General features: G+C 62.1%; 225 protein-coding genes, 3 tRNA genes and 9 pseudogenes (2 of these 237 cut by a window edge). 149 read left to right on the top strand and 88 right to left on the bottom strand.

The genetic code is table 11. The annotated features are described in order from the left end of the window. The 16 genes from rplE to RPMA_RS17660 form a co-directional block, all read left to right on the top strand. Nucleotides 1-499, top strand: partial view of a 50S ribosomal protein L5 gene (rplE, locus tag RPMA_RS17735; protein WP_211909018.1) — the 3' portion only. 62 nt of this gene lie to the left of the window's left edge; only the last 499 of its 561 coding nucleotides appear in the window; its start codon lies beyond the left edge, outside the window; the stop codon is at nt 497-499. A 43-nt stretch (nt 500-542) separates the two neighbouring features. Continuing rightward, nucleotides 543-848, top strand: a complete 306-nt coding sequence (rpsN, locus tag RPMA_RS17730; protein ID WP_211909017.1) for a 30S ribosomal protein S14 — start codon at nt 543-545, stop codon at nt 846-848. 14 nt (nt 849-862) lie between these two features. Then, entirely contained in the window at nt 863-1261 is a 399-nt protein-coding gene (rpsH, locus tag RPMA_RS17725) for a 30S ribosomal protein S8 (RefSeq protein WP_211909016.1), read from the top strand. A gap of 13 nt (nt 1262-1274) precedes the next feature. Then, the gene (gene rplF / locus RPMA_RS17720; protein WP_211909015.1) at nt 1275-1808 is read left to right on the top strand and encodes a 50S ribosomal protein L6; all 534 of its coding nucleotides are present in this window, start codon (nt 1275-1277) and stop codon (nt 1806-1808) included. A gap of 11 nt (nt 1809-1819) precedes the next feature. Further along, nucleotides 1820-2182 (top strand): 50S ribosomal protein L18, encoded by a 363-nt coding sequence (rplR, locus tag RPMA_RS17715; protein ID WP_211909014.1) that lies wholly within the window; start codon nt 1820-1822, stop codon nt 2180-2182. Between the two features lie 65 nt (nt 2183-2247). After that, on the top strand, nt 2248-2820 hold the full coding sequence (gene rpsE, locus RPMA_RS17710; RefSeq protein WP_211909013.1) for a 30S ribosomal protein S5: 573 nt from the start codon (nt 2248-2250) through the stop codon (nt 2818-2820). 23 nt (nt 2821-2843) lie between these two features. Continuing rightward, nucleotides 2844-3035: a 50S ribosomal protein L30 gene (gene rpmD / locus RPMA_RS17705; RefSeq protein ID WP_211909012.1), complete on the top strand. Its 192-nt coding sequence runs from the start codon at nt 2844-2846 to the stop codon at nt 3033-3035. Between the two features lie 116 nt (nt 3036-3151). After that, nucleotides 3152-3643: a 50S ribosomal protein L15 gene (gene rplO, locus RPMA_RS17700; RefSeq protein ID WP_211909011.1), complete on the top strand. Its 492-nt coding sequence runs from the start codon at nt 3152-3154 to the stop codon at nt 3641-3643. Nucleotides 3644-3807: 164 nt separating this feature from the next. After that, entirely contained in the window at nt 3808-5139 is a 1332-nt protein-coding gene (gene secY / locus RPMA_RS17695; RefSeq protein ID WP_211909010.1) for a preprotein translocase subunit SecY, read from the top strand. Continuing rightward, on the top strand, nt 5136-6089 hold the full coding sequence (locus RPMA_RS17690) for an adenylate kinase (protein WP_211909009.1): 954 nt from the start codon (nt 5136-5138) through the stop codon (nt 6087-6089). Before secY ends, RPMA_RS17690 begins: the two co-directional genes overlap by 4 nt. Before the next feature lie 184 nt (nt 6090-6273). Further along, a complete protein-coding gene (rpsM, locus tag RPMA_RS17685; RefSeq protein ID WP_211909008.1) occupies nt 6274-6642 on the top strand; it encodes a 30S ribosomal protein S13 in 369 nt (122 codons plus the stop codon). A gap of 120 nt (nt 6643-6762) precedes the next feature. Beyond that, nucleotides 6763-7152 carry a 30S ribosomal protein S11 gene (rpsK, locus tag RPMA_RS17680; RefSeq protein WP_211909007.1) on the top strand — a complete coding sequence of 130 codons (390 nt, stop codon included), beginning with the start codon at nt 6763-6765 and terminating at the stop codon, nt 7150-7152. A gap of 105 nt (nt 7153-7257) precedes the next feature. After that, a complete protein-coding gene (locus tag RPMA_RS17675) occupies nt 7258-8289 on the top strand; it encodes a DNA-directed RNA polymerase subunit alpha (protein WP_211913719.1) in 1032 nt (343 codons plus the stop codon). Nucleotides 8290-8403: 114 nt separating this feature from the next. Continuing rightward, nucleotides 8404-8820: a 50S ribosomal protein L17 gene (gene rplQ / locus RPMA_RS17670; RefSeq protein WP_211909006.1), complete on the top strand. Its 417-nt coding sequence runs from the start codon at nt 8404-8406 to the stop codon at nt 8818-8820. 241 nt (nt 8821-9061) lie between these two features. Continuing rightward, nucleotides 9062-9856, top strand: coding sequence for an SDR family NAD(P)-dependent oxidoreductase (locus tag RPMA_RS17665; protein WP_211909005.1), 795 nt, complete (start codon nt 9062-9064; stop codon nt 9854-9856). A 157-nt stretch (nt 9857-10013) separates the two neighbouring features. Beyond that, nucleotides 10014-10826 (top strand): c-type cytochrome, encoded by an 813-nt coding sequence (locus tag RPMA_RS17660; protein WP_249225262.1) that lies wholly within the window; start codon nt 10014-10016, stop codon nt 10824-10826. Nucleotides 10827-10950: 124 nt separating this feature from the next. Here the strand turns inward: RPMA_RS17660 and RPMA_RS17655 are convergent, their stop codons facing one another. Then, a complete protein-coding gene (locus tag RPMA_RS17655; protein ID WP_211909003.1) occupies nt 10951-12414 on the bottom strand; it encodes an OprO/OprP family phosphate-selective porin in 1464 nt (487 codons plus the stop codon). Nucleotides 12415-12772: 358 nt separating this feature from the next. Beyond that, nucleotides 12773-13786 carry a zinc-binding alcohol dehydrogenase family protein gene (locus RPMA_RS17650; protein ID WP_211909002.1) on the bottom strand — a complete coding sequence of 338 codons (1014 nt, stop codon included), beginning with the start codon at nt 13784-13786 and terminating at the stop codon, nt 12773-12775. Between the two features lie 187 nt (nt 13787-13973). Here RPMA_RS17650 and RPMA_RS17645 point away from each other — a divergent pair, with 187 nt between their 5' ends. The 10 genes from RPMA_RS17645 to RPMA_RS17605 all read left to right on the top strand — a co-directional run bounded on the left by RPMA_RS17645 (nt 13974) and on the right by RPMA_RS17605 (nt 22798). Then, nucleotides 13974-15395 carry a DegQ family serine endoprotease gene (locus RPMA_RS17645; RefSeq protein ID WP_211909001.1) on the top strand — a complete coding sequence of 474 codons (1422 nt, stop codon included), beginning with the start codon at nt 13974-13976 and terminating at the stop codon, nt 15393-15395. Next, the gene (locus RPMA_RS17640; protein ID WP_211909000.1) at nt 15392-16717 is read left to right on the top strand and encodes a replication-associated recombination protein A; all 1326 of its coding nucleotides are present in this window, start codon (nt 15392-15394) and stop codon (nt 16715-16717) included. The genes RPMA_RS17645 and RPMA_RS17640 overlap by 4 nt, the downstream gene beginning before the upstream one ends. Nucleotides 16718-16766: 49 nt before the next feature. Then, the gene (locus RPMA_RS17635) at nt 16767-17378 is read left to right on the top strand and encodes a hypothetical protein (RefSeq protein ID WP_211908999.1); all 612 of its coding nucleotides are present in this window, start codon (nt 16767-16769) and stop codon (nt 17376-17378) included. Between the two features lie 253 nt (nt 17379-17631). After that, the gene (locus RPMA_RS17630; RefSeq protein ID WP_211908998.1) at nt 17632-18963 is read left to right on the top strand and encodes an RluA family pseudouridine synthase; all 1332 of its coding nucleotides are present in this window, start codon (nt 17632-17634) and stop codon (nt 18961-18963) included. Nucleotides 18964-18966: 3 nt separating this feature from the next. Continuing rightward, nucleotides 18967-19599, top strand: coding sequence for a 5,6-dimethylbenzimidazole synthase (bluB, locus tag RPMA_RS17625; RefSeq protein WP_211908997.1), 633 nt, complete (start codon nt 18967-18969; stop codon nt 19597-19599). Nucleotides 19600-19782: 183 nt separating this feature from the next. After that, nucleotides 19783-19950: a hypothetical protein gene (locus RPMA_RS28050; protein WP_249225261.1), complete on the top strand. Its 168-nt coding sequence runs from the start codon at nt 19783-19785 to the stop codon at nt 19948-19950. 63 nt (nt 19951-20013) lie between these two features. Beyond that, entirely contained in the window at nt 20014-20802 is a 789-nt protein-coding gene (locus RPMA_RS17615; protein ID WP_211908996.1) for an ATP12 family chaperone protein, read from the top strand. Nucleotides 20803-20856: 54 nt separating this feature from the next. Continuing rightward, nucleotides 20857-21216 carry a hypothetical protein gene (locus RPMA_RS28425; protein ID WP_328516524.1) on the top strand — a complete coding sequence of 120 codons (360 nt, stop codon included), beginning with the start codon at nt 20857-20859 and terminating at the stop codon, nt 21214-21216. Then, entirely contained in the window at nt 21159-22535 is a 1377-nt protein-coding gene (locus tag RPMA_RS17610) for a flagellar hook-length control protein FliK (protein ID WP_328516523.1), read from the top strand. The genes RPMA_RS28425 and RPMA_RS17610 overlap by 58 nt, the downstream gene beginning before the upstream one ends. Then, complete coding sequence (locus RPMA_RS17605; RefSeq protein ID WP_211908995.1) at nt 22532-22798, top strand: EscU/YscU/HrcU family type III secretion system export apparatus switch protein; 267 nt, start codon at nt 22532-22534, stop codon at nt 22796-22798. The genes RPMA_RS17610 and RPMA_RS17605 overlap by 4 nt, the downstream gene beginning before the upstream one ends. 7 nt (nt 22799-22805) lie before the next feature. Here RPMA_RS17605 and RPMA_RS17600 read toward each other — a convergent pair whose 3' ends face one another. Next, a complete protein-coding gene (locus tag RPMA_RS17600; RefSeq protein WP_211913718.1) occupies nt 22806-23267 on the bottom strand; it encodes a DUF4260 domain-containing protein in 462 nt (153 codons plus the stop codon). Between the two features lie 175 nt (nt 23268-23442). On the opposite strand from RPMA_RS17600, the gene RPMA_RS17595 reads away from it, so the two are divergent. From RPMA_RS17595 to RPMA_RS17585, 3 genes are all read left to right on the top strand, one after another. Then, nucleotides 23443-24975: an acyl-CoA carboxylase subunit beta gene (locus tag RPMA_RS17595; RefSeq protein WP_211908994.1), complete on the top strand. Its 1533-nt coding sequence runs from the start codon at nt 23443-23445 to the stop codon at nt 24973-24975. 148 nt (nt 24976-25123) lie between these two features. After that, nucleotides 25124-25438 (top strand): twin-arginine translocation (Tat), encoded by a 315-nt coding sequence (locus RPMA_RS17590; protein WP_211908993.1) that lies wholly within the window; start codon nt 25124-25126, stop codon nt 25436-25438. Nucleotides 25439-25515: 77 nt separating this feature from the next. Next, entirely contained in the window at nt 25516-26148 is a 633-nt protein-coding gene (locus RPMA_RS17585) for a trimeric intracellular cation channel family protein (RefSeq protein ID WP_249225260.1), read from the top strand. 9 nt (nt 26149-26157) lie between these two features. On the opposite strand, the gene RPMA_RS17580 is transcribed toward RPMA_RS17585, so the two are convergent. After that, nucleotides 26158-27330: a glycerophosphodiester phosphodiesterase family protein gene (locus tag RPMA_RS17580; RefSeq protein ID WP_211913716.1), complete on the bottom strand. Its 1173-nt coding sequence runs from the start codon at nt 27328-27330 to the stop codon at nt 26158-26160. A gap of 198 nt (nt 27331-27528) precedes the next feature. Beyond that, the gene (locus RPMA_RS28045) at nt 27529-27786 is read right to left on the bottom strand and encodes a GCG_CRPN prefix-to-repeats domain-containing protein (RefSeq protein WP_249225259.1); all 258 of its coding nucleotides are present in this window, start codon (nt 27784-27786) and stop codon (nt 27529-27531) included. On the opposite strand from RPMA_RS28045, the gene RPMA_RS17575 reads away from it, so the two are divergent. Then, the gene (locus RPMA_RS17575; RefSeq protein ID WP_211908992.1) at nt 27716-27934 is read left to right on the top strand and encodes a hypothetical protein; all 219 of its coding nucleotides are present in this window, start codon (nt 27716-27718) and stop codon (nt 27932-27934) included. The two genes, RPMA_RS28045 and RPMA_RS17575, sit on opposite strands and share 71 nt — an antisense overlap. 126 nt (nt 27935-28060) lie before the next feature. Here RPMA_RS17575 and RPMA_RS17570 read toward each other — a convergent pair whose 3' ends face one another. After that, nucleotides 28061-28531, bottom strand: a complete 471-nt coding sequence (locus tag RPMA_RS17570; RefSeq protein WP_211908991.1) for a hypothetical protein — start codon at nt 28529-28531, stop codon at nt 28061-28063. Nucleotides 28532-28716: 185 nt separating this feature from the next. Between RPMA_RS17570 and RPMA_RS17565 the strand changes: the two genes are divergently transcribed. Further along, nucleotides 28717-29424: a formyltransferase family protein gene (locus RPMA_RS17565; RefSeq protein ID WP_211908990.1), complete on the top strand. Its 708-nt coding sequence runs from the start codon at nt 28717-28719 to the stop codon at nt 29422-29424. A 14-nt stretch (nt 29425-29438) separates the two neighbouring features. On the opposite strand, the gene RPMA_RS17560 is transcribed toward RPMA_RS17565, so the two are convergent. Then, on the bottom strand, nt 29439-29654 hold the full coding sequence (locus RPMA_RS17560; RefSeq protein ID WP_211908989.1) for a hypothetical protein: 216 nt from the start codon (nt 29652-29654) through the stop codon (nt 29439-29441). A gap of 211 nt (nt 29655-29865) precedes the next feature. Here RPMA_RS17560 and RPMA_RS17555 point away from each other — a divergent pair, with 211 nt between their 5' ends. From RPMA_RS17555 to RPMA_RS17545, 3 genes are all read left to right on the top strand, one after another. Further along, nucleotides 29866-31344, top strand: a complete 1479-nt coding sequence (locus RPMA_RS17555; RefSeq protein WP_211908987.1) for an RAD55 family ATPase — start codon at nt 29866-29868, stop codon at nt 31342-31344. 2 nt (nt 31345-31346) lie between these two features. Further along, nucleotides 31347-31706, top strand: a complete 360-nt coding sequence (locus RPMA_RS17550) for a response regulator (protein ID WP_211908986.1) — start codon at nt 31347-31349, stop codon at nt 31704-31706. 280 nt (nt 31707-31986) lie between these two features. Beyond that, complete coding sequence (locus RPMA_RS17545) at nt 31987-35475, top strand: indolepyruvate ferredoxin oxidoreductase family protein (protein ID WP_211908985.1); 3489 nt, start codon at nt 31987-31989, stop codon at nt 35473-35475. A gap of 185 nt (nt 35476-35660) precedes the next feature. Here the strand turns inward: RPMA_RS17545 and panC are convergent, their stop codons facing one another. Beyond that, complete coding sequence (gene panC, locus RPMA_RS17540; protein WP_211908982.1) at nt 35661-36515, bottom strand: pantoate--beta-alanine ligase; 855 nt, start codon at nt 36513-36515, stop codon at nt 35661-35663. A 236-nt stretch (nt 36516-36751) separates the two neighbouring features. Between panC and RPMA_RS17535 the strand changes: the two genes are divergently transcribed. Both RPMA_RS17535 and RPMA_RS17530 read left to right on the top strand, forming a co-directional pair. Further along, nucleotides 36752-37672 (top strand): division plane positioning ATPase MipZ, encoded by a 921-nt coding sequence (locus RPMA_RS17535; RefSeq protein WP_211908981.1) that lies wholly within the window; start codon nt 36752-36754, stop codon nt 37670-37672. 394 nt (nt 37673-38066) lie between these two features. Further along, the gene (locus tag RPMA_RS17530) at nt 38067-38957 is read left to right on the top strand and encodes an alpha/beta fold hydrolase (protein WP_211908980.1); all 891 of its coding nucleotides are present in this window, start codon (nt 38067-38069) and stop codon (nt 38955-38957) included. Nucleotides 38958-39034: 77 nt separating this feature from the next. Here the strand turns inward: RPMA_RS17530 and RPMA_RS17525 are convergent, their stop codons facing one another. After that, nucleotides 39035-39973: a LysR family transcriptional regulator gene (locus RPMA_RS17525; protein ID WP_249225258.1), complete on the bottom strand. Its 939-nt coding sequence runs from the start codon at nt 39971-39973 to the stop codon at nt 39035-39037. Nucleotides 39974-40091: 118 nt separating this feature from the next. On the opposite strand from RPMA_RS17525, the gene RPMA_RS17520 reads away from it, so the two are divergent. The 5 genes and pseudogenes from RPMA_RS17520 (at nt 40092) to RPMA_RS17500 (ending at nt 43741) form a co-directional block, all read left to right on the top strand. Beyond that, nucleotides 40092-41183, top strand: a complete 1092-nt coding sequence (locus tag RPMA_RS17520; protein ID WP_211908979.1) for an alkene reductase — start codon at nt 40092-40094, stop codon at nt 41181-41183. Between the two features lie 42 nt (nt 41184-41225). Further along, complete coding sequence (locus RPMA_RS17515) at nt 41226-41564, top strand: carboxymuconolactone decarboxylase family protein (RefSeq protein ID WP_211908978.1); 339 nt, start codon at nt 41226-41228, stop codon at nt 41562-41564. A gap of 32 nt (nt 41565-41596) precedes the next feature. Further along, nucleotides 41597-42214, top strand: a complete 618-nt coding sequence (gene gstA, locus RPMA_RS17510) for a glutathione transferase GstA (RefSeq protein WP_211908977.1) — start codon at nt 41597-41599, stop codon at nt 42212-42214. Nucleotides 42215-42270: 56 nt separating this feature from the next. After that, nucleotides 42271-43139, top strand: a pseudogene (yghU, locus tag RPMA_RS17505) (glutathione-dependent disulfide-bond oxidoreductase). A gap of 93 nt (nt 43140-43232) precedes the next feature. Next, nucleotides 43233-43741 (top strand): annotated as a pseudogene (locus RPMA_RS17500) (DnaJ domain-containing protein). Between the two features lie 219 nt (nt 43742-43960). On the opposite strand, the gene RPMA_RS17495 reads toward RPMA_RS17500, so the two are convergent. After that, entirely contained in the window at nt 43961-45787 is a 1827-nt protein-coding gene (locus RPMA_RS17495; protein WP_211908976.1) for a D-alanyl-D-alanine carboxypeptidase, read from the bottom strand. A 390-nt stretch (nt 45788-46177) separates the two neighbouring features. Between RPMA_RS17495 and RPMA_RS17490 the strand changes: the two genes are divergently transcribed. Continuing rightward, nucleotides 46178-46513, top strand: a complete 336-nt coding sequence (locus RPMA_RS17490) for a phasin family protein (protein WP_211908975.1) — start codon at nt 46178-46180, stop codon at nt 46511-46513. A gap of 69 nt (nt 46514-46582) precedes the next feature. Here RPMA_RS17490 and RPMA_RS17485 read toward each other — a convergent pair whose 3' ends face one another. Continuing rightward, the gene (locus tag RPMA_RS17485) at nt 46583-47926 is read right to left on the bottom strand and encodes a TadE/TadG family type IV pilus assembly protein (RefSeq protein WP_211908973.1); all 1344 of its coding nucleotides are present in this window, start codon (nt 47924-47926) and stop codon (nt 46583-46585) included. A 558-nt stretch (nt 47927-48484) separates the two neighbouring features. On the opposite strand from RPMA_RS17485, the gene clpS reads away from it, so the two are divergent. Together clpS and clpA are read left to right on the top strand one after the other, a co-directional pair. Then, nucleotides 48485-48817 (top strand): ATP-dependent Clp protease adapter ClpS, encoded by a 333-nt coding sequence (gene clpS / locus RPMA_RS17480; protein WP_211913714.1) that lies wholly within the window; start codon nt 48485-48487, stop codon nt 48815-48817. A gap of 283 nt (nt 48818-49100) precedes the next feature. Then, nucleotides 49101-51496, top strand: a pseudogene (gene clpA / locus RPMA_RS17475) (ATP-dependent Clp protease ATP-binding subunit ClpA). Between the two features lie 133 nt (nt 51497-51629). Here clpA and RPMA_RS17470 read toward each other — a convergent pair. Both RPMA_RS17470 and RPMA_RS17465 read right to left on the bottom strand, forming a co-directional pair. Next, entirely contained in the window at nt 51630-51893 is a 264-nt protein-coding gene (locus RPMA_RS17470; RefSeq protein ID WP_211908972.1) for a hypothetical protein, read from the bottom strand. Between the two features lie 130 nt (nt 51894-52023). Then, nucleotides 52024-52959 (bottom strand): glycine/sarcosine/betaine reductase selenoprotein B family protein, encoded by a 936-nt coding sequence (locus RPMA_RS17465; RefSeq protein WP_211908971.1) that lies wholly within the window; start codon nt 52957-52959, stop codon nt 52024-52026. Nucleotides 52960-53048: 89 nt separating this feature from the next. Between RPMA_RS17465 and RPMA_RS17460 the strand changes: the two genes are divergently transcribed. The 5 genes and pseudogenes from RPMA_RS17460 to tsaA all read left to right on the top strand — a co-directional run bounded on the left by RPMA_RS17460 (nt 53049) and on the right by tsaA (nt 56757). After that, nucleotides 53049-54005, top strand: coding sequence for a transglycosylase SLT domain-containing protein (locus RPMA_RS17460; RefSeq protein WP_408056448.1), 957 nt, complete (start codon nt 53049-53051; stop codon nt 54003-54005). 85 nt (nt 54006-54090) lie between these two features. Further along, nucleotides 54091-54824 (top strand): annotated as a pseudogene (locus tag RPMA_RS17455) (AzlC family ABC transporter permease). Between the two features lie 5 nt (nt 54825-54829). Then, nucleotides 54830-55174, top strand: a complete 345-nt coding sequence (locus RPMA_RS17450; RefSeq protein WP_211913712.1) for an AzlD domain-containing protein — start codon at nt 54830-54832, stop codon at nt 55172-55174. A gap of 90 nt (nt 55175-55264) precedes the next feature. After that, complete coding sequence (locus tag RPMA_RS17445; protein WP_211908970.1) at nt 55265-56251, top strand: Bug family tripartite tricarboxylate transporter substrate binding protein; 987 nt, start codon at nt 55265-55267, stop codon at nt 56249-56251. A gap of 14 nt (nt 56252-56265) precedes the next feature. After that, nucleotides 56266-56757, top strand: a complete 492-nt coding sequence (gene tsaA / locus RPMA_RS17440) for a tRNA (N6-threonylcarbamoyladenosine(37)-N6)-methyltransferase TrmO (protein WP_211908969.1) — start codon at nt 56266-56268, stop codon at nt 56755-56757. A gap of 4 nt (nt 56758-56761) precedes the next feature. Here the strand turns inward: tsaA and RPMA_RS17435 are convergent, their stop codons facing one another. The 4 genes from RPMA_RS17435 to RPMA_RS17420 form a co-directional block, all read right to left on the bottom strand. Next, on the bottom strand, nt 56762-57193 hold the full coding sequence (locus RPMA_RS17435; protein ID WP_211908968.1) for an HIT family protein: 432 nt from the start codon (nt 57191-57193) through the stop codon (nt 56762-56764). Nucleotides 57194-57243: 50 nt separating this feature from the next. Next, entirely contained in the window at nt 57244-58491 is a 1248-nt protein-coding gene (locus RPMA_RS17430) for a GNAT family N-acetyltransferase (RefSeq protein ID WP_211908967.1), read from the bottom strand. Nucleotides 58492-58582: 91 nt separating this feature from the next. Then, on the bottom strand, nt 58583-59335 hold the full coding sequence (locus RPMA_RS17425) for a glycerophosphodiester phosphodiesterase (RefSeq protein ID WP_211908966.1): 753 nt from the start codon (nt 59333-59335) through the stop codon (nt 58583-58585). A 27-nt stretch (nt 59336-59362) separates the two neighbouring features. Next, entirely contained in the window at nt 59363-59830 is a 468-nt protein-coding gene (locus tag RPMA_RS17420) for a RidA family protein (RefSeq protein WP_211908965.1), read from the bottom strand. A gap of 263 nt (nt 59831-60093) precedes the next feature. On the opposite strand from RPMA_RS17420, the gene RPMA_RS17415 reads away from it, so the two are divergent. After that, the gene (locus RPMA_RS17415; protein ID WP_211908964.1) at nt 60094-60963 is read left to right on the top strand and encodes a cell envelope integrity EipB family protein; all 870 of its coding nucleotides are present in this window, start codon (nt 60094-60096) and stop codon (nt 60961-60963) included. 12 nt (nt 60964-60975) lie between these two features. On the opposite strand, the gene RPMA_RS17410 is transcribed toward RPMA_RS17415, so the two are convergent. Then, a complete protein-coding gene (locus RPMA_RS17410; protein ID WP_211908963.1) occupies nt 60976-62349 on the bottom strand; it encodes a malonyl-CoA decarboxylase in 1374 nt (457 codons plus the stop codon). A gap of 158 nt (nt 62350-62507) precedes the next feature. On the opposite strand from RPMA_RS17410, the gene RPMA_RS17405 reads away from it, so the two are divergent. Then, nucleotides 62508-63494 (top strand): ABC transporter substrate-binding protein, encoded by a 987-nt coding sequence (locus RPMA_RS17405; RefSeq protein ID WP_408056447.1) that lies wholly within the window; start codon nt 62508-62510, stop codon nt 63492-63494. A gap of 59 nt (nt 63495-63553) precedes the next feature. Here the strand turns inward: RPMA_RS17405 and RPMA_RS17400 are convergent, their stop codons facing one another. Next, complete coding sequence (locus RPMA_RS17400) at nt 63554-64399, bottom strand: flavin reductase (RefSeq protein ID WP_211908961.1); 846 nt, start codon at nt 64397-64399, stop codon at nt 63554-63556. A gap of 297 nt (nt 64400-64696) precedes the next feature. Here RPMA_RS17400 and RPMA_RS17395 point away from each other — a divergent pair, with 297 nt between their 5' ends. Further along, nucleotides 64697-65743, top strand: coding sequence for a peptidase M29 (locus RPMA_RS17395; protein WP_211908960.1), 1047 nt, complete (start codon nt 64697-64699; stop codon nt 65741-65743). Between the two features lie 240 nt (nt 65744-65983). Here the strand turns inward: RPMA_RS17395 and RPMA_RS17390 are convergent, their stop codons facing one another. Further along, nucleotides 65984-67279 carry a DNA polymerase IV gene (locus RPMA_RS17390; protein ID WP_211908959.1) on the bottom strand — a complete coding sequence of 432 codons (1296 nt, stop codon included), beginning with the start codon at nt 67277-67279 and terminating at the stop codon, nt 65984-65986. After that, nucleotides 67276-67569 (bottom strand): DUF3572 domain-containing protein, encoded by a 294-nt coding sequence (locus RPMA_RS17385; RefSeq protein WP_211908958.1) that lies wholly within the window; start codon nt 67567-67569, stop codon nt 67276-67278. The genes RPMA_RS17390 and RPMA_RS17385 overlap by 4 nt, the downstream gene beginning before the upstream one ends. Nucleotides 67570-67753: 184 nt before the next feature. On the opposite strand from RPMA_RS17385, the gene RPMA_RS17380 reads away from it, so the two are divergent. Both RPMA_RS17380 and RPMA_RS17375 read left to right on the top strand, forming a co-directional pair. Further along, the gene (locus tag RPMA_RS17380) at nt 67754-68119 is read left to right on the top strand and encodes a response regulator (protein WP_211908957.1); all 366 of its coding nucleotides are present in this window, start codon (nt 67754-67756) and stop codon (nt 68117-68119) included. A 10-nt stretch (nt 68120-68129) separates the two neighbouring features. Then, nucleotides 68130-69503, top strand: coding sequence for a PleD family two-component system response regulator (locus RPMA_RS17375; protein WP_211908956.1), 1374 nt, complete (start codon nt 68130-68132; stop codon nt 69501-69503). A 61-nt stretch (nt 69504-69564) separates the two neighbouring features. Here the strand turns inward: RPMA_RS17375 and RPMA_RS17370 are convergent, their stop codons facing one another. The 8 genes from RPMA_RS17370 to topA form a co-directional block, all read right to left on the bottom strand. Next, complete coding sequence (locus RPMA_RS17370) at nt 69565-70344, bottom strand: hypothetical protein (protein WP_211908955.1); 780 nt, start codon at nt 70342-70344, stop codon at nt 69565-69567. A gap of 228 nt (nt 70345-70572) precedes the next feature. Next, on the bottom strand, nt 70573-70740 hold the full coding sequence (rpmG, locus tag RPMA_RS17365) for a 50S ribosomal protein L33 (protein WP_211908954.1): 168 nt from the start codon (nt 70738-70740) through the stop codon (nt 70573-70575). A gap of 125 nt (nt 70741-70865) precedes the next feature. Beyond that, entirely contained in the window at nt 70866-72194 is a 1329-nt protein-coding gene (locus RPMA_RS17360; RefSeq protein ID WP_211908953.1) for an LLM class flavin-dependent oxidoreductase, read from the bottom strand. 128 nt (nt 72195-72322) lie between these two features. Further along, on the bottom strand, nt 72323-72622 hold the full coding sequence (locus RPMA_RS17355; RefSeq protein ID WP_211908952.1) for a hypothetical protein: 300 nt from the start codon (nt 72620-72622) through the stop codon (nt 72323-72325). A gap of 21 nt (nt 72623-72643) precedes the next feature. Then, nucleotides 72644-73378, bottom strand: coding sequence for an NUDIX hydrolase (locus tag RPMA_RS17350; protein ID WP_211908951.1), 735 nt, complete (start codon nt 73376-73378; stop codon nt 72644-72646). Nucleotides 73379-73429: 51 nt separating this feature from the next. After that, nucleotides 73430-73864, bottom strand: a complete 435-nt coding sequence (locus RPMA_RS17345) for a DUF983 domain-containing protein (protein WP_408056446.1) — start codon at nt 73862-73864, stop codon at nt 73430-73432. Between the two features lie 27 nt (nt 73865-73891). Continuing rightward, nucleotides 73892-76273 (bottom strand): ribonuclease R, encoded by a 2382-nt coding sequence (rnr, locus tag RPMA_RS17340; protein WP_211913710.1) that lies wholly within the window; start codon nt 76271-76273, stop codon nt 73892-73894. Between the two features lie 11 nt (nt 76274-76284). Continuing rightward, a complete protein-coding gene (gene topA, locus RPMA_RS17335) occupies nt 76285-79032 on the bottom strand; it encodes a type I DNA topoisomerase (RefSeq protein WP_211908950.1) in 2748 nt (915 codons plus the stop codon). A gap of 219 nt (nt 79033-79251) precedes the next feature. On the opposite strand from topA, the gene RPMA_RS17330 reads away from it, so the two are divergent. Next, complete coding sequence (locus tag RPMA_RS17330; protein ID WP_211908949.1) at nt 79252-79440, top strand: hypothetical protein; 189 nt, start codon at nt 79252-79254, stop codon at nt 79438-79440. Between the two features lie 47 nt (nt 79441-79487). Here RPMA_RS17330 and RPMA_RS17325 read toward each other — a convergent pair whose 3' ends face one another. Further along, nucleotides 79488-80096 carry an FMN-dependent NADH-azoreductase gene (locus RPMA_RS17325; protein WP_211908948.1) on the bottom strand — a complete coding sequence of 203 codons (609 nt, stop codon included), beginning with the start codon at nt 80094-80096 and terminating at the stop codon, nt 79488-79490. A gap of 77 nt (nt 80097-80173) precedes the next feature. Here RPMA_RS17325 and RPMA_RS17320 point away from each other — a divergent pair. Then, nucleotides 80174-80574 (top strand): annotated as a pseudogene (locus RPMA_RS17320) (winged helix-turn-helix transcriptional regulator). A 21-nt stretch (nt 80575-80595) separates the two neighbouring features. Here RPMA_RS17320 and RPMA_RS17315 read toward each other — a convergent pair. Genes RPMA_RS17315 through dprA form a run of 3 tightly spaced genes read right to left on the bottom strand, consistent with a single transcriptional unit; the run spans nt 80596 to nt 82137 of the window. After that, nucleotides 80596-80775: a hypothetical protein gene (locus tag RPMA_RS17315; RefSeq protein ID WP_211908947.1), complete on the bottom strand. Its 180-nt coding sequence runs from the start codon at nt 80773-80775 to the stop codon at nt 80596-80598. A gap of 39 nt (nt 80776-80814) precedes the next feature. After that, nucleotides 80815-80967, bottom strand: coding sequence for a hypothetical protein (locus tag RPMA_RS17310; RefSeq protein WP_211908946.1), 153 nt, complete (start codon nt 80965-80967; stop codon nt 80815-80817). Between the two features lie 54 nt (nt 80968-81021). Next, a complete protein-coding gene (gene dprA, locus RPMA_RS17305) occupies nt 81022-82137 on the bottom strand; it encodes a DNA-processing protein DprA (RefSeq protein ID WP_408056555.1) in 1116 nt (371 codons plus the stop codon). Between the two features lie 109 nt (nt 82138-82246). Between dprA and RPMA_RS17300 the strand changes: the two genes are divergently transcribed. After that, entirely contained in the window at nt 82247-82711 is a 465-nt protein-coding gene (locus RPMA_RS17300) for a hypothetical protein (RefSeq protein ID WP_249225257.1), read from the top strand. A gap of 6 nt (nt 82712-82717) precedes the next feature. On the opposite strand, the gene plsY is transcribed toward RPMA_RS17300, so the two are convergent. Genes plsY through RPMA_RS17280 form a run of 4 tightly spaced genes read right to left on the bottom strand, consistent with a single transcriptional unit; the run spans nt 82718 to nt 85810 of the window. Beyond that, nucleotides 82718-83317 carry a glycerol-3-phosphate 1-O-acyltransferase PlsY gene (gene plsY, locus RPMA_RS17295; protein ID WP_211913708.1) on the bottom strand — a complete coding sequence of 200 codons (600 nt, stop codon included), beginning with the start codon at nt 83315-83317 and terminating at the stop codon, nt 82718-82720. Between the two features lie 6 nt (nt 83318-83323). After that, nucleotides 83324-84625: a dihydroorotase gene (locus RPMA_RS17290; RefSeq protein ID WP_211908944.1), complete on the bottom strand. Its 1302-nt coding sequence runs from the start codon at nt 84623-84625 to the stop codon at nt 83324-83326. A gap of 4 nt (nt 84626-84629) precedes the next feature. Beyond that, nucleotides 84630-84851, bottom strand: a complete 222-nt coding sequence (locus RPMA_RS17285) for a hypothetical protein (RefSeq protein WP_211908943.1) — start codon at nt 84849-84851, stop codon at nt 84630-84632. 5 nt (nt 84852-84856) lie between these two features. Then, nucleotides 84857-85810, bottom strand: a complete 954-nt coding sequence (locus RPMA_RS17280) for an aspartate carbamoyltransferase catalytic subunit (protein WP_211908942.1) — start codon at nt 85808-85810, stop codon at nt 84857-84859. 240 nt (nt 85811-86050) lie between these two features. On the opposite strand from RPMA_RS17280, the gene RPMA_RS17275 reads away from it, so the two are divergent. The 4 genes from RPMA_RS17275 to RPMA_RS17260 all read left to right on the top strand — a co-directional run bounded on the left by RPMA_RS17275 (nt 86051) and on the right by RPMA_RS17260 (nt 90853). Then, a complete protein-coding gene (locus tag RPMA_RS17275; RefSeq protein WP_211908941.1) occupies nt 86051-87433 on the top strand; it encodes an NADase-type glycan-binding domain-containing protein in 1383 nt (460 codons plus the stop codon). Between the two features lie 80 nt (nt 87434-87513). Beyond that, a complete protein-coding gene (locus RPMA_RS17270; RefSeq protein WP_249225256.1) occupies nt 87514-88248 on the top strand; it encodes a M15 family metallopeptidase in 735 nt (244 codons plus the stop codon). Between the two features lie 167 nt (nt 88249-88415). Further along, nucleotides 88416-90062, top strand: coding sequence for an acyl-CoA dehydrogenase family protein (locus RPMA_RS17265; RefSeq protein WP_211908940.1), 1647 nt, complete (start codon nt 88416-88418; stop codon nt 90060-90062). Further along, a complete protein-coding gene (locus RPMA_RS17260) occupies nt 90059-90853 on the top strand; it encodes a CPBP family intramembrane glutamic endopeptidase (protein WP_408056445.1) in 795 nt (264 codons plus the stop codon). Before RPMA_RS17265 ends, RPMA_RS17260 begins: the two co-directional genes overlap by 4 nt. On the opposite strand, the gene RPMA_RS17255 is transcribed toward RPMA_RS17260, so the two are convergent. Together RPMA_RS17255 and ruvX are read right to left on the bottom strand one after the other, a co-directional pair. Beyond that, on the bottom strand, nt 90840-91781 hold the full coding sequence (locus tag RPMA_RS17255; protein WP_211908939.1) for an AEC family transporter: 942 nt from the start codon (nt 91779-91781) through the stop codon (nt 90840-90842). The two genes, RPMA_RS17260 and RPMA_RS17255, sit on opposite strands and share 14 nt — an antisense overlap. A 2-nt stretch (nt 91782-91783) precedes the next feature. Beyond that, nucleotides 91784-92275: a Holliday junction resolvase RuvX gene (gene ruvX, locus RPMA_RS17250; protein WP_211908938.1), complete on the bottom strand. Its 492-nt coding sequence runs from the start codon at nt 92273-92275 to the stop codon at nt 91784-91786. Nucleotides 92276-92494: 219 nt separating this feature from the next. Here ruvX and RPMA_RS17245 point away from each other — a divergent pair, with 219 nt between their 5' ends. From RPMA_RS17245 to RPMA_RS17205, 10 genes are all read left to right on the top strand, one after another. Then, a complete protein-coding gene (locus RPMA_RS17245; RefSeq protein ID WP_211908937.1) occupies nt 92495-93565 on the top strand; it encodes an NAD(P)H-dependent flavin oxidoreductase in 1071 nt (356 codons plus the stop codon). A 181-nt stretch (nt 93566-93746) separates the two neighbouring features. After that, on the top strand, nt 93747-94034 hold the full coding sequence (gatC, locus tag RPMA_RS17240; RefSeq protein ID WP_211908936.1) for an Asp-tRNA(Asn)/Glu-tRNA(Gln) amidotransferase subunit GatC: 288 nt from the start codon (nt 93747-93749) through the stop codon (nt 94032-94034). Nucleotides 94035-94062: 28 nt separating this feature from the next. Further along, nucleotides 94063-94296: a hypothetical protein gene (locus RPMA_RS17235; protein WP_211908935.1), complete on the top strand. Its 234-nt coding sequence runs from the start codon at nt 94063-94065 to the stop codon at nt 94294-94296. After that, on the top strand, nt 94297-95772 hold the full coding sequence (gene gatA, locus RPMA_RS17230; RefSeq protein WP_211908934.1) for an Asp-tRNA(Asn)/Glu-tRNA(Gln) amidotransferase subunit GatA: 1476 nt from the start codon (nt 94297-94299) through the stop codon (nt 95770-95772). A 201-nt stretch (nt 95773-95973) separates the two neighbouring features. Further along, nucleotides 95974-97344: a patatin-like phospholipase family protein gene (locus tag RPMA_RS17225; RefSeq protein WP_211908933.1), complete on the top strand. Its 1371-nt coding sequence runs from the start codon at nt 95974-95976 to the stop codon at nt 97342-97344. A 61-nt stretch (nt 97345-97405) separates the two neighbouring features. Continuing rightward, the gene (locus RPMA_RS17220; RefSeq protein ID WP_211908932.1) at nt 97406-97825 is read left to right on the top strand and encodes a DUF7662 domain-containing protein; all 420 of its coding nucleotides are present in this window, start codon (nt 97406-97408) and stop codon (nt 97823-97825) included. After that, nucleotides 97825-98241 (top strand): type II toxin-antitoxin system VapC family toxin, encoded by a 417-nt coding sequence (locus RPMA_RS17215; protein ID WP_211908931.1) that lies wholly within the window; start codon nt 97825-97827, stop codon nt 98239-98241. Before RPMA_RS17220 ends, RPMA_RS17215 begins: the two co-directional genes overlap by 1 nt. A gap of 55 nt (nt 98242-98296) precedes the next feature. Beyond that, nucleotides 98297-99781 carry an Asp-tRNA(Asn)/Glu-tRNA(Gln) amidotransferase subunit GatB gene (gatB, locus tag RPMA_RS17210; RefSeq protein WP_211908930.1) on the top strand — a complete coding sequence of 495 codons (1485 nt, stop codon included), beginning with the start codon at nt 98297-98299 and terminating at the stop codon, nt 99779-99781. A gap of 570 nt (nt 99782-100351) precedes the next feature. Next, nucleotides 100352-100480 carry a hypothetical protein gene (locus tag RPMA_RS28270; protein WP_256438169.1) on the top strand — a complete coding sequence of 43 codons (129 nt, stop codon included), beginning with the start codon at nt 100352-100354 and terminating at the stop codon, nt 100478-100480. A 732-nt stretch (nt 100481-101212) separates the two neighbouring features. Next, nucleotides 101213-101482, top strand: a complete 270-nt coding sequence (locus tag RPMA_RS17205; RefSeq protein WP_211908929.1) for a hypothetical protein — start codon at nt 101213-101215, stop codon at nt 101480-101482. A 5-nt stretch (nt 101483-101487) separates the two neighbouring features. On the opposite strand, the gene RPMA_RS17200 is transcribed toward RPMA_RS17205, so the two are convergent. Both RPMA_RS17200 and RPMA_RS17195 read right to left on the bottom strand, forming a co-directional pair. After that, nucleotides 101488-101772, bottom strand: a complete 285-nt coding sequence (locus RPMA_RS17200; RefSeq protein ID WP_249225255.1) for a hypothetical protein — start codon at nt 101770-101772, stop codon at nt 101488-101490. A gap of 136 nt (nt 101773-101908) precedes the next feature. Then, nucleotides 101909-102325 (bottom strand): AprI/Inh family metalloprotease inhibitor, encoded by a 417-nt coding sequence (locus RPMA_RS17195; RefSeq protein ID WP_211908928.1) that lies wholly within the window; start codon nt 102323-102325, stop codon nt 101909-101911. Between the two features lie 153 nt (nt 102326-102478). On the opposite strand from RPMA_RS17195, the gene RPMA_RS17190 reads away from it, so the two are divergent. Next, entirely contained in the window at nt 102479-102766 is a 288-nt protein-coding gene (locus RPMA_RS17190) for a hypothetical protein (protein ID WP_211908927.1), read from the top strand. Between the two features lie 20 nt (nt 102767-102786). On the opposite strand, the gene RPMA_RS17185 is transcribed toward RPMA_RS17190, so the two are convergent. The 5 genes from RPMA_RS17185 to RPMA_RS17165 all read right to left on the bottom strand — a co-directional run bounded on the left by RPMA_RS17185 (nt 102787) and on the right by RPMA_RS17165 (nt 107243). Then, the gene (locus RPMA_RS17185) at nt 102787-103851 is read right to left on the bottom strand and encodes a ketopantoate reductase family protein (protein WP_211908926.1); all 1065 of its coding nucleotides are present in this window, start codon (nt 103849-103851) and stop codon (nt 102787-102789) included. Between the two features lie 243 nt (nt 103852-104094). Next, entirely contained in the window at nt 104095-104886 is a 792-nt protein-coding gene (locus RPMA_RS17180; protein WP_211908925.1) for an outer membrane protein, read from the bottom strand. Between the two features lie 362 nt (nt 104887-105248). Beyond that, nucleotides 105249-106376, bottom strand: coding sequence for a helix-turn-helix transcriptional regulator (locus RPMA_RS17175; protein WP_211908924.1), 1128 nt, complete (start codon nt 106374-106376; stop codon nt 105249-105251). 305 nt (nt 106377-106681) lie between these two features. Next, complete coding sequence (locus RPMA_RS17170; protein ID WP_211908923.1) at nt 106682-106903, bottom strand: hypothetical protein; 222 nt, start codon at nt 106901-106903, stop codon at nt 106682-106684. 58 nt (nt 106904-106961) lie between these two features. Beyond that, nucleotides 106962-107243, bottom strand: coding sequence for a hypothetical protein (locus RPMA_RS17165; RefSeq protein WP_211908922.1), 282 nt, complete (start codon nt 107241-107243; stop codon nt 106962-106964). Nucleotides 107244-107586: 343 nt separating this feature from the next. Here RPMA_RS17165 and RPMA_RS17160 point away from each other — a divergent pair, with 343 nt between their 5' ends. Further along, nucleotides 107587-107790: a cold-shock protein gene (locus tag RPMA_RS17160; RefSeq protein WP_211908921.1), complete on the top strand. Its 204-nt coding sequence runs from the start codon at nt 107587-107589 to the stop codon at nt 107788-107790. Nucleotides 107791-107995: 205 nt separating this feature from the next. Here RPMA_RS17160 and RPMA_RS17155 read toward each other — a convergent pair whose 3' ends face one another. Further along, on the bottom strand, nt 107996-108232 hold the full coding sequence (locus tag RPMA_RS17155) for a hypothetical protein (protein WP_211908920.1): 237 nt from the start codon (nt 108230-108232) through the stop codon (nt 107996-107998). A gap of 152 nt (nt 108233-108384) precedes the next feature. After that, on the bottom strand, nt 108385-108666 hold the full coding sequence (locus tag RPMA_RS17150; RefSeq protein WP_211908919.1) for a hypothetical protein: 282 nt from the start codon (nt 108664-108666) through the stop codon (nt 108385-108387). A 349-nt stretch (nt 108667-109015) separates the two neighbouring features. On the opposite strand from RPMA_RS17150, the gene RPMA_RS17145 reads away from it, so the two are divergent. Both RPMA_RS17145 and RPMA_RS17140 read left to right on the top strand, forming a co-directional pair. Further along, entirely contained in the window at nt 109016-109984 is a 969-nt protein-coding gene (locus tag RPMA_RS17145; RefSeq protein ID WP_211908918.1) for a tetratricopeptide repeat protein, read from the top strand. A gap of 184 nt (nt 109985-110168) precedes the next feature. Then, nucleotides 110169-110651: a lysozyme inhibitor LprI family protein gene (locus RPMA_RS17140; RefSeq protein ID WP_211908917.1), complete on the top strand. Its 483-nt coding sequence runs from the start codon at nt 110169-110171 to the stop codon at nt 110649-110651. Between the two features lie 69 nt (nt 110652-110720). On the opposite strand, the gene RPMA_RS17135 is transcribed toward RPMA_RS17140, so the two are convergent. Then, nucleotides 110721-110812: transfer RNA gene (locus tag RPMA_RS17135), tRNA-Ser, on the bottom strand. A gap of 615 nt (nt 110813-111427) precedes the next feature. Here RPMA_RS17135 and RPMA_RS17130 point away from each other — a divergent pair. Beyond that, the gene (locus RPMA_RS17130) at nt 111428-112978 is read left to right on the top strand and encodes a porin (protein WP_211908916.1); all 1551 of its coding nucleotides are present in this window, start codon (nt 111428-111430) and stop codon (nt 112976-112978) included. A gap of 227 nt (nt 112979-113205) precedes the next feature. Here RPMA_RS17130 and RPMA_RS17125 read toward each other — a convergent pair whose 3' ends face one another. Continuing rightward, a complete protein-coding gene (locus tag RPMA_RS17125) occupies nt 113206-115614 on the bottom strand; it encodes a lytic transglycosylase domain-containing protein (RefSeq protein WP_408056554.1) in 2409 nt (802 codons plus the stop codon). A gap of 270 nt (nt 115615-115884) precedes the next feature. Here RPMA_RS17125 and dapA point away from each other — a divergent pair. The 4 genes and pseudogenes from dapA (at nt 115885) to RPMA_RS17105 (ending at nt 118585) form a co-directional block, all read left to right on the top strand. Beyond that, nucleotides 115885-116777: pseudogene (dapA, locus tag RPMA_RS17120) on the top strand (4-hydroxy-tetrahydrodipicolinate synthase). 154 nt (nt 116778-116931) lie between these two features. Next, a complete protein-coding gene (gene mscL, locus RPMA_RS17115) occupies nt 116932-117351 on the top strand; it encodes a large conductance mechanosensitive channel protein MscL (RefSeq protein ID WP_211908915.1) in 420 nt (139 codons plus the stop codon). 55 nt (nt 117352-117406) lie between these two features. Continuing rightward, nucleotides 117407-117880 carry an SsrA-binding protein SmpB gene (gene smpB, locus RPMA_RS17110; protein WP_211908914.1) on the top strand — a complete coding sequence of 158 codons (474 nt, stop codon included), beginning with the start codon at nt 117407-117409 and terminating at the stop codon, nt 117878-117880. A 129-nt stretch (nt 117881-118009) separates the two neighbouring features. Then, nucleotides 118010-118585: a peroxiredoxin gene (locus tag RPMA_RS17105; RefSeq protein ID WP_211908913.1), complete on the top strand. Its 576-nt coding sequence runs from the start codon at nt 118010-118012 to the stop codon at nt 118583-118585. 93 nt (nt 118586-118678) lie between these two features. Here RPMA_RS17105 and RPMA_RS17100 read toward each other — a convergent pair whose 3' ends face one another. Beyond that, nucleotides 118679-119362, bottom strand: a complete 684-nt coding sequence (locus RPMA_RS17100; protein ID WP_249225251.1) for a uracil-DNA glycosylase — start codon at nt 119360-119362, stop codon at nt 118679-118681. A gap of 37 nt (nt 119363-119399) precedes the next feature. Beyond that, nucleotides 119400-120026: a LabA-like NYN domain-containing protein gene (locus RPMA_RS17095; RefSeq protein ID WP_211908911.1), complete on the bottom strand. Its 627-nt coding sequence runs from the start codon at nt 120024-120026 to the stop codon at nt 119400-119402. 366 nt (nt 120027-120392) lie between these two features. Between RPMA_RS17095 and rpoZ the strand changes: the two genes are divergently transcribed. From rpoZ to arsC, 14 genes are all read left to right on the top strand, one after another. Then, entirely contained in the window at nt 120393-120785 is a 393-nt protein-coding gene (gene rpoZ, locus RPMA_RS17090; protein WP_211908910.1) for a DNA-directed RNA polymerase subunit omega, read from the top strand. Nucleotides 120786-120934: 149 nt separating this feature from the next. Next, on the top strand, nt 120935-123247 hold the full coding sequence (locus tag RPMA_RS17085; RefSeq protein WP_211908909.1) for a RelA/SpoT family protein: 2313 nt from the start codon (nt 120935-120937) through the stop codon (nt 123245-123247). A 161-nt stretch (nt 123248-123408) separates the two neighbouring features. Further along, nucleotides 123409-124167: a pyridoxine 5'-phosphate synthase gene (locus RPMA_RS17080; protein WP_408056444.1), complete on the top strand. Its 759-nt coding sequence runs from the start codon at nt 123409-123411 to the stop codon at nt 124165-124167. Beyond that, nucleotides 124164-124577 carry a holo-ACP synthase gene (acpS, locus tag RPMA_RS17075; protein WP_211908908.1) on the top strand — a complete coding sequence of 138 codons (414 nt, stop codon included), beginning with the start codon at nt 124164-124166 and terminating at the stop codon, nt 124575-124577. Before RPMA_RS17080 ends, acpS begins: the two co-directional genes overlap by 4 nt. Nucleotides 124578-124640: 63 nt before the next feature. Beyond that, nucleotides 124641-124877, top strand: coding sequence for a hypothetical protein (locus RPMA_RS17070; RefSeq protein WP_211908907.1), 237 nt, complete (start codon nt 124641-124643; stop codon nt 124875-124877). Beyond that, nucleotides 124874-125029 carry a hypothetical protein gene (locus RPMA_RS17065; RefSeq protein WP_211908906.1) on the top strand — a complete coding sequence of 52 codons (156 nt, stop codon included), beginning with the start codon at nt 124874-124876 and terminating at the stop codon, nt 125027-125029. The genes RPMA_RS17070 and RPMA_RS17065 overlap by 4 nt, the downstream gene beginning before the upstream one ends. Before the next feature lie 249 nt (nt 125030-125278). After that, nucleotides 125279-126037: a signal peptidase I gene (lepB, locus tag RPMA_RS17060; RefSeq protein ID WP_211908905.1), complete on the top strand. Its 759-nt coding sequence runs from the start codon at nt 125279-125281 to the stop codon at nt 126035-126037. Beyond that, nucleotides 126034-126843, top strand: coding sequence for a ribonuclease III (rnc, locus tag RPMA_RS17055; RefSeq protein ID WP_211913702.1), 810 nt, complete (start codon nt 126034-126036; stop codon nt 126841-126843). The genes lepB and rnc overlap by 4 nt, the downstream gene beginning before the upstream one ends. 11 nt (nt 126844-126854) lie before the next feature. Continuing rightward, the gene (gene era / locus RPMA_RS17050; protein WP_249225249.1) at nt 126855-127790 is read left to right on the top strand and encodes a GTPase Era; all 936 of its coding nucleotides are present in this window, start codon (nt 126855-126857) and stop codon (nt 127788-127790) included. A 2-nt stretch (nt 127791-127792) separates the two neighbouring features. Further along, a complete protein-coding gene (locus RPMA_RS17045) occupies nt 127793-128197 on the top strand; it encodes a hypothetical protein (protein WP_249225247.1) in 405 nt (134 codons plus the stop codon). Between the two features lie 33 nt (nt 128198-128230). Next, a complete protein-coding gene (recO, locus tag RPMA_RS17040; RefSeq protein ID WP_211908902.1) occupies nt 128231-128974 on the top strand; it encodes a DNA repair protein RecO in 744 nt (247 codons plus the stop codon). Nucleotides 128975-129303: 329 nt separating this feature from the next. After that, nucleotides 129304-132537, top strand: a complete 3234-nt coding sequence (locus RPMA_RS17035; protein ID WP_305848999.1) for an autotransporter domain-containing protein — start codon at nt 129304-129306, stop codon at nt 132535-132537. Between the two features lie 94 nt (nt 132538-132631). Beyond that, a complete protein-coding gene (parC, locus tag RPMA_RS17030; protein WP_211908901.1) occupies nt 132632-134890 on the top strand; it encodes a DNA topoisomerase IV subunit A in 2259 nt (752 codons plus the stop codon). A gap of 103 nt (nt 134891-134993) precedes the next feature. Next, nucleotides 134994-135338 (top strand): arsenate reductase (glutaredoxin), encoded by a 345-nt coding sequence (gene arsC, locus RPMA_RS17025; RefSeq protein ID WP_211908900.1) that lies wholly within the window; start codon nt 134994-134996, stop codon nt 135336-135338. A 150-nt stretch (nt 135339-135488) separates the two neighbouring features. On the opposite strand, the gene RPMA_RS17020 is transcribed toward arsC, so the two are convergent. Continuing rightward, on the bottom strand, nt 135489-136790 hold the full coding sequence (locus RPMA_RS17020) for a hemolysin family protein (protein ID WP_211908899.1): 1302 nt from the start codon (nt 136788-136790) through the stop codon (nt 135489-135491). Nucleotides 136791-137106: 316 nt separating this feature from the next. On the opposite strand from RPMA_RS17020, the gene RPMA_RS17015 reads away from it, so the two are divergent. From RPMA_RS17015 to RPMA_RS16995, 5 genes are all read left to right on the top strand, one after another. Further along, nucleotides 137107-138462 (top strand): DUF4403 family protein, encoded by a 1356-nt coding sequence (locus RPMA_RS17015; RefSeq protein WP_211908898.1) that lies wholly within the window; start codon nt 137107-137109, stop codon nt 138460-138462. A gap of 21 nt (nt 138463-138483) precedes the next feature. Then, a complete protein-coding gene (locus RPMA_RS17010) occupies nt 138484-139632 on the top strand; it encodes an alpha/beta fold hydrolase (protein WP_249225245.1) in 1149 nt (382 codons plus the stop codon). 184 nt (nt 139633-139816) lie between these two features. Next, entirely contained in the window at nt 139817-140986 is a 1170-nt protein-coding gene (locus RPMA_RS17005) for an efflux RND transporter periplasmic adaptor subunit (protein WP_249225243.1), read from the top strand. Next, nucleotides 140983-144150: an efflux RND transporter permease subunit gene (locus RPMA_RS17000; RefSeq protein WP_211908895.1), complete on the top strand. Its 3168-nt coding sequence runs from the start codon at nt 140983-140985 to the stop codon at nt 144148-144150. Before RPMA_RS17005 ends, RPMA_RS17000 begins: the two co-directional genes overlap by 4 nt. Nucleotides 144151-144324: 174 nt before the next feature. Beyond that, entirely contained in the window at nt 144325-145587 is a 1263-nt protein-coding gene (locus RPMA_RS16995) for an adenylate/guanylate cyclase domain-containing protein (protein ID WP_211913700.1), read from the top strand. On the opposite strand, the gene RPMA_RS16990 is transcribed toward RPMA_RS16995, so the two are convergent. The 6 genes from RPMA_RS16990 to RPMA_RS16965 all read right to left on the bottom strand — a co-directional run bounded on the left by RPMA_RS16990 (nt 145588) and on the right by RPMA_RS16965 (nt 153324). Beyond that, nucleotides 145588-146811: a multidrug effflux MFS transporter gene (locus RPMA_RS16990; protein ID WP_211908894.1), complete on the bottom strand. Its 1224-nt coding sequence runs from the start codon at nt 146809-146811 to the stop codon at nt 145588-145590. Nucleotides 146812-147036: 225 nt separating this feature from the next. Further along, entirely contained in the window at nt 147037-148893 is a 1857-nt protein-coding gene (locus tag RPMA_RS16985) for a TRAP transporter large permease (protein ID WP_211908893.1), read from the bottom strand. Beyond that, entirely contained in the window at nt 148890-149558 is a 669-nt protein-coding gene (locus tag RPMA_RS16980; protein ID WP_211908892.1) for a TRAP transporter small permease subunit, read from the bottom strand. The genes RPMA_RS16985 and RPMA_RS16980 overlap by 4 nt, the downstream gene beginning before the upstream one ends. A gap of 111 nt (nt 149559-149669) precedes the next feature. Continuing rightward, on the bottom strand, nt 149670-150803 hold the full coding sequence (locus RPMA_RS16975) for a TRAP transporter substrate-binding protein (protein WP_211908891.1): 1134 nt from the start codon (nt 150801-150803) through the stop codon (nt 149670-149672). Nucleotides 150804-151001: 198 nt separating this feature from the next. Beyond that, a complete protein-coding gene (locus RPMA_RS16970; RefSeq protein WP_211908890.1) occupies nt 151002-152261 on the bottom strand; it encodes an MFS transporter in 1260 nt (419 codons plus the stop codon). A gap of 160 nt (nt 152262-152421) precedes the next feature. Continuing rightward, nucleotides 152422-153324: a DMT family transporter gene (locus RPMA_RS16965; RefSeq protein ID WP_211908889.1), complete on the bottom strand. Its 903-nt coding sequence runs from the start codon at nt 153322-153324 to the stop codon at nt 152422-152424. Between the two features lie 94 nt (nt 153325-153418). Between RPMA_RS16965 and RPMA_RS16960 the strand changes: the two genes are divergently transcribed. After that, nucleotides 153419-154318, top strand: coding sequence for a LysR family transcriptional regulator (locus RPMA_RS16960; protein WP_211908888.1), 900 nt, complete (start codon nt 153419-153421; stop codon nt 154316-154318). Here RPMA_RS16960 and RPMA_RS16955 read toward each other — a convergent pair. After that, a complete protein-coding gene (locus RPMA_RS16955) occupies nt 154286-154660 on the bottom strand; it encodes a YbaN family protein (RefSeq protein WP_211908887.1) in 375 nt (124 codons plus the stop codon). The genes RPMA_RS16960 and RPMA_RS16955 overlap by 33 nt on opposite strands. Before the next feature lie 107 nt (nt 154661-154767). Then, complete coding sequence (locus RPMA_RS16950) at nt 154768-156402, bottom strand: AMP-binding protein (protein WP_211908886.1); 1635 nt, start codon at nt 156400-156402, stop codon at nt 154768-154770. Nucleotides 156403-156429: 27 nt separating this feature from the next. Here RPMA_RS16950 and RPMA_RS16945 point away from each other — a divergent pair, with 27 nt between their 5' ends. Continuing rightward, nucleotides 156430-156735 (top strand): nitroreductase family protein, encoded by a 306-nt coding sequence (locus RPMA_RS16945; protein WP_211908885.1) that lies wholly within the window; start codon nt 156430-156432, stop codon nt 156733-156735. Between the two features lie 143 nt (nt 156736-156878). Further along, the gene (locus RPMA_RS16940; protein ID WP_211908884.1) at nt 156879-158261 is read left to right on the top strand and encodes an Nramp family divalent metal transporter; all 1383 of its coding nucleotides are present in this window, start codon (nt 156879-156881) and stop codon (nt 158259-158261) included. A gap of 101 nt (nt 158262-158362) precedes the next feature. On the opposite strand, the gene RPMA_RS16935 is transcribed toward RPMA_RS16940, so the two are convergent. The 6 genes from RPMA_RS16935 to hemB all read right to left on the bottom strand — a co-directional run bounded on the left by RPMA_RS16935 (nt 158363) and on the right by hemB (nt 164049). Further along, nucleotides 158363-159139, bottom strand: a complete 777-nt coding sequence (locus RPMA_RS16935; RefSeq protein WP_211908883.1) for an arginyltransferase — start codon at nt 159137-159139, stop codon at nt 158363-158365. A gap of 99 nt (nt 159140-159238) precedes the next feature. Continuing rightward, nucleotides 159239-159793, bottom strand: a complete 555-nt coding sequence (locus RPMA_RS16930; RefSeq protein ID WP_211908882.1) for an RDD family protein — start codon at nt 159791-159793, stop codon at nt 159239-159241. Nucleotides 159794-159861: 68 nt separating this feature from the next. Continuing rightward, nucleotides 159862-161061, bottom strand: a complete 1200-nt coding sequence (locus RPMA_RS16925; RefSeq protein ID WP_211908881.1) for a serine hydrolase domain-containing protein — start codon at nt 161059-161061, stop codon at nt 159862-159864. Continuing rightward, nucleotides 161058-161918 (bottom strand): PhzF family phenazine biosynthesis protein, encoded by an 861-nt coding sequence (locus RPMA_RS16920; protein ID WP_211908880.1) that lies wholly within the window; start codon nt 161916-161918, stop codon nt 161058-161060. Before RPMA_RS16920 ends, RPMA_RS16925 begins: the two co-directional genes overlap by 4 nt. Before the next feature lie 177 nt (nt 161919-162095). Then, nucleotides 162096-162971 (bottom strand): helix-turn-helix domain-containing protein, encoded by an 876-nt coding sequence (locus RPMA_RS16915; protein ID WP_211908879.1) that lies wholly within the window; start codon nt 162969-162971, stop codon nt 162096-162098. A 16-nt stretch (nt 162972-162987) separates the two neighbouring features. After that, the gene (hemB, locus tag RPMA_RS16910) at nt 162988-164049 is read right to left on the bottom strand and encodes a porphobilinogen synthase (protein WP_211908878.1); all 1062 of its coding nucleotides are present in this window, start codon (nt 164047-164049) and stop codon (nt 162988-162990) included. Between the two features lie 208 nt (nt 164050-164257). On the opposite strand from hemB, the gene RPMA_RS16905 reads away from it, so the two are divergent. The 4 genes from RPMA_RS16905 (at nt 164258) to RPMA_RS16890 (ending at nt 168030) form a co-directional block, all read left to right on the top strand. Further along, nucleotides 164258-164734, top strand: a complete 477-nt coding sequence (locus RPMA_RS16905; protein WP_211908877.1) for a DUF6163 family protein — start codon at nt 164258-164260, stop codon at nt 164732-164734. 145 nt (nt 164735-164879) lie between these two features. After that, nucleotides 164880-166445: an AMP-binding protein gene (locus tag RPMA_RS16900; RefSeq protein ID WP_211908876.1), complete on the top strand. Its 1566-nt coding sequence runs from the start codon at nt 164880-164882 to the stop codon at nt 166443-166445. A 458-nt stretch (nt 166446-166903) separates the two neighbouring features. Beyond that, nucleotides 166904-167416 carry a transcriptional regulator LdtR gene (gene ldtR / locus RPMA_RS16895; protein WP_211908875.1) on the top strand — a complete coding sequence of 171 codons (513 nt, stop codon included), beginning with the start codon at nt 166904-166906 and terminating at the stop codon, nt 167414-167416. A 269-nt stretch (nt 167417-167685) separates the two neighbouring features. Then, complete coding sequence (locus tag RPMA_RS16890) at nt 167686-168030, top strand: hypothetical protein (RefSeq protein WP_211908874.1); 345 nt, start codon at nt 167686-167688, stop codon at nt 168028-168030. A gap of 313 nt (nt 168031-168343) precedes the next feature. Here RPMA_RS16890 and RPMA_RS16885 read toward each other — a convergent pair whose 3' ends face one another. After that, complete coding sequence (locus RPMA_RS16885) at nt 168344-168700, bottom strand: PRC-barrel domain-containing protein (RefSeq protein WP_211908873.1); 357 nt, start codon at nt 168698-168700, stop codon at nt 168344-168346. Between the two features lie 155 nt (nt 168701-168855). Here RPMA_RS16885 and RPMA_RS16880 point away from each other — a divergent pair, with 155 nt between their 5' ends. Further along, the gene (locus tag RPMA_RS16880; protein ID WP_211908872.1) at nt 168856-169065 is read left to right on the top strand and encodes a hypothetical protein; all 210 of its coding nucleotides are present in this window, start codon (nt 168856-168858) and stop codon (nt 169063-169065) included. Beyond that, nucleotides 169062-169340: a hypothetical protein gene (locus RPMA_RS16875; RefSeq protein WP_211908871.1), complete on the top strand. Its 279-nt coding sequence runs from the start codon at nt 169062-169064 to the stop codon at nt 169338-169340. Before RPMA_RS16880 ends, RPMA_RS16875 begins: the two co-directional genes overlap by 4 nt. A 25-nt stretch (nt 169341-169365) precedes the next feature. Here the strand turns inward: RPMA_RS16875 and RPMA_RS16870 are convergent, their stop codons facing one another. Together RPMA_RS16870 and RPMA_RS16865 are read right to left on the bottom strand one after the other, a co-directional pair. Then, entirely contained in the window at nt 169366-169560 is a 195-nt protein-coding gene (locus RPMA_RS16870; protein WP_211908870.1) for a hypothetical protein, read from the bottom strand. 35 nt (nt 169561-169595) lie between these two features. Then, nucleotides 169596-169865, bottom strand: a complete 270-nt coding sequence (locus RPMA_RS16865) for a hypothetical protein (protein ID WP_211908869.1) — start codon at nt 169863-169865, stop codon at nt 169596-169598. Between the two features lie 198 nt (nt 169866-170063). On the opposite strand from RPMA_RS16865, the gene RPMA_RS16860 reads away from it, so the two are divergent. Then, a complete protein-coding gene (locus tag RPMA_RS16860; RefSeq protein WP_211908868.1) occupies nt 170064-170225 on the top strand; it encodes a hypothetical protein in 162 nt (53 codons plus the stop codon). Nucleotides 170226-170241: 16 nt separating this feature from the next. Beyond that, nucleotides 170242-170649, top strand: coding sequence for a hypothetical protein (locus RPMA_RS16855; RefSeq protein WP_211908867.1), 408 nt, complete (start codon nt 170242-170244; stop codon nt 170647-170649). Between the two features lie 271 nt (nt 170650-170920). On the opposite strand, the gene RPMA_RS16850 is transcribed toward RPMA_RS16855, so the two are convergent. Next, on the bottom strand, nt 170921-171196 hold the full coding sequence (locus RPMA_RS16850) for a hypothetical protein (RefSeq protein ID WP_211908866.1): 276 nt from the start codon (nt 171194-171196) through the stop codon (nt 170921-170923). Between the two features lie 285 nt (nt 171197-171481). Here RPMA_RS16850 and RPMA_RS16845 point away from each other — a divergent pair, with 285 nt between their 5' ends. From RPMA_RS16845 to RPMA_RS16780, 14 genes are all read left to right on the top strand, one after another. Then, nucleotides 171482-171703, top strand: a complete 222-nt coding sequence (locus RPMA_RS16845) for a hypothetical protein (RefSeq protein WP_211908865.1) — start codon at nt 171482-171484, stop codon at nt 171701-171703. Between the two features lie 53 nt (nt 171704-171756). Further along, entirely contained in the window at nt 171757-171978 is a 222-nt protein-coding gene (locus tag RPMA_RS16840) for a hypothetical protein (protein ID WP_211908864.1), read from the top strand. Between the two features lie 989 nt (nt 171979-172967). After that, complete coding sequence (gene glyA, locus RPMA_RS16835; RefSeq protein WP_211908863.1) at nt 172968-174257, top strand: serine hydroxymethyltransferase; 1290 nt, start codon at nt 172968-172970, stop codon at nt 174255-174257. Nucleotides 174258-174372: 115 nt separating this feature from the next. Beyond that, a complete protein-coding gene (gene nrdR, locus RPMA_RS16830; RefSeq protein ID WP_211908862.1) occupies nt 174373-174855 on the top strand; it encodes a transcriptional regulator NrdR in 483 nt (160 codons plus the stop codon). Next, nucleotides 174852-176006, top strand: a complete 1155-nt coding sequence (gene ribD / locus RPMA_RS16825; RefSeq protein WP_211908861.1) for a bifunctional diaminohydroxyphosphoribosylaminopyrimidine deaminase/5-amino-6-(5-phosphoribosylamino)uracil reductase RibD — start codon at nt 174852-174854, stop codon at nt 176004-176006. Before nrdR ends, ribD begins: the two co-directional genes overlap by 4 nt. 147 nt (nt 176007-176153) lie before the next feature. Further along, nucleotides 176154-176765 (top strand): riboflavin synthase, encoded by a 612-nt coding sequence (locus tag RPMA_RS16820; RefSeq protein WP_211908860.1) that lies wholly within the window; start codon nt 176154-176156, stop codon nt 176763-176765. A gap of 209 nt (nt 176766-176974) precedes the next feature. Beyond that, nucleotides 176975-177466, top strand: a complete 492-nt coding sequence (gene ribH, locus RPMA_RS16815) for a 6,7-dimethyl-8-ribityllumazine synthase (RefSeq protein ID WP_211908859.1) — start codon at nt 176975-176977, stop codon at nt 177464-177466. 3 nt (nt 177467-177469) lie between these two features. Continuing rightward, nucleotides 177470-177961 carry a transcription antitermination factor NusB gene (gene nusB, locus RPMA_RS16810; protein WP_211908858.1) on the top strand — a complete coding sequence of 164 codons (492 nt, stop codon included), beginning with the start codon at nt 177470-177472 and terminating at the stop codon, nt 177959-177961. Nucleotides 177962-178110: 149 nt separating this feature from the next. Then, nucleotides 178111-179073: a thiamine-phosphate kinase gene (thiL, locus tag RPMA_RS16805; protein WP_211908857.1), complete on the top strand. Its 963-nt coding sequence runs from the start codon at nt 178111-178113 to the stop codon at nt 179071-179073. 205 nt (nt 179074-179278) lie between these two features. Beyond that, nucleotides 179279-181399, top strand: a complete 2121-nt coding sequence (locus RPMA_RS16800) for a sodium-translocating pyrophosphatase (protein ID WP_211908856.1) — start codon at nt 179279-179281, stop codon at nt 181397-181399. 234 nt (nt 181400-181633) lie between these two features. Then, entirely contained in the window at nt 181634-181999 is a 366-nt protein-coding gene (locus tag RPMA_RS16795) for a hypothetical protein (RefSeq protein WP_249225241.1), read from the top strand. Between the two features lie 30 nt (nt 182000-182029). Further along, the gene (locus RPMA_RS16790) at nt 182030-182551 is read left to right on the top strand and encodes a hypothetical protein (RefSeq protein WP_211908854.1); all 522 of its coding nucleotides are present in this window, start codon (nt 182030-182032) and stop codon (nt 182549-182551) included. Between the two features lie 110 nt (nt 182552-182661). Continuing rightward, the gene (locus RPMA_RS16785) at nt 182662-183486 is read left to right on the top strand and encodes an arylamine N-acetyltransferase family protein (RefSeq protein ID WP_211908853.1); all 825 of its coding nucleotides are present in this window, start codon (nt 182662-182664) and stop codon (nt 183484-183486) included. A 108-nt stretch (nt 183487-183594) separates the two neighbouring features. Next, a complete protein-coding gene (locus tag RPMA_RS16780; protein WP_211908852.1) occupies nt 183595-183747 on the top strand; it encodes a hypothetical protein in 153 nt (50 codons plus the stop codon). Between the two features lie 71 nt (nt 183748-183818). On the opposite strand, the gene RPMA_RS16775 is transcribed toward RPMA_RS16780, so the two are convergent. Beyond that, nucleotides 183819-184823 (bottom strand): Bug family tripartite tricarboxylate transporter substrate binding protein, encoded by a 1005-nt coding sequence (locus tag RPMA_RS16775; protein ID WP_211908851.1) that lies wholly within the window; start codon nt 184821-184823, stop codon nt 183819-183821. A 159-nt stretch (nt 184824-184982) separates the two neighbouring features. Then, nucleotides 184983-185453, bottom strand: coding sequence for an outer membrane protein assembly factor BamE (locus RPMA_RS16770; RefSeq protein ID WP_211908850.1), 471 nt, complete (start codon nt 185451-185453; stop codon nt 184983-184985). A gap of 156 nt (nt 185454-185609) precedes the next feature. Between RPMA_RS16770 and RPMA_RS16765 the strand changes: the two genes are divergently transcribed. From RPMA_RS16765 to RPMA_RS16735, 7 genes are all read left to right on the top strand, one after another. After that, nucleotides 185610-186152, top strand: a complete 543-nt coding sequence (locus RPMA_RS16765) for a ubiquinol-cytochrome C chaperone family protein (RefSeq protein WP_211908849.1) — start codon at nt 185610-185612, stop codon at nt 186150-186152. Continuing rightward, complete coding sequence (locus tag RPMA_RS16760; RefSeq protein ID WP_211908848.1) at nt 186149-186754, top strand: YceD family protein; 606 nt, start codon at nt 186149-186151, stop codon at nt 186752-186754. Before RPMA_RS16765 ends, RPMA_RS16760 begins: the two co-directional genes overlap by 4 nt. A 207-nt stretch (nt 186755-186961) precedes the next feature. After that, nucleotides 186962-188023 (top strand): phosphate acyltransferase PlsX, encoded by a 1062-nt coding sequence (gene plsX, locus RPMA_RS16755; RefSeq protein ID WP_211908847.1) that lies wholly within the window; start codon nt 186962-186964, stop codon nt 188021-188023. Continuing rightward, complete coding sequence (locus tag RPMA_RS16750; RefSeq protein WP_305848998.1) at nt 188020-188991, top strand: beta-ketoacyl-ACP synthase III; 972 nt, start codon at nt 188020-188022, stop codon at nt 188989-188991. Before plsX ends, RPMA_RS16750 begins: the two co-directional genes overlap by 4 nt. A gap of 147 nt (nt 188992-189138) precedes the next feature. Beyond that, complete coding sequence (locus tag RPMA_RS16745) at nt 189139-189474, top strand: integration host factor subunit alpha (RefSeq protein ID WP_211908846.1); 336 nt, start codon at nt 189139-189141, stop codon at nt 189472-189474. 37 nt (nt 189475-189511) lie between these two features. Further along, nucleotides 189512-190462 carry a MerR family transcriptional regulator gene (locus tag RPMA_RS28580; RefSeq protein ID WP_408056443.1) on the top strand — a complete coding sequence of 317 codons (951 nt, stop codon included), beginning with the start codon at nt 189512-189514 and terminating at the stop codon, nt 190460-190462. Nucleotides 190463-190545: 83 nt separating this feature from the next. Then, a tRNA-Pro gene (locus RPMA_RS16735) sits at nt 190546-190623 on the top strand. Between the two features lie 75 nt (nt 190624-190698). Here RPMA_RS16735 and RPMA_RS16730 read toward each other — a convergent pair. Together RPMA_RS16730 and RPMA_RS16725 are read right to left on the bottom strand one after the other, a co-directional pair. Continuing rightward, a complete protein-coding gene (locus RPMA_RS16730; RefSeq protein ID WP_211908845.1) occupies nt 190699-190989 on the bottom strand; it encodes a hypothetical protein in 291 nt (96 codons plus the stop codon). A 264-nt stretch (nt 190990-191253) separates the two neighbouring features. Further along, entirely contained in the window at nt 191254-191424 is a 171-nt protein-coding gene (locus RPMA_RS16725; protein ID WP_211908844.1) for a hypothetical protein, read from the bottom strand. A gap of 142 nt (nt 191425-191566) precedes the next feature. Here RPMA_RS16725 and RPMA_RS16720 point away from each other — a divergent pair, with 142 nt between their 5' ends. Beyond that, entirely contained in the window at nt 191567-191821 is a 255-nt protein-coding gene (locus RPMA_RS16720; protein WP_211908843.1) for a hypothetical protein, read from the top strand. Between the two features lie 76 nt (nt 191822-191897). On the opposite strand, the gene RPMA_RS16715 is transcribed toward RPMA_RS16720, so the two are convergent. From RPMA_RS16715 to RPMA_RS16700, 4 genes and pseudogenes are all read right to left on the bottom strand, one after another. After that, nucleotides 191898-192830 (bottom strand): glycosyltransferase family 2 protein, encoded by a 933-nt coding sequence (locus tag RPMA_RS16715; protein WP_211908842.1) that lies wholly within the window; start codon nt 192828-192830, stop codon nt 191898-191900. After that, nucleotides 192827-194110: an O-antigen ligase family protein gene (locus RPMA_RS16710; protein ID WP_249225732.1), complete on the bottom strand. Its 1284-nt coding sequence runs from the start codon at nt 194108-194110 to the stop codon at nt 192827-192829. The genes RPMA_RS16715 and RPMA_RS16710 overlap by 4 nt, the downstream gene beginning before the upstream one ends. Nucleotides 194111-194252: 142 nt before the next feature. Continuing rightward, nucleotides 194253-195790, bottom strand: a pseudogene (locus RPMA_RS16705) (undecaprenyl-phosphate glucose phosphotransferase). Nucleotides 195791-195899: 109 nt separating this feature from the next. Further along, a complete protein-coding gene (locus tag RPMA_RS16700; RefSeq protein ID WP_211908840.1) occupies nt 195900-197030 on the bottom strand; it encodes a glycosyltransferase family 4 protein in 1131 nt (376 codons plus the stop codon). A gap of 227 nt (nt 197031-197257) precedes the next feature. On the opposite strand from RPMA_RS16700, the pseudogene RPMA_RS16695 reads away from it, so the two are divergent. Beyond that, nucleotides 197258-199647 (top strand): annotated as a pseudogene (locus RPMA_RS16695) (GumC family protein). A gap of 105 nt (nt 199648-199752) precedes the next feature. Here the strand turns inward: RPMA_RS16695 and RPMA_RS16690 are convergent. Further along, nucleotides 199753-200940: a GNAT family N-acetyltransferase gene (locus tag RPMA_RS16690; RefSeq protein ID WP_211908839.1), complete on the bottom strand. Its 1188-nt coding sequence runs from the start codon at nt 200938-200940 to the stop codon at nt 199753-199755. Nucleotides 200941-201081: 141 nt separating this feature from the next. Between RPMA_RS16690 and RPMA_RS16685 the strand changes: the two genes are divergently transcribed. Further along, nucleotides 201082-202059, top strand: a complete 978-nt coding sequence (locus RPMA_RS16685; RefSeq protein WP_211908838.1) for a polysaccharide deacetylase family protein — start codon at nt 201082-201084, stop codon at nt 202057-202059. Nucleotides 202060-202133: 74 nt separating this feature from the next. On the opposite strand, the gene RPMA_RS16680 is transcribed toward RPMA_RS16685, so the two are convergent. Continuing rightward, entirely contained in the window at nt 202134-202352 is a 219-nt protein-coding gene (locus RPMA_RS16680) for a DUF2842 domain-containing protein (protein WP_211908837.1), read from the bottom strand. Nucleotides 202353-202498: 146 nt separating this feature from the next. Here RPMA_RS16680 and RPMA_RS16675 point away from each other — a divergent pair, with 146 nt between their 5' ends. Next, nucleotides 202499-203590, top strand: coding sequence for a COX15/CtaA family protein (locus tag RPMA_RS16675; protein ID WP_211908836.1), 1092 nt, complete (start codon nt 202499-202501; stop codon nt 203588-203590). Nucleotides 203591-203617: 27 nt separating this feature from the next. On the opposite strand, the gene RPMA_RS16670 is transcribed toward RPMA_RS16675, so the two are convergent. The 3 genes from RPMA_RS16670 to RPMA_RS16660 form a co-directional block, all read right to left on the bottom strand. Then, the gene (locus RPMA_RS16670) at nt 203618-204898 is read right to left on the bottom strand and encodes an O-acetylhomoserine aminocarboxypropyltransferase (RefSeq protein ID WP_211908835.1); all 1281 of its coding nucleotides are present in this window, start codon (nt 204896-204898) and stop codon (nt 203618-203620) included. Nucleotides 204899-205047: 149 nt separating this feature from the next. Beyond that, complete coding sequence (locus RPMA_RS16665) at nt 205048-205644, bottom strand: CoA-binding protein (protein WP_211908834.1); 597 nt, start codon at nt 205642-205644, stop codon at nt 205048-205050. A 143-nt stretch (nt 205645-205787) separates the two neighbouring features. Next, nucleotides 205788-206609 carry an enoyl-CoA hydratase gene (locus RPMA_RS16660; RefSeq protein ID WP_211908833.1) on the bottom strand — a complete coding sequence of 274 codons (822 nt, stop codon included), beginning with the start codon at nt 206607-206609 and terminating at the stop codon, nt 205788-205790. 86 nt (nt 206610-206695) lie between these two features. Between RPMA_RS16660 and RPMA_RS16655 the strand changes: the two genes are divergently transcribed. The 6 genes from RPMA_RS16655 to RPMA_RS16630 all read left to right on the top strand — a co-directional run bounded on the left by RPMA_RS16655 (nt 206696) and on the right by RPMA_RS16630 (nt 210369). After that, complete coding sequence (locus tag RPMA_RS16655; protein WP_211908832.1) at nt 206696-207127, top strand: PaaI family thioesterase; 432 nt, start codon at nt 206696-206698, stop codon at nt 207125-207127. Nucleotides 207128-207295: 168 nt separating this feature from the next. Beyond that, on the top strand, nt 207296-207760 hold the full coding sequence (gene rplM, locus RPMA_RS16650; protein ID WP_211908831.1) for a 50S ribosomal protein L13: 465 nt from the start codon (nt 207296-207298) through the stop codon (nt 207758-207760). A gap of 2 nt (nt 207761-207762) precedes the next feature. After that, nucleotides 207763-208239: a 30S ribosomal protein S9 gene (gene rpsI, locus RPMA_RS16645; RefSeq protein ID WP_211908830.1), complete on the top strand. Its 477-nt coding sequence runs from the start codon at nt 207763-207765 to the stop codon at nt 208237-208239. A 231-nt stretch (nt 208240-208470) separates the two neighbouring features. After that, nucleotides 208471-209724, top strand: coding sequence for a GGDEF domain-containing protein (locus RPMA_RS16640; protein WP_211908829.1), 1254 nt, complete (start codon nt 208471-208473; stop codon nt 209722-209724). Between the two features lie 34 nt (nt 209725-209758). Then, nucleotides 209759-210001, top strand: a complete 243-nt coding sequence (locus RPMA_RS16635) for a hypothetical protein (RefSeq protein ID WP_211908828.1) — start codon at nt 209759-209761, stop codon at nt 209999-210001. Nucleotides 210002-210072: 71 nt separating this feature from the next. After that, nucleotides 210073-210369 (top strand): antibiotic biosynthesis monooxygenase family protein, encoded by a 297-nt coding sequence (locus tag RPMA_RS16630; RefSeq protein WP_092142187.1) that lies wholly within the window; start codon nt 210073-210075, stop codon nt 210367-210369. 1 nt (nt 210370) lies between these two features. Here RPMA_RS16630 and RPMA_RS16625 read toward each other — a convergent pair whose 3' ends face one another. Then, nucleotides 210371-211543, bottom strand: coding sequence for an AI-2E family transporter (locus tag RPMA_RS16625; protein WP_211908827.1), 1173 nt, complete (start codon nt 211541-211543; stop codon nt 210371-210373). 194 nt (nt 211544-211737) lie between these two features. Here RPMA_RS16625 and RPMA_RS16620 point away from each other — a divergent pair, with 194 nt between their 5' ends. Continuing rightward, entirely contained in the window at nt 211738-213399 is a 1662-nt protein-coding gene (locus RPMA_RS16620; protein WP_249225238.1) for a thiamine pyrophosphate-binding protein, read from the top strand. 95 nt (nt 213400-213494) lie between these two features. Continuing rightward, on the top strand, nt 213495-214181 hold the full coding sequence (locus RPMA_RS16615; RefSeq protein ID WP_211908825.1) for a hypothetical protein: 687 nt from the start codon (nt 213495-213497) through the stop codon (nt 214179-214181). Nucleotides 214182-214241: 60 nt separating this feature from the next. Here the strand turns inward: RPMA_RS16615 and glnA are convergent, their stop codons facing one another. Further along, complete coding sequence (gene glnA, locus RPMA_RS16610; RefSeq protein ID WP_211908824.1) at nt 214242-215651, bottom strand: type I glutamate--ammonia ligase; 1410 nt, start codon at nt 215649-215651, stop codon at nt 214242-214244. A gap of 217 nt (nt 215652-215868) precedes the next feature. After that, on the bottom strand, nt 215869-216207 hold the full coding sequence (locus RPMA_RS16605) for a P-II family nitrogen regulator (protein ID WP_068730910.1): 339 nt from the start codon (nt 216205-216207) through the stop codon (nt 215869-215871). Nucleotides 216208-216640: 433 nt separating this feature from the next. Here RPMA_RS16605 and RPMA_RS16600 point away from each other — a divergent pair, with 433 nt between their 5' ends. Further along, entirely contained in the window at nt 216641-218137 is a 1497-nt protein-coding gene (locus RPMA_RS16600) for an NAD(P)H-hydrate dehydratase (protein ID WP_211913698.1), read from the top strand. 2 nt (nt 218138-218139) lie between these two features. On the opposite strand, the gene RPMA_RS16595 is transcribed toward RPMA_RS16600, so the two are convergent. Next, a complete protein-coding gene (locus tag RPMA_RS16595) occupies nt 218140-219456 on the bottom strand; it encodes a multicopper oxidase family protein (RefSeq protein WP_211908823.1) in 1317 nt (438 codons plus the stop codon). Between the two features lie 150 nt (nt 219457-219606). On the opposite strand from RPMA_RS16595, the gene RPMA_RS16590 reads away from it, so the two are divergent. From RPMA_RS16590 to lon, 5 genes and pseudogenes are all read left to right on the top strand, one after another. Continuing rightward, nucleotides 219607-219691: transfer RNA gene (locus RPMA_RS16590), tRNA-Leu, on the top strand. Between the two features lie 169 nt (nt 219692-219860). Further along, nucleotides 219861-221216 carry a trigger factor gene (gene tig / locus RPMA_RS16585; protein WP_211908822.1) on the top strand — a complete coding sequence of 452 codons (1356 nt, stop codon included), beginning with the start codon at nt 219861-219863 and terminating at the stop codon, nt 221214-221216. A gap of 386 nt (nt 221217-221602) precedes the next feature. Continuing rightward, nucleotides 221603-222238 (top strand): ATP-dependent Clp protease proteolytic subunit, encoded by a 636-nt coding sequence (locus tag RPMA_RS16580; RefSeq protein ID WP_211908821.1) that lies wholly within the window; start codon nt 221603-221605, stop codon nt 222236-222238. 496 nt (nt 222239-222734) lie between these two features. Then, a complete protein-coding gene (clpX, locus tag RPMA_RS16575; RefSeq protein WP_211908820.1) occupies nt 222735-224009 on the top strand; it encodes an ATP-dependent Clp protease ATP-binding subunit ClpX in 1275 nt (424 codons plus the stop codon). Nucleotides 224010-224419: 410 nt separating this feature from the next. Further along, nucleotides 224420-226386 (top strand): annotated as a pseudogene (lon, locus tag RPMA_RS16570) (endopeptidase La) (it continues 456 nt past the right edge of the window).

The raw sequence follows: 226386 nt of genomic DNA, 5'->3' as shown, positions 1-226386 counted from the left end.
GCTGATCGAACAGTTCGGCTACGAGAACGTCATGCAGGTTCCGCAGCTGACCAAGGTCGTCCTGAACATGGGCGTTGGCGAAGCCGTCAACGACCGCAAGAAGGCCGAAACCGCTGCTGCTGACCTCTCGCTGATCGCCGGCCAGAAGGCCGTCGTGACCTATTCGCGCGTTGCCATCGCGACCTTCAAGCTGCGTGAAAACCAGCCGATTGGCGCCAAGGTGACCCTGCGCAAGACCAAGATGTACGAGTTCATCGATCGCCTGGTGAACGTCGCACTGCCGCGCGTCCGCGACTTCCGCGGCCTCAACGGCAAGAGCTTCGACGGCCGCGGCAACTACTCGCTCGGCCTCAAGGAGCACATCATTTTCCCGGAAATCGATTTCGATAAAGCCGGGGATTCGCCGCTGGGCATGGACATCACGGTGTGCACGACCGCACGCACGGATGACGAAGCCCGCGCTTTGTTGACCGCTTTCAATTTCCCGTTCCGGCAGTGAGCAGCTTCCGAGCTGTTCAAACGCGGTAACCCAGGAGCCAAGCATGGCAAAGAAGAGTTCAATCGAAAAGAACAACCGTCGGAAGAAGATGTCCGCGAACGCGGCGCCGAAGCGCGCCCGTCTCAAGGCCATCATCGCCGACAAGGACAAGCCGATGGAAGAGCGGTTCGCCGCCACCCTGAAGCTGGCCGAGATGCCCCGTAACTCGTCGGCGGTTCGTATCCAGAACCGTTGTGAAGTGACCGGTCGTCCGCACTCGGTTTATCGTCTCAATAAGCTCAGCCGTATCGCGCTGCGTGAACTCGGGTCGAATGGCCTGGTTCCCGGCCTGGTCAAGTCGAGCTGGTAAGGGGAGGGTCGCACATGTCTACGCACGATCCGATCAGCGATCTCATCACCCGCATCCGCAACGCGCAGATGCGCACGAAATCCAAGGTTTCGACCCCGGGCTCCAAGATGCGCGCCAACGTGCTCGAAGTTCTCAAGAGCGAAGGTTACATCCGTGACTTCGCCTCGATCGAGCATGCCAATGGCCGCTCCGAGCTTGAGATCGAACTCAAGTATTTCGATGGCGAGCCGGTCATCCGCGAGATCTCTCGCGTGTCGAAGCCTGGCCGCCGCGTTTATGTCTCGGTGAAGAACCTGCCGCGCGTCCGCAATGGCCTCGGTATCTCGGTTCTGTCGACGCCGAAGGGAATTATGGCTGACCACGCCGCGCGCGACGCGAATGTGGGCGGCGAAGTTCTCTTCACGGTGTTCTGAGGAAGGATAGTTCATGTCCCGTGTAGGCAAGAAGCCCGTCGCGATCGCCTCTGGCGTCACCGCGAATGTCGAAGGGCAGACCGTCAAGATGAAGGGCCCGAAGGGCGCTCTTCAGTTCGTCGTTCACGACGACGTCTCGGTCGAATTGAAGGACGGCAAGATCACCGTCGCTCCGCGTGCGGAAACCAAGCGCGCGCGTTCGCTGTACGGTACCGCCCGCGCGCAGATCAACAATCTGCTCGAAGGCGTCACCAAGGGCTTCGAGAAGAAGCTCGAAATCACCGGCGTCGGTTACCGCGCCGCGCTGCAGGGCAAGAACCTGCAGCTCGCGCTCGGCTACAGCCACGACGTCGTGTACACGATCCCGGAAGGCATCACGATCACCGTGCCGAAGCCGACCGAGATCAACGTCGCTGGCATCGACTCGCAGCGCGTCGGTCAGGTTGCGGCTGAGATCCGCAGCTATCGTCCGCCGGAGCCCTATAAGGGCAAGGGCGTTCGTTATTCCGACGAATTTATCTTCCGCAAGGAAGGCAAGAAGAAGTAACGGAGCGGGTCATGTCGAAACTCAAGATTACGAATGCCCGGCGCAAGCAGCGCGTTCGTCTGGCCATTCGCCGCAATGCCAATGGTCGTCCGCGTCTCTCGGTGTTCCGTTCGTCGAAGCACATCTACGCGCAGGTCATCGACGACCTGAAGGGCGAGACGCTCGCTTCGGCCTCGTCGCTGGAGAAGGGTCTCCGCGATGGTGGCAAGACCGGTGCGGACGTCGATGCGGCGCAGGCCGTCGGCAAGCTCCTCGCCGAGCGCGCCGTCAAAAATGGCGTCAAGGAAGTGATCTTCGATCGTGGTCAGTACCTGTACCACGGTCGCGTCAAAGCGCTGGCTGATGCCGCTCGCGAAGGCGGGCTGAGCTTCTAAGCCTTTGGCATTCATCGAATTGAACGGACACAGAAGCGAAAGCTTCGCAAAGATTGGAAAACACCATGGCAGGTGAACGCGAACGCGGCGGACGCGACCGGGGCCCCCGGGAAGAGCGTGATAGCGAATTCGTCGATAAGCTCGTCCACATCAACCGTGTGGCGAAGGTCGTTAAGGGCGGTAAGCGTTTCGGCTTCGCCGCGCTGGTCGTCATCGGCGATCAGAAGGGGCGGGTTGGTTTCGGTCACGGTAAGGCCCGTGAAGTTCCGGAAGCGATCCGCAAGGCAACCGACAGCGCCAAGCGCAACCTGACGCGCGTCGCTCTGCGCGAAGGCCGCACGCTGCATCACGATATCGCTGGCCGCCACGGTGCGGGCCGCGTCTATCTGCGTGCAGCGCCGGCCGGTACTGGCATCATCGCTGGTGGCCCGATGCGCGCCGTGTTCGAAACGCTCGGCATCCAGGACGTTGTCGCCAAGTCGGTCGGCTCGTCGAATCCGTACAACATGGTTCGCGCCACTTTCGACGCGCTGAAGCATCAGGATTCGCCGCGTTCGGTCGCCGCTCGTCGTAACCTCAAGGTTTCCACCCTGCAGTCGCGCCGCGTTGGCTCGGATGCGGAAGTGGTCGCCGAGTAAGCCTGACTTTCGGAGTAATCACGATGGCCAAGGCCGCAAAGACCCTCAAGGTGGAGCAGATCGCCAGCGCGATCCGCCGTCACCACTCGCAGCGCTCGACCCTGGTCGGCCTGAAGCTCAACAAGATCGGCCGCGTGACCGAACTTCAGGACACTCCTGAAGTTCGCGGCATGATCGCCAAGGTGCAGCACCTCGTCCGCGTGGTCGAGGACTAAGGACTTTCACGTCGTCTCGAGCTGGCCACACGGTGCCGCGAGGATGACACTGCTTTTGACGGCAAAACGGCCATTTGGCCGCTCCGGAAGGGCAGGACGAAACAGGAAACAGAACGATGAAGCTCAGCGATATCGCCGATAACGCCGGCTCCCGTAAGAAGCGTATGCGCATCGGCCGCGGCATTGGCTCTGGCAAGGGCAAGACCGGCGGCCGTGGCGGCAAGGGCCAGACCGCACGTTCGGGCGTGCGCATCAAGGGCTTCGAAGGCGGTCAGATGCCGTTGCATCGCCGTCTGCCGAAGCGCGGCTTCAACAACATCTTTCGTCTCGACTTCGCCGAGATCAACCTGGACCGTCTCCAGGATGCGATCGACAGCAAGAAGCTCGACGCGTCGAAGGGCACGATCACCGCAGCTTCGCTCGTCGAAGCCGGCGTGATCCGCCGCGCCAAGGACGGCGTGCGTGTGCTCGGCCGTGGCGAGATCAAGGCGAAGATCCAGCTCGAAGTCGCCGGTGCTTCCAAGGCTGCCGTCGAGGCGATCGAGAAGGCCGGCGGCAAGGTGACCATCCTTGCGCCCGCCAAGAAGGAAGACGGCGAAGCCGCCTGATGACCTGCGCGCCGCCTGCGACCGCAGGCGGCCTTGCGCGGTGTTCGGGTAGATTTTATCTCCGCTGGATTCTATCAATACCGAGCACAAAGTAACGTCCGGCCTCACCGGGTGTCTCGATCACGCAGACACCTCGGTTCAGGAGGTTCGGGAGAAAGTCCGACATGGCTTCCGCAGCAGAGCAACTCGCCTCCAATCTCAACTTTGCCGCGCTCGGCAAGGCCGAAGAACTGAAGAAGCGCATCTGGTTCACCCTGGGTGCGCTGCTTGTTTATCGGCTCGGCACCTATATTCCGCTGCCCGGCATCGATCCGTCGGCTTGGGAGCAGGTGTTCCGCCAGCAGGCCGGCGGCATCCTCGGCATGTTCAACATGTTCGCGGGCGGCGGCATCAATCGCATGGCGATTTTTGCGCTGAACATCATGCCGTATATCTCGGCATCTATCATCATCCAGCTTCTGACCACCGTGTCGCCGCAGCTCGAAGCCCTCAAGAAAGAGGGTGAGGCCGGCCGCAAGACGCTGAACCAGTATACCCGCTACCTGACCGTCATCCTGGCTGCTTTTCAGTCCTACGCCATTGCGGCGGGCCTGCAGAGCGCCGGCAATGTGGTCAGCGAGCCCGGCATGTTCTTCCTGATCTCGGCGTCGGTGACGCTGACCGGCGGCACCATGTTCCTGATGTGGCTGGGTGAGCAGATCACCTCGCGCGGCATCGGCAACGGCATTTCGCTGATCATTCTGGCGGGCATCGTGGCCGAGCTTCCGGCGGCGATCGCCAACATGCTCGAACTCGGCCGTCAGGGCGCCCTGTCGACGGGCCTGATCCTGGTCGTGATCGTGATGGCCGTCGTGGTCATCGCCTTCATCGTGTTCGTCGAGCGCGCCCAGCGTCGCCTGCTGATCCAGTATCCGAAGCGCCAGGTCGGCAACAAGATGTTCGAGGGCCAGTCCTCGCATCTGCCGCTGAAGCTGAATACGTCGGGCGTGATCCCGCCGATCTTCGCATCGTCGCTGTTGCTGCTGCCGGCGACCATTGCGAGCTTCAATGCAGGGAAGGGGCCCGAGTGGTTCCAGATGCTGACGACCCAGCTTAGCCATGGTCGTCCGCTGTTCCTGGTTCTCTATGTGTCGCTGATCGTGTTCTTCGCGTTCTTCTATACGGCGATCGTGTTCAACCCGACCGAGACCGCCGACAATCTGAAGAAGCATGGCGGCTTCATTCCGGGCATCCGTCCGGGCGAGCGGACAGCCGAATATATCGACTACGTGCTGTCGCGTATCACAGTGGTCGGCGCCGCTTATCTCGCAGTGGTCTGCTTGATCCCGGAAATCATGATCTCCTATGCGGCGGTCCCATTCTATTTCGGCGGCACCTCGCTGCTGATCGTGGTCAGCGTGACCATGGATACGGTCGCTCAGGTGCAGGGCCACCTGCTGGCGCACCAGTATGAAGGTTTGATCCGCAAGTCGAAGCTGAAGGGCCGGCGTAAATGAGACTGATTCTTCTCGGGCCGCCGGGGGCGGGCAAGGGAACACAGGCACAGCGTCTCGTGGCGCGCCACGGGATCGTGCAGCTCTCCACGGGCGACATGCTCCGTGCAGCAGTGGCTGCCGAGACCGAGATCGGTCTCAAAGCGAAGGACATCATGGCCGCTGGCGGTCTGGTGCCCGACGAGGTGGTGATCGGAATCATTTCGGATCGCATCGAGCAGGCGGATGCCGCCAATGGCTTCATCCTCGACGGCTTCCCGCGCACCGTGCCGCAGGCCGAAGCGCTGGACGTGCTCTTGAAGTCCAAGGGTCTCAATCTCGACGCCGCTGTCGAACTGCGCGTCAATGAGAGCGCGCTGCTCGAGCGCGTGGAAACCCGTGTCGCCGAGATGATGGCGCGCGGCGAAGCCGTGCGTGCAGACGATACGCCGGAAGTGCTGTCGAAGCGCCTGGCTGCCTATCGTGCCTCCACCGAGCCGCTGATCGATTACTATTCTGAGAAGCGCAAGCTCGTGACCATCAATGGCATGATGTCCATCGATGAAGTGACGCTGGAAATTGACCGCGTGCTTGCCGCGATTCGCGAAGACAGTGGTTCGGCCAAGCCCTCTCGTAGGGCTGCCAAGAAGGCGCCGGCCAAGAAGTCGGCCGCGCCGAAGAAGGCCGCGAAGGCCAAATCGGCGAAGGCTCCAGCCAAGAAGGCTGCGAAGGCGCCGGCGAAGAAGGCCAAGACCGCTAAAAAGACCGCCAAGAAGGTGGTCAAGAAAGCTGCCAAAAAGGCCGTGAAGGCGCCGAAGAAGGCCGCGAAAGCGGGTTCCAAAGTGGCCAAAAAGGCCAAAACCACGAAATCCACCAAGAAAGTCGTCAAAAAGGCGGCCAAAACGGTGAAAAAGGCGGTCAAGAAGGCCGCCAAGTCGGTGCGAAAGCTCGCGAAAAAGCGAGCCAAGCGCTAAGCGCGGGCGGTTGACGTATCTGCGTTGTGTCTCTAAATACGGCCCTCATCCAGTCGGAAGATTCCAGACGATGCCGGGCCCCACTGAGTTGAGGGACGGGCGTCGTATTCGCGTTTTGTGAATGCCCGCCCGACAAATTGAAGATAATGCCAGTTCATGATCGGCTGGTGACAGGAGAGAAGTTGTGGCCCGTATCGCCGGTGTAAACATCCCGACCAACAAGCGCGTCCTGATCGCGCTGCAGTACATTCATGGCATCGGCCAGAAGAACGCTGCCGACATCATCGAGAAGGTGAAGATCACCCCGGAGCGCCGCGTCAATCAGCTGAGCGACGCCGAAGTGCTCCAGATCCGCGAAGTCATCGACCGCGACTATCTGGTCGAGGGCGATCTCCGTCGTGAGACGGGCATGAACATCAAGCGTCTGATGGACCTCGGCTGCTATCGTGGCCTGCGTCATCGTCGCGGTCTGCCGGTTCGTGGCCAGCGCACGCATACCAATGCGCGCACCCGCAAGGGTCCGGCCAAGGCCATCGCAGGCAAGAAGAAGTAATTTAGCTGCTTAAGGCGGGCAGGGAGTGGCGAGCATTCGCTACTCCCTGTTCGTCGTTTGCATTTTTTCGGTGTAGCCGCTGGCAATACGGCGGCGTTGATATCTCTAGAAAGGTCTACAATGGCAAAGGAAGCCGGCCGCGTCCGTCGTCGCGAACGCAAAAACATCGCTTCGGGCGTCGCTCACGTGAACTCGTCGTTCAACAACACCACCATCACCATCACCGACGCGCAGGGCAACACGATTGCCTGGTCCTCGGCTGGCACGATGGGCTTCAAGGGCTCGCGCAAGTCGACCCCGTATGCTGCGCAGGTCGCTGCTGAAGACGCGTCCAAGAAGGCGCAGGAACACGGCATGCGCACCCTCGAAGTCGAGGTTGGCGGTCCGGGTTCGGGTCGTGAATCGGCGCTCCGCGCGCTGCAGGCCGCCGGCTTCACCGTCACCTCGATCCGCGACGTGACCTCGGTGCCGCATAACGGCTGCCGCCCGCGCAAGCGCCGTCGCGTTTAATCGCTATCTATTTGGATTGCGGGTGGCTCAGCCGCCCGCAATTGCGTTCGACGTAGTTTTACGCGGACTTTCTCCGCGATCTCCAAGCCAGAGATTTCGATGGCCATGGGTGACACAGTGACGATCCAGAAAAATTGGCAAGAGCTTATCCGCCCCAACAAGCTGCAGGTAACCCCTGGCAGCGATCCCTCGCGTTTCGCGACCCTCGTCGCTGAGCCGCTCGAGCGTGGTTTCGGTCAGACCCTCGGCAACGCGCTGCGCCGTATCCTTTTGTCGTCGCTGCAGGGCGCTGCCGTTCAGGCCGTCCACATCGATGGCGTTCTGCACGAGTTCTCCTCGATCGCCGGCGTGCGTGAAGACGTCACCGACATCGTGCTGAACGTGAAGGACATCGCGATCAAGATGCAGGGCGAAGGCCCGAAGCGCATGGTCGTGAAGAAGCAGGGCCCGGGCGCCGTCACCGCTGGTGACATCCAGACCGTGGGCGACGTTGTCGTCCTCAATCCCGACCTGCAGCTCTGCACCCTCGACGATGGCGCTGAAATCCGCATGGAATTCACCGTGTCGGGTGGCAAGGGCTATGTCGCTGCCGAGCACAACCGTCCGGAAGATGCGCCGATCGGCCTGATCCCGGTCGATAGCCTGTATTCGCCGGTTCGCAAGGTCAGCTACAAGGTCGAGAACACCCGTGAGGGCCAGATCCTCGACTACGACAAGCTTACCATGACCATCGAGACCAACGGCGCGCTGACGCCCGAGGACGCGGTTGCCTATTCGGCCCGCATCCTGCAGGACCAGCTCAATGTGTTCGTGAACTTCGAAGAGCCCCGCAAGGAAGTCGCTCAGGAAGTCATCCCGGATCTCGCTTTCAACCCGGCCTTCCTCAAGAAGGTCGACGAGCTCGAGCTCTCTGTGCGTTCGGCAAACTGCCTGAAGAACGACAACATCGTTTACATCGGCGACCTCGTTCAGAAGTCGGAAGCGGAAATGCTCCGTACCCCGAACTTCGGCCGCAAGTCGCTGAACGAAATCAAGGAAGTGCTGGCCCAGATGGGTCTGCATCTCGGCATGGAAGTGCCCGGTTGGCCGCCGGAGAATATCGACGAGCTGGCCAAGCGCTTCGAAGACCACTACTGAGCAACTTTCGAACAAGGCCGGTAACCCGGCCTTGTTCTGGGCGAACGCAGGCGGCCCACCTGCAACATGATGTCCCGACGAACCGTCGCGGCAATTGAATAGAGGACTACTCCCATGCGTCACGGCAAGGTTCATCGCAAACTCAACCGCACCGCCGAGCACCGCAAGGCGATGTTCGCCAATATGTGCGCGTCGCTGATCAAGCACGAGCAGATCGTCACCACGCTGCCGAAGGCCAAGGAGCTCCGCCCGATCGTCGAGAAGCTCGTCACCCTCGGCAAGAAGGGTGGCCTCGACAAGCGCCGCCAGGCCATCAGCGAGATGAAGGACCTGGATCAGGTTCGCAAGCTGTTCGACGTGCTGGCCAAGCGCTATGCTGATCGTCAGGGCGGCTACACCCGCATCATCAAAGCCGGCTTCCGCTACGGCGACAACGCTCCGATGGCCGTGATCGAATTCGTCGATCGCGACGAAGACGCCAAGGGCAAGGATTCGGGCCCGGTGCAGGGCGCTGAAGCCGACGCGGCATAAGCTGCAAAGCATTTGAGTTCTGAAAGCGGCGCCTTCGGGCGCCGTTTTTGTTTGTGCTCGTTCGTAGCCCGGGTGGAGCGCAGCGTAACCCGGGGACAGCAGAGATTGTTGAAACGCAGCCCCCAGATTGCGCTGCGCTTCATCTGGGCTACGCGGCAGTGCTTCACCGCCGCGTGAGGGTTATTGCGCCTCCACATCCCAGTTCCAATATCAGCTCCATTCCTTACCCATGGAGCGTCCAATGAAGATCGATCTGACTGGCAAGACTGCACTCGTCACGGGCTCCACTGCCGGCATCGGCCTCGCGATCGCCAAAGGTCTTGCGGGCACCGGCGCCGAGGTCATCGTCAACGGCCGCAACCAGGCGAAGGTGGATGCCGCCATCGCTGCGATCGGCAAGGCGATCCCGGGCGCCAAGGTGACAGGCGTCGCGGCGGACGTCTCGACGGCAGATGGCTGCAAGGCATTGGTCGCTGCACTGCCGGATGTCGATATCCTGATCAACAATGCCGGCATCTTCGAGCCTAAGGGCTTTTTCGATATTCCGGATGAAGACTGGACGCGTTTTTTTGACGTCAATGTCATGTCCGGCGTCCGGCTGTCGCGCGCTTACATGCAGGGCATGTTGAAGCGCAACTGGGGCCGCATCGTCTTCATCTCGTCGGAGTCGGGCCTCAACATTCCGAGCGAGATGATCCATTACGGCATGTCGAAGACCGCGCAGCTCGCGATCTCACGCGGCCTCGCCGAACTCACAAAGGGCACCGCCGTGACCGTCAACTCGGTGCTGCCGGGGCCGACCATGTCGGAAGGCGTCGAGACCTTTGTGAAGGATCTGGCCAAGCAGAATGGCCAGTCGCTGGATGAGGCTGCATCAAACTTCGTCAAACAGCACCGCTCAACGTCGCTGATCCAGCGCTTCGCCAGCGTCGATGAGATCGCAAACATGGTGGTGTTCGTTTCGTCGAAAGAAGCGTCGGTCACGAACGGCGCCGCGCTCCGTGCAGAAGGCGGAATCGTGCAGACGATCGCCTGATCTATCAGCGCGCTTTCTAAAGGCGTGCTGATCATTTTCTGAAATTCGCAGTTAGTCCATCTCCGCAGCTTCTCTCGCAGCAGAGGGTATGATTTCTGGTCGTGTATCGGCTGGCGTTCGACCTTTGGGGGCAGGTTTGCGGAGATGGATAGCGGGAGTGCTGCTGGCGCTCGGGACGACGGCTGCGACGGCCGAGACACTGGTCGAGCGTGGCGCTTATCTCGCCGACGTCATGACCTGCCATAACTGTCACACACCGCGTGGGCCGAACGGGTTCGATGTCTCGCGCCTGCTGTCGGGCGGATCGCAGCAATTCGATGAGCCGGCATTCAAGGTCTCTGGTGCGAATCTCACGCCTGACAAGGAGACTGGCCTCGGCCACTGGACCGATGCCGAGCTCAGGACATTCCTCGTCACCGGGACGAAGCCTGACGGCGTGAATGCAGCGCCGATCATGCCGACGGCGTTCTATTCGGTTCTGACGGCGCGTGATCTGGATGCGCTCGTTGCCTATCTGAGATCTGTCCCGGCGGTGCGCAGGGAGATGCCGCCGCCAGAATACCGTGCGAAATTAGAACGGGAGAAGCCGCCTTACGTTGGGACGCAGATGAAGGATGCGGAGATGGCGGACCCGCTCAGGCGCGGACGGTATCTCGTGGCCATCGCACATTGCCTGGAGTGTCACACGCCGCGCGGCTCAGGCGGGCACGACTACGCGAATGCAGCGGGTAAGGGCGGTAAATTGTTCAAAGGGCCGTGGGGGCAGGTCGTCTCCGCCAACATCACATCGAACCCGACGGAAGGCCTTGGCCAGTGGAGCGACGATGAAATCCGGCGTGCCATGACCGAGGGCGTCTCGCGCGACGGACGCAGGCTCAAGCCGCCGATGGGTTACGCGTCCTATGCGAAGATGACGCGGCAGGATCAGGATGCCATCGTGGCATTCGTGCGGACATTGCCGCCGCGCTAGCTCACGCGCTCGGCCGCCATCATCGCAGACAAAAAGGCAGCGCCGGAGCGCTGCCTCATTCGTTATGGGGCCGAGGGCATTCAGCCCCTTAGCCTGGAAGGTTACTGAAGCGCGTCGCGCTATATTACCAGGCAACCTGGGTGCGCATCGCGAACACGTCGTAATCGGCGCCGGTGTTGGTGCCAGCCGTGTTGAACTTGTCCACGGTGCCGTGGATCCAGTTGAACATGAAGCGCATGTTGTTGTTGACGTACCAGTTGAGGCCGACCGTCGTGCTCTTCAGTTCGCCACCGCGGATGTCGAGATCGTTGAGGTTGGCGTAGCTGTAGCGAACCGCCAGTTCCCATGCGCCGAGATCGCCGGTCGAGAAGTTGACCGGACGGGCCGGAGCAACACCGCCGAAGGCGCCAGCCGACGAGCTGTATTTGCGGGATTCGCCGGTGAGAACGTAGGCTGCCTGACCATAGCCACCTTCGAAGTTGAGGTCGCCGAACCCGCCGCTGCGCTGGACGCTGTAGTTGAAGTATTCACCCGTCGCCAGGAAGCTGCCGTAACGAACAGCGCCTTCACCGCTCAGAACATGCGCGCTGTTGACGTTGATCATGCGGCTGGTGTTGAGCAGTGCATTGGTCGCGGGATCGATGCGAGCTTCGATACGATCAGACATCGTCAGCTGGTTGTTGATCGTGACGTTGTTCGAGACGGTCGCGCCGGTCTCAGCAAGATAAAGAGCGTCAAAGCCAACGAGAACGGTGGAGATGTCGTTGTTCACGGGAACTGCGACGGCGCGGAGGGTGGCGCCGAGCGGCTGCGGGATCGAGTGATTGACACCAGCGCCAGTAGTCGGACCGGTGACATAGGCGCCGACCCAGTAATGCTTGTCGAACACGTGGCCACCGAAGGCGGAGCGGAAGTCACCGGCGGCCATGCTGGTGGCGAGCACCTGCGAAGCCGAGCGCTCCATGAACAGCGTGTTGTTCGAGCTGATCGATTCATCGAGCGTATAGGGCACATTGATGTAGCCGCCCTGGATCACGAGGCCCTTGACGCCCTTATAGGCGACATAGGCGTTGTTGAGCACGGCATCGCCGTCGGTGGTGCCGCCGGCGTCGATGATGAGGCCGTATTCCCAATCCTTGTTGTAGGTGCCGATCAGGCCGAGGCGGGCGCGACGGGCATTGATGCCATCATTGACGCTTGTGGGACGGGTATCGCCGGACTTCGGCGAGAACGAATAGGCGCCGGCGTCGAAGTGAATGCGGCCGGTGATGGCGACGCAGTTCATGCCGTCGCCGGTGCAGAAGGTCGGACGGTTGCCGGGCATGGTGAGGCGTGCGTCAACGAACGGCACGGCCTTCTTGTGCATGGCGGCGTTGGCGTTGGCCCAATTGGCCTGCGCGGCAGCCTGCTGCTTCTGCGTGGTGTTGGCCTGCTTCTGAACGCTGTCGAGCTTCTTTTCCAGCGCGCGGAGCTGCGCCTTCAGAGCTGCGACGTCGTCTTGTGTGGCTTGTGCATGCGCCTGGCTCGATACGGCCAGCGCGCCGAGCACGGCGACCGTGCTCAAGAATTTGTGTGTCGTGAAAGACATAGATGACCCCTGTAGAAGACAAAATCCCACACGCCCCGCGAATTGCTTCGCAGGTGGTGATGCGTGCTGATCTGTGTTTGTGGACTTGTGAAAGGAGTGATCCCGTCGTTGGGATGCTCTCCAAATTTTACAAGCGAGCCACTGTTGAGCTCGGGGGCAACCTAGTTTCGCCTTGTGACAGTTCTGTAAAACCCGCAGCGGATTCCGGCGACTATGCGGCGGTGTCGCTTTTGGAGCACAGGTTGTTTTTCAAAATAGCTATTTTAGATAGCTAATTAGGCGATTAAAGCGCATCCGCAGATGCGCTTTCCGCGAGTGAGTATCGCGTCGCGGGATTTTGCCTGCGACAAATTGGCCGTTACCAGCCTTCAAGCACGATCTTGCCGTGCGACTTGCCGGATTCAAGCAGCGTGTGGGCGCGCTTGAGATTCGCGGCATTGATGGTGCCGAAGGTTTTGTCGAGTGTCGTACGCAGCACGCCCTTGTCGATGAGGTCGGCGACATCGTTGAGAAGATGATGTTGCGCGATCATGTCGGGCGTCTGGAATGACGAGCGCGTGAACATCGATTCCCAATGCACCGAGACGGCCTTGCCCTTGAAGGCGGCCATGCTGAATTCGGCGGGATCATCGATCAGGCCGAATTTGCCCTGCGGCGCGATGATATCGGCGAGCGCCTTGTAATGCTGCTCGGTGCCGGTGAGGCTGGCGACCAGCGCGACCGGCGGCAGCTTCAATGCTTCGATCTGCTCTTTCATCGGCTTCGAATGATCCACCACCGCATGAGCGCCAAGATCCTGACACCACTTCACGGTCTCGGGCCGCGACGCGGTCGCGACCACCGTGAGGCCTGTGAGGCGGCGGGCGAGCTGGATCAGGATCGAGCCGACGCCACCGGCGCCACCGATGATGAGCAGCGTACGCTGATCGAGGCTCTTGCCCGGGGCAACGCCCAGGCGGTCGAACAGCAGCTCCCAGGCCGTGATGGCAGTGAGGGGCAGGGCGGCCGCTTCCGTGAAGCCGAGCGAAGCCGGCTTGCGGCCGACGATGCGCTCATCGACCAGGTGGAATTCCGCATTGGTGCCCTGGCGCAGGATCGAGCCGGCGTAGAACACCTCGTCGCCGGGCTTGAACATGGCGACGTCGGGGCCGACGGCATCGACCACGCCAGCGGCGTCATAGCCCAGGATCTTGGTCTCGCCGGCCTTCGGCTCCGCCCGCTTGCGGACCTTGAAATCCACCGGATTGACCGAGATCGCCTTCACGGTCACGCGGATGTCGCGACCTCTGGGTTCGGGCTTGTCGGCCTCGAAGTCGAACAGGGCCTTTTCATCGGTGATGGGGAGGGATTTGGTGTAGCCGACGGCCTTCATTGGGCTCTCCTTGGGATTGGCGTAACGCCCTCCCTAGCTGTCGCGGCGGGCGCCGAATTGCAAGATCGCCGGTTCCACAGATATCGGTGAGAGGAGGCCAACAGGACCGTGACAGGCCGGTTCCTGCCCTTCTATTGCCCCGCTGAGGGGCCTATATTCCCGGCGATTTCCCGCCAAAGAGGTCCCGATGATTCCATTTTTTCGCCGTGCTGCGACTGTTTCGGCTTTGTGCGCCATTGTCCTGTCCCAGAGCGTCCTGTCCCTGAGCCCGGCCTCGGCCCAGAATCGGCAGGTCCCGACATCGCCTACCGAGCTGAAGCTGTCTTACGCGCCGATCGTGCAGCGGGTGCAGCCGGCAGTGGTGAATGTCTATGCGGCGAAGACGGTGCAGAACCGCAATCCGTTGCTCGATGATCCCGTCTTCCGCCGTTTCTTCGGCGGGCAGGGCATGCAGCCGGAGCAGATGCAGCGCTCGCTCGGCTCGGGCGTGATGGTGGATGCGGCGGGCCTCGTGGTCACCAACAATCACGTCATCGAGGGCGCCGACCAGGTTAAGATTTCGCTCTCCGACAAGCGCGAATTCGAGGCGGAAATCGTGCTCAAGGATAGCCGCACCGATCTCGCGGTGCTGCGCATCAAGGATGCCAAGGAAAAGTTCACGACGCTCGACTTTGCGAATTCCGATGATCTTCTCGTCGGCGACGTGGTGCTCGCCATCGGCAATCCGTTCGGTGTTGGACAGACGGTGACCCACGGCATCATCTCGGCGCTGGCGCGGACGCAGGTCGGCATCACCGACTATCAGTTCTTCATCCAGACCGATGCCGCGATCAATCCCGGCAATTCGGGCGGCGCGTTGGTGGACATGCACGGCAAGCTGGTTGGCGTGAACACCGCAATCTTCTCGCGCTCCGGCGGCTCGCAGGGCATCGGCTTTGCCATTCCGGCGAACATGGTTCGCGTCGTCGTTGCCTCGGCCAAATCAGGCGGCAAGGCAGTGAAGCGCCCATGGCTTGGCGCGCGGCTGCAGAACGTTACGCCGGAGATCGCCGAGACGCTCGGCCTGAAGACGCCGTCGGGCGCGCTGGTCGTCAATGTGACGCCGAACAGCCCGGCAGCGAAGTCGGGGCTCAAGGTCTCCGATCTCGTTACCGCCATCGATGGCCAGGCCATCGATGATCCCAACGCCTTCGAGTATCGCTTTGCTACCCGTCCGCTGGGCGGCACCACGCAGCTCGATGCGCAGCGTGGCGGCAAGCCGGTGAAACTCACCGTCGCGCTGGAAGCCGCACCGGATACGGGCCGCGATGAAATCGTGCTGAAGGGGCGCTCGCCGTTCCAGGGCGCCAAGGTCGCAAACATCTCGCCGGCGCTCGCCGACGAGATGCGGCTGGATTCCAGTGTCGAGGGCGTCGTCATCACCGACTTTAGCGAGACGGCAACTGCGGCCGGTGTCGGCTTCCAGAAGGGTGACCTCATCCTCGCGGTCAATGGCGTGAAGATCGGCAAGACCAGCGATCTCGAAAAGATCACGGGCGAAGGCGCACGGCTGTGGCGCATCGTCGTCGTCCGCGGCGGCCAGCAGATCAACGTCACGCTGGGCGGATGAGCGTCAAGCAACCATCGGCCAACCTCTTCGCTGCAGCCGGGATGGAGCAGGACGCGCCGCGTCCGCTGCCGGAGCGGCTGCGGCCGCGTGTGCTGGCCGATGTCGTCGGGCAGGATCACATCCTCGGTCCCGATGGCGCGCTGACGCGCATGCTGGAAACCCGTACGCTCGGTTCGCTCATTTTTTGGGGACCGCCCGGCACCGGCAAGACGACCGTTGCGCGTTTGCTTGCCGATGCCACCGACCTGCAGTTTGAGCAGATCTCCGCCGTGTTCTCCGGCGTTGCCGATCTGAAGAAGGTCTTTGACGCCGCACGTGCGCGCCGGCAGATGGGCCGTGGCACGCTGCTGTTCGTCGACGAGGTGCATCGCTTCAACAAGGCGCAGCAGGACTCGTTCTTGCCGGTGATGGAAGACGGCACCGTGGTGCTCGTTGGTGCCACGACGGAAAATCCTTCCTTTGAACTCAACGCGGCGCTTCTGTCGCGCGCGCGTGTGCTGGTGTTCCAGTCGCATGACGCGGAGGCGATCGAAAAACTGTTTGCCAATGCCGAAAAGGTCGAAGGCCGCCCACTGCCGCTCGATGCCGAGGCGCGCGCTGTGCTCGTGCGCATGGCCGACGGCGATGGCCGCGCGGCGCTGACACTGGCTGAGGAAGTCTGGCGCGCAGCGCGCACGGATGAGGTCTTCAACGCGACGCAGTTGCAGGACATCCTGCAGCGTCGCGCACCGATCTATGACAAGTCGGCGGACGGTCACTACAATCTGATCTCGGCCCTGCATAAGTCGGTGCGCGGCAGCGATCCTGATGCTGCGCTTTATTACCTGTGCCGCATGCTGGATGCCGGCGAGGATCCGCTGTTCCTTGCACGCCGCGTGGTGCGGATGGCGGTCGAGGATATCGGGCTCGCCGATCCGCAGGCGCTCGTCATCTGCAATGCCGCCAAGGATGCCTTTGATTTTCTCGGCCACCCGGAAGGCGAACTCGCCATCGCGCAGGCGGTGATCTACATCGCGACCGCGCCGAAATCGAATGCAGCCTATATGGCCTACAAATCTGCAATGCGGACGGCGAAGGAAGGCGGCTCGCTGCTGCCGCCGAAGCACATCCTGAATTCGCCGACCAAGCTGATGAAGTCGGAAGGCTACGGCGAGGGATATCAATACGACCACGACACGCCGGACGCCTTCTCTGGCCAAGACTATTTCCCGGAAGCCCTCGGGCGCCAGACCTTCTATGATCCGCCCGAGCGCGGTTTTGAGCGCGAGATTCGCAAGCGGCTGGACTATTGGGCGAAGCTGCGCGCCGCCAAAAGCACATAAGCGTAGGGTAAGTTACGGCGCGATGCGCCCATCAGTTGGACGAGGCCTGATGTCGATTGTCACATCTCAACCGCTGCGCGCCACCATCGCTGCAGCATTTTGCCTAATCGCCCAGGCCGCTTGGGCTCAGCAGGCGGCGCCGGTGCGATATTGGGTGCCGAACGGGCCGTTCGGTCTCGGCGGCTGGTCCGATGCCGGCGTCACGAGTTACGGCAATTTCCCTGGTTTCGACGCCGGTACTGCGGCTGACGGCGACTGGAAGTCCAATTTCCGGACCGGTGCATTCGTGCGCAGCGAGGCCGCCAGTTTTGATCGCATGGGCCTCGGCTGGGCCGGCACCACCAGCGATTTCGGTGGGCTTACCGCCCAGAGCACAGTGGCCGGCTACGCGTTCAAGGGCGCCGGAGATCTGCCCGTCACGGTCTTTGCCGGCTTTGACACCCTGAACTACCGTCCGGGCATCGGCACCGCACTGGCACCGTTCAGTTCCGATACCAGTATCGCAGCCGGATACACGGCGCGCGCAGGCATCGCGTTTCAGCCGATTCCGAACCTCACTTTGTCGCTTGAGGGCAGCGTCACCCAATATCAAGCCGACGAGGTCTCCCCGACGCAGCGCCTGCTGTCCGGTCAGTCCCCGTATGGCGGTTTCCGTCGCTGACGCGGGCAATCGGGTGGGCGGAACCTGAAGGTTTGGGCTGACGGGCGATTTGACCGTGACCCCGGTCGGTAGATGCGCTAGGGACGGTCTTTCCCCTGGAGTTACAGATGAGCCGCCGCGATACGAGATCCCCCGCCAAACGTGGCACCGGAGGCGGTGGCCGTTCCGGCCGCGCCAAGCCGGGCGCCACGATGGCCAAGGCGGCGGCGAAGAAGGCTGCCAAGGGCCTGCCAGAACGCCTTCCAAGCGCGCGATGGAGAAGGACGAACGCTTCCGGTCCGAGCGCGGCGATGCGGAGCGGCCCACCAGCGCGCGTCCGCCGCGCGCGCGTGCTGCCGAGCGGGGCGAGCGATTTGAACGCTCCGAGCGACCGGAGCGGTTTGAGCGCGCCGAGCGCCCGGAACGTTTCGAACGATCCGAGCGTCCGCAACGGTTTGAACGATCGGAACGCCCGGAACGGAGCGAGCGGCCATCCGCTGCGCGGACCGGAAGCAAGGCACCGACGCGCTTTGCCGGTGGCCCGTTGCGTTCGCGAAAACCTGAACCTGTGATCGAGAAGCCGGCCAAGGCAGAGGCCGAGCCGGCGATCATGCCGACCAGCGTGCAGACCGTGATCGTCACGCCCGACGAGAACGACATGCGCGTCGATCGCTTCCTCGAGGCCCGTTTTCCGGGCCTGTCCTTCTCGCACATCCAGCGCATCGTCCGCAAAGGCGAGCTGCGCGTGAACGGCAAGCGCGCCGACAGCAAGGATCGTCTGGAAGCCGGGCAGACCGTCCGCATTCCGCCGCTGAAGCTCGATGCGCCGAAGACGGTCGGCGTGCTCTCCGAAGCCGCGCAAAAAACGCTCGACGCGTTGAAGGCGATGACGATCTTTGAGGATCCCGACGTGATGGTGCTGAACAAGCCGGCCGGCCTTGCCGTGCAGGGCGGCTCGGGCATGACGCGTCATGTGGACATGATGCTTGAAGTGATGCGCGACTCCAAGGGACAGAAGCCGCGGCTCGTGCATCGTCTCGACCGCGAGACCTCGGGCTGTCTGCTGATCGCCAAGACGCGCTTCGCCGCCTCGTTTCTCACCGGCGCGTTTCGTGAACGCTCGGCGCGGAAATTCTATTGGGCGCTTGTCGCCGGCGTGCCGAAGCCGAAGCAGGGCCGCATCTCGACCTATCTCGCGAAGGAAGAGAACGAGGAAGACACGATCATGCGTGTCGCCAAGCATGGCGATGAAGGCGCGAGCCATGCGGTGACTTACTATGCGGTCGTCGAGACCTCCGGCCAGAAGCTTGCCTGGGTCTCGCTAAAGCCGGTGACGGGACGCACGCATCAGCTGCGCGCGCATATGGCCCATATCGGCCACGCCATTGTCGGCGATCCCAAATATTTCAACATCGAGAACTGGCAATTGCCGGGCGGTTTGCAGAACCGACTGCATCTGCTCGCGCGCCGCATCATCATTCCGCATCCGCGTGGCGGCGTGATCGACGCCACCGCGCCGCTGCCGCCGCATATGCTGCAGTCGTGGAATCTGCTCGGGCTCGAGCATGACCGGTTCGATCCGATCGAAAACGCACCGGAAGATTGAGCCTTGCCGGAATTCGACGATCAGTTTCGCGCGCGTTTGCATGATCTGTTTGCGTGGCGCCGCGACGTCCGGCGCTTCCGCAGCGATCCGCTGCCGGAGGATGCGCTGGGACGGCTGATCGATACGGCGTGTCTCGCGCCATCGGTGGGGCTCAGCCAGCCCTGGCGTTTTGTTATTGTCGATGATCCCGCGCGGCGCCAGGCCGTGCTGGAGAATTTCACGGCCTGCAATGAGGAGGCGCTCGGCGCCTTCCACGGCGAGCGGGCGCAACTCTATGCGACACTCAAGCTGGCCGGCCTGCGCGAGGCGCCGTGCCATCTGGCGGTGTTCGCCGACCGCGAGACCGATGTGGGCCATGGTGTTGGCCGCCGCACCATGCCGGAAATGGCGGAGTATTCGGCCGTGTCGGCCGTGATGACCCTGTGGCTTGCGGCGCGTGCCGAGGGGATCGGCGTCGGCTGGGTGTCGATCCTCGATCCTGATGCGATCAAGGCCACGCTCAATGTGCCTGCCCATTGGCGCCTGATCGGCTATTTCTGCATCGGCTATCCCGAGACCGAGGACGATCGCCCCGAACTGGAGCGTGTCGGCTGGGAACGGCGCCGGCCTGCAACGGATCTCATCGTCAGGCGTTGATATGTCCGCCCTTGAGCGCGCCGGAGATCGTGACGATATGAGCCAGATGTTTCGCCATTGCCTGCACGCTACCGTCCTCGCGCTCGCGCTTGCCGCGACTTCCGCGCATGCGCAGATGCTGCCGCCGGGCAGCAGCGCGCTGACCGTGCCGCCACCACCTCCGCCGCCGCCCCGAAGATCGAGGTGCCGGTGGTACCGAAGATGGGCGACCTGCCGTCGCAGAACTATGTCCCCAAACAGGCGCCGCCATCCTTCGGCGACCGCGTCACCAATTGCTTGCAGCAGGGTGCCGCGGCCGGGCTCGGCCCGAACGAGCGCGCAGCCTATTCGCGATCCTGCGCCAATCGCTGAGGGCCTCGCACAGGGCGCCGGCATCGCGTAAATTGCGATCAGAAAATTCGAGTGAGATGACCGATGCGTGAACTGTTCGACGACGTCTATGGCAAGCCCGGATTCACGGTGCAGGAATCTCGTGAGAAATCCACGGGCGCGCGCCGCAAGCGCTTCTATACGAAGGCGGATGTCAGCTTGGGCGATGGCGGGCATGCCATCACGCTCGACGACAAGACCGTGCGCACGCCGTCCCGCAATCTGCTTGCAGCGCCGTCGCGCGCCATCGCGGACATCATCGTTGCCGAATGGAATGCACAGCAGGAATTCATCGATCCCCTGAGCATGCCGGTGACCCGGCTTGCCAACAGTGTGCTCGATGCGATTTCGACCGATGAGCAGATCGCAGCCGTGCGCGACGACATCGCCAAGTATTTCAATTCGGATCTGCTGTTCTACCGCGCCTCGCATCCGGAAGCATTGATCGCGCGCGAGGCAGCGGCGTGGGACCCGGTGCTGCGCTGGGCAGCGGACGACCTCGGCGCGCATTTTATCCTCGCCGAAGGTGTGATGCATGTGAGCCAGCCCGAACAGGCACTCGCCATCGCGCGCGGCGCGCTGCCGACTGACAATTGGATGGTGGCGGCGCTGCATATGGTGACCACCATCACCGGCTCGGCGCTGCTCGCATTGGCGCTGCTGCGGGGGCGGCTGGATGCCGATCAGGTCTGGTCTGCGGCCTTCGTCGATGAGGACTGGAATATCGAGAAATGGGGGCTCGATGAGGAGGTCGCGCAGCGCCGTGCCGCCCGCGAGACGGACTTCCGCGCCGCCGCTTCGGTGGTCGCCGCGCTGAAGGCCGCGGCGTCTTAACGACAGGTTAATGCTCGTTAACTAGGGTGGCTGCACCATTGTCCGGTGCATGCCATGCCGAATGCTGTCAATTCGATCCTGCCAGTCGTCAATGCCCAGGGCGTTGCGAGTGAAGTCGCGTTTCAGCCCGGCAGCACGATAGCCGGCCGTGTGCTCTCGGTCTCGCCCGACAATCAGGTTCGCGTTGCCATCGGTCACAGCACCATCGACGTGCAGTCGCAGGTGCCGTTGAAAGCCGGGCAGGTTCTGCAATTCGCCGTCTCAAAGACGGACGATGGCAATGTGCGCCTCACAATCCTGCCGCAGCAAGCGGCGGCCAGCGGCAGTGCGGGGGGACGGCTGGCAGCGCAAATCCGGTGCAGAATGCGCAGCTCATTCTCGCCAATGCGCTTGCGAGTTCAAAACTCTCGCTGACCCCGCAGGAAGCCGTGGCCGTTTCGACGGCGACGCAATCGGCGGTGACGCAGCAGACCAGTCTCGCCAACCTGTTCGCCAATCTCGGTGCTGCGACATCGCTCGCGAACCTGCCGCCGAAGCTGCAGCAGGCGGTGGCGCAGGTGCTGGCGCAACGTCCGCAGCTAGACACGCAGTTGACGGGCGGCGAGGTGAAGACGGCTTTCCAGAATTCCGGCCTGTTTCTCGAATCCTCGCTGGCGCAAGGCCTGCCGGCGTCCGGCGCGATGCCGGACATGAAGGCAGCGCTGATCGTGTTGAAGCAAGCGCTCACGACGGCGCTCGGCAGTAACGGCAGCGCCACGACGGCCCCTACAGCACAACAGCCTGCGCAGGCCCAGCCAGGTGCAGCAACGCTGCCCGCCGTTCCGACCACACCTGCACAGATACAGGCTGCCGCGGCAACGCTGGTACCCGCGATGCTGCCGAAGTCGGCGATGAAGGGCGATCTCTCTGTCACGCCCGATGGGGCCTTGCCTGACGACACTGCAACGCCGGATCTACAGACACAGCCGGTGGGAGCCGTTGCCAAGACCGCGCCGGTCGCCACGCGCGAAGGGGCTCCGCAACAGCTCGCAACACGCAGTATGAATATCCTCGCTCAAGCGATGTCTGAGGATGCTGCGTTGCTGGAGGCCATTCCGGCGGCAAAGGGACAATCCGGAGCTCCGCTGGCAGAGATCCTTGGCCAGCGTCCCCAAGTGCCCCCGCCGCCATTGCGCGGTGCGTTGCCGAGCGCGCAGCCGATGATGCAGCCGACATTGCCGCCGAATGCACAACTCGGCCCCACCATTGAACATCTGCTGTCCGACACCGATGCGGCGATCGCGCGCCAGACTTTGCATCAGGTGGCGTCGCTGCCAGATCGTGTCGATGCCGTTTATCCGCAGCGGGCCGATCAGGTGGCCCAGCGCTGGAGTTTCGAGATTCCATTCGCGATGCCGCATGGCACGGCGGTAGCGCAATTCGAGATCGCGCGTGATGACGGGCAGGGCAGCGAGGTCGAAGCGGCGAAGAAGATCTGGCGCGCGCGGTTCTCTCTCGATGTCGAGCCAGCGGGGCCAGTGCATGCGCTGGTATCGCTCACCGGTGATAAGACGTCGGTGCGGATGTGGGCAGAGCGGCCGGCGACAGCATTGCAATTGCAGGCCGGCGCAGCGCAGCTCAGCCAGGCGCTGCTCCATGCCAATCTGCAGCCCGGCGATATCGTCATTCGTGAAGGCGCGCCGGTGCAGCCGCAGCCGGCCGCAGCCGGTCATTTTCTGGATCGCGCGCTATGATCGTCCAGCCGAAACGCGCACTCGCCGTCGCGCTCCATTATGACAAGACCGGTGCGCCGCGTGTCACCGCCAAGGGCAGAGGGGCTGTCGGCGAGAAGATCATCGAGGTTGCCAAGGCGCACGATATTCCGATCGAGGAAAACGAGGTGCTTGCCGGCGCGCTCTCCAATGTCGAACTCGGCGACGAGATTCCGGAAGAGCTCTACAAGGCGGTGGCGGAAGTTCTCGTCTTCGTGCTGCGCCTGTCAGGTCGCGGCCGCTGAGCCTTGCTCAGGCCGCCTTGACTTCATTCGTGGTCGTTTCACTGTTCGCAATCGGCTTGGCGGCGGCCGCGTGTTTGCCGATACGGCCAAGATGGGTGAAGTGAAAACCCCTCTCGTATTTCAGGCCGTAGCCAAGCATTCGGTCGAAGCCGATATGGGCCAGCCAGATCATCGCCAACGCGCCGGGGACTGGCTCTGCCGTCACGAGCCCGAACAGCACCAGCAGCAATGGACCGATGGTGGCGTGGGTCGCATTATAGACGCCGGCGCCGATCCGCGGACCGGCAAGATAGGCCAGGAAAGCGAGATCAGGCAGGAAGAACACCAGCGCGTATTGCAGCCAGGATGCGCCGGAAATCCAGTAAAACAGTGTCATGCCGACGAAGAGGGTGACGCCCTCCCAGCGCAGCAAATCCCGCACGCCGCCGGTGGCGGCTCCGCTGTTCTCGTTGATCCCGATATTCGCCATGCCGGCCTCCTGACTGACCGGGATATAGGCATGCCGATGGCCGTTGCCATGCGTTTTCAACACTTTCCAGCCATGCGGATGGGCGTTTCCAGACCCGAAAACCGCATGCTAGAACGACGGCCAAACCCCGCCGCCAAAGCGGGCTAAAACACGCGAATTTGACGGGCTGGAGCACATGAAAGAGATCCTGGATACCCTCGAAGCGCGCCGCGCCGGCGCAAAACTCGGCGGCGGCGAGAAGCGTATCGAGTCGCAGCACTCAAAGGGCAAGCTTACCGCCCGCGAGCGCATCGAGCTGCTTCTGGACAAGGGATCCTTCGAGGAGTTCGACATGTTCGTCGAACACCGCTCCGTGGAATTTGGCATGGATAAGTCCAAAATTCCGGGTGACGGTGTTGTCACCGGCTGGGGCACCGTCAATGGCCGCAAGATCTTCGTCTTCGCCAAGGACTTTACCGTGTTCGGCGGCTCGCTGTCGGAGACCCATGCGCTGAAGATCACCAAGATCCAGGACATGGCCATGAAGGCGCGAGCGCCGATCATCGGCCTTTATGACGCCGGTGGCGCGCGCATCCAGGAGGGCGTCGCCGCACTCGCTGGTTACTCCTACGTCTTCCGTCGTAATGTGCAGGCCTCGGGCGTGATCCCGCAGATCTCCGTTATCATGGGCCCATGCGCCGGCGGCGACGTCTATTCGCCAGCCATGACCGACTTCATCTTCATGGTGAAGAACACCAGTTACATGTTCGTCACCGGACCGGATGTGGTGAAGACCGTCACCAACGAGGTCGTCACCGCGGAAGAACTCGGCGGCGCCAGCGTGCATGCGACGAAATCCTCGATCGCCGATGGCGCCTTCGAGAACGATGTCGAGACGCTGCTGCAGATGCGCCGGCTGATCGACTTCCTGCCGTCCAACAACACCGCAGGCACGCCGGAATGGCCGAGCTTCGACGACATCGAGCGCACCGATGACAGTCTCGATACGCTGATCCCCGACAATCCGAACAAGCCCTATGACATCAAGGAACTGATCCTGAAGGTCGTGGACGAGGGCGACTTCTTCGAACTCGCGGACACATTTGCGAAGAACATCGTCACCGGTTTCGGCCGCATTGCCGGCAAGACGGTGGGCTTCGTCGCCAACCAGCCGATGGTGCTGGCCGGCGTGCTGGACAGCGACGCATCGCGCAAGGCCGCGCGCTTCGTGCGCTTCTGCGACGCCTTCAATATTCCGATCGTGACCTTCGTCGACGTGCCGGGCTTCCTGCCGGGCACCGCGCAGGAATATGGCGGCCTCATCAAGCATGGCGCAAAACTGCTGTTCGCCTATAGCCAGTGCACCGTGCCGCTGGTCACCGTGATCACGCGAAAGGCCTATGGTGGCGCGTTCGACGTGATGGCTTCGAAGGAAATCGGCGCCGACATGAACTACGCCTGGCCGACCGCGCAGATCGCGGTGATGGGCGCGAAGGGCGCGGTGGAAATCATCTTCCGCGGGGATATCGGCGATGCCGAGAAGATCGCCGCGCGCACCAAGGAATATGAAGACCGCTTCTTGTCGCCTTTCGTGGCCGCCGAGCGCGGCTATATCGACGACGTGATCATGCCGCACTCCACCCGCAAGCGCATCGCCCGCGCTCTGGCGATGCTGAAGGACAAGCATGTGGAAGTGCCGATGAAGAAGCACGACAACATGCCGTTGTAACGACGCATTCTGAATTCGTGTTTTCGGTAGGCCGGTAGCTTCCGCTATCGGCCTTCTGCTTTTGAGATGCGTTTCGGTGCGTGCATTCAGCGCTCGTTCATCCCGTGGGTCGGAAGCTGCCGCGACAACACCTCAGGGAGGATCGCGAATGGAGCGCCGTCATTTTCTGAAACTCGGTCTCGGCTTCGCTGCGGGCGCTGTGGCGACCGTGCAGATGTTTGGAACCGTGAACGCTGCGCCTTTGCCGCCGCTTACTCCGCTTGATGATCGCAAAGCGGAGGATGCGCCGAAGCCTGCTGTCGCGACGAAGGAAGATGTGGATCACTTGCAGCCGGAGCAGGTCGGCTGGCGTCGTCGTCGCTGGCGGCGTCGCAGGGTCTGGGGTTATCGACGCCGCCATTGGGGCTGGCGTCGCCGCTATGTGGTGCGTCGCCGTTATTGGCGCCGGCGTCGCTACTGGTAGCGCGAGCGAATACGGCAGGGCAGGCGGAGCGCTGATTTCATGCTAGAGAGCGTGCGAGTCCTCTGGATGAACGAATCGTGCCCCATACCGAAGCCCTGCTGTTTCCCCTTGCCATGGTTGCGCTGGTTGCCGAAGCGATGACGGCGGCGCTGGCCGCTGGCCGGCGCAACATGGACTGGCTGGGCGTGGCCATGCTCGGCTGCATCACCGCGCTCGGCGGAGGCTCGGTGCGCGACATGCTGCTCGGGCACTATCCGCTGTGGTGGGTGCAAAGCCCGTATCTGCTGCTGCTGACGGGCGGGGCGGCGCTGGCCACCATCGGGATCGCGCAATTCGTGCATCGCTTCCACACCATCTTTCTCATCCTTGACGCCATTGGCCTCGTCGTGTTCACGATCATGGGCGCCAATGTCGCCATGAGCATGAACCAGCCGCTGCTGATCGTCGTCGTGGCGGGGATGATCACCGGCTGCGTCGGTGGCGTCATCCGCGACGTGCTGTGCAACGACGTGCCGCTGCTGTTTCGCGCCGAGCTTTACGCCAGCGTGTCGATCGTGACCGGGCTGCTTTATATCGGCGGCATCACATACGGGCTCAGCCCGGATATCGTCATCGCTGCGGCCTTCGCGGTCGGCCTGACATTCCGCCTGCTGGCAATCCGGTTGAAATGGGAAATGCCGAAATTCGTCTATGACAGCGAGACGAAGTAGCGCCTGCGGTCAGCGCAATCCCGTGCAGCTCGCATAGAATGTCGTCGTCGCCGGCCAATCGGAAAACACGCCGCGCACGCCCACGTCTTTCGCCAGCACATCGAGCACGGTCATCGTGTCGCCTTCGCGGTCGATGGCCGGTTTGATCGAGCGATGGAAGAAGCCGCCGCCCTTGGTCAGCGGCCCGTCCCGCTCCAGCGACCATGTGATTAGATCGAGGCCGGCTTCGCGTGCGGCGCGCGCATAGTGAGAGGGCACGATGCGGCCGCTGCTGTCGAGCGTCAGCAGCATATAGATCGGCGGCGCGAGGATCCGTAGTCCGGCGGCTTTCAGCTCGGGCATCGATGGCGTCCATGTTTCCGAGCGCAGGTGATCGAAGCTGGGGGCTGCATAGCGGCCGTCCAAATAGACCGCCTGTGCACCAAAATCCGGTGCTGTGCGAAGCCAGAACTTGATGTCGTTGAGGTCGAAGCTCTGCGGAAACACGTCGGCCGCCGGAATGCCGGCGGCGCGATATTCATCGAGCATCTGCGTGGCGTACTTTTCCTGGCTGTAGTCGCCGTCGAACGGCATCGGTACTTCCGGCGCCTTTAGCTCCGGCGTGAATTTTGCGCCGAGACTCTTGATCAACGCGATGCTCTCGGCGTGGGTCATCAACGTGCCCGGGCTGGCATAGAGATCGGTGCGCCAGCGCGGCGTGCCGTTCTGATAGTCGGCCACATTGGTGGCGGATGTGTCGGCGGCATCCATTTTGGCAGTCAGCGTCTTGAACTCGGCCAGTGTGATGTCGCTGGTGCAGCATTTTGCGGACGCTTTCTTGCCCGTGGCCGGATCGGCAGGGCTGAAAGGCTGCGTGCATTTCGTTGCGAGGTCCGGCTTCGAAAGAATGTTGGTGGTGGTGTGCAGATCGCATTGCGAGTGACGGCAGACGAGTTGGCGATCCCTCGTGAAGGTCACGTCGCATTCGATCACGCCGGCGCCCATGCGCGCCGCGGCGAGATAGGATTCCCGGCTGTGCTCGGGAAGCTGCAGCGGTGCCCCGCGATGGGCGATGGAAAAATTGCTCTTGCGAAACGGCCCGGTGCAGGCGCTGAGTTGCGTCTTCAGTGCTCCGTCCTTCATCGTATCGACGAGATAGAACGGTCGTGGTCCAAGTTGCTGTTCGCTCGGTAGCGGCAGCATCTGCGCCAGCGCCGGCGAAAGATGGAGAAGAATCGACAGTCCTGCCACGATGAAGCGAAGATAGATGCGCGACACGATGATCTCCCTGCGATGGACAGCCACTCTGGCACGTCTCTGTGACGATCATTGCAAGCGCAGCACGAGCCAACAAAAAACCCCGCCGGCGAGGCGGGGTCTTTTTATATCGATGGGCCGCGATCACCAACGGCGGATGCAGCGGCCATAGGGATTGCGGAACCAGCCGCGCGGGCACGAGCGAATGACGGGGGCAGCACGATACATTGGACGGCAGAAGCCGCGTGGACCGCGTGCATAACCTGGGCCGCAGCCCTGTGCGACCTGAATGACCCCAGCCGTATCGGCTGCGCTGAGTGGCGCCATTGGCATGGCTGCATTCGCACTGCTAAAGCCGCCGACGGTCGCGGCGAACAGTGCTGCGGCAAAGATTCTTTTCATGGCTGATCTCCCTTGGGGCGTGCCGCAATGCGACACTACGACGAAAATGATGCGCCTTCGAGAACGTTACGCGCACGCGGCGAAAACGTTGCAGGACATCGACGCGCGTCGCGTCGAATTGGACGGATTCTGGCTGAACGCTGCATGAATATTCGGTCAGACTCGCGGGTTTCGCCGATGTTGATAATATCAGATTATACGTCGCTTGGTCGCACGCATGACGAAACAGCGGGCACGTATGATGTCCGCTGTTTCGTCTGCCCGTGCGCAGCGATCAATTCGCTGCGCCGCCCTTTGAGCTATCGACCTCCGTCCCGGTGGGCGCGGATTGCGGCGCCTGCGGGCGCGCTGGTGCAGAGCCCGTGGTCACACCAGGATTGTCCTTCGTCGGTGTGACGTCACGAACGCCCGGTGCCACCGGCGGCTTGGTGCTGCTGTTCGAGTCCGCAATGTTGTTTGTCGGCGCTGGCGCCTTCGGTGCGCTGTCCTGCGTGGCCGGTGTCGATTGCGATGCCGTCTTGGCCGCGTCGTTCGGGTTCATCGATCCACTGTTAAGGCCGTAGAACACAACGCCAAGCAATACCGCGGCGGCGACGCCGTAAATGAATATCCGCCCACCGGATGCGGGGCCTTCCCGCAACTCGGGATCGGCCTGCAGCTCTCGGTCAAATCGCGTTTGTTCGCCGGAGCTGTCATTGATGTCGTTCAGGCGATGCGGGTCGTTTTGTTGAGGCGTATTCGCCATGTCGCGTCCTCCTGTTGCTCCCGTGTGTCGAAAGACAACAACATGGCATCGTGCATGTTCCTGCGGAGATGACGATAACGTGTCGCCATTGTGCTGCGGCGCGGCGAGGCGGGATGGGCGATCACCACTTGTTAAGACCTGACTGCGACTCTTGCAGCACTTCGATTCGCAGCAGTGGCGCCCGTATGTTCGACACCATCATTCTTCTGACTGGCCCCGCTGAGCATTCGGTCTTCACGACGCTTCTGCGCGGTCACAATCCGGGGCTTACGGTGCTGCCGGTGTTCACGGCGGCGGATCTTGCTGCCATCGAGCCGGAATGGCTGCGGCGCGCGCGTCTCATCTCGTTCACGACCAATGTGATCGTGCCCGGTGCGCTGCTCGACCAGCTCGGCTACGGCGCCTACAATTTTCATCCGGGGCCGCCGGCCTATCCCGGCTGGGCGCCATCGCATTTCGCGCTTTACGAACGCGCGAGCGATTTCGGTTGCACGATGCACCGCATGGTCGAGCGCGTCGATGCCGGTCCGATCGTCGAAGTCGAGGTGTTCTCGATTCCGCCCGGCATGAACGTCAATGCTCTTGAAGAGATGACCTATACGAAGCTGGTCCAGATGTTCTGGCGCATGGCGCGGACGTTGGCGACGCAAAGCGATCCGCTGATCGAGCGCGCGGTGCGATGGGGCAACAATCGCAATTCACGCGCTGCCTATGAAAAAATCTGCAAAATCCCGCTGACGATTTCGCAGGATGAACTCCAGCATCGCCTGCATGTGTTCGGGACCGATCATTTCGGGATCGTCCCGTCGATCGACCTTCACGGTTTCCAGTTTCGCATCGTGATGCCGGAAGACGAGGGGCAGAACGTCGGGACAGCCGTCGTCGGCAGCTGAAGTCTCTAGGTGGGTTACCTGCTCTCAGCGGCGATGGCATGGTGCGTGCCTGGTGCCGAGACCGCTGTCTGTCCGTGTGCCTTGCCGTTGATCTCATACAGCAGGAAGCTCAGGACGATCAGAAGCGCCACGCCGATCAGCGCCTTGGCTGGCTTGTGCTGATGCTCCGTGCCGCAACGCGGATGATATTTTCCAGACAGCGATACCCGGGATGCGGGAAGCGGGGACATTACCTTGCTCCTTGCCTGATGCGATCGGGATGACCGTCCAATAACCGACGGTAAAGACTGATGTTCCTGTCTTGCACCGTCGTTTGCGAGAGGCTGCCCTGCCGTAGTCGCGGTGTATCGAAATATTTCTGTAAAAACCGTGGAACTCATTGTCTTCTGGCGCGTTTTCGCATCTCACCGTCGTAGGTGACACGTCAGGGGCAGTAATGGGATGAGTGGTGATAGTGGCCGGGTTGCGACCGGCATACCTGGGCTGGATGCGATCCTGGGCGGGGGTGTTTTCGACGGCGGCATCTATATCATTCAGGGCGCCCCCGGCGCCGGAAAGACCATTCTCGGCAATCAGATCTGCTTCGCGCAGGCTGCCCAGGGCCGCAATGCGCTTTACATCACGCTGCTGGCGGAGAGCCATGCCCGGATGATCGGGCATATGCGGCGGATGACCTTTTTCGACGAGAACGCAGTTCCCGATCGCATGTCCTATGTCGGCGCCTTCAAGACGCTGGAAGACGACGGTTTGCGCGGGCTGCTCGACGTGGTCCGGCGTGAAGTGCGGACCCGGAATGCCAGCATCCTCGTGCTGGACGGCCTCATCACGGTCCATGAAAAAGCGCGCTCCGAGCTCGAGCTGAAGAAATTCATCCACGAGCTGCAGACTCAAGCGGGCTTCAGCAACTGCACCATGTTCCTGCTGACCAGCGCCTTCGATGCCGATGCGCATCCGCCTGAGCATACGATGGTGGATGGGCTGATCGAGTTGCAGGCCTCCTTGCACGGCCGCCGCTCGGAACGCTCGATCCAGATCCACAAGCTGCGCGGCGGCTGGTTCATGGGCGGCAAGCATGCCTATCGCATCACGGACCACGGTCATGCGATTTATCCCCGCATCGAAGCGCTGCTGGAAACCCCGAGCATATGGGACAGCGCCGATGGGCCCATGGTCCCAGTGGGCATTCCCGGCATCGACAAGATGTTTGGTGGCGGTATCGATACGCATTCGGTGACCGTGGTGCTCGGCCCGTCGGGATCGGGCAAGACGACGGCGGGCCTGCAGTTCCTGACGGGCGGTCCGGCCGGCGAGCCGGCGCTGTTTTTCGGCTTCCACGAAAATCCGATGGCGCTGCGCGTGAAGGCCAAGAGCCTCAAGCTCGCATTGCCCGACCAGATCAGCCTGATATGGCGGCCGCAGACCGAGGCGGTGCTCGACGAGGTCGCGACCGAACTGCTCGGGACGATCCGCCAGAATGGTATCCGTCGTCTCGTCATCGACGGCATCGAGGGCTTCTCGAAGCTGACCGACGAAAAGCACCGCATGGGCTCTTTTTTGTCGGCACTGTGCAACGAGTTGCGCGCGCTCGGTGTTACGACCTTGGCGACGGCGGAAACCGATCACGCTGGGATGACGCCTGGGCAGCCGCTCAAGGGCGTCAACCAGACAGGTCTGTCTGCCGTAGCCGAGAACATCATTGCACTGCATCTGGCGGCGCTGCGCTCGGAAAACCATCGGCTGCTGACGATCCTCAAATCGCGCGACCGCCGGACCGACATGCGGATGCGCCGTTTTGAAATTCATGAGGGCGGCATCGTGCTCGACGACAATTATGAGAGGGCCGAACGCATCCTTCGCGATATCTCCAGCCAGGGGCCGCAGCCGACGCCAGCGGCGGATCTCAAATTGACTGGAGATTAGCGGTGCGCACGGTCCTGATTGTCGAGGACGAATGGGCGATCGCCGACTGGCTCGAAGTCCTGTTGAGCGAGAGCGCCTTCAATGTCCTGGTCGCCGGCAATGGCCGGGAGGCACTCGATATCCTGCATCGCGAGACGCCCGATCTCGTGCTGACCGATTTCATGATGCCGTTCGTGGACGGGGCAGGGCTGATCGCGGCCATGCGCGACGACAAACGCATGCGCGACATCCCGGTCATTGTGATGACGTCGCTGCTTGAGAACGTGGTGCGTGATCGCGCAGGGCGGTTCAGGGCCTATCTTCGCAAGCCATTTCGTGAAGCCGATCTGATGAAGGCCATCGGCGAAATTTTCCCGGACTAAGCGCTCGAATACCACCGTAAACATTGTGCTGCAGCGCACAGGCGCTGTTGTCACTGTTACGTCCTTTCGCCGCAGCCGCCCCGCACGACATAACGTGGCGGGCAAATAGCCCCTTCGCATCACGAAGTTGCGTTTTTGAATGGCTGTCGCGCGCCGTGCACATTTGTGGTGCGCCCCGTTTCCAATTCAACATAGACTATTTTTAAGGGAGTCGAACGACCCCACATAATGCTGCGCGAGCACGCCCGCCGGAACGATGCGGGCGGCCAATGAGGGTGGAATGGGAATCAATCAAGGCCCGATCAGTCTCGATCAGAAATACACCCAGGGTTCCGGTCATATCTTTCTCACCGGCATCCAGGCGCTGGTGCGGCTGCCGATGGCGCAGGTCCGTAGGGACCGTGCGGCCGGGCTCAACACCTCGGCCTTCGTCACCGGATATCGCGGCTCGCCACTCGGTGGTTACGACCAGCAGCTGATGGCTGCGCGAAAACATCTCGATCAATACGGCATCAAGTTTCAGCCCGGTGTGAATGAGGATCTCGCGGCCACCGCGATCTGGGGCACGCAGCAGCTCAATCTCTCGCCCGGCGCCAATTACGATGGCATCACCGGCATCTGGTACGGCAAGGGTCCCGGCGTCGATCGTTGCGGCGACGTGTTTCGTCACGGCAATGCGGCTGGCTCCGCCAAACATGGTGGTGTGCTATGTCTTGCGGGCGATGATCACGGCGCAAAATCATCGACGGTGCCGCATCAATCCGACCACGCCTTCGTCTCCGCATTGATGCCATATCTCTATCCGTCATCGATTCACGAGATCATCGACATGGGCCTGCTCGGCATTGCCATGTCGCGCTATTCTGGCTGCTGGGTCGGCATGAAGGTGATCACCGAGACGGTGGAAACGACGGCCGAGATCAATCTCAATGACGAGATGACGCCGTTCAAGATCCCGACTGATTTCGAGATGCCGCCCGGTGGCCTCAATCTGCGCTGGCCCGATGATCGCTATGCGCAGGATCGCCGTTTGCAGGACTACAAGGGTTTTGCTGCGATCGCGTTCGCGCGCGCCAACAACATCAACCGCGTCACCATCGACAGTCCGAATGCGCGCTTCGGCATCATGGCCTCAGGCAAGAGCTATGAGGACGTCCGCCAGGCGCTGCGCGAACTGGGTATCACCGAACAGGTTGCAGCGAAGATTGGTTTGCGGCTGTACAAGATCGGCATGCCGTGGCCGCTGGAGCCGGAAGGCGTGCGCAAATTCGCGGTGGGTCTCGAAGAGATTCTCATTGTCGAGGAACGCCGCGAGATCGTCGAAAACCAGGTCAAGCAGGAGCTGTTCAACTGGCGCGACGATGTGCGCCCGCGTATCGTCGGCAAGATGGATTCGCATGACCAGCGCTTCCTGCCTTTCGCGGAAGAGCTGAGCGTCGCCAAGCTCGCGACCTCGATGGTCGATCGTCTCTTGGCGATGGAGATCGATCCGGAGATCGCCGCATTGCTGCGCGCCAAGGCCGACTGGTTTCACGGCCGCGAAGCGTCGCAGGTACAGAATGTCGTACCGATTACGCGCACGCCGTATTTCTGCTCGGGCTGCCCGCATAACACCTCGACCAAGGTGCCGGAAGGCTCACGCGCGCTCGCCGGGATCGGCTGCCACTTCATGTCGCTGTGGATGGATCGCTCCACCGAGACCTTCACCCATATGGGCGGCGAGGGCGTGCCATGGACGGGCATTGCGCCCTTCACCAAGGAGAAGCACATCTTCGCCAATCTCGGCGACGGCACTTATTTCCATTCCGGTTCGCTGGCGATCCGGCAGTCGGTCGCCTCCAAGGCGAACATCACCTACAAGATCCTCTATAACGACGCCGTCGCCATGACCGGCGGCCAGAAACATGACGGCGAACTCTCGCCGCAGCAGATCACCTTCCAGCTTCACTCCGAAGGCATCCGCGCGATCTATCTCGTCTCCGAAAATCCGGATTCCTATCCGGCGAGCAGCATCGCGCCGGGCACCAAGCTCGCGCATCGCGATGAACTCGATCGCGTGATGAAGGAATGCCGCGAGATCGCGGGCTGCTCGGCTATCGTTTTCGTGCAGACCTGCGCAGCCGAAAAGCGCCGTCGCCGCAAGAAGGGCATCCTGGAAGATCCGCAGCGCCGTGTGATCATCAATCCCGCCGTCTGCGAAGGCTGCGGCGATTGTTCGGTGCAGTCGAACTGTATCTCGGTGGAGCCGCTGGAGACCGAACTCGGCCGCAAGCGCACCATCAACCAGTCGAGCTGCAACAAGGACTATTCCTGCCTGAAGGGCTTTTGCCCGTCCTTCGTCACCGTCGATGGCGGCAAGCTGAAGCGCAAGGCGCCGGTGGAGATCGGCAATATCGGTGAGCTGCCGGAGCCGGCGTCGCGGCCGACGCTGGATCGTCCCTACAATATCGCGGTGGGCGGCGTTGGTGGCACCGGCGTGCTGACCATCGGCGCGCTGCTCGGCATGGCCGCGCATATCGAAGGCAAGGCCTCGATGATCCTCGACATGTCCGGCCTTGCACAGAAGGGCGGCGCGGTGCTGAGCCATGTGCGGCTTGCCAATGATACGGCCGAGGTGACCTGTTCGCGCATCGTCACCGGCGGCGCCGATCTGCTCATCGCAGCCGATGAAGTGGTGGCGATCGCCAAGGAAACGATCTCGCTCTGCGAGGGTGAGCGCACCACCGGCATCGTCAACACGCATCTCATTCCGATCGCCGACTTCGTCCGCAATCGCGATTTCAACTTCCAGCGCGGTCGCGTTAATGACGTACTGTCGATGGCGCTGCGCAAGACATCGACCTTCCTCGATTTCACCAAGGCGGCCGAAGGCCTGCTCGGCGACAGCATCGCCACCAATATGATGATGATGGGGTATGCCTATCAGCAGGGCCTGCTGCCGGTGCAACGCGCCTCCATCGAGCAGGCGATCGAACTCAATGGCGTCTCGATCAAGATGAACATGCTGGCCTTCCAGCTCGGACGTCTCGCCGCGGCCGATCCGGAGCGTCTAGCCTCGATGCTGAAGGGCAGCGACGGCGTCGCCGCACCGAAGACGCAGGACGAGATGACGCTGGATGAAATTGTCGCCCATCGCAGCGCCATGTTGACCGATTACCAGAATGCGAAACTGGCAGACGCCTATCGCGCCACGGTGGGGCAGGTACGTGAAGCCGCGATGCGCGGTGGTTACGATGATGCGCTGCCACGGGCGGTGGCGATCAATTACGCCAAGCTGCTTGCCTATAAGGACGAATACGAAGTCGCGCGGCTCTACACCGATGGCCGCTTCGAGAAGCAGCTGCGCGAGCAGTTCGAAGGTGACTTCAAGATCCACTTCAATCTGGCGCCGCCAATGCTGCCGGGCACGGATGCGTCCGGCCGGCCGAAGAAGCGTGCTTTTGGTGCGTGGATGATGCCGCTGTTCAAGCTGTTGGCCGGCGCACGCGGGCTGCGTGGCACGCCGCTCGATGTGTTCGGCTACAGCGCTGACCGCAAGATCGAGCGCGATCTGATTGCGGGCTACGAGAAGGACATTGCGACGGTGGTCAGTCTGCTGTCGCCGGCAAATGTGGACATCGCGGTTGAGCTGCTGTCGCTGCCGGATACGATCCGCGGCTATGGCCCGGTGAAGGAAGCGGCGGTGGAAGCGGCGAAGGCGCGTTATGTGCAGCTTGCGCAGGATCTGGTGAACCCGCCGCCGGTGCCGAGGCAGATAGCGGCGGAGTGACGCTCTGTTCCCTCCCCCAAGCGGCGTAGCCGCGCCGTGGGGAGGGTGGCACGAGCGTAGCGAGTGACGGGTGGGGTGCTTCCTCAAACTCCGACGTTACGTGGGGAGAGCCCCACCCCCGCCTATCGGCGGACCCTCCCCACTGCGCTTCGCTTGGGGGAGGGAAGGCCATCAGCGCCGGAGCACTACACCCCAATATTATCGATCAACCTTGTCTTCCCCAACTTCGCCGCCAGGATCAGCCTCACCGGTCCATCCTTCATCGACGACACCTTCGCCAGCGTCTCGCTGTGCCGCGCTTCGAAATAATCGAGCACGAAACCTGCGGCCGTGATCATCGCAGCGCCGCCAGCAAGCACCGTTTCCATATCTTCGCCGGCCTTCAGCCGTTTCGCGGTTTCCTTCATCGCCTTGTAGAGCACCGGCGCGGTCGCGCGGTCTTCCGGCGACAGATAGACATTGCGCGACGACATCGCGAGGCCGTCGCGTTCGCGCACGGTGGTGGCGCCGATGACCTTGACGCCGAGATCGAGATCCCGCGCCATCCGCGTCACCACTTTCAGCTGCTGGAAATCCTTCTCGCCGAAGAAGGCCATGTCCGGGCGCACCTGGGTGAACAGTTTTCCGACCACGGTGGCGACACCGCCGAAGAAATGCGGGCGGAAGCGATCTTCGAGATCGGCAGTGGCTGGGCCTTCGGTGACAATCTTCGTCGCAAAACCTTCGGGATACATGACCTTGGCATCGGGGTTCCAGACGAGGTCGGCGCCGGCCTCGGTGAGTTTCGCAAGATCGCTCTTCCAGGTGCGCGGATAGGCGCCAAAGTCCTCAGTCGGGGCGAACTGGGTCGGGTTCACGAAGATCGACACCACCACCTTGTCGCAGCGGCGCAAAGCGAGGCGCACCAGCGCGATGTGGCCGTCATGCAGCGCGCCCATGGTCGGAACAAGCCCCACCGTCGCCTTGCGCGCGCGCAAGCCATCCACGGCACGGCGAAGGGCTGGCAAGGTGCGGGCAATTTGTGGGGCGCGACGGGGCATGTTGGCTCGTTATCTTTGGCGTCATGGCGAAGCAGGCGCGCTTGCTTAGCAAAGGCGGCGGGGCCGCGCCAAGCCTTCGCTGTGGTGTCCCGATGCCGCAACGGGCGGGGCGATTCATCATTAAGGACGCGGGGGGCGCGATCGGCGGTCCGTTGCGGGCCATTTTGCTTGACCCGTGAAGGACCGTGCTTTGAAGATGATCCGAAGGATCGCGAGCGATCCAGGGATCGCAATCGATGTTGATGCAAAGCGCGCAGCAGTCCGGCACGGCGCATGTGATCGTTCTGGGCAACGAGAAGGGCGGGTCGGGCAAGTCCACGACCGCGCTCCATATCGCCGTGGCTTTGCTCAAGGCCGGGCAGCGCGTCGCCACGATCGATCTCGATTGCCGCCAGCAAAGTTTTACCCGCTACATCAATAATCGTCGCGCGTGGGCCGGGCAGGCTGGGCTGAGCCTCGAAGTGCCTGATCATCATTGCCTGCAATTGGGCGACAGCATGCAGGTCGCCGAGAATGAAGCCTTCGAGCTTGAGCAATTTGCGCAAGCGATGGCCGCAGTCGAGCGCACGCATGACTTCATCGTCATCGATACGCCTGGCAGCGACACTTTCCTGATGCGGCTCGCGCATTCGATGGCGGATACGCTGGTCACACCCATCAATGACAGTTTTCTGGACTTCGACGTGCTCGGCTCGGTCGATGCGGCGAACTACACCGTCATCGGTGAGAGTCACTACGCGCAAATGGCGCGTGAGGCGCGACGCAAGCGACGACAGCATGATGGCGTGACGACAGACTGGATCGTCGTCCGCAATCGTCTGTCCATGGTCGGCTCCCGCAACAAGATGCTGGTCGCCGGCGTGCTCGACCAACTCGCATTCCGACTCGGCTTCCGACCTGTCGATGGTCTCGCCGAGCGGGTGATGTATCGGGAGTTTTTTCCACGCGGCTTGACGGCGCTGGACGATCTCAACGAAGCTACCCTCGGCCGTCGCCCCAGCATGGGTCATGTCACCGCGCGGGAAGAGGTCGTTGAGCTGCTCCGCAAGCTCAAATTACCTCTGGACGAGCGCGGCCGCCGCCGGGCGGCCAACCGGGCCGAATGGGCATTGCAGGCCGACAAGCCGCTCGATCTGCACGACATCGTCGGCAGCTGATCCGGTCGTTGCCATAACGTTTTGAATTATATCGAGTTTTATCGAAGTTCTTGCCTCGATGTTCCAGTTTCGTTGGTAGGATGAAACGGAATCGCGGAACGCGAGAGCCGCTGCGCAGTTGATTTATCCTTGTAACAGACCGGGATTTGGGACGTCGTTCCCTTGCCGGAAGGCACTCGAATTCGCAGAATTCGTCATCGTTTTCGTTCGCGGGTGCACAAGAAAGGACTGCGGCGCACAATGTTACGGCTCTGAATTCACAATATTTAGTCTTCCTGTCACTGAGCTGTGACATATATGCTGTTCAAGCCACGATCATTGTCATCGATCGATTACAATCATCGTAGCCTGGACCGGCGAGCGCCCTTTGAGGGATCATGCCGAGGGACCGAACATGAAACGCGGATTGCTTATCCTGCTTTCGGTTTGCGTACTGACCGCTGTCGCGTATTTCACCGCGAGCAAGTGGGCGATCCGTCATGAGACGCTGACGTTCTTCGACAAGGAACGTAACCGTCCGGTGCAGGTCGATATCGCCGTTCGTCGTGACAAGGAAATGCAGGCCAATGCCGGCATGATCACTCTGCCGGTGGCGATCCTCAATCACGGCAACACCGTCAAATTCACCGAATACTCGTTCCTTGCGAATGTGTTCGCCGCACGCGGCTACATGGCTGTGAGCATCCAGCACGATCTAGCCAGCGACGCGCCGCTCGTCACCAAAGTCGGCGAGCCCTATGTCGGCCGCTTGCCGGTCTATGAGCGCGGTGTCGAGAACATTAAATTCGCGGTCACCCAGCTGAAGAAGATCCAGCCGAATTCGGACTTCGATCATCTCACGCTGGTCGGCCATTCCAATGGCGGCGACATCTCGGTGTTCTTCGCCAAGGAGTATCCGAACGAGGTCAAGAAGGTCGTCACGCTGGACAATCTGCGGGTCCCGTTCATGACCGATGGCAAGTTCAAGATCCTGTCCTTCCGTTCGAAGGACAACATGTTCAAGCCGGACCCTGGTGTGGTGCCGGATGATGACGTCTGCGAGAAGGCCGGCATCACCGTTGTCGATACTGGCGCGCAGCATAACGACATGAGCGATCGTGGTCCGGCTGCGCTTAAAGAGAAGATCCAGGGCATGTTGTCCAAGTTCCTGGACGACGACAACAAGCTGTCCCCCGTCAGCGGCCAGCCGCAGATCCTGCAGAAACCGGCCCCCAAGCCGCCGGCACAGCAGAGCATGGTGACGGATCCAGCCAAGCTCGCGCAGTATACGCCGAGCGTGAATTGATCTGACGTCGCTCGGCAGACCGACATTCAATGCATTGATGGGCGAAGCAGGCGGAGTGGCCTCCGCCTGACGTGACCTCACCCGGAATCGACTTGGCGGGATGACCGTGGATCGCTGCCTTTTTGCAGTGAGGTCTTGAGGCACTCGGTCATGAACTTCACGAAGGCGGACACCTTCGGCAAGGGATATTGGCTACGTGGCCACAGCAGACGGAGTGCGCGGCGCGTTTTCAGAATATCGGGGAGTATCTCGCAAAGCCTGCCGTCCCTGATGCGATCCGCCACGGCAAAATCTGGGATCAAGGCAATCCCGCTTCCTGCTTCCGCAAGATGTATCAGCGGCTCCAGAGACGTGGTGGCAAGCGCCACGGGCAAAGCCGCGTTCTCCGGCATGGCCGGTCCCCAGTCGGCGAGCTTTCCGGTTTCGTAAAACCGGTGATGCAGCAGGCGATGATTCAACAAGTCGGCAGGTTCACGAGGCTCGCCCATCCGCGCGACGTAGCTGGGCGCAGCAACCAGACGCGAAACGAAGTCGCCCAGCTTCACGTGAATCAGTCTGCTATCACTGACCTCGCCAGAACGGATCACGGCGTCAAACCCGTCCTCGATCACGTCTACCAGACGATCATTGTAATCGATGTCGAGTTCGACCTCCGGATAGCGCGCGAGGAATTCGCCGAACAGCGGCGTGAGCAGGTCACCCGCAAATGGCACGCTCACGCGAAGCCGCCCCTGCGGAGATGATGTTGTCTGCGCCAATTCCGCTTCGGCGGCCTCCAACTCGCTGAGGATGCGACGGCAGCGGTCCAGAAACACTTCGCCCTCGCGGGTCAGCCCGATGGCGCGGGTCGAGCGATGAAAGAGGCGGACGCCGAGTTGATCCTCAAGTTTGGCGATGGTCTTGCCGATGGCCGAGGAGGACAGGCCGAATTGCTGTCCGGCCAGTTTGAAGCTGCGTAGTTCCGCGGCCTGCACAAAGGCGCTCATCGCACTAACGCTTTCAATCCTGACAGTCATTGCGTCCGTTTATTCCGTAATGTTCGGAAATGCGGCCCATTTATCATCCGTCGCGCCATCGTTAGTCAAGCAAGCAGACCCGCGCATGGCGGGGAGCAAGACGAAAAAGGATGGTGACATGCCCACGCTTTTTGACCCCATCGCGCTTGGTGCGCTGACCGCATCCAATCGCATCATCATGGCGCCGCTGACCCGCAGCCGTGCGACTCGGGATTTCATCCCAACCGAGATGATGGCCGGGTACTACGCCCAGCGCGCCTCGGCCGGCCTCATCATCAGCGAGGCGATCGGTGTTTCGCGCCAGGGTAACGGTTTCACCTATACGCCCGGGCTGTGGTCCGAGGAGCAGGTGCGCGCCTGGAAGCCGATCACGCACGCCGTGCACGATAATGGCGGCTTGATCGTCGCCCAGTTGGGACACACGGGCCGGGCAGGGCACCCGACCGTGATCGGCGAGCGGCCTGTCTCTGCCAGCGCGACGATCTCCACCGTCGATGCGTGGACCTATGAGGGGCCCAAGCCTGCCCATCGCGCGCGGGCGTTAGATGTCCTCGAGATCGCCGGCATCGTCGCCGATTTCGCACGCGCGGCGCGGAATGCGATGACTGCCGGCTTCGACGGAGTGCAGATCCATGCTGCGAATGGCATGCTGATCGATCAGTTTCTGCGGAACAGCAGCAATCTGCGCACCGACGAATACGGTGGAAGCATCGACAACCGCGTGCGCCTGCTGAACGAGGTGACGCGTGCCGTTGCCGGCGAAATCGGATCGGATCGAACCTCCGTCCGTCTGTCACCGAATGGCGAGACCTGGGGCGTAGACGACAGCGATCCGACGCCATTGTTTGTCGCTGCGGCGAAAGTGCTGAATGTCATCGGCATCGCCTTCCTCGAACTGAAGGAAGCCAATCCCGACGGCGCATTCGCTTCGTCTGACGTGCCGCATCAGTCGCCGATGATGCGTCCGCATTTCAACGGGCCGCTAATTCTCAACGCCGATTACGATCTGACGCGCGCGCGGACCAATCTTGAAAGCGGTCTCGCCGATGGCGTTAGCTTCGGCCGCGCTTTTCTGGCCAATCCCGATCTCGTCCGGCGCTTGCGCGAAGGCGCGCCGTTGAACGAGGCGGATCAGGACACGTTCTACAGCCAAGGCGTCGAAGGATATTCCGATTATCCGACGCTAGCCAACGCGAAAGCCGTCGCCTGACGCGCGGATCTCATCATCACCATTGCAACAAAGGAGTCCGTCATGGACTGGAATGCCAATCGCGATCACCTCCTGACCAATGTCGGCAAGCTGCAGCAGCTATCCCCAGACACATTGAAAGGCTACCTCATCGCATCCGGTGCAGGCCGCAAAACCGCACAGCTCGACGAGAAGACGCGCCAGCTCATCTCGCTCGCGGTCGCCGTCACCACGCGCTGTGACGGCTGCATCTCGATCCACAGCAATGAAGCGTCGAAGGCGGGTGCCAGTCGCGAAGAACTTGCCGAAGCGCTTGGCGTCGCGGTCGCCATGAATGCCGGTGCTGCGCTCGTTTACTCGACGCGTGCGCTCGAAGCGTTCGATGCAGCGAACGGTGCTTGAAAACGTTTCAATCAAGCCGTCTGGAGGCTTCTATGAAGTTGTATTTTTCGCCTGGTTCTTGCGGGCTTGCGTCGCAAATCGCGCTGCGGGAGGCGGAGCAGAAATTCGATCTGATTGCGGTCGATTTCAAGACCAAGACGACGGTCGAGGGTGACTATCTCAAAGTGACGCCGAAAGGCTTCGTGCCCGCCTTGAAACTGGATGATGACGACGTCATCACGGAAAGTGCGGTGGTGTTGCAATGGATTGCTGACAAGCATCCGGACGCGCATCTGCTTCCTCAGTTCGGCAGCCGGGAACGCTATGAGGCGTTGGAGTGGTTGAACTTCATCGCCACCGATCTGCACAAGAGCTTTGCCGTCATGTTCTCGCCAGTCTTCGATGCAGCATCGAAGGTGGCGTTCGCCGAGAAAAATCTCATCGGCAAGTTCGACTATGTGGATCAGCATCTGTCGACGCGCGACTATCTCCTTGGCCAGAATTTTTCCGTTGCGGATGCCTATCTCTACAACGTGCTGTCATGGCCCTCTCGCGTCGGTCTCGACGTGAGCGGTTACGGCTCTATCCAGAACTTCATGCATCGCATGGAGCAGCGCCCGAGCGTGCGCGCCTCACTGAAGGCGGAAGGCCTTCCGAGCCCGCAGGCCTGACTCAGTGCAATGTGAGCTCACCAATTCCCGATATCCCGAGCATTGAGGAGAGATCGATGAACGACCCGTTGCTGAACCAGCCTCCAGGTTATGTGCCGCCCCAAGTCTGGACCCAGAAGACCGTCTATGGCGGTGCATTCGGCAGTTCGAACCGGCCGGTGTCCGGCGCGACATTCCAACAGGAGTTGCCCGTCGGAAAGCATCCGCTGCAACTCTATTCGCAGGGGACGCCTAACGGGCAGAAAGTCACGATCCTTCTGGAAGAGTTATTGGCGGCCGGACATGCTGACGCCGAATATGATGCCTGGCTGATCGATATCTTCAAAGGTGATCAGTTCGGCAGCGGGTTTGTCGGCATCAATCCGAATTCGAAAATCCCGGCACTGGTCGATCATTCGACCAGCCCCGCTCTGCCGATTTTCGAAAGCGGCTCGATCCTCGTCTATCTCGCCGAGCGCTTCGGAGCATTCCTGCCGACCGAGCGACGTGCGCGCTCCGAAACGTTCAACTGGCTGATGTGGCAGATGGGGACGGCGCCATTTGTCGGCGGTGGCCTCGGGCACTTCTATGCCTATGCGCCGTTCAAGATCGAATATGCGATCGACCGTTACGCCATGGAAGTCAAACGCCAATTGCATGTCCTGGACACGCATCTCGCGTCGCACGAATTCCTCGTCGGCGGTCAGTACACCATCGCGGACATCGCGGTATGGCCATGGCAACCCGGCAGCCTCTATGGCGTCTACAACACCCACGAGTTCCTTGCGGTCGAGCAATATCCGCATCTGCTCCGCTGGTACCGGTCGATTGCCGCGCGTCCGGCGGTGATACGGGGCGTATCGTCAACCGGACCGGTGGAGCGGCCGGCGAATTTCTGCGCGAGCGGCACCACGCGTCGGATTTCGAGAGCGTAACGGGGGGATAGACAGTCAGCCTCTGGAACGGCTGCGACGTCGGGGAATACGCTGATTTGGCGGCAAAGCTTCCACCCTCGCTCACAACCGACTATTGATCGCGCATGGCCACACTGATTGCCGGCGCCGTCGCCGTTTTCGTTCTTTACACGCTGCTGCAGCTGCTTCGCACCGCGAACCCGGCGATGCTGGCGCGCGCCACCAAGATCGGTGGCGGCATTCTGTGTCTGGCGGCAGCGGCCTTCACAGGCCTGAGGGGCGAGTTCTGGGTCGCCATTCCGATCGGGCTATTTGGCGCCGGCCTGCTGGGCTGGGCGCCGTTCGGCGGTGGGTTGGCCGAAGCTGAGCTTGACCGCCGGTTTCCCGGCTGGCGTCAGCACACGCAGGGCAATGCGGCAGGGCGGGGCGACAGAGGGCCGGCGTCGCGCAGTAAAATGACGGAGGAGGAGGCCTATCAGATCCTTGGCGTGCAGCCTGGGGCGGGGCGCGACGAGATCAGTCGCGCGCATCGAGCCCTCATGAAGAAACTGCATCCCGACCAGGGGGCTCGACGTATCTCGCGGCCCAGGTCAACGAGGCCAAGGACACTCTGCTTCGCACGCATCGTAGCTAACTCCGGAACGCTTTACGCTACTGACTGCGAGTTGCTTCTGTTCTCTGAGGACGCCCGTCGCCTGCCGTTGCCCGGCATGGTCGATCATTTCCCTGCCTGAATTTTTAGTGTGGATTTCTTGACGAGAGGTTGTCAGGGCCAGGATTTATTTACCCTGAAACGCAAAATGGCCGGGACATCGTCCCGGCCATTTGTCGTTTGTTGCTGAAGTTCCGGCGATCAGTTCTTGATGGTGATGCAAGGAATGTCGGAACGCTTGAGGGTCTTGCAGGCGGCTTCCGCCTGATCGCGGTCGAGCCCGGCGAAACGGGCCCGGTACAGCTTCCTGTTGCCGTTTCCAACGGTCTCAGTGAACGGGTCGGCCTTGCCGAGTGCGCCGCGGGCATTCTCACGGGCCGCGTCGAGGCGGGTCTTGGCTTCGCCCTCGCTACCCAGCGCGCCGACCTGGATGATCCAGCCGGAATGCGCCACTGCGGGTTTGATCGAACCGGCCTGCTGCACGGCCTGTGGGGCAGGCGCCGGTGCTGGCGCCGCATAGGCCATGGTGGTCCCGCCGTGCTGGGCGCTGGAGCTCGGCAGGACGCCGAGAATGCCGTTGCCGGTGCCGTGGCCAGCAGGCTGGGGAGGCATTTCAGAGCGGGCATAGAGCGAATTGGTGGTCTCAGGCGAGCGAGCGATGGCTTCCGAGCGTGCAGGGATCGTGCTGGTGGCTGCCGGGGCTGCCGTGGTCTCGGCATTGGCGGAAGCAACACGGTACTGCCCTGACTTCACCTGCACGGTACGGACGCGGACGGGCTTCATGGGTTCGGCCGAACCCGGAATGGCCGGCATCGCCTCGGACTGGATCACGCCGCTGTTGAGCGGGCCGGGCTCAGGCTTGCGGGCCTGGTGCATGGGCACTGCTGCGGGCGGCACGGCTGCGGTGGCAGCGGCCAGGAAGGAGCGGTTCGGCGCGATCGCTGCGGCGGCTGCGGGGCGCGCCGGTGCTGGTTCTGGAGCAGCAACCGGTTCGGCCGACGGCGGCGCGGCGGACGCCACCTGGATCGCGCCATTGAGCTGCTTGGTTTCGGTCGGACGCGACTGGGCCTGGACTTCGGCGACCTCGGTGGCGGCCTCTGCCGGGCTGCGCTCGGTGATGGCGGCCACGGTGCGGCGCGTTGCGCCCTTGTCCAGATTGTCAGCCAACAAGGTCCGCATGGCGGCATCACGCGAACCGCCGCTGCGGCCGCCAAGCACGACGCCAACGAGGTAGCGGTTGCCGCGCTTCATGGAGGAGACAAGATTGAAGCCGGAGGCGCGGGTATAGCCGGTCTTGATGCCGTCGATGCCTTCGACGGATCCCAGCAGCCGGTTGTGATTGCGGATGCTGCGGCCGCGATACACGAAGGAGGTCGTGGCAAAGTAGCGATAGTAGCGCGGGAAACGGTCCTGGATCGCGCGGCCGAGGACCGACTGATCGCGGGCCGTAGTGACCTGCGCATCGTCGGGCAGGCCGGAGGCGTTGCGATAGACCGTGCGGCTCATGCCGAGCGCGCGGGCTTTCCGTGTCATCAGCTTGGCGAAATCATCTTCGTCGCCGGCAATCGCTTCGGCGATCACGACGGCGGCGTCATTGGCCGAGCGGGTGACGAGGCCTTTGATCGCATCCTCGACGCGCAGCGTTTGACCAGGGCGGAGGCCGAGCTTGGTCGGCGACTGCGAAGCAGCGTGCTGTGAGACGGACATTTCGCTGTCGAGCGAAATCTTCCCCTGTTCGAGTTTCTCGAACAGCATGTACAGCGTCATGATCTTGGTGAGAGAGGCCGGGTGGCGCAGCGAGTCCGGATTGGTGGACTGCAGCACGGCGCCTGAATTGGCGTCGATCATGATGGTGGCGAAGGCGGGATTGTAGCTGGAGACCCGGGCGACGTGGCTCTTGCTCTTGCCTTTGTGGCGCCGGCGGGCATCGGCGGTATCGACTGTGAAAGCCACGCCGATGCCGATGGTGACAAGCCCCAGGACGCACGCACGGAAGGTGCGCGACGAAGCAAAAGTTGTGCGAAGCATGGACTTCCCCGTCAGATCGGTCTCATTCCCCCACCGGTAAGGCTAAATTATGCCCGACAACCGGAGGTTCGTCTCGGTGTTGTGGTCGGCCTGAGCGGGCTCTCGACGGAAGGCAATTGAATCTCGCCATTCTGGCTAAGAGCATGTGCTCACGCAGTTTTTAGGCCTCACGGCCAATACGCAACAATGCAAGGAATCACGTTAGGTCGCCCGGGTTGCCAAAGGGTTAAGCAAATCTTGCCGCGGACACGCAGATTTCGCACGAATGCCGATAATTGTGCGATGCACAATAAGGTTGACCAATTTGTGCGTCGCACGATAAATCGCAACTCAGATCGGCCGGCCATGACCATTGGCGGCCCACCCAAGCAATCCGGGAAGGGATTTCACATGTTCAAGATCGAGGACATTCAGGCCTACGGCCAGGAGCATTTTGCCAGCGCATTGGCGACGGCCGGTGAATTTCAAACCGGTGCCCAGGCGATCGCGACGGCGGTCGGCGACTACACCAAAAAGTCGTTCGAGGACGGCAATGCCCTGATGTCCGAACTCGCGACGGTCAAGTCGCTGGACAAGGCATTCGAAGTTCAGGGGGATTACGCGAAGCTGGCTTACGATAATTTCGTCGCGGAAGGCCAGAAGATCAGCGATCTCTATGCCGATCTCGCCAAGCAGGCGTTCAAACCGTTCGAGGGCCTGATGTCGAAGATGACGCCGGGCGCCTGACGCATACACGATCTTCAAAGCAAAACGCCCGGCTTTCGGCCGGGCGTTTTTTGTTTGCGGCATGTCGCGTCAGCGGGAGACGCGCAGCTTGTTCAGCGAGTTGCCGATAGCGGTGAAGGCTGTGGCGATGCCGCTGGCGGTGCTGGTCGGGTAGAAGTTGCCGCTGTCTGCGCAATATTTGAGAATGGCCGATTCCGGGTCGCCGTCGGTGTTGACCTGGATCGTGTAGATGATCGTCTGCTGCTTGCCGTTCACTGGCGCCTTGATGTTGTCGCACAGCAGCTTCTGTCGGCCATCGACTTGTGTCGACCACGTGCTTCCGTTGCCGTACCAGCGGTCGATCGTATTCATGCCGTCCGACAGCAGGATGATGGCATCCGTGTATTTGTAGTTTGAGTCCTTGGCCGGCGCGGGGAACGGATCGGTGCCGATCTGCAGCGTCTGCCAGGCCCATGCCATGCCGATGGGCTGGTTGGTGCCGCCGTTGGCGTCCAGCGCATCGATCTTGTTTTTCAGCGTCTGCACGTTGCTGCTGCCATAGGCAGATGTCATTCCGAGAATGGCTTCCGGGCACGCATTGTACTGATTGGCAGGGTAACGCGTCGCTGATGACGTGGCCGCGTCATTGGTGGTGTCGTAGGGCTGGTCGCGATCCGTTACGCAACCGTTCCAGTTGTTGCGGCTGGAGGAAGTCCAGTTCCAGCTTCCGTTCTTCCACGTCCAGCTGCCGTTTGACGAATCCCAGTCATCCCACTTGAGCCAGCTTGCGTCCTTGTTGCTTTTGCCGACATTGACCATCTGAGCAAATGGAACGATCGAAATGTAGACATCTTCCGTCATGCGGGACGAAGCGCTCAACGTGTCGATCAAGTTCTTTGCCGCAGTTTTCATGGCGGCGAGCTTGCCGCTCGAATTCATCGAGCCGGTGACGTCGAGCGCCACGGCGATGCGCATGCGGGTCGATCCCCATGTCGTCGTCGATGAGCCGAGAATGTTCATTTGCGGGAAGCCGACCATCTTCATGAAGTCGGTCGCCACATTGCCCGAGCCGTTCAGCGTGACGGTCGAACCATCCTTGGTGTTGGTGGTGTAGCTTGCGGTCACTGCAATCGGGCTGGAGCTGCTGTTCGTATAGAGCGCGTTGAAATACTTCACCGCCTTGGCCGAGACTTCGGCTGCCGACATGGTCGGGTTTGAGCCGAGATCTTTCGACACCATCAGCGCAGCGGAATCGAGCGCGACCTGCATTGTCGTGCGCGCCGCGTTGGTGCGCGAATAGTCGACGGCGGCTCCGACGAAGCCGAGGAGGGGCACCAGCGACACCGCGAAGATCATCGCGACGTTGCCGCGCTCGTCGCTGCGGAAGCGCTTTGCTGCACGGCTTGCCTGGTCTGAAATCGAGCGAATGGACATGGTGACCGCCAAAATGGGTTTCTGGCGATCATTTCGGGGGATACGGCTAAACGGGTGGTAAAGGTGTCCTCGGAAAATCGGTAAAAGGCTGCCTATTGGTAAGATGGGGTGCAAGTGTTCGGTATCATCCTCAACGGCCGCTAAATGGCGCTGGTGGATAGGCAATCTAGTTTGACAGGAGCTGTTAACCTTTAGTCTTGGGCCTGTGGCCAGGAGGGACAAGTGGCGCCCACGATGGTCAGACAGCACCGTTTCTGCTGTGCCTGCGTGCCTTGCAGCAAAATTACGGGAACCCATATTGGTCGCATCAGCTTCGCAACCGGCGATCAGGCTGCGCGTTCTTTAGCCTTCCCGTTAGCCAAGCCGCGCGAATTCCGGCCCGGAAAGGCCTTTGGCCGGAGATTTTCGGGGACGCCAGCCCGGCGGGGCTGGCCAATATCCGGTGGGGACTTTTATACAGACGCCATGGTGCAGACAGTTTCGACATTGATGACCGAGAACAGCCTTTTCGCGCCGACCGCCCATTTGTCGGGGCGCCGTGGTGGGACGATCCGCGCCATGGCGGATGACGACAATCAGTCTGGCGGCCCCGGCGGTCCATCGACGTCGGTCATCACCAAGACCAAACCGAAGACGAAGCGCCCGAACCTCTATCGGGTGCTCATTCTCAACGACGACTACACGCCGATGGAATTCGTCGTCCACGTGCTGGAGAAGTTCTTCCAGAAGGACGCCGAGGCTGCGACACAGATCATGCTGCATGTTCATCATCACGGCATCGGCGAGTGTGGTGTTTACACCTACGAGATCGCCGAGACCAAGGTGACGCAGGTGATGGACTTCGCACGGAAGCACCAGCACCCGCTGCAATGTGTGATGGAAAAGAAATAAAGCCCAACATACGTGTCCGGCACAGACATGTTTCTGCCTGTACCGAGCGGTGAGTCGGGCAAGCCATTGATCGGATCCGGACGCATTTGAGAATGTCTCGAACTGAACGGTCGAGATCGACGCGCGCGCCGCAAAACGCTGCGTCAAGACGACAATCGACCATATTTCCCATCAAGCCGGAACCAGCCTTTCGCCACGATCTGGCGACACTATATGCAGAAAGGTTCTTGTTGCCTGCGAGGGCAACGATGGCCATGATGGTGGGGGCCAAAGAGGACGCGGAATGCCAACTTTTTCTCAAAGCCTAGAACAATCGCTGCACCGGGCGCTCTCGATCGCGAATGAGCGCCACCATCAATATGCGACGCTGGAACACCTCCTGCTATCGCTGGTGGACGACTCGGATGCCGCAGCGGTGATGCGGGCCTGTAGTGTTGATCTCGATAAGCTGCGCGGCAGCCTGGTCAATTATCTCGAAACCGAATTCGAAAACCTGGTGACGGATGGCAGCGACGATGCCAAGCCGACGGCCGGTTTTCAGCGCGTCATCCAGCGCGCCGTCATTCATGTGCAGTCATCAGGTCGCGAGGAAGTGACCGGCGCCAATGTGCTGATCGCGATCTTCGCCGAGCGCGAGAGCCACGCCGCCTATTTCCTGCAGGAGCAGGACATGACGCGCTACGACGCGGTCAATTACATCAGCCACGGCATCGCCAAGCGTCCTGGTGTTTCCGAGGCGCGGCCGGTGCGCGGCGTCGATGAAGAGACCGAGGCGAAGAACGGCGAGGAGTCCAAGAAGAAGGGCGAGGCGCTCGACACCTATTGCGTGAACCTCAACAAGAAGGCGAAGGACGGCAAGATCGATCCGGTGATCGGGCGTAATTCCGAGATCAACCGCGCGATCCAGGTGCTGTGCCGCCGCCAGAAGAACAATCCGCTGTTTGTCGGCGAAGCCGGTGTCGGCAAGACGGCGATCGCCGAAGGTCTGGCCAAGCGCATCGTGGACAGCGATGTGCCGGAAGTGTTGTCGGCTGCCACCGTGTTCTCGCTGGACATGGGCACGCTGCTCGCGGGCACGCGTTATCGCGGCGATTTCGAAGAGCGCCTCAAGCAGGTGCTCAAGGAGCTCGAAGCGCATCCGAATGCGATCTTGTTCATTGACGAAATCCACACGGTGATCGGTGCCGGTGCGACGTCGGGTGGCGCGATGGACGCGTCGAACCTGCTGAAGCCGGCGCTGGCTTCGGGCGGCATCCGCTGCATGGGCTCGACGACGTACAAGGAGTATCGCCAGCACTTCGAGAAGGACCGCGCACTGGTGCGGCGCTTCCAGAAGATCGACGTCAATGAACCGACCGTCGATGACGCGATCCTGATCCTCAAGGGCCTCAAGCCTTACTTCGAGGATTACCACAAGCTGAAATACACGAACGAAGCCATTGAGGCCGCGGTACAGCTGTCGTCGCGCTACATCCATGACCGCAAGCTGCCGGACAAGGCGATCGACGTGATCGACGAGTCCGGTGCGGCGCAGATGCTGGTGACCGAGAGCAAGCGTAAGAAGACCATCGGCATCAAGGAAATCGAGACCACTATCGCCACGATGGCGCGCATCCCGCCGAAGAGCGTGTCGAAGGACGACGCCGAAACGCTGCGGCATCTCGAAGCGACCTTGAAGCGCGTGGTGTTCGGGCAGGACAAGGCCATCGAGGCGCTGTCCGCATCGATCAAGCTGGCGCGTGCCGGCCTGCGCGAACCGGAGAAGCCGATCGGCTCCTACCTGTTCTCGGGCCGACGGGTGTCGGCAAGACCGAAGTGGCGAAGCAGTTGGCTGCGTCGCTTGGCGTCGAGCTGCTGCGTTTCGACATGTCCGAATATATGGAGCGGCATACGGTGTCGCGCCTGATCGGCGCGCCTCCCGGCTATGTCGGCTTCGATCAGGGTGGCTTGCTGACCGATGGCGTGGATCAGCATCCGCATTGCGTGGTGCTGCTCGACGAAATCGAGAAGGCGCATCCGGATCTCTACAACGTGCTCCTGCAGGTGATGGATCACGGTCGGCTCACCGACCACAACGGCAAGCAGGTCTCGTTCCGCAACGTCATCCTGATCATGACGACCAATGCGGGTGCCGCGGATCTGGCGCGTCAGGCGTTCGGCTTCACCCGCAGCAAGCGGGAAGGCGACGATCACGAGGCGATCAACCGGCAGTTCGCGCCGGAATTCCGCAACCGCCTGGATGCAGTCGTGTCGTTCGGTCACCTCAATTCCGATGTCATCGGCATGGTGGTGGAGAAGTTCGTGCTGCAGCTGGAAGCCCAGCTGGCAGACCGCGATGTGACCATCGAACTGTCCGAGCCCGCCAAGGCCTGGCTGATCCAGCACGGCTACGACGAGCAGATGGGTGCGCGTCCAATGGGCCGCGTGATCCAGGAGCACATCAAGAAGCCGCTTGCCGAAGAGCTGCTGTTCGGCGAGCTCAAGAATGGCGGCCATGTCCGCGTCGTGCTCAAGAAGGACGAAGCGGTGCTCGGCGTCGATCAGGAGAGCATCGGCTTCGAGTTCGTCGATGGCCCGGTAACGCCGAAGCCGGAGAAACTCCCGGCCAAGCGTGGCGCGGCCAAGAAACCGAAGCCCGGCAAAGGCTCCGGCCCGGCCAAGGGCCTCGTGAAGGCGTAAGCGCTTCGCGTCAGTAAAAATGAAAAAGGCCGGTGAGCGATCACCGGCCTTTTTTGTTTGTTCTGCCGGGGGCGGAATAGTGGTCATCCTCCGAGACGCGACTTGCGGCAACTCGACGGGGAGGGCGGGGTTTTTATTTCCCCAGCAATCGCTGAATTTCCTCTTGCAGCTCGCGCTTCTTCATCTCGCTTCTACGGACGCGCTCATCAAGGTCGGAATCTCGGGTGTCATCACTGCGCGCTTCGCGAAAGGAGACTCCGATCACATTGTCGCGCGACCAGAGAATGTCGGCCGACAACGTTCGGCTGCCACGTTCGATTGTGAGCGTCTTCTGCTCCCTGGCGGAGGCGGCGTCAAAATTCTCCGTGTCGCGCGGCTGCTTGCGACGCTCGTCCATATCCCGAAGTCCCCGTTAGATTGCAGGCGGGACTGTACGCAGTTCCGCCATTGGCGGAAGGCGTGCCAGCGGACCAAGCGGAGTTAACGTAAATCAAGTTTAAGACTGACCGCCGAAAACCGGCCACAATTCAGGCTGCGGTATCCCGCAGCCCTTTGGCGATGTCTTTCTGCTTGTCGAATTCAGCGCGGCGACGCGCCAGCTCGTCGTCGCTGAGCAGAGCGACATTGTTGTAGTCGTTCTTCCAGGCCGGATCCTGCGCCCAGCGCAGCGGAGACTGCATGGTCGTCTGTGGCCCGACTGCGGATTCCAGCAGCCGAAGGGCCAGTTCCAGCGTCAGCGCCTGCGAGGCCTTGTCCTGCGGCTTGCCGGCGGCATTGCCGAGCGGGAAATCGCTGAACAGGAAGCGCGGCACGCCGACATGTTCGACGATGTCCTTGGCGCAGCCCATCACCACGGTGGGGATGCCGCTGGCTTCGAGATGGCGCGCGACGATGCTGACGGTCTGATGGCAGACCGGGCAGTTCGGCACGAGGATGGCGGCATCGATACCATCGGCCTGCGCGCGGGCGAGGATCTCCGGCGCATCGGTCTCGATGGTGACACGGTGGCTGCGATTGGTGGGCGCGCCGAAGAAGCGTGGGGCGACTTCGCCGATGCGACCTTGCGCGGCAGCCTGCTTGAGCGCGGGCAGGGGAAACCAGCTGCCGCTGTCGTCGGCCTTGGTGTGCACGCGGTCATAGGCGATGTGCGAGATGCGCAGGTCATGGCTCTGTGACGTATCGCCATCATAGACCTGATAGAATTTTGCGCCGCCATTGTAGATCGCGCCGGGGCCCTGATCGCCCTTGTCGGGATTGTAAGGCGCGGCGGTGGTGATGATGGCCACCCGCGATTGCGCGAGCGGCTTCTTGAGCGACTGGAACGGCGCATCGATATTGTGCGCCCAGCGATAGGGCGCGTCATAGCCGAGTGCGCGGTAATAAGCGCGGGTGCGCGCCATATACTGGATCGGCACATCGTCCTGTGCTGCGCGGTCCGGAGCCTCTTTCGACATGTCGCTCATGGTTTTCGCTCCCGTATCCGCCTTATTTCATTCATAGCTAGCCCGTTGGAAACCACTGTTCAAGGCGTGGAACTCGCACAGGGCCCTGCATGACGCGATGGATCACGGCAGCGATGACGGGCATTGCGATGATGCTGGTGCCAGCCGCGCGTGCCGACGAGTTACCGCTGAGCGAATTGGCAAAGCCCGGCGCCGACCGCATGTTGCCGATCCAGCCTGGGACTTCCGATCTTGCCAAGGATTCGAATGCCCGCGAGGCGATGTGCCTGATGATCGAGTCCGCGGCGCGCGCCAATGATCTGCCGCTGGAATTTTTCGCCCGCGTGATCTGGCAGGAGAGCCGCTTCCAGCCCAATGCGGTGGGGCCGGTGACGCGCAGTGGCGCACGCGCGCAGGGCATCGCGCAATTCATGCCGGGCACCGCCGCCGAGCGCCGGCTGCTCGACCCCTTCGATCCCGTGCAGGCGCTGCCGAAATCCGCGGAATTCTTGCGCGAGCTGCGCGACCAGTTCGGCAATCTCGGCCTGGCTGCCGCTGCCTACAATGCCGGCCCGCGCCGTGTGCAGGAATGGCTCGACGGCAAAGGCTACATGCCCGGCGAGACGCGCAACTATGTCTCGGCCATCACCGGCGCAACGGTGGAGGACTGGCAGGTGACTGGCCGCAACGGCAAGGCGCCGGCGCGTCCGCAGACATCGAGCTGCCGCGAGTTGATGGCGCTGCTGCGGCGAGCGCCTAATCCATTTGTCGAGCAGCTGGAAGTGCGTGTGAAGCTCGGCGAGGCGAAGCCATGGGGCGTCCAGCTGTCCGCCGGCTTCAATCGCGATCGTGCGCTGATGCAATATGCGCGGGCGATGACGCGGCTTCGCCCGCTGGTGGGCGATCACGATCCAAACCTCGTGAGGTCGATCTTCCGCAGCCGGGGCACCCGGCCGTTCTATCAGGTACGGATCGGCGCCGACACGCGCGAGGAGGCGAATGGCCTATGCAGCCAGATCCACAAGGCCGGCCAAGCTTGTCTCGTGCTGCGCAATCGGGGCGCGTGAGGCCGCCATGCGTGGCATGCTCTTGACCAATCTGGTGTTCCCAAGCCAATGAGCATTGGGATCAATCGGACAGAAACGGACCATCGTGGCGCTACCGGCACTGGATTCACCGCAATGGCAGGGGACGACGTCGGCGTTTCTCTACGGCCTGCGGTCGGTCGGCTCAACGATCCTCACGGCTGTCTTGTTCGCCACCTATGTCGGTATTGGCGCGCTCGCGCATGACACGCATTTCAGCCTGTTCTGGGCGCTGCTGAGTACGGCGCTGATCTGGGCCGGCCCGCGCAGATCATCCTGCTGGCGGCGCTCGGCTCCGGCGCCACGGTGATCCAGGCCGCGATCGCTGTCGGCGTCAGCGGCATCCGCCTGTTTCCCATGGTGGTTTCGGTGCTGCCGATGCTGCGGACCTCGGAGACGAAGAAGCGGCACTTGATCCTGCCATCGCATTTCATCGCCGTGACATTGTGGGTCGAGTGTTTCCGCTTGTTGCCGCAGGTGCCGCGCGAGCGGCGCATCGCCTTCGTCAACGGGCTCGGTGCCGGCCTTGTCACCACATGCCTGACGGCGACATGGATCGGCTATCATCTTGCCGCCAATCTGCCGCCGCTATTCGGCGCGGCAATCCTGCTGCTGACGCCGCTCGCTTTTCTTCTCTCCACCGCGCGCAACTGCAAGCAGCTCCCTGATGTCGTCGCACTAGTGCTCGGCCTTGCGCTTTTTCCCATCGTGTCGTTCTTCAATACCGGCGTGGATATCCTGATCTCCGGCATCTCGGCCGGCACCATCGCTTACGGCGTGCATCGCTGGAGGCGGCGATGAGCGAGCTGCAGACCTTCATCGGCGATTGGCACGCGCTCGTCATTCTTGTGCTTGCAGGTTTCATGCCCAATGAGGTCTGGCGCATGCTTGGCCTGTGGCTTGGCGGCGGCATTGATGAAGAAGCTGACATCCTGGTCTGGGTGAGGGCGGTGGCGACCGCCATTCTAGCCGGCGTGATCGCGCAGATTCTGGTGTCTCCGCCAGGCGCGCTTGCCACGGTTCCGGCGCCACTGCGCTATGGCTCGGTGCTTTTCGGTCTGCTGGTTTTTCTCGGCTTCAAACGCTCGATCTTCGCTGGCGTGTTGTGCGGCGAGTTGATGATGGTCGGCGGCAAATACTGGTTGGGCTGACATCTTGTTGCATCGCGCGGGATGGCCTTGTGCAAGCCTGCGAACCCGATACTCTCCTCGCAATCAAAGAAGAATATTTCGGGAGAGACAATGACCTCGCGCCTGCGCTCCGTTCTGCTATCGACCGTCATCATCGCGACGACAGCTATTGCTGCACCGCTCGCCCGCGCAGCGGAATATCCGTCCCGCGCCATCAAGCTCGTCGTGCCATATGCGGCGGGCGGACCGACCGATGTGCTGGCACGTCTGGTCGCGGACTATCTCGGCAAGGATCTCAAGCAAACCACGGTGGTCGAGAACAAGCCGGGCGCGCAAGGCGCCATCGCCGCCGAACAGGTCGCACGTGCGGAGCCCGATGGCTACACGCTGTTTGTGACCGCAGCATCGATCATGGTGCTCAACCCGCTGCTCTATAAAAAGCTGCCCTACGATCCGCAGAAGGATCTGCGCATGCTCACGGTGGTCACCGATCTGCCCGTCGTGATGGAAGTGCATCCGTCGGTGCCGGCGAAGACGGTGAAGGAATTCGTCGCCTATGCGAAGGCTAATCCGGGCAAGCTCAATTTCGGCTCGGCAGGAACGGGCGGCACGATCCATCTTGCGGGTGAGATGTTCAAGCAGATCGCCGGCGTCGAGATGACCCATGTGCCCTATAAGGGCGCGGGACCTGCGCTGACCGATCTTCTGTCCGGCAATATCCAGGTGATGTTCGACACGCTGTCCACGGCGCTGCCGCCGGTCAAGGGCGGGCTGCTGCGGCCGCTCGGCGTGTCATCGAAGGAGCGCAGCCCGGATCTGCCCGACGTGCCGACCGTCATCGAGAGCGGTTACCCCGACTATCAGGTCGGCGTCTGGTTCGGTCTGGCCGGTTCGTCGAAACTGCCGGACGAAGTGGTGACAAAAGTCATGGCCAGCATGGACAAGGCGCTGAATGACGTTGCCTTCCGCGCTTCGCTGGAGAAGATCGGCTTTCCCGTGCTGAAGCCGAAGACCGTCGCCGAGATCAATCAATTCGTTGACGAGGACCGCGCGCGGTGGTCGAAGGTGATCAAGGCGATGAATATCTCGCTGGATTGATCAAGGAATGCATCATGGTTCGTGAAAGTGAAATCCGCGCCGGCGAAGTCGTCGTCGAGGCACCGAAACCGAACCATGCCGGTCTCGTCTATATCGGCCGCATCCGCACCCCATGGACGTCGCGGCTGGAAACGCCGCGGCAGGGCCGGCATGACGGGCCTGTCTGCCGGCTCGAAATCTTCGAGCCGTGGGTGGCTGGTCTGAAAGACCTCGAACTCTACAACACGCTCGAGGTGCTCTACTGGCTGCATCTGTCGCGGCGCGACCTCGTGCTGCAGAGTCCGAAGAACGACGGCACGGCGCGCGGCATCTTCTCGCTGCGCACGCCGGTGCGGCCGAACCCTATCGGCACCTCGGTGGTGAAACTCGTGGGGATCGAGGGATCCGTGGTTCTGGTGCGCGGGCTGGATTGTCTCGACGAGACGCCGCTGCTCGACATCAAGCCGGACCGCTGCGAATTCACGCCATTGGCGCCGCCGCAGCCCGGCGATTTTCAGACGGAGTAGGTGTTCAGCCCAGCGCCTTCAATGCGGCGATCAGTTTGGCGGCGTTCGCTTCCAGCACCTTCGGATCTTCCTTGATGCTTGCGGCGGGCAGCAGTGCCGTGCCTTCGAAGCGCGGCATCACATGCATGTGCAGGTGAAACACCACCTGGCCACCAGCCGTCTCCGAATATTGCGCAACGGTCATGCCGTCGGCGTTGAAGGCCTGTTTCGTGGCGATTGCGATCTTCTGCGCGGCGCGGATCACATGGGCGTAATCTTCCGGCAGGATGTCGAAGATGTTGCGAGCAGCGGCTTTGGGGATCACCAGCGTGTGGCCGGGCGAGCGCGGCATGATGTCGAGGAAGGCGAGGACGTGATCGTTCTCATAGACCTTTACACAAGGCAGCTCGCCCCGCAGGATTTTGGCGAAGATATTGTTGTTGTCATACGCGACCATGGAGTCCTCCGAAAATTGCGCCGGGAATGTCGCCGCCGGCGGCGTCGGGGTCAAGCCGCCGGATCACCCTTGCGGAACGGGCCGAGCTCGGCCAGTTCACGGCCGGCCTCCGCGACATAGCTGCGCTCGCGCTTGAGATAATCCGCCACCGCCGCGCGAAATCCGCGATCGGCGATGTAATGGGCCGAGTAGGTGGTCTGCGGGAGATAGCCGCGGGCGATCTTGTGCTCGCCCTGGGCACCGGCTTCGACGGTCTTCAGTTTGCAGCGAATGGCAAAGTCGATGGCCTGATAATAGCAGACCTCGAAATGCAGGAACGGGTGATGTTCGATGGCGCCCCAATGGCGGCCGAACAGGGTGTCGGAGCCGATGAAATTGATGGCGCCGGCGATGAACTTGCCGTCGCGCTTCGCCATGATCAGCGCCACGTCCTCGGCCATGGTTTCGCCGATCAGCGTGTAGAATTCGCGGGTGAGGTAGGGGCGGCCCCACTTTCGCGATCCCGTCTCCATGTAGAAATCGAAAAAGGCGTCCCAGGCCTCCTCGGTGATGTCAGGCCCTGACAGCGCTTCGATCGTGATGCCGGCCGCCAGCGCGTCACGGCGCTCGCGCTTGATGGCCTTGCGGTGGCGGGAGTTCAGCGTGGCGAGGAAATCGTCAAACGTTTCATAGCCGGGATTGTGAAAATGAAACTGCTGGTCGGTGCGCTGGAGAAAGCCGCGCTCGGCGAGAAACCGCCATTCGTCCTCGCGGGCAAAGGTGACATGCACGGATGAGGCTTGGGTCGCTTCACAGAGCCCGACCAGCCCGCCCGCCAGCGCCTCGCTGACACGCGCGACATCGAAGCCGTCGCGGATCAGCAGCCGGGGGCCGGTGGCCGGGGTAAACGGAACCGAGGCCTGCAGCTTCGGATAATAGTCGCCGCCGGCGCGCTCATACGCGTCGGCCCAGCCGCGGTCGAAGACATATTCGCCCTGGGAGTGGGATTTCAGGTAGCAGGGCACGATGCCGGCGATCTTGCCGTCCTGCTTGGCCAGAAGGTGCCGGGGACCCCAGCCGGTGCGTGCGCAGGCTGAATTCGATGTCTCAACTGCGCTCAAAAAAGCGTGCGAAACGAAGGGGTTATAAGGGGCTTCTGAAGTTGAGCTGGTGACGCTTGAGAGCGTGTCGAGATCAGCCAGATCATCGGCCAGGGTCTGTCCGGCGACGGCGCGGCCAGTCGCGCAGGCGTCCCATTCCGCTTGCGGCACCTGGCTGATCGATCCGACTGCTTCGAGGGTAATGTCCGATGACGTCATCAATCACTTGAACCGGTCATGTGCGATCAGCGCGGCGACCGCTCCTTCAGGTGGGCACTTCGTGTCGCACTTCAAGACCCCCAGAGGACGCTTACGGCTCCGGGACAAAACCTTCAAACGTCATCTGGTCCGCGTGACGCCTGGTGATCGCAACCTGTTCGGGCGTGCGCACCGTCCATGTGATCAGCGCGCAGCCGAACAGGTTGCGGGCGATCCAGGGCGCCGGGGCGGGCAGTTGCTTGACCCAATAGGAGACAAAATGTGGCCGGGTGCGGAAGGCATGGCGGAGATGGAGCATGCCGTCGCGCTGGGCCTGTGTCAGCGTCAGCCATTCGCCATCGTCGTAAGTGCGCTGGGCAGTGATGCCGCGCGGAATGTCCGGCGCGATGTCACGCATGGCGAGCACCTGATCCGGATCGAACGACATCCAGGCGGCTGGGCCGCGATAGGCCTTGAGCAATTCGGCTGTGCGCCCAACAAGTTTACGGTCGCCGTCAAAGTGGCTCTTGATCTCGATGATGAGGCCGACACGGCCATCTACCAGCGCGAGCAGGTCGCCAAGCGACATCATGCGCTCCGGCGTGTCCCTAAAAGTGACGGCTTTGAGCTCGGCGGTGGTCTTGGTGAGGAGAAGCCCAGTGCCCTCTGTAAGGCGACCGAGCTCATCATCGTGGTGGACCATCGCCTCGCCATCGGCGGTGAGCTGGACGTCCACTTCGATGGAGAAATTGCCGGCAATGGCCGCGTGCATCGCGCCCGGCATGTTTTCGATGATGCCGGGGGCGCGGTCGTGCAGGCCGCGATGCGCGACCGGGCGGGCAATCAGCCAGTCAGGTGCGCGCATCGGGTGATCCTTGCGACGATTCTTGGATCAGATGACTTCGAACACCGCATCGACCTCGACGGCGCAATCGACCGGCAGCGAGGCGACACCAACGGCGGCGCGGGAGTGGCGGCCCTTGTCGCCGAAAGCGGCGACCATCAGGTCCGAGGCGCCGTTGATGACCTTCGGCGAGTCGATGAAATCCGGCGTCGCATTGACGAAGCCGCCGAGACGGACGACGCGTGCGACCTTGTCGAGATCGCCGAGCGCGGCCTTGACCTGGGCCAGGATGTTGATGGCGCAGCCACGGGCGGCGGCGACGCCGTCTTCCAGGCTGACATTGTCGCCGAGTTTGCCCTTGGCGATCAGCTTGCCATCGGCGCCGAGGCAGATCTGGCCGGAGACGAACAACAGATTGCCGGTGCGCACGAAGCCCACGTAATTGGCGACCGGGCTGACCGGCTCATGAAGGGTAATCCCCAAATCCGCGAGTTTCTGTTCGACCGTACCTGCCATGCGATATCCCCAAGAGTGACATTCTGCCCAACCAGATCCCCGCGGGGCGGGGATGGGCCGGGCCTGTTTCCCCTATCGACTGCGCACATGCAAGTGACGTCCAGACGACGCGCTCGCAGACCGCCGATGACTGCGGGTTACGCCACAATCGGTGACAATTATGGCAATCCGCGGATCGCCGGCGGCTGACCTGCATCCGCGCCCTAGTTGCGGCGCAATAGGGCGCTCTCTATGCTCGCAGTTCCAACATGCAGGACGAACCCATGCGCCGCACCGCTTCGACTCATCGTTTCCAGGCTCTCTCGGCGGTGCTGGGCGCGACCTTGTTGATGGCGCCGGTGTCCGTCGATGCTGCGCCGCCAGCTGCTGGTGTGCCGTTTCTGGCGCATCAGGCGCTATATGATCTCAAGCTCACCAAGTCGCGCGGCAATGCGAATGTGAATGCTGCCAATGGCCGCATTCTCTACAATTTCACTGGCAGCGCGTGCGAGGGCTATTCGTCCGATTTCCGTCAGGTGTCCGAGCTCAACACCGGAGAGGACAAGACCACGCTGAGCGATCTGCGTTCGACGAGCTGGGAATCCGGTGACGGCAAGAGCTATCGCTTCAAGATCGACACCAAGATGAACGACGATGCCACGGCCATCGACGGCATGGCCGAGCGCGACGGCGATCATATCAACGTCAAGCTGAAGCAGCCGGCGGCGAAGGAATTCAGGCTCGACGGCAACATCGTGTTTCCGACGGAGCAGATTCACCGCATCATTGCCGCGGCCAAGGATGGCAAGTCGGTGCTCGAACTCAATGTCTATGACGGATCCGATACCGGCGAGAAAGTCTACAGCACGCTGACGGTGATCGGGCAGGGGATCCCCGGCGATCGCAAGGTCGCGACGCCGGATCCCTCGACCAGCGATGACAAGATGAAGACGATGACGCGCTGGCCGGTGACGGTCAGCTATTACGACAAGTCGGCAAAGTCCGACGGCGGTGAGCAGACGCCGGTCTATGCCATGTCGTTCGAGCTGTACGAGAACGGCGTGTCGCGCTCGCTGGTGCTGGATTACAACGACTTCGTCATTGCCGGTGCCATGAGCAAGCTCATGGTCAAGGACAGCAAGCCCTGCAAGTGAGGGCTTGCGCCCTCACTCCGCGCGCGAAAACCGCATGTTATCCAGCAGCCGTAGCCCGCTGCTTTCGGTCTTGAGCAGCTTCTTCACCGCGCTGGACGCTGCGATCTCGTAGTGATCGGCATAGGCCTCATGGTTCTTCTCAATATCGTCGAGACGATAGAGATAGTTCACCATTAGGCTGGCCGACTCACGCAGGCCCTTGGCAGAGACGTCGCCGAGCCAGTCGATCTTCTCCAGCCTTGCGCCATTGCCGAGATGGAAGCGGGCAACCGAATCCACCGGGCCGCCGCGCGCATTCTTCGCTTTCAGGAAATAGTGCGCAGCAAGACCTTCCATCACCGGCTTGAGTTGCTCGCGCAGCGCGGCGTCGTTCACCCATAGCGGATCGTCGAGCATCGCGACCAGCGCGCTGTCTTCATCGGACAGGTTGAGGTCGTCGGCCTTCTGCAGCCACTTCATGAAGCCGGGGACGGGTGACAGTGTGACGAAAGTGTCGAGCTTGGGCAGTTCGCGGCGCAACTCCTCGACCACCTGCTTGATCAGGAAATTACCAAACGAAATGCCGCCGAGTCCGCGCTGGCAATTCGAGATCGAATAGAACACGGCGGTCCGCGCGCGTTCGATCGGCTCCGGCTCGCGATCCTTGGCGAGCAAGGGTGCAATCGCGCCGGGGATCGTTTCGGTGAGGGCGACTTCCACGAAGATCAGCGGCTCATCGACGAGAGCCGGATGGAAGAATGCGTAGCAGCGGCGATCGACGGGGTCGATGCGTCGGCGCAGGTCATCCCAGTCGTGGATCTCGTGCACGGCCTCGTATTTGATGACCTTTTCAAGGATGTTGGCGGGGGTCGACCAGTCGATCCTGCGCAGCACGAGAAATCCCCTGTTGAACCACGATGCGAACAGATGGACGACGTCGTTGTCGACGGCGTTGAGCTCCTTGTTGCCGTTCTTCAGGTCGAGCAGGTTCTCCCGCATCTTGACCAGTTCGCTCGTGCCGCCGGGCGCGCGATTGAGGCGACGGAACAACTCCTGCCGTTGCGGCTCGGATGCGATGTGCAAGGCGCCGGCGCCTTCACCCGTCGGCTTGGCGCGCCAGGCCTCGATGGCCTTTTCCAGACGCTCGCGATCCGGGCCGTATTTGTGCGCCAGCGTTTCGAAGAACATGACGCGACCGGCATCGTCGAGCGACTTGTAGCGATCGAGCACGCCGCGTGCGATCGCCGTACCCGACGCTTCGCCGCGTCCCGACAGGAGCTCGGCGCAGAGGTCGATTAGGTCGATGGCATTCTGTTTGGGATCGACGGCTGCGGGACCGAGCCTCAGGAGATTACGGCCACGCTCCGAAATGGAGGCGAGGAGATCAGAGAAGAAGTCATTGCTCATGGTGAATCATTTCCCGGCTGGCAGCGTCACCCAGACACGCGACAATATAGGCCATCGCGAGGCATATTGCGCGGTCATTTGAAGCATGAAACAATTGTGAGTGGCTGAATTCCGGCAAGGGATTTGCATTCCTCGCTGGCGCAATGAGGAAATTCACGATGAAGCAGACTGCACTGAGACGTGGCGTTGTGGCGGCTTTGACTTTGGGCGCGCTGCTGAGCAGCGGCGCGGCATTTGCCCAGCAAACCATCAAAGTTGGTTGGACGATTCCGGCTGAGGAATCCAAGTACTGGATGATGAAGCGGCCGCAGGAATTCGAGGATCTTGGCAAAAAATACAAGATCGAGTGGGTGCAGTTTCAAGGCACCGCGCCGATGACCCAGGCGCTGGCAGCCGGCGCGCTCGACTGCGCGACACAGTCGGTCTTGGCGCTCGCGCAAGGCGTGCAGAGCGGTGCTCTGAAGGCGAATATCGTTGCGCAGCACGTGTTTGAAAAGCCGGGCAGCTTCTCGGTCTATTGGGCCGTTAAGGAGGACTCGCCGATCAAGACGATCGCGGACCTCAAGGGCAAGACCATGTCCATCAACGTGCTGGGCTCGGGCATCTACGGTCCGATGGCTATTCTGCTGAAGCAGGCCGGTCTTGACGCGTCGAAGGACGTCAAGCTGGTCGAGGTGGGCTTTGCGCTGTCCGAGGACGCGCTGCGTGCTGGCCGTGTCGACTCTGCCGTGATGAACCAGCCTTTTGCAGCGCGCATGGAAGCGAAGGGCGGAACGCGAAAGCTGTTTTCGTTGTCGCAGCAGCAGGATGGGATCGTGCATATCCTCGAAGCCTGCCGTGCCGAGTTCATCGAGAAGAATCCCGAACTCGCCCAGATGTATGTGCGCGATCTGACCGCTGGTATGCAGAAGGCGCTCGCCAATCGCGACGAGACGCTGAAGGTGGTCAATGAGGTCATGAAGGCGCCGATCCCGGTGCTGGAGACCTATCTGTTGAAGGAAAACGACTTCGCGCGTGATCCCGGCGCGGCGCCGAATTTCCCGGCCATCCAGAAGATGCTCGATGTCTATGTCGAGACCGGCATGCTGTCGAAGAAACTCGACGTGTCCGACCTGAAGGGCAAGATCGTCGCGCCTATCAAGTAAAGCGCTACATCGACGCATCACGAAAATGGCCGGGAGAAATCCCGGCCATTTTTTTAGGATCATTGCTCGCTGTCGTCGCCGTGATCGCTGTCGATCAACAGATCCAGCGCATATTTGATGGTCGCGCGCTCATCCTCGCTGAAGCGGCTCAGTAGCGACGCTTCGTGTTCGAGCGCTGCCTTCTGTGCCGGCTTCACGCGTGCGCGGCCTTTGGCGGTGAGGTGGAGCGTAACTCGCCGACGGTCGCTCGACGCACTCTTGCGCTTGAGCAGGTCGTCGCTTTCCATCCTGTCGAGGACCTTGGTGAGCCCGGGTTGCTTCATCAGCGCCATGGCGGCGAGTTCGCCAACCGAAAGTCCCTCGACATCGGAGAGGCAGGCCAGCACACGCCATTCCGGCACGCTGAGATCCCACTCCTTCAGCCGTGCATGAAACTCGCCCGAGACATTGAAGCTCGCGCGTGCCAGCAGATAGGGCAGGTAATTGCGTGCAAAACTGTCGCTTGCCAGCGGCGCGGCCTGTCGCTGTCGCTTGTCGATGCGGCCCAATTGGCCGGAGTGAAACACCAGCGGATCGTGATTGCGCTCGACAAAGCGAACGACTTCTCCAACCAAAATGGTGTGGTCGCCGCCGGGATAGCGCGCCCAGGTCTTGCACTCGAAAATCGGCGCGAGGCCTTCGATCAATGGCGCGCCCGTGATCCCCGGCGCATGTGCGATGTCGGCGAATTTGTCGGACCCGCGTCGACCGAAACGCATCGCCAGTTCGCCATGATCTGCGCCGAGAAAATGGATCGCGAAAGCGTCGGCCTCGACGAACGGATCGTGGCTTGGTGACGACTTGGCGACGCTCCACAGCACCAGCGGCGGATCGAGAGACACCGATGAGAACGAGTTTGCAGTCATGCCGACAGGATGGTCGCCCGCATGCGCCGTGACGACAGTGACGCCAGTGGGGAACTGGCCAAGGGCTTGTCTGAATGTTGCGGGGTTGACCGGCAGCGCGGAGTTCGCGACCTTAGGGGCAGGGTTATATCGGTCGGCTTGTCATGCGCCATGGATGGTGCCGCTCCAGTATGGCCGCGACTGCCTTGAAAACGGGCGCCGCGCTATCTTTTAACTCTAAAAATATTCCTTTTCATATAACATGACGACGCCTATCATCCAACGATAATCACGACAAAACATGGATGGAGAAACGGCATGCTGGCGGATCGCATCGAGGCGAAATGGATCGACGCATTCTGCGAGATCTTCGAGCGCTGCGCGGTGAAGCCGGGCGATACCGCTGCCATCCTATCCGAGACCCAATCGCGTGCGCTGAACGTTCACATCGCTGAGCTCGCTTTGCTGCGCATGGGCGCAAAGCCGTTCCATGTCGTGGTGCCGACACCCCGCAACAAGCAGGTGGTCCCGATCCGTTCGACCGGCGCGTCCGAAGCGATCCAGCAACTCGGCCCCGTCGTGTCGGCGCTGCAGCAGGCAGGCTTCGTGGTTGATTGCACCATCGAAGGCCTGATGCATGCGAAGGAGACGCCGGACATTCTCAAGGCCGGCTCGCGCATTCTCGTGATCTCCAATGAGCATCCGGAAGCGCTGGAGCGCATGGTGCCGGATAGTGCATTGGAGAAGCGTGTGCGTGCGGCGGCGAAGATGCTGCGCGGCACGAAGCATATGAAGGTGACGTCCAAGGCGGGCACCGATCTCGACGTCAACATGGAAGGCGCCGCCACCGTCGGTGTCTGGGGCTGGACCGACAAGCCCGGCACGCTGGCGCATTGGCCAGGCGGTATCGTTGTCTCATTCCCGAAGAGCAAGACCATCAATGGCACGGTGGTGATGGATGCTGGCGACATCAATCTGACCTTCAAGCGCTACCTGACGTCGCCGGTGAAGATGTTGTTCAAGGACGACTATCTCACCGAACTGACGGGAGAGGGCGCCGATGCCGAGATGATGAAGCGCTATCTCGCGGCCTGGGGTGATCGCGAGGCCTATGCTGTATCGCATGTCGGCTGGGGCATGAATCCCAATGCGCGCTACGAGGCGTTGCAGATGTATGACCAGCGCGACACCAACGGCACCGAGATCCGCGCCGTGGCCGGCAACTTCCTGTTCTCGACCGGCGCCAATGAATTTGCCGGCCGCTACACGGCGGGGCATTTCGACCTGCCGATCTTCAAGACGACCATCACGCTGGACGGTGTGGACGTCATCAGGGACGGTGTGGTTCAGGACGTGTTCGGTTAGGCACTTCCTTAACCTCTCCCCGCATTTTGCGCGGGGAGAGGTCGACGTTCACATGCGAAGCATGTGGGCGTCGGGTGAGGGGCGGGGCACGCGGCCTGCGTCTCAGACTTTCTCCCGTTTCGCGATCTGTTGTGAGTTGAGTAGGCGGAGAGGGCACGGGCATGCTCCTCACCCGGCGCGAAAACGCGCCGACCTTTCCCCGCGCAAGATGCGGGGAGAGGTTAGGTCCGCGCTCTGCTCTCACGTCCGCGGCTTCTCTGGCCCGTCATATGCGATCCCGCGGATCACGGCGGCACTGCCGAATTTCTTCTTCAGTGCGTCCATCGCGCGCTCGGCATGGGCCGAGCGGCGGTCGAGCATGTTCTCGTCGCCGGCCTCTTCACCAGGGCGTAGCGCGCTGACGCCGGTGCCGATGAGGCGGAAGGCGGTGCCGTCGATCTCCTTCGACAGCATCTCGCGGCTAATATCGAAAATGCGTTTGGCAAGCTGCGTCGGCGACTGGATCGATTGCGAGCGGGTCCGCTGGCGGAAGTCAGCCGTCTTCAGTTTCAGTGTGATCGTGGTGCCAGAGAGCTCGCCGCTCTTCAGGCGCTCCGATACTTTCTCTGACAACCGCCACAGGATTTTCTCCAGCGTGGCGAAATCGCGAATGTCCTCGTTGAAGGTCGTCTCGTTCGAGATCGTCTTGGCGCCGCGATCGGCGACAACGAGGCGGTCATCGATGCCCCGCGCAAGGCGCCACAATCGTCGGCCTTCGCCGCCGAACTGCTTCATCAGTTCGGTCTCATCGGCGCGCTGCAGGTCGCCGACCTTGCGAAAGCCCCGCTGCGACAGGCGATCCTGCGTTGCCGGTCCGACGCCATAGATGAAGCCCACGGGCTTGTCGGCGAGGAGGGCGACGGCGTCCGCCTGATCGAGTACGGCAAAGCCGCGTGGCTTGTCGAGATCGCTGGCGATCTTGGCGAGAAACTTGTTCACGGACAGGCCGACAGAGACGGTGATGCCGATATCGCGTTCGACGTCTGCGGCGAATTTCGCCAGCACCTTGGCAGTAATCATGCCGTGAAGGCGTTGCGTGCCGGCGAGGTCGAGGAATGCTTCATCGATGGACAGTGGCTCGACCAGCGGCGTCAGCGCCTGCATGGCTTGGCGCACCTCGCGTCCGACGCGGACATATTTCGCCATGTCCGGCCTGATCACCTTCGCTTCCGGGCAGAGATCGAGCGCCTTGAACATGGGCATCGCGGAGCGGACCCCATAAGTGCGTGCGATATAGCAGGCCGCCGACACCACGCCACGCTTGCCGCCGCCGATGATGACGGGATGGTCGTTGAGCGCGGGATTGTCCCGCTTTTCCACGGTCGCATAGAACGCGTCGCAATCGATATGGGCGAGGGTCAGCGACGGCAGCGCGTGATGGCGCACCAGCCGGGGCGAGCCGCAGGCGGTGCAGCGCTTGGCGCGGAGATCGAGGTCGGCAAGGCAATCCCGGCAGAAGCAGCGCGGTCCGCTCACATCTGTCGGGAGTGGGGTCACGAGAAATCGCTGCCCGGGCCTGCGAGCGCCTGGCGCGCGGCGGCGACGGTGGTCGGCGGCAGTTGCGAGGCGCTTGCGAAGGCCTGCACGGTCTCGTCGTCGCGCAGGACGAAATCCAGCACGCTCACGAGGAATTGCGGGTCCTTTGCAGCCGAGCGTAGCGTCTCCGGGCCGATGCCGCTCTCGGACAGAAATAGCCCCAGCCGTTCCGGCTCGCCCGCAACAAAGGAAAGCGCCTGAATCGCAACGATTTCAGCTACTTCGCCGGGGTGCCGCTGGCTCTTTTTCATCACGCGTGTTTGCCTTTCCGTAACTTATCGTCTCTAGTTTGAATCATCATGCCCGAGTCACCTAAGTGATTCCAGAGATGGGATTTTTCGGCGGTGAGAAGGGTCATTCGGCGGCATTGCATCGCCGGCGCCGGGTTCAGGCCAGGCGCAGATAACACCGTTTATTTCGGGATTGGAGGGCGGGATGGCTAAAACCGTCCTGATCGTGGAGGACAACGAGCTCAATATGAAGCTGTTCCGTGACCTGCTGGAAGCCCATGGCTACCAGACAGTGGGCACGAGCAACGGCTACGAAGCGCTCGACCTTGTCCGCTCGCTCCGCCCCGATCTGATTCTGATGGACATCCAGTTGCCGCAGGTCTCCGGCCTCGAAGTGACCGGATGGATCAAACAGGATCCATCGATCAGCATGATCCCCGTCGTTGCCGTCACAGCATTCGCCATGAAGGGCGACGAAGAACGTATCCGCGAGGGCGGGTGCGAGGCCTATTTGTCAAAGCCTATTTCGGTCGGAAAATTCATCGAGACCGTTCGTCGATTTATCGGTTAGGGAGCGTTCCATGTCAGCGCGTATTCTCGTCGTCGATGACATCCCCGCTAACGTCAAGCTCCTGGAAGCACGGCTTTCGGCCGAGTATTTCGATGTCATCACTGCGTCCAATGGTGCGCAGGCGCTGGAGATCTGCGCGCGTTCGGAATGCGACCTGATCCTGCTCGACGTCATGATGCCCGACATGGACGGTTTCGAGGTCTGCCGCCGTCTCAAGGCCAATCCGAAGACGCATTTCATTCCGGTGGTGATGGTGACGGCGCTGGATTCGCCGTCCGATCGCGTACGTGGCCTCGATGCCGGCGCCGACGATTTTCTGACCAAGCCCGTTGCCGACGCCGTACTGGTGGCGCGCGTGCGCTCGCTGACGCGTTTGAAGATGATGACCGACGAGCTGCGCATGCGCGCCCTGACATCGCTGGAAATCGGCGTACAGGCGCCGGAACGCAGTGCGGTGACCGATGCCGGCACCGGCGGTCGCATCCTGCTGGTCGATGACCGTCCGTCGTCCTATGAGCGTCTGGCGCCGATCCTTGCCGCAGAACATACGGTCGATGTCGAACCCAATCCGACCGAGGCGCTGTTCCATGCGGCCGAAGGCAATTACGATCTCCTGATCGTGTCGCTCAGCCTGGAGAATTTCGACGGGTTGCGGCTGTGCAGCCAGGCGCGTTCGCTGGAGCGGACGCGGCAGATCCCGATCCTCGCCATTGCAGATATCGACAATAATGCGCGGCTGCTGCGCGGTCTCGAGATCGGCGTGAACGACTATTTGACGCGGCCGGTCGACAAGAACGAGCTGCTCGCGCGCGCACGCACGCAGGTGCGCCGCCGCCGCTATACCGACCATCTGCGCGACAACGTCCAGAACTCCATCGAGGCTGCGATCACCGACGGCCTGACGGGCCTGCACAATCGCCGCTACATGGAGAGCCATCTGGAAACGCTGGCCGAGCAGGCGGCACTGCGCAGCAAGCCGCTGGCGCTGATGATCCTCGACATCGACTACTTCAAGTCAATCAACGACAATTACGGCCACGATTGCGGTGACGACGTGCTGCGCGAATTTGCGACGCGTATCCGCAAGTCGATCCGCGGCATCGATCTCGCCTGCCGCTATGGTGGCGAGGAGTTCGTCATCGTGATGCCCGAGACCGATATGCACGTCGCAAGCATGGTCGCCGAACGCCTGCGCCGCTCGATTGCCGGCGAGCCATTCTCCATCGACCGCGGCAACAAGCGCATCGAAGTGACGATCTCCATCGGTCTTGCAACGCTGGAGAAAAAGGGCGAGCCGATCGCGGACGTCCTCAAGCGCGCCGACGTCGCGCTGTATCGCGCCAAGCATGACGGCCGCAACCGCGTGGTCGCGGCGGCAGCTTAGGTCAAGCTCTCCGCCGCAAAGAGCGGGGATAGGTTAAAACGGCATCGCTGTATCGTCGTGGCTAATACAGCCGCGTTCGCGACGAAGGCTGTGACCAGCGCGATGGTGGCGAAACCGAACGCGACCGCACGTCGATGGTTTGCGACACGTTGCTCGCCGAGCAATTCGCCGGCCGCGCCATGCGCTCGCGCATGTAAGCGTCGGCCTCCTTGCTCGCTAGCGGTCTCTCGATCACCAGCTTGTCGAGCGCGCAGGCCAGCGCATCCGCGCCAGGCTTCGTGCCGGTCGCATCGCACACCCAGCCCATCAATGAGACGGCATTGGTATTGAAACGGGTGCTGAAGGACAGGCACTGTTTCCAGCGGCCATCGGCCTCGATGCGCATATCGACCGCGTGAACGGGACCGTAGCGTGTTTCGAGATCGTAATTCGTCGACTGGCGAATGGATCGCGCATTGCGCAGCAGATGGGTCTCACGCAGGTCGCCGCGGAGGACGACGCTGTTTGGCGCATCCTTTGGCGGGAATGCCATCACCACAGTGAGATCAGTACTGCGGTTCTGCAATGTCCCGTACTGCATCACTTCGATGCGCCCGAAGCCGCCGACGACCACGTCCATGCTCACCGGCAAGCGCGCAACGCTGCCATCGGCGATCCTGAACGCAGGTTTCTCGGAGACCGTAACGACGCGGTTGCTCCACATCCAGATCGCGAACAGCGCGATGATCGCCATCACGATCGCGCCGAAGAAATAGAACGCGTAGCGCGCAAAACTTCCGGCAAGCGACACGGCCGATGAGAACTGGCTGGCGCTCGCAGTGTCTGTGTCCCGGAACGACAAGAGGGGCTCCCGATCGGAATGAATTGCGTCGAATGATACCTACTTGTTGCACGAAATCGGTTGCAGGACGTTTTAAACGTGGGGTTGTGCGCGTCATAGTTGTGGCAAGGTAAACGCCGCGCTGACGAGATCGCTAAAATCCAATTCCTTCACGGGCACAAAAAAAGGGCCCGAAAGGGGCCCGTTCAAAATCCATCAGCAGCGACCAGCGCGCTTACTTGATCTCTCTTACTTGATCTTGGCTTCCTTGAACTCGACGTGCTTGCGCGCGACCGGGTCGTACTTCTTCTTGACCATCTTGTCGGTCATGGTGCGCGAGTTCTTCTTGGCGGTGTAATAAAAGCCGGTGTCCGCGGTGGAGACGAGCTTGATCTTGATGGTGACCGCTTTGGCCATGGTGAACCTCTGAATGTCAGGAATCGGGTGACAGCCAGAGAACTGGCCGTGTTGGCGCGCAACCTAGCCCCGAACGCCCCAAAGTCAAGGTTTTCCGGGACGGTAAAATCGGTGATTTGGCCTATTTACCCCCGAAAGAAGCGATTTTCTGGCCGCGGCAGGCCGAGATTTTCGCGCAGGGTGCGTCCTTCATAGGCTGTACGGAAGATTCCGCGCCGTTGCAGCTCGGGGACCACGCGCTCTACGAAGTCGTCCAGCCCCTCCGGCAGATACGGGAACATGATGTTGAACCCGTCGGATGCCTCGGTTTCCAGCCATTCCTGCATCTGGTCGGCGATGGTCTGGGGCGTTCCCACAAAGGCCGAACCGGCATAGCCGCCGAGCCGCTGGGCGAGCTGGCGCACGGTCAGATTCTCCCGCCTCGCAAGCGCAATGACGCGCTCACGGCCGCTCTTGGAGGCGTTGGTGTCGGGGATATCATCGGGCAGGGGTGCGTCGGGATTGAACTGGGAGGCGTCAGTGCCGAGATTGATCGAGAGCGATGCAATGGCGTTGGCGTAGTGCACCTTGCTGTCGAGCAAGGCGCGCTTCTCCTTCGCTTCCTCGACGCTGTCGCCGACCACCACAAAGGCGCCGGGCAGGATCTTGAGGTGATCGGGATTGCGGCCGATCTTCGCCATCCGGCCTTTGATATCCGCATAGAGCTTTTGCGCATCGGCGATCGGCCCACCGCCGGTGAAGACGGCCTCCGCAGTTTCCGCGGCCAGTTGCTTGCCGTCCTCGGAAGCGCCGGCCTGTACGATCACCGGCCAGCCCTGCACGGGGCGCGCGATGTTCAGGGGACCGCGGACTTTCAGATAGGCTCCGTCGTGGTCGAGCACATGCATCTTCTCGGGATCCATGAAGATGCCGCTCTCGACGTCGCGGACGAACGCGTCGTCAGCGAAGGAATCCCACAGCCCGGTGACGACATCGTAGAACTCCCGCGCGCGCTTATAGCGCTCGGCGTGCTCCATGTGATCGTCGAGGCCGAAATTCAACGCTGCATCGGGATTGGATGTCGTCACGATATTCCAGCCGGCGCGGCCACCCGAGATGTGATCGAGCGAGGCGAAGCGGCGCGCGACGTGATAGGGCGCGTCGAAGGTCGTCGAGCCGGTGGCGACAAGGCCGATGTTGTCGGTCACGGCAGCCAGCGCCGAGAGCAGCGTGAACGGTTCGAACGATGTCACCGTATGACTGCGCTTCAGCGCCTCGACGGGCATGTTCAGCACAGCCAGATGATCGGCCATGAAGAAGGCGTCGAACTTGCCGGCTTCCAGCTTCTGGATCATGCGCTTGATGAAAGGGAAGTTGAAATTCGCATCCGGCACTGCGCCCGGATAGCGCCATGCGCCTGTGTGGATGCTGATCGGGCGCATAAAGGCCCCGAGCTTCAACTGACGCCTGGTCATCTGGATGATCCCCGTGAAGTTTGTGGGGAACAGATAGGTATGGTGGTGTAAGCAGGTAGTAGTCGCGCGCGAGAAGATTATTGCGATTTATCAGCGCGGCGAAGAACAACGTCGCGCGTTGATGAATATCAGAATGGCGAGCCGATGCTGCGCGCTTCGCTGGCCATCAATTCTTCATTCTCGGCCATCAGGAGCCATGACTTCGCGATATCGAGCAATTCGCGAATTTCGCGAGCGTCATTGGAGACGCTCGCTCTCTTGGCGAGCAGGGATGCTGTCTGTCGGTATTCCAGCGATACAGTTGTGAAGGTCGAGAGTTCACTCTCTTCAAACCTTTGCATCTGTCCCATGAAGATAGCTCCTCGCTTCGGCGCTACCGTGTAGTCGCTCAGGTAGTTTGATGCGTTAAAAAAATAGTGAAAACGCATCGGATGCCGTCGATTCCCACACTACGCCGGAATCATATCCAGTTGCATCTTACCATTGTACCAATGAAAGAAAGGCAGCGGGGCATCGTGTCGCAGCGGGCCCGTCTCCAGCCGCTTCTGCAGCTGATTGAGCACGTTTTTTGTCATGGCATGGGCGTCGGCAAGATGCGCTGAACCGAGTTCGACCCAGACGAGCTCAACGAGTTCTGCATCGGCATGAATGACGCCTTCGACGCGATGGGCGATCGACGATGCATCGGCGGTGAAGAAGCGGGTGTCGAACCGCTTGATGCGGCCGGGTGGCGTAATCGCGCGTGCGATCAGGAAGAGGCCGGATGGATCGGGTAGCAAGCCTGCGTCGCTGAAGGCCTGCCAAGGGCCCGGAAGCGCCTTCTTGATCGGAGCGTCGGTCTTGCAGCCGAGGCAGAGACCAGTCTCTTCGCAGGCTTCGCGGATGGCGGCGATAGCGAGCGACCGCGCGCGCGACGGCGGCGTCTTCGGACTACCTTTCATGAGATTGGCTTCAAGCTCCGGCGGCAGCGGAGCGGCCACCGGAATCTTGTTGTCGGTCTTGTCGACGCTGCCGCCGGGGAAGACGAACTTGCCCGGCATGAACACCACCTTGTCGTGGCGCTTGCCCACCAGCACTTTCGGTACCGGGCCGGAGCGATCGACCAACATCAGCGTCGCAGCATCGCGCGGGCGCTTATAGGGATGGTGGTCGGCTTCCTTGCCGACTTCGACTGCGTCGCTCATTCCGTCTCCTAGAAATCTTTTCTTCGAGTTTGTTTGGGGACGGCAACCGTATCAGTGCTCGTGTCCGTCGCCAAACCCGTGCATGCGCAGAGCCCATTGCAATCCGACAACAGCTCCCTTGACCGGCTGTAGCAGCCAGAGCGACATGATCAACGAAATCGGCAGGTAGATCGCAAGCTGCAACGCCACTGACGGCGAATAGTTGGTCTCGATCCACAACGCGATCGGCACCACGATATGGCCGACGATGACGATGACGAGATAGGCGGGCAGGTCGTCGGCGCGGTGGCCCGTGAATTCCTGGCCGCAGCGATCGCAATGATCGGCGGTCTTCAGGAAGGCGCGAAACATCTTGCCTTCACCGCAGTTCGGACAGCGGCAGAAGAAGCCGCGCTTCATGGCGTTCCACATATCCCGCTTGGCGGCGGGATCGGCGGAGTTGGTCCAGGTCTTGGTAAAAGTCTTCGGCGTGGTCAGCGTCATCATGGCTTTGTCTCGCTCGGATTCGCTTCGTTACGTTTTGCCTCGCTTCGGCTTGCCACCCGTCGAGCGGGAGGCGCGGCCTGCTTTGGCCAGTGCTTTCTTCGCTTTGTCCTTCACCCGCGCATTCTTGCCGGGCTTCGATTTCTTCGACGACTTGAACTTCGTCGTATTCGGGTGACGCTCGCGGTCGTCAGCGCCCTTGCTGCGACCGTGCTCACGTCGCCGGCTCCGAGGTGCTTCGTTGCCCTCGGAGAGCATTTCAAATCGCAGCGCACCAGCAACCGGAGCAGCCTCGACCAGACGGACATCGACGACATCCCCGAGCCGGTACATGGCGCCGGAGCGGGTGCCGATCAGGGCATGGCGAGCTTCGTCATAGTTGAAATACTCGCTGCCCAACGTCCTGATGGGCACCAAGCCATCGGCGCCGGTCTCGGTCAATTTGACAAAGAGTCCAACCTTGGTGACCCCCGAAATCCGGCCCTGGAAGCTGGCGCCGATCTTGTCGGCCAGGAAATGCGCGATCAGCCGGTCGGTGGTTTCGCGCTCCGCCTTCATGGCGCGGCGCTCGGTGGCCGAGATCTGGGCCGAAATTTCCGCCAGCGTTTCCGGCGTTTCGGTCTCGGGCAGGGCGCCTTCGCCGAGGCCGAGCGCCCGGATCAGGGCGCGATGCACGATCAGATCTGCGTATCGTCTGATAGGTGAGGTGAAATGCGCGTAGCGCCGCAGGTTCAGGCCGAAGTGCCCGTAATTCTCGGAGGCATATTCTGCCTGAGCTTGCGAGCGCAGCACCACTTCATTCACCAGCGGCTCTGAATCGTGGCCCTTCACCTGGGTGAGGATACGGTTGAATACCGAGGGCCGCAGCGCGCCGGCTTTGGTGAAAGGCATATCGAGGGTCTTGAGGAATTCCGCGAGATTGTGAACCTTCTCGACGGTCGGCTCGTCATGCACCCGATAGATAAGTGGCAGGCCCTTCTTTTCAAGCATCTCCGCCGCCGCGACATTGGCGAGGATCATGAACTCTTCGATCAGCTTATGCGCATCGAGCCGCTCCGGCACGATGACGCGATCGACGGTGCCGTCCTTTTTGAGGAGGATTTTTCGCTCGGGCAGTTCGAGCTCGAGCGGGCTGCGCTCGTCGCGCGCCTGCTTCACGAGCTTGTAGGCGGCCCAGAGCGGCTTGAGGATCGGATCGAGAATGGGGCCGGTGATGTCATCCGGCTTGCCATCGATCGCAGCCTGCGCCTGCGCGTAGCTCAGCTTCGCTGCCGAGCGCATCAGGATGCGATGGAACGAGTGAGAGACTTTTCGCCCGTCCTCGTCGAACACCATGCGCACGGCCAGCGCGCCGCGCGGTTCGCCGGGGACGAGCGAACAGAGATCGTTGGAGATCCGCTCCGGCAGCATCGGCACGACGCGGTCGGGGAAATAGACGGAGTTGCCGCGCTGGAGCGCGTCGCTGTCGAGCGCCGAGCCCGGCCGCACATAGAAGGCGACATCGGCGATGGCGACCGTCACGATCACGCCGTCGTCATTGTCGGGATCGACTTCCGCATAGACGGCGTCGTCGTGGTCCTTCGCATCGGGCGGATCGATGGTGACCAGCGGCACCTCGCGCCAGTCCTCGCGGCCCTTCAATGCCGCAGGTTTTGCAGCTTCCGCTTCCTGCAAGGCGCTGCGTGAAAAGTTTTGCGGGATGTCGTGGGAATGGATCGCGATCAGGCTGATCGCCTTTTCCGACGACAGCGAGCCGAGCCGCTCCTTCACCTTGCCCGAAGCGAGGCCGTAGCCGCGCGTGCGAATGAGATCGACGCTGATGAGGTCGCCATCTTCGGCGCCATTGGCATCGGAGGCGGCGATGTTGAGTTCGCGCCCGGCCTGCTTCTTGTCCACAGGGATCATGCGCCCGCCGCCACTCGGCAGCGTGCGATAGATGCCGAGCAGGCGCGTGCGCGCATTGTCGAGCACCTTGATGACGCGGCCGCGATAGAACGAAGCCTCGTCGTCCTCGATTTTCTCGATGCGTACCAGCGCGCGATCGCCGACACCGGCAGCGGTGCCGGGCAGGGGCCGGCGTGGGGTGTGAATGCGGATGCGCGGCGGGCGGCCGTCGCCTTCGTCCCATTCGACGGGCGTGGCAATCAATTCGCCATCGGCATCGCGGGTGGCGATATCGACGAGCACGGTGGAGGGCAGGCCCTTGGGCTCGCGGACTTCCTTGCCCTTCTTGGCAATGGCGCCTTCGGCCACGAGCTCGCGCAGCACGCGCTTCAGTTCGACGCGTGCTGCATTCTTCAGGCCGAATTCCCGCGCGATCTCGCGGGTGCCGATCTTGCCGGGATAAGCGCGAATGAACGCGATAATGGCGTCCCTCGACGGAAAGCCGGTGTCGCGTGATTTGTCGCGTATTTTGGCCACAACTACCCGTTCTTGCTCGCGCTCTTCTTGGCGGCAGTTTTCTTAGGTGCGGCCTTCTTCGCCACAGTCTTCTTGGTCACCGGTGCGCGCGCCTTGCTGGCGGCGGCGCTGTCGGATTTAGGCTTGGCGGCCTTCTTGGCGACAGCCTTCTTCGCCGGCTTGTCCTCGCCATCGGCAGCTTTCTTCACAGCCTTCTTTGGCGCAGCCTTTTTCTTGGCGACCTTCTTCACCTTGCCGCCGCCCTTGGCCGCGCGCTCGTCGAGCAGCGCGATGGCTTCGGCAACCGTGATAGTGTCCGGCGTCTTGTCGTTCGGGATCGTCGCATTAACGCCGCCCGCGGTGACATAAGCGCCATAACGACCGTTCTTCACGGCGATGCCGCCAAGAGCGGGATGCTCACCGAGCGGCTTGCCGGGATCGGCGCCGAAGCGGCGGCCCGAGGGGCCCTTGGCAATCTTCTCGGCGATCAGCGTGACCGCACGATTGAGTCCGATGTCGAACACCTCGTCGCCGGACTCCAGGCTGGCATATGTCTTCTCGTGCTTCACGAAAGGCCCGAAACGTCCGAGGCCCGCGGTGATCGGCTCGCCCGTCTCCGGGTGCTTGCCGATTTCGCGCGGCAGCGAGAGGAGCTTCAGCGCCATTTCGAGATCGACATCGCTGGGCGATGTGTTCTTCGGAATGCCGGCGCGCTTCGGCTTCTCGCCTTCTTCATAGTTCTTGGCATCGCCAAGCTGAATGTAAGGCCCGAAACGTCCGGCCTTCACGGCGACTTCAAACTTCGTATTCGGATCTTCGCCCAGCACGCGATCCGCCGTCGCAGCGCTATCGGCAGCGAGAGGGCGCGTGTGGCGGCATTCCGGATAGTTCGAGCAACCGACGAAGGCGCCGAACTTGCCGGCCTTCAGGTTGAGACGGCCGGTGCCGCAGGTCGGACACTGGCGCGGGTCGCCGCCATCCTCGCGTGCGGGATAGATGTGCGGCCCGAGCATGTCGTCGAGCACATCCAGCACCTGCGCGACGCGCAGTTCCTTGATGTCATCGACAGCGCCGATAAAGCCGGTCCAGAAATCGCGCAGCACCTCTTTCCACGAGATCTCGTTGTTCGAGATCTTGTCGAGGTTTTCCTCCAACGATGCTGTGAAATCATATTCGACATAACGCGCGAAGAAGTTCTCAAGGAACGCGACGACGACGCGGCCCTTGTCCTCGCCATAGAGACGCTTCTTCTCCAGCTTCACATAGCCGCGCGCCTTCAGCACATCGAGGATCGATGCGTAGGTCGAAGGCCGGCCGATGCCGAGCTCTTCCATGCGCTTCACCAGTGACGCTTCAGAGAAGCGCGGCGGCGGTTCGGTGAAATGCTGGGTAACTGCGAGGTTCTCTTTCTTCAGCGCTTCGCCCACACTCATGGCGGGCAGGCGGCGTGAATCCTCGTCGTCGGCGTCGTCGTCCTTGCCTTCCTGATAGACGGCCAGGAAACCGTCGAACTTCACCACCTGGCCAGTAGCGCGCAGCTCCAGCACGCGGGCGCCGGCCTTGGCGTTGATGTCCACCGTGGTGCGTTCCATCTCCGCGGATTCCATCTGGCTGGCCACGGTGCGCATCCAGACGAGTTCGTAGAGACGATACTGATCTTGATCGAGCCGCGCCTTCAGGCTGGCGGGGCGACGCGACATGTCGGTGGGGCGGATCGCTTCATGCGCTTCCTGCGCATTCTTCGCCTTGCTCGTATATTGGCGCGCGGTCTCCGGCACATACTCCTTGCCGTAGTCCTCGCCGATCACCGAGCGCGCCTGCGTGATCGCGGACGCATCGATGGTGACGCCATCGGTTCGCATATAGGTGATGAGGCCGGTGGTCTCGCCGCCAATATCGATGCCTTCATAGAGACGCTGCGCGATGCGCATCGTATGCGCCGGCGCAAAGCCGAGCTTGCGGCTGGCTTCCTGCTGCAGCGTCGAGGTGGTGAACGGCGCCTGCGGGTTGCGGCGTGCCGGTTTTGCATCAACGGTGGTGACCGAGAACGACGCGGCGTCGATCGCCTTCTTGAAATCTTCGGCTTCCTCGCCGGCGCCGATGTCGAGGCGCTGGATCTTCTTGCCATCGGCGCCGACCAGGCGGGCTTCGAAACTGTCGCCACGCGGTGTCGCCAGCGTGGTCACCAGCGACCAGTATTCGCGCGGGACGAACTTTTCGATTTCCTGCTCGCGGTCGCAGACGAGGCGTAGCGCCACCGACTGCACGCGGCCGGCCGAACGCGCGCCGGGTAGCTTGCGCCACAATACGGGGGAGAGTGTGAAGCCGACGAGATAATCGAGAGCGCGGCGCGCCATATAGGCGTCGACCAGCGCGCCATCGATCTCGCGCGGATTCTTCATCGCGTCGGAGACGGCCTGCTTGGTGATCGCGTTGAACACCACGCGCTCGATCTTCTGGTCCTTCAGCGCGCGCTTCTGCTTCAGCACTTCAAGCACGTGCCAGGAGATCGCTTCGCCCTCGCGATCGGGGTCGGTCGCCAGAATGAGCTTGTCGGCGCCCTTGACGGCCTTGGCGATGTCATTGAGGCGGCTGTTCGCCTTCGGGTCCACTTCCCAGATCATCTGGAAATCGGCGTCGGGATCGACGGAGCCGTTCTTCGCCGGGAGGTCGCGGACATGGCCAAAGGACGCCAGGACTTCGTAGTCCTTGCCCAGATACTTGTTGATCGTCTTGGCCTTGGAAGGCGACTCCACGATGACGAGATTCATGATTTTCCAATAACTTACAGGGGGAAATCGGCGGCTGCGCGCGGGAGTCGCGCCGTCCGTTTCGCGGCGAACATGGGTGCGAAGGGGGCCCGTGTCAAATCGGGGATTGTGACAAACGGGCCGGGCATGCACGCCGGTAGTGACTTTTGGTTGTATATTTCAACCTATGAGTGTTATTCTCAAGCTCTCATTATGGTTGAATCGAGACCGGACGGGTCCATGACAGTCAATGGCGACGACGACCAGCCTCCGGGCGACGGCGGGCCGGTAGAGGCCGCGCATTACATAAAGGGTGCGGTCCATGAGCTTGCCCGCCTGGCTCGGCGGCATCGTCTGGATATGCTCGCCTACCTGCTGGACATGGCGCATCTGGAGGCCGAGGAACGGCTCAGGCTGCGAGGAAGGTGACTGGCGCGATCGACCAAAGGCGACCGCGCCCGTCACAGCATCTGCAATTAAGCCGCGCGCAGATCCGTCGCCGCCTGCAGAGCGCCGTTCACGGCCTTCTCGCGCATTTCCGGACCGACCGCGATGCCATCGGCTGCGATGAACTCGACATTGGTCACGCCGATGAAGCCGAATACCCAGCGCAGATAGGTTTCAAGATGCTCTCCGGCCGCAGCCGGCGTATCGGCGCCATAGAAGCCGCCACGCGACACCGCGACGATGACGCGCTTGTCGCCGGCGAGGCCTTCAGGGCCATTGGTGCCATATTTGAACGTCTTGCCCGCCACGAGAATGCGGTCGATCCACGCTTTGAGTTGGGTCGGGATGGTAAAATTATACATCGGCGCGCCGATGACCACGATATCGGCAGCCAGGAACTCGTCGAGCGCGGCCTGGCCGGCGGCGAGATCTGCCTGCAAGGCGGTATCGGCTGCGCCGCCCTGGGCGGCCGCCAGATGCGAACCGGAGAGGTGGGACAGCGGATCAGCGGTAAGGTCGCGATAGGTCACGGCAAGGCCGGGCTGGGCCTTGGTGAGGCGTTCGGCGACGGCAGCGGAGACCTGCCGGCTGACGGAATGGTGGCCAAGGACGCTGGAGTCGATGTGAAGGAGGTTCATGGTCGGTTACCTATGGTATTGGTTTGTAACCAACGCTACATGAGTGACTGTCTGAACCCGCACAAGAAGGCACTATTTTGAAACCCGCGCACACCGATGTGCCCATCCCGGCACCCCATCAGCACGATCCCGCCGGCAGCGATTGTCGCGGCGTGGCGTCAGTGCTGTCGCGTGTCGGCGACAAATGGAGCGTGCTGGTGATCATGATGCTGGGCGATGGTCCGCGACGCTTCAACGAGCTGAAGCGCATGATCGGCGGCGTTTCGCAGCGCATGTTGACGCTGACGCTGCGCGGCCTGGAGCGCGACGGCCTCGTCACGCGCACGGTGTATCCGACCATCCCCCGCGGGTGGACTATGAACTCACAGAACTAGGGCGAGGCTTGTCAGAGCCCGTGAAGGCGCTCGGCGCCTGGGCGCTCAATCATCTGCCGGAAATCACGAACGCGCGCGAGAAGTTCGACGGCGAGGGCGGCTAGCGCCAGGATCTGGTCCGGGAGCTACCGCGACTTTGGTGTATCGGCGAGACGGGACGACGGCGCAGACTGCCCCTCTAGTTTAGGCTCGTTCGCAGTTCGATATTTTCTGAGGATATGGCGACGCAAAAGCAAGCCTGTCACGGCAAAAGCCGCGGTCACGACGACCGGTGCCAACAGTATCTGGATGTCCTGATCAGTCATCGATCGCTCCCACCATGTACTGGCCCAGCAGATGTAGGATCAGGCGCAGCCGATGCAAATGATGATCGTGTTCCAGAAAAGCTCTGGTCGCGAAATCGTAGCGCCGACATCGAGATAACGCGACAGGATGGGCAGTGCGACACCAGCGCCGGCAATGGTCAACGACGCACCATTGAACCAGTTTGCGATCAACTTCAGCGCTTCGTTGTGGGCGTTTTTCCTGCCATAATCCTCGCTCCGATGCCGTTACACTATCGACACCAGCCCGCCGCCGTGACGTTCCAGTCGTCCCGCAAGCTCCAGCTCCAGCAACACCACGCGCACCGTTGTCGGTGACGCCTTCGCTAGCCGAATGAGGTCGTCGATGCCGATCGGGCTCGGACCGAGGAGACCGATGATGCGCGCGCGGTCGCTGTCGTCGGGCTCATCGAACGACATCTCGTCGTCGGGCTCGCGGCTCGGCAGTTCGAACGGCCGCTCCATGATCGGCGCGACGGCGTTGATGATGTCGGCCGCTTCGGTCACCAACGTTGCGCCTTGCTTGATCAGCCGGTTGGTGCCGGCCGCGCGCGGATCGAGCGGCGAGCCGGGCACAGCGAACACCTCGCGCCCCTGTTCGGCGGCCATGCGTGCGGTGATCAGCGAGCCCGATCGCTCCGCCGCCTCGATGACGACAACGCCCAGCGCGGCGCCGGAAATCAGCCGGTTGCGGCGCGGGAAGTCTCGCGCACGTGGCACATGGCCGAGCGGCATCTCGGAGATCGCGCCGCCGAAAGCCAGCAAATCCAGCAGCAGATGCTCATGCTCGGGCGGATAGATCCGCTCATGACCGCCGGCCAGCACCGCGACGCTTCCGCCGGCGGCGCTCGCGCGATGCGCGGCCTGATCGATGCCGCGGGCGAGGCCGGAGATCACGACGAATTCGGCATCGGCGAGTTCGCGCGCCAGCGTCTCGGCAAATTTCAGCCCGGCACCGGAGGCGTTGCGCGAGCCGACAATGGCGATCATCGGCCGTGCCATGGCCTCGCGATTGCCACGTATGGCGAGCAAAGGCGGGGCGTCATCGATGGTGGCAAGGCGCGACGGATAGCCGGCCTCGCCCGGCGAGACCAGCAGCACGCCGATCCGGCTGCCTCGCGCGATCTCAATGTCTGCTTCGTCTTCGCTGCAGATACGGCCGGTTCGCATGGCGCCGCCGCGACGGGCGAGGTCGGGCAGGCGCTCCAGCGCGGCGCGTGCACTGCCGAATTGATTGATCAGCGCGCGAAACGTCCGTGGCCCCACATGCTCGCTGCGGATCAGCCGCAGCCAGTCGCGACGTTGTTGGCCGGTTAAGCGAACCGGAGTGCTGGCCGTGTCGATCACCCTGCAATCCCCCGGCAACAGATTAATCAACTTATAGATGCATTCAATTGACTTTCGTATTTAAGGTGCGAGAGTAGGGGCAAGCCCGTCTGGCTTGTGTTCAGTGATGGCAATGCTGTGGGACGTGAACAACTATCAGCGGCCGGGCGCATCGAGCAATGTCGCTATCGGGCGTGAGTTCGAGGAAGCCGCGCAACTGTTCTTCCATTCCAAAGGCGTCATGCTGGCGCCGAACTATTCGTTGCCGGTCGGCCACCGCTCGTTCCGCAAGAAGCGTTTCGATCTCGGCAGCGCCAGTCCGCGCATTATCGTGGAGTGCAAATCCTACACCTGGACGGTGTCCGGTCACGTGCCCTGCGCGAAAATTCGAGGGTTGAATGAGGCGATCCTGCAATTCAGTGCGGCCCCGCGCGACTATCGCAAAATTCTGTTCGCGCTGCGTCACCTGCATCCGCAGTCCCGCGTCAGTCTGATCTCGCACTACATAAAATGCCACGGCCATCTGGTGGGGCCGGGCGTGGAGATCTGGGAATTCGATCTGGATGCGAAGCAGGGCGCGCGGGTGTTCTAGATCGAATTATTTCTTCCCGATCTTGCCTTCCGTCCCGTTCAGCAGCCGCTTGATGTTTTCGCGGTGCATGAACCAGAGCAGCACGGTCAGCGCGGCGCCCAGGATCGCGAGCTGCGGGGCCTTCATGTACCACAGGAACATCGGCGTCAGCGCGCTGGCGGTCAGCGCCGCGAAGGACGAGTAGCGTGAGGTCAGCGCGGTGGCGAGCCACGCAATGCAGAAGATCAGCGCCGCCGGCCAGAACAGGCCGAGCATCACGCCGATATAGGTCGCGACACCCTTGCCGCCCTTGAAGCCGAGCCAGACCGGAAACAGGTGGCCGAGAAACGCGGCGGACGCGGCGATCATCGCCGGCACGGGTGCGAGGTCGCCGCTCATCATGCCGATGACGACGACCGGGATCGTGCCCTTCAGCGCGTCGCAGATCAGCGTTGCGGCGGCGAGGCCCTTGCGGCCGGTGCGCAGCACATTGGTGGCGCCGATATTGCCGGAGCCGATGCCGCGGATGTCTTCGGTGCCGGCCATTTTGGTGATCAGCAGGCCGAACGGGATCGAGCCGAGCAGATATCCGAAAGCGGCGGCGAGGATATAGAGCGGGTTCATGATCGTCCCTTAGACGTGCTCATAGACGGTGCGCCCGCCAACGATCGTGCGGATGACGCGGCCCGTGAAGCGGGCCTCGTCGAACGGTGTGTTCTTGCATTGCGACTTGAGATCGGCGGGATCGAGCACCCAGGGCACATCGGCATCGATGACGATCACATCGGCCACCGAACCCGCGCGCAGGGTGCCGCCGGGAAGTCCCAGTAACTCCGCCGGGCGTGTGGACATCGCTGAAATCAGCTGTGTCAGGCTGAGTTCGCCATTGTGCAGCAGACGTAGGCCGGCGGACAGCATGGTTTCAAGGCCGATGGCGCCGGGCTCGGCTTCGGCGAAGGGGAGGCGCTTGGTCTCGACGTCCTGCGGGTTGTGATCGGACATGATGACGTCGATCAGGCCGGATGCCACCGCATCCACCAGCGCACGGCGATCGTCTTCGGTGCGTAGTGGCGGGGAGAGTTTGAGATAAGAGCGATACGGCCCGATATCGTTCTCGTTCAGCGTCAGGTGATTGATCGAGGCCGACGCGCTCACGCGCAAGCCTGCATCACGTGCGCGTTTCAGGATCTCGATGGACTCCGCGCAGCTGACCGAGGCCGCGTGATAGCGCCCGCCGGTCAGCGCCACCAGGCGCATGTCGCGCTCCAGCATGATGGCTTCGGCGGCGGTGGGAATGCCGGTGAGGCCGAGGCGCGAGGCGCGCTCGCCTTCATTCATCACGCCTTCGCCGACCAGCGCGGGATCTTCGGTGTAATGCACGATCAACGCATCGAAATCGCGTGCGTAAGTGAGCGCGCGGCGCATCACCTGCGCATTGGTGACGCTCTTGTCGCCATCGGTGAAGGCCACGGCGCCGGCGGCGCGGAGCAGGCCGAATTCGGTCATCTCCTTGCCTTCGAGCCCCTTGGTCAGCGCCGCCATCGGATGGATGTTGACGATGGCCGTATCGCGCGCGCGGCGCAGCACGAAATCCACGGTGGCGGAATTGTCGATCGCCGGCGAGGTGTCCGGCTGGCAGATGATGGTGGTGATGCCGCCGGCCGCCGCTGCATGGCTGGCCGAAGCAAAGCTCTCGCGATGGCTGGCGCCGGGTTCGCCGACAAAGGCGCGCATGTCGATCAGGCCGGGGGCCACGACCTTGCCGGCGCAGTTGATCACCTCGGTGCCCTCAGGCACGCCGGCGGTGCCAATGCCGCGTTTGGCATCGCGGATCACGCCATCGACGATGAGGACATCGCCGGTGGTGTCGAGCGACTGCGACGGATCAATCAGCCGTGCATTGGCCAGCAGGATAGGGCGGCGGTTGGTCAGCATGAAATCATCGCCGTTTGGTCATGATGGATTTGAAGATCGTGGTCCAGAACCAGACCGTGAGTGCGAACAGTCCGGTGATCACCACGAAGATGATCGTGAAGATGATGTTCTGCATCGTGAAACCCTGCACGTACAGCATCACGCCGATGAAGAGCGTGCCGAGGATCGCGACAAATTTCAGTTTCCGCTGCATCAGTCCGATCAGGAATGACAGCAGCGTGTCCATGGCCGTCACGCATTGGGCAGGTTGCGCGCCAGCGCTTCCAGCACCGCCATGCGTACGGCGACACCCATTTCCACCTGTTCGCGGATCAGCGACTGCGCGCCGTCGGCGACCAGACTGTCGATCTCGACGCCGCGATTCATCGGGCCGGGATGCATCACCAGCGCATCCGGCTTGGCGTAGGACAGCTTCTTCTGGTCGAGGCCGAAATACTGAAAGTACTCGCCGGATGACGGCACGAAGGAGCCGTTCATGCGCTCGCGCTGCAGGCGCAGCATCATGACGATATCGGCGCCGTTGAGGCCCTCGCGCATGTCGCGCATGACCTCGACGCCCATGCGCTCGATGCCCGGCGGCAGCAGCGTGGAGGGGCCGACCACGCGGACGCGGGCGCCCATCGTGTTGAGCAGGATGATGTTGGAGCGCGCCACGCGCGAATGCAGCACGTCGCCGCAGATCGCGATCACGAGGCCTTCGAGCCGGCCCTTGTTGCGGCGGATGGTGAGCGCATCGAGCAGCGCCTGGGTCGGATGCTCATGGGCGCCGTCGCCGGCATTGATCACGGAGCCATCGACCTTGCGCGCCAGCAGTTCCACGGCACCGGAGGCGTGATGGCGCATCACCAAGATGTCCGGATGCATCGCATTCAGCGTCATCGCGGTGTCGATCAGCGTCTCGCCCTTCTTGATGGACGAGGAGGCGACCGACATGTTCATGACGTCGGCACCGAGCCGCTTGCCGGCGAGTTCGAAGGACGACTGCGTGCGCGTCGAATTCTCGAAAAACAGGTTGATCTGGGTGCGGCCGCGCAGCGAGGAGCGCTTTTTGTCAACTTGCCGGTTCAGCTCGACATATTCCTCGGACAGGTCGAGGAGGCCGGTGATCTCGGCGGCTTTCAGGCCTTCGATCCCCAGCAGATGCCGGTGCGCGAAGACGAAACTGGATTTGGGGGCGCTGGTCATTAAAGCCAAATGCTATAGGGCTCGTTGCCGCAGGGGGCAAGCGGGGATCGCCGGGTTCCGGGTTATCCCCCGGGATGTGGGTGTCATGGTAGAATTGCAATAATTCGAGGGTTGGGCGTAGCCCGGATGGAGCGGAGCGCAATCCGGGGACCGGCGAATTGCCGAGGCGCTGAATCCCGGATTACGCTGCGCTCCATCCGGGCTACGGGCCTGCGTGTTGGGATGACAATGATGACGCAAATGTCTCGATGGTCCTTGTTGCTCGGCCTGCTGCTGTTTTCTTCCGCCGCCCACGCCAAGCGCGTGGCGCTGGTGATCGGCAATGACGTCTATACCAACATGCCTGCCGCCCAGCAGTTGCAGAAGGCCGTCAATGACGCCCGTACCATCGGACGCGCGCTGACCTCGCTCGGTTTCGACGTCACCATCGGCACCAATCTCGGCCGGCAGGCCATGGTGGACCGTTTGTCCGATTTCACCGCCAAACTCGCCCCCGGCGACACCGCCGCGCTGTTCTTCGCCGGCCATGGCGTCGCCATCGGCGGCGTCAACTATCTCGTCCCGAGCGACGTGCCGCCGGTGAATGAGGGGGCCGAAGCGCGCGTCCGCGGCGCCTCGCTGGCGGAGCCGGATATCATCGCTGAAATCCAGGCGAAGTCGGTGAGCGTCGCGCTGCTGGTGATCGATGCCTGTCGTGACAATCCATTCCCGCGCAATGCCGGCCGTTCCATCGGAAGTTCGCGCGGCTTGGCGGATGCCAAGCCCGCACGCGGCATCTTCACCATCTATTCCGCCGGCATCGGCCAGACCGCGCTGGATCGGCTGACCGACCGGGATCCCGAGCCGAATTCGGTGTTTACCCGCATCTTTGCGGAGGAACTGGTAAAGCCCGGTTTGCATCTCGGCGATCTCGCGGTGGAAACGCGTGAGCGGGTGGCTGCCTTGGCGCTGCGTGCGACGGACCGGGCCGGCAATCCCGCACCGCATGAACAGACGCCGGCCTATTACGACCAGACGCTCGGCGGCCGCATCTATCTCGCCGGCGCCTCCATCGACGCGCCGAAGGCCGCCGTGGCTCCTCCGCCGCCGCGTATCGACGTCGCCGCCATCCCGCCAAAACAGGTCGAAGCCGAACGCGCTGCTATCGCGCCACGGCCGGGAACGCCGAACGAAGTCTGCGCGCGCAATGGCGCCGAGACCTATTGCGTCTCGTCGGTGCTGCCCGGTCAGTTCAATAATTCCCATGGCCCGGCCAATCTTTTCAGCGGCCCGCAAGGTGTCGCCTGGGTCGAGGGACGGCAAGGGCAGGGCGTCGGCGAATGGGTGACCGTGGAATTCGACAGCCCGCGCCGCGTGCGCTCTTTCGTGTTCCGCAATGGCTATCAGAAGGATGACGACATCTATCGCAAGAACGGCCGCGTGAAGCGTCTGGTACTGCAGACCTCCCATGGCGCGCGCATCCCGCTTGAACTGGACGACCGCTCCGGTGTGCAGACCTGGACGCTGACCACGCCGGTGGAGGCGCAGTGGCTGAAATTCGTGATCGACGACGTCTATCCCGGCAGCCGCTATAGCGACACGGCGTTGAGCAAGCTGACGGTGAATTCGGAGCGTATCCGATGATGCGGGCGCCAGCAGCGACGCTTTGCCACCTCTCCCCGGTGGGGAGAGGTGACCGCGCCCGATCTGTTCGTTCAAGTTTCGTGGCTCACGCTATAGCATTCGTCCTCGCTATTGCTGCGCCCACATCGGCGCAAGCTCTGCCCGATGATTTTATCTTTCTGCGCGATCTCGATCCGAGCATCCAGCAGGACATCCGCTATGCCGGCGTCAACAATTTCGTGGGCCGCAAGCTCGCCGGCTATGATGCTGCCGAATGCGTGGTGAAGCGTTCCGTCGGGCAGGCGCTGATGAAAGTGCAGCAGGAGCTGAAGGCGCAGAACCTGTCGCTCAAAATGCTCGATTGCTATCGCCCCGTGCGCGCCTCGCGCGACATGGTGGCCTGGGCGCAGGACGGCAATGAGACGCCCGCGCAGAAGCGTTACAATCCATCCTTCAACAAAGCCGACCTCTTCCGCCTCGGGTATATCGCCGAACGCTCCGGCCATTCCACAGGCGCTGCGGTCGATCTCACGCTCGTCGATCTGCGCGCATCTGCATCGCCGTCTTTCGATCCCAATCGCGCCTATGGCAATTGCATCTCCCCCGAAGCGCAACGCGCGCCGGAAGCGAGCGTCGATATGGGCACCGGCTACGATTGCTCCGACGCCAAGGCATGGACGGCGTCGCGCGCCATCAACGCCGCGCAGCGCCGCTGGCGCGACATTCTCGTGACAAGCATGCGCAAGCAGGGATTCGTGAACTATTCGAAAGAGTGGTGGCATTTCTCGATGCCGGGTGTCGGCACCAAGGCCTATGATTTTCCGATCAAACGTTGAGCCGTAGGGCGGATGAGCGAAGCGTCATCCGCCGCGGAGTTTCCGCCATGAATTCGGCCGGCGGATTACGCCTTCGGCTCATCCGCCCTACGGCTCCGTGCCTCGTATTAAAGTGCAATCCATCGTAAAATGATTCGCAACACGCTCCTTCTCGCCGGAACATCTCGATGACCTCTCCCACGTCCGCCAAACATGCGGTGCTCAACCAGTCGCCGCCCTTCGAGGACGTCAATCTTTTCGAGCTGGACCGCCCACTGGTGGATGCGCTGGCCTTCAATGATGCATCCGGCGCTTTCGTCATGCATTCCGATTTCGGCAGGCAGTGGGGCTCCGCCGACATGGCCGATCGTGCCCGGCTTGCCAATGAGAACACACCGAAACTGCGGACCTTCGATGCGCGCGGCAATCGCCGCGACGCCGTTGAGTTTCACCCGGCCTATCATGAATTGATGGCAGCGAGCGTCACCGCCGGCATCCATAACTCCACATGGACGAAGGACGGCAAGCCGAAGGGGCGCGCCTCCGAGGTCATTCGTGCCGCCAAATTCTATATGGCCGCGCAGGTCGAGACCGGCCATCTGTGCCCGATCACAATGACGCGTGCCGCGGTGGGCGCGCTGGCGTCGCAGCCGGATGTGCTGGCGCAGGCAATGCCGATCATCGGCAGCAACACCTACGATCCAAGCTTCAAGCCGTGGTTCGAGAAATCAGGCATGACCATGGGCATGGGCATGACCGAGCGTCAGGGCGGCACCGACGTCCGCGCCAATATGACCATCGCCAAGCGCGACGGCGACGCCTTCCAGATCACCGGCCACAAATGGTTCATGTCGGCGCCGATGTGCGACGCGTTTCTGGTGCTCGCGCAGGAGAGCAGTGGCCCCAGCTGTTTCTTCATGCCGCGCTTTCGGCCCGATGGTTCGCTCAATGCGCTGAACTTCCAGCGCCTCAAGGACAAGCTCGGCAATCGCTCAAACGCGTCGTCGGAGGTCGAGTTCAACGAGGCCTATGCGCTGCGCGTCGGCGAAGAGGGCAAGGGCATCCGCACCATTATCCAGATGGTGCAATTGACGCGGCAGGATTGCGCCATCGCCTCCGCCGGCCTGATGCGCTCGGGTCTCGCCCATGCGCTGCATCACACCCGCCATCGCAGCGTGTTCCAAAAGCATCTCGCCGATCAACCGATGATGCAGAGCGTGCTCGCCGACATGGCGCTGCATGTGGAAGCAACGACGGCGCTGGTGATGCGGCTGTGCCGCGCCTTCGATCTGGCGCCGGAAGATCCGATGGAAGCCGCTTACATGCGCTTCCTCACGCCGGTCGTAAAATACTGGGTCTGCAAATCCGCGCCCGGCTTCCTCTATGAGGCCATGGAGTGTCTCGGCGGCAATGGTTACGTCGAGGAGGGCATCCTTGCACGGCACTATCGCGAGGCGCCGGTCAACGCGATCTGGGAAGGTTCGGGCAATGTCATGTGCCTTGACGTGCTGCGTGCGTTGGCGCGCGAAGGCGACGCTGCGACAGGCGTGCTGCAGGACCTGATGCAGGACACGCAAGGTCTGCCCGGTGCGTCCGACGTCGCGTCCTTCATCATCCGCACATTGTTGCGCCCCGATAGCGAGCGCGCGGCGCGTCAGGCCGTGGAATCACTGGCCGTGCTGGCGGCGACCGCTGCACTCAACATGATCCATCCACCGCATGCCGAATTGTTCGCGCGTACGCGGCTCGATGGCCCGCGCAGCATGCTGTATGGCGCGGCCGAATTCACTGAAGCGCAGGCGCGCGGTCTGCTTGAGCGGGCGCTGCCGCTGTGAGCATCATCGACACGACGCCAGCACCAACACCAACTGAACTGCCGCCGGCGACCAAGCCGCCGCGGGTCTGGAAATTCTGGGGGACGGCGCTGTGGGGCGTCCTCGCCTTTGCGGCCATGTCGCTCGGTCAGCTGACGGTCGTCGCGTTCGAAGTGATCCGCAGCGGCGAGGACATTGATCTCGGCCTGATCGTCAAGGCGGTCAGCAGCGGGACGACGGTGGCGCTCTCGGTTATCATGGGGCTGCCGGCGGTGTGTCTTGCGCTATGGCTCGCAATCCGCGTCGCGCGAAATTCCTTCACTGATTATCTCGGACTGCGCGGCACCTCGTGGAAGAATGTGCTGCTCGGTACCGTCGCGCTCGTGCTCCTGATCGGAGCATGGGAGGTGATGGCAAAGGTGCTGGGGCGGCAATCAACGCCCAGCTTCATGCTCGAAGTGGTGAAGTCGGCGCAGGTTGATGGAACGCTCTGGATCCTGGTGATTGCGCTGACTGCGGGTGCGGCGATCACCGAAGAGTTGCTGGCGCGTGGGTTTCTCTATCGCGGCTGGTCGGAGTCGTTTCTCAGGCCGATCGGCGCCATGGTGCTGTCATCGCTGGTCTGGACCGCGATGCATGCGCAATATTACGACCCGTTCCTGTTCACGCAGGTTTTCACCATGGGCCTGTTGTTCGGCTATCTGCGCTATCGCAGCGGTTCGACCTGGCTGACTATCTATCTTCACGCGCTCAACAATCTGGCAGCGACCGTGCAGACGCTGTTGATCCTGAAGGGCGTTATTTCCCCGTAAAATTCTCGGCAAAGGCAATGAAGATCGGCATCGTCGCGACGGCGAGGGCGGTCTGGATCGTCAGCACCTGCGCCAGCATCGGCGCATCGCCGCCCATCTGCCGCGCCAGCACATAGCCATTCGAGGCCGACGGCACCGCTGCGCAGCAGGCTACGACGGCGAGGCTGGTGCCGGTCAGGCCGAAAGTGATGCCGAGGCCGATGGCGATCATCGGCATCACCGCGAGCTTGAGCACGACCGTCAGCATCGCTGCTGCGCCGGGCTTGTGCAGCCCTTCGAGTTGCAGGCCGGCGCCGACCACAAGCAGGCCCATGGCGAGTGAGCAGCGGCCGAGCGCATCGAGGAATTCATGCGCCGGGCGCGGCATCGGCAGGCCCGTCCGATTGATAGCGATGCCGATGACGCAGGCCCAGATCAGCGGATTTTTCGCAATCGTCTTGAGCAATACCGGCCATGAGAGCCTTTGAGGCGAGGCGTAATTCGCCAGTACCCAGACCGAGAGGATATTGAGCAGCGGGATCATCGCCACCATGGCCACCGAAGCCAATGTGATGCCGAGCTGGTCCCACAGATTGCCGGCCACCGAAAGCGCGACGAATGTCTGCCAGCGTGTGGCGCCCTGGAACAGTGAGCTGAAAGTGGGGCCGCTGAGGCCAATGGTTTTCGCGAGTAAGGGCCGCAACGCCAGGCACAGCAGCGACATCGCGATCACCGACAGCAGGAGCGAACCTCCGACACCGGCGATTGGCACCGATTTCAGATTGGCGCGCGCGAGGCTGTCGATCAGTAAGGCTGGGAACAGGATGTAATAGACGAGGTTTTCGACCCCGATCCACATGGCGTCCTGCTTCATGATGGAGCGGCGCAGGCCGAAACCGAGCACGATCAGCAGGAAGACCGGCACCAGAGCCGCGAACACGGTCAGCATGGTCAGCGAATATCCGGTGCGCGGGAGAGGGCAACGAGGCGATCGAGTGCCCCCTGCAGAATGAAGATGGCAGCGTGCTGGTCGATCACCTTGGCCCGCTTGGCGCGGCTGACATCATTGGCGATCAGCTCGCGCTCCACGGCGGCTGTGGAGAGCCGTTCGTCCCAGAACCCGATCGGCATCTCGGTGAGCTGCGCCAGATTGCGCGCAAATGCCCGCGTCGATTGTGCCCGCGGGCCCTCGCTGCCGTCCATATTGATGGGCAGGCCCAGTACTATGCCGCAGATATTTCGCTCGGCCGCCAGCGACAGCAGTCGTGCTGCATCGGCCTTGAATGCTTTGCGCTCGATTGTCTCGACGCCGGTGGCAAGGCGGCGATCGGGATCGGACACGGCCACACCAATCGTCTTGGTGCCGAGATCGAGGCCGATCAGCGCGCCGCGGGCCGGCAGATGCGCGGCGGCGTCGACGAGGGGGAGGATGAGAGCGGGCATGCGCCGCCAATAGCATGCGTGGCGGTGTGGTCAAACGTCACTGCAGGTTCAAACGTCAATGCAGGGTCGCAGCGGCGTGAATGGCCGTTGCTGCACCGCCATGCTAGCTTCGGTTCCGGTCCGGGCAACGGCGCGCGGGCTGCCTCTAGCTGTCCCACGGTTGTCGCAAGGATGCCACAACACTGGACGGTAGTTTCGCGCAAAAACAGGTTGTTTGATATGTGGCCGGACCGTCGTTTGATCGATTTGCTGAAGCTCGAAGCCCCCATCGTGCAGGCACCGATGGCTGGTGCCCATGACCAGGCGCTGGCGATCGCCGTGGCCAAAGGCGGTGGATTGGGGTCGCTCCCCTGCGCGATGATCTCGGCGGACAAAGCACGCGAGCAGGTGCAGGTATTCCGCCAGCAGGTCTCGGCGCCGGTCAATCTCAACTATTTCTGTCATACGCCGGTCGAGGCCGATGCCGCGAGCGAAGCACGCTGGAAGAAGAGGCTTGGCGCCTATTACACCGAACATGGCGTCGATCCCGCTGCGCCGATCAATGCCGCCAACCGCGCGCCGTTCGACGAGGCGATGTGTGCGCTGGTGGAAGAGCTGAAGCCCGAAGTGGTGAGCTTCCATTTCGGTCTGCCGGCGCCGGCGCTGCTGAAGCGCGTGAAGGCTGCTGGCGCTGTCGTGCTCGCCTCGGCCACCATTGTCCGCGAGGCTGTCTGGCTCGAACAGAACGGCGCCGATGTCATCATCGCGCAGGGTGCCGATGGCGGTGGGCATCGCGGCATGTTCCTGACCGATGACATCGCGACCCAGCCCGGCACCATGTCGCTGCTGCCTCAGGTGGTGGATGCGGTGAAGCTGCCGGTGATCGCTGCCGGCGGTATCGCCGATGGCCGCGGCATCGCGGCCGCTTTCGCGCTGGGCGCGTCCGGCGTGCAGATCGGCACCGCCTATCTGCGCACGCCGGAATCGACATTGGGCGCGCCGAATCGTGCGGCGCTGAAAGCGGCCTCCGACGAGACCACGGTGATCACAAATGTCATGACCGGGCGCCCGGCGCGCGGCGTCATCAATCGCGTCATGCGCGAAGTCGGCCCGGTTTCGCCGGATGCACCGGCTTTCCCGCATGCGGCCACGGCACTCGGTCCGTTGAAGGCGGCGGCAGAAAAGGGCGGCAAGACCGATTTCACCAATCTCTGGGCCGGGCAGGCGGTGCATCTCGGCGGCGAATTGCCGGCGACTGAGCTAACGCGGAAGCTGGCGAAGGATGGGTTGGCAAGGATGGCGGCGTTCTGAGAGCCTTGTAGGGTGGGCAAAGCGCAGCGTGCCCACCTTGACCAGCCGTGCACTCGAAGGTGGGCACGTCGCTCCGCTCCTTTGCCCACCCTACATCTGAGTCCGGTTCCCTCACGCGGTTGCGGCGCGAAACCTCTGTCTGCTATACGGCAGGCAGATTTCGCCCAGAGGCCCTATATAAATGTCGGTTGATGCTGCCACCGTTCGCCGTATCGCGCATCTCGCGCGCATCGCGGTCAAGGAGGAAGAGGTTCCCCATCTGCAGGGCGAGCTGAATGCCATGCTGGCTTTCGTCGAGCAGCTGCAGGAAGTGAATGTGGACGGCGTCGAGCCGATGACCTCGGTGATGCCGATGGAGATGAAGAAGCGCATCGACGCTGTCACCGATGGCGAGATCGTCGATCTCGTTACCAGGAATGCGCCGGACGCCGACGACAACTTCTTCCTGGTGCCGAAGGTCGTCGAGTAACCGACAGGATTCTGCCAAGGACACTGCCATGTGCCTGCTTTGCGACGACGAGAAGGCTTACAGCCTTTACATGGACTATCTCGACCAGATGGAACGTCAGGGCGAGATGAAGGATGTCGATGCCGCCATGGACGCCATTCTCGACAAGGTGCAAGCCGAACAGATCGAAGACGATAAAAAACGCCGCGCCATGTTCAATGGCGATGCCCCCGAAAACGACAAGACGCTTTCTCCGTTCTTTTGCAGCCCGGTCAATAAATAGATGACAGATCTGACGTCGCTCACGCTCGCCGAGGCCCGCGATGGCCTTGCGAACAAGTCCTTCACGTCGCTCCAGCTGACCGATGCGCATCTCAAGGCGATGGAAGATGCGCGCGTGCTCAATGCCTACGTGCTGGAGACGCCGGAGCAGGCGCGCGCCATGGCGCAGGCGGCAGATGCGAAGATCGCCAAGGGCGAGGGCGGACCACTCGGCGGCATTCCGCTGGGCATCAAGGACCTGTTTGCGACCAGGGACGTGCGCACGACGGCGTGCTCGAAGATCCTCGGCAACTTCGTGCCGCCTTACGAGTCCACGGTGACTGCACAGCTCTGGCGCGATGGCGCCGTGATGCTCGGCAAGCTCAACAATGACGAATTCGCCATGGGCTCGGCCAACGAGACCTCGTGCTTCGGCCCGGTGATCAATCCGTGGCGCCGCGAAGGCTCCGACGTCAATCTCGTGCCAGGCGGTTCGTCAGGTGGGTCGGCCTCGGCCGTTGCCGCGGGTCTGTGCCTCGGCGCCACGGCCACGGACACCGGCGGTTCGATCCGCCAGCCCGCGGCTTTCACCGGCATTGTCGGCCTGAAGCCGACTTATGGCCGCTGCTCGCGTTGGGGCACGGTCGCCTTCGCGTCGTCGCTCGATCAGGCCGGCCCCGTTGCGCGCACCGTGCGCGACACCGCAATCCTGACGCGCTCGATGGCGGGCTATGATCCGAAGGACTCCACCTCCGTGGATCGCGCCGTGCCGGATTACGAAGCTGCGATCGGCAAGTCTGTGAAGGGCATGAAGATCGGCATTCCTAAAGAATACCGAATCGACGGCATGCCGGCCGAAATCGAAAAGCTCTGGCAGGATGGCGCGAAGCAGCTCGAGGCTGCCGGCGCCGAACTCGTCGAGGTCTCGTTGCCGCACACCAAATACGCGCTGCCGGCTTACTATATCGTTGCGCCCGCCGAAGCCTCGTCGAATCTCGCGCGCTATGACGGCGTGCGCTACGGCCTGCGTGTGCCCGGCCGCAATCTCGTCGATATGTATGAGAACACCCGCGCCGAGGGTTTTGGCGCGGAAGTGCGTCGCCGCGTGATGATTGGCACTTACGTGCTCTCCGCCGGCTATTACGACGCCTATTATCTGCGCGCGCAAAAGGTCCGCACGCTGATCAAGCAGGACTTTGAGGACTGTTTTGCCGAGGGTATCCACGCGATCCTCACGCCAGCAACACCGTCGGCCGCTTTCGGCATCGGCGAGAAGGGCGGCGCCGATCCGATCGAAATGTATCTCAACGACATCTTCACGGTGACCGTGAACATGGCCGGCTTGCCGGGCATCGCGGTGCCCGCCGGCAAGGATGCGCAGGGCCTGCCGCTCGGGCTGCAACTGATCGGTCGTCCGTTCGATGAAGAGACGCTGTTCTCGCTCGGCGAAGTGATCGAACAGGCCTCGGGGCGATTCACACCGACGAAGTGGTGGTAGTCAAAGCCCGGCGGCCGCGCATTCTTAGCCAATCACTAACCACGTTGGCGGTGCGCGGACACCTGTGGCTTTTCGTGCGCATCAAATGGAAAACCTTTGCGTTAATTTCGCCGGATAATTCCCGTTGCTGTGGGGACGGCCGCATCGTTGCGATGCGCGAGGGACATTCGTGAGTGCGACGTCGATGCGTAGGTTGCGTTCGTGGGGGCGGTCGTAGCGGCCAGTGCGCTGCTGCTCGGCTGTGCATCCGTTTATAACGAGCCGGTCAATGTGCCGGTCGGTCCGAATGGCCCGACCGATACGCTGTCGCTCAATTTCGCTGATCCTGCTGCGCTCGATGACCTTCTGATCGGTCTATCCTTCTCCGGTGGCGGCACGCGCGCGGCCGCCTATTCGTTCGGCGTGCTACAGGAGATGGACAACGTCCCCATGCCGCGTTCGGGCGACAAGATGGTGGATCGCCTCGACTTCATCTCGGGCGTCTCCGGCGGCTCGGTCACCGCGGCTTACTTCGGCATCAAGAAGCGCGCGGCACTGACGGATTTTCGCGAGCGCTTCCTGCTGCAGAATGCCGAGGCGGGGTTGCAGACACAATTGTCGCTCGGCACCATCGGTCGTGCGCTTGGCGGCGGCATCAACGACTCCACCGCCTTCACCAAATGGCTCGACAGTCATTTGTTCGAAGGCATCACCTATAGCGAGTTCAGGCGCATTGGTTCGCCGCGGGTGTGGATCAACGCCTCCGACATCTATAACCGGGTGCCGTTCGTCTTCGGCGCCACCGCCTTCGAGGCGATTTGCAGCGACATCGGGAAATTCCCGCTGTCGCAAGCGGTCGCGGCGTCGGCCGCTGTTCCGATCGCCTTTGCGCCAGCGGTGGTGCAGGCCTTCCCCGGCAAGTGCAACACGCCGCTGCCAAGCTGGGTGAGGCGCGCGGCAGCCAACCGCAATGCGTCGCCGATGCTGAATTCCTATGCCAAGGCGATCATCCGCTATCGCGAAGGGGCGGTGCCTTACATCAAGCTGATGGATGGCGGCCTGGTCGACAATTACGGCGTCGCCGGCTTCACCATCACGCGCGAGTCGTCGGATACGCCTTACGGTCCGTTGTCGCCCCAGCAGGCGGTGCGTTTGCGCCGTGCGCTGTTCCTGGTGGTGGACGCCAAGACCGGCCTGTCCGGCAACTGGGTCAACACGGTGCAGGGGCCGGACGGGATCGAGCTGCTGAAGGCCGCGGTGGATACCACCATCGATGCCAGCGTCGGCGCCAATTACACCGCCTTCGATCGCACTATGAAGGACTATCAGTCGTCGCTGATCGCCTGGCGCTGCGGCCTGTCCGCGGCCCAGCGGGCGAGCTATGGCGCGCGGCCGGGCTGGAACTGCCGCGATCTGCAATTCTTCGTCGGCCGCCTCGGCTTCGACCAGCTGGACGGCGAGCGGGCGGCGGTGCTCGAACAGGTGCCGACGCGCTTCTCACTGCCGCAGGCGCAGGTTGATGAGGTGATCGCCGCGGGCAGGGACACGCTGCGGGCCAGCCCAGTGTTCAAGGCCTTCGTCGCGGGGATGTAAGGCTTGTCTACTTCCTGAACTTAACTTAAATTATGAAGTAAGTTAAGTTCAGGAGGCTAGCATGACCAAATATGCAGCTTTGGGCGATTTTTTAAGCCGACAGCCGGTAGCGCGCGTTCAGCTGAGTTTCGCCGACATCGAGAGAATTACTGGCGGCAAACTTCCCGCGTCACAGCGCTATCCAGCGTGGTGGAGCAATAATCCCATGAATAATCCGATGACACGGGTTTGGCTGGATGCCGGCTTTCGGACGGAGCAGGTCGATATCGCCGGTCGTAAACTGGTGTTCTACAAGGCGGATACGAGCAGCACCGAAATGGCAGATGCGAATAGTGCTGCGCAGAACGCATCGAGTGCCGATGAGCATCCGCTTGTGACGCGGCTACGCGGGACCGTTCGCGTAGCCCCAGGCGTCGATTTGACCGCACCTGCCGACAACGCTTGGGGCGATCTGGCTTATGGCGATGGTGGCAGCGAGTGATGGTTTCATCATTGCTCCTGGACACTTGCGCACTCATTTTTCTCACGATTGATGATGGCCGGGCAGCGAAGGTCCGAGCCGCTTTGAAGAATGCTCATGATGCCGGCGAGACGGTTTTCGTTTCCCCTATCTCCGCATGGGAGATTGGCTTGCTTGCCTCGCTCGGGCGGGTAAATCTTCTAACGTCGCCCGAACGGTGGTTCGATACAGTGATAGAAACCCCCGGTGTTCGTTTGGCCGGGTTGTCGCCCGCCGTTTTAATCGCCTCGTCATTTCTACCCGATGCAAAATGGCGTGATCCAGCCGATCGCATCATGGCTGCAACCGCGAGAGAATACGGTTTCACTTTGCTGACGAGCGACAAGCAGCTATTGGCATATGCCGCCAAGGGACATATTCGCGCATTGCTGTGCTGACATCTGAACTTTCGCGACCGCACCTGAAATACGCACGCTGCGCTGGGATATCGCCATGAACGCACCTGTCAAAACTTCCAAGCTGCTCAAGGGCGCCACCGGTGACTGGGAAATGGTCATCGGGCTGGAGATTCACGCCCAGGTCACCTCCAAGGCGAAGCTGTTCTCCGGCTCGTCCACCGCATTCGGCGGCGCGCCGAATACGCATGTGTCGCTGGTGGACGCCGCGATGCCGGGCATGCTGCCGGTCATCAATGAGGAGTGCGTCCGCCAGGCGGTGCGCACCGGTCTCGGCCTGAATGCGCAGATCAATCTGCGCTCGACCTTCGACCGCAAGAACTATTTCTATCCGGACCTGCCGCAGGGCTACCAGATCAGCCAGTACAAGTCGCCGATCGTGGGCGAGGGCGAGGTGACCATCGAGCTGGATGGCGGCGAGACCGCCACCGTCGGCATCGAGCGCCTGCATCTCGAACAGGATGCCGGCAAGCTGGTGCATGACCGCAATCCGTCGAGCACGTCTGTCGATCTCAACCGCTCAGGCGTGGCGCTGATGGAGATCGTCTCCAAGCCGGACATGCGCTCGTCCGAACAGGCCCAGGCCTATGTGTCGAAGCTGCGCACCATCCTGCGCTATCTCGGCACCTGCGACGGCGACATGGAGAAGGGCAATCTGCGCGCCGACTGCAACGTCTCGGTCCGCCGCCCGGGTGAGCCGTTTGGCACCCGCTGCGAGATCAAGAACGTGAACTCGATCCGCTTCATCGGCCAGGCCATCGACTATGAGGCACGCCGCCAGATCGGCATCCTCGAGGACGGCGGAACCATCGATCAGGAGACACGGCTCTACGATCCCAACAAGGGCGAGACCCGGTCGATGCGTTCCAAGGAAGAAGCGCATGACTATCGCTACTTCCCGGATCCCGATCTGCTGCCGCTGGAATTCAGCGAGGCGTTCGTCGCCGAGCTGAAGGCGGGCCTTCCGGAACTGCCTGACGCCAAGAAGGCGCGGTTTGTCAGCGCCTTCGGCCTGTCTGACTATGATGCTGCCGTGCTGGTGACCGAGCGCGAGAGCGCCGAATTCTATGAAGCCGTCCTCGATGGCCTCAAGGACAAGACGCGCGACGGCAAGCTGGCCGCCAATTGGGTGATCAACGAACTGTTCGGCCGCCTCAACAAGGAAGGCCAGGACATCGCATCGTCGCCGGTGTCGTCGGCGCAGATGTCGGCCATCATCGACCTCATCGGCGAGGGCGTGATCTCCGGCAAGATCGCCAAGGACCTGTTCGAGATCGTCTGGACCGAAGGCGGCGATCCGCGCGTGCTCGTGGAAGAGCGCGGCATGAAGCAGGTCACCGACATGGGAGCCATCGAGAAGGTGGTGGACGACATCATCGCGGCGAACCCGGACAAGGTGGCCCAGGCCCAGGCCAAGCCGGCGCTGATGGGCTGGTTCGTCGGCCAGGTGATGAAGTCGTCGGGCGGCAAGGCCAATCCGCAGGCGGTCAACGACCTGCTGAAGAGCAAGCTCGGCCTCTGATCGACTGCTGTCGACACCCAACTTGAGACTACGGCGTCGCTTCAAGCGGCGCCGTTTTCGTTTACGGGATGCGGCGGAGACGTCGATCTGCATGGGCGCGGACGATGCGCGGAGAGAATCGAATCGCGAATCCCGGGCGAGTGACATGCCGGAAGGGGCGGTTGTGAGCGTTCAGGGGTAGCTCCTGACGCGGTTTTCCAAAAAATATTTTCGTTGCGATTTCACTCGACTCGGAAGCGTCCGCACATTCAGCGCGTGACCGAATCGCGATTCGAGGGATGCGAGAGTTTGTGTAGTTGTCTGTTAGTTCGTGTGGCACGCACGCTGCAAAAATAGGCCTTCGCGCTGAACTTGACATTCGCGGGTGTAGGTTTCTCAGGCGTTTCTTTTGTCATGCGCGGGCTGCATGAACGTCCTGCCTCTGCAGGAATAGGCTTGACCGCGACGACACACCATCAACACTTCCTTAAGCGGACCACTGTTCTTTTGAAATCGTTGGTGTATTCGGAATCGTGTGCATATCGATCCGCGAATGCACGCAGCGTTTCAGCCATCTCAATGGAGGGCAACATGGCTAAGAAGGCAGTGAAGAAAGTCGCTAAGGCGAAGAAGACCGTGAAGAAGGCTGCGAAGACTGCAGTCAAGAAGACCGCGAAGAAGACCAAGAAGGTCGCCAAGAAGGCTGCCAAGAAGAAGTAACTTCTTCCTGGACTACGCCGGCGGCAACGCCGGCATCGTCACGAGAGCGCGAGCTCTGGTCGATGAGGAGGGTGTCGGCGAGACATCAGGTCGAACAGTCGGATCATCATTGCCGGGTAGAGCTCGTCTCGCCCATGCAACGGTCCGGCAGAGAAGCTGGTCATGCAGTGATTGGCGTTCTTCGATGTGCGGGTCCTTGATCTGCTATCTCCGGCGTAAGCCGACGAGATATGATCCTGACGTGTTGCCGACGCCCTCGCTCTTTCCGCCGGTGCGGTTGATCCCCGGCGATGATGCGATTTCCCATCTTCAAATTTGAGCTGCGCCGTAGGGCGGATGAGGCGAAGCCGTAATCCGCCGGCCGAATTCATGGTTGAAACGCCGCGGCGGATTATTCGGAGTTTATCAACGGGCGCGCTGCGCGACCGTTGGCTCATCCGCCCTACGGCTGCGCCCATTTTTGCGATGGTTACGCGATCCCCAACCGGCAAGGTAAACCGAAATCCGCAAAAATGCAGAAAACCCGCATGAATGCTGGGATTTTGCCTGCATAGACGCGCGCAAACGGCTCCGGCGTTCAGAAACCGTTCATCGCGATACTTAAACTGCCATTCAAATTTGACCGGTCATAGTCGCCTCAACACGCCGGACATAACTGGCGGTTGGGATGCAGTCGAATACGGACGGGAGCCGCGCTCGGTTGGGGCGGCAAACATAAAAAAGGAATGACCGATGTTTCAGGGGCAGATCGATTTCGGGGCGGCGACGCCCGTCACGGACACCGCGATCCAGGACGTGCTGTTCGAGCGCGGCATGTATTGGTCGAGCGGTCGCGCAGGGATCGTGGATCTCGTCGCCGCGCATAAGTGGTTCAATCTCGCTGCGCTCAAGGGCCGGGTCGATGCGATCCCGATGCGCCGCGAAGTCGCCGACATGATGTCGGATGTCGAGATCGCTGCCGCGCAGCGCGATGCGCGCGCCTGGATGACCACCGCGTACTGAGCGGCTTACTGATCCTCGACGGACGCCTTGGCGCTCACTGCGGTGATGACGGGCTTGTCGAACACCGCCTTGCAACCGCTGCTCAGGCTGGCCTTCTGCTTGCGCATGCAAGCCGTGACCTCCTCGACATTGGGGATGGCCGAGCTGCACAGCCGGAAGGCATCGCCGGTGCACAGGCGCCGCTGTTCGGCGCTGTAGGTCTGGGCTGAGGCGAGGGTGGTCGATGCCGTCACCGCGAGCGTGGCGAGCAAAGCGATACGTCCGAATGTCCGGGTGGCCTGTGCGAGCATGGTGTCCTCCATTGCGATGTTCACACCAAGTCGTCGCCTCCCGGAGAAACCGGGTTCGAGCTTGCCTCCACATTTTTTCCGCAATTGGCCCGCCGGCCGATAACAGGCCGGCCGCGTGGTGCGTTCCGGGCCGACGTTACTTCTTCACGATGGTCTTGATGCCGTCGGTCTCCGGCTCGGCCACATAGCGCTCGTCCGGGGTGGAGAAGCGGATCCGCAGTTTTCGCGTGGCGTCCGCAAAACCAATCGTCCAGTTCTCATAGAGCCGCCAGGCGGCGATATCGCCCATGATCGGGAAGGTCTTGGCGCAGTCCTTGCCGACATCGATCTGCGAGCCGCCGATCGTGCTCTCGCTTTTCAGCACCACGCGACAGCGCTTGCGGCCGCCGGCGCCCTGGATTTCCCAGGTACCGTACATGTCCTTGAGCATCGCCGGATCGACATCCTTGGTGTCCATCAGCTTCAAGTCCTGAGCGAAGGCAGATGAAAAGCCAGTCGTCAAAGCCGTTGCGACAGCCAATGCCATCCCGATATGCGACGCCGCCCGTGTCATTTCCCCGCACTCCTCACAACTTTTCCCGAACGCCATGTTGCACTGCGTCACGGGCTTGTGACGCGCGTTTGCCTTGTATGGAAAGCGTTAGACCCAATGTCTTGATCACCTACCAACGAGACCATTCGGCCTCTGCAACTTAAGGAGATCGCCATGTCGATCAAGAATTCGTCGCTGCGTATGGGTGCGCTTGCGCTTTTCGCCACTGTCGCCGCTGCCGCGCAGCCCGCCATTGCCACTGCAGCACCGGCGAAGGCACCGTCTGCATCGGTCAGCCAGCAGGCCAGTGACTTTAGTGCAGCCCGGCGCCACCACAATGTTCAGCGTCGTGCGGTCCGTGACGCCTATGGCGCCTATGTGGGCGGTGGTGCCACCGCTGCACCGTCGTCGCAGCCTTATGGCTACGGCGTCGGCGACAATTCGCGAGGCCAGACCTGGTAACGCGGCTGGGTCACGGCGCGCTATTGCGCGCCGGATCCGCCCGAGACGATCTTCTCGCTCAGCTTCATATCCACCACATCGACCGTGCGGTCGATTGCGGGATTGGGCATATCAAGCTGCTGCGAAATGAGCTTCACCAGCAAATCAACGCGCTCGATGAACGGCGCGCCAGCGGCCACTGCGCGGGCAGCCGAGGAGGGCTTGAGCAGGCTCTCTGCCGCCTTGGCGTATTTCTCGAACGGCACCTGATCGGCCGGGTCGGCGCCCAACCGTCGCGCAATGCCATCGACGTGATCATAGATCGCCTGCGACTGCTTCAGATCGCCGTGAACCGCGTCGCGGATCGACTGGGGTTCCTCCGGCGTGATGCAGCGGTAATTGCCCGTCAGCAGCATCGACCATTTCGCCAGTGGCACGAATAGCGAATCGAACACTTTCAGCTTCACCGGCACGTCGTGCCCGTCCAGCGTCACCGCATCGATATCCGCCTCCAACTCGCGCAGCAGCTTGTTGTGGGCGTCGTCGGCGAAGGCGGCGGCCTTGAAGTTGGTCGGCAGGCCCACATGCAGCACGTTGGCGGCTTCCTCCGGCGGGCGGAACGCCTGCGGGTCGGGTGAGCAGAGCGAGACCAGGCCGGGCTCGAAGCGCTCCCATACCTGCGCATTCGTATAGGCCTCTTCGAGGTCCATACCGGCCAGCGCGGGGATACGCTTGAGATAGGGCAGCGGCGGCATGTTCATGATCGACAGGCAGGGCAGTTTCGCCCCGGCGATCCTGACCATCAGCGCGCGGATCGTATGATTGGTGTATTGCGGCTCCTGCATCGCGAGACCGACCATGTCGTAGCGCGACAGGTCAACCTGATGCGGCGGCGCGGCGTCCAGCTTGCCCGGGAGGTCGCGCGAAAAGATGGAGCGATGGGCCGGCTCGTCGCGCAGCTTGATGCGGACCTCGGTGCCGTCGCGGTTGATCAGTTCGGCGGTCTTGGACCGGCAGACCAGCGTCACATTGTGACCGGCCATCAAGAGCTTGGTGCCGAGCAACGAGCCGTAAGAGGCTCCCAGGATGAGGATATTGCGCGCCATTGGTAAAATCGTCCCCTCGGTTCTTTTATGCGCCGATCTCGACGGACGGCGTCAGTGAGGCGACTCTAGCCCAAGCTGGCATACCAGGCTAGCTGGTATGCCAGCGGTAGGGGCGAGGGCTACGGACCGTTCGGGAGCGCATCTATTCTCCGATCCGATAGCCTTTGTTGGCCGAGCATCGCGCCGAAAAAAAGCCCGGACAATGCCGGGGCTTTGAGTTGGTTTTCTGGAGTATAGGCTAGCTCAATTCCAGGAATTGAACTTGTAGTTCAGACCCGCGCGAATGATGTGCGTGCGGGATTCGACATCCGAACCATGAGCAAAGGCAGTAACGGGCCCGGTCGAATTGACGAGCGTCTGGGAGCCAAGGTCAACATAGAGATATTCCGCCTTAGCGGTCCAGTTGCTATTCCAGAGGCGGGTTTCGATACCGCCACCGACGGTCCAGCCGGTCTTTGTTGACTTGAGCGAAGCGGCTGCTGTCTCAAGAACACCGCCACCGATAGCAAACGAGCTGGAGTTACGGGTCTCAACTTCGCCGTAAGCAAGACCACCAGTGACGTATAGCAGCGTCTCTGGGGTCGCGGTCCAACCGAGACGACCGCGGACCGTGCCGAACCAATTAAGACGAGACTCGACCGCTGCAAAATCGCCTGGGGTGAAAAGAACTCCGGAGACGAACCGCTGCGAGCCCTTCACATCAGCTCCCTGAATGTCGGCCTCGATGCCGAACAACCAAGAAGGTGCGAACATGGTGTTCCAGCCGATCTGAACGCCGCCGATTACGCCGTCAGATGCAACAGGACCAGTTGTAGCGCCGAGAAGAACGGTCGGTGGAGTACCGGCGAAGATACCCTGCGCGGTTTCGTTATGGGCAATGCCGTATCCAACGTTGCCGCCGAAATAGAAGCCGGACCAATTCCAGGTCGGCGCCATAACGGGAGCTTTGGTGTAAGGACGCGCGGCCAGATCGGCGGCGCTAGCGGATGCAATGCCCAGCAGGATCGCTGTTGTGGTCAAAAGAATGGTTTTCATTTCCAAATTCCCTAGTGATCGACCTGAAGTCGACTCGTGTTGAGTCCTCCGAATATTGCTGGTGGGTAGGAATTTGTCTGTCTCGGTCGTGCAACGCAGGTTGTAAACCGTGGTGCCGGTTGTGTACCCCAAACGGGTAATTGCAAGTAACGCAGCAGTGTTGGGTTCCGTACCATAAGGCGATCAACTCAACTACACATCACAGGAGACGCTGTTGTCATGGCTGGCGCCGAATAGCGAGAGTGCGTTGCGGTGTGGTAAAATGAGGCGCGTCTTCGTTTGCCGAGTGCAGCAAGTGAGTGACATGCTTCGCGCTTAAGAACGGGCGATCAGTCAAGTTCCATTCGCTCAATCAGGCCGAACTATTCGTTGGAATCCGATGAGCTGTCGGGAAGTGTCTTGCCTGCCAGCAAACTGATCAACTCGCCCTGTCGGCGCATGCCGGTTTTGGCCAATACGGATTTCAACTGGGCGCGAACGGTCTCGCGGCTGACGCCGAGCACACTTGCGATCTCTTCGATGCGGACGGCGCTGCCGACCGAATGAGCCACTCGCGCCTCCGCGGGTGTCAGGTCAAAAAGGCCCTGCAAGACATTCGCGCCAGGGACGATCGAGCGATCGACCGGTGTTACGATGAGAATAGCGCAGGCACTCAGCAGGATATCCTGAGCCGCGCGGGGCGTCGGCAACAGATGGAATATCAGCGGCGGCGTGTCGGCGCGCGCAGCGATGGGGATCGATGTGACACCTTTTGGGGATGTGTGCGTACGTATACCATGCAATGCCTCGCTGAAGAGAATATCGGCTTGCGGCGATGTCAGGCGCAGCCGATCACGGCGATCCTGCACGACGGCAGGCATCAACCTGTCGAACATGTCATTGGCCGATAGCAGGCGACCATTGGTGCGAATGACTGCGCCCGGCAGTCCCAGCGTTTCGAGCGTTCCGGTCAACATCTGCGCGCGGTCGCGGCTGGTGCGCACGGAGAGCAGGGCGGCGCGTGCCAGATGAGGCCGCAGCGGATCGAGAGCGAGACAGTCTTTGCGCGACAGCGGACCGTCTTCGAAGCGACGTTCGATACTGAAGACGGCAGTTTCCCCAGTCGGCATGTTGATGCCGGTTCCTGCACCATATCCGAATCCGTTCGGTTTCAGATACTGCGTGAACGCTTCGTCACTCTCCATTTCACCGGGGGAGTAGATATCGGAATCAGTGAGGAAGCCCGCATAGTTCAACGACATCATGCGCGGCGCGCGCTGGGTCCTGGCTTGCCAGCCGCCCTTGATCCAGCCTGTGCAGATATCATCGATCGCGTCAGACCAGATACCAATGGGGTCCGCGCGCTCGGATAGGAGATACAAACCGGTTCCGCTGGCGCCTACGCGATAGGCGATTTGATCCAGGATCGGTTTCCAAAGGCCGGGAACAACCGCTGCTTCGTAAATACGTTCGATGAGTAATTCGTCGGAAAGCAATTCCACTGCCGGCATTCGGTCACGACGTCATTTCAAATTCCAAAAAGTATGTCTGACAATCTACGTGGTTTGTTGTGTTCAAAAAGTGTCGGAGCGCGACGACAAAACCACAAATGGTCGTAACCCAAATTGGTGAAGCGGCTTCGCGACATCCGGAACTGTCAGCTATCGGACACATCGGCTATGAGTTCCGCAGGTCCGCAAAGCGGAATATTGATCGCGAGATGGTTATCTGCGTTCGTGCGGCTACGCGCAGAATTTACGGGCAAACAGATTGCACGACGATGCGGTGTGCTTCTTCGCTTGGATGGCCGATTGCACTACTCTTCCAGGAAATATTGCTGGTGCAGTTCCGCTTCGATCTTGCGGATGAAAGCGACGACATCCGGTTGCGGGCCGCGCTGGCCGATGACGATTGTCCAGGCATGCCGACCATCCGGGACCACGGCCAATGTCGCGCGCTTTGTGTTCTTGAACTCCTGTCGAACGCGGTCATCGATAATCCACAAAAGTTCGCTGGCAGAGGCACCTTTTCGTCGCATGTCGAATTCCAGTGCGTAAGTCGTCGATCAAAGCAGGAGGTCGTTCGTAACTGTTCAGCTAGCTGGAAGTTTCGATCCAGCGCCGCACCGCATCACTGGCCGCTCGCCATTCGGAAGCGACCGAGGCCGCGCTTCGTCCTGCAAAGCGCTCAGATAATGCGAGGATCGATGCCAAGGCATCTCTTTCGGCGATGTTGACGGCCTGCGACGTATGGGATGTCGGAAGCTCGAGGCTCAGGCACGCGATGAGATGGCGGGCCTCGTCGTCCGTGCTGATCGTTGCGGTCTTCAGAACGGACGTACAGTAGCGAGCTTTCAGGAAGCTGATGTGGTCACTCATATATGGCGGCTAGCACACGGTTCAGATTCGCGAATGCCCGCAACCGGACACAGGGTGCTAAAAGGGCGTCCTAGACACGGTTGTGGATGGCGGCTGCGCAGCGACCTCGAGAGAGGCGAAGTCTCGTAGGTAAGGTCGTGCAAATGGCCGGAGGCGGCTTCCAATGCGGCAGCGTCCCATCGGGTCGACGGGCGCGGGTGGTTTTAGACGCCCCGGGCCGGGCTATGAGATGCGTGCGGCAACTGCTCTCCTGGAAGTATGGCGCCTCACCCCTGCGGGTTTTCCTTGCGTATTGGGCCGCGTGCGATAGCCTGCAGCCTTATCAGTGGTGTGGAGATCAGACGTGGCGACAGGTGTTGTGAAGTGGTTTAATGCGACCAAGGGGTATGGGTTCATTCAGCCGGATAACGGTGGCAAGGATGTGTTTGTCCATATCTCGGCCGTGGAGCGGGCGGGCCTGAGCTCTCTCAATGAGGGCGCCAAGGTGAGCTATGAAGAACAAGAGAACCGCGGCAAGACCTCCGCAGAAAATCTGCGCGTAGGCTGATCGCCTCTTTTTCCTGATGCGCGCGCAATGGCGATGTTGGCCCAAAAATGCGCGGGCTAGGACCGTGCAGACGAAGAACGCGCGAGTGATTTCAGAGAGACCCGCCGGGAGCGACATCGGCGGGTTTTTCTATGGATAAGAAGTGGTGATGATGTTTTCTGATGTGGGCGTGAATTTCGGGGTGTGACGCGGAGAGGTTGGCTGCTCAATCCTGCTTTGCACTGATTGCGACAGGGCCGATCGTGCCGAGCAGGGCCAGCGTGCCCTCGGCGTTTCCGAACAGTGGTTCACTGTTGACCACGGTGCGGCCATCCGCGCTGTCGATAACCATTGTCCGCGTTTGACCTGCCGGGCTTTGAATCGTCTCGACAAGTTTACCGTGAGCAAACCTGCCGAATACGTCGAATGCTTTCATGCGCATATGAGAAAGAACTTCGATCATGCCCGCAAGCTTTGGACATGCATGGCTTCATGCCGTCATCGCGGACATGCATCCTAACGCGCAGTTCTCGCTCGACAGTCAGCGATCTGAAAACGTGTAAGAGAATTGTGCGCGCCAGCATTTTATAGTGGTCGCGCTTCAAGCGGCGCCATTCAGCCACTGACCTGCCGCCACCCAAATACCACGATGTAAAAACAGGCGACCAGCAGCAGCGCGTCCAGGCCGATGGATATCCAAAATCTGATCGGGGTGCGTTTGCGGTGGACCGTGAGTGCGGCTCGGTCTTGAAACGATTCCAGAATCCAGTTCACCACGTCGGGCTCAAAAGGCACGAAGCTTCCATGGGAAAGCCCACGGCGAAGTGTGCGGTACGTATCAAAAAGAAAATAGGCCGCAACAAGCCGGGCGACAACTTCAGTCAAGAAAAACTGCATGGCGCGCTCATCATCAAAATCGCTCTTGAATAGCTGGTCGTTTGCACGCCGTCGCGCTCTAGCTGATGAATCGCGCTGCCGCAAAAATGATCATCAGGCCCAGGATGATCCAATGCGGTCCGAGCCCTTCGGGCCACCAGACTCCACAGACCGGACACGTGGGTGTCTCTGATGTCGTCTTGAGCGGCGCGAGAGGGGATTTACAGCTGCGACAGGTGTTCATTTCACCTTGGTCGCGGAAACTACGCGTTTGGTTCGACGACGGGCAGCTGTCAGCGCGTTGAACTATTTGGATATGGAAAGGACGAATACGGCGAACCGTTCAAAACCAGTATCCAAGGATCCGGCTATGATCACCCTTAAAGCCTCCGTGCGTGTCGCAGTGACTGCGATTGCCTTGTCGCTTCCAGTCTCCACGCTCGCTTATGCGTCGGATGACGATGCGTATAGCGTCACAATGCAGATGAAAGAGCTGTATCGATCGGGCAAGTACAAGGAAGCGCTGCCGCTCGCTCAAAAAGCCCTGTCGCTTCGCGAGAAGGATCCTCGCTCTTCGGCTTCAGACACCGCGATGGCGCTCAACGACCTGGGAACGATCCATTACCAGTTGGGTCAATACGCCGTCGCGGAGCCGTTCTACAAGCGATCGCTGGAATTGAGCGAACAGGTGTCTGGGCCCGAAAACGCTGAAATTGCCATGATGCTCAACAATCTCGGAGATCTCTACCGGGCTCAAAAGCGTTATGTGGAAGCGACGGCTTATCTCAAGCGGTCGATCGCGATGACCGAGAAAATGCGCGGTGCTGAAGATCCGTCGATCGTCCTGGCGTTGAGCAACCTCGCTGCCGTCGCAAGCATGCAGGGCAAATACACCCAGTCAGCGCCGATGTTCGAGCGAGGTCTCGCCATCCTGGAGAAGGCGAACGGTCCAGACGATCCTGAAGCCACGGTGATCATGAACAATCTGGCCGATGCTTATATTCAGATGCGCCAATATTCAGCCGCCGAGCGCCTTCTCAAAAGGTCGATCATCGTGAACGCGAAGGCCTTCGGTCTTGATCATCCCGATATTGCCCACGCCCAGAATAATCTCGCAGCACTGTATTCGCGGCAAGGTCGAAACACCGATGCCGAGCGCTTCTACAAGCGGTCGGTCGCGACCTACGAAAAATCCTTAGGTGCAAATCATCCAGACATTGTCGGGGTGCTGGAGAATCTTGCACTTTTCTACAAAGGGCAGCGCCGTTTTGATGAAGCAAACGAATGCCTCAAACGCGCGTCGCTTGTGCGTGAGCAGGTCGGATCAAAGGCGATATAGCGTTTCCTGACGGGGAGGGCGATCGATCCACCTCTCGGGTACGGCGAACGAAACGGAGAGGCGGCTCAACGGGCAGAAACGCACGCATCGGTGTGCTCCGACTTCACGCGGCTGCGTTTCTACACCGTAATCAGGTGAACCAAGGCGGGGTCTTGCAAGACCAAGTTGCGAACGGAGATGATCAATGAAGCTCAAATTTGCCGGAGCGATTTTTGCTGCCAACTTCGCGCTTGCATCGATAGCTGTCGCGCAAGGCACTGCGCCTGCCGACGTTGCAGTGATCAATACCTGCCTGAAAACCGCGGAGAAAAACGGTGGCTTCGGCGGCGCGTGCGTCGGGCTCGTCGCCGACCCCTGCATCAAGGCGGCAGAGGGCAAGAACGGCGACGTCGATAACTGGAAGGCCTGCGCTGCGCGCGAGCTCGCCATCTGGACGCAGAAAACCAACGAGGCGCTGAAGCAGGCGAACGGCGGCGGGCCGGACGTGACCAAGCCGGTCACGGATTCGCAGAAAAGCTTCGCCGTATCGCGCGATCGTTTCTGCGCAGTTTTCGACCGAGTCGAGCCCGGCATGTACCGTGGCGGCGCGAGCTACTGCCGCCTGCGCGAGACAGCGAACCGCGCGCTGAGCCTGATCAAGCTGGGCGCTGCGGTCAACGAGCACTGAGAGCTCGTGGCCTTACGCCGCTCGGTCGGAATGCGTTCAGCCATGCTGCTGAATGGTTTAGCGTAGGGATGGCGGAGCCGGAGGGATTCGAACCCTCGATACCCTTTAACAGGTATGCCGCTTTAGCAAAGCGGTGCCTTCAGCCACTCGGCCACAGCTCCATCATGGCTGCATATGCCCGACAGCGGCGTGAGCCGCAAGCGGCAGATGGCGTCTCCATCAACAGCACGATGAGATTTTCACGGAGAAGCCGACGTCCAGCACCAGATTTGCGGCGAGACGGGTGACGCGCGTGCGTGTGCTCGTTTGATTACAGCTGAAATGACACGTCATCGGCGCGGCGATTCCGGACAGATGGCCGGTTCGATTCGGGGCGAAATCGCGTCTGTTTCAATTCCCTGCATCGGTTGTGTTGCATTGCACGTTACGCGCGATGTTTGTGACGGTAATTTTACAACTAAAATAATCTATAAATAACAGTTGCTTATGGAAATTCATCAATCACGTGCCCGTGTGATTTGAGCAACACCTCCTTGGAAACGGCCTAACCGCGGCGGCTTTAAGGCGTTCCATGATTGCGAAGCGGAAGGCCTTGGGAGATGGTCCGCCTGCGACGGAGGGGGCATCCCGAGGTCGTCCCGTATTGATGATGGATTCGAGCCGCGGGCATGTGGCTTGGTCGTGAGTCTCGGTGCGGGTTGTCAGGGATCTAGGGGCTTGTCTTCAGGGTGTTTCACCCCGTGACGGAACCTTCCCTTTAGCAACTTGGAGGTTACATGAAGACGATTAAGGGCCTTATCCTGGGCTCCGCAGCGACGATCCTCGCTGTTGGTGGCGCTCAGGCAGCAGATCTTCCGGTCAAGGCCAAGGCCGTTGAATACGTGAAGGTTTGCTCTCTCTACGGCGCCGGTTTCTACTACATCCCGGGCACCGACACCTGCGTCAAGATCGGCGGCGCGATCCGTATCGACACCACCATCAACGGCAATGCTTACGACACCCCGTTCTGGCAGGGTAGCGCTGGTGGCGCCGGCGCCTGGAACAAGGACAACTTCGTCAGCCGTTCGCGTATCAACCTGACCACCGATACGCGCACCGCCACCGAATACGGCGTTGTCCGCACCTATGCGAACCTGCAGTTCGACTTCTCGCAGAACCGTGAAAACATCGCTGGCGGCTTCGCTGAAGTCGACTACGCGTTCATTCAGTTCGCCGGTTTCACCTTCGGTAAGGCCGTCTCGCAGTTCGACCCGCAGTGGGCGCTCTCGAAGCCTTACGTCTCGTCGGGCTTCATGGCCGGCTCGAACAACACCACCGGTATCCCGCAGATCTCGTACACCGCTTCGTTCGGTAACGGCGTGTCGGGCACCATCTCGCTCGAAAACGCGACGCCCTATCGCAATGCCGGTCTCTACAACGCCGGTCTGCAGCTTGCTGCTCCGTTCGGCGGCACCGGCACCACCACCTCCGGCTACGGCACCACTGCGAATACCTTCCTGGGTAATTCCTATGGTGGCAACCACATTCCGGACGTTGTCGCCAACCTGCGCCTCGATCAGGCTTGGGGTTCGCTACACTTCGGTGCTGCGATGCACACGATCACTCCTGGCTTCTACGCGGGTGCTTACAGTGCCGCAGGGACCGGCGGCTTCGCTGCGGGTAACTCGGGCACCGGCCATCCGGATGACTCCTACGGCTTCGCCGTCAACGGCGCTGTCGAGTTCAAGAACCTGCCGACCGGTGCTGGCGACAGCCTGAAGCTCGAAGCCACCTATGCCAAGGGCGCTGCCAAGTACGCAATGGCTGGCGGCACCACCGACAGCACCGGCGGCGGTCGCTTTGCCAAGGCTGATGCGAACTCGATCGCTTTTGGTTACGTGCTTGACGGCGTGTATGGCCTCAATGGCCAGATCCAGCAGAGCGAAGCTTGGTCGGTTGTCGGTTTCTACGAGCACTACTGGAACCCGGCATGGCGCACGTCGCTGTTCGGCAGCTACAGCCACATCTCGTATGGTGACGGCGGCAACGCGATCCTCGCCGCTGCTTTCGATGCGGGCCGTCTCGCTGGTACCGGTTCGAACAACGGTTCGCTCAACGGTTCGACTGGCAACTTCGACTTCGGCATCGCCCAGATCGGTACCCGTACCGCCTGGACCCCGGTCAAGAACCTGACCTTCTCGGCCGAATTCACCTACACCCGTCTCGAGCAGCAGCTCGGTGGCACCTTCAGTGGTTCTGTGAGCGGCCGTGCGAACCCGCAGGGCGGCTACGCTCTCCAGGATCAGAGCATCTACAACGGCTCGTTCCAGGTGCTGCGCTCGTTCTAATATCGACCGCCTCACGGCAATCGATATCGGACAAAAAGACCCCCGGCAGGAAACTGCCGGGGGTTTTTGTTTGGGTGACGAAGTTGCGGCTGATGGCGCCGGGCGCCTCATTGTCGTCGTCCGGCTTGACCGGGCGATCCAGTAGACATCGGCTGTTGTAGTGGAGTTGGAGCGATCGTGCTTACTGGACCACCCGCTTTCGCGGGTGGTGACAAACGGAGGAGGCGTTACTCGACGCTGCTGCCGCGGCCGCGATGCAGGTCGGCGTCGATCTGCAGCTTGGTGCCGCCGCCGAAGCGGGCGCGATAGACCTGCAGGTTTTCCATGATGCGCTGGACGTAGTTGCGCGTCTCGGCGAAGGGAATCGACTCCACCCAGTCCACGGCATCCACATTGGGATCGCGTGGATCGCCGTAGCGCTCGATCCATTTGCGCACGCTACCGCGGCCGGCATTGTAGCCTGCGAAGGTCATGATGTAGGAGCCGCGATAGTCTTCCAGCAGCCCGCCGAGTTCGGCGGCGCCGAGTGCGGCATTATAGGTCGAGTCGTTCTTCAGCCGAGCGAGGTCGTAAGTCGCGCCGTGGCGCTTGGCGACATATTGCGCGGCTGATGGCGTCACCTGCATCAGGCCATAGGCATTGGCCGGTGACACGACGGCCGGGTTGAACGCGCTTTCCTGCCGCGCGATCGCATAGACGACGGCGGGCTCGACTTCCGGTCCGACCGGCCGATAGCTCGGAATGCCCATGGTCGGATAGGCGTAGTGATCGAAGGGCAGGCCGCGATTGAGCGCAGCCTTTCCGACCAGCAGCATGCCGCGCGCGTCCTTGTTTTGCGCCGCCAGTTCGCTGAGGCCAAGCACCGCTTCGGGATCGCCGTTCTCGCCGACATCGGCAAAGATCGGAATCGCGATCTCCTTCTCGTCGAGCGCATACAGCAGCTGCACGGCGCGGACGATTTCGAGGCGGTCGGATCCGCGCGCGCGCGATGACAGCGAGCCGCTGATGTCGAGTTGCGGCAGGCCGAGTTTTCCGCGCGCAAGCTGACCGTAATAGCTGGTCGATTGTTCTGCCGCGCGCGTATAGGCCGCGCGCGCTTCGGAGCTGCGGCCGGCGGCTTCCGCCGCGCGACCTTGCCAGTAGCCGGCGCGGGCCAGCGCAGTCGGATTGACGCTGCCGACGCCGATGCGCGCGAAATGCTGCGATGCTGTCGCAGGATCCTTCAGGAAGCGCAGTGCGATCCAGCCGGCGGTGAATTCCTGCTCGGTCTTGTAGATGTCGCGTGCGGGGAGGGCCGCATCACGCGCCACCACATAGGCAGCGCGATGCTCACCTATATCCAGCAGTTTTCGCGACAGCAGGCGGCGCTCGATCCACCATTCGTCCAGATTGTGCAGGCGGCTGATGTCCTTCGGCACGGACGACATCAAGCGCGCGGCGTCGGCAAAACGTTCGTCACGGCGCAGTTGCTGGATGCGGCTGAAGAGATAGCCGGGATCGCTGTGCAATTCGTGCGGCACGCCATCGAGCAGCGCCTTGGCATTCGATGCCTTCTTGGTGACAGCGATGCGCGCCCGCGCCAGCGCCATCTGCGCGCCGCCGAGGCGTTTCGCCGAGCGCAGGCCGGGATCGCCATCGCTGCCATAGAGCAGCATGTCCATGCGCGCTTTGTGATCGCCGGGTGTGATCAGAGCGCCGAACTGGTCGATGGCCATGTTCTCGGTGTCGCCGGAAATCGGATCGCTGCGCCAGGCGTCGCGGATCAAGCGCTCGGCCGTTGCGCGGTCGCCGCGTGCCAGCAGCGACTTCGCCAGAGCGAACTTGCCCTTGGCAGAGATCGGCTTTTCATCTGCGAAATAGGCCTGGATTGCGCTGTCGTCGCGGCGATCGTCCCACAATGCGGCCTCGCTGCGGCGGCGCATGAAGGTCTGCGATGGCCAGCTCGGATTGGCGGCGATGAAAGCGCGATAGCGCTCCACGGAGGCGCCGTTGTTCTCGCTGCGCAGATAGATCCACTCACCGAGTTTGCGCGCGACGGGGTCGCCGATGGTCTGCGCGACCTGGCCGGCTTCACCGCTCTTGCCCTTGCGGACGAGCTCGATGACGTTTTCCAGAGCCTGGCCATCGGCCTGCGAGGTTGAGCTGGTGGCGGCGATCGCCGCGCGGGCAGGCGGCGGCTTCTTCGCGGCCGGCGGGGCGACGGCATGCTGGCGCGTGGCCGGCTGGATCACAGGCGCCGGATTGACCGTGCCCGTATGTGCTGCGGGCGCCGTGGCGGGCTTGGCCGCGGCGGGTTTTGCCGCAGCGGGTTTGGCGGCCGTCGTCTTCGCGGCCGAAGGCTTTGATGCCGCCGGCTTTGCTGCATCGGACTTCGCGGCCGTGGATTTGGCGGGAGCCGGTCTGGAGGCTGCAGGCTTGGCTGCAGCAGGCTTCGGAGCCGATTTGTCCGCTGCGCCTTTGGCTGCTGCGGGCTTGGCGGCGGCCGGCTTGGCCGCGGCGCCTTTGGCTGCCTGGCTGGTCTTTGATGCGTCGGTCGTACCGGCGGCGCCGGCTTCGAGTGCCGGGATCGAGACGCTGAGCAGCAGCGCTAAGCCGGCGCGGAGCGCCGTCCGTCGGGCCGCAGGAGTTGGGATCAGTCGCGTCACGCTGTTTCCTCGCGGCGAATCACATCTTCGCCGACATTCCCCTGATGTATTTGATTGAAAGGGTGACCAATTCGTCAACGCCGGTCGCCTCGCATCGTGATGTGCGCCGTCACAGCGGCGAAATCGGGGCGGAAACGCCGCAAAACCAGCCTGATACCGGCTTGGGCGGTCTTTCGCCGCAGCTCCGAAGTCGGTAAGACTCGCAGTCCATTCAATAGGTTCAAGCAGACGGCGGAAGCCGCATCGCGTTCGGAGCAGACCATGGCAGCCACCAAGACGATTTTCCGGGGGTCCTACACAGCTCTGGTCACCCCGTTCAAAGCCGGTGCGCTGGACGAGGGAGCCGTGCGCGCCCACGTCGCCTGGCAGATCGCCGAAGGCTCCCACGGACTGGTTCCCGTCGGTACCACCGGCGAGAGCCCGACCTTGAGCCATGAGGAACACGCCAAGGTCGTCGAATGGTGCATTGACGAAGCCAAGGGCCGCTTGCCCGTCATTGCCGGCGCCGGCTCGAACTCGACCCGGGAAGCCGTGGCACTTGCCAAGCATGCCGAGAAGGCCGGCGCCGATGGCGTCCTCGTCGTCACCCCCTATTACAACAAGCCCACCCAGGAGGGCATGTATCAGCACTTCAAGGCGGTGAATGACGCGATCGGTATTCCGATCATTATTTACAACATTCCCCCGCGCTCCGTGGTTGATATGTCCGTCGAGACCATGGCGCGCTTGTACGAACTCAAGAACATCGCCGGTGTGAAGGACGCCACCGCCGATGTTGGCCGCGTTTCCAAGCAGCGCCACGCCATGGGCCCGGATTTCATCCAGCTCTCGGGCGAAGACATGACGGCGCTGTCCTACATGGCCGCCGGGGCCATGGCTGCATCTCCGTCACCGCCAATGTGGCGCCAAAACTCTGCGCCGAACTGATGGAGCTGGTATTCAAGGGCGACTATGCCGGCGCGCTGAAGGTGCAGGATCGCCTGACGCCGTTGCATGACACCATCTTCAAGGAGCCGGGCCTTGCCGGCGCCAAGCATGGCCTCAAGCTGCTCGACCGCGGCGACGAAAGCGTGCGTCTGCCGCTGCTGCCTGTGACGGAGCCGACCGGCAAAGCCATCCGTGCCGCCATGGTTCATGCCGGATTGATCAACTAGAGCGTTTTCCAGCGAAGTGGATCCGGTTCGCGTCAAGAAAACGCGTCAAATAAAAGCTAGACACGATCCATTGGACGCCCGGCTGCTTTGGCTACATCATCGCTTTTCTATTCGCCGGGATTGACCGGTTATTTCAGGACTGAGGGGATTGCGCATGCTGAAGGAATTTCGTGATTTCGCGATGAAGGGCAACGTGGTCGATCTCGCCGTCGGCGTGATCATCGGCGCGGCCTTTGGTGCCATCGTGTCGTCGATGGTGGCGGACATCATCATGCCGATCATCGGCGCCATCACCGGCGGCCTCGATTTCTCGAATTACTTCACCGGCCTCTCGAAGTCGGTGACCGCCACCAATCTCGCCGACGCCAAGAAGCAGGGCGCGGTGCTGGCCTGGGGCAGCTTCCTGACGCTGACGCTGAACTTCATCATCGTCGCCTTCGTGCTGTTCATGGTGATCCGTGGCATGAACAAGCTGAAGCGCAAGGAGGAGGCGAAGCCTGCCGAGCCGGCGAAGCCGAGCGCCGAAGTGGCCTTGCTCACCGAAATTCGCGACCTGCTCAAGACCAAAGCCTGATTTGGTGCGCGGGCAGGGCGTTCCTATATCTGGTGCCTAGCACCGAAAGCATGTGATGGCCGAGAAGAACGAACGCCCGATCAAAGTTGTCGCCGAGAACCGCAAGGCCCGCTTCAATTACGCCGTGGAAGACACGGTGGAGGCGGGCATTGCGCTGACCGGCACCGAGGTGAAGTCGATCCGCAACGGCAAGAGCACGATCGCGGAATCCTATGCCGATCCCAAGGACGGCGAGATCTGGCTGATCAACAGCAACATCCCCGAATATCTGCAGGCCAATCGGTTCAACCACGAGCCCAAGCGCCCGCGGAAGCTGCTGTTGCATCGCAAGCAGATCAACAAGCTGATGGGCGCAGTCGAGCGTCAGGGCATGACGCTGGTGCCGCTCAAGATGTATTTCAATGAACGCGGCCGCGTGAAACTGCAGCTCGCGCTCGCCAAGGGCAAGCAGCTGCACGACAAGCGCGCCAGCGAAAAGGACCGCGACTGGAGCCGCGAGAAGGGGCGTTTGCTGCGCGCGCGGGGGTAATCACCGTCGTCATTGCGAGGTCAGGAAAAGCCAATTGGCTTTTCCCTTAGCGCAGCGACGAAGCAATCCAGAGGGCCGCAAGCGAAGACTGGATTGCTTCGCTACGCTCGCAATGACGGAGTTCATAGCGTGACCCAACCGAGCCTCACCGATGTCGATTGGAGCAAGATTCCGGCGCCTGAGGACGATGGCGCGGCGGTGCATCTGGTCGGCATGGCGATTCCGTCGCTCAGCCTCCGCGCTACCGATGATACCACGGTCGATCTCTCCGAACTGAAAGGCCGCACCGTGGTGTTCGGCTATCCGCGCACGGGCGAGCCTGGCAAGATCGGACTTACCGACGACTGGGACATGATCCCCGGCGCGCGGGGCTGCACCACGCAGGCGTGCTCGTTCCGTGATCTGTTTTCCGAGCTGAAAGCCGCGGGTGCAAAGCAGGTGTTCGGCCTGTCCACGCAGAGCAATGCCTACCAGACCGAGATGGCCGCGCGGCTGCATCTGCCGTTTCCGGTGCTGTCTGACGAGAAGCTCGAGCTGACCGACGCGCTGAACTTGCCGACCATGGATGTCGCCGATCTCACATTGATCAAGCGCCTCGCGCTGATCATCGACAACGGCACCATCTCGCATGTGTTCTATCCGGTGTTTCCGCCGGACCGGAATGCAGGAGATGTGTTGGAATGGTTGAAGGCCAATCCGGTTTGACCTGTAGGGTGGGCAAAGCGCAGCGTGCCCACCTTTAACACCGGTACACTTGAAGGTGGGCACGTCGCTTCGCGCCTTTGCCCACCCTACAAGTCAACCGCGAGCCAGATCCTTCTTCACCCGCGCAAACACCGCACGAAACATTTCCGGCGTGAGCACGCCGGTATTCGTGTTGTATCGCGAGCAATGATAGCTGTCGTAAAGCTTGAACCGGCCGGCATCATGGACGGCGCCATGGCCGAATGGTGCCGTCACCGCGCGGATGCCCAGCGTCTTCAGCATCGTGTCATGGGCGACGCGGCCGAGCAGCACGATGGCGCGCAGGTTCGGCATCTCGTCCATGGTGGCGATGAGGAACGGCCGGCATGTGGTGATCTCCACCGGTAGCGGCTTGTTCTGCGGCGGTACGCAGCGCACCGCATTGGTGATCCGGCTGTTGGTCAGTGTCAGCCCGTCATCCGGTCGTGCCAGGAAGGTGCCGGTGGCAAAGCCGAAATGCAGCAGGGTGTCGTAGAGCAGGTCGCCGGCATAATCGCCGGTGAATGGGCGCCCGGTGCGATTGGCGCCCTGGGCGCCCGGCGCGAGGCCGACGATCAGCAGCTGTGCATCGGGGCCACCGAATGAGGGGACCGGCGCATTGAAGCCGTCCGGTTCGCGCGCGCGCAGCTCCGTCCGGTAATCGACCAGACGCGGGCAAAGCGGGCAGTCGCGGCCAGGATCCGTCGAAGTGCCAGCGGAGATCGTGGTTGCGACCACCGCCGGCTGTTGTCGGCTCAATTGAGTCCGAGTCTTCAAGGTGTCGGGCTTGGAAGTCTCAGTCTTCGAAATCGTCGTCGCCTCGCGGTGCCACAGTGGCCGAGCGCTGCAGGAATTGCGGCGTCTGGTGACGCGGTTCGCGCGGGGCAGGGCGCTCGGCCGGATCACGGCCGATCTTGCTCTGCAACTCCATCAGATCCGTGAACACGTCCGCCTGGCGGCGCAACTCGTCGGCGATCATCGGGGGCTGGCTCGAAATCGTGGAGATCACGGTGACGCGGACGCCGCGGCGCTGCACGGCTTCCACCAGCGAGCGGAAATCGCCGTCGCCGGAAAACAGCACGATCTGATCCACATGTTCGGCGAGTTCCATGGCATCGACGGCAAGCTCGATATCCATGTTGCCCTTCACCTTGCGCCGGCCGGATGCATCGATGAATTCCTTCGTGGCCTTGGTCACGACGGTGTAGCCGTTGTAGTCGAGCCAATCGATCAGCGGGCGAATCGATGAATATTCCTGATCCTCGATGATCGCGGTGTAATAAAAGGCGCGAACCAGAGTGCCACGGCTCTGGAACTCCTTCAGGAGGCGTTTGTAATCGATGTCGAAACCAAGCGTCTTTGCAGTGGCATAGAGGTTCGCGCCGTCAATGAAGAGCGCGATCTTGTTAGACGATAGAGACATCAAGTTTTCTCATATGGTTTGTTGTTGTTCACGTTTTTGGCACGACGTGTTCGCCGTCGCGCATTTGATGCAATGTGGTCGTCCGCCTTCTGGCAGAACGGCTTGATCAGGCGTCACACAAAGGAATTGCGGAGAGCGATATGCTCATCCCTCTGCCTAGGCAATGCAGCCTTTTGGTGACTTGCAGACGTTTTTTGGCCACGAAACGGAGTTAACCGTCACATACCATAAAGGGTAACATAATGGGGTAGAAAACGAAACCTCGAAGGCGAGATTCTAATTTCGTTCTTGCGCCGGACGCAAACCCCCTATACCTAGCCCGCATAATCATCATTTTCGGTCCCCCAGCACACGGAGCGACATTTCATGGCGCGCGTTACCGTCGAAGATTGCATCGACAAGGTCGATAACCGGTTCGATCTGGTCCTTCTGGCCGCTCACCGGGCGCGCATGATCTCGTCCGGCTCTCAACTTACGATTGACCGGGACAATGACAAGAACCCGGTCGTGTCTCTGCGCGAGATCGCCGATGAAACCATTTCGCCGGAAGATCTCCGCGAGGAGCTCGTGCATTCGCTGCAGAAGTTCGTCGAGGTCGATGAGCCCGAGCAGGATGCCGTGCCGCTGATCGGTTCGGCCGGCGCCAGCGTCGATGCCGACGACACCGAAGTGGCCGTCGAGCGCATGACCGAGGAAGAGTTGCTCAAGGGCCTCGAAGGTCTGGCTCCGCCGGAAGAACAGCCGGAAGAGGACGAGTAAACCGATACGCGATGCGTATTGCTTAACTCTCCCGATCAACATCTCGCGCACAGGCCCGGACAAGCGTCCGGGCCTTTGCTTTTTGGAATGGTTTCAGGGCACACTTGCGCAATCACGCAGAGTCACTGTTGACCGCACGAAAGAGGACGATGGCCAGTTCGCGCCGCAATACACGGCAGATGCAGGCCGAGAGCGAGACCGTCGCTCCGGCAACGTCGGCGCGCACCGATACACCATCTGCGGAGGGAGCTGCGAAGACGGCGCGCGCCGGGCGTGCGCGCATGATGCGGCAATACGATCTGGTCGAACGGGTTCGCTCCTACAATCCCAACACCGACGAGGATCTGCTCAACCGCGCCTATGTCTATGCCATGGTGGCCCATGGTGAGCAGACCCGGGCGTCTGGCGATCCCTATTTCACCCACCCGCTCGAAGTCGCGGCGATTCTGACCGATCTCAAGCTCGACGATGCCACCATCGTCGCGGCGCTGCTGCATGACACGATCGAGGATACCGAGGCCACCCGCGCCGAGATCGACAAGCTGTTCGGCCCCGATATCGGCGCGCTGGTCGAGGGACTGACAAAGCTCAAGCGGCTGGAGCTGGTGTCGCGCGAGGCCAAGCAGGCAGAGAATCTCCGCAAGCTGCTGCTGGCCATTGCCGACGACGTGCGCGTGCTGCTGATCAAGCTCGCCGATCGCCTGCACAATATGCGGACGATGGAGTTCATGCCGCCGGCCTCGCGCCGCCGCATTGCCGACGAGACCCTCGACATCTATGCGCCGCTGGCCGGCCGCATGGGTATGCAGGCGATGCGTGAGGAGCTGGAAGAGCTCTCCTTCAAGGTGCTCGATCCCGATGCCCATATGGTTGTGGTGCAGCGCCTCGATGCGCTCACCGAGCGCAATCGCGACCTGATTGGCATGATCGAAAGCCATCTCTCCACCAAGCTGCAAAAGAACGGCATCAAGGCGCGCGTCACCGGGCGTCGCAAGAAGCCGTTTTCGATCTGGACCAAGATGAAGCGCAAGTCGGTGGGCTTCGAACAGCTCTCCGACATCTACGGCTTCCGCGTCATCCTCGAAGATCTCGAAGCCTGCTACCGCGCGCTCGGCGTCGTGCATACGACATGGCCCGTCGTGCCCGGCCGCTTCAAGGATTACATCTCGACGCCGAAGCAGAACGACTATCGTTCGATCCACACCACCGTGATCGGACCCGGCAATCAGCGCGTCGAACTGCAGATTCGCACCGAGGAAATGCATCGGATCGCCGAATACGGCATCGCCGCGCATGCCTTCTACAAGGAGGGCGCGGGCTCGCCGAATGAGCGGCTGAAGCGCGAGTCCAATGCCTTCGCCTGGCTGCGCCACACCATTGGGATCCTGTCCGAGAGCACGAATCCGGAAGAGTTCCTGGAGCACACCAAGCTCGAACTGTTCCACGACCAGGTGTTCTGCTTCACGCCGAAGGGCAAGTTGATCGCGCTGCCGCGCGCCGCCAATGTCATCGACTTCGCCTATGCCGTGCATACCGATGTCGGCAACAGCGCTGTCGGCTGCAAGGTCAACGGCAAGTTCGCGCCGCTGTCGTCGGAGCTGCAGAATGGCGACGAAGTGGAAGTGCTCACCTCCAAGGCGCAGCAGGCGCCGCCGGCTGCCTGGGAAGCGCTGGCCATCACCGGCAAGGCCCGGGCTGCGATCCGCCGCGCCACGCGCACCGCGATGCGCGATCAATATGCGAGCCTCGGTCGCCGGATCGTCGAGCGCCTGTTCGCCCGCGCCAAGATCGACTATGCCGACGATCAGTTGAAGGGCGCGCTGCCACGCCTTGCGCGTTCGTCGATTGACGATGTCATGGCATCGGTCGGCCGCGGCGAGTTGCGTGCTGCGGATGTCGCGCGCGCGATGTATCCCGACTACAAGGAAGAACGCGTCGGTCGTTTCGCCGCCAATAAGAAGAGCACGGCTGACAAGGTGCGGACCGGCGATGGCGCCGGCAAGTTCACCTCGGTGATTTCCATCGGCGGCGTCAATTCCGATCTGCCGGTGCGCTTTGCGCCGAATGGCGGCGCCGTGCCGGGCGATCGCATCGTCGGCATCGTCACGCCGGGCGAGGGCATCACCATCTATCCGATCCAGTCGCCGGCCCTGCGCGAGTTCGAGGAAGAGCCGGAGCGGTGGGTTGATGTGAAATGGGACGTGGACGATTCGTCGCCGCAGCGTTTCCCGGCGCGCCTGTTCCTGCAAAATGTCAACGAGCCGGGCAGCCTTGCGCAGATCGCCCAGGTGATCGCCGATCACGACGGCAATATCGACAATATCAGCATGCATCGCCGCTCGCCCGATTTCACCGAGCAGACCATCGATCTTGGCGTCTACGACCTCAAGCATCTCAGCGCGATCATCGCCCAGCTGCGCGCGAAAGCGGTCGTGGCGAAAGTCGAGCGGGTGAACGGGTAGGGGCGGTCTCTCCACCGTCATTGCGAGGAGCGAAGCAATGAAGCAATCCCGTTTTTCCTTTGTGAATCTGGATTGCTTCGTCGCCAAGAGGCTCCTCGCAATGACGGCGGCGGGTTGCTAGAAATACGCCATCGAATATCGCTGTTTTCCGAAAGCTGCCCATGTCTTCGTCCCTCCGTCTCGGCGTCAATATCGACCATGTGGCCACCTTGCGTAATGCGCGCGGCGGCAAGCACCCGGACCCCGTGCGCGCCGCGCTGGAAGCAATCGCTGCCGGTGCCGATGGCATCACTGCACATCTGCGCGAGGATCGCCGCCATATCCGCGATGCCGATATGGAGCGCTTGAAAGCGGAGATTTCGAAGCCGCTGAATTTCGAAATGGCGGCAACGCCTGACATGGTGCGGATCGCGCTCGGCGTGCAGCCGCATGCGGTGTGTCTCGTGCCCGAGCGTCGCGAGGAGCTCACCACCGAAGGTGGCCTCGACGTGGTCGGCCAGCGCGAGTCGCTGGAGCCGACCATTGCGCGCTTCACCGACGCCGGCGTGCGCGTCTCGCTGTTCATCGCCGCCGACCCGAAGCAGATTGAGATGGCCGCCAAACTGAAAGCACCGGTGATCGAGATCCATACCGGCGCTTGGTGCGACGCCATCACCGACGGCGAACTCATCAAGGCCGAGAACGAGTGGCAGCGCATTGCGGCAGGCGTGAAGCTGGCTAAATCCGCTGGCCTGGAAGTCCATGCCGGCCACGGCCTCGATTACGCAACCGCCGAGACCATCGCGGCGCTGCCCGAAATCATGGAGCTGAATATCGGCTACTACATGATCGGCGAGTCGTTGTTCGTCGGTCTGTCCGAGACGGTGAAGCAGATGCGCGCGGCGATGGATCGCGGTGTCGCCAAGCGGGCGCGCGCATGATCATCGGCATCGGTTCGGACCTGATCGACATCACCCGCGTCGCCAAGGTGATCGAGCGCCATGGCGACCGGTTCCTCGATCGCGTCTTCACTGAAGCCGAGCGGGCGCGTGCCCAGCGCCGCGCCAAGAGCGAGAAGATGGTGGTCGCCACCTATGCCAAGCGCTTCGCCGCCAAGGAGGCGATGTCCAAGGCGCTCGGGACCGGGATCCGACAGGGGGTCTGGTGGCGGGACATGGGCGTGATCAACCTGCCCGGCGGCAAACCGTCCATGAAACTGACCGGCGGCGCACTGGCGCGGCTGGAGAAGCTGATCCCGCCCGGCCATGAGGCCCAGATCGACCTATCGATCACCGATGACTGGCCGCTGGCGCAGGCCTTTGTGATCATTTCAGCTTTCGCTAAGTTATAGGTGGCTGTTTTTTGTGTGTGTAGCCTTTGCGTGTAATCATGGTTCCGGTTTATCGGGGGAGCCATGATCAGCAAAGTCGTGCAAAACGAGCGGGTGAAGCTGCTCGCAGGCTTCATGAACACGATTGCGGCTGCATTCTTGTCCGCCGGCTGCATCGGTCCGGCCTTGGCGTTCTTCTATGGTTTGACGCCGGCGGGGATCAATGGAGGCATTCTCATCATCGGCTCCTTGGCTTGCATGCTGTTGAGTGCAGCCTTACATTTTGTTGGACATTTGGCGCTCGGAGGGATCAGGGAATGACCTATTTCGAGATTTACGCACTGTCCGCGCCGTTTATAGGGGCCTTTTTTGCCATCTGCTTTGCATTTGTCATGATGCGCTTGAACCGGCACGATCCGGAGGCTGAACAGGCGGAGGGCCCGCGGGCGGACCTCAAACAGGCCGCCGAATAGGGCGCGCGGCTTGCGCTCACCATCCCCCTGTCACGGCCGCTTGACGGGGCAATTCATTGCACCGGTATCGACAACCGTTTAAACCTGCGGAGAAATCGATCCGCCGCAAATCCTTGCTCATGCCCTCAAAGGCCTTTGCAGGACTTTGTTATAACCAGTTGAGATTGTTGCATTTTGGCTGCCGGACCCACGTCCTGGCGCGATATGCTAAGGACATCTGCGCCCCTTGGCGCGGGAATCGGGAAAGCGATGAGCGTGACATCCGGGACCAAGTCTGAAAGCGGCATTGGCGAGACCATCCGCGTCGTCATCAACGCGCTGCTCATCGCCCTGGTGATCCGGACTTTCCTGTTCCAGCCCTTCAACATCCCGTCGGGTTCGATGAAGGCGACGCTGCTGGTGGGTGACTACCTGTTCGTCTCCAAATACTCCTACGGCTACAGCCACTATTCGATCCCGCTGTCGCCCAACATCTTCTCCGGTCGCATCTTCGGCTCCGATCCGGCCCGCGGCGACGTGGTCGTGTTCCGCCTGCCGAAGGATGACAGCACCGATTACATCAAGCGCGTGATCGGCCTGCCCGGCGACACCGTGCAGATGAAAGAGGGGCTGCTTCACATCAATGGCAAGCCTGTGCAGCGCGAGCGCATGAGTGATTTCGTCGGCGAGGATCCCTGCGGCTCCGATGCCACCGCGCGCGTGAAGCGCTGGAAAGAGACGCTGCCCAATGGCGTCAGCTATGAGACGCTCGATTGCGTCGATAACGGGTTCTACGACAACACCATCGAATACAAGGTGCCGCCCGGCAACTTCTTCATGATGGGCGACAATCGTGATAACTCAACCGATAGCCGCGTGCAGTCGGCGGTCGGTTACGTGCCGTCCGAAAATCTCGTCGGTCGCGCGCAGATGATCTTCTTCTCGATCGCCGAGGGCGAACAGGCTTGGCAGATCTGGCGCTGGCCGACCGCCGTGCGCTGGAGCCGCATTTTCTCCATCGTGCGATGACGGACGATCACACCAAAACCATCGAGGCGGCCGCGCCGAGGGACGACGAACACAGCGTGACGCCGGAGGCGCCCAAGGAGACGACGGCCCAGCGCAAGAAGCGCGCCCGTGCCGATGCCAAGGCGGCCGTTGCCGAAGTCGAGACGCGGATCGGTCACGTCTTCAAGGATGCGCAACTGCTGGCGACGGCCTTCACGCATGTCTCCGCGCTGAAGTCGCAGCGCAGCCGCAGCGAAAGCTATCAACGCCTCGAATTCCTCGGCGATCACGTGCTTGGCCTCGTGATCTCCGACATGCTGTATCGCGCCTTTCCGAATGGCGACGAGGGAGAGTTGTCGAAGCGGCTGGCCGATCTCGTGCGCAAGGAAGCCTGCGCCGATGTCGCGCGGCTGCTCGGGTTCCAGGATGCGATCAAGCTCGGTTCGGTCGGCGCCGGTGTCGGCCAGCGCTTGCGCAAGTCGGTGCTCGGGGACATCTGTGAAGCTGTGATCGGCGCGATCTTCCTCGACGGTGGTTATCCCGCCGCGGAGGGGTTCGTGCAGCGCAACTGGACGGAGCGCATGCGCAAGCCGGTGCGTCCGCTGCGCGATCCCAAGACCGTGCTGCAGGAATGGGCGCAGGGCCGTGGTCTGCCGACGCCCGTCTATCGTGAAGTTGCGCGCTCCGGCCCGCATCACGATCCGCATTTCAAAATCGCGGTGGATGTGAGCGGGCTCGCATCTGCTGAAGGCGAGGGCGGCAGCAAGCGTGCCGCCGAAAAAGCCGCAGCAACAGCCATGCTCGAGCGCGAAGGCGTGAAATCTTGAAGGATGATGACTTGAACGACGACGTTGACCACACCGCCGAAGGCGCCCCGCAGGAGACACGCTGCGGTTTCGTTGCGCTGATCGGTGCGCCCAATGTCGGCAAGTCCACGCTGGTCAATGCGCTGGTCGGCTCCAAGGTCACCATCGTCTCGCGCAAGGTGCAGACCACGCGCGCTTTGATCCGCGGCATCGTCATCGAGAACCATGCGCAGATCATCCTGGTCGATACGCCCGGTATTTTTGCGCCGAAGCGCCGGCTCGACCGTGCCATGGTGAAGACCGCCTGGAGCGGCGCCCATGATGCCGATCTCGTCTGTGTGCTGCTGGATGCCAAGGCCGGTATCAATGAAGAGGCCGAGGCGATTTTCGATCAATTGTCCAAGGTCAATCATCCGAAGATCCTGGTGATCAACAAGGTCGATATCGTCGCCAAAGAACGGTTGCTGAAACTGGCGACCGATGCCAATGCGCGCCTCAAATTCGACGAGACTTTCATGATCTCGGCCATGACCGGCGATGGCGTCGATGACCTGCGCCGCCGGCTCGCGGCCGACGTGCCGGAAGGCCCGTATCACTATCCCGAAGACCAGATGTCGGATGCACCGTTGCGGCATCTCGCGGCGGAAATCACCCGCGAAAAGATTTTTCGCCAGCTGCATCAGGAGCTGCCGTACCAGTCAACCGTCGAGACCGACAGCTGGCAGGAGCGCAAGGACAATTCCGTGCGCATCGAGCAGACGATCTTTGTCGAGCGCGAGAGCCAGCGCAAGATCGTGCTCGGCAAGGGCGGCGCCACCATCAAATCCATCGGCGCGGTTGCGCGCCGGGAAATCACCGAGATCGTCGGCGTGCCCGTGCATCTGTTCCTGTTCGTGAAGGTGCGCGAGAACTGGGGTGAAGATCCCAATCGCTATCGTGAGATGGGCCTCGAATTCCCGCAGGAATGACCGTGAGTGCAGCCGTGACCGTTCCTGCCGACCTGCCCAAGAACGTCTTCTATTTCGAAGTGCTGCTCTACGCGTCGCTGATCCTCGACTGCATCTCGATCGCTTTCCAGGATCGCACGCCTGACCTTCGCCTGTCGGAAAGCACCATTGCAGCGGCAAGCCTGGTTGCCGCCTGCATGCTGCTGTTCTTCGTCTATCTGGTCTGGCTCGCCGCCTATCGCCGCAAGAGCTGGCCGCGCTGGGTGCTGGTGGTGTCGCTGAGCTTGTCGGTGCTGTCGCTGTTCCAGATGCTCGGTGTCTACGGCCTGCAATTCGACAATGCTATCGAGATCGTGTCGTGCATTTTGACGGCGCTGGGATTGTATTGCGCGTTCACGGGCGAAGCGCGCGAATGGTTTAACGCTTAGCCAGTCCACCCTGCGGTCTGCTATATTTCCCCCATGGAATGGACCGACGAAGGCATCATCCTCGGCGTGCGGCGACATGGCGAATCCGGCGCCATCGTCGAGCTGATGACGCGTAGCCATGGTCGGCATCTCGGCCTTGTGCGTGGCGGGGCGGGGTCGCGGATGCGCCCGGTCCTGCAGCCCGGCAACAGCGTGCAGGCGATCTGGCGCGCGCGGCTCGACGAGCAACTCGGCTACTACCTGATCGATGCCACCAAGCTCCGCGCGGCGACGCTGCTCGGTGCGTCCCATGCCGCCTACGGCGTCACCCATCTCGCGGCGATCGCGCGGCTGCTGCCGGAGCGTGATCCGCATGACGATATCTACGCCATGCTCGAACACATCCTCGACGACTTCGATCATCCCGCTGTCGCCGCCATCCACACGATCCGCTTCGAACTGGCTATGCTCGCCGAACTCGGCGTCGGCCTCGATCTGGAGAACTGCGCGGCCACCGGCGCGACCACCGATTTGATCTATGTCTCGCCGAAATCCGGCAACGCCGTCTCGCGCTCAGCCGGCGAGCCCTGGCGCGACAAGCTGATGCCGCTGCCGCCTTTCATGCGCGAGGCCTATGTCGCGGAGCACGGCCTGTCCGACCGCGATCTGCAGGAGGGGTTTGCCATCACCGGCCGCTTCCTGCTCCGCAATGTGCTGGAGCCGCGCGGGCAGCAGCTCTCAGAGGCGCGTACAGGCTTCATCGGGGTGGTGATGCGGCAGCTGAAGCGAGGCGAATAAGGCCGGTCACGGCGCCGATACCTGCCGCGGCGCGGAACGCTGCCCTGAATGGTTGCAGACCGTTCGCACTACCCTGTTACCGTATCATCACACCATTGCCAAAAGCGCAACTCGCCTCGGAATAGGCTTCCGGTTTCATTGTACCTCATAGTCGAATCGCTGAAGCGTGGCGGAAATGTGTTCGCATGAGCCGGCAGCAGTGAAGCGCAACGCGCGGCAAGAGCCCCGCACCAGCCTGATCTGACATCGCTCAAGCGGACACCGTGCGGGAGACCGCGCTCGATGGAATGCCGACAGCGCTGTCGGTGCAATGGTTGGGAATGCCTCCGATGTCGTCACCCTCGCTCGACGTGACCCCTGTCGCCGCTCTGTCCGTTCCCGCCGGCGACAGGCCGTCTTTCGCCTTCCGGTCATCGGCCCGGCGCCGGGTGCGTCTGCATATCACGGCGAGTGTCCTGGCACTCGCAATGGCGACGCTGGCCGCGCCGGCCCTCGCGCAACAGACCGGCGGCAATGGCGGCTCCGGCCGCGCGGGTGGAACCACGGATCCAACCAACGGCGCAGGAAGCGCCGGGACCGACGGCCGCGCTACCAACGGCGGCGGCGGCGGTGGCGCCGGCGGTGGCAATGGCGGTGCCGGCTCTGATGGCTCTAACAATCTCTTCGCTGGGGGAGCAGGCGGAACAGCGGGCAGCAAGGATGGAGGCGGTGGTACCAGCAACAGCACCACCGGCGGCGCCGGCTCTGGCGGCGGCGGCGGCGCGCACGGTGTCGTTGCCGCGACATTTGCGTCGGGTGTCACGGCGACCGGTGGTAACGGTGGCGTTGGCGGTTATGGCAACTATAGCGGCGGTGGCGGCGGTGGTGGCGGCTATGGTGCGTTCATCACAGGTGCCGGCAGCGTAACAGCGCTGAGCATTTCAGGCGGTGCCGGCGGCAGCGGCGGCGATGGCGGCACAACGGGTGCCGGCGGTGGCGGTGCGGGTGGCGTCGGTGTGTGGTTCGCAGCATCGGGCGAGCTGATCAATTCGGGGACGATCACTGGCGGCAGAGGCGGTGCAGGCGGTGTAAATCGTAACTTTGGTGCAACCGGCGCGGCCGGTGCGGGCGGCGCAGGCGTCGTTGGTGCGGACCTCACCATCGTCAATTCCGGCAGCATTTCGGGCGGCATGAGCGGGGATGACCTGACCCGCGCCAATGCGATCACCTTTACCGGCGGTGTCAACAGCCTGACCCTCATGTCCGGCTCGGTCATCACCGGCAATGTCGTTGCCTTCAGCACCGCTGACACATTGGGACTTGGCGGCAGCGCGGATGCGAGTTTCGACCTGTCGCAGTATCAGGGCTTCGGTACGCTGGAGAAATCGGGCAGCAGCATCTGGACCGCCACCGGCACAGCCGGCTCCGCGATGACCTACCGGATCACCGAAGGCACGCTGCAGATCGGCGATGGCGGCACCACGGGATCGATCCTCGGCGATGTCGTCAATAACGGCACGCTCGCCTTCAACCGCAGCGATGCCGTGACTTTCGACGGCGCCATCTCCGGCACCGGTCATGTGACCAAGGACGGAGCCGGCACAACGCAGCTCGGCGGCACCAACACCTATTCCGGCAGCACCACCATCAACGAAGGCACGCTGAGGATATTCAACGGCCAGGCGATCTCGGACACCGGCAGCGTCATCGTCAATGCGTCGGCACGATTTGAGATGGGCACTTCCGAGACGATCGGCTCGCTCGCGGGCAGCGGCGATGTCGGCATCTTCGGTTTTTCGACATTGACTACCGGTGGCAACAATACATCGACCGAATTCGCTGGCGTGATCAATGACGAGATCGTCCCCGAGGCCAACCTCACCAAGATCGGGACCGGCACGCTGACGCTGTCCGGCACCAGTACGTATACCGGCGAGACCACCGTCAATGGCGGCACGCTGAGTGTCAACGGCTCGATCGCTACGTCGTCGATGACCACGGTGAATACGTCAGGCACGCTTGGCGGCATCGGCACTGTCGGCAACACCACCATCAATGGCGGCACGCTGGCGCCGGGCAACTCCATCGGCCAGCTCACGGTGCAAGGCAATCTCGTGATGACATCGGCCTCGACCTACATCGTCGAGGTTTCGCCGACAAATGCCGACCGCGTCAACGTGACGGACAGCGCCGATCTCGGCGGTGCGAAGGTGAATGCGAGCTTCTCGGCCGGTAGCTACGTGACGAAACAATATACAATCCTGAACGCGACGAACGGCCTTGGCGGCACGACCTTTGGATCGCTGGTCAACACCAACCTGCCATCCAGCATCACATCGACGCTGAGCTACGACACCCATAATGTTTATCTCAATCTGGAGCTGGCTTTCGGCATTCCCGGCGGGCTCAGCGGCAATCAGGCCAGTGTCGGCCGCGCGCTGACGGATTTCTTCGATCGCACCGGCGGCATTCCGCTCGCTTTCGGCGCGCTCGATGCTAAGGGCCTGATGCAGGTGGCCGGCGAGACCACGACGGGATCGCAGCAGACCTCGTTCGATGCGTCCAGCATGTTCATGAACATGATGACCGATCCCTTCGCCGCCGGCCGCGGCGAGGGCGCACCAGGCGCGATGCCCTATGCCGGCAACGCGATGGCCTATGCCGCGCCGAAGCGTGCGCCGACCGATGCCTTCGCATCGATCCACCGCAAGGCGCCGCTGATGGACACGCCGCAGGAGTGCTGGAACGTCTGGGCGGCCGGCTTCGGCGGCTCGCAGACCACCGACGGCAATGCGGCGATGGGATCGAACAACAGCAAGTCGAGCATCTACGGCATGGCCGTCGGCGCCGACTACTGGTTCTCGCCGTTCACGGTTGCCGGCTTCTCGATGGCCGGCGGTGGCACCAATTTCTCGGTGAATGGCGGCGGCTCCGGCCGATCGGACATGTTCCAGTTCGGTGGTTTCGTCCGGCACAATATCGGCTCGGTCTATGTCAGCGCCGCCGCGGCTTACGGCTGGCAGGACATCACGACGGATCGCACCGTCACGGTTGCCGGCCTCGATCAGCTGCGCGCGAACTTCAACGCCAACAGCTATTCCGGCCGCTTTGAGGTCGGCAACCGGTTTGTCGCGCCATGGATCGGTGGTGTCGGCCTCACGCCTTACGCTGCGTTCCAGGTCACGGCGTTCGACCTGCCGTCCTATGCGGAACGGAGCGTCGCGGGCAGCAATCTGTTCGCGCTGTCCTATGCCGCCAAGATCGCACTGTCGCCGCGCAGCGAGCTTGGTTTGCGCACCGACAAGTCCTTCGCCGTCAACGACGCGATCCTCACGCTGCGCGGTCGCGCAGCCTGGGCGCACGACACCAACCGCGATCGCTCTGCCAGCGCGACCTTCCAGTCGCTGCCGGGCGCGAGCTTCGTCGTCAACGGCGCTTCGCTCGCGAAGCACACGGCGCTGACTTCCGCCTCCGCCGAACTGAAGTGGATGAACGGCTGGTCCATCGCCGGTACGTTTGAAGGCGAGTTTTCGGATGTCACCCGCAGCTATGCGGGGAAGGGTGTGGTGCGCTACGCGTGGTAGTGCAGGGTAGCCGGCTATCACCGTTTGCGGGAACTTTCCCGTGACATTTGATTCATTTCTTGCCCGATTCGCCTGACCGCGCTAATGCCCCGCCATGGGAAAAAGACTGATTCCGCCGGAGCCGGCTGAAATTCACGAGGTGCAGCTTCGCGAGGCGCTCGAGGAGCGCTATCTCGCTTATGCGCTCTCCACGATCATGCATCGCGCGCTGCCCGATGCGCGGGACGGCCTGAAGCCGGTTCACCGCCGCATCCTCTATGGCATGCGCCTGCTCAGGCTCGATCCGGGCACGCCGTTCAAGAAGTCCGCCAAGATCGTCGGCGACGTGATGGGCTCGTTCCATCCGCATGGCGACCAGGCGATCTATGACGCCATGGTGCGCCTCGCGCAGGATTTCTCCTCGCGCTATCCGCTGGTCGACGGCCAGGGCAACTTTGGCAATATCGACGGCGATAGTGCGGCTGCCTATCGTTACACCGAAGCGCGCATGACGGACGTCGCGCGGCTCTTGATCGAAGGCATCGACGAAGACGCTGTCGAGCTGAAGCCGAATTATGACGGCCAGTCGAAGGAGCCGGCAGTGATGCCGGGCGGCTTCCCGAACCTGCTCGCCAATGGCGCGCAGGGCATCGCCGTCGGCATGGCGACCTCGATCCCGCCGCACAACGCCGCCGAACTCTGCGACGCCGCGCTGCATCTGATCGAGAAGCCCGATGCCAAGTCGAAGGCGCTGCTGCGCTTCGTCAAGGGACCGGATTTTCCCACCGGCGGCATCATTATCGACTCGAAGGAATCGATCGCCGAGGCCTACACGACGGGCCGTGGCTCGTTCCGCACCCGTGCAAAATGGTCGGTGGAAGAGGGCGCACGCGGCGCATGGAATATCGTGGTCACGGAAATCCCGTGGCTGGTGCAGAAGTCGCGCCTGATCGAGAAGATCGCCGAACTGCTCAACGACAAGAAACTGCCGCTGGTCGGCGACATCCGCGATGAATCCGCGGAAGATATCCGCGTCGTCATCGAGCCGAAGACGCGCAATGTCGATGCCGGCCTCGTGATGGAGTCGTTGTTCAAGCTCACCGAGCTTGAAAGCAAGATCCCGCTCAACCTCAACGTCCTGGTCAAGGGTCGTATCCCAAGGGTGCTCGGCCTCGCCGAATGCCTGCGCGAATGGCTCGACCATCTGCGCGAAGTCTTGTTGCGCCGTTCGCAGCACCGCAAGGGCCAGATCGAGCATCGCCTCGAAGTGCTCGGCGGCTACCTGATCGCCTATCTCAATATCGACGAGGTCATTCGCATCATCCGCACCGAGGATGAGCCGAAGCCGGTGTTGATGAAGGCCTTCAGCCTCACCGAGCTGCAGGCGGAGTCGATCCTGAACATGCGCCTGCGTAGCTTGCGCAAGCTCGAAGAGTTCGAGATCAAGAAGGAAGACAAGGCCCTGCGCGCCGAGCTGAAGGGGATCAACGAGATCCTCGGTTCGGAAGCTGTGCAGTGGTCAAAGGTTGGCGAACAGGTGCGCAAGGTGCGCGAAATGTTCGGTCCGAAGACGCCGCTCGGCAAGCGCCGCACGGTGTTCGCGGATGCACCGGAGCACGATCTCGCAGCCCTCGAAGAGTCGCTGGTCGAGCGCGAGCCCGTCACCGTCGTGATTTCCGACAAGGGCTGGGTGCGCACCCTGAAGGGCCAGGTTGCCGATCTGTCGAACCTCACCTTCAAGCAGGACGACAAGCTCGGCCAGGCCTTCTTCGCGGAGACCACGTCGAAGCTGATGCTGCTTGCCACCAATGGCCGTTTCTACACGCTCGACGTGGCGAAGCTCCCCGGTGGCCGCGGTCATGGCGAGCCGATCCGCCTGTTCATCGACATGGAAGGCGATGCCGCCATCGTCTCGGTGTTCGTGCACAAGGGCGGCCGCAAATTCCTCATCGCCAGCCTTGAGGGCCAGGGCTTCGTGGTGGGCGAGGACGATTGCGTCAGCGCGACCCGCAAGGGCAAGCAGATCATCAGTGTGGACATGCCCAACGAGGCGCGTTGCCTGACCCTGGTGGAAGAGGGGACCGATCAGGTCGCCGTAATCGGCACCAACCACAAGATGGTGATCTTCCCGCTCAGCGACGTGCCGGAAATGTCGAAGGGCCGCGGCGTGCGTCTGCAGAAATACACCAGCGCCAGTCTGTCCGACGTGGCCGTGTTCAACGCCAAGGCGGGTCTTACCTGGCGCGACTCTGCAGATCGCGAACGCTCGATGACCTGGAAGGAACTGGCGGAATGGCGCGGCAACCGCGCCGATGCCGGCCGTCAGGCCACGGGCCTGCCGACCTCGAACAAGTTCAACAAGCCGATCGAGTAATGTGTAGCCCGGGTGGAGCGAAGCGAAACCCGGGGACCGGCGTTTCAACTAGTTTTGCTGCCCCCGGATTGCGCTGCGCTTCATCCGGGCTACGGGTCCGAGCATGACCGTCACGATCTATCACAATCCGCGTTGCGGCACCTCGCGCACCACGCTCGCTCTGCTTCAGGAGCGTGGTGTCGAACCGGTGGTGATCGAATATCTCAAGACGCCGCCGGATCGACAGCAGCTCAAGGCTTTGGCCAAAGCTGTCGGCGGTGTGCGCGGTTTGCTTCGCGAGAAGGAAGCGGTCTATGGCGAACTCGGGCTCGCCGATCCCACGCAGGGCGACGATGCGCTGCTCGATGCCATCGCCGCACATCCCATCCTGCTCAACCGGCCGGTCGTCGTGACGCCCAAGGGCGCACGCGTATGCCGGCCGGCTGAGACTGTTCTGGAAATTTTGTAACGTCGTGCTTTACCGCACTCCGCCCTCATCCTGAGGAGCCGCGTATTTTGCGCGGCGTCTCGAAGGATGGCCGCAATCTCCGAGCCAAGACAGCTCATGGTTCGAGACGCGCGCAAGGGCGCGCTCCTCACCATGAGGGCGGAATGGAGGCTAGCCCGTCTCTTCCTCGACCATCTTCGTCGCCAGCACCTTGTCGATGCGGCGGCCGTCGAGATCCATCACCTCGAATGTCCAGCCATGCGAGATGATGGCGTCGCCGACATCGGGGATGCGGCCGAACTCATAGAGCAGGAAGCCCGCAAAGGTCTGATACGGCCGCGAGCCCTGCGGCGGCTCGATCGCCAGCAGCGACATGAATTCCAGCGCCGGCATCCAGCCGGAGATCAGATAGGAGCCATCCTCCCGCTTGTGGAAGGCGAGTTCGGCCGGGCCTTCCTCGGTGTGGAACGCGCCGACGATGGCTTCGAGAATGTCGGCCGATGTCACGACGCCCTGGAAGGTGCCGTATTCGTCATGGACGAGGCCCATATGCACGGCGGACTCACGCAGGATCCGCACGACGTCGCGCGCATCCAGCGTGTCGGGGATCACCGGCGCCTCGCGCACCAGCGCGCGGATATCCGGCGTGCCTCCGGCGAGAAACGCGCCGAGCAGGTCCTTGGCCTGCACGATGCCGATGGCGGAATCCATGTTGCCGTCGAACACCGCAAAGCGCGAATGCGACGAGCCGGTGATTTCGGCGTGAATGGTCTCGATGGGATCGGCGAGGTCGATCATCGCCACCTCATGGCGCGGCGTCATCACCGCGCCGACGGGGAGGTCGCCTAAGCGCATCACGCCGGCGATCATTTCCTTCTCGCCGGGTTCGAGCACGCCCGCGGTCTCCGCTTCCGTCACCAGCGTATGGATCTCGGCCTCGCTGACCTTGTCTTCATTGACGCCGCGCTGGCCGAGCAGGAACAGGATCGCTTTGCCGGAGCGGTCCAGCAGCCACACCACGGGCAATGAAATCTTCGCCAGCAACACCATCGCCGGCGCAACGCGCACGGCAACGGCTTCGGGATCGCGCAATGCGATCTGCTTGGGCACGAGTTCGCCGATGATCAGCGATGCGTAGGTGATGAGCGAGACGACGATGCCGACGCCGAGCGTATCGGCAAGGCCTTTCGACATGCCGAGATCGAGCAGCTCCGCCGTCAGGCGCTGACCAAGGGTTGCGCCCGAGAATGCGCCCGAGAGCACGCCGATCAGCGTGATGCCGATCTGCACGGTGGAGAGAAACTTGCCGGGGTCCGAGGACAGCGCCAGTGCGCGGCGCGAGCCCTTCACGCCTTTTTCGACGAGGCCGGCGAGGCGGGCAGGGCGGGACGAAACGATCGCCAGCTCGGACATTGCGAGCAGGCCGTTGAGGACGATCAGGACCGCGACGATCCCGAGTTCGAGCGATAACACAATGGTTCCTTCTGATAATGGAGCGCCGAATGTAATCGATCCGGGCGCGTCTCGCCATGCCGCACACGCCAGACGCGACACAACGGCTCATCCCCTTGAAAAGCTGCAGACAAGCTCCGCGCGATACGCACCTGCTTGATACGTCATCCACAGGTGGTAAGGTGGCATGGTGCCATTGCAGGTGCCGTGCTGTCGGGCGCAGGTCGAGGTCCACATGACGAAGACGCTGACGTCTGTTGTTCCGCCTCGACAATTTGAATCAGGCTTAACGCGATCCTGGGTTCGTTGGCCCATCGGCGCCATTCTTTGTGTCGTCTTGCCGACAGTCGCATTCGCTGCCGACAAGCCGCCGCTCGGTGCGGATCAGGCCATGCCGGCCATCACCACATCGCAGATTTCCGCGATCATCGAATTCGGCATCCCCGCCATCAACAATGCACTGGCGCGCCGCGTGCCGAAAGTGCTGGCGTCGTTCGATGACCGCACCACCAGTTGCTGGCAGCGCCGGATCCTGGGCCGCATGGTCAATGTGGATTGCACCTATTCGGGCGAGATCGAGCGCACGGGTCCGGTGTCCATGCGCGCGGAGAGTGGACGCCTCGTCGCATCCACGCCCTTGTTCGGCAGTGTAGAGGCGCAAGGCACCCGCGGCTTTGCGCGTATGTTGAAAGGCGGGGCGGAGGGCGCGATGACCGTCTATGCCAGCGCGCGTCCGCAATTGCGGCAGGATTGGTCGGTGACGCTCGACATGAGCGAAGGCTTTCGCTGGCAGGAGCCGCCGGAGCTGCAGATCCTCGGCTTCCGCATCAACATGTCGAAATATGTGGAGCCGAAGATCAGGGCGCAGCTCGCGAAGATCCAGGGCGACGTCACCGCGAATATCCGCGCGCTGAATATCAAGGCGAAGGCGACGCAGGCCTGGCAGAAGGCGTTCGCCAATGTGCAGATCGTCGATACGCCGCCGATCTGGGTGCAGACCATGCCACAGGGCATCGCGTTCTCGGGCGTGCGTGCGCAGGGCAATGTGCTCGAAGGCTCCGCCGAACTGACGACGACCACGCAGACATTTATAGGCACGCAGCCGCCGGCGCCTGCACCGACGCCATTGCCGGCGCTGGGCTCCGAGGTCAGTGCGCCCGGGCGTTTCGAAGTCCTCGTGCCCGTCAGCATCGCCTATGCCGCCATCAAGCAGCAGGTGCAGACGGCGCTCGCGGCATCGGCTGCGCAGGGCGGGCCGGGCTTTGCCGATTTCGATATCTATCCGTCGAACGGCAAACTCGTGGTTGGCTTGCGGCTGTCATCGCCCTCGGGGCCCGGCGACTGGGTCTATCTCACGGCGACACCGCAGCCGGGCGACGATGGCGCCGTGCAATTCCCCGATCTCGCGCTGCAGGCCGATGCGGCCACCATCGCGGCGTCGGATGTGGCAGCGCTGCTCAGTAACAACGACTTCCTGCAGCAGCTCAAAGCGAAGATGGCGCTGGACTACAAAGCCGAACACGATCGCCTGATGACCTCGGCCAATGCAAAGCTGAGCCGGCCGCTCAGTGATGGTTTCCGCAGCGAAGTGCAGCTTGCATCGGCGGGTGTATCGAAGATCGCGCTGGCGAGCGATGCGTTGCAGGTGCAGCTGCGCGCGGCCGGGCGCTTGAAGCTGCTTTACGGGATGTGAGCGATGACAAGGAGCCGGGCTTTGTTGCGACATGTCCTGATCACGTTGCTCGCAGCTGTTGCTGTACCTACGATGGCGCAAACGCCGTTCTATCAAGCCACGCCGCAGGAGATCGCCGGCCCGCCGGGCACGCTGATCCGCTCTGAGCCGATGCAGTTTGCGCCCGCGGGTGCGCAGGCCTTTCGGATTCTCTATCGCTCCAGGGGCATGAATGACGAGCCGATCGCGGTCTCCGGCGTCGCCGTCATTCCGCCCGGCGCAGCGCCACCCAATGGTCGCCCCGTCGTCGCATGGGCACATCCCACCACAGGCGTCGTCCCGCATTGCGCGCCGTCGCTGGCGCTGTTCGTGTTTCAGCAGATGCAGGGGCTGTGGCCACTGATCGAACGCGGCGCCATCGTGGTCGCCACCGATTATCCCGGTCTCGGCACGGCCGGGCCGCATCCGTATCTGATCGGCAGCAGCGAAGCGCGCGCGGTGCTGGATTCCGTGCGCGTGGCGCGCGGGCTGCCCAATGCCGGCGGTGGCAACAGTTTCGCGGTCTGGGGCCACTCGCAGGGCGGCCATGCCGCGCTTTATACGGGGCTTCTCGCCAGGACCTATGCGCCCGAACTCAATCTCGTCGGCGTGGCTGCCGCCGCACCGGCCACCGATCTGGTCACGCTGATGGCCGATGACTTCATGACCTCCGGCGGCAAGAATCTCACGGCGATGACGCTGTGGTCCTGGGCCCGCGTGTTCAAGGCGCCCATCGACAAGGTCGTCGTCCCCGCCGCGATGGCGACGGTCGATCGGCTCGCCAATGAATGCATCGAAAGCATCTTCGACATCATCGAGCGGCAGAGCCAGGAAAAGGTGCTCGAGCAGACATTCCTGTCGGTGCCCAGTATTGCGACGGTCGAGCCCTACAAATCGCTGGCCGCGCGCAATTCACCGGGGACGTTGCCGAAGAACATCCCGCTCTTCCTCGCCCAGGGCAGCAACGACAATCTGGTGCAGCCGGCCGTAACCCAGGCCTATTTCCAGCGCCAGTGCAAAGCCGGCAGCCGCGTCACCATGCATCTGATGCCCAACGTCAATCACGGCTTCGCCGCGCGCGACTCGGCCAATGCGGCGGTGATCTGGATGGGCGAGCGTTTTGCCGGCAATCCTGCGCCGAGCGACTGCTGACAAGCTATCCGCCGGTATAGGCCGCATCAAACTTTCGTGCGGCCGGGGCGCCTTGCGCGTCGGGCGGCTGCCGCCCATTTGCTCACCCGGATGAGGTTGCGGCGGTCGGTTGTAAAAACTTCGACGCGTCGCAATTTTCATGTAGGATTGATTTCGGTCAGTCGGCTTGTTGGGGGCATTTGTCTTGAATTGCGTCAGATCGATCATTCCCGCCGCGTCCGTCATCCTCGCCGTGCTGCTTGCCGGCTGCGAGAAGAAGCCGGAGGCAGCCGCACCGCCGGCGCCCCCCGTCACGGTCGCCAATCCGCTCAAGAAACAGACCACCGACTGGGATGAATTCACCGGTCGCTTCGATGCGGTCGATCAGGTGCAGATCCGCGCGCGTGTCACCGGCTTTGTCACCAAGGTGACATTTGTGGACGGCGCCGTGGTGAAGGCCGGCGATGTTCTCTACGAAATCGATCCGCGCCAGTATGAAGCCGCGGCGGAGCAGGCGCAGGGCCAACTCGACGATGCCAAGGCCAAGGTCGATCTCGCGCAGAAAGAACTCGACCGCGCCACCACGCTGATCAAGACGCAGGCGATCTCCGAAAACATCGTCGATCAGCGCAGCCAAGCGCTGGCGGCGGCACAGGCCTCGGTGCTGGTGGCCGAAGGCGCGCTCAAGCTCGCAAAACTCAATCTCGAATATACGAAAGTGGTCGCGCCCATCGATGGCCGCGTCAGCCGGCATCTGATCAGCGTCGGCAATCTCGTCAATGGCAGTGACAGTGGCGCCACGCTGCTGACCTCCATCGTGTCGATGACGCCGATCTATCTGTATTTCGACATGGACGAGAGCATCTATCAGCGCAACAGCCGGCTGTGGTTCGAGGGCAGGCGGCCAAGCTCGCGCGATACGCCGAACCCCGTGCAGATTACGCTGACCGGCGACAGCAAGCCGACCAAGGAGGGGAAGATGGACTTCCTCGACAACCGGCTCGATATCGGCACCGGCACGCTGCGCGGCCGCGCCATCGTCGATAATCATGACCTCTCGATCCTGCCGGGCCAGTTCGCGCGTCTCCGCGTCATCGCCAGCGGGCAATATGAAGCGCTGCTGATTCCAGACACCGCGCTCGCCACCGACCAATCGCGAAAGATCGTGATGGTGGTGAAGCCAGACGATACGGTGGAAGCGCGGCCGGTGACGCTCGGTCCGCTTGATGATGGGCTGCGGGTGATCCGCGACGGCCTGAAGGCCGACGACCGCATCATCATCGACGGCCTGCAGCGCGCCCGCGTCGGGGCGAAGGTTGCGCCGAAAATGGGCGAGGTGAAGCCCGTCGCTCCCGCTGGCGGCGCAAAGCCATGAATCTCGGCAGCCTCTCGATCAATCGTCCGATCCTCGCGATGGTGATGTCCATCGTGCTGATCATCGTCGGCGCGCTGGCTTACACGACGCTGCCGGTGTCCGAATATCCGGAAGTGGCGCCGCCCACGGTGGTGATCACCACGCAATATCCCGGCGCTTCCGCTCAGACCGTGTCCGAGACCGTCGCGACGCCGATCGAGCAGGAGATCAACGGCGTCGAGGACATGCTGTATCTCTACAGCCAGGCGACCTCGAACGGCCAGCTCAACATCACCGTCACCTTCAAGCTCGGCACCGATCTCGATAAGGCACAGGTGCTGGTGCAGAACCGCGTCGCCATCGCGCAGCCGCGCCTGCCCGAGGAGGTCCAGCGCAACGGCGTCGTCACCCGCAAGAACTCGCCCGACCTGATGATGGTCGTGTTCATGCTGTCGCCCGACGACACCTATGACCAGCTCTATATTTCCAACTATGCGCTGCGCAACGTGCGCGACCAGCTGCTTCGCCTCGACGGCGTCGGCGACATCCAGATATTTGGCGCCCGCGACTATTCCATGCGGCTGTGGCTGGATCCGGACAAGATCGCCAATCTCGGCATGACCGCGGGCGACGTGATCGCGGCGATCCGTGCGCAAAATATCCAGATCGCCGGTGGCCAGATCGCGGAGCCGCCGATCTCCGACCGCGCCTTCTCGCCGAACCTGACCTTTACGGGGCGTCTCAAGGACCAGGCGGAGTTCGGCAATATCGTCATCAAGGCGGGGAGTGATGGCCGCACCGTGCGCTTGAAGGATGTCGCGCGGATCGAGCTCGGCGCGCTCTCCTATACGACCAACAGCTTCCTGCTGAAGAAGCCGGCAGTGGCGCTCGCGGTGTCGCAGCGGCCGGGATCGAACGCATTGGCCACGGCGGATGCCATCGCCAAGACCATGGCGAAACTGAAGACGGAATTCCCGAAAGGGCTTGAGTACAATATCGGCTACAATCCCACCGAATTCATCGCCCAGTCGGTGCATGAGCTGATCAAGACGATCTACGAGGCGATGTTGCTGGTCGTGATCGTGGTGCTGGTGTTCCTGCAGGGCTGGCGGCCGGCGATCATTCCGATCATCGCCATTCCGGTGTCGCTGGTGGGCACCTTCGCGGTCATGGCGGCGCTCGGCTTCTCCATCAATAATCTGACTTTGTTCGGCCTCGTGCTGGCGGTCGGCATCGTGGTCGATGACGCCATCGTGGTGGTGGAAAATGTCGAGCGCCATCTGGCCGAAGGCAAGAGTCGGCGTGAGGCGGCATTGCTGACCATGACCGAGGTCGGCGGCGCCCTGATCTCGATCGCGCTGGTGCTGTGCGCGGTGTTCGTGCCGACTGCCTTTCTCGGCGGCATTTCCGGGCAGTTCTTCCAGCAATTCGCCGTCACCATCGCGGTGGCGACGGCGATCTCCTGTTTCTGTTCGCTGACCTTGTCACCGGCGCTGGCCTCGATGATCCTGGTCCAGCATCACGAGAAGAAGCCGCCACCGAACTGGAACGTGATCGCGCGCGGCTGGAATGCGTTTACGGGCGTGTTCAATCGCGGCTTCGACAAGCTCTCGCATGCCTATGGCACTGCGGCCGGCTTTGTCATCCATCATCTGGCGCTGATGCTCGTGGTCTATGCCGCACTGATCGGCACAGCCGGCTGGCTGCTTTACGCGACGCCGCAGGGCTTCATTCCCGCGCAGGACCGCGGCTATGTCATCGTGGTCGTGCAACTGCCCGGTGCGGCGTCGCTGAGCCGCACCACCGAAGTCGTCCGCGAGATCGAGCGCATTGCGCTCGAGGTGCCCGGCGTCGTCCGCGTGCCGTCCTTCGCCGGATTCAATGGTGCGACGCGGACGCAGGCCTCCAATGCCGCGGCGCTGTTCCCGGTCTTTGCGGATGCGGAAGAGCGCGCCAAGGACGGCCATTCGGCGACGAAGATCACGGCTGAATTGCGCAAGCGGCTCGCCGCCATCGAAGGCGCATTGGTCATCGTGGTGCCGCCACCCGCGGTGTCGGGCATCGGCACCGGCGGCGGCTTCGCCATGCGCATTCTCGACAATCAGGGTAGGGGCCCCGATCTCCTGGAGAAGGCGACGGACGAACTCGTCAATGCCGCGCGCCGTGCGCCCGGCCTGACATCGGTGTTCTCGCCCTTCACCGCGAACACGCCGCAGGTCTTCGTCGATATCGACCGGCAGAAGGCGCAGATGCTCAATGTGCCGATCGCCAATGTCAACGAGGCGATCCAGACCTATTTCGGTTCGGCCTATGTCAACGACTTCAACATTCTCGGCCGCACCTATCACGTCACAGCGCAAGCCGATCTGCAATTCCGCAAGGAGCGTGCCGATCTCGCTCGGCTGCAGACTCGCAATGCCAGCGGCAATATGGTGCTGCTCGGCAGCGTCGTGAATTTCGAGGACCGGGCCGGGCCTGACCGCGTGCCGCGCTACAATCTCTATCCGGCATCCGAGCTGCAGGGCGACACGCTGCCCGGCGTCAGTTCGGCGACGGCGCTGAACACCATGAAGAAACTCGCCGACGAGACGCTGCCGAGCGGATTCTCATTCGAATGGACGGATCTGTCCTATCAGCAGGTCACCGCCGGGAATGCCGGTCTCTACGTCTTCCCGATCTGCGTGCTGTTCGTCTATCTCGTGCTGGCGGCGCAATATGGTAGCTGGTCGCTGCCTTTTGCGGTCATCCTGATCGTGCCGATGTGCCTGTTCGCGGCGACTATCGGCGTGCGCATCATGGGGCAGGACATCAACATCCTGACACAGATCGGCTTTGTGGTGCTGGTGGGGCTTGCGGCGAAGAACGCGATCCTGATCGTCGAATTCGCGCGCGACATCGAACAGGAGGGCCGCGACCAGCTCGAGGCCATTGTCGAGGCGTGTCGCCTGCGTATCCGTCCGATCCTGATGACGTCCTTCGCCTTCATCCTCGGCGTGTTGCCGCTGGTGATCTCGTCGGGCTCGGGCTCGGAAATGCGCCAAGCGGTCGGCGTCGCCGTGTTCTTCGGCATGATCGGCGTCACCATCTTCGGGCTGATCTTCACGCCGATCTTCTACATCCTGATCCGGCGCCTGTTCCCGGGCTCGGTGGTGGTCGCGCAGAAGGAGCAGGCCTCGCACGCGTGATGGCGGGATAGTGCTGTCACGCCCGGGCTTCGCCCGCTGACGCGGCCGAAGGCCGTGCGTTGCGGCAAGCGCCGGGAAATTCATGTTTTTTCGCGCAAGGCGAAGGCGTGGACGATCGGCAGATCAAGCGAAGTTTGCTTCGCGTAAGCGGTCGTGACGGAGTAGAACATGGCCATGGACACAGCCCCCCGTATTGACCTGATGAACTGGCTCACCGGCCAGGGCCTGACCGGCTCGCCGGAAAGCGACCTGATCCGCGGCTTCTGCGAACGCTGCCTTGCCATGGGGATCGAACTGTCGCGCGGGCAGGTCTTTCTCGACACGCTGCATCCGCTGTTCGAGGGGCGCGGCTTTCGCTGGAGCGACAGGCAGACCAACGAGAGCGAGATGTTCGAATACGGCTCCACGGCGACCGGCGATGCGGCCGAGGCGTGGCGTCGTTCGGTGTTCTTCCACATGCTGGAAGAGGGCTATGACGAGATGCGGCTCGATTTGTTCGATCCCGCGGTTGGCGAACGGTTCAACATGATCCAGAACCTGCGCGACGGTGGCCACCGGCATGGCGCGGTCTTCGTGCACCGGTTCGGCGAACAGGGCTCCATGGGAAACATGGACTGCGTCTATTCGCACTGGACGACCCGCCATGAGGCCGGCTTCGACGAAGATCAGATGGCAGCGCTCCGTGAACTCGTCCCGTTGCTCGGCCTTGCGCTGAAGTCTGCGGCGCAGATGGAAATCGCGCGCACCCTCGGCCGTGTCTATCTCGGCCGCGATGCCGCCGAACAGGTGTTGCGCGGCAAGATTACCCGCGGCGTCACCGAGCGCATCACGGCGGTGCTGTGGTTCTCCGACCTTCGCAATTCGACGGGGATCGGTGAGGCGATCGGTCCCGACGAGATCATCCCGTTCCTGAACGACTATGCCGAAGCGTCCATCGATGCGATTCACGAATGCGGCGGCGATGTGCTGAAGCTGATCGGCGATGGCATTCTCGCGATGTTCACCGCCGACGACATGGTGAAGGCGAAGCGCAACGCGCTGCGCGCCGAGCATCAGTTCCGCAAGAACATCGCCGCGCTGAATGCCAAGCGCCAGGCTGCCGGTCGCCCGGTCACCACCGCCTATGTGGGGCTGCATGAGGGCGAGGTGTTTTACGGCAATATCGGCAGCGACGAGCGGCTGGATTTCACGGTGGTCGGCCCTTCGGTCAATGAAGTGAGCCGCATCGCCTCCATGTGCTCGTCGGTGGATCGGCCACTGCTGACATCGACCGCATTCCAGACCGGGCTCGACAGCGCCGGCCGCAAATATCTGGTCTCCACCGGACGTTATGCATTGCGCGGCATCGGCCGGGCGCAGGATCTCTACACGCTTGATCCCGAGATCGGCAGCGATGAGGTCGTGCGGGGCGGTTATGAGCGCTATCTCGCACGCTGATCAGGGCGCCGGCACAGGCGCGCGCATCGCATAGAGCAGGACCGCGAGCAGGCAGCCGCCGGTCAGGACGATCCCCAGCGCCAGCAGGGCGTCCGGCACGATGGTCGCGACCAGAAACACGCCGATCGCGGCGCCCGTCATCTGCCAGAAGCCGAGTAGCGCGGAGGCCGCGCCGGCATGGGTCCCGAACGGCGACAGGGTCTGCGCGGTGCCGAGCGGATTCACCACGCCCATGCCGAGCAGGAAGATGCAGGTCGCTGCGATAAAGGTCGCGACATTGGCGTGCAGCACGGCCGCCGCAAGAAGGGCGACGCCGCCGACAAATGCAATGAGCAATCCGTAACGGATCGCGCGCTCCAGCCCGACGCGCGGAGCCAGGCGCGCCGCCAGCATGCCCGAGCCGAACACCACCATCACCGTGCCGGCGAAAAACAGCCCGAGCGCGATGGGCGTGAAGCCATAGCCCTCGATCAGCACGCGTGGCGCAGCGGAGAACAGCGAGAACAACCCGCCCATGATCAAGCTGACGGTGACAGCCGGAATCAGGAAATGCCGGTTGGTGGAGAGCTTGCCATAGGTGGTGCCGATGGCGATGGGATTGAGCGGGATGCGCGTGGCATGATGCGTCTCGCCGAGCACGACCGCGAAGGCGATCGCCGAGACCAGCGCGAAGATGCCCACAAAGACGAATTCCGATCGCCAGCCGAAGACGTGGTCGAGCCCGCCGCCGAGCAGCGGCGAGAAGCCCGGCGCTGCCGCCTGGGCGATCATCACGATGGTGAGCACGCGAGCCAATGCGGCGCCGCTGAACATGTCGCGTGCTATAGCGCGGGACAGGACCGAGGTCGCGCAGGCGCCCGCCGCCTGAATGGCGCGGCCAACCAGGAGCGCGGGCAGGTCGGTCGCCAGCCCGCACCAGACGCTGCCGGCGATGAAGACGGCGAAGCCGGCCAGCACGGGAAGGCGGCGGCCATAGCGGTCCGAGATCGGCCCGACCACCAGTTGGCCCAGTGCAAAGACCACAAGGAAGATGGTGATCGACGCCGTGACGGCCGGTGTGGTCACCTGCAGGGTGGCAGCCATCTGCGGCAGTGAGGGCAGCAGGATATTGGTGGCCAGCGTGCCGACTGACGCCAGTGCGGCGAGCACCGCGATCTGACCCGCGGTGGCGCCAGCCTGCTGTGTCGGGGTGTCGGCCGGGGCCGCGATCGCCTGGTCGGTCATATGATGGTCCTCATTCTTTTGAATGATGTACATCATATAACTCGGCCTGCAAAGGGGATGCCGGCTCAGTCGGATTGGTGCTCGGTGAAATGGCGAGAGCGCAGGCGCGTAGGATGGGTAGAGCGAAGCGAAACCCATCGGCAGAGCCCGCCGCATCGACGGAGTGATGGGTTTCGCTCCGGCGCTATCGCGCCTGCGCTCTACCCATCCTACCGGCTTTGCGTGTCAGTTCCCGTAGAGGTAATTCGGCAGCCAGAGCGTCAGGCCGGGCCAGATATACATCAGCACCATGCAGATGATGACGATGGCCATATAGGGCATCATGCCGGCGAAGATCTGGTTCAGCGTGACATGCTTCGGCGCGACGCCTTTTAGGTAGAAGGCGGACATCGCCACCGGCGGCGACAGGAATGCCGCCTGCAGGTTCACGAACACCAGCACGCCCCACAGGATCGGGTCGATGCCGAAATGTTTCAGCATCGGCAGGAAGATCGGCACGAAGATCACGATGATCTCGGTCCATTCCAGTGGCCAGCCGAGGATGAAGATGATCGCCTGCGACAGGATCATGAATTGCAGCGGCGTGAGATTCAGCGACAGCACCCAGCTTTCCAGCAGGGCCTGGCCGCCGAGAATGGCGAACACCGCTGAGAACAGCGCCGATCCCACGAACAGCCAGCACACCATGCTGGTGGTCTTGGCCGTGAGGAACACGGCTTCCTTGGTGCGCTTCCAGTCCAGCGTGCGCGCCTGGAAGGCGAGCAGGAAGGCGCCGGCAGCACCGACCGCGGCGGACTCCGTCGCCGTGGTGATGCCGAGCAAGATGACCGCCAGCACCACGGCAGTGAGGATGCCGAGCGGCATCACCGAGGATGTCAGCAGCCGCAACACCTCGAATTGTTCGGCGCCCATGGTCCAGTAGTAATAGAACAGCATCAGCGCGATGATGGCCGCGGTGAAGGCGAAATACGTGTAGAACTCCGGGGATGGGCCGACATAGGCAGGCGCGGTGCTGGTCTGTAGCTCGGCATTGCCCATTTGCTGCAGCTGTTCCGGCTCGCTCTCCTGCGACGACCCCGATTGCGATGAGCCCAACTCTTCCAGTTTCTCCTCGACGGGCTCGGTCTTGCCGGCATCACCCGTCTGCACGCGTTCGGTGATGGCAGCGGGTGCAGGGGCGTCCGGCTGTGGATGGATGACCACGTACCACCACGCCGCCCACAGGGTGGACAGCGCGAGGATCAGCGGCACCAGCGCAAAGCCGAGATTCTTCAGGATCGTGCCATAGCTGATCCGTGCACCGTCCATGGTCAGCGCCATGGCGCGCGCCGGAGCCACTGTCGCCGTCAGCAGAGCCGGCAGCATCTTGTGGGAATAGGCCTGCTGCAGGTCTGAAATCCACGGCCGCACCGGCACGCGCGTTTCGCTCTCCGGCAGCTTCGGCGCGATCTTCGGATTCAGCAGCGCCCAGCCGATGATGTAGACGAGATAGAGGAAAGCCAGGAAGAAGCCGGGGAACATCGCAGCGGCATAGAGCTTCACCACGGACTGCCCGGCCACAGCGGCATAAACGATGATCATCACCGAGGGCGGGATCAGGATGCCGAGCGTGCCGCCGGCGGTGATGACGCCCGAGGCGAGCTTCACGTCATAGCCGGCCTTGAGCATCGGATTGAAGGCGATGACGCCCATCAGCACGACGACGGCGCCGACGAGACCGGAGGCGATGCCCCAGAAGGTGCAGACGATCAGCGTCGCCACGGCCAATGATGCCGGCACGCGGCGGAACGCCAGCTGGATCGAATAGAACATCTTATCGACCAGTGCGCCGCGCTCCATCACATAGCCCATCAGCACGAAGAGCGGGATGGAGATCAGGACGTCATTGGTCATGGCGCCATAGGTGCGCTGGACCATCAGGTCGAAGATGTGGTTGTCGGCCCAGGACTCGCCGGCGCGGTAATAGGCGAAGAAGCCGAAGAACATGCCGAGGCCCATCAGCGTGAACGCCGTGGGGAAGCCCAGCATGATCACGACGACGATGAGGCCGAGCATCAGGAGGCCGAGGGCGGGATCGCTCATTTGTGGGTCTCCCCACCCATGCCGCGCTGGCGCGCTGCTTCCTCGATATCCTGCGCATGCGCGATTGCATTGCGGCGGGTTTCTTCATCGACATGTTCGGATAGCGCGAGCTGCTCCTCCACCACGTCGATCTCGGAGACGTCCTTGAGCCGGCTCGGCCACACACCGGTCTTGAGGCAGATCGCGGCGCGCGCGATTTCGGCGATGCCCTGCAGCAGCAGCAACGCGCCTGCCAATGGGATCATCGCCTTGAAGTGATAGACCGGCGGGCCATTGGCCGTAACATTTGAATGTTCGCGGATGCGCCAGCTGTCGCCGGCATAGTCCCAGCCGGCATAGACGAGGGCGGCGATGCCCGGCAGGAAGAACACGATGTAAAGCACGAGGTCGAGCGACGCCTGCGTGCGCGGCTTCATCGACGAATACAGGAAGTCGCCGCGCACATGTCCGTTCTGCGCCAGCGTATAGGCACCGCACAGCATGAACAGCGTGCCATAGAGCATGTTGGAGGCGTCGAAGATCCATGCCGTCGGCATGTTCAGCATATAGCGCTTGAACACTTCGGCGCAGACGAGGCCCATCAGTCCCAGAATAAGCCAGGCCGCAGCCTTGCCGGCGAATGTACTGATACCGTCGATGGAGTGCAGGAAACGCTCGGCAGTCATTGCATGGAGGCCAATCTGGAAGAGCAAGGGCAGGCGAAATGCGATCGGCAATAGCGAAGCATCATCCGGGAGGTGGTCCCGGATGATGCGATATCGGTTGGCCTGCTGGCCTTACGTCCGCTTCTTCGCGTTCGGTCCGAAATAGTGGTTATAGGCCATGCGGCGATTGACCACCGTGTCCTGCTCCCACTGCGTCGCGCGCTTGGCGAAGGCCAGCTGCGACTCGACGATCTCCTTGAATAGCGGGTTCTCCGCCGACTTCTTGGCGACCACCTCGTCATAGGCCTCGAGCTGCTTCTGCAGGATCGAGTCCGGCGTCTTGTAGAACTTCACCTTGTCCTTGCTCTGCAGGTCCGCATAGTCCTGCGAATAGCGGTCGATGGCCTTCCACGACATCTCCTGACCGGCAGCATCCGCGGCACCCGCGATGATGGCGCGCAGCTTCTCGGGCAGAGCGTCGTATTTGGTCTTGTTGAACAGGATCTCGAACTGCTCGGCATTCTGGTGATAGCTCTGCAGCATGCAGACCTTGGAGACGTCGGCAAAGCCGAGAATGCGGTCCGACGAGGCATTGTTGAATTCGGCGGCATCGAGCAGGCCGCGATCCATCGCCGAGACGATTTCGCCGCCGGGCAGCGCATTCACCGCAGCGCCGAGGCCGGTGAACACGTCGATGGAGATGCCGACGGTACGGAATTTCACGCCCTTGAGGTCTTCGGCCTTCTGCACCGGCTTCTTGAACCAGCCCAGCGGCTGTGTCGGCATCGGCCCGTAGGGCAGCGACACGACATTCGCATTGATCGAGGCGTAGAGCTTGGCCAGCAGCTCCTTGCCACCGCCGAATTTGTGCCAGGCCAGCAGCATGTTGGCGTCCATGGCGTAAGCGGGACCCGAGCCCCACAGCGCCAGCGCGGTCTGCTTGCCGTAGTGATAGACCATCACGCCATGGCCACCGTCGAGCGTGCCTTTCGACACCGCATCGAGCAGGCCGAAAGCCGGCACCACAGCGCCCGCCGGCAGCACCTCGATCTTGAGGTCGCCGCCGGTCATGTCATTGACCTTCTTGGCGTAGTCCTGCGCGTATTCGTGGAAGATGTCCTTGGCCGGCCAGGTGCTCTGCCAGCGCATATTGATCGGACCGGTGCTCTGGGCGAGGGCCGGTGCCGCAACAGTTGCGGCTGCGCCGGCAGTCGCGACCTTCAGAAAGCGGCGGCGGGACGGAGTCCTGTCCTTGGTGTTGGTCATCGTGTTCTCCCCGAGTGGTCGTCCTTTGCGGACTGACCTTGTTGATTGCGGTCAAGACAAAGGCTTGCCCGGTGCTTTGGCAAGAAACATCGCCTCGCTGCGACGCTTGGACGCGGCATAACTACACTAACAAGACGTGCTGCAATGCGGGGAGTGCATCAGCGAAGGCTGAACTACAGACGAACTACACAACAGCTATTAGACTTTCGTTGGAAGCGCGTCGGGCAGATCGACCGCCATGTCCGGCTGCCGCGTCAAGGCGACAGCGGGCGAGTTCAGAATCACCAGAGCCTGCCAGGCAAAGCCGGCGACGGCGAGATAGAGGCAGGCCTCGGCGTGGTAGAGCCCGCCGACCACCGCCGCGATGCCGGTGCCGATCGGCCGCGCGCCATAGCTCAGAATATTGATGGCGGAGACCCGCCCGAGCAGGCTCGGCGGCGTCACCGACTGGCGCAGCGTCGCGGTGGAGATCACCCAGAGGATCGGCCCGGCGCCGAGCAGGAAGAAGGCCAGCCCGGCCAGCACCGGCGAGGGGACCCAGATCGTGAGCGCCATCACAAGCGACGACACGAAGCCGGTGACGGGACCGAGCGCGATCACCGTGCCGAAGGGCAGGTGCTTCATCACCCGCGTCGCCGACAGCGCGCCGATCATCATGCCGACGCCATACATGGCCAGCGTGATGCCGACACCGGTGGCCGTCAGGCCAAGATGGCGCACGGCATAGGGCACGAAGACGGCAAGCGTCATGAACAAGACCGAACTGAAGATGAGCTGGACGGTGAAGACCGGTCGCAGCAGCGGATGCCGCGCGACGAAGGATAGCCCTTCCGCGATGTCCTGCATTGGCTTGCGATGCCGAACGGGCGCGCGTGCGGGTTCATGGAGACCGGCGAGGCAGATCACGGCGAGAACGGAAAGCGCCGCGGCAACGCCAAACGCGAGCGCCGCGCCAATAAACCCTACCAGCGCGCCGCCGACCGCGGGGCCGCCGGCGAAGGCCACCGTGCGGGCCAGCTCGATCCGCGCATTGGCGGCGTTCAGGAATGCCGGCGCAACGAGCAAGGGCACCAGCGATGGCGCCGCGACGCTGTAGACCACGGTGCCGCAGACGGCGACAAAGCCGAGCGCGGCCAGCAGCGGCATGGTCATCATCCCCCACCAGATCAGCGCCAGCGTGATCAGCAATGCCGCCGCGCGCAGCGCCTCGGCACCGGCCATCAGCACCCGTCGCGACATCCGGTCTGCAAGCAGGCCGGCCGGAATGGCGAACAGGATGAAGGGCAGCGTCAGCGCCGTCTGCAACAGGCCCGTCTGGCCTTCTCCGGCGCCGAGCAACAACACCGCCACGATCGGCACTGCAGCCAGCGCGATCTGTTCGGCCGATTGCGCCGCGAGGTTGGACCAGGCGAGGCGATTGAAACCGGGAGGCAAGCGGTTGGCCGGGGCGTTGGTCATGGCGGATCCTGATGTGCAGGGGTCACCATGGCGGAGCCAACAGATCGCAGCCACCCGATTACCGAGAAGTGGCGGATCGCGCAGCTGCCATCATCGGGCCGCGCAGACATCGTCAGCAGATGATGGAACGGCACTCTCAGGCCGGCGTGGTTTCGACACCTCAATCTGGGCGCGCTGACATGCGTGAGTGGGTCTGCCCTGTCGTCGTCGCGATCCAGATCCCAATGGCCACGGCCAATATGCCGGCAATCAGAGGCCAGCCGATGGGCTCGCCCAGAAGCACGGCCCCCACCGAGGTCGCTGCGATCGGGTTGACGGTGATGGAGATCGTGACGCGTGTCGGTGTCGTTCGGCTCAACGCGTAGGACCACAGAAAGAATGTCAGCGCGCTACCGAACAGGCCGAGATAAAGCATGGCCGACCACTGAGGCAGACCGAAATGCGCGACAGGCGCGAAGCTGCCCTGTATCGCCGATATGCAAACGAGACAGAGTGCACCGACGCCCATTCCCATGGTCGTGAATTGTAGTGGTCCCGAACGGCGAATGAAGGGCCGCGACCATACGCTGTAGAAGGCCATGCAGACTGCGGCGCAGAGCATCAGGGCATCACCACGCCAGGCGCCCGGCGGCACGGATGTGAGGCCCGACAGCAACGCCAGTGCGACGCCCGTCATGGCGATCAGCACACCCGTGGTCTTGCGTGGGGTCAGGCGCTCCACGCCGAGGCAGGCGGCGACCACCATGGTCAGCAGCGGCAGCGTGGACAGCGCCAGCGAGCCGCGCGCTGCTGTTGTAAAAATCAGCGATGCATTGAACAGGATCGGGAACAGCGCGAAGAACAGTAGGCCGAGGCCGCCGACCGCCGCCCAGTCGGCGCGTGCCGGCCATTTGGCTTTCTGCGCAAGGGCGACCGGCAACAGAAAGGCGAAGCCGAAGCCGAAACGAAACGCGCCGATCGCAGGCGGATCGACAGTATCGCGCACGAAACGGGTGACGCCGATCGACGCCCCGCCAAGCGCGCTCGACAGCGCGGCAGCGAGCACGCCCACGAACTCACCCATTGCGGTTCCCTCAACATTTCCAGTTGCGCGAGCCTAGCGATGGGATCAGCATCACCAAATCGAGTTTCCATGATGCTTCTTATCAATATTCGAAATGAGCACGCCCGTTCTCGATCCTGATCTTCTCAAGGCGTTTGTTGCGGTGGCCGACCACGGCTCGTTCACACGTGCCGCGGCAGCGCTAAACCGCACCCAGTCGGCCGTCAGCATGCAGATCAAGCGCCTGGAGCAAGTGATCGGGGCCGAACTATTTTCGCGCAGCAAGGTCAATGTCGCGCTCAGCGCGGCGGGGGAGGGACTGCTTGTCTATGCACGACGCATCCTGCATCTGAACGATGAAGCGCTCAGCCGGCTGCGCGAAGGCGCCATCGAGGGCGTGGTGCGGATCGGCGTGATGGACGACTATGGCAGCGTCGTCATGCCGCCGCTGCTGTCGCGCTTCGTCAGCCGATATACGCGGATCCATGTGGAGATGGAGACAGGTCTGACTGGCGCGATGATCGGCAGGCTGGGAAAGTCGTTCGATCTCGTCATCGCGATGCATCCGGAAGGCTCGGGCGAAGGCCAGTTCCTGCGGCGCGAGCAGGCGATGTGGGCCGGCGGCGCATCGCATGCGGCCGAGACGCTGGACCCGATCCCGGTCGCGCTCTATCCGCAGGGATGCCTGTTCCGCAAATGGGCGACGGAAGCGCTCGATCGTGCAGGGCGCCCCTGGCGTATGGCGTTCGTGAGCCATAGTCTTGCGGCAGTCGAAGCCGTCGTCGCGCAAGGCCTTGCTGTGACCGTCGTGAAGTCCGGCACTTTTCCCGCGCGGCTTCGTGCGCTCACCGATCGCGACGGAATGCCCGTCCTGCCTGGTGCCGACATCCGGCTGCATCGCGCATCGAACATCTCGCGCTCGGCATCCTTGTTGGCTGACGAAATCTGCCAGAGCCTGTCCAGGCCCGAGCCAGGCGTCGATTCACTGATCGGCCGCGGCCGGCTCGGGTCGTGACACGACATAGCTGGCCGAGCCCAGCATGATGATCGCCACCGCTGTCGCGAGCATCCAGCCGGGTCGGGCCTGCGTCCAGAACACGGCATATCCGATCGTCATGCCGGTCACTGCCATCCATTTGGCGCGGCGAGGGATCGCGCCTTGCTCGCGCCAGCGTCGTAGGCTCGGGCCGAAGCGGGGATGATTGAGCATCCATGCTTCAAGGCGCGGTGACGATCTTCCGAAACACCATGCTGCGACAATCAGAAAGGGCACGGTCGGCAGCAGGGGCGTCACGATTCCGATGACGCCGAGCAACAGCATCACGCCGCCAGCGCAGAGAAACGCAACCCTTTTCATACCGCCCGTCTTTCGCCCGTCAACGTTCTGGTCCCACGCCCCGATGTGATGCTGGCCGGTTTATATGGGCGGTGAACGTGAATGGGAATATCGGCGGACCCGGTCGGTCAGCCTTTCCTGGCCGGATCGCGCTTCTTGCGCTCGCGCAGATCGTGCACGCCCGCGCTGCTGCGTGGATCCTGCCCGTTTGGGAAGATGTGGTGCTTCTGGATCTTCTGCGTGCCGGTGGTCGGCAGGCTGTCCACGAACAGCAGCCAGCCCGGCGACTTGAAATAAGCGAGCTCGCGGTTGCAGTGCTGGAACAGGGTCTCGGCCGCGCCGTCCGCCGTTTGCGGATCGGACAGGACGACGCAGGCAAAGACCTCTTCCTCGCGCAACTCGTCAGGGACGGCCAGCACGGCGACCTGTTTGACGAGATCGTGCGACTGCAGAACAGCTTCGATCTCGGCGGCCGCGATATTCTCGCCGGAACGCCGGATGATGTTCTTCTTGCGGTCGACGAAATGGAGCATGCCGTCGTCATCCTGACGCACGGTATCGCCGGTGTGAAACCAGCTGCCACGCCAGGCATCGACCGTCGCTTTCTCATCCTTGAGATAGCCCGAGAAGAAATGGCGGCGCGGCGTTTCCGCATTGTAGCGGATGACCATCTCGCCGGGCGAGCCGCGGGCCACGTCATTGTCGTGTTCATCGATCACGCGCACCTCGACGCCTGCAGCCGGGCGCCCGAATGCCCGCGTGCCGACCTGGCGCGGCGCTTCGTGATCGAGCAACACCCGAACCATTTCGGTCATGCCCCAGATCTCGATCAGCGGCAGATTGAAGCGTTTTTCGAACAAGGCATGGAGTTGCGGTTCGGCGCCCGCGCCGATGCCGAAGCGGACGGAATGATCGCGCTCCTCGGCACTGGGCGGCATGTTGAGCAGCAACGGGACGATGACGCCGAGATAGTGGATGATGGTTGCGCGTGTCTGCGTGACCTCGCTCCACCAGCGCGTCGGATTGAAGCGGTCAGGCTGGATCTGGCAGCTGCCGGTTAGCATCACGCAGTGGAAGGACAGGATCGACGAATTGACGTGATAGAGGGGCAGGGGATTGTAAAGCCGCTCGCCCTCGGGACGAAACGCCGCCAGATGCCCGCGTGTCGCATACCATGCGCCGGAGGCAAGCTCATAGCCGTGCGACAGCATGCATCCCTTGGGCCGGCCGGTGGTGCCGGATGTGTAGAGAACGCTTGCTTCGGTCTCGCTGGTGACAGGATCGGTGCGCGCGGGTTTCGCTGGCACCGGCAGCGAAGACAAATCGTCAAATGGAACGATTGGCGCCTTGTGGGCACTGATGGCCATGCCGGCATCGAGCTGTTCGCGACGCTCGTTGGAGACGATCGCCAGATCGGCCTCGGAATTCTCCAGGAGATAGGCGATCTCGCTGGCGCGATAGTCGGGATTGACCGGAACGCAGGAAATGCCGAGCGTGTTCAGTGCGAGCTTGTGCAGCAGATGCTCGGGCCGGTTGTCGAGCAGCATCGCAATGCGATGGCCGTGGCCGAAGCCGCGAGATTTGTAGGCCTCGCAAAGCTGCTGCACCTCCCGTGCGGCGGTGGCGAAATCGATCTCGTAGCCTTGCTGGTGATAGGCGCGATGCGGGCCGACCGGGGCCGCCAGGAAGGGGCGGGGGCCATAGGCCGCTGCAGCCAGCTGGAAGGCTTCGCCGATTGTCGTGCGGTCATCGATCGCGATCACTGTGGCGTCCCCCTCGATGAAGCATCTGTGGGTTTCACCATATGCGCGGTGTCCACTTATCGAATTCAAATCATCACACGGATCATTCTGTCGCGCCCGGTTTACGTGGCAATGCAGTCCGTGGTCGTCCATCACGATACCTACACACCGCGAGATCATAAAGCCGTTCTCGCCGCTTATGAGGAAGCGTATCGGAAATTCCGCGATGGGCAGCAGATGAGACCGAAAACTTGGTCGGGCAGCGTCGTCAAGGCCATGACAAGCATGGACTATATGGGCGGCCGCCAGAATCTTCGTCCGTTTGTGGAAGCGGCCGGATACAAACTGTCCTAACACCCGACAGGAGGCTCAGGCTGGATGTCCCTGGATAGGAGAGGTGAGATTGCACGGGGTGTGATTGAAATCGATGCCCCAAGCCGTCCAGATGCACTTGCAAGTGAGTTGCAATAAGCGGCGTTTTCGGCCATTTTGCTAACATGGATGCCAAATCGCCCGCTGCCGCTGCTGAACCGTTGAGTTCCACCTCCGCGCCTGCCGTCGAACTGCCCGGCTGGCGGTCGAGCGGGGGCGATCCGTCGCTGGCGGGCATGTTCGGCTCGGTGCGGACGGTCAAGAACGGCTCGTTCTGGCGCAAGCTGGTGGCGTTTCTCGGCCCCGGCTATCTCGTCGCCGTCGGCTATATGGACCCCGGCAACTGGGCCACTTCGCTCGCCGGCGGCTCGAAATTCGGTTACGCGTTGCTGACGGTGGCGCTGGTCTCCAACCTGATGGCCATCGTGCTGCAATCGCTCTGCGCGCGCCTCGGTGTCGGAGCGGGCAGGGATCTTGCCCAGGCGTGCCGCGATGCCTATCCAAAGCCGGTCGCCTGGCTGCTGTGGATCTCGGCGGAGATCGCCATCACAGCGACCGACCTCGCCGAAGTCATCGGCACCGCCATCGGCCTCAATCTCCTGTTCGGCATTCCGCTTGAGATCGGCGTCATCATCACGGCGGCCGACGTGTTTCTCATCCTCGCGCTGCAGGCCTATGGCTTCCGCTGGATCGAGGCCTTCGTCGTCGCGCTGCTCGGCGTCATCGCGGCGTGTTTTGCGATCCAGATCGCCATGGCCGATCCCGATTGGGGGCAGGTGATCCGCGGCTTCGCGCCGACCACCGAGATCGTCAGGAACAAGGAGATGCTGTTCCTCGCTCTCGGCATTCTCGGCGCGACGGTGATGCCGCATAATCTCTATCTGCATTCCGGTCTGGTGCAGACGCGCGGCTATGGTCCAAGCGTGGAGGAGCGCAAGGAAGCCATCAAGCTGTCCACATGGGACTCGACGATCGCGCTGTGTCTCGCGCTGACCATCAATGCCTCGATCCTGATCCTCGCGGCCGCGACCTTCCACAAATCCGGCCAGACCGAAGTGGCCGAGCTCGATCAGGCGCATGCGTTTCTCGCGCCGCTGCTCGGCTCCAGCCTCGCGCCGACTTTGTTCGCCATCGCGCTGTTGTGCTGCGGGTTGAACTCGACCATCACCGCCACGCTGTCCGGCCAGATCGTGATGGAAGGCTTCCTGCGGCTGAAGATGGCGCCGTGGCTGCGCCGCATGATCACGCGCATGATCGCCATCGTGCCGGCGGTGGGCGTGACCATCTGGTATGGCGAGAAGGGGACGGGGCAGCTGCTCATTCTCAGCCAAGTGGTGCTGAGCCTGCAGTTGCCGTTTGCCGTGGTGCCGCTGGTGCTGTTCACCGCCAGCAAGCGCAAGATGGGCCCCTTCATCGCGCCGCGCTGGGTGACGGCGCTGGCCGTCATCACCGCGGTGGTGATCATCGCGCTGAATGTCAAGCTGGTGGTGGATTTCTTCTTCGGGTGATGTCGTAGCCCGGATGGAGCGAAGCGCAATCCGGGGACCGGCGTTTCAACTCGTTCTACAGTTCCTGGATTTCGCTTCGCTCCATCCAGGCTACAAAAGAGCTACTCCTCCGGCTCGCCCACCATTTCGCCGCGCTCGTCCACGCGCAGCCATCCACTCGGCGCCAGCCGCTGCTGCGGCAGATATCGCCCCTTGTAGTCCATCTTCTTGGATCCCTCGATCCAGTAGCCGAGATAGACGTAAGGCAATCCCATCTTCTTCGCGCGCTCGATGTGATCGAGGATCATGAAAGTGCCGAGCGAGCGCGCTTCCTCGCCGGGCTCGAAGAACGAATAGACCATCGACAGTCCGTCGCTCAGCACATCGGTGAGCGCGACCGCCAGCAGGTCCTCGCCACGTCCGGTGATGCCGCTGTCCGGCCCACGGCGGCGATATTCGATGATGCGGGTCTCGACGTGTGAGTCCTCCACCATCATCGCGTAGTCGAGTACGGTCATGTCGGCCATGCCGCCGTGGCGATGGCGCTGGTCGAGATAGGCGCGGAAGACGGAATACTGCTCGGAGGTCGGCACCGCGCTGCGCTGCTCGCCGATCACATCGGCATTGCGCGCCTGCACCTTGCGAAAATTGCGCGAGGGCTGGAATTCGTTGGCGACCACGCGCACCGAGACGCAGGCGCGGCACTGGTCGCAGGCCGGGCGATAGGCGATGGACTGGCTGCGGCGGAAGCCGCCATGGGTCAGGAGGTCGTTGAGATCGCCGGCCTTGTCGCCCACCAGATGCGTGAACACCTTGCGCTCCTGTCGGCCGGCCAGATACGGGCAGGGCGACGGCGCCGTCAGGTAGAATTGCGGGGTGTCGCGGGAGTGCTGGGTCACGGGTCGATATGGGGCTCCGAAGCAGGCAGGCACAGCATTGCGCCGACCGGGCTAACGGTCAATGAATTTACCGATCAGCCCGGTTGATCACCGTCAAATTCAGCCGGCGTAGCTGACCTTGGCCCGCGCCACTGACGCATTCACCACCACGGTTCCCAGCACGAGGTCGTGCAGCAGCTGCCGGCGGTCGTTGAGCAGGGCGACGATCAGCACCAGCGGCGTCAGCAGCGACACCGAGGCCCAGAACAGCACCGCATGGGCGCAGCCGAGGACGAAATAACCGGGCTGGCCCGAGAAGGTGCGCATCTGCACATCCATCATCCGCATGCCCCAGGTTGCGGAATGCGGTCCGCCCAGCGACATCCCATAATACACGATGGGCCAGATCACCGTGGCCGGCGAGATCAGCCAGAACAGGCCCCAGCCGAGGCCGAAGGTGACGACGCCGAACACCGCGATGAACACGCAGGCCAGAATGATCGGGATGGTGATGACCACCGCGTCGATCAGGAAGGCGACCATGCGCCGCGCCAGCACGCCCTGGAACAGGTCGGGCTGCGCATAGGGATCGAACGCATAGGCGCGGGGCGGCGCGCCGTTGCTGCGCCAGGTATCACCCTGCTGGCTGTCGTTGCGCGGACCGGTGTCGGACATGGATGGCTCCTCCCTCATCACAAGGGATCACATGGAGATGATCAGGGGAGGGTACAAGTGCGACGGGATCACACCTGCTTCGCCAGCGCGTCGAACAGCGCAAGGTTTAGCCGCTTGAGGTCGTTGTTCACCGGTTCCGGCTGCGACGAGAACTTTGCGACGGTCATCTCTGCGCGCGGGTCCACATAGAGCATCTGTCCGTGGATGCCGAGCGTGAAGAAGGCGCCGCTGGCATTGCCGGTCTGATACCATTTGTTGCTGTAGCGCCCCGCGGGCAGCCATTCGACACCCGGACCCGCCTGCCAGGCCTCCGTGGAGCCGTGGGCAATGGTGTCCTCCACCCAGGCGTCGGAGAGGACGCGTTGTCCATTCGCCATGCCGCCGTAGCGCATCAGCTCGCCGATCCGGGCGAAGTCGCGCGGCGTCATACAGAAGCCGCCGCCGGTGCGGGCGAGGCCGGTGGCATCCACCGTGATATAGGCATCCTGCCGCGCGCCGATCGGTTGCCACAGGCGCGCCGAGACAAAGTCGTTGAAACGCTGGCCGGTCGCGCGTTCGATCACGAGGCCGAGCACGTCCGAATTGGGCGAGCAGTAGTGAAATGGCCCGCCGTGATCCCCAGAGGCGCCCTTTTGCAGCGTGGCTAGGAAGGAGATGAGTGAGTCGGGCGTGTCGCCGGGCACCGCCGGCTCGAGCAGGCCGGCGCGGCGATAGCGGGCGAAATCGCCGCGCGGGTCGAGATAAGTCTCGGAGAAATCCAGGCTCACCCGCATGTCGAGCACGTCGCGGAGGCGCGCATCCGCATAGGCTGATGATGCGAGCTCGGGAACGTAATGCGGCACGGGCGCATCGAGATCGATCAGCCCGTCGCCATGCACGATGCCTGCGACCACCGCCGTCACCGACTTGCTGGACGAGAACAGGATGTGCCGCGACTGCAGCGTGAAATTCGGCGCGTGAAAATCGGCAGCGATGCGGCCGGATTTCATCACAACGAGGGCATCGGTGAACGTCTGGCGCAATGCGTCGGCGATGGTCAACGTGTTGCCACCGAATACGAGTGTCTGACGGAGGAGATCGCCGGGATCGACGGCGGCGTCCTCCACCAGCCCCGGTGTCGCCGCGATACGTGCGGTCGGAATGAGTTCGGAGACGTGGCGAAACGCCCAGACATTCCACGGCGTCTGCCGCCAGTTGTCGAGACGGACATCGCTGCGGGCAAAGCCATAGGCTGCTTCGAAGGCGGATAATGCGGCAGGGAGTGTCATGCCAGTTGCGTCCTTCCGCCGACCAGGCAGCCGACCGGCGCGTCACCGGCAAAACCGAGGCGCACGCCGATCTCGGACAGCGCGCCGAGTGGCCGTCCCTGCAGCACGGTGATGCGCGCGCTGTCGGCGGAGACAAGCTTGTTCTTCAGCAGCCCGAAGGCCAGCGCAGCCGCGGCGATGCCGGTGGCGGCGTCTTCCGGATAGCCCGACGATTTTGGAAACTGCCGCGCTTCGAAACGACGTTCGCTCTCGCTGTGGATCGCATAGGGATAGAGCCCGGTGGAGCCGATGCTCTCGCAGCAGGCTTCGGTGGTCGGCATGATGGTTTGCAGGTCGTTCAAAAGCTCCACGCTCTTCATCGGGATCAGCGTTTTCACGCGCGAGGTGACGGCATTCTGCAGGGGCAGGTCGAGCAGGTCCGCGCGGGTGATCCGCAGTGCTGAAAGCACGGCATCTTCCTGTTCTTTCGTGAGATCGACGACTTTCCCCACCGGCTGGGTGATCTCCACGTAAGGGTCTGCGATATCAGCCGTATCGACAAAACCCGTCACCGGCCCGCTGCGGGTCTCGATGCGAATTTGGTTTGAGCCGAGCTGCCCCAGCGTCGCCATCGTCCACAAGGCGCCGATGGTGGCGTGGCCGCACATTTCCATTTCATGGCGTGGCACCCAGAAGCGGAAGATGTAATCGGAATCGCCGCTGGCAGCCGGCAGCACGAAGCCGGATTCATGGCCGTAGTCGGCGGCGATGCGCTGCATGTCCGATGGCGCGAGGGCAGAGGCATCGACCACGATGGGGCAGGGATTACCGCCCGCGCCCTGATGCGTGAACACGTTGACGAGAGTAACGGCGGTCATGATGGAGAAATCCCGTTGGAAATACTCGTCATTGCGAGGAGCGAAGCGACGAAGCAATCCAGAAGGCGGCAAGCGCCGTAAGAACTGGATTGCTTCGTCGCGAGGGCTCCTCGCAATGACGGGCTTTGTGAACGAGACTACGCGGCATGTTCGCCACCCCGCGCGACCCAGCGGGCCTCAATGCGTGTCGGATCGGGCCATCCGGCGGACATCGCTCGGCGACAGGCCGGCGGCGCGGCGCATCAGCCGCGCAAGTGCCGAGCCAGAGTCCAGGCCCACACGCCAGGCGATCTCGCCAACCGGCAGATCGGTGGTCCCCAGCAATGCGCGTGCACGCGTGATCCGCTCGCGGTCGTGATAGTCGCCGATGCTCATGCCGGTCTTGTCGCGAAACAGGCGCGTCACGTGGCGGCGTGACAGGCCGAACGTCTCGGCGAGGTGATCGAGCGACAAAGCGTCGGAGACGTTGGTCGCGATATAGGCTTTCACCTCGGATACCAGCGCATCGCCATGCGCGGCTGCACTCGGCATCGCCAATGGATCGCCGCGCTCGATCTGCGCGAGACAATCAATCAGAAGCGCCGAAACCAGATGCCCACGGATGGACTGCGCCGCGCGATCTGTGAGATCGCTGGCCTGGCACAGGCCGAGCAGCACCCGCATCTGCGGCGTGGTGCTGAAAAATGTCGGCACATGGAGTTTTGCGCGGATGCGGCTGAGCGAGCCGAGCCGCGCTTCGATCGCTGCCAGCTGGTCGTCGCTCGTATAGATGGCGAGGTGATCGTGGCCGCCCCGGCGCGCCGATGTCTGGTGCGACAGCGTCGCGGGCACCACGGCGAATTGCGCTTCGCTGAGCCAGTTGCTGGCCGTGCGGCTCTCATCGCGAAAATCCACCGCGCCGATGCGCGGCAGCATGATCATCAGGCAATCGTGCCAGTGCCACGGCGTATGATAATCGTCGCCGCCGCCGAGCAGGGCCAGGTGATCGTCATCGGATGCGAGAATGCGCGCATCCAATGATGTGTCACGCAGCGTCTGCAGGGATCGGAGCATCGCCGCCTCGCAAGTCTTATCGCCCAGCGCGGATCCGTTCCGCTGCTTCCGGCGCGAAGTAAGTCAGCACGCCATCGGCGCCGGCGCGCTTGAACGCGACGAGGCTTTCCATGATCACGCGATCGCGGTCGAGCCAGCCATTGTTGATGGCGCCCATGATCATCGCATATTCGCCCGACACCTGATACGCGAAGGTCGGCACCGCAAACGTGTCCTTCACGCGGCGGATGATGTCGAGATAGGGCATGCCCGGCTTCACCATCACCATGTCGGCGCCTTCAGCCAGATCGAGTTCGACCTCGCGGATCGCCTCATCGGAATTGGCGGGGTCCATCTGATAGGTGCGCTTGTCGCCGTTCAGGGCCTTGGCCGAGCCGATGGCATCGCGGAACGGGCCGTAGAAGGCCGAGGCGTATTTCGCCGCATAGGCCATGATCTGCACATCGCCGAAGCCGGCATCGTCCAGCGCCTCGCGGATGGCGCCGACGCGGCCGTCCATCATGTCCGATGGCGCGATGACATCGCAGCCGGCTTCCGCCTGCACCAGCGCCTGGCGCACCAGCACCGCGACGGTCTCGTCATTGAGAATGCGGCCACCCTGCAGCAGGCCGTCATGACCATGGCTGGTATAGGGATCGAGCGCGACATCGCAGAGCACGCCTAGATCGGGGAATTCCTTCTTGATGGCGCGCACCGACTGGCAGACGAGATTGTTGCCGTTCCAGGCCTCCGAGCCGGTCTCGTCGCGCAGCGCCGGATCGGTATAGGGGAATAGTGCGATGCAGGGGATGCCGAGCGCCACCGCGCGTTCGGCGTCGCGCACCACCTGATCGATGGTCAGGCGCTCGACACCGGGCATCGAGGCGATCGGCGTGCGCGCATTGTCGCCCTCGACCACGAACAGCGGCCAGATCAGGTCGTCGGTGGTGACGGCGTTTTCGCGCACCAGGCGGCGCGCCCATTCGCTCTTGCGGTTGCGGCGCAGGCGGGTGGAGAGGCCGAGCGAGGGAGCGTCATAGACGGAAGAGCGGGGTGCCTGTTCACGCAATTCAATGGGCCGCCCGAACTTGATCGCCATGATACCGTCTCCTGAACCAGTCACTTAAGTGGGTCCGCAATCTGGACTTGTTCCAAGTCTAGCATTTCTGGCCGGTCCCGTCACCGCGATCCTGTGTACGGGCAGGGCTGCAATGCATTGATTTCGCTGGCCCGCCGGGCCACAAAATGACCCATGAATCGACCCTTGTTCCAATTCCGCATGAAGGCGGCACCGTCGCGGGTGCGCGATGCCTGAGTCGAAGCCACGCGACGTCGGCGCGCGCGAGCCCGCCCGCGACCTCGGCCTGTCCGATGCCGCGATCTCCGCCGGGCGCATCGAAAGCGACGAAAACGTCTGGACCCGCCGCCTGGTGCTGTTCCTGCGCGTCATGGCGGCCGTTTCGATGCTGCAGGGCCTCTATCACTGGGCGCAGGTGACCGGCTTTGTCGGCACCGAGGACGATGCCTTCGAGGCCCAGTCCATGGCCTGGCAGTCCGCCACCATCTATTTCGCCGTCATCGAGCTGGTCAGCGCCGTCGGCCTGTGGCTGGCGACGCCGTGGGGCGCCGTGGTGTGGCTCACTACCGTGGTCTCCATGGCGGTGATCGAGCTGATGTTTCCCACCATCTATGGCGGCAACCTCATCGTGGTTGGTTTCCAGGCTGCGTTTCTTGCAGCCTATCTTGCGCTGGCATGGATGGCGGCGCGGGAACGCCCGCCATAGACTTCTTGTAGCCTGCATGGAGCGCAGCGTAATGCAGGGACCGGCGACATATTGATCCGCCGGTCCCCGGATTGCGCTGCGCTCCATCCGGGCTACGATTTCCGCGAAGACCGCAAAGAACGGTCCGCATCAAAGGGAGAAAACAGTGAGCCATCTTCGTTCCGGCGGCACCGTCGGCAGCCTTCTCGTCAGCGCCATCGCCCGTTACGCCGACCAACCCGCCATTGCCGATGGCACCACGCGCTGGACCTATCGCGAATATGGCGATGTGGTCGCGTGCTTCATCGGCCTGTTCCGCAGCCTCGGCCTGACCAAGACCAGTGGCCTGTCCGTGCTCTCCGGCAACCGCGCCGAGACCTGGGCCGCGATCTCCGCCGCCGCCATCATGGGCATCCGCTACACGCCGCTGCATCCCATGGCCGCCGAGGACGATCACGCCTTCATCGTGGAAGACGCCGAGATCGACGTGCTGATCGTCGAGGGCGGCAAATTCGCCGAACGCGGCAAGGCGCTGAAGGCACGCGTGCCGAGCCTCAAGCATCTGTATTCCTTCGGCGCGGTGGATGGCGTCCGCGATCTCCTCACCGAATTGCCCGCCATCAAGCCGGAGCCGCTGGTGGACGAGAGCCATGTGGACGACATCTGCTGGCTCTCTTACACGGGCGGCACCACCGGTCGCTCAAAGGGCGTGATGAACCCGCATCGCGTGGTGGTCGCCATGTCCCTCGCCATCATTGCCGACTGGGACTGGCCGCGCGACATCCGCTATCTCGCAGCGACCCCGATCAGCCATGCCGCGGGGATCACCATTTTCCCGGTGATGCTGCGCGGCGGCTTTACGCGACTGGTGCAGGGTTTTGACGCCGAGACCTATCTGCGCGTGGTGCATGAAGAGAAGATCACCGCGACCTTCCTGGTGCCGACGCTGATCTATGCGCTCATCGATGCGCAGGAGTTGCGCAAGAAATACGACAGCTCGTCGCTCGACATGATCGTCTATGGCGCCGCGCCGATGTCGCCGGATCGCCTGCGCGAGGGCGTGCGTATCTTCGGCAATGTGTTCGTGCAGCTCTACGGCCAGACCGAAGCGCCGCAGATCATCACGACCATGCGCAAGATCGATCACGACGACACCAAGCCCGGCCGTCTCGGCTCCTGCGGCCGCGCCAATCCGATGGTGGAAGTGAAGCTGCTCGACAGCGATCTCAACGAAGTCGCCATCGGTGCGCCCGGCGAGATCTGCGTGCGCGGCTCGCTGGTGATGGACGGCTACTGGAAGCGCCCGGATGCCACCGAAGAAGTTTTCCGCGGCGGCTGGCTGCACACCGGCGATGTCGCGGTGAAGGATGCGGATGGCTTCTTCTATATCGTCGATCGCACCAAGGACATGATCATCTCCGGCGGCTTCAACATTTATCCGCGCGAGGTGGAGGATGCGTTGATGGCACATCATGCGGTGGCGTCCGCCGCTGTCATCGGCATTCCCGATGCGAAATGGGGCGAGGCGGTGAAAGCCTTTGTCGTGCTGAAGGCCGGTGCCAATAATTCCGTCGAGGAATTGCAGGCGCATGTGAAAGACAAGCGCGGTGCACCATGGTCGCCGAAGAGCATCGACTTCGTGACCGAGATTGCAGTGACGGGTCTCGGGAAGATCGATCGCAAGGCGCTCCGCGCGCCCTATTGGGAAGGCCGTACGCGGGGCGTGGCCTGACGTTGTAGCCTGCATGGAGCGGAGCGTAATGCAGGGACCGGCGATGTTTTGAAACGCCGGTCCCCGGATTGCGCTGCGCTCCATCCGGGCTACGCCCTCAGCCAGCCGCAAATCCCTTCAAATTTTCAGAAATTTATTCCCATTAACCCCGGTAACCCCTCGGTCACCCTAATGGGCCGGTGAGGAATCTTACCCCAATCTTTCGCATTTGAACGATCCTGTCCCGCATCCGGACAGGGGCGCGAACATGATGCGAACATCAGTCTCACATCGTGAATCAAAAACTGCAAAAAAGGCCTGTTTTTGTAGACTTAATCGACGATTTACCCTCGCAAATTCATGTTCTCTTTATCGTCTTTTTTAGGCGCTTCTTCAAAGCCGCCGCTTAAGTTGGGCCTATCAGACGAGACACAAGTTTCGTCGAATAAGTCGATAAAAACGACAGCAGGGGTAGTGTCATGATGAAGTCCGTTGCGACGGTGGAAAGCGTCGATCTCGTTCCCGGCCAGGCGCCGGTCCAGCCGCTCTATCTGGAAGCTCTCACGCTCGTCGAGCGTCTGCATCGCCGTCTGCTCGACGTCATCAAGGACGAGTTCGACCGCCGCGGCCGCGCCGACATCAATTCCGTGCAGGCGCTGCTGCTCTACAATATCGGCGACAAGGAATTGACCGCTGGCGAGCTGCGCACCCGCGGCTACTATCTCGGCTCCAACGTCTCCTACAATCTGAAGAAGCTCGTCGAACTCGGCTTCCTCGATCATCAGCGTTCGCGCGTCGATCGTCGCTCGGTCCGCATCCGCCTGACCCAGCAGGGCCAGGAAATCCGCCACATCGTCGAGGCGCTCTACGCCAAGCATGTGAAGACGGTGGAGCAGGTCGGCGGCATCTCGAACGAAGAATTCGCGACCCTCAACAAGTCGCTGCATCGCCTCGAGCGCTTCTGGACCGACCAGATCCTGTATCGCCTCTGAGAATTTTCGGACTCTAACTTCGACCCTCCAAGTCGACACTGCCGCTAACGGAATTTTGCCCTCCGAAAGCAACGCCGAAATGCACGCAAGATGCAGACGGCCGATCAAACGACAAAGGCGCCCCGCAACGGGCGCCTTTTTCTTTTGAGGGAATGCGGATCGCAGGATGGGGAGAGCGCTGGCGCTTTGCGCAGACACCGCGTGCATGCGGCTGAAGACGTTGAACGAAATCTCTCCAGATCAGACCAATAGCTACTGGAGATGATCTGATGAAGCGATTTTTGATTTTTGCGGCTCTCGTTCCACCTGTCGCACTGGCGATCTTCCTTGCGCCCGAAGCAACGGCGGCCTCGACAATCGGATTCATCTTCATGACATTGGCCTATGTGTACCCGATTGGGCTTGTCCCTGCGTCCATGACCGCTGCTGTGGATTGGTCGCTCTCCGGACAGTCGATCTATCTTCGCATGGCCGTGACGGTGTTGTTTGCAATCCTCCTTGCCGAGTTGATTGCTCGTCAACTGCTCGGCGTGTCGGGGTCACCAAAAGTCTGGCTGATGGGAGCCATTCCAGCTGCGCTATGTTCCTGGCTCGCGGGCAGGAAACCAGTATAAAGCGCTTTCTGCTATTCCCGGCTCGTTTTCCGCCGCTCGCATCGGTCGTTTTCACCGCCTCCGCGCGCAAGTGTCGCAAAAGCGCATATGCCGGGAACGGGTTAGATTGCCACGCGTACCGATGCGTTGCTGTCGCGACGAGAAACCGGCAAAACCGCCGCGTCCATCATCCCCGTTACGGCCGGTTGACACCCGGCATATGCATTGGGAAATGCCGGTGAGCTGGAAAGGTTGCGCCAGCTTCCACCGATCATCCAGCATACAAAAAGGCCCCGGCGAACCGGAGCCTTTTGTTTTCAGTCGCTGCTCGCCATTACACGAATGGCGTGCCGTAATAGTCGTCCACCTTGCGGGCGCGGCCGGTGTCCTGCCAGTCCCAGTCGGATTCGTTGCTATATTTCGGCGCACCCTGGAGCTGGTCCTTGGTCACATTGGTGAGATAGCCGCCGAGTTCGGTGTCGTATTTCAGCGCCTGCCAGGGCAGGGGATAGTGGTCCTCGCCGATGCCGAGAAAGCCGCCGAAGCCGAGCACGGCATAGGAGGCCTTGCCGCTGACCTTTTCCAGCATCACGCGCTCGATGGAGCCGATCTTTTCGCGGTCGCTGCCATAGACGGCGGTGCCTTCCACCTTGTCGGTGCCGATGAGATTGCCGGTTTCACGTTGAGCCATGATGTCCTCCCTTGATGTGTGTGTCGGTGAAACAAGGAGGAGTCCGCTTCGTTCCTGACCATCATGTCGCGGGCGGACATTCACGGGCTGACGACAAAGCGCGTCATGCGCAGGTCCACGAATGAACCTTCGCGGCACTGCCGCGACCATAGTTCATGTCTCATTTGATCGAAGATCTTCTGTTCCCCGTTTTACGCGCCATCCTGTGGCGCGGGGCGCGCCGGCTCGTGTTCAAGGCATTGACCTGGCTTGATGCGAAGATCGGAGGGCAGCGCATGAAGCTCCTGCTCGGCGGCGCGCTCGGGCTTGTGGCTGTTGTCGTCGTGCCGGTTTTCACCGCGCTTGTGGAATTGTTGATCCCATGAAATCCATCTTCATCATCGCCTCCGTGATCGGCGTGCTCGTCTCGACAGCTCTGTTCGTGATGGACAGGCTGACCGACCATGCGCTGATGTGGATGAGTTGGCAGATGCCGGGCATCGGCGCGGCCTTTCTGTTCTGGGGCGCCATCAGCGACTCCGCGGTGGCGGGCATGGCGGTCTGCCTTGTCGTCAATGCCGTCGTCTATGGCGCGGCCGCTTTCGCCACGCTGGCGGTTGTCAGGCTGCTCGCTTATCTCTGGCGCACTCAAGCCGCCTGACAAAGGCCGCAAGCGATAGCGACCATCATCCCCGCGCTGCGGCCAGCGTGGCGCGGACTTTTTCCGGCGATCCGCGCAGGCTGAGCGATTTGCCGTAGAGGCAGAGAATGGTGGCCTCGATATGCAGCCGTTCGCGGTCGCAGGCGCCGCGCGTGGCGATGATGGTTTCCCATTTGCCGTCCCAGAGATCGGCGGCAATCCGGCTGAAATAGGCTGTCATGGTCGACGGGGCAGGAGCATGGGGCCGGGGAGAGCCTAGGCCCATTGCTCGGTCACGGCGCGGATGCGCTGCATCGCCATCTGGAAATGCGTTTCGCGTTCGATTTCGAGAAAACGCTGCCGGTTGCGAAACGCCTCCAGCCGTTTCTGCATCTGCGCGTGGATGTCGGCATCCGACAGGCGCGGGGTTGAGCGCATGGGCGCGGCCTGCTGTACCGGTATGTCAGCGGGCGCCAGCGCCGCCACGCTTTGAACGAAGGCCAGCGTGTCGGCCAGTAATCTGTCGCGTTCTTCCTGCCAGCTCATGAGACCACCGAATCTGATTTCCAATCATCAGAAGGGTGGGCGGTTATGGGTAACGCACCCTCACCAAAAGCCTCACGCTTACTGATGGACCCATCAGGTGGCGTTGCGCATGGGTATTCATCTGCGCGGATGCGCGGCCCGCCGCGTGTTGAACCGCATGAGGTCGCACACGACTAATCATTTTGCCGGATCCGCAACATGGTTCAGAGCGCGTTCAAATCGACCGTGACGTTTGTCCGCGAGCTCGGCGTGGCCGCCATCGACTTCTTCGATCTCGATGACGTCTCCGAACTCGGCCCCTGTCTGTTCATTCTCGCGTGTATCGGGGCTGGTCTCGTGGCGCTGTGGCTCGGCACGTGATGGAAAGGATCGCGTCGTGAAGATGATCGCACTGGTCGCCATGCTGGCGATGCTTCTGCTGGGCGTGTTCGGCACCGATGCGAGTGTCGGCGGCCCCGTGGGCATGATGATGGTGGCGCTGGCCGCCATGCTGGCCACCGGCATTCACGATGCCGCCGCGCATGCGCGCGGCCCGCTCGGATGGATCGCCAGTCTTGTCGCCGCCTTTGTCGGCGGGATCGCGGCGGTGATCGTGTTCGGCATGGGTCTGATGGAAGCGATCCTGCCGATGCTTCATCTCGAGGGATCGCTGGCATCCTCGCAGCATCCGTTGAAGTATGTTCTGTTTGCAGCCATGGGCGGCATCACCGTGCTCGGCTCGTGGGGCGCGCTGCTGATCGTGGATCGGCTGCGACACATGACGGCACGTCGCGCGTCCCGCTGAAGGATGCCTCGGTCGGCCGGTCACGATGCACGCTGTTGCTGCATGAGGGATGGGAACGATGCGTTTGCCGCCGCGTCATCGTCGCATCGGGAGGTGCGGGTCGGTGAAGTTCGACGGCAATGACGAGGCCAAGGAAAACGAAATTCTCTCGGCGATCGTCGCCGTGTTACTCGCTGGCGCGATCACATTCGTCATCTGGGCGATCTTCGGCCAAAGCTAGTTTCGACCGAAAAGAAAAGGGCTGCACGCGGGTGCAGCCCTTGATGTCGAATTACTTGTTCATGCCGCCTTTGGTCATCTGGCCATCGCCATTCTTGTTGGCGCCGCCCATATTGTTGTTCTTCGACATGCCGCTGGTGCCCATATTATCCTTGGTCATCGCGCCTTTGGGCTGATTGCCTGGTGCCATGCCGGCACCGGGTGTTTTGGTCTGGTCTGCGGATTCACCTGTCATCGCTGCACCGCCTTTGCCCTGGCTGGACTGGGCAACGGCAAGGCCGGACGACAGCAGGATGGCGCAAGCGGCGCCGACAATGATCTTCTTCATGGAAGTCTCCTTCGGTTGACGTTCGCCGCGACAATCCCGCATCGCTGGTGACGTTCCGGCTTAAGCGCGGTCCGAAGTAATAATGTTCTCGGAACATCAGGACGATGAGAAGCGACTGCTATCGGATGCGACGCAGTGGTTCTGGAGCAATTCCTGGTCGGACGCCGCGCCGCCTTATTCCCCACCTCTCAGCGACTCCATGCCGCCCCATTCCGGAAATAGATTCCCGGTGATGGAACCAAGTTCCGCCGGTTCGCTTATCCCCGCATCATCGGAGATCGAGCCATGCTGGTCGAACGCGGTCTGAAAGTGATGAATGTCGAGGCCGTGGGCGATGCCTATGCGATCGCGGCCAATTTTCTGAGACGGTCCGGCGCCATTCCGGACACCTACATCACCAATGACCGGCTGCTCGAGATCATCGTGCAGATGTTTCATCGCGGCGAGGGCAACAAGCTTCGCCTCGCCAATCTGGCGATCGCCAAATTCCAGGCGGCGCAGGCGTGAAGCCTGATCCGTCCGGACTTCGATTTTGAATCTGCACCAGGGGACGACGACACATGCAACATGCCATCGACCGGATCATGCAAACCTACAATCTCATGGCCAACCGCGCCGAAGCCGCGAGCGACGAAGCGCGCGAGAAGGTGACCGGTTATCTGCAGTCGCTGTTTGAAGGCGGCGAGACCGACATGCACCGCCTCACGGTGTGCGGCCTGACTTACTTGCGTGAGCTCGATGGCAGCAACGATCCGGTGAAGGCCGGCTACACGGGTTTGTAAGCGTTGCGTTGAGTAGAGTTTAAAGCCGGCCGGGCAGGCGCTGCCATGGCCGGCTTTTTTGTGGATGAAGAAGATGCGCGGAGGCCTGCAGTCTCCCTCCCCGGAGCGAAGCGAATGGGGAGGGTCCGCCGATAGGCGGGGTGGGGTGGTTCACCACGTGACGTCCTTCCGTGGGGAGAGACCCCACCCGTCTTGAAGCTCGCTGGACGCTCGCTTCAAGCCACCCTCCCCACGGCGCCGCTGCGCGGCTTTGGGGGAGGGAAAAGACCCGCGCGAAATGGTTCCTATTTTGTTCTTGACTTAATTCCCTCATTGACTATGTTCCCTCTCGTCCCGCCTCACTGAGAGGGGTGGTTCGCGATCGTCACGATCTGCGAGGTGGGATGCGGTGACGCACTGCAGGCGTCAGGCGCGGCGGGAGGGCGACAGGGCGGCTGCCACAAGCGCCGTGAGTCATCTTTCCAAGGCGCTGGCGACGATGCCTCGGAGCGCCGGCCAAGTCGTGCCGTCCTGTGCCTAGAGGCACGCAAGGTCGAGGGTTTTCAGGTCAACCGGCTTGAAAAACAATCTCAACCCTAGGGTGACCAATCAGCACCCGGGAGAGTACGAAGCAACCGGAAGCAGCACCGCGTGCGGAACGTCGGGCAGTTGAGCAAGTGCCCGTGGTCCGAAAGTCCTGGCGTTTCGCTCCATGCCGAAGACGGCATTGGCGTCAGGCCCAAGGGTGCATCGGGCACCCGGCGTTCCGCGCGCCCTCTTTCGGGGGAGTGGGAAGGCAAGAGGGTGACGGCGTCCCCGCGCCGCAAACAACAGGGGGGATGACGCATGTCAGCCCGCCGCTTGTGGGCCGCGCCATGCTGCCTAAATCTTGTCCCGACCCGGCAAATCCTTGGACCCGCCAGCCAGATATGGTATCCGGGCGCAGTTCCTGACCACCCCCGAGACCGCCGGTTCCCTGCCTCCAGGCGCGGCGTTGGAGATATTCCCTGATGACCAGTTCGGCCCCAAATGCCTCCTTCTTCTCAGCCTCGCTCGCCAAGGCCGATCCGGAAATCGCCGATGCCATCCGCGGCGAACTCGGCCGCCAGCGTCATGAGATCGAACTGATCGCGTCGGAAAACATCGTCAGCCGCGCCGTGCTGGAAGCGCAGGGCTCGGTGATGACCAACAAATATGCCGAGGGCTATCCGGGCGCGCGCTATTATGGCGGCTGCGAATTCGTCGATATCGCCGAGAACCTCGCCATCGAGCGCGCCAAGAAGCTGTTCGGTGCGCAGTTCGCCAATGTGCAGCCGAATTCCGGCAGCCAGATGAACCAGGCGGTCTTTTTGGCGCTGCTGCAGCCGGGCGACACCTTCATGGGTCTCGATCTCGCGGCCGGCGGTCATCTCACCCACGGTTCGCCGGTCAACATGTCCGGCAAGTGGTTCAAGCCCGCGCATTACACCGTGCGCGAGGACGATCAATTGCTCGACATGGACGCCATTGCCAAGCAGGCCGAAGAGGTGAAGCCGAAGCTGATCATCGCCGGCGGCTCCGCCTATTCGCGCTCGTGGGACTTCAAGCGTTTCCGCGAAATCGCCGATAGCGTCGGCGCCTATCTGCTGGTCGACATGGCCCACTTCGCCGGCCTTGTCGCGGGCGGCGTGCATGAATCGCCGGTGCCGCATGCGCATGTCACCACGACCACCACGCACAAGTCGCTGCGCGGCCCGCGTGGCGGCCTGATCCTTACCAATGACGAGGCGCTGCACAAGAAGCTGAATTCGGCGATCTTCCCGGGCCTGCAGGGTGGCCCGCTGATGCATGTCATCGCCGCCAAGGCCGTCGCCTTCAAGGAAGCGCTGCAGCCGGAATTCAAGACCTATGCCGCAAACGTCGTCGCCAATGCCAAGGCACTGGCCGAGACGCTGGTGGCGCAGGGCTTCAACATTGTCTCCGGCGGCACCGACAACCATCTGATGCTGGTGGACCTCAGGCCGAAGGGCCTCAAGGGCAATGTGTCGGAGAAGGCGCTCGTCCGCGCCGGTCTCACCTGCAACAAGAACGGCGTGCCGTTCGACCCCGAGAAGCCGTGGGTCACCTCGGGCATCCGTCTCGGCACGCCCGCTGCGACCACCCGCGGCTTCGGTACCGACGAGTTCAAGCAGGCCGGCGAATTCATCGCCGAAGTGCTGAGCGCGGTGGCGCAGTCCGGTGATGGCTCGGCCCCGCTGGTGGAAGCCGCGGTGAAGGACAAGGTGAAGGCACTGACGGATCGTTTCCCGATCTATCAGTAAGGACGGTCATTTAGTGCCGTCATTGCGAGGAGCGAAGCGACGAAGCAATCCAGCTCTTTATTTACGAGGCTTCTGGATTGCTTCGCTGCGCTCGCAATGACGAGAGGATAGGTTCATGCGCTGCCCGAACTGCAACAGCCTCGATACGCAGGTGAAGGACTCGCGGCCCACCGAGGATTCCTCCGTGATCCGCAGGCGGCGCGTATGCGTCGCCTGCAATTTCCGCTTCACCACCTTCGAGCGCGTGCAGCTGCGCGAGCTCACGGTGATCAAGCGCAATGGCCGCCGCGTGCCGTTCGACCGCGACAAGCTGGTGCGCTCGCTGTCGATCTCGCTGCGCAAGCGTCCGGTGGATACCGAACGGATGGAGACGCTGGTCTCGACCATCGTGCGCGAGCTGGAAAGCGGCGGCGAGGCCGAGATTTCCTCCGAGGCGATCGGCGAGATCGTGATGGAGCATCTGCGCACCCTCGACGACGTCGCCTATGTCCGCTTTGCCTCGGTCTATCGCGATTTTCGCGAGGCCAAGGATTTCGAGGCGCTGCTCGGTGAACTCCACACCGACGAGGACGGTCGGCCCACGCCGATACGCAAATGATCTTCCGCATCCTGGAAGATCAGCACCGTCAGAAATTCTCCGACGCAAAAGCGGATGATCTCCGCTACATGCAGCTCGCTCTGACGCTCGGCCGGCGCGGGCAGGGGCGCACATGGCCGAATCCGGCCGTCGGCGCCGTCGTCGTCAAGGACGGCGTGATCATCGGCCGCGGCTGGACGCAGCCGGGCGGACGGCCACATGCAGAGCCGGTGGCGCTGGCGCAGGCAGGCAGCGCCGCCAAGGGCGCCACACTTTATGTGACGCTCGAACCCTGCTCGCATTTCGGAAAATCGCCGCCTTGCGCGGACGCCATTGTCGCCGCCGGCATCGCGCGCGTGGTGGCTGCCATTGAAGATCCCAATCCCGACGTCGCCGGGCAAGGACATGCGCGTCTGCGCGCCGCCGGCATCAAGGTCGATGTCGGACTGTGTTCCGAAGAAGCCGCGCGCGATCATGCCGGGCATTTCCGTCGCATCCGAGATCATCGCCCGCATGTGGTGCTGAAGCTGGCCGTGTCGCCGGATGGCAAGATCGCGGCCGCCGGTCACAAGCCCGTCGCGGTGACAGGCCAGCGCGTGCGTTCGCGCGTGCACCTGCTCCGCGCGCAATGCGATGCGATCCTGGTCGGCATCGGCACGGTGAAGGCCGACGATCCCGAACTGACCTGCCGCCTTCCGGGCATGGCGAAGCGCTCGCCGGTCCGCGTGGTGCTGGATCGCGCGCTGCGCATTTCCGGCAACAGCAAGCTCGTGCATTCCGCCCGCACGGTGCCACTCTGGGTGCTGACATCGGACATCGCCGAAGCCCCGGCCGCGATGGCGCTGGGCGCTGCGGGCGCGCAGGTGTTGCGCGTACCCGCGGTGACATCGCCGGTGCCGGGGCTGGATTTGCCGGCGGTGCTTCATAGCTTGGGAGAGAAGGGCATCACCAAGCTGATGGTGGAGGGCGGCGCGAAGATCGCGTCGTCTTTCGTCAGTGCCGGCCTTGTCGATGAAGTCTGGCTGTTTCAGGGGGCGAATGCGATCGGCGAGGGCGGTGTCAACGCGCTGGACGCATTGCCGCTATCGGCGATCACCGGGTCGTCGGACTTCAAGGCCCGTGCTAGCGAAGAGATCGAGAACGATACGCTCACGATTTATGAGCGCACCTAACTCCGCCCCTCATGGTGAGGAGGCGCGCAGCGCCGTCTCGAACCATGAGATCGCCGGGCTCGGAGCTTGACGCCATCCTTCGAGACGCCGCTGCGCGGCTCCTCAGGATGAGGAGTGGAGTGGGTGGAGAGGTAGAAAGAGAGACTGATGTTTACCGGCATTGTCACCGATATCGGCGAGATCGAAAGCCTGACGCCTGTGGCGCAGGGCCAGCTGCACCGGCTGCGCATTCTCTGCGACTACGACCAGACCACCATCGCCGATGGCGCGTCGATCGCCAATAACGGCGTCTGCCTCACGGTGGTGTCGTCGGGTGTTGCCAATGGCAAAACCTGGTTCGATGTCGACGCCGCCGCGGAGACGCTGGCGCTGACCACGGCCAAGGACTGGAAGGTCGGCACCAAACTCAATCTCGAGCGCGCGCTGAAGATCGGCGACGAGCTCGGCGGCCATATCGTGGCCGGCCATGTGGACGGGATCGCGACCATCGTGTCGCGCGAAAACCTGCCGGACATGGCGCGGATCACCTTCCGCACCTCGCGGGATCTGGCCAAGTTCATCGCTACCAAGGGCTCGATCACGCTGGACGGCGTGTCGCTGACGGTGAACACGGTCTCAGACGTCGAATTCGCAGTCCTGATCATCCCGCACACGCTGAGCGTCACCACGCTGGGCGCAAGCTGGCAGGCGGGCGTCGAGGTCAATATCGAGGTGGACCTGATGGCCCGCTATGCGGCGCGGCTGAGCGAGATGAGCTGAGGCCTCGTAGCCCGGGTGGAGCGAAGCGCAACCCGGGGACCGGCGTTCCAGTGGGCTCTGCTGTCCCCGGATTTCGCTGCGCTCCATCCGGGCTACGCCTCGGCGCATTGTCGCTTGGCTTCCCCCGTCATGACGACTAAAACCACGCGTCTTTGTTGACTTACCGTATCATCGGTATTTTCCAACATGTTGAACGGATTGAGAGATCGATGGCCGACCCGCGACGTGCCCCCCTGAAGGACCAGACCGACATCACCGGCGCCCGTGCGCTGATCGTCGAGGCCCGGTTCTATGACGATATCCAGGACGCGATGCTGGAGGCCGCCATTGCCGAGCTGAAGGCCGCCGGCGTCACCCATGACGTCCTCACGGTTCCCGGTGCGCTGGAAATCCCGGCGGCGATCGCCATTGCCGTCGAGTCTGCCGCGAAGAACGGCAAGCCTTATGATTGTGCCGTGGCGCTGGGCTGCGTGGTGCGCGGCGATACCATCCATTTCGAGATCGTCTCGATGGAATCCTCGCGCGCGCTGATGGATTATTCTGTCAAGGAGCGGTTCCCGCTCGGCAACGGCATCATCACCGTGAATACCGAAGAACAGGCCTGGGCCCGCGCAAAGGCTTCCGAACTGAACAAGGGCGGCGATGCCGCACGCGCAGCCCTCGCGATGCTGCGCATCAAGCGCCGCCTGGCGAAGGCTTGAACGATGGCTGACTTCAAGAAAATCGAGCCAAAAGGTGAGCGCAAGGCCAACCGCCGCGGCGCAGCCCGTCTCGCCGCCGTGCAGGCGCTCTACCAGATGGATGTCGGCGGCACCGGCATCAATGAAGTGCTGGCCGAGTTCGAAAGCTTCTGGATCGGCAGCGAGGTCGAGGGCGAACAATACCTGCCGGCCGAGGGCGCATTCTTCCGCGACGTCGTCTCCGGCGTCTTGCGCGACCAGAAGCAGCTCGATCCCCTGATCGACGATGTGCTGTCGCGCGGCTGGCCGCTGGCGCGGGTCGAGGCGATCCTGCGCGCCGTGATGCGGGCAGGAGCCTATGAGCTGCAGCATCGCAAGGACATCCCCGGCCGCGTGATCGTGTCGGAATATGTCGATGTCGCCCATGCCTTCGTGGAGCGCGACGAGACCGGCATGGTGAATGCGGTTCTGGACCAGATCGGGCGGCAGTATCGGTCGGACGAGTTTACGCGCTGACGCTGCTTGTCGTCCCCGCGAAGGCGGGGACCCAGTAAACACTGCCGCCAGTCGATAGAGCCGCGTCGTCGCCGTTTACTGGATCACCCGCTTTCGCGGGTGATGACAGTCCGGGTGGGCGACGACAGGGAGAGTGGGACAAACACCCGATGTCATCCGGCGAAGACACCCTCATCTCCCGCTACTTCGCGCCACTCGCCACCGATCCCGGCGCCTTCGGCCTGCGCGATGACGCCGCCGTCCTGAAAGCCGCCGGAGAGGACATCGTCGTCAATACCGACGCTATCGTCGAAGGCGTGCATTTCCTACCCGACGATCCCCCCGACACCATTGCCCGCAAGGCGCTGCGCACCAACCTTTCCGATCTCGCCGCAAAAGGCGCCGAGCCCGCCGGCTTCGTGCTGACGCTGGCGCTCACGGCCCATGACGAGGCGTGGCTTGCCGAATTCGCCCGCGGACTCGGCGAGGACATCGCGACCTATGGCTGCCCGCTGCTTGGCGGCGACACGGTATCGACGCCGGGGCCGCTGATGGTCTCCGTCACCGCCTTCGGCCGGGTGCCGGAAGGGCGGATCGTCCGCCGTGCAGGCGCGCAGGTGGGCGACCGGATCGTGGTGACCGGCGCCATCGGCGATGCGGCATTGGGGCTTGCTGTGTTGCAGCAGCGGCTGACGGCGTCGAATGAGGAGCCGCTGATCGAACGTTATCGCGTGCCGCAACCACGCAACGCATTGGCGCGTGCAGTGCGGGATCATGCGACGGCGTCGATGGATGTATCGGACGGGCTGGCGGGCGATCTCGCCAAACTATGCAAAGTCTCGGGTGTTTCCGCGGTGATCGAAGCGGCGACGCTACCGTTTTCGGCGCCGGCGAGTGCGCTGTTGGACGCCGGCGCCATCACGATCGAAACGCTGGTCGCAGGCGGCGACGACTACGAAATTCTCTGCACCATGCCTGAGGCGCGAGTGGCGTCCTTCATGGCGGAGGCGGAGGAGGCGGGTGTTGCTGCGGTGGTGATTGGCTCGATTGTCACAGGCGATGCGCCGCCGCGTTTTGTCGATGCGGCCGGCAAGGCGATCGAATTGAAGCGGCATTCCTATAGTCATTTCTGATCCGGTACGGCCGCCTGAGCTCAACCAGGCCGCCAACTACATCCCCTCCAAAATCCGCGCATAGTGCATCCGCAGCCGTTGCACGCCGATACCGATTTTGACATGCTTCCTGTTACGAGAGGCCGTCCTCACGTAACTGGACAGGCCTCCGATCAAACGCGCCAACACAACAAGGCGCCGGGCAGGAAGGACTGAGGCAGATTCCATGACAGCATTGTGGGTGATCGTGCTCTGCGGGGCACTGTCGATCGTTTACGCGATCTGGGCGACGGGTTCGGTGTTGAAGGCGGATGCCGGAAATGCGCGAATGCAGGAAATCGCAGCGGCGGTGCGCGAAGGCGCGCAGGCCTATCTGCGGCGGCAATATCTCACCATCGGCATCGTCGGCGTCGTGATCTTCGCGCTGCTGGCTTACTTCCTCGGCATGCTTGTCGCGGTCGGCTTCCTGATCGGCGCCGTGCTGTCGGGTGCTGCCGGTTTCATCGGCATGAACGTCTCGGTGCGCGCAAACGTCCGCACCGCGCAGGCAGCGACCAGTTCGCTGGCCGGCGGCCTCGAACTCGCCTTCAAGGCCGGCGCCATCACCGGCATGCTGGTGGCGGGCCTGGCGCTGCTCGGCGTCACCATCTACTTCATGATTCTCACCCATGGCCTCGGCCATGCCGCCAACAGCCGCATCGTGATCGATGCACTGGTGGCGCTCGGCTTCGGCGCGTCGCTGATCTCGATCTTCGCGCGTCTCGGCGGCGGCATCTTCACCAAGGGCGCCGACGTCGGCGGCGATCTCGTCGGCAAGGTGGAAGCCGGCATTCCCGAGGATGATCCACGCAATCCTGCGACCATCGCCGACAATGTGGGCGACAATGTCGGCGACTGCGCCGGCATGGCCGCCGACCTGTTCGAGACCTATGCGGTGACCGCGGTCGCCACCATGGTGCTGGCGGCGATCTTCTTCGCATCGTCGCCGCTGCTCGCGAACATGATGATGCTGCCGCTCGCCATCGGTGGCATCTGCATCATCACCTCGATCATCGGCACCTTCTTCGTCAAGCTCGGAGCCAGCCAGTCGATCATGGGCGCGCTCTATAAGGGCCTGATCGCGACAGGCGTGCTGTCGCTGTTCGGTCTGGCCTTCGCCATCCACTGGCTGATTGGCTTCGGTGCACTGGAAGGCGCAAAGTATACCGGCTTCGCTTTGTTCGAATGCGGCGTCGTCGGCCTGATCGTCACCGGCCTGATCATCTGGATCACCGAATACTACACCGGCACCGACTATCGCCCGGTGAAGTCCATCGCGCAGTCCTCGGTCACCGGCCACGGCACCAATGTGATCCAGGGCCTCGCGATCTCGATGGAATCGACCGCCGGTCCCGCCATCGTGATCATCGCCGGCATTCTGGTCACCTACAGCTTGGCCGGCCTGTTCGGCATCGCGATTGCCACCACCACCATGCTCGCACTCGCCGGCATGATCGTGGCGCTCGACGCCTTCGGCCCGGTCACCGACAATGCCGGCGGCATTGCCGAAATGGCGGGGCTGCCGAAGGAAGTGCGCAAGGCCACCGATGCGCTGGATGCGGTCGGCAACACCACCAAGGCCGTCACCAAGGGCTATGCGATCGGCTCTGCCGGTCTCGGCGCTCTGGTTCTGTTTGCGGCATATAATGAAGATCTCAAATTCTTCATCGCCAATGCCGCGAAGTATCCATACTTCAACGGCGTCTCGCCGGACTTCTCGCTGAACAATCCCTATGTGGTGGTCGGCCTGCTGTTCGGTGGCCTGCTGCCTTACCTGTTCGGTGCGATGGGCATGACGGCGGTGGGCCGTGCGGCCGGCGCCATCGTCGAGGAAGTGCGGCGTCAATTCCGCGAAAAGCCAGGCATCATGCAGGGCACCGACAAGCCGGATTACGGCAAGGCGGTGGACCTGCTGACCCGCGCGGCGATCAAGGAAATGATCATCCCGTCGCTGCTCCCGGTGCTGTCGCCGATCGTGGTCTATTTCCTGATCTACGTAATTGCGGGCGGCGGCGCGGCCGGCAAGTCGGCGGCGTTCTCCGCTGTCGGCGCCATGCTGCTCGGCGTGATCGTCACCGGCCTGTTCGTCGCCATCTCGATGACCTCGGGCGGCGGCGCCTGGGACAACGCCAAGAAGTATATCGAGGACGGCCATTTCGGCGGCAAGGGTTCGGATGCCCATAAGGCAGCCGTGACCGGTGACACCGTCGGCGATCCCTACAAGGACACGGCAGGTCCTGCCGTGAATCCGATGATCAAGATCACCAATATCGTGGCACTCTTGCTACTGGCGATCCTGGCGCATTGAGCTCAGCCGTAGGGCGGATGAGGCGAAGCCGTAATCCGCCGCGGAGTTTCAGTTATCACTCCGGCCGGCGGATTACGCTTCGCTAATCCGCCCTACGGCAGAGGTGACTGGACTGCCGTCACGGCCAATGCAAAAATCCCGCGGTGAAAGCCGCGGGACTTTCTTTTGGTCATATGAAAGATGAATGTGATGCGCAGGGTTGCCACACTCGTATTTGCCGTTTGCGCGTTCGCAATGCCCGCTTTTGCCGCGCCGAAATGTCCGATCGACGATGACGCCGCCGCCAAGGCCGGCGGTTTCGTCAACGCGGTGACGGCGGCTGTCAAAACCGAGTTCAGTTGCGAAGGTGCATTCCGCGTCCTCGAAGCCTGCCAGTTCGGCTCGACCACGGACAATGCGCTGGCCGACATGGTACTGACCAAATGCGAACCGCGTTTCCTGCCGAAGGCGCTGCCAGCCACAAAAGCTGCTTATGAGAAGGCGCGAGCGAAATGCAGTAAAATTGCCGCAAAGGACGGCACCATGTATCAGGGGCAGGCGGCTGTCTGCATGGCACGCACGGCGCGCGATTTTGCACGGAAATACGGGACGAGGAGCTAGCACTGCCGCTCCGCAATGGGAGCGTTGAGCGTGGCTGCTAATCAGTATTCCTATGCGATCGATTTGACGCCGGATGACTATCGGCAGTTTTACAGCGCGATCGGCCGTCATCAGGGCAAACCTCCTAATTGGGTTTATGCCGTGGCAATGAGCCTCTGCATTCCGGCCGGGATCGCTCTTGCTTCTTTAACGCGGCTCCGCCCCGTGGATATCGGTCTCCATTGTGGAATCGCTTTCCTGCTCGGCATGTTCGCAATGTTCGTGGCAGTTCGCTTTGCGACTGCTAGCACGATCAGGCAAGTAGCGTTGATTGGCGTCGAGGACTGCAAGCGGTTCTCGGTGAGCCTTGATGACGAAGGTGTCGAAGCGTGGAGCGAGCGCTTTGCGACGAAGGGGCGTTGGTCCGCCGTGAAAGACCTCACAATCGAGAACGGCGCGCTGATGGTCTGGCTTGGACGGCTGCAGGCCGTGCGGATCCCCGATCGCGCCTTCGCGGATATCACCGAACGCGATGCGGTAGTGGCATTCATCCGCAGCCGCATGACATCATGACTGCGAACGCATGAGCATATGACACGCGCTGTCGCAAATCGTGAAGCACGCAAGTCGCATCGGATCGCGTTGATCGGCTATCGTCGTGTGGCATCATTCCGGATTGGACAATGACCGACATTATCAACCTCGACCGCTATTTCGAGCGGATCGGCTTTAGTGGCAAGGCGACGCCGGATCTCGCCACGCTCACGGCTATCCATGCTGCCCATGTCAGCGCGATCCCGTTCGAGGGCATCAATCCGCTGCTGCGGCGTCCCGTCGATCTGGATCTGCCGTCGTTGCAGCGCAAGCTCGTCGATAGCCGTCGTGGTGGTTACTGCTACGAACACAACGGAGTGCTGAGGGCTGCGCTGGAGGCCATTGGTTTCAAGGTCACCGGCCTCGGCGGACGCGTGCGCTGGAATGCGCCGCCGGACAGTCCGCTCGGACCGAAGACACATATGCTGCTCAAGGTCGATTTGCCCGATGGACCTTATCTCACCGATGTCGGCTTCGGCGCTTGCGTGCTCGATGCACCGTTGCGGCTGGTGGCGGACGTGGAGCAGACCACCGCGATGGGCACTTACAGGATGACGGAAACGGACGGGCGGCTGTGGCTTGCGGTGAAGCGGGCCGGGGGCTGGCGCATGATGTATGTGTTCGATCTCATTCCGCAGTTGCCATCCGACTACGAGCTCGGCAACTGGTACACCTCGACCAATCCGGCCGTCCCGTTTCCGACGCCACTGGTGATGGAGCGCGTCACCGGGGAACGCCGCTTCAAGCTGGTCAATCGTCATCTGATCATCGAGGCGCGCGATGGCGAGCAGGTCTCAACGCGCATGCTGGAGAGTGCGAGCGAATTGCGGCAGGTCCTCGACGAGACGTTCAACGTAGCGTCGCCGGTGCCGATCGAGGAATTGTGGGCGATCATCGGTCGCGCGGGGGCGTAGGGCGTATGAGGTGTGGCCGTCATCCGCCGCGGAGCTTGCGGCGCAGGTTGCGGCGGATTACGCCTTCGGCTAATCCGCCCTACGGTCAAAAGCTATCGCGAGAAAGTCATGTCGCTGTCATCCGCCAAGAACTACGCGCTGCGTGCCGCCAAGTCGCAGGACCAGAAAGAAGCCACCGAGCTTCTCTCCAAGGCAATCATGGAACTGACGCTGGCGATCGAGGCGCAGGACGCCAAGATCAAGAAGATCAACAAGGGCTGAGGTCCAAACGAAAGAAGCGGCGCATCGGCGCCGCTTCTTCTGTTCGCGTGCAGAAAGCGTCGTGACGAACGTCACTTCACCTCCATCTGCAGGCCTTCCTTGTCGATGATCGTCTTGAATTTGGCCGTCTCGGCATCGATGAAGGTCTGGTATTGCGCCGGCGTGCCATAATCGGCGACGGCGCCCATGGCGGCGATGCTCTTCTTGCTGGCGTCGGTGCCGAGCAGCACCTTGATCTGCTCGTTCAGCGCGGTCACCGCCTCGGTCGGGGTGCTCTTCGGATAGAACACACCGAACCATGACGACACGTCGAACTTGGCGAGTTCAGGCGCGGTCTCGCGCATGGCCGGCAGGTTCGGGATTTGCGCGTTGCGCTCGGTGGTGGTGACGGCGAGGCCGGTGAGCTTGCCGTCGAGCACCTGCGGCAGCGACGGATAGAGATTGTCGAACAGGATCTGGATGTCGCCGGCAAGCGCCGCCTGCAATGCAGGTCCGGCGCCGCGGAACGGGATGTGCTGCATCTTCAGCCCGGTGAGCTGCAGCCACCATGCGCCGGTGAGATGCGGGCTCTGGCCGACGCCCGAGGAGCCGTAGTTCAGCTTGTCCGGATTGGCCTTGATATAGGCGATCATCTCCGGGATCGTCTTGATCGGCACGCTCGGATGCGCGCAGACGATATTCGGAATCTTGATCATGTTGCTGACCGGCTGCAGCTGGTCGCTCTTGTAGGACAAGTTTTTGAAGATGCTGTAGGCGATGGCGTTGGGGCCGGGATTGCCGACCAGGATCGTATGGCCATCGCCCTTGAGGCGGGCGACTTCCGCAACGCCAATGGTGCCGCCGCCACCCGAGCGGTTTTCGACGACGACGGATTGGCCCCACACCGGCTGCAGATGTGCGGCGAGCATGCGGCCCATGACGTCGGTGGAGCCGCCGGCCGCGGCTGGCACGATGATGCGAACGGTTTCGGTCGGCTTCCATGCGCTTGCGCCCAGGCTCGCACGCGGAAGGATCGCAGCGGTGGATAGAGCAGCAGCGCCGGTGAGCACGCCGCGGCGGGTAACCAGTTTGGTCATGGCAATTCCTCTCAGTGTGTCGGCTCTTCTTGATGTTGGTGAAAAGCGTAGTGAGAGGAATGACGACAGACAAGACGCGTTGCAGCAGCTCGCAAACAAAAAGCCCCGCAGCGCGTGCTGCGGGGCTTTGGCAATTCTGCAGAAAAGAATATCGCGCAACTAGCGGAAGCTGATCAGCTTGAACAGCGGCGTGAGGTAGCTCATCTCCTGGCCCGACGTCGGCGTCGTGCGGCTGATGAAGTCGAAGATCTTGCCGTCCTGCAGGCCGTAATTGGCAAGACGCGTCACGCGGCGGTCCTTGTCGAAATAGACGGCGATGACGCGCTGGTCGGTGACCTTCTGCGGCATGAAAGCGACGGCGCGTTCGGCGCGTTGCGAAATGTAGTAGAACACTTCACCGTTCAGCGTCGCGACGGTGGAGGGAGTGCCCATCACGATCAGCACCTGGTCCTGGCTCGCGCCGATCGGAATCTGCTCCAGCGCGCCCGTAGGCAGAATGTAACCCTTCTGGAACTGCTCGGCGCAGGCGGCCAGCGAGAGGCAGATAGCGGCAACGGCCACAGCCGAGCGGACCCGGCGCCAGTTGAGGCGCGATCCGCGAAGGGCAGTGCTCAGGCTCGAAATGGTCATCGTGGAGGAATCCCCATCCTCTAGGCAATCCAGGACTCTTGAAACCTCAAGGCTCTTGAAACCTGGAGGCTCTTGCATCCCGGAAGGCGTTGACGTACCGGGCAGAACCGCCGAATGCAACATACGCGTGCCCGACCGGCCCGCAAGGAACCCGTCATGATCTGGCCGTTCAGTCGATTCAGGAAGCCCCCGGCGCGGTTGCGCGGCACCATTGAAGCGATCTATGGCGCCATCGTGGCGCAAGCCCGAGAACCGTTGTTTTACCGTGATTTAGCGGTGCCGGACACGGTGGAGGGGCGGTTCGACATGGTGGTGCTGCAGCTCTGGCTGGTGTTGCGCCGGCTGGAGCCCAAAGGGGAGCTGGCCCAAGGGCTTTTTGACAAATTCTGCGACGATATGGACGACAATCTGCGCGAACTCGGCACCAGCGACCTCAAAGTGCCGAAGAAAATGCGGGAATTCGGCAGTGCGTTCTACGGCCGAACCAAGGCCTATGACGTGGCGCTGGCGGAGGGCCGCGAGGCGCTGGCAGCGGCGCTGTCGAAGAATATCTATAATGGCCGCGACATCGAACATGCCCGGCAACTCGCTGCTTATGTGGAAGCGGCGGATCACACCTTGGCCGGGCTCGATCCGGCCACATTGACCTCCGGCGCGTGGCGGTTTCCGTCCCCCGCAGCAACTCTGGTAACGACATGAGCAAATCCGATCGCGGCCAAAGGCCTTCACCGGTTCCGCCGTCGCATCTTCCGCCGCCGCCCTGGAGCGTGCCGGTTCCGGTCGCCGAAATTCCCGATGTCGGTCTTTCCCAGGCCATCGAGGCGCGGCCGGACGAGCGTAAGGCGATGGCGGAGCTTGGCGGCCTGCCGGGTATCGGCGCCGTGAAAGCCGAATTGCGGCTTCTGCCCGTGCGGGGCGGGACGGTTCATGTCACCGGCCGGGTCACCGGCAAGGTCACCCAGATCTGTGTGGTGTCGCTCGATCCCGTGGAAAACGAGATCGATGAGGATGTGGATGTGGTGTTTGCGCCGTCGTCGCAGATTCGCGAACTCGCCGAATCGATGGACGATGACGACGGGGAGAGCGATGACGAGCGCCCGGACCCGCCGGAACCCATCGAAAACGGCGTTATTGACCTCGGCAAGCTGGTCACTGACGCGCTGTTTCTGGGGCTGGATCCCTATCCGCGCAAGCCGGATGCCGTGTTCGAAGACCAGGTTGAGGCGCCAAATCCCGATGAGCACCCGTTTGCGGCCCTGAAAGCACTGCAAGATGCTGCTCCGAAGCCCAAAAAGACGTAAATCGGGTCATCGGCCCTGATCCCATCCCGGTTCCACCCCCGTGGCTGGTACGGGAAAACGCCCGGTCAAGGTGTTGTGTCAAATGGCGGAAACGCTATTGTCGCGCGCCGTAAAGGGGTTCATGCCATAGCTTCACTGCCGCCGGTCGCGGCAGTTCGTCGGCGGCCATGTGGATGACGCCGCTCAAGACAGGTTTCCAGGACGTTCATGGCTAAAAAGGTTCGCATCGCGCTCGACGCCATGGGCGGTGACTTCGGCCCATCGGTGGTCATTCCCGGCGCGGCGATTTCGCTGACCCGGCACCCCGACAGCGAATTCGTGCTGGTCGGCGACAGCGCCAAGATCGAGGCCGAACTGGCCAACCACCCGGCACTGAAAAAAGTGTCGAAGGTGATCCATTCCGATGTCGCCGTGTCCATGCATGACAAGCCGAGCCAGGCGTTGCGCCGTGGCCGCAAAGTCTCGTCCATGTGGATGGCGATCGATGCGGTGAAGCATGGCGAGGCCGATGTGGCGGTCTCCGCCGGCAACACCGGTGCGCTGATGGCGATGGCGCGGTTCTGCCTGCGCACCCTGCCGGGGATCGATCGCCCGGCGATTGCCGCGGTGTGGCCGACCATGCGCGGCGACAGCATCGTGCTCGATCTCGGCGCCACCATCGGCGGTGATGCACATCATCTCAAATCGCTGGCCATCATGGGCAGCGCCATGGCGCGCGTCATGTTCGATCTCGAGCGCCCGACCGTCGGCCTGCTCAATATTGGCGTCGAGGAAGTGAAGGGTGGCGAAGAGATTCGCGAGGCAGCCGAGCTGCTGCGCGCCGCCGATCTGCCGCAGCTGAAATTCATCGGATTCGTCGAAGGCGACGGCATCGGCAAGGGCGATGCAGATGTCATCGTCACCGAAGGCTTTTCCGGCAATATCGCGCTGAAGGCCGCGGAAGGCACCGCACGCCAGCTCGCCGAGTATCTGCGCGCCGCCATGAGCCGGACCTGGCGCTCCAAGATCGGCTATCTGTTCGCGAAGAATGCCTTCAAGGCGCTGCGCGACAAGATGGACCCATCGAAATCCAATGGCGGTGTGTTTCTCGGCCTCAACGGCATCGTGGTGAAGAGCCACGGTGGCACCGATGCCGATGGCTTTGCCTATGCGGTGGATGTTGGCTACGACATGGTCCGCTACGATCTGCTCAACAAAATCAATCAAACGCTCGACCGTGATCATGGCGCTGCTCCAGCGCCCGCGGCCGCGCAGGAGGCTGTCTCGTGATACGTTCGGTCGTGCTCGGCTGCGGCTCCTATCTGCCGGAGCGCATCCTCACCAATTCTGAACTGGCCAAGAAGGTCGATACGTCGGACGAGTGGATCGTCCAGCGCACCGGCATCCAGCAGCGCCATATCGCCGGGGAAGGCGAGTTCACCTCGCATCTCGCCATCAAGGCAGCCAAGGCCGCACTCGCCAATGCCGGCATCGATGCGCAATCGATTGACCTGATCGTGCTGGCGACCTCGACGCCGGACCAGACCTTTCCGGCCACCGCCGTCGCCGTGCAGAACGCGCTCGGCATCACCCATGGCGCGGCCTTCGATCTGCAGGCGGTCTGCTCGGGCTTCATCTTCGCCATGACCACGGCAGACAGCCTGCTGCGCACCGGCGCCGGCAAGCGCGCGCTGGTGATCGGCGCCGAAACCTTCTCGCGTATTCTCGACTGGACCGACCGCGGCACCTGCGTGCTGTTCGGCGACGGTGCCGGCGCCGTCGTGCTCGAAGCGCAAGAGGGCGCGGGAACGACGGCCGATCGCGGCGTGCTCACCACGCATCTGCGCTCCGACGGCCGGCACAAGGAAAAGCTCTATGTCGATGGCGGTCCGTCGTCGACGCAGACCGTTGGCTATCTGCGCATGGAAGGTCGCGAAGTCTTCAAACATGCGGTCGGCATGATCACCGACGTGATCGTCGATGCCTTTGCCGCGACAGGCGCAAGTGCGGAAACCATCGACTGGTTCGTGCCGCATCAAGCCAACAAGCGCATTATCGATGCGTCCGCGCAGAAATTGCATATTGCACCGCAGAAGGTGGTGCTCACGGTCGATCGGCACGGCAACACATCGGCGGCGTCGATCCCGCTGGCACTATCTGTTGCGGTCAATGACGGGCGCATCAAGAAAGGTGACCTGGTGCTGCTCGAAGCCATGGGCGGTGGTTTCACCTGGGGCTCGGCGCTGGTCCGCTGGTGACGCGCCGCTGATGGTGGCAAAACCACAACATCTCAAATTGTCTCGACTTTCCATGCGCTTGCAATGCCCTGCGGTGTTGACCCCGTGGCGTTAACCTCCTAGTTTCCGTGACGAATTTCGGTTCGCCGAGAAGTTTTTGGGGCTGGCATGACGGGCACGGGAAAAACAGTCACACGCGTCGATCTGTGTGAGGCGGTCTATCAAAAGGTAGGCTTGTCGCGCACTGAGTCGTCTGCGTTTGTTGAACTTGTTCTGAAAGAGATCACGGATTGTCTGGAAAAGGGCGAGACAGTGAAGCTGTCGTCGTTCGGCTCCTTCATGGTGCGCAGTAAAGGCGAGCGCATCGGACGCAATCCGAAAACGGGCACGGAAGTACCGATCTCGCCGCGGCGCGTGATGGTGTTCAAGCCGTCGGCGATCTTGAAACAGCGCATCAACGGCAATACCGACGCCGTCGGTAACGGCAAAGACCACGACGATTGAATTTATAGCACCGAGATGAACCACAGGAATCCAGCACTTGGATAAAGCGCCGGATGCGTTTCGAACCATAAGCGAGGTCGCTGACGACCTCGACATTCCGCAGCACGTGTTGCGGTTCTGGGAAACGCGGTTCTCTCAAATCAAACCGATGAAGCGATCCGGCGGCCGGCGATATTATCGCCCGGACGACGTCGATCTGCTGCGCGGCATCCGCCGGTTGCTGTACGGCGAGGGCTACACGATCCGTGGTGTGCAGCGGATTCTCAAAGAGAACGGCATCAAGGCGGTGCAGGGGCTGGTGGACGAAGAGGCCACGCCGGCCTTCGCGCCCGTGCCCGCACGCGCGTCGGAGCCACGCATGTCCTCTGCTGCGCCGCTCATGAGCCGGCCGGCTGCAAAGGCGCCGGTGGTCGAGGAAGAGCCGGAAGAAGAGGACGTCGAAGAAAAACTCGAGGACGAAGAGGCCGAAGACGAGGAAGCCTCCGACGAGGAATCCGAAGACGCCGAAGAAGAGGACGAGTCCGACGAGGACGAATCCGAAGACGGTGACGACGAGGAATCCGAGGAAGAAGCGGACGAAGAAGACGGCGAGGAAGAAGAGGAAGACGAAGAGGCGGAGGCCGAGGTATCCGAGGACGATAGCGCCGAGGAAGAAGAGGCCGAGCCTGAGCCGGTCGCTGCGCGCAAGGCTCCGGACGTACGGCCCCCGGAGGTCCGCACTGACCCCGCGATGCGCGCCACGCCGCGTGTCGAGCCGCGCCTGCAGCAGGCCATCGGTCGCACCGATCCCGCCACCATGAGCCGCGCCAATCCAATGCCGACAGCGCGCGCGAATCCGGCCCCGCAGCCGCGCGAAAATCCGCAGCCGGCTCCGTCACCGCGCCCCGCGGTTCGCCTGCGTGACCGGGAGAGACTGGAAGCCGTGCTCGAAGAATTGCTCGCCGCCCGCCGCGCGCTCGATGCGGCGATGAAGGATGGCGGCACTTGAGCGAGATCGTCCCCTGGTCTTGGGATCTGGCTGTCGTCTGGCGGCTTGCGCGCCGCCCGGAACGACGTTACAGCATGCCTCGGCGGAGCGTAGCGCAGCCCGGTTAGCGCACTAGTCTGGGAGACTAGGGGTCGGAGGTTCGAATCCTCTCGCTCCGACCATTAAATAGCTGAAATTGCTAGACGAATGACGAAAAGGCCCGGATCGCTCCGGGCCTTTCGTCATTGTGGGGGCTATCAATAATAGCCGTAATGGCGGTGGCGATAGTAACGTGGGCCGCCGTAATAGCCGTAACGCGGGCCATCATAATATCGGGGACCGCCATAGTAGCGTGGGCCGCCATAGTAGCCGGGACCCGGGCCGTAGGCGTAAGCGCCACTGGCTGCAGCGCCGGCCATCAGCGCGCCGGCGGCGAGGCCGAATCCGATGGCGGCACCGCGACCGCCGCGTGCTTCAGCGGGCTTGGTGGTGATGGTGGCCGCGCCAAGGGCCGCGATGGTCGCCAGAGCGAGTGCTGTTCTCTTCATGTTGCTTCTCCTTGTTCTCGAGGAGGCAACGTGTGGCTTTGCGCATCGTTCATGCCGCAAGGACAATGCAGCCATATGGAACCGGGCAGGGCGTGCAACACAAACAAAAATGACCCGGAACCAAGAGTTCCGAGCCATTTCCGCGCAGGCGTACATCCGGCCCGCGCTAACTTGGTCACCACTGTGAGTCGTGACGGTTAATGCAACGTTAGCGTTCGCATAAGAATGTGTGATGACGATCCGACGTCACTTTGATGCTGACCGTCAGCCCGTCGGTCCTTCGACTTCGCTGTGATCATTATCCGACAACATGCCGCCTCCAGGCGTTTTATGATCGTCAGTCAGTTCGGGCTTGTCATGCGTGCCTGCTGGCGAAATTTTTTCGTCTTGTTTTTTCGGCTGATCAGGCTCGTGCTTCTTCTTGGAATTGGTCATGCCAATAGAACGTGCTGTGCGAGGTCGCGTTCCTTTGTCGATGCGAAAAGACGGCATCGTCCAGCTGCACGCGGTTTACATTAAATGGGAACCTTTGATGCGGTAGGGACTTGGTATTCCAGATTTCAAAGGAAGGGACACCATGATCAAGAAACTTGCTCTGCTGGCTGCTGCTGGCCTTCTCTATATTGCCGTGCCGACCAACTCGGCTTCGGCCCAGGGCATTAGCGTCCAGATCGGCAACGGCGGTTATCACCATGGCCATCGCGGTTATCACCGCCCGCACGGTTATCACCGCGGTCCCGGCTATCGTCACAGCCGCGCTTATTACGGTCCGCGTCATGGCCATCGTCACGGCTACCATGGCGGTCGTACCAAGACCGTCATCATCCGCTAACGCGGACGAGTTTCATCGGCAACAGCCTCGTGCAAGCGGGGCTGTTTTCGTTTGTGCGATGGACATTGAGTTAAGGTCAGCGCCCGATCCAGGGCTCAGCGAGATATCGCAGCAACTTCGCTTCGCGGCGTCCGCGCGAAACGGTGTCGAGGATGAGGCCGGCGAATAGCGCAATCACGGCGACCAGCATGATGCCGGTCGAGAGGATCGCTGTCGGGAAACGCGGCACCAAGCCTTCCTGCATATAAGTGAGGAAAAGCGGGATCGACAGGATCACCGACATCGACGCAAGCGTGATGGCAATGGTGGTGAAGAAGCGCAGGGGCTTCTCCGACCGGTACAGCTTCAAAATGGTGCCGAGAATGCGAAAACCATCGCGCCAGGTGTTCAGCTTGCTGTGCGATCCGGCGGGCCGCGCGAAATAGGGGGTCTGCATCTCCGCCACCGGCATCGATAGTTCAAGCGCGTGGACGCTGAGTTCGGTCTCAATTTCGAAGCCGTCGGACAGGACCGGAAAGGTTTTGACAAAGCGGCGCGAAAAGATGCGATAGCCCGAAAGGATATCTTCGAAACCGCGACCGAACGTGTCGGCCAGGAAGCGGGTCAGCAGGAAGTTGCCGGTGCGATGGCCGGTGCGATAGGCCTTTTCGTCCTGATCGATCCGGTGTGCGACGACCATATCGAGCCGCTCGTCGATCAGTTTTGCGATCATCGCTGGCGCGCTGGCAGCGTCATAGGTCGCATCACCATCCACGAGGATGTAGATGTCCGCATCGACATCGGCAAACATCCGACGCACCACGTGACCCTTGCCCTGGTGTCGCTCGCTGCGCACATGCGCGCCCGCAGCACGCGCGATGGCAATCGTGTCGTCGGACGAGTTGTTGTCGTAGACGAATATGTCGGCCATCGGGAGCGCTGCGGAAAAATCCGCAACGACCTTGCCGATGGCTGCGGCCTCGTTGAAGCATGGCACCAGCACTGCAAGGCGGATCGAGGATTCCGTCATCGCGGCTGCCATCCCATCGTTGAAGCGTCTTTTTCGGTTTGCAGAGCGCTGCGGTGCTGTGCCGTCGCGACGTAACGCTGTGTTGCGACCACCATGCCCCACACCAGGCCCAGCATCAGCCAGAAATGCCGCCAGTGATCGGTGTCGATGATGAAGGCTTCACCGACCGTGCCGAGATAGGCCGAGAACACCGCGAGATATGGACGCTGCCATGGCGTGCGAATGAAAATATAGCGAAAGCCGATCCAGGCGGTGGTGAAGACCAGCGCCGGATAGCACACACCCGCGATCCAGCCGCCGGACATGAACGCGTTGAGATAGGAATTATGCGTGTCTTCCGGGAAGAACTTGCTGAATTGCAGCGGACCGATACCGAGCGGCAGGTCGAGCGCCATTTGCGCGCCGAGCAGGTGGCGGCCGAAGCGGCCAAACCGGCCTTCGTCATATTGCTGATCGAAGCTTGCGCGCTGCTGGAACATGTCGCGGATGAAGTCGAACTGCAGCAGGATCACAAGCACCATGGCAACGACGATCACCGCAGCGATGGCCATGACGATGATGCGTGATCGCTGCCGGTAGGATTGGCTCGTCAGCACCATCAGCAGCAGCATGAAAGCGGAGGTGAGCGCGAGGAGGCCCCATGCCGCGCGAGAGAATGCGAGCAGGAGGGCGAGGGTGATGATGCCCAGCAGGACGGTGCTGCGCAGGGTACGGCCGAGGCCGTCGCTGACGACGCTTTGCAGGCAGAACAATGCCGGCAGCACCAGGAACGCGCCGAACACGTTCGGATCCTTGAATGTGCCGGCCGCGCGGCCATATAGCGTGAACATTTCGCCCGGTGCCAGACGCAGATAGCCGGCAATGCCAGCGAGCGATGCGATGACGGCGCCGGCGATCAGGCCGCTGCGCAGATAGCGCAGCCGCGTTTCGGTTTCCTCGGAAACCACCATTGCGATGAACAAGGCGGTGATCGCCATGTACCAGGATGTCAGGATCCAATAGACGATCGGTTTCTGATCAAGGAGCCAGGCCGCGCAGATGCTGTAACCGAGATTGATGGCGAACAGCAAAAGCGCCAGCGGCATGAAAGACAGCTGCATGCGCAGGCCGGACGCGGCGAACACGACCACGGCCGTGAGCGTGAAAATCTCGTAGGGGCTCGGTTCGATGAATACGATCGCGCCGCCCATGCCCATGAGCCAGAGAAGGCCGTGCTGCAGCGTGAGCACGGCAGGCGGCGTCACCGGCGCGGCATAGGCGTCATTGCTGGACACATGCATGCTCATCAGGACGCGATACTACCGGTCGGGGGTTGATGAGTGGTGTAGGTGGTAGCCCTTTGTCCCGGACAAGGAGCTGCTTTGGTGTCGCAGCTCGGAACCCGCGCGGCCGAGCATGTGATTTTGGGAGCCCAGCCTGCGCTCAGTAAGCGTTCTCGTTCTTGGTCAGGAGTGACACCGGTGTCTTCAGCAGGATGTAGGTGTCGAACAGGACCGACCAGTTCTCGATGTAATAGAGGTCGAACTCGACGCGCTTCTGGATCTTCTCTTCGTTATCGATCTCGCCGCGCCAGCCATTGACCTGCGCCCATCCGGTGATACCCGGCTTGACGCGGTGGCGAGCGAAATAGCCGTCCACGGCTTCATCGAACAATTGGCTCTTCAGCTTGCCTTGCACCGCATGCGGCCGCGGACCGACCAGTGACAGGTTATTCTTGAAGACGACATTGAACAGCTGGGGCAGCTCATCGATGCTGGACTTGCGGATGAAGCGCCCGACGCGGGTCACGCGCTTGTCGCCCTTGGTCACCACGGTCTTGGCCAAGGGTCGGCCTGATCGTGATAGAGCGATCGGAACTTGAACACGTCGATGCGTTCATTATTGAAACCGAAGCGCTTTTGACGGAACAGGACCGGGCCGGGGCTGTCGAGCTTGATGGCGATCGCCACGATGGCCATGAAGGGAAGTGCGAACAGCAGGATGATGCCGCCGACGATGTGATCGAACAGCCATTTCATCACCAGATCCCAGTCGGTGATCGGTGCCTCGAAGACATCGAGGGTCGGCACCTTGCCGAGATAGGAGTAGGAGCGTGGGCGAAAGCGCAGCTTGTTGGTATGGGCCGAGAGCCGGATATCCACGGGCAGCACCCATAGCTTCTTCAGCATTTCGAGGATGCGCGTTTCGGCCGAGATCGGCAGTGCAAACAGCACGAGATCGACGCGGGTGCGGCGCGCGAATTCGATGATGTCATCGATTTTGCCAAGTTTCGGGGCGCCGGCAATCGTGTCCATGGATCGTTTATCGTTGCGATCATCGAACACGCCGAGAATCTGGAGGTCGGACTCCTCCTGGTCTTGCAGTTCTCGAATGAGGTTTTCGCCATTGACGTCGGCGCCGACGATGATGGTGCGGCGATCGAGGCGTCCCTGCTGCGCCCAGCGCTTAATCAGGGCACGGAGCAGCGCACGTTGCGCGATGAGGGCGATCAGGCCGATGACAAAAAAGGAAGATAGCCAGACGCGGGACACGGCGCCGCCGAGCTTGGCAAAAAACGAGACGCCGATGAAGAGCAGGAAAACGAAGGCCCAGGCCGAAACCATGCGCGTAAGCTGCTTGAGGTGACCCCGGAAGATCTGCAGCTGATAGATATCGGCAGACTGAAAGCAAACCACGGCGGCGGCCGACATGGCGACGATCGCGGAAATATACTCCCACTTGAAGCCGTCGGTCCGCGCGACATAGGCGACATACAAGGCCGTGCCGACGAGGGTGAGCATGACGAAGTCGATCGCGCGCACGGCGCCGGTGATGACCACCGAGGAATAGGCGGTGCGGACTTTCTGTTCGACGACGGCGAGGGCTTGGGGTGTCAGGCGGCGACGACGTTCGAACTGACGCGGAGGCGATGCGTCCGTCGCGGCAGCATCGAGCATTGAGCGTGCGTTGATCGGGTCCAAAATTCAAATGTCCGTTCTTGCGCTGACACGTGTGACCACATGCCGAGCTTACTGCTTTTCTGCAGAATTATCGGACAAATCGGAAGAATTGGTTACAGGTTAAGAAGAGTTAATGATTTGCAAACGCGCTGCGGTAACCTTCTATGACGCCTTCCACCATCGCATCCTGGGAGAAGTGCTGATGGATGCGTTGACGCAGTTCCTGAGCGCGCTGCTGTGTGCCGGATTGATCGCCGAGTGCTGTTTTGATCGCCTCGGCCATGGCGCTGACATTGTTCGACGCGAACAGCGCCGAGGTGTGCTCGCCGAAGATTTCAGGAATGCCGCCGACATTGGCGGCGATCATTGGGACACCGGCGGCGCCGGCTTCGATGACGACATAGGGCATGGAATCGCCGCGAGAGGGGACGACCAGTAGGCGTCCCTTGGAAAAGCCGAAGCGCGGCTTAACGTGACCGATGAAGCGAACTGCGCCACCGAGGCCAAGGCGCTGGATTTGCGCTTTCAAGGATTGCGTTTCCTCGCCGTCGCCGCCGAGTGTCAGGGTCACCGCATGTCCCTCCGCACGTAGAAGGGCGACTGCATCGACCAGCAGGTCGGCGCCCTTGATGCGGCGGAACTCGCCGACGTAACAGATGTCCGTTGCATCCTCCGCCTGTTCGACGGGATCGAATTCGCGGGCTGTCACCCCGTTGAAGACGCATTTGACGAGCCCCGAGGGCGTTCCGATCATGCGCTGATACGTGTCGCGCGCGAACGCGCTTTCGAACAGGAAGAGCTCGGTGCGGTTCATCAATGCGCGCTCGAGGCGGCTGTAGAAGGCGCCTTTGGGCGTGTTCTGCGGATAGTGCAGCGAGCCGCCATGCGGCGTGTAGATCCGGATCATGTCCTTCGATCGCCCGCGGAGCCGAACAAAGGCGCCTGCCTTGGCGCCGTGTCCATGCAGGACGTCGGGCTTCAGGCGCGTGGCGAGCCGCATGAACTTCATCCAGATCAGGAGATCGGTGGGATCGGGCTCGCGCTTGATCGGGAGCCGGTGAACGCCGAGCTTCAGGCGTGGCGCGATTTCCGCAAAGGCCGTCTCCGCGCGTTCTCCGCCAGTCAGGCTATCGGCGAGGATGCCGACTTCATGGCCGCGATCGGCCTGACCGTTGGCGACGTCGAGGATGTGACGGATGATGCCACCGACGGGCGCGCGCACGGCGTGCAGGATGCGGAGCGGTTTGTCCGTGGCAGTCATGAAGTGAACCAGCTTTCGCCGAGGGGAGGCGCTGGCCGGCGCCTGGACCCTGAATTCCTGAAGCAATTAAGCTCAATAAGCGACATCGCCGTTAAGAAAGCGTGAGACCGTGCCGGGCATGGCGGGCAAGATGCATCGTCAACTTGCGCGATTAACCGGCCGGCAACCTTAATCGCATTTAATCGATTCCGTTGCGTAGGCGCTGTGGCGTTCTGTAGGGGTATGCGATGCGTTGGCCGTTCGGGCGTGCAGGTAAGGGTGACAAGTCGGCCGCGCAGGCCATAGCGGCGCCCCCAGCAGAAAAACCAGTTTCGCCGCTGGCGTCGGCGTTCAGCGCCAGGCGGAGCGAGGCCGTCGTCGAGGAACGTGTATCTGCGCCGCCGCAGATCGGTGACCTCGATCTTGGTGCTCTTGGCCGTGCGTTGCTGCGCAAGCGGATGTGGGTCATCATTCCGACCCTGATCGCTGCCATCGGCTCGGCCGTTCTCGTCAATCTCATTACGCCTCGCTACAAATCCGAGTCCCGTATCCTCATCGATGGCCGCGAGAACATCTTCTTGCGGCCGAACGGCGAGCGCAGCGAAGAGCGGATGTCGCTGGATCCCGAGGCTGTTGCCAGTCAGGTTCAGCTCGTTTTGTCGCGCGATCTCGCGCGCGAGGTGATCAAGAAAACAAGCTCGCCGAGCGCCCGGAATTCGATTCGGTGCTGCGTGGCGCGCAGCCATGGAAGTCGCTGCTGGCCCTGATTGGCGCCGCGCGGGATCCGTTCTCCATGACCCCGGAAGAGCGCGTTCTGGATGCCTATTACGAGCGGCTGACGGCCTTCGCGGTCGATAAGTCGCGCGTCATCGTCGTCGAGTTTCAGTCGATCGATCCCGAGCTTGCACCGCGCGTCGCAAATTCGATCGCCGATGGCTATCTGGTGATGCAGCAGGCCGCGCGGCAGCAGCAGGCGAAAGCTGCCGGCCAGTGGCTGTCCGGCGAAATCGATGATCTACGCAAGAAGGTCAATGACGCGGAAACGCGTGCTGAGGAGTTCCGGTCGAAGTCGAGCCTGTTCATCGGAACCAACAACACGTCCCTGTCGAACCAGCAGCTCGGCGAGATCAACAGCCAGCTGAACAATGCACGTGCGCTGAAGTCAGACGCCGAATCCAGGGCGCGGCTGATCAAGGAGATGCTTCAGGGCGGCAAGCCGATCGAGTTCTCGGAGGTGCTGAATTCCGATCTGATCCGTCGCCTGTCGGAGCAGCGTGTGACGTTGCGGGCGCAGCTCGCCGAACAGTCATCGACGCTGCTCGATGCCCATCCGCGGATCAAGGAGCTGCGGGCCCAGCTTGGCGATCTCGACAAGCAGCTTCGCGATGAGGCCGCCAAACTGTCTCGGTCGTTCGAGAATGACGCGCGGGTCGCGGCCGGACGTGTCGATGGTCTCACCAACAGCCTGGAACAGCTGAAGCGCCAGGCGTCCAGCAGCAACGGTCAGGATGTTCAGCTGCGTGCGCTGGAGCGTGAAGCTAAGGCGCAGCGCGACCTGCTCGAATCCTATCTCGCCAAATATCGCGAGGCGACGACACGTGAAAATATCGATGGTGCGCCGACCGATGGCCGCATCATCTCGCGCGCGATCGTGTCGAATACGCCGGCCTATCCCAAGAAGCTGCCGATCGTGCTGATCTCCACGCTCGCGACACTTTTTCTCACGGCAGGTAGCATCGTCACCGGCGAATTGCTGCGCATGACCGCACCTCAGGGGCCGGCACCCGTCGCGACGCGCGTGTCGCGTACCGTCGGCCGTATCGAGACCGATGTGCAGCCGGAAGCCGTGCCCTCGACGTCGTATCAGTCGATGCCCACTGCGACGATTGCGCCCGAGACGGAAGCCGTCATCGCTCCTGCAATCGCGCCCGAGCAGCCGACCGTTTCAGCGCCCGTGGTTTCGGATCCTCCATTTGAAATGTCCAGGCCAGCGGTTCGCGACACGCATCCCGAGCTTGTGGCCGGTGTCAGCGAAATCGAACAGCTCGCGCGTGACATTCGGACGGCTGGACCTGCCGCCCGCAAGATCACCATTCTCGGGACCGGCCATGACGACAGCATATCGCTGACGGCCTTGACGCTCGCGCGTATGCTGGCGCGGGACGCAAAGGTGGCGCTGGTCGATCTGTCGGCTTCGTCGCCGACATTGCGATCGGTTTCGAATGATCCATCGGCCCCGGGGCTTGCCGATCTGATGCTGGGCGAAGCGTCGTTCGGCCAGGTGATCACCAAGGATCGCATGTCGGCGCTGCACATGGTGATGGCCGGCAAAGCGGGAGCGGATCGTTCGCTGCTGCAGTCTCCGCGATTGCTCATGGCGCTGGATGCGCTGCTGCGGGTCTATGACCACGTGCTGCTTGATGCCGGCACCGCAGCCGATCTTCCGGCGGGCATGCTCACTGCGCAGGCGCGTGCCATCGTTGTGCCCGAGGCCGGAATGGGCACGGAGGCTCGCGCACGCATGATCGACGAGCTCAAGGCTGTCGGTTTCGGCGATGTCCGCATGTTACGATCGGTGGCTGAAGCACCGAATGGCGATGAGCCCAATGGGCACGGACCCCGCGTCGCTGCGGCGTGACGCGACACGGTTATCGTGTGGTCCGGAGGAGTATTTGTATCCGGACCCGACGCTTCAATAGGCTTTGAGTATCTCAATTACCGATGCGCTCGTGCGCAGCGCAGATCACGATCGTTGAAATGCGCCGCGAAGCTTCTGAGCCATCTGCAGCAAAGCTGGCGACTGTTTGACCATGCGCTTGGCATGCGCGACCGATGACAGACCAAGCGCGCCGAGACGGCCGCGGGTGGTCAGCGGGATGTAGCTGTCGAAGATGACCTCGTCATCCTTGCAGAACATCCGCTTGTAGTCGCCTTCGCCGATACCGAGATCGAGGGAACGAATGCCGCGCTCGGCATAATAGTCCACGATGGTGCGCATCAGGATAAGCCCGGGGCTGTATTTGGCGTTGGCCGACATCGTGTAGGTGTTGAACATCATCGAGAAGCGATCTTCGTCCGCCACGCCGGCAAACATGGCGATGACTTCCTCGTCGCAGACCAGCGCATGAATATCGATGGCATAGCCACCTGACCGCGGGGCGGCGCAGGCGTCGCGCAGAAACGCCTCGACACCAGGCTCGGCGAAAACATCGGGCAGGCCCTGTTCGGCCATGCGCAGCGGTTTTACGGCAAAAAACATGTCGAGCACGCGCGTCACATCGGCCGGTGTTGTCGCATGCATGTAGCCATAGCCGGGAAGACCCTTGTATTTCGCTTCTTTCGTCTTGAGGCGCTTGCGCATGGAACTGCTGACGCGATCGTTCGGCCCCGTGTCAGGCGTGATGATCAGCACCGGGCAGTCGTTGGTCGAAGGCTGATGCGCCAGCAAGGCCATCGGATTGGCGATGCCGCGCCAGGTCTGCGGCTGGCGGAGCAGGGCCAGCACATCGATGTTCCCGGCACGCGCATGGATGCCCTTCAGCAAGGTCTCCATCTCGCTGCGGGTCGCGCTGTCGGCAAAATCACGGCGCCATAGCGGCATATTGAATGTGACGTGTTTGCCGCCGGGAAAGCTGGCAACGCGCATTCCATTCTCACGACCGACCACGAGCGGCAGCAAGAGCAGTGGCTGCTGGTCGGGGTCATAGGCAATCACGATAGTCGGCTGAACACCCTCGGCGGTGGCGACATGTTTCAGCCAGGCCGCCTGGAAATCGAACCGCTGATAGGGTGTCGCGAGATGGGCAGATGTCTCGAACTGGCGCCAGACCGGTTCTGCAGCGGCGACATCCTGGATGATATCGACACGCGCGATACGGTGCGCGCTCGGGAGAGCCGCGATTGGTGTGTCCATTGCCGCAGCCACTGTCATTGCCATGTCCTGTCGGGAATTTTCCCGTTTGGGGGCGACCTTTGCAAAGAAATCTCAACAAACGGTAAGGACAATGGTGTCGCGGAACTGGATGCCGCAGCGGGGATTGCGGTGCAGGGAGCGACGAACGGATCGGCATTCATGCTGGAGCTGGCTTATGCCAGTGGTCTCTGGCGTTTGCTGGAATCCTCGCGGGGCGGCGTCGGTACCATCTTGAAATTCGAGCGCGTGCGACCCAGGCGGAACGATGCGTTCCAGCCGCTGCGCGCCCGCGAAATCACGCCGCAATTCCTGCATCGGCTCATCACCCGGCTGAAGAAGTGGCCCGTCGATATCGTATCCATGGACGAGGCCTGCCGCCGCGTGACTGCGCCACGCGCCGGCCGCCGTTTTGTTGCGCTGACCTTTGATGGCGGCACACGTGATTTCGTCGACTACGCCTATCCGCTGTTGTCCGGCCATCAGGTGCCGTTTGCCGTCTATCTCCCGGCGGCATTTCCCGACGGGCTCGGCCGGATGTGGTGGCTGGCGCTGGACGCCGTGATCGCCACGCAAGATCGCGTCAATACGGTCGTCGATGACGTCAGGCGTTATTTCGAGACCGTGAGCGTCGCCGACAAATATCATGCGCATCACTATCTCGATGGCTGGCTGCGCAGTCTGCCGCCGCTGCAGCTTGCGCATGCGGTCGATGATCTCTGCTTGCGCTATGGCATCGACATGGCAGCTTTGACGCGCGCGGCCGTCATGACATGGGATGATGTCGCGACATTCGCCGGTGACCCGCTGGCTACCATTGGCACCAGCACCTTGAACTATCCGATCCTGGCAAATCTCGACGCATCGGAGGCGCAGCGCGACATGATGCTGGGACAGGCGGTGGCCGAGGCTGCGCTGCCGAAGCGGCCGCAGCACTTCGCCTATCCGTTCGGCTATGCCGGGTCATTTGGCGCGCGCGACGTGACGATGGCGGCGGAGCAGGGCTTCGTCAGTGCGGTGACATCGGTGGCTGGGGTCGTGAAAGGTGGAAGCGACCTGCATGCATTGCCGCGGATCGCGTGGGACGGGCGGCGGACGTCGCTGCGCGTGCTTCGCGTGATGATGAGCGGTTGGCCTTAGCGAAGGTCGGTTCCGCGCAATGGCAGCTGCCGCGGCCTTGTCAGAGCAATCCTGTCCGCGGACTGTGGACGAGCTTACGCTTCCTCGTCCTTATCCGGCTTCTGCATCCAGCTGACGATCGGCATGGCCGGCAGCACCCAGCCAATACCTGCGACCACATAGAAGATTGCCTGCCGCCATCCGGACGCGGCGAGCCACGGTATTTGCGCCATCGCCATGCCGAGCAATGACCACACCACCACCAGGATCAGCAGGAAGATGGTTCCGAGGAATTTGCGCGTGCGGATTTTCATGGAGAGCCGGAACTGAATGAGATGAGGCTGGGTGGGCAAAGTGCCCAACTTTGCAGGGCAGGACGGGCGGACTATAAGGGGCCCGAAAATCCGTTCAAAGCGCTGTTTTTGCAAAGCGCTGCCGGAACGTAGCGAGATTGATTTTAATGGCCGCCATTTCCCAAATCCGCGACAAGGAATTGCGCCCGGTGCGCGTCTGGCTGATGGTCGTTGCGGCCATGATCGTCGCCATGGTGATGGTTGGCGGGGCCACTCGCCTGACCGAATCCGGCCTGTCGATCGTCGAATGGAAGCCGGTGACCGGTGCGCTACCGCCGCTGACTGATGCGCACTGGCACGATGCCTTCGAGGCCTACAAGAAGATCCCGCAATATCGCGAGGTGAATCGCGGGATGAGCCTCGACGAATTCAAGACCATCTTCTGGTGGGAATGGAGCCATCGTCTGCTCGGCCGCACCATCGGCATGGTGTTCCTGTTTCCTTTCCTGTTTTTCCTTTGGCGCGGTGTGCTGACGTCGGAGCTGAAGAAGCGACTCTGGGTGATCTTCGGTCTCGGCGGCCTGCAGGGTTTTGTCGGCTGGTGGATGGTCGCGTCCGGCCTCACGCATCGCGTGGAAGTCTCGCAATATCGCCTCGCGGTGCATCTTATGCTGGCGCTGATCATTTTTGCCGCCATCGTCTGGGTGCTCAGGCGGATGAAAGCTGGCGCAACGGCGGCGGCGACAGGGCGGTTGCGGGTGACGAGCTGGGTTCTGCTCGGGCTGACATTTCTGCAGCTCTATTTCGGTGCGCTCGTTGCAGGTCTGCGGGCTGGCCGCGTCTTCAACACCTGGCCGGATATCGACGGCGCATTCATTCCCGCGGCGTCACGGCTGTTTTTCGAGGATCCGTGGTGGCGCAACATGTTCGACAATGCGCTGACCGTGCAGTTCCAGCACCGCATGACCGCGTATCTGTTATTCGCGCTGGCGGTCTGGCACGCCTTGGACGCGATCCTGGCCAAGGCCGATCGTTCGGTGGTCAATGGTGCGTTGTGGCTGGCGGCGAGCATTGCCGTGCAGGCCATGCTCGGCATTCTCACCCTGCTGCATCAAGTGCCGATCGATCTCGCGCTGGCGCATCAGGCGGTGGCGATCGTCGTGCTGACCCTGGCGCTGCTGCAGGTGGAGCGGATGAAGGTGCGGGATGTGCCGCTCGCGTCTCGGCAGCTAGATCTCGCGGAAGGTAGAGCTGCGTAGCTGCCGAAGCAGCTACGCAGAACGACATCAGGCGCTCAACGCCTGTTCGAGATCCGCGATCAGATCTTCCTTGTCCTCGATGCCGATCGACAGGCGCACCACGTCCGGACCGGCGCCCGAACGCGTCTTGGCGTCGTCGTCGAGCTGGCTGTGGGTGGTCGACGCCGGATGGATCACCAGCGAGCGGGTGTCGCCGACATTGGCGAGATGCGAGAACAGCTTCAGGTTCGACACCAGGCTGACGCCCGCGTCATAGCCGCCCTTCAGGCTGAAGGTGAACACCGCACCGGCGCCCTTCGGTGCGTATTTGCGGGCAAGCGCGTGATACTTGTCGTTCGGCAGCCCCGCATAATTCACCGCCGCCACGGCCGGATGTGCAGACAACCATTCGGCCACCGCCTTGGCATTGTCGCTGTGCTTCTGCATGCGCAGTGGCAGCGTCTCGATGCCGGTCTGGATCATGAACGCGTTGAACGGCGACAGCGCCGGGCCGAGATCGCGCAGGCCGAGCACGCGGCAGGCGATGGCGAACGAGAAGTTGCCAAACGTCTCCTGCAGCTTGATGCCGTGATATTCCGGGCGCGGCTCCGACAGCACCGGATATTTGCCGTCCTTCGACCAGTCAAACGTGCCGGCATCGACAATGATGCCGCCGAGCGAATTGCCGTGGCCGCCGAGAAACTTTGTCAGCGAATGCACGACGATGTCGGCGCCGTGATCGATCGGGCGGATCAGATAGGGCGAGGCCAGCGTGTTATCGACGATCAGCGGCACGCCGGCCCTGCGGGCGACGGCGGCGACGCCTTCGATGTCGGTGATGGAGCCGGCAGGATTGGCGATCGACTCGATGAAGATCGCCTTGGTCTTCGGCGTTACCGCGCGTTCGAACGAGGCGACGTCATCGGGATCGGCCCACACCACATTCCAGCCAAAGCTCTTGAACGCATGGCTGAACTGGTTAATCGAGCCGCCATAGAGTTTTCGCGATGCGATGAATTCGTCGCCGGGCTGCAGCAGCTGCTGGAACACCACGAGCTGCGCGGCATGGCCGGATGCCACGGCGAGGGCAGCGGTGCCGCCTTCAAGCGCAGCAACGCGCTCTTCGAGCACGGCGGTCGTCGGATTGGTGATGCGCGTATAGATATTGCCGAAAGCCTGCAGGCCGAACAGCGAGGCCGCATGATCGGCGTCGTTGAAGACGAAAGACGTCGTCTGGTAGATCGGCGTCGCGCGAGCGCCGGTGGTCGGATCGGGCTGCGCGCCGGCATGGACGGCAAGGGTGCCGAAACCTGGAATACGGTCGTTCATCTTCTCTCCCCCTCAAAGGTCGATTTTGTCGGCGCCAAACTGATCGGGCAGGGCGGCGGCGTCAAGGCAGGGCGACATCGTGCCCGGACTTCGTAATAGCCGCACTGCAGCAGGTCATTGCAACAAAAGGAAACTGCTGCATCCTGCGATCAGACGATGTCGTTCTTGTCCTTGTTGCCGATCTGGGCGATGCGATCTGCCGCCGTCGTGCTGCCGCCACCCAGGCTTTGGCGATTCAGGGACAGCCGCATGCCTTGCACCGGCACAGGTGCGCGTTTGGCGCTGATGGTGCGGGAATTGACGCCCATCCACTGGATTTCCGACGACAGCCGGCCGTATTCGATCTTCGGGCAGCGGTTCATGACGACCTTGATGCCGGCCGCTTCGGCCTTGGCCGCGGCTTCGTCATTGCGAACGCCAAGCTGCATCCAGATCACCTTGGGCTGCGTTTTGAGCGCAAGCGCGGCATCGACGATGGGCATCGCATGCTCGGCATTGCGAAACATGTCGATCATGTCGATGGGGCGGTCGATATCCTCCAGCGATTTGACGAAGGGCTTGCCGAGCAGGCTCTTGCCGACCTGGCCCGGATTGATCGGGATCATGTCGTAGCCGCGCTCGGCGAGATATTTGAAAACGAAGTAGCTCGGCCGCACATTTTGCGGCGATGCGCCGATCATCGCGACTGTCTTCACCGTATTGAGGATTTCGCGGATGTAATCGTCGCTATAGCTGTCGTGGTTCATTATATTCTCGAACTTTCAGTCGTCATTGCGAGCGAAGCGAAGCAATCCAGCTCTTCGCTCGTGGCTCCTGGATTGCTTCGTCGCTGCGCTAAGGGGAAAGCCAGAGGCTTTCCCTGACCTCGCAATGACGGCTGCGGCCACATTCACCGATCTTCCCACACTGGCACGCGCTTCTCGATGAATGCTCCGATGCCTTCTTCGGCATCGCGCGCCATCATGTTCTCGGTCATCACCTCGGCGGCAAAGCGATAGGCGTCGGCCAGATCCATCTCTGCCTGACGATAGAACGCTTCCTTGCCGATCTTGATCGTATGCGCCGATTTGCGAGCGACTTGCTGGGCGAGGGCGATCGCAGCATCGCGCTCGGTGCCGGCTGGCACCACGCGGTTGACGAGGCCGATCTCCCGTGCGCGTTCCGCCGAGATCGGCTCGCCCGTGAGCAGCATTTCCATCGCCTGTTTGCGCGGGACGTTGCGCGACAGTGCGACCATGGGCGTCGAGCAGAACAGTCCGATATCGACCCCGGGCGTGGCGAAGCGGGCGTGCTCGGAGGCAACGGCGAGATCGCAACTTGCCACGAGCTGGCAGCCGGCCGCAGTCGCAATGCCTTGGACAGCGGCAACCACCGGTTTCGGCAAGCGCACGACGGCTTGCATCATGGCGCTGCAGGCATTCATCAGCTCGCCGAAATAGGCGCGGCCGCGATCGGCATCCGTGCGGCGGGCCGTCAATTCCTTCAGGTCATGGCCGGCTGAGAAGGCGGGTCCGTTCGCAGCGATCACCACCGCGCGGACGTCTTTGTCGTTGGCGATGTCGTTCAGCGCCGCATGCAGCTCGGCGATCAGCCCATCCGACAGGCTGTTGCGCGCGGCCGAACGGTTGAGCGTGAGCACGGCGACATCGCCGACCTGCTCGCGCAAGAGAATGGATGGGTGCGCGTTTTCCGCGCGGGCAGGTTGAGCCATGTCTTGTCTTCCATCGGCTGGGCTTCTTCGTCACCATAATGTAACAGGACGGTGTCGGCGAAAAGACGAAGCGACGGGACGGGGACATGACTGACGCGAAAATGACGGTGCCGGAGCTCGAAGAGTTCCTGAAGCGCGAGTTTCCGCAGGCCTTTGGTGCCGGCGACATCGCCATCGAGCATGCCGACGGCACCACCTGCCTGCTGCGGCAGACCTATGGCGAGCGCATGCTGCGGCCGGGCGGCACGGTATCGGGACCGACCCTGATGGCTCTGGCCGATTTCGCCATGTATGTCGTGCTGCTGTCCGCCATCGGCCCCGTAGGCCTCGCGGTCACCACCAGCCTGAACATCAATTTCCTGCGGAAGGGCCAGCCGGGCCAGGACGTGCTTGCGGCCGCCAAGCTGCTCAAGCTCGGCAAGCGCCTTGCAGTGGGGGAGGTGAACCTGCTGTCGGGCACCTCGGCCGACCCGATCGCTCATGTGACATCGACCTATTCCATTCCGAATAAAGCGTGATTTCTTAGGTAATATTGCACCTTAATTATAAGATGCTGATTTCACTTCAGATTTTTGCGTTGACAGCCATTGACGGAATCCGGGCGGTTCTCTAGAACCACCTTCAATTCGGCGCCCCTCTTGGGCGCCGATCTCTGTTTCACCCCGTCTCACTATACGGATCTCAAAATGAAAACCTTTTCGGCAAAGCCGGCTGAGGTCACGAAGAAGTGGATCGTCATCGACGCCACCGGTCTCGTGGTCGGCCGCCTCGCCACGCTGGTCGCCATGCGCCTGCGCGGCAAGCATCTCCCGATCTACACCCCCCACGTCGATTGCGGTGACAATGTCATCATCATCAACGCGGAGAAGGTGGTGTTCACCGGTCGCAAGCGCGACGACAAGATGTACTACAACCACACCGGTTTCATCGGCGGCATCAAAGAGCGTTCGGCCAAGTCGATCCTCGAAGGTCGCTTCCCGGAGCGCGTGGTCGAGAAGGCCGTTGAGCGCATGATCCCCCGTGGTCCGCTCGGTCGCGTCCAGATGGGCAACCTGCGTGTCTACGCAGGCGCCGAGCACCCGCATGAAGCACAGCAGCCCGAGGCACTCGATGTCGGCGCGCTGAACCGCAAGAACAAGAGGGCCGCATAATCATGTCCGATACCATGCAGTCTCTCGAACAGCTCGGCTCGCTGAAGGTCTCCGCACCGGACGCGCCGCGTTACGAAAAGAAGATCGACAAGCAGGGCCGCGCTTATGCCACTGGCAAGCGTAAGGACGCGGTTGCCCGCGTTTGGGTCAAGCCGGGTTCCGGCAAGGTTGTCGTCAACACCCGCGACGTCGAAGTGTACTTCGCTCGTCCGGTGCTGCGCATGCTGATCCAGCAGCCGCTGGTCGCCGCAGCCCGCGCTGGTCAGTATGACGTGATCTGCACCGTCGCCGGTGGTGGTCTGTCGGGCCAGGCAGGTGCTGTGCGCCACGGCCTGTCCAAGGCTCTGACCAACTTCGAGCCGGAGCTTCGCTCGGTTCTGAAGAAGGGCGGCTTCCTGACCCGCGACGCGCGTGTCGTTGAACGTAAGAAGTACGGCAAGGCGAAGGCCCGTCGTTCGTTCCAGTTCTCGAAGCGCTAATCGCTTTCGTCAAATTCGCCGCAAATGCGGTGGATGCAATTTTCGGAAAGGGCGCCCTCGGGCGCCCTTTCTGCGTTTCGGATGCAGACAGATTGATGCAGTTTTTCAGGAAAACTTTGCGACGCGCGCAAACGGATTTCCAATCGGTACACTCGTATGTTCGTCCATGGCATTAGCCAAAGCCGACTGATGTGAGTCGGTCATACTGCAATCCATTGCCGGTGTTCGAACATGTCGCTCGATTCTTCCACGCTGTATCTGGTTGCGACGCTCGTCGCCGCGATGCTGGGCGGGATGCTGCTGTTCTTCGGACGACAGGAGCGGATCACAGCCCTGAACTGGTGGGGATGTGCTTATCTGCTCGGTTCGGTTGCGGTGGGATTGTGGACGCTTGCCGGGCCGCTATTGGGCGAGATGCTCTCGCTGCTTTTCAACGCAGTGGGATTCGTCGCCTGTGGCATGGTCTGGACCGCGGCACGGGTTTTCCACGGTCGTCGTCCAAACTGGGCCGGTCTTTTCCTGGGCGCTATCGCCTGGATTGCAGCGATCATGCTGCTTCCGGCGGAGATGACGCCACTGCGCGCGACCATCGGCGCCGGGATCGTCGCGCTTTACGCGATGCTGACGGCTTACGAGCTTGGAACCGAGCGCCGCAAATCGGTGCAACGGCGTTGGCCGACAGTGTTGATTCCGCTGCTGCACGGCTTCGTCCTGATGCTTCCGATCGTGCTTGGCGATCTACTGCATGCCGATGACAAGACGTTCGGCGCCAGCATCTGGGTGACGGCGTTCGCCGTCGAACTGGTGCTTTACGCTGTCGGCACGGTTTTCCTGATCTTCATGCTGGTGTCCGAGCGCACTGTCGCCGCCCACAAGGTGGCTGCGTCCTGCGATCCGCTCACAGGTCTCTTCAATCGTCGGGGATTCTCTGAAGTCACGGCGCGGATGATCGAGCGTGAGGCCAAGGCGGGGCGTCCGGTCACGGTGCTGATCTTTGACATCGACCACTTCAAGTCCATCAATGATCGCTTCGGTCATCCCGCTGGCGACGAGGTCCTCAAACTGTTCGCAACGGTGATCACGAATACGTTGCGGATCACCGATCTCACGGGCCGTATCGGTGGCGAGGAATTTGCCTCGATGCTGCCATGTACGCTCGAGGAGGCTATGCAGGCAGCGGAGCGCGTGCGCGAGGCATTTGCCAATTGCGGCGTCGAGGTCGATGAAACGCCGGTCGTGACGACGGTCAGCATCGGTGTGGCCGGTGGACCCGCCGGCACCGAGTTCGACGTGTTGCTCGCGGCAGCAGACACGGCACTTTACCAAGCCAAACGCGGTGGGCGTAACCGGGTGCAGGCAGCCGAGGAGGAGCCACTGTCACTGGAGCAGGGGCGGAAAGCGGCTATATCCGGGCAGGCATCGCCATCCCGCGTCCGCAACGTCGTGCGCAGCGGCGTCACCATGAACATGCAGAGCGCACAGTAAGATTCGGTTTACCAACCGTTCTTAAGCTCATCGCATGATGACGCGTGAATCGACCTCGCATTCGGCCTTGATGTCCCTCGAAGCTGCCGCCAGTTCGGCGCGCGGGGGCTTTGCCTGTATGTTTTCAAGCTCGGACGAATACGAGAACGCGCTGATCACCCAGCGTCGTGCCCAGGGCCGCTATGGCGTACAACGGGCGCGCTGGCCATTGATGGCCTTTATCGGCACCTGCTCCGCAATGGTGGCCGCCGTGATGGTCTATTTCGTCAGGTCCTGATTGCGGCTTGCCTTCTCCCGGGTTTCGGTTTGCGGTAAACACCTTCACCGCAAAACAAGGGTCGGGAAACGATGATCACGGAAATCGCACAAATCGACGTCAAGCCGGGCACCGAAAAGGATTTCGAAGCCGCGGTCGCCAAGGCCAAGCCGCTATTCCTGCGCGCCAAGGGCGGCAAGGGCTTCGAACTCCACAAGTCCGTCGAAATGCCGTCACGCTACCGTCTGGTGGCGAAGTGGGAGACGCTCGAAAATCACACGGTCGATTTCCGCGGCTCGCCGGATTTCGCTGAATGGCGCGCATTGGTCGGGCCGTATTTCGAGACGCCGCCTTACGTCGAGCACACCGAAACGGTGCTCACGACCTAAATCAGGCCTTCGCCTCTTGCGCGGGGACGTCATCGTCCTCGCGCAGATAGTCGATCACCACCTTGCCGATGGCCATCACCGGCAAAGCCAGTGCCAGCCCCCAGACACCAAACACCACCCCGAGCGTGATCTGGAACGCGAACAGCGTTGCCGGCGGAATATCCAGCGCCTGCCGCTGCAGGATCGGCGTCAGGATATAGCTCTCCAGCGCGTGCACGGCCATGAACAGCACAAAGGCCGATGCACCGGCGACCCACCCCGAAGCAAGGCTGGCCAGCACCACGATGAGGCCGCCGAGAATGGCGCCGACCGTCGGGATGAAGGCCAGCAGTCCGGCCTGAACGCCGAGAATGAACGAGCTCGGAATCCCGATCAGCTTCAGGCCGAGCCAGGTGACGGAACCGACTGCCACCATGGTGATCATCTGTGCGATCAGCCAGCGCTGCAGCGTGTCGCTGATGCGATCGACAATGATCGTCGCCTGTTCGCGATGTTTGCGTGGCGTGAGATGCAGGAGCCCCTTCCGATAGACGCTGGGCTGCGCCGCAAAGGCGAGGCCGAGAAACAGCACGATGAAGAAGTTGCCGACGGCGCCGACAGTGCCGAGCAGGATCTTCAGCGTCTGTGTCACGATGGCGCCGCCGCTCGATGCGATGGTGCCAGCACTCGGCAGGTTGCTGGTGCGCGGGATCGGCGCAGTCGTCGGCGCGATATTCCCGGGGATCTCGGTCGCCGTCGTGTCCTTGGTCTCGTCTTTGGGCAGGTCGGACAGGATCGCATTGAAATCGAAATAGCTGGTATCGACGCCATGCTGTTCCAGATAGGTCTTCACATTGACAACTTGGGACTTCAGCGTGCCGGACAGGGTCTTGGCCTGGCTGGCGATGGTGGCGCCGCCGAGATAGAGCAGGCCGCCGAGCATGCTTGCCAGTAGCAAGCATACGAGCACGAGTCGAAGCGGCTGGGGGCCGCCCATGACACGGCCCAGCAGCTGTGTCAGCGCATTGAGCGCAACGCCTAGCAGGATTCCGGCGAAGATCAGGAACAGCGTCGCGGAAAAGTACCAGGCGAACACGACGAGGATCGTGAATGCCACCGTGGTGACGCCGCCGACAGAGACCGCCCAGGCGAGGTCGCTGCGCGATGGGACATTCGTATCTGCGGGCAGGGGCATCTGAAATTCACCTCGTGGAAAATCACTGTTTCGCGAATTGATGGTGGGGGTCAAGTACAGAAGCCGTTGCGACGAGACATCGCACTGCCGCCTGCAACGCAGCCATGACTGCACTTTGGCTGCCACCGGACGACAAATCACGCCAAGATGCGCCAAACCCGCTGACGAAGATCGCGGGAAATGGGAGGACATCCGTGAATCGCATTACCGGCCGTTCGGCCTTTCTCGCGCTGCTCAAGGACGAAGGCGTCACGCATCTGTTCGGCAACCCCGGCACCACCGAACTGCCGATCATGCATGCGCTCAAGGATCATCCGGATCTGACCTATGTGATGGCGATGCAGGAAAGCCTCGTCGTCGCCATCGCCGATGGCTACAGCCGTGCTTCCGGCCGCCTTGTTGCCTGCAATGTCCATGTGGCGCCCGGCCTCGGCAATGCCATGGGCTCGCTCTACAACGCGCAATTCACGGGCACGCCGATGATCCTCACGGCCGGCCAGCAGGAGCAGGGCCATGGCCTGATGGAGCCGCTGCTCTATGGTCCGTTGGTGCGCATGGCCGAGCCGCTGGTCAAATGGGCGGTGGAGGTCACGCGCCTCGAAGACCTGCCGCGCATCGTGCGCCGCGCCGCCAAGATCGCGACCACGCCGCCGACCGGCCCGGTGTTCATCTCGTTGCCGGGCGACATTCTCAATGCGGAGATCGGCCTCGAACTTGGGCGTTCGACGCGGGTGGATACGCGCATCCGCCCGTCGGACGAGGCGCTTGCCGCGATCGTGCAACGGATATCGAGGGCCGAGCGCCCGGTCATCATTGTCGGCGACGAAATCGTGAAGAGCGATGCGCTGCAGGAGGCGGCGGATTTCGCAGCAGCGCTTGGCGCGCCCGTTTATCAGCAATCCGGGCCTTATGGCTCGCACTTCCTGTCGGAACATCCCTGCTACATGGGTTCGCTGTCGCGCACGCAGACGCAGGTCCGCGATCTGCTCGCGCCCTATGATCTCCTGATCGTGCTCGGCGCCGACCCTTTGCGGATGTCGGTGCACAGCGAGACATTGCCGCTGCCAGATGGCCTGCCCATCGTGCAGGTCGGCCTTGTCGAATGGGACCTCGCCAAGAACTTTGGCGCAGAGATCGCACTGAAAGCGGATGTAAAGGAAACGCTGCGCGTGCTGACGCCGGCGTTGAAGGCTGCAGGCGGCGTCGATCTTGAAAGCCGCGCCAATAAAGGGAAGGCCGCGCTGGCATCCCGCAACTGGACTGCGCGAAGAGCACAGCTCGTCGATCAGATCAGCAAGTCGTCGTCTCGCGCCCCGATCGATCCGGATTGGCTGGCGTTGCAGGTGGTCGAGGCGATGCCGGCCAATGCCATCATGGTCGATGAGGCGTTGACTTCGTCGCGCTACATGACCGCATTGAAGCCATATCGCGATCGATTTGACTATCACGCACTGGCGTCCGGCGGGATCGGCTGGGGTGTCCCGGCTTCGGTCGGCGTCAGCCTCGCCAATCCCGATCGTCCCGTCGTTTGCTTCTCAGGCGACGGCAGCGCGATGTATTCGATCCAGTCGCTCTGGACCGCGGCCCGTCACAAGCTGCCTTTGGTCGTGGTCATCGCCAATAATGGCGGTTACCGCATCATCAAGCAGCGCCTGCTGTCGTTCCATCAGGACGATCATTTCGTCGGTATGGATTTCGCCGATCCTGCCGTCGATTTTGCAGCGCTCGCGAAGTCGCTCGGCCTGAAGGCGGCGACCGTCACGGATCCGGCAATGTTGCGATCCGTGCTTGATGCAGCCTTCGCCGATGGCGGCACCCATCTCATCGAGGTCATGATCGACGGATCGGTAAACTAAGTGCCACTTCGCAGCCGCGTGCGACGGGCCATGGCATATCGCCGCTTTGACGGAGGCGTTGCCATGGTGCATTGCCGTTGCGGGAGAAAACGCTGATGAAAATTCTCAAATGGGCCGGCCCAGTCGTGCTGCTGGCTGCGATCGTGATCGGCGACCAGATCCGCATCAATCGCCCGGCCCATAAGTATCGGTTGGCCGTTGAGGTCGATACGCCCGAGGGCGTCAAATACGCCTCAGGCGTGGTCTCCGTGCATCCGTATCGCGGCTATCAACCCGGCGGCAAAACGACCTCGCGCGGCGATGCAGTCATCGTCGATCTCGGTGGTGGCAAGAACCTCGCGGCCCTGATGCTGCATGACGACAAGGGCTATGCCGATTTCGACGGTGCCAATTTCGTGGCGATGCGGGCCTATCAGGCCGCCGGGCGCAAGATCGCGTTTCGCGACGTCGGCAACCAGACCGGCGCTGTTCCCGTCACAGGCGAGCTGATGCCGATTTTGGCGAGCTTCACCGATACGCGCGATGCTTCGGCCGTTCGTCGATTGAAGCCCGATGATCTGTCGTCGCTCGGGCAGGGAACGAAGCTGCGCAGCGTGACCGTGGAGGCCGTGCCGAACGGACTGTGGCCGATCGACTTTGGCGGATCTCTGGGCCAGCCCGTGACACGCACGATAGCCGCCAAAATCCCGTGGTCCCATAGCGATGCCGACGCCGGCCGCGCGCTGATGGCAGTCGGCTTTTCGGAGGCCGTCGAGCCGGCGCGGGCGTTCACGCGGAAGTAAGAAACAGAAAAAGGCGCCCCGTTTCCGGAGCGCCTTGATCTTGTCGCTGATCTCCAGGGATCAGTACGAATAGTACATTTCGAATTCGACCGGATGCGGGGTCATTTCGAAGCGCTCGACGTCCTGCATCTTCAGTTCGATGTAAGCGTCGATGAAGTCGTCATCGAACACGCCGCCGGCTTTCAGGAATGCACGGTCCTTGTCGAGGTTTTCGAGAGCTTCGCGCAGCGAGCCGCACACGGTCGGGATCTGCTTCAGTTCTTCCTTCGGCAGGTCGTAGAGATCCTTGTCCATCGCCGGGCCCGGATCGATCTTGTTCTTGATGCCGTCGAGGCCGGCCATCAACATCGATGCGAAAGCGAGATAGGGGTTCGCCATCGGATCCGGGAAACGGACCTCCACGCGCTTTGCCTTCGGCGAGGTCGTGAAGGGGATGCGGCAGGAGGCCGAGCGGTTGCGGGCCGAGTAGGCCAGCAGCACCGGGGCTTCATAACCCGGGACCAGACGCTTGTAGGAGTTGGTCGACGGGTTGGTGAAGGCGTTGATGGCCTTGGCGTGCTTGATGATGCCGCCGATGTAGAACAGGCAGTTTTCCGACAGGTCGGCATATTTGTTGCCGGCGAAGGTCGGCTTGCCGTCCTTCCAGATGGACTGGTGCACATGCATGCCCGAGCCGTTGTCGCCGAAGATCGGCTTCGGCATGAAGGTGGCGGTCTTGCCGTAGATGTGGGCGACCTGATGGATGCAGTACTTATAGACCTGCATCTGGTCGGCCATATAGGTCAGCGTATCGAACTTCATACCGAGTTCGTGCTGAGCCGACGCCACTTCGTGGTGATGTTTTTCGACCTTGACGCCCATGCGGGCCATGGCGCCGAGCATTTCCGAGCGCATGTCCTGCAGCGAGTCCTGCGGCGGGACGGGGAAATAGCCGCCCTTGTTGCGGACGCGGTGGCCGAGATTGCCGCTCTCATATTCGGTGTCCGAGTTCGTCGGCAGTTCCGACGAGTCGAGCTTGAAGCCGGTGTTGTAGGGCTGCGCCGAGAAGCGCACGTCGTCGAACACGAAGAATTCGGCTTCCGGGCCGACATAGACGGTGTCGCCAACGCCCATGGACTTGACCATGGCTTCCGCCTTCTTGGCGATGCCGCGCGGGTCGCGGTTGTACGGCTCGCCGGTGCCGGGATCGAGCACGTCGCAGGTGATGACCATGGTGGTCTCGGCGAAGAACGGATCGATCACCGCGGTGGCGGGATCGAGCATCAGGGTCATGTCGGATTCATTGATCGCCTTCCAGCCGGCGATGGACGAACCGTCGAACATGGTGCCTTCGGCGAAAATCTCTTCGTCGATCATCGAGACGTCGAACGTCACGTGCTGCCACTTGCCGCGCGGATCGGTGAAACGCAGGTCGACGTATTTGACGTCGTTGTCCTTGATGGACTGCAGGACTTCTTTGGCGGTCGTCATGGGTTTCCCTACCTTTTCTAGCGGGCCGAATTCCGGACGTAACAATGGCATATGACGAACGGGTCACAGCCGGATGTCTTCAACAGCAGATGTCTCGACAACAAGAGGTGGCAACAAGAAGGCTGCCGAAGCAGCCTGTTGTCGACGCCTCAAGACGTCAAGAAATCGGATAGCACCGGGCTCGGAGAGCGTCCAGCCCGGCAGGGGGCTTGCGCGATCAGATCGCGTCGAGGCCGGACTCGCCGGTGCGGATACGCACGGCTTCTTCGATGTTCGACACGAAAATCTTACCGTCGCCGATGCGGCCGGTCTGCGCGGCGCGACGGATCGCATCGATCGCCTTTTCCACCAGATCATCACCGATCACGATCTCGATCTTCACCTTGGGCAGGAAGTCGACGATGTATTCGGCGCCACGATACAGTTCAGCGTGACCTTTCTGACGACCAAAACCCTTGGCTTCGGTGACGGTGATGCCCTGCAGCCCCACCTCCTGAAGCGCCTCCTTCACCTCGTCGAGCTTGAAGGGCTTGATGATGGCTTCGATCTTTTTCACTGAACGTCTCCCCGGCACTCATCTTGCCGAAAGTTTCTGGACTTGAAGTTGCGTCGTTCCTGCGCAGCGACCGCGAGGCGGCGCGCACAGACAGTTTGATACTCACATTCGGGCGGAGTTACGCTCCCGCCGCTTGAGCGTCGGCGATTTCTCGCCAATCGACATCGATGATCCCGGTTTCTCCATCATTTGATGCTGGATTGCCCTGACTTGATGCTGGCTTCCCTCAAAGCAGGGTCCGTGCCAAATTCAGCGTGCGGCTATTTTTGAAGCATTTTCAGGTTTTTACGGCGAGACCGAAACTGCTTGGGATGAGAATACCGCACTGCATTTGTCTATCAAGTGGGCATATTGATGAAATGAAAGGCAGTTGCAGCCCAGCGAAATGATCGATTTTGCGGCTGCCTTCAGAACGGGCGATATGGAAGGCGATATGGAGCTCCTGACCACAGACGAGATGGCGCGGGCCGACGAGCTGACGATCGCCGACGGCACGCCGGGCTTCGAATTGATGAGGGCCGTGGGCCGCGCCGTTGCCGATGCGGCGAATGATCTCGCCGAAGAGGGGCCGATCCTCGTGGTCGCCGGTCGCGGCAACAATGGCGGTGATGGATTTGTCGCGGCCGCGGAATTGGCGGCGCAGGGGCGGGACGTGTCGGTGATCCTGCTGTGCGATCGCGCGACGCTGAAAGGCGATGCGGCGCTGGCGGCAAAAGGCTGGAAGGGCGAGGTGCTGCCATGCGACCCCTCGCTGATCGGATCGCCTGCACTGATCATCGATGCGCTGTTCGGTGCTGGGCTTGATCGCCCGGTGAAGGGCGATCCCAAGGTGATGATCGATGCCATCAACGCGTCGGGCGTGCCGGTGCTGGCGGTCGATCTGCCGAGCGGAATCAACGGCAATTCCGGTGCCGTCATGGGGGCGGCCATTCTGGCAACCGAGACCGTGACCTTCTTTCGGCCGAAGCCAGGGCATCTGCTGCTGCCCGGCCGAAGCTATTGCGGCAAACTGCGGGTGATCGATATCGGCATTAACGATGGTGTGCTGTCGCGGATCGGGCCGAAGACGGCCGAGAACAATCCGGACTTGTGGCAAGACGCATTTCCATTGCCGCGGGTGGACGGTCACAAATTCACCAGGGGTCATGCGGTGGTGCTCTCCGGCGACATCGCGGCGACCGGCGCAGCACGGTTGTCCGCACGGGCGGCGTTGCGGGGTGGAGCGGGGCTGGTGACGGTGGCGTCGCCGCGCGATGCGCTGGCTGTGAATGCCGCCGCGCTGACGGCTGTGATGGTGCGGCCGATCGATACGGCGGAGGAGTTTGCGGGCCTGATCGGCGGCAAAGTGAATGCCTGCATCATCGGCCCCGGTGCTGGCATCGGCGCGAGAACAGCCGGCTTCGTGAAGGCGGGTCTTGCAGCAAAGCGGAGCTTGGTGCTCGACGCCGACGCGCTCACAAGTTTTGCCGATGCGCCCGACAGGTTGTTCGATCTGATCAAGGCTGATCCCGAAGCTGAAGTCGTTCTGACGCCGCATGAAGGCGAGTTCTCGCGTCTCTTCAGTGACTTGAGCGAGGAATCTGAGACGCAGTCAAAGCTTGATCGCGTTGCTGCTGCCGCCAAGCGATCTGGCGCTGTCGTACTTCTGAAAGGACCCGACACCGTTGTCGCGTCGCCCGACGGTCGTGCAGCCATCGCCTCCAACGCGCCGCCCTGGTTGGCGACGGCCGGCTCCGGCGATGTGCTGGCGGGGCTGATCGGAGCTTCCCTGACGCAGGGCGTGCCGGCCTACGAGGCCGCCTGCATCGGCGTGTGGATGCATGGCGAAGCCGGCAGCGAAGCGGGGCCGGGGCTCATCGCGGAGGATCTCACCGAGGTCATGCCCGCCGTGTTCAGGCGTCTCTACGACCGGCTCGGCATTCCGTATTGAGGTCAGCCGACCTCATACCAGCGCACGAGACGCGGGGAGGCCCAGTCGGTGGTGAAGGATTCGATCAGCCAGCGACCGGGATTGTGGGCCACGAAGGCGATGCGCTGGGTCTGGCCCGGATCAAGAGCCAGCGTATCGAGCCAGAACGGCTTCCAGCCATCGTCGAGCTTGTCGAGCAAGCGGAAGTGGTGACCGTGCATCTGCAGGACAGCGGGCGTACTGGCCTTGTTGTTCAGGGTCAGGACTACCGGGCGGCCAGGCTTCGCCTTGAAAGCTGGGGCCGTTGATGCGGCGAGGTCGAGGGGCCTGATCCAGCCGGTGTCGGGCGCGCCAAGGTTGAGGTCCGAGCGCATGGCGCTCTTGAGGTCGATCTGGAGCGGTAGGCCATTAGACGGCAGCGGGGTGACCGTCTGCATGGGCGCCGCGCGGAGCGGCGGGTCCTTCAGCGTGACCAGCTGGCCGATACGCCGGATCTCCTTGCCGTCATGGAGCAGGATCTGCGTGACCGTTCCGGCGGGTTTGGCGATATCGAGGAAGACGTCGATGCGGGTGCCCGGTGCCAGGACGACCTGATTGTTACGGGCGGGGAACGGCTCCGCCGGCTGGCCGTCGATGGCCATGACGCGGACGTCCTGATCCTCGAATTTCAGAGCAACCACAGAGCGTTGGCAGCCATTGATGAGACGGAGTCTGAGCCGTTCATTGGTCTTGACCGGAATGTCGTGGAGCGCCTTGCGGTTGGCTAGGAACATCACCGCGGCATCTTTGGGATCGACGCCTGGGGCCAATAGCTTGCCGTCCGCAGTGATCCGGAAATCCTCGACCAGCAGCACCTCGTCGCGGTCGACTTCGAGCGGGTCGGTCTCCTGCACCACCATGCTGCGGACCTGGGATGGCAGGTTTGCTCCGTCCCCGAGCAGGCGCATGTCCACATAGGACGTGCCGGCGCTGCGCATGGTCAGCTTGAACGAATCCTTCGCGCCGGTGGCCACCGGCTTGCGGTCGAGCAGCGGGGCGATGCCGGACACGGCATTGATGCCGCGGCAATTCAACACGATGGGGCCGGGGAGCTGATTGACGATCTGAACGTCGATCTCGTCGCCGCGATTGAAGCGCAGCGGGCCTTTCTGTGCGCTATGCAGGGTTCCAGCCTCGGAACTGGTCCCGGGTCGCACGATCAATGGGCCAGTTTTGGCCTGCAATTCCAATGACGTGACGGCCTGAGCGAAAGTGGCGCGCGTAAGCCACGGGGCAATCAGGGCACCGCCGGCGCCAGCCAGCAGGGTACGACGGGTGAGGGCGAGAGGGCTGTTCGTCATGCGGAAATTCCGACCATTTTCGCGCGCGAAAGTCCAGTTGTCCGGACTGCGGCATGAGGCCCTGTGCAAGCCCATTTTTTTGCTGCGTATTGTCGTCTGCGTGTTATAAGCCCGCCGCTCGCGACATCGCGGCCGGACATGATGTTTTCTGCGGGCATGGCGGAATTGGTAGACGCGCTGGATTTAGGTTCCAGTGACGAAAGTTGTGGGGGTTCGAGTCCCTCTGCCCGCACCAAGCGCACGTCGCGTTTGACCATGATGATTTCCGGATTCGTGTCCGCGAGGGTTTTGCCTCCGCGAGGGCGGATCGGCACTACCATCGGCGCAGGCTTTCCGGCCGCGCGTCGGACCAATTTGACACAGTTCGGCCGATGGCCGGACGAAGCGGGAAGAAGATTGACGCCATGCAGGTGAATGAAACCCTCTCCGAGGGATTGAAGCGCGAATTCCAGATCAGCGTTCCGGCTGCCGACATCGAAGCCAAGGTCGATGCGCGCCTCGAAGACCTGAAGGGCAAGGTGAAGCTCAACGGCTTCCGTCCGGGCAAGGTTCCGGCTGGCCATCTGAAGCGCCTCTATGGCCGCTCGGTCGCTGCCGAGACTGTGGATGAGTTGATCCGCTCGACCAACACCCAGATCTTCACCGAGCGTAACCTCAAGCTCGCCACCGAGCCGAAGATCACCATGCCGACCGAAGAGAAGGAAGTCGAAGACATCCTCTCCGGCAAGGCCGACCTGAAATACACTGTGGCCGTCGAAGTGGTGCCGCCGATCGAACTCGCCGATTTCAAGAGCTTCGAAGTCGAGAAGCCGGTCGCTGACGTGAGCGATGCCGACGTCGATGAATCGATCAAGCGCGTGGCCGATGCCAACCGTGCGTTCACCGAAAAGGCTGAAGGCGCCAAGGCCGAGTCGGGCGACCGCGTGGTCGTCGCCTTCAAGGGCACCATTGATGGCGTCGCTTTCGAAGGCGGCACCGGCGAGGACATTCCGGTCCAGATCGGCTCCAACACCTTCATTCCGGGCTTCGAGGATCAGCTGGTCGGTATCGCCGCCGGCGAAACCCGCACCCTCAAGGTCACTTTCCCGACCAACTATGCCAGCGACACGCTCGCCGGTAAGGCCGCGGAATTCGAGACCACCGCCAGCAAGATCGAATCGCCGGTCGATACCGCGATCGATGACGAGTTCGCCAAGTCGCTCGGCCTCGAGTCGCTCGACAAGCTGAAGGAAGCCGCGCGCGAGCGTCTGGTTGCCGAATTCGCCGGCGCGACCCGCCAGCGCGTGAAGCGCCATTTGCTCGACCGTCTCGACGAGACCCACAAGTTCGATGCTCCGCCCTCGCTGGTCGAGGAAGAGTTCAAGCTGATGTGGAATTCGATCCAGCAGGAGATGGCATCGTCCGGCAAGACCTTCGCCGACGAGGACACCACCGAGGAAGCCGCGCAGGAAGAGTATCGCAAGATCGCCGACCGCCGCGTCCGTCTCGGTCTCGTGCTCTCGGAGATCGGCGAGAAGAACAAGATCTCCGTCACCGATGACGAGATCAGCCGCGCCGTGATCGAGCGCGCCCGCTCGATGCCGGGCCGCGAGAAGGAAGTCTGGGACTTCTATCGCAGCAACCCGCAGGCACTCGCCCAGCTGCGCGCGCCGATCTATGAAGACAAGGTCGTCGATTTCATCCTCGAACTCGCCAAGGTCACTGAGAAGAAGGTGTCCAAGGAAGACCTGTACAAGGACGAAGACGAGAAGGCGGCGTAAGGCCGGGCGTCCCGATCATCGTTTAGAACGTTCTAATCAAAACGCCGGCTGGTCCTCCTGCCGGCGTTTTTTGTAGCCCGGATGGAGCGCAGCGTAATCCGGGATTCAGCGCTTCCTCATATCGCCGGTCCCTGGATTGCGCTGCGCTCCATCCAGGCTACGGGTTCTCTCATTAAGGATACCGCCCGAATCAGTTCCGAATGGCGCTGCATCGCTTTGCGGTGCTCGCCAGAATCGGCTTGAACTAACGGGCAGGGTGACGATCCGACCCATGGTCTTGTTGTCGCCCGATTGGCTCATATCTGTGGGCTCTTATTATTTCTTCCTGCATCACGGGACATTCGCGCATTCCCGCGGCCTGTCTCCTCCAACCCTTTGGGTGTTCTATGCGCGATCCGATCGAAACCTACATGAACCTCGTTCCGATGGTGGTCGAGCAGACCAACCGCGGCGAGCGTGCCTATGACATCTTTTCGCGCCTGCTGAAGGAACGCATCATCTTCGTGACCGGTCCGGTGGAAGACGGCATGGCGACGCTGATCGTCGCGCAGCTGCTGTTCCTGGAAGCGGAAAATCCGAAGAAGGAAATCTCGATGTACATCAACTCGCCCGGTGGCGTGGTGACGTCGGGTCTTTCGATCTACGACACGATGCAGTTCATTCGTCCGCCGGTCTCGACGCTGTGCACGGGCCAGGCTGCGTCGATGGGCTCGCTGCTGCTGACCGCAGGCGAGAAGGACATGCGCTTCGCTCTGCCGAACGCCCGCGTCATGGTTCACCAGCCCTCGGGCGGTTTCCAGGGCCAGGCCACCGACATCCTCATTCACGCCAAGGAGGTCGAGAGCCTCAAGCGTCGTCTGAACGAGATCTATGTGAAGCACACCGGCCGCCCTTACGATGAAATCCACAACGCGCTCGAGCGCGATAATTTCATGACAGCAGATCAGGCGAAGGAATTCGGGCTGATCGACAAGGTGATCGACAAGCGCGCCGAAGAGCCAAGCGCGGTGAAGCCGGCCTAAGGCGAGAACCGCTTCTGGCTGCAAGTCAGGAACAGGTTGAGAACATTACGTCGGATCGCGTATGCGCGGTCCGACATCTTCGGAGACAAACCAAGATCAAAGCCGATTGATTGAATGGTTCGTACCGGTACTCAGTGCCGGGGTTGGCGCAGAAGTTCCGCTTTCGTCCACAATGCGAACCGTTTATTCGCGTGATGCGCTCTGAATTGCCGGGCACTCTCGCGGAGCGCGCGCAAATCGCGTAATCGTCATAAATGGTGACGGTACGCCGATTAGCGAATTCTTGATCATCGGCTGCCAGCATGGTTCGCTAGCGTGGATCGGTTAGTATCGCGAAGATTCGATTTGGCCGCGGATTCACGCGGCAATTTGGAACAAAGGTCTTTTTTGGTACGGCAATTGCTCTATCTACGGTGAAACCGTAGACGATCTACGGGACGTGTCCCGATCTGAGCAACACCTGCGAACGAAGATCGAACGGCGGACGGAGATAGGAATGAGTAAGGTCGGTACCAGCGACTCCAAGAATACGCTGTATTGTTCGTTCTGCGGCAAGAGCCAGCACGAAGTTCGCAAACTGATCGCGGGTCCTACCGTATTCATCTGCGACGAATGCGTTGAACTGTGCATGGACATCATCCGCGAAGAGAACAAGTCTTCGCTGGTCAAGTCGCGCGACGGCATTCCGACGCCGAAGGAAATCTGCAAGGTGCTCGATGACTATGTCATCGGTCAGTTCCATGCGAAGAAGGTTCTCTCGGTCGCGGTGCATAACCACTACAAGCGCCTCAACCACCAGACCAAGCACAACGACGTCGAACTCGCGAAGTCGAACATCCTGCTGATCGGCCCCACCGGTTCGGGCAAGACGCTGCTCGCGCAGACGCTCGCAAGAATCTTGGACGTGCCGTTCACGATGGCCGATGCGACGACGCTGACCGAAGCCGGCTATGTCGGTGAGGACGTCGAGAATATCATCCTCAAGCTGTTGCAGGCGGCTGACTACAATGTCGAGCGTGCACAGCGCGGCATCGTCTATATCGACGAAATCGACAAGATTTCGCGCAAGTCGGACAATCCGTCGATCACCCGCGACGTGTCGGGCGAGGGCGTCCAGCAGGCACTGCTGAAGATCATGGAAGGCACCGTTGCCTCCGTGCCTCCGCAGGGCGGCCGCAAGCATCCGCAGCAGGAATTCCTGCAGGTCGATACGACGAACATCCTGTTCATCTGCGGTGGCGCATTCGCCGGCCTCGAAAAGATCATTTCGGGCCGCGGCCGCACCACCTCGATCGGCTTCGCTGCGCAGGTGCTTGCGCCGGAAGATCGCCGCACCGGTGAAATCTTCCGTCATGTCGAGCCCGAGGATCTGCTGAAGTACGGCCTGATCCCGGAATTCGTCGGTCGTTTGCCCGTCGTTGCGACGCTGGAAGACCTCGACGAAGCTTCGCTGAAGAAGATCCTGGTCGAGCCGAAGAACGCGCTGGTGAAGCAGTATCAGCGCCTGTTCGAAATGGAGAATATCGAGCTCACCTTCGCCGACGAGGCGCTGGGTGCGGTGGCCCGCAAGGCCATCGAGCGCAAGACGGGTGCCCGCGGCCTGCGGTCGATCCTGGAAGCGATCCTGCTCGAAACCATGTTCGATCTGCCGGGTCTGGAAGGTGTCGAGGAAGTCGTCATCTCCAAGGAAGTCGTGGATGGGACGGCACGCCCGCTCTACATCTATGCCGACCGCTCCGACCGTGCGGCGGAGACCAGCGCCAGCGCCTGATCGGCCTGCGCGAAATACCAGTCTGGAGCACGGCTGCCGGGTATCCGGCAGCCGTGTTTCGTTGTGCGCCGTTTGTAGCCTGCATGGAGCGAAGCTTAATGCAGGGACCGGCGACATATGGAAACGCCGGTCCCCGGATTTCGCTACGCTCCATCCGGGCTACGGCCGCCACACTCCATAAACCGCCTTTGTTCATAGGCGTTTGGGTGGCTTGACACCCCCCGGCCCATAGCCACCTAATGCAGGCGGCGAACACAAAATCTCCCTCAAGATTCGCCATAACTCTCCGGATAAGTAGAGCCCTTGGACCTTCCAGTTCAGATGGCCGAGCGAGGACGGAAATCGCACCTTGTGGTGGTTGCGTAACCCAGCGGACCGCGTGCAAGGGGGCAAAGCAAAAGGAACAGGCCATGACGACCTCCAAGCCCCGGCCAACCATTGTTCACGGCGAGACGCACTCCTATCCGGTGCTGCCGCTGCGCGACATCGTCGTATTCCCGCACATGATCGTGCCGCTCTTCGTCGGCCGCGAAAAATCCATTCGCGCGCTCGAAGAGGTGATGAAGAACGACGCCCTGATCATGCTCGCGACGCAGAAGAATGCGTCGGATGATGATCCTGCGCCGGACGCCATTTACGAGACCGGTACGCTGGCTAGCGTGCTGCAGCTGCTGAAGCTTCCTGACGGCACCGTGAAGGTGCTGGTGGAAGGCCTCGAGCGCGCCAAGGTCGAGAAGTATTCCGATCGTACCGAATATTACGAGGCGACTGCCGTCGCGCTCGCGGACACCGATGCCAAGAGCGTCGAGGCGGAAGCCTTGTCGCGTTCGGTCGTGTCCGACTTCGAGAGCTATGTGAAGCTCAACAAGAAAATCTCGGCCGAAGTCGTCGGCGTCGTGCAGGCGATCACTGATTTCGCCAAGCTCGCCGACACCGTCGCGTCGCATCTCGCCGTCAAGATCGCGGATCGCCAGGGCATCCTGGAAACGCTGTCCGTCACCGGGCGCCTGGAAAAGGTGCTGGGCCTGATGGAGAGCGAGATCTCGGTGCTGCAGGTCGAGAAGCGTATCCGCTCGCGCGTCAAGCGTCAGATGGAGAAGACGCAGCGCGAGTATTATCTCAACGAGCAGATGAAGGCGATCCAGAAGGAACTCGGCGATGACGAGGGCCGGGATGAGCTTGCCGATATCGAAGAGAAGATCGCTAAGACCAAGCTGTCGAAGGAAGCCCGCGAGAAGGCCCAGCACGAGCTGAAGAAGCTGCGTCAGATGTCGCCGATGTCCGCGGAAGCGACCGTCGTGCGCAACTATCTAGACTGGCTGCTGTCGATTCCGTGGGGCAAAAAGTCGAAGGTCAAGAAGGACCTCAGCGCCGCGCAGGCGATGCTGGACGAGGAGCACTACGGGCTTGAGAAGGTCAAGGATCGCATCGTCGAATATCTCGCCGTGCAGTCGCGCGCCAACAAGCTGACGGGCCCGATCCTGTGCCTCGTTGGTCCTCCCGGCGTCGGCAAGACCTCGCTTGGCAAGTCGATCGCGAAGGCGACCGGACGTGAGTTCGTGCGCGTGTCGCTCGGCGGCGTGCGCGACGAGGCGGAGATCCGCGGTCATCGCCGGACCTATATCGGTTCGATGCCCGGCAAGATCATCCAGTCGATGCGCAAGGCCAAGACCTCGAACCCGCTGTTCCTGCTGGACGAGATCGACAAGATGGGCGCCGATTTCCGCGGCGATCCGTCGTCGGCTCTGCTCGAGGTGCTTGACCCCGAACAGAACGGCACCTTTGCCGATCACTATCTCGAAGTGGACTACGATCTGTCCAATGTGATGTTCATCACCACGGCGAACACCCTGAATATTCCGGGGCCGCTGATGGACCGCATGGAGCTGATCCGGATCGCCGGTTACACCGAGACGGAGAAGGTTGAGATCGCCCGCAAGCACTTGATCCCGGCTGCGCTGTCGAAGCACGGTCTGGACACCAAGGAATGGTCGATCGACGACGATGCGTTGTTGCTGCTGATCCGCCGCTACACCCGCGAAGCGGGCGTGCGTAACCTCGAGCGCGAAATCTCCACGCTGGCCCGCAAGGCCGTGAAGGAGCTGATGCTCTCGAAGAAGAAAGTGGTGAAGGTCACCGAGAAGACTCTTGAAGAGTTCCTCGGCGTGCCGAAGTATCGCTTTGGCGAGATCGAGAGCGACGATCAGGTCGGTGTGGTCACGGGTCTGGCCTGGACGGATGTCGGCGGTGAGCTGCTCACCATCGAAGGCGTCATGATGCCCGGCAAGGGCCGCATGACCGTCACCGGCAATCTGCGTGACGTGATGAAGGAATCGATCTCGGCAGCGGCGTCCTATGTCCGCTCGCGCGCGATCAC

It is taken from the genome of Tardiphaga alba (assembly GCF_018279705.1).
In the GTDB taxonomy this organism is placed as follows: Bacteria; Pseudomonadota; Alphaproteobacteria; order Rhizobiales; family Xanthobacteraceae; genus Tardiphaga; species Tardiphaga alba.
This window is presented reverse-complemented; position numbering and strand designations above follow the sequence as displayed.

Bases quoted from the DNA above. Each gene is read 5' to 3' on its own strand.
- rpsN (WP_211909017.1), top strand. From the start codon at position 543: ATGGCAAAGAAGAGTTCAATCGAAAAGAACAACCGTCGGAAGAAGATG.
- rpsH (WP_211909016.1), top strand. From the start codon at position 863: ATGTCTACGCACGATCCGATCAGCGATCTCATCACCCGCATCCGCAAC.
- rplF (WP_211909015.1), top strand. From the start codon at position 1,275: ATGTCCCGTGTAGGCAAGAAGCCCGTCGCGATCGCCTCTGGCGTCACC.
- rplR (WP_211909014.1), top strand. From the start codon at position 1,820: ATGTCGAAACTCAAGATTACGAATGCCCGGCGCAAGCAGCGCGTTCGT.
- rpsE (WP_211909013.1), top strand. From the start codon at position 2,248: ATGGCAGGTGAACGCGAACGCGGCGGACGCGACCGGGGCCCCCGGGAA.
- rpmD (WP_211909012.1), top strand. From the start codon at position 2,844: ATGGCCAAGGCCGCAAAGACCCTCAAGGTGGAGCAGATCGCCAGCGCG.
- rplO (WP_211909011.1), top strand. From the start codon at position 3,152: ATGAAGCTCAGCGATATCGCCGATAACGCCGGCTCCCGTAAGAAGCGT.
- secY (WP_211909010.1), top strand. From the start codon at position 3,808: ATGGCTTCCGCAGCAGAGCAACTCGCCTCCAATCTCAACTTTGCCGCG.
- RPMA_RS17690 (WP_211909009.1), top strand. From the start codon at position 5,136: ATGAGACTGATTCTTCTCGGGCCGCCGGGGGCGGGCAAGGGAACACAG.
- rpsK (WP_211909007.1), top strand. From the start codon at position 6,763: ATGGCAAAGGAAGCCGGCCGCGTCCGTCGTCGCGAACGCAAAAACATC.
- RPMA_RS17675 (WP_211913719.1), top strand. From the start codon at position 7,258: ATGGGTGACACAGTGACGATCCAGAAAAATTGGCAAGAGCTTATCCGC.
- rplQ (WP_211909006.1), top strand. From the start codon at position 8,404: ATGCGTCACGGCAAGGTTCATCGCAAACTCAACCGCACCGCCGAGCAC.
- RPMA_RS17665 (WP_211909005.1), top strand. From the start codon at position 9,062: ATGAAGATCGATCTGACTGGCAAGACTGCACTCGTCACGGGCTCCACT.
- RPMA_RS17655 (WP_211909003.1), bottom strand. From the start codon at position 12,414: ATGTCTTTCACGACACACAAATTCTTGAGCACGGTCGCCGTGCTCGGC.
- RPMA_RS17650 (WP_211909002.1), bottom strand. From the start codon at position 13,786: ATGAAGGCCGTCGGCTACACCAAATCCCTCCCCATCACCGATGAAAAG.
- RPMA_RS17645 (WP_211909001.1), top strand. From the start codon at position 13,974: ATGATTCCATTTTTTCGCCGTGCTGCGACTGTTTCGGCTTTGTGCGCC.
- RPMA_RS17640 (WP_211909000.1), top strand. From the start codon at position 15,392: ATGAGCGTCAAGCAACCATCGGCCAACCTCTTCGCTGCAGCCGGGATG.
- RPMA_RS17635 (WP_211908999.1), top strand. From the start codon at position 16,767: ATGTCGATTGTCACATCTCAACCGCTGCGCGCCACCATCGCTGCAGCA.
- RPMA_RS17630 (WP_211908998.1), top strand. From the start codon at position 17,632: ATGGAGAAGGACGAACGCTTCCGGTCCGAGCGCGGCGATGCGGAGCGG.
- RPMA_RS17615 (WP_211908996.1), top strand. From the start codon at position 20,014: ATGCGTGAACTGTTCGACGACGTCTATGGCAAGCCCGGATTCACGGTG.
- RPMA_RS28425 (WP_328516524.1), top strand. From the start codon at position 20,857: ATGCCGAATGCTGTCAATTCGATCCTGCCAGTCGTCAATGCCCAGGGC.
- RPMA_RS17605 (WP_211908995.1), top strand. From the start codon at position 22,532: ATGATCGTCCAGCCGAAACGCGCACTCGCCGTCGCGCTCCATTATGAC.
- RPMA_RS17600 (WP_211913718.1), bottom strand. From the start codon at position 23,267: ATGGCGAATATCGGGATCAACGAGAACAGCGGAGCCGCCACCGGCGGC.
- RPMA_RS17595 (WP_211908994.1), top strand. From the start codon at position 23,443: ATGAAAGAGATCCTGGATACCCTCGAAGCGCGCCGCGCCGGCGCAAAA.
- RPMA_RS17590 (WP_211908993.1), top strand. From the start codon at position 25,124: ATGGAGCGCCGTCATTTTCTGAAACTCGGTCTCGGCTTCGCTGCGGGC.
- RPMA_RS17580 (WP_211913716.1), bottom strand. From the start codon at position 27,330: ATGCTGCCGCTACCGAGCGAACAGCAACTTGGACCACGACCGTTCTAT.
- RPMA_RS17575 (WP_211908992.1), top strand. From the start codon at position 27,716: ATGGCTGCATTCGCACTGCTAAAGCCGCCGACGGTCGCGGCGAACAGT.
- RPMA_RS28045 (WP_249225259.1), bottom strand. From the start codon at position 27,786: ATGAAAAGAATCTTTGCCGCAGCACTGTTCGCCGCGACCGTCGGCGGC.
- RPMA_RS17570 (WP_211908991.1), bottom strand. From the start codon at position 28,531: ATGGCGAATACGCCTCAACAAAACGACCCGCATCGCCTGAACGACATC.
- RPMA_RS17565 (WP_211908990.1), top strand. From the start codon at position 28,717: ATGTTCGACACCATCATTCTTCTGACTGGCCCCGCTGAGCATTCGGTC.
- RPMA_RS17560 (WP_211908989.1), bottom strand. From the start codon at position 29,654: ATGTCCCCGCTTCCCGCATCCCGGGTATCGCTGTCTGGAAAATATCAT.
- RPMA_RS17555 (WP_211908987.1), top strand. From the start codon at position 29,866: ATGAGTGGTGATAGTGGCCGGGTTGCGACCGGCATACCTGGGCTGGAT.
- RPMA_RS17545 (WP_211908985.1), top strand. From the start codon at position 31,987: ATGGGAATCAATCAAGGCCCGATCAGTCTCGATCAGAAATACACCCAG.
- panC (WP_211908982.1), bottom strand. From the start codon at position 36,515: ATGCCCCGTCGCGCCCCACAAATTGCCCGCACCTTGCCAGCCCTTCGC.
- RPMA_RS17535 (WP_211908981.1), top strand. From the start codon at position 36,752: ATGTTGATGCAAAGCGCGCAGCAGTCCGGCACGGCGCATGTGATCGTT.
- RPMA_RS17530 (WP_211908980.1), top strand. From the start codon at position 38,067: ATGAAACGCGGATTGCTTATCCTGCTTTCGGTTTGCGTACTGACCGCT.
- RPMA_RS17525 (WP_249225258.1), bottom strand. From the start codon at position 39,973: ATGACTGTCAGGATTGAAAGCGTTAGTGCGATGAGCGCCTTTGTGCAG.
- RPMA_RS17520 (WP_211908979.1), top strand. From the start codon at position 40,092: ATGCCCACGCTTTTTGACCCCATCGCGCTTGGTGCGCTGACCGCATCC.
- RPMA_RS17515 (WP_211908978.1), top strand. From the start codon at position 41,226: ATGGACTGGAATGCCAATCGCGATCACCTCCTGACCAATGTCGGCAAG.
- gstA (WP_211908977.1), top strand. From the start codon at position 41,597: ATGAAGTTGTATTTTTCGCCTGGTTCTTGCGGGCTTGCGTCGCAAATC.
- RPMA_RS17495 (WP_211908976.1), bottom strand. From the start codon at position 45,787: ATGCTTCGCACAACTTTTGCTTCGTCGCGCACCTTCCGTGCGTGCGTC.
- RPMA_RS17490 (WP_211908975.1), top strand. From the start codon at position 46,178: ATGTTCAAGATCGAGGACATTCAGGCCTACGGCCAGGAGCATTTTGCC.
- RPMA_RS17485 (WP_211908973.1), bottom strand. From the start codon at position 47,926: ATGTCCATTCGCTCGATTTCAGACCAGGCAAGCCGTGCAGCAAAGCGC.
- clpS (WP_211913714.1), top strand. From the start codon at position 48,485: ATGGCGGATGACGACAATCAGTCTGGCGGCCCCGGCGGTCCATCGACG.
- RPMA_RS17470 (WP_211908972.1), bottom strand. From the start codon at position 51,893: ATGGACGAGCGTCGCAAGCAGCCGCGCGACACGGAGAATTTTGACGCC.
- RPMA_RS17465 (WP_211908971.1), bottom strand. From the start codon at position 52,959: ATGAGCGACATGTCGAAAGAGGCTCCGGACCGCGCAGCACAGGACGAT.
- RPMA_RS17460 (WP_408056448.1), top strand. From the start codon at position 53,049: ATGACGCGATGGATCACGGCAGCGATGACGGGCATTGCGATGATGCTG.
- RPMA_RS17445 (WP_211908970.1), top strand. From the start codon at position 55,265: ATGACCTCGCGCCTGCGCTCCGTTCTGCTATCGACCGTCATCATCGCG.
- tsaA (WP_211908969.1), top strand. From the start codon at position 56,266: ATGGTTCGTGAAAGTGAAATCCGCGCCGGCGAAGTCGTCGTCGAGGCA.
- RPMA_RS17435 (WP_211908968.1), bottom strand. From the start codon at position 57,193: ATGGTCGCGTATGACAACAACAATATCTTCGCCAAAATCCTGCGGGGC.
- RPMA_RS17430 (WP_211908967.1), bottom strand. From the start codon at position 58,491: ATGACGTCATCGGACATTACCCTCGAAGCAGTCGGATCGATCAGCCAG.
- RPMA_RS17425 (WP_211908966.1), bottom strand. From the start codon at position 59,335: ATGCGCGCACCTGACTGGCTGATTGCCCGCCCGGTCGCGCATCGCGGC.
- RPMA_RS17420 (WP_211908965.1), bottom strand. From the start codon at position 59,830: ATGGCAGGTACGGTCGAACAGAAACTCGCGGATTTGGGGATTACCCTT.
- RPMA_RS17415 (WP_211908964.1), top strand. From the start codon at position 60,094: ATGCGCCGCACCGCTTCGACTCATCGTTTCCAGGCTCTCTCGGCGGTG.
- RPMA_RS17410 (WP_211908963.1), bottom strand. From the start codon at position 62,349: ATGAGCAATGACTTCTTCTCTGATCTCCTCGCCTCCATTTCGGAGCGT.
- RPMA_RS17405 (WP_408056447.1), top strand. From the start codon at position 62,508: ATGAAGCAGACTGCACTGAGACGTGGCGTTGTGGCGGCTTTGACTTTG.
- RPMA_RS17400 (WP_211908961.1), bottom strand. From the start codon at position 64,399: ATGACTGCAAACTCGTTCTCATCGGTGTCTCTCGATCCGCCGCTGGTG.
- RPMA_RS17395 (WP_211908960.1), top strand. From the start codon at position 64,697: ATGCTGGCGGATCGCATCGAGGCGAAATGGATCGACGCATTCTGCGAG.
- RPMA_RS17385 (WP_211908958.1), bottom strand. From the start codon at position 67,569: ATGAAAAAGAGCCAGCGGCACCCCGGCGAAGTAGCTGAAATCGTTGCG.
- RPMA_RS17380 (WP_211908957.1), top strand. From the start codon at position 67,754: ATGGCTAAAACCGTCCTGATCGTGGAGGACAACGAGCTCAATATGAAG.
- RPMA_RS17375 (WP_211908956.1), top strand. From the start codon at position 68,130: ATGTCAGCGCGTATTCTCGTCGTCGATGACATCCCCGCTAACGTCAAG.
- rpmG (WP_211908954.1), bottom strand. From the start codon at position 70,740: ATGGCCAAAGCGGTCACCATCAAGATCAAGCTCGTCTCCACCGCGGAC.
- RPMA_RS17360 (WP_211908953.1), bottom strand. From the start codon at position 72,194: ATGACCAGGCGTCAGTTGAAGCTCGGGGCCTTTATGCGCCCGATCAGC.
- RPMA_RS17355 (WP_211908952.1), bottom strand. From the start codon at position 72,622: ATGCGTTTTCACTATTTTTTTAACGCATCAAACTACCTGAGCGACTAC.
- RPMA_RS17350 (WP_211908951.1), bottom strand. From the start codon at position 73,378: ATGAGCGACGCAGTCGAAGTCGGCAAGGAAGCCGACCACCATCCCTAT.
- RPMA_RS17345 (WP_408056446.1), bottom strand. From the start codon at position 73,864: ATGATGACGCTGACCACGCCGAAGACTTTTACCAAGACCTGGACCAAC.
- topA (WP_211908950.1), bottom strand. From the start codon at position 79,032: ATGAATCTCGTCATCGTGGAGTCGCCTTCCAAGGCCAAGACGATCAAC.
- RPMA_RS17330 (WP_211908949.1), top strand. From the start codon at position 79,252: ATGACAGTCAATGGCGACGACGACCAGCCTCCGGGCGACGGCGGGCCG.
- RPMA_RS17325 (WP_211908948.1), bottom strand. From the start codon at position 80,096: ATGAACCTCCTTCACATCGACTCCAGCGTCCTTGGCCACCATTCCGTC.
- RPMA_RS17315 (WP_211908947.1), bottom strand. From the start codon at position 80,775: ATGACTGATCAGGACATCCAGATACTGTTGGCACCGGTCGTCGTGACC.
- RPMA_RS17300 (WP_249225257.1), top strand. From the start codon at position 82,247: ATGGCAATGCTGTGGGACGTGAACAACTATCAGCGGCCGGGCGCATCG.
- RPMA_RS17290 (WP_211908944.1), bottom strand. From the start codon at position 84,625: ATGCTGACCAACCGCCGCCCTATCCTGCTGGCCAATGCACGGCTGATT.
- RPMA_RS17285 (WP_211908943.1), bottom strand. From the start codon at position 84,851: ATGGACACGCTGCTGTCATTCCTGATCGGACTGATGCAGCGGAAACTG.
- RPMA_RS17280 (WP_211908942.1), bottom strand. From the start codon at position 85,810: ATGACCAGCGCCCCCAAATCCAGTTTCGTCTTCGCGCACCGGCATCTG.
- RPMA_RS17275 (WP_211908941.1), top strand. From the start codon at position 86,051: ATGTCTCGATGGTCCTTGTTGCTCGGCCTGCTGCTGTTTTCTTCCGCC.
- RPMA_RS17265 (WP_211908940.1), top strand. From the start codon at position 88,416: ATGACCTCTCCCACGTCCGCCAAACATGCGGTGCTCAACCAGTCGCCG.
- RPMA_RS17255 (WP_211908939.1), bottom strand. From the start codon at position 91,781: ATGCTGACCGTGTTCGCGGCTCTGGTGCCGGTCTTCCTGCTGATCGTG.
- ruvX (WP_211908938.1), bottom strand. From the start codon at position 92,275: ATGCCCGCTCTCATCCTCCCCCTCGTCGACGCCGCCGCGCATCTGCCG.
- RPMA_RS17245 (WP_211908937.1), top strand. From the start codon at position 92,495: ATGTGGCCGGACCGTCGTTTGATCGATTTGCTGAAGCTCGAAGCCCCC.
- gatC (WP_211908936.1), top strand. From the start codon at position 93,747: ATGTCGGTTGATGCTGCCACCGTTCGCCGTATCGCGCATCTCGCGCGC.
- RPMA_RS17235 (WP_211908935.1), top strand. From the start codon at position 94,063: ATGTGCCTGCTTTGCGACGACGAGAAGGCTTACAGCCTTTACATGGAC.
- gatA (WP_211908934.1), top strand. From the start codon at position 94,297: ATGACAGATCTGACGTCGCTCACGCTCGCCGAGGCCCGCGATGGCCTT.
- RPMA_RS17220 (WP_211908932.1), top strand. From the start codon at position 97,406: ATGACCAAATATGCAGCTTTGGGCGATTTTTTAAGCCGACAGCCGGTA.
- RPMA_RS17215 (WP_211908931.1), top strand. From the start codon at position 97,825: ATGGTTTCATCATTGCTCCTGGACACTTGCGCACTCATTTTTCTCACG.
- gatB (WP_211908930.1), top strand. From the start codon at position 98,297: ATGAACGCACCTGTCAAAACTTCCAAGCTGCTCAAGGGCGCCACCGGT.
- RPMA_RS28270 (WP_256438169.1), top strand. From the start codon at position 100,352: ATGGCTAAGAAGGCAGTGAAGAAAGTCGCTAAGGCGAAGAAGACCGTG.
- RPMA_RS17205 (WP_211908929.1), top strand. From the start codon at position 101,213: ATGTTTCAGGGGCAGATCGATTTCGGGGCGGCGACGCCCGTCACGGAC.
- RPMA_RS17200 (WP_249225255.1), bottom strand. From the start codon at position 101,772: ATGCTCGCACAGGCCACCCGGACATTCGGACGTATCGCTTTGCTCGCC.
- RPMA_RS17195 (WP_211908928.1), bottom strand. From the start codon at position 102,325: ATGACACGGGCGGCGTCGCATATCGGGATGGCATTGGCTGTCGCAACG.
- RPMA_RS17190 (WP_211908927.1), top strand. From the start codon at position 102,479: ATGTCGATCAAGAATTCGTCGCTGCGTATGGGTGCGCTTGCGCTTTTC.
- RPMA_RS17185 (WP_211908926.1), bottom strand. From the start codon at position 103,851: ATGGCGCGCAATATCCTCATCCTGGGAGCCTCTTACGGCTCGTTGCTC.
- RPMA_RS17180 (WP_211908925.1), bottom strand. From the start codon at position 104,886: ATGAAAACCATTCTTTTGACCACAACAGCGATCCTGCTGGGCATTGCA.
- RPMA_RS17175 (WP_211908924.1), bottom strand. From the start codon at position 106,376: ATGCCGGCAGTGGAATTGCTTTCCGACGAATTACTCATCGAACGTATT.
- RPMA_RS17170 (WP_211908923.1), bottom strand. From the start codon at position 106,903: ATGCGACGAAAAGGTGCCTCTGCCAGCGAACTTTTGTGGATTATCGAT.
- RPMA_RS17165 (WP_211908922.1), bottom strand. From the start codon at position 107,243: ATGAGTGACCACATCAGCTTCCTGAAAGCTCGCTACTGTACGTCCGTT.
- RPMA_RS17155 (WP_211908920.1), bottom strand. From the start codon at position 108,232: ATGATCGAAGTTCTTTCTCATATGCGCATGAAAGCATTCGACGTATTC.
- RPMA_RS17150 (WP_211908919.1), bottom strand. From the start codon at position 108,666: ATGCAGTTTTTCTTGACTGAAGTTGTCGCCCGGCTTGTTGCGGCCTAT.
- RPMA_RS17145 (WP_211908918.1), top strand. From the start codon at position 109,016: ATGATCACCCTTAAAGCCTCCGTGCGTGTCGCAGTGACTGCGATTGCC.
- RPMA_RS17140 (WP_211908917.1), top strand. From the start codon at position 110,169: ATGAAGCTCAAATTTGCCGGAGCGATTTTTGCTGCCAACTTCGCGCTT.
- RPMA_RS17130 (WP_211908916.1), top strand. From the start codon at position 111,428: ATGAAGACGATTAAGGGCCTTATCCTGGGCTCCGCAGCGACGATCCTC.
- mscL (WP_211908915.1), top strand. From the start codon at position 116,932: ATGCTGAAGGAATTTCGTGATTTCGCGATGAAGGGCAACGTGGTCGAT.
- smpB (WP_211908914.1), top strand. From the start codon at position 117,407: ATGGCCGAGAAGAACGAACGCCCGATCAAAGTTGTCGCCGAGAACCGC.
- RPMA_RS17095 (WP_211908911.1), bottom strand. From the start codon at position 120,026: ATGTCTCTATCGTCTAACAAGATCGCGCTCTTCATTGACGGCGCGAAC.
- rpoZ (WP_211908910.1), top strand. From the start codon at position 120,393: ATGGCGCGCGTTACCGTCGAAGATTGCATCGACAAGGTCGATAACCGG.
- RPMA_RS17085 (WP_211908909.1), top strand. From the start codon at position 120,935: ATGGCCAGTTCGCGCCGCAATACACGGCAGATGCAGGCCGAGAGCGAG.
- RPMA_RS17080 (WP_408056444.1), top strand. From the start codon at position 123,409: ATGTCTTCGTCCCTCCGTCTCGGCGTCAATATCGACCATGTGGCCACC.
- acpS (WP_211908908.1), top strand. From the start codon at position 124,164: ATGATCATCGGCATCGGTTCGGACCTGATCGACATCACCCGCGTCGCC.
- RPMA_RS17070 (WP_211908907.1), top strand. From the start codon at position 124,641: ATGATCAGCAAAGTCGTGCAAAACGAGCGGGTGAAGCTGCTCGCAGGC.
- RPMA_RS17065 (WP_211908906.1), top strand. From the start codon at position 124,874: ATGACCTATTTCGAGATTTACGCACTGTCCGCGCCGTTTATAGGGGCC.
- lepB (WP_211908905.1), top strand. From the start codon at position 125,279: ATGAGCGTGACATCCGGGACCAAGTCTGAAAGCGGCATTGGCGAGACC.
- rnc (WP_211913702.1), top strand. From the start codon at position 126,034: ATGACGGACGATCACACCAAAACCATCGAGGCGGCCGCGCCGAGGGAC.
- recO (WP_211908902.1), top strand. From the start codon at position 128,231: ATGGAATGGACCGACGAAGGCATCATCCTCGGCGTGCGGCGACATGGC.
- RPMA_RS17035 (WP_305848999.1), top strand. From the start codon at position 129,304: ATGTCGTCACCCTCGCTCGACGTGACCCCTGTCGCCGCTCTGTCCGTT.
- parC (WP_211908901.1), top strand. From the start codon at position 132,632: ATGGGAAAAAGACTGATTCCGCCGGAGCCGGCTGAAATTCACGAGGTG.
- arsC (WP_211908900.1), top strand. From the start codon at position 134,994: ATGACCGTCACGATCTATCACAATCCGCGTTGCGGCACCTCGCGCACC.
- RPMA_RS17000 (WP_211908895.1), top strand. From the start codon at position 140,983: ATGAATCTCGGCAGCCTCTCGATCAATCGTCCGATCCTCGCGATGGTG.
- RPMA_RS16995 (WP_211913700.1), top strand. From the start codon at position 144,325: ATGGACACAGCCCCCCGTATTGACCTGATGAACTGGCTCACCGGCCAG.
- RPMA_RS16990 (WP_211908894.1), bottom strand. From the start codon at position 146,811: ATGACCGACCAGGCGATCGCGGCCCCGGCCGACACCCCGACACAGCAG.
- RPMA_RS16985 (WP_211908893.1), bottom strand. From the start codon at position 148,893: ATGAGCGATCCCGCCCTCGGCCTCCTGATGCTCGGCCTCATCGTCGTC.
- RPMA_RS16980 (WP_211908892.1), bottom strand. From the start codon at position 149,558: ATGACTGCCGAGCGTTTCCTGCACTCCATCGACGGTATCAGTACATTC.
- RPMA_RS16975 (WP_211908891.1), bottom strand. From the start codon at position 150,803: ATGACCAACACCAAGGACAGGACTCCGTCCCGCCGCCGCTTTCTGAAG.
- RPMA_RS16970 (WP_211908890.1), bottom strand. From the start codon at position 152,261: ATGACCAACGCCCCGGCCAACCGCTTGCCTCCCGGTTTCAATCGCCTC.
- RPMA_RS16965 (WP_211908889.1), bottom strand. From the start codon at position 153,324: ATGGGTGAGTTCGTGGGCGTGCTCGCTGCCGCGCTGTCGAGCGCGCTT.
- RPMA_RS16960 (WP_211908888.1), top strand. From the start codon at position 153,419: ATGAGCACGCCCGTTCTCGATCCTGATCTTCTCAAGGCGTTTGTTGCG.
- RPMA_RS16955 (WP_211908887.1), bottom strand. From the start codon at position 154,660: ATGAAAAGGGTTGCGTTTCTCTGCGCTGGCGGCGTGATGCTGTTGCTC.
- RPMA_RS16940 (WP_211908884.1), top strand. From the start codon at position 156,879: ATGGATGCCAAATCGCCCGCTGCCGCTGCTGAACCGTTGAGTTCCACC.
- RPMA_RS16930 (WP_211908882.1), bottom strand. From the start codon at position 159,793: ATGTCCGACACCGGTCCGCGCAACGACAGCCAGCAGGGTGATACCTGG.
- RPMA_RS16925 (WP_211908881.1), bottom strand. From the start codon at position 161,061: ATGACACTCCCTGCCGCATTATCCGCCTTCGAAGCAGCCTATGGCTTT.
- RPMA_RS16920 (WP_211908880.1), bottom strand. From the start codon at position 161,918: ATGACCGCCGTTACTCTCGTCAACGTGTTCACGCATCAGGGCGCGGGC.
- RPMA_RS16915 (WP_211908879.1), bottom strand. From the start codon at position 162,971: ATGCTCCGATCCCTGCAGACGCTGCGTGACACATCATTGGATGCGCGC.
- hemB (WP_211908878.1), bottom strand. From the start codon at position 164,049: ATGGCGATCAAGTTCGGGCGGCCCATTGAATTGCGTGAACAGGCACCC.
- RPMA_RS16905 (WP_211908877.1), top strand. From the start codon at position 164,258: ATGCCTGAGTCGAAGCCACGCGACGTCGGCGCGCGCGAGCCCGCCCGC.
- ldtR (WP_211908875.1), top strand. From the start codon at position 166,904: ATGATGAAGTCCGTTGCGACGGTGGAAAGCGTCGATCTCGTTCCCGGC.
- RPMA_RS16890 (WP_211908874.1), top strand. From the start codon at position 167,686: ATGAAGCGATTTTTGATTTTTGCGGCTCTCGTTCCACCTGTCGCACTG.
- RPMA_RS16885 (WP_211908873.1), bottom strand. From the start codon at position 168,700: ATGGCTCAACGTGAAACCGGCAATCTCATCGGCACCGACAAGGTGGAA.
- RPMA_RS16880 (WP_211908872.1), top strand. From the start codon at position 168,856: ATGTCTCATTTGATCGAAGATCTTCTGTTCCCCGTTTTACGCGCCATC.
- RPMA_RS16875 (WP_211908871.1), top strand. From the start codon at position 169,062: ATGAAATCCATCTTCATCATCGCCTCCGTGATCGGCGTGCTCGTCTCG.
- RPMA_RS16870 (WP_211908870.1), bottom strand. From the start codon at position 169,560: ATGACAGCCTATTTCAGCCGGATTGCCGCCGATCTCTGGGACGGCAAA.
- RPMA_RS16865 (WP_211908869.1), bottom strand. From the start codon at position 169,865: ATGAGCTGGCAGGAAGAACGCGACAGATTACTGGCCGACACGCTGGCC.
- RPMA_RS16860 (WP_211908868.1), top strand. From the start codon at position 170,064: ATGGTTCAGAGCGCGTTCAAATCGACCGTGACGTTTGTCCGCGAGCTC.
- RPMA_RS16850 (WP_211908866.1), bottom strand. From the start codon at position 171,196: ATGAAGAAGATCATTGTCGGCGCCGCTTGCGCCATCCTGCTGTCGTCC.
- RPMA_RS16845 (WP_211908865.1), top strand. From the start codon at position 171,482: ATGCTGGTCGAACGCGGTCTGAAAGTGATGAATGTCGAGGCCGTGGGC.
- RPMA_RS16840 (WP_211908864.1), top strand. From the start codon at position 171,757: ATGCAACATGCCATCGACCGGATCATGCAAACCTACAATCTCATGGCC.
- glyA (WP_211908863.1), top strand. From the start codon at position 172,968: ATGACCAGTTCGGCCCCAAATGCCTCCTTCTTCTCAGCCTCGCTCGCC.
- nrdR (WP_211908862.1), top strand. From the start codon at position 174,373: ATGCGCTGCCCGAACTGCAACAGCCTCGATACGCAGGTGAAGGACTCG.
- ribD (WP_211908861.1), top strand. From the start codon at position 174,852: ATGATCTTCCGCATCCTGGAAGATCAGCACCGTCAGAAATTCTCCGAC.
- RPMA_RS16820 (WP_211908860.1), top strand. From the start codon at position 176,154: ATGTTTACCGGCATTGTCACCGATATCGGCGAGATCGAAAGCCTGACG.
- ribH (WP_211908859.1), top strand. From the start codon at position 176,975: ATGGCCGACCCGCGACGTGCCCCCCTGAAGGACCAGACCGACATCACC.
- nusB (WP_211908858.1), top strand. From the start codon at position 177,470: ATGGCTGACTTCAAGAAAATCGAGCCAAAAGGTGAGCGCAAGGCCAAC.
- thiL (WP_211908857.1), top strand. From the start codon at position 178,111: ATGTCATCCGGCGAAGACACCCTCATCTCCCGCTACTTCGCGCCACTC.
- RPMA_RS16800 (WP_211908856.1), top strand. From the start codon at position 179,279: ATGACAGCATTGTGGGTGATCGTGCTCTGCGGGGCACTGTCGATCGTT.
- RPMA_RS16795 (WP_249225241.1), top strand. From the start codon at position 181,634: ATGCCCGCTTTTGCCGCGCCGAAATGTCCGATCGACGATGACGCCGCC.
- RPMA_RS16785 (WP_211908853.1), top strand. From the start codon at position 182,662: ATGACCGACATTATCAACCTCGACCGCTATTTCGAGCGGATCGGCTTT.
- RPMA_RS16780 (WP_211908852.1), top strand. From the start codon at position 183,595: ATGTCGCTGTCATCCGCCAAGAACTACGCGCTGCGTGCCGCCAAGTCG.
- RPMA_RS16775 (WP_211908851.1), bottom strand. From the start codon at position 184,823: ATGACCAAACTGGTTACCCGCCGCGGCGTGCTCACCGGCGCTGCTGCT.
- RPMA_RS16770 (WP_211908850.1), bottom strand. From the start codon at position 185,453: ATGACCATTTCGAGCCTGAGCACTGCCCTTCGCGGATCGCGCCTCAAC.
- RPMA_RS16765 (WP_211908849.1), top strand. From the start codon at position 185,610: ATGATCTGGCCGTTCAGTCGATTCAGGAAGCCCCCGGCGCGGTTGCGC.
- RPMA_RS16760 (WP_211908848.1), top strand. From the start codon at position 186,149: ATGAGCAAATCCGATCGCGGCCAAAGGCCTTCACCGGTTCCGCCGTCG.
- plsX (WP_211908847.1), top strand. From the start codon at position 186,962: ATGGCTAAAAAGGTTCGCATCGCGCTCGACGCCATGGGCGGTGACTTC.
- RPMA_RS16745 (WP_211908846.1), top strand. From the start codon at position 189,139: ATGACGGGCACGGGAAAAACAGTCACACGCGTCGATCTGTGTGAGGCG.
- RPMA_RS16730 (WP_211908845.1), bottom strand. From the start codon at position 190,989: ATGAAGAGAACAGCACTCGCTCTGGCGACCATCGCGGCCCTTGGCGCG.
- RPMA_RS16725 (WP_211908844.1), bottom strand. From the start codon at position 191,424: ATGACCAATTCCAAGAAGAAGCACGAGCCTGATCAGCCGAAAAAACAA.
- RPMA_RS16720 (WP_211908843.1), top strand. From the start codon at position 191,567: ATGATCAAGAAACTTGCTCTGCTGGCTGCTGCTGGCCTTCTCTATATT.
- RPMA_RS16715 (WP_211908842.1), bottom strand. From the start codon at position 192,830: ATGACGGAATCCTCGATCCGCCTTGCAGTGCTGGTGCCATGCTTCAAC.
- RPMA_RS16710 (WP_249225732.1), bottom strand. From the start codon at position 194,110: ATGCATGTGTCCAGCAATGACGCCTATGCCGCGCCGGTGACGCCGCCT.
- RPMA_RS16700 (WP_211908840.1), bottom strand. From the start codon at position 197,030: ATGACTGCCACGGACAAACCGCTCCGCATCCTGCACGCCGTGCGCGCG.
- RPMA_RS16690 (WP_211908839.1), bottom strand. From the start codon at position 200,940: ATGACAGTGGCTGCGGCAATGGACACACCAATCGCGGCTCTCCCGAGC.
- RPMA_RS16685 (WP_211908838.1), top strand. From the start codon at position 201,082: ATGCTGGAGCTGGCTTATGCCAGTGGTCTCTGGCGTTTGCTGGAATCC.
- RPMA_RS16680 (WP_211908837.1), bottom strand. From the start codon at position 202,352: ATGAAAATCCGCACGCGCAAATTCCTCGGAACCATCTTCCTGCTGATC.
- RPMA_RS16675 (WP_211908836.1), top strand. From the start codon at position 202,499: ATGGCCGCCATTTCCCAAATCCGCGACAAGGAATTGCGCCCGGTGCGC.
- RPMA_RS16670 (WP_211908835.1), bottom strand. From the start codon at position 204,898: ATGAACGACCGTATTCCAGGTTTCGGCACCCTTGCCGTCCATGCCGGC.
- RPMA_RS16665 (WP_211908834.1), bottom strand. From the start codon at position 205,644: ATGAACCACGACAGCTATAGCGACGATTACATCCGCGAAATCCTCAAT.
- RPMA_RS16660 (WP_211908833.1), bottom strand. From the start codon at position 206,609: ATGGCTCAACCTGCCCGCGCGGAAAACGCGCACCCATCCATTCTCTTG.
- RPMA_RS16655 (WP_211908832.1), top strand. From the start codon at position 206,696: ATGACTGACGCGAAAATGACGGTGCCGGAGCTCGAAGAGTTCCTGAAG.
- rplM (WP_211908831.1), top strand. From the start codon at position 207,296: ATGAAAACCTTTTCGGCAAAGCCGGCTGAGGTCACGAAGAAGTGGATC.
- rpsI (WP_211908830.1), top strand. From the start codon at position 207,763: ATGTCCGATACCATGCAGTCTCTCGAACAGCTCGGCTCGCTGAAGGTC.
- RPMA_RS16640 (WP_211908829.1), top strand. From the start codon at position 208,471: ATGTCGCTCGATTCTTCCACGCTGTATCTGGTTGCGACGCTCGTCGCC.
- RPMA_RS16635 (WP_211908828.1), top strand. From the start codon at position 209,759: ATGATGACGCGTGAATCGACCTCGCATTCGGCCTTGATGTCCCTCGAA.
- RPMA_RS16630 (WP_092142187.1), top strand. From the start codon at position 210,073: ATGATCACGGAAATCGCACAAATCGACGTCAAGCCGGGCACCGAAAAG.
- RPMA_RS16625 (WP_211908827.1), bottom strand. From the start codon at position 211,543: ATGCCCCTGCCCGCAGATACGAATGTCCCATCGCGCAGCGACCTCGCC.
- RPMA_RS16615 (WP_211908825.1), top strand. From the start codon at position 213,495: ATGAAAATTCTCAAATGGGCCGGCCCAGTCGTGCTGCTGGCTGCGATC.
- glnA (WP_211908824.1), bottom strand. From the start codon at position 215,651: ATGACGACCGCCAAAGAAGTCCTGCAGTCCATCAAGGACAACGACGTC.
- RPMA_RS16600 (WP_211913698.1), top strand. From the start codon at position 216,641: ATGGAGCTCCTGACCACAGACGAGATGGCGCGGGCCGACGAGCTGACG.
- RPMA_RS16595 (WP_211908823.1), bottom strand. From the start codon at position 219,456: ATGACGAACAGCCCTCTCGCCCTCACCCGTCGTACCCTGCTGGCTGGC.
- tig (WP_211908822.1), top strand. From the start codon at position 219,861: ATGCAGGTGAATGAAACCCTCTCCGAGGGATTGAAGCGCGAATTCCAG.
- RPMA_RS16580 (WP_211908821.1), top strand. From the start codon at position 221,603: ATGCGCGATCCGATCGAAACCTACATGAACCTCGTTCCGATGGTGGTC.
- clpX (WP_211908820.1), top strand. From the start codon at position 222,735: ATGAGTAAGGTCGGTACCAGCGACTCCAAGAATACGCTGTATTGTTCG.